Raw genomic sequence first — 230,686 nt, forward strand, 5'->3', positions numbered from 1 at the left:
ACCCAGGAAGCCCGCTTCGTCAACCGCTATTGTCGGGAGGATCAATCGTTGTTGTGTCAGGGTGTCCCCTATGGACAGGGCCGCGTCCTGACCTGTCTGGCCGGGCAACAGGCCTCGTTGACCAGCGAATGCAAAAAGGCCCTGGTTTCGCGCCGCTAACAGCGAGTTGATGTGAAGTTTCTGCCGCCGATGGATAGCGTGCCTAAAGCGTAGGACACCGGTCAGGGGGGCCCGTCATGCGGATCTTGAAATGGCTGCCGGCAACCCTTGCCGCAGCATGTCTGCTTTGGGCCGGACCGACCTTCGCGCAACAGCCTGTGAAGATTCGCGTCGCCTGGATCGCACCGGTCTCCAACTGGGCGTCGCTGCTCTTGGAGAAGAAGGACCTCGCGCGGCACCTCGGCAAATCCTACGTGCTCGAACCGACGCGCTATGTCGGCACGCCGCAAATGATCACGGCGCTCGCCAACAACGAGCTCGAGATTGCCAGCCTCGCCTATTCGACGCTGCCGATCGCCATTCAAAATGCTGGCCTCAGCGATCTGCGGGTCATTGCCGACGAATTGCAGGATGGCGTGCCCGGCTATTATTCGCAGGAATACATGGTCCTGACCGACGGCCCGATCAAAAAGATCGAAGACCTGAAGGGCAAGGTCGTCGGCACGGTGGCGGCCGGTGCGGCCGTTGACGTCGCAATGCGCACGATGCTGCGGCGGCACGGCCTTGAGGATAAGCGCGACTATGTGATGCTGGAAGCGCCGCTGCCGACCATGCGCGCCATGCTCGCGGAAAAGAAAGCCGATCTCATCCCGACCGTGCCGCCCTTCGCCTTCGATCCCGAATTGCGGCGCATCGCGCGGCCGCTCTTCGTCAATCGCGATATCGGCGGCGTGACGCAACTTCTCATCTGGTGCGCGCGGCAATCCTTCATCGACAAGAACCGCGCGGCGATGGTCGATTTCATGGAAGACACGCTGCGCATCGTGCGCTGGTTTTCCGATCCGGCCAATCACAATGAGGTTGCAGCGATTGCCGGGCGCCTGACCAAGCAGCCGCCGGAGCGGTTCGACTGGGCTTTCACCAAGCGCGACTATTACCGCGATCCCGATATGCGGCCCAATCTCGAAGCGCTGCAGAAGAACGTCGCGCTGATCAAGGAGCTCGGCTTCGTCAAGGCCGATACCGACGTGAAGACGCATTCCGATGTCAGTCTGATCGATGACGCCGTCAAACGCCTTAAATAGTTTCAAACCCCAACACATTGCGAAAGCAAGTCATTGAAGGAGAAGCAATGATAACGATGCGAATGGTTTTGGCGCGCACACTTGCCGGCGCGGCCCTGATGGCATTATCCGCGACGGCGCAGGCGCAATCGGTCACCCCCGCTCAGCAGGATGCCATTCGCTCCAATTGCCGTTCCGATTTCCTGGCCAATTGTTCGGGTGTGCCGCGCGGAGGCCGCGAGGCCTTCATGTGTCTCGAACAGAACAAGGCGAAACTGTCCGGTGGCTGCAAGAGCGCCATCGAGGCCGTGTCCGCTGCAGCTGCTCCCAAGCCAGCCACCCCCAAGCCAGCGGCGGCACCGGTTGAGGCCAAGCCGCAGCCCGCACCGACACCGGCCGCTGCACCTACCGCAGCCGCACCAGCCGAAAAGCCCGCACCGGCCGCCGCAGCACCCGTCGCGCCATCACCAGCAAAGCCCGCGGCCAAACCGGTCCCGGCGCCGAAGGCGGCCGCCGCTCCTGTCCGCCCGGCAGCCCCGCCTCCGGCGGCTCCCGCAGCACCCGCCGCCGTTTCACCACCGGCCGCTGCGCCCAAGCGCCAGCCGACCCTCGGCGAAGCCGTCATGATCCGCCGCTTCTGCGCCACCGATTATCGCGTGCTCTGCAAAGGCACCCAGATCGGCGGCGGCCGCGCCGTCAAGTGCCTCGCCGACAACGGCCCGGCGCTGTCACCGGGCTGCAAGGCGGCGATGGCGAAGGCGGGGAATTAGCTTTTGAGCCGCTCGTCCCCGCGACAGTGGGGACCAGCGGTCAATGCTCGATCGTGTCTGCCATGTAACCGGGCAGCCACGCTTCAAACCGCTGCGAGAGGTCGGCGACGGCCAGCGGCTTCTCGCCGCCGATCGCCACCGCATTGCCTCCGACGGTGCCGATTTTCGCAATCGAAATACCGGCCACGCCCGCCGCTTCGACAAGGGCCCCGACCTGATCCGGCTTCGCCGTCACCACATAGCGCGCCTGGTCCTCGCCGAACCAATAGCCATGCGCGTCCACGCCATCGGGCGCTTTGTCGAGAACAGCGCCGCGATTGCCCGCCATTGCCATTTCGGCGATCGCCACCGCAAGGCCGCCATCGGAAAGGTCATGCGATGCAGTCACTTGCCCATCGAGAATCAGTTTTCGCACGAACGCGCCATGCCGCTTCTCAAGTTCCAGATCAACGGGCGGCGGCGCGCCCTCTTCCCGGCCGCAGATATCGCGCAGATAGACCGACTGGCCGAGCCAGGACGGCTTTTCTCCAATCAGAAGAATCGCGTCGCCGTCGTTTTTGAATCCCAAGCTCATCGACTTCGTAAAATCGTTGAGCACACCGACCCCGCCGATCGTCGGCGTCGGCAGGATCGCGCGGCCGTTGGTCTCGTTGTAGAGCGAGACGTTGCCGGACACGACCGGGAAATCCAGCGCCTTGCAGGCCGCGCCGATCCCGCGCACGCAACCGACCAACTGCCCCATGATCTCGGGCCGTTCCGGATTGCCGAAATTGAGGTTGTCGGTCACCGCGAGCGGCAATGCGCCAACGGCGGAGAGATTGCGGTAGGCTTCGGCCACCGCCTGCTTGCCGCCTTCGAAAGGATCGGCCTCGCAATAGCGCGGCGTCACATCGGTGGTCATGGCGAGGCCCTTCGGCCCCTCCTCCACCCGCACCACCGCGGCATCGCCGCCCGGCCGCTGCACGGTGTTGCCGCCGATGATGTGGTCATATTGCTCCCACACCCAGCGCTTGGAGCACAGGTCCGGCGTGCCGATCAGCTTCATCAGCGCATCGGCGACTGAGAGCGGATGCTTCACATCCTTTGCGTCGATCACCGGTTGTTTCGGCGTCTCGACAAACGGACGATGATAGACCGGCGCTTCGTCGCCGAGCTCCTTGATCGGTAGATCGGCCAGCGTCTCGCCATGGTGACGAATGAGGAAGCGCTTGGTCGGGGTGGTCTCGCCGACGATGGCGAAATCCAGCCCCCATTTGCGGAAGATGTCTTCGGCTTCCTTTTCCTTCTCGGGCCTGAGCACCATGAGCATGCGCTCCTGGCTTTCCGAGAGCATCATCTCGTAGCCGCTCATGCCGGCTTCGCGCGTCGGCACTTTCTCGAGATCGAGCGTGACACCGAGATCGCCTTTGGCGCCCATCTCGACCGCCGAGCATGTCAGCCCCGCCGCGCCCATGTCCTGGATCGCGATCACGCAATCCTTTTCCATGATCTCAAGGCAGGCTTCGAGCAGCAGCTTTTCCGCGAACGGATCGCCGACCTGCACAGTCGGACGCTTCTCCTCCGAATCCTCGCCGAATTCCGCCGACGCCATCGAGGCGCCATGAATGCCGTCGCGGCCGGTCTTCGAGCCGAGATAGACAATCGGCATGCCGACGCCGGAGGCCGCCGCATAGAAAATGCCGTCGGTGCGCGCGAGGCCCACCGCCATCGCATTGACGAGGTTGTTGCCGTCATAGCGGGTGTGGAAGCGGGTCTGCCCGCCGACCGTCGGCACGCCGAAGGAATTGCCATAGCCGCCGATGCCGGCGACGACGCCGGACACCAGATGCCGGGTCTTCGGGTGCTTCGGATCACCGAAGAAAATTGCATTCAGGCAGGCGATCGGCCGCGCGCCCATGGTGAACACGTCGCGCAGGATGCCGCCGACGCCGGTGGTCGCACCCTGATACGGCTCGATATAGCTCGGGTGGTTGTGGCTCTCCATCTTGAAGACCACCGCGAGGCCATCGCCGATATCGATCACGCCGGCATTCTCGCCCGGCCCCTGGATCACCCACGGCGCCTGCGTCGGCAAGCCGCGCAGATGCACCTTCGAGGACTTGTAGGAGCAATGCTCGTTCCACATCGCCGAGAAGATGCCGAGCTCGGTCAGCGTCGGCTCGCGGCCGATCAGGTCAAGGAGACGCTGATATTCGTCGGGCTTGAGGCCGTGTTCGGCGACGAGTTCGGGGGTGATTTTGGGCTCGTTCCGCATTCGTCCAGCCAGTGCCACAACAGGGATGCCCGGGCAAATGGTCTGCCCGGGCATCCCCCGACATAGAGATAGTTGCCCCCGCGGCGCAAGCGGCGGGGCGTCCAAAGCACAGGAATCCGGCGGAACCGCCGCTACTGCGTTGGCTCTCCTTCCTCGAAGAAGGACTGGACGGCCGTGAACAGTGCCATCCGGTTCTTTTCCAGAATGACGGTGTGCGTGCCCTCGCCGATCATCACGAGGCGCTTCTGCGGCGCATTCTTGAGCAATGGGAATAATGTCTGAGCCATATATGGCGGGGTGTCCTGGTCCCATTCCGCCAGCACCACAATGGTCGGCACGGTAATGCGCGCGGGATCGTAGAATGTCTTGCCCATCAGCCAGCCGTTCTGAATATCCTCCATGACACCGTTTGGAGCGCGCAGCACCGGCGGGTTCTGCGCCGCGCCGACCGGATCGGAGGCCGCGGTCGCGGTCCACCAGGCGTCGAACCAGCCGGCGGGGATCAGGTCGGCCTTCCTGTCCTCGGGAACGCCACGCACCCAGCGGTCATAGGCCGCCGGCTTCTGCACCGTGCGGTAGGCGCCGAGCTTGGTGCGCTCGGTGCGCGCGGGCTGCCCGATCCAGACCGGCGCGTACAAGGCGAGATGCCGGACCTTTCCCGGATTGTCCGCCGTGTAGCCCGCGGTCGTCGTCGTGCCCCACGACCAGCCGATCAGGTTAAGGCGCGGAATCTTCCGCCGCTGCAAAATGAAATCGACGCCTGTCGCGATATCGCCGATCGCAACCTTCGTATCCACGATCGGACCGTTGGCGTCCGCCGGCTGATCCATTTCCTTCGGACGCGACGAGCGGCCATAGCCGCGAAGGTCGAGCAGATACACATCGAAGCCACGGCTCGCGATATAGTCCATCCATGACATGCCGCCGACTTGCAGATCGAAGGCGACTTCCGACGGATAGGTCGCGCCATGCACGAACAGCACCGTGCGCGCCGGACTGAATTGCGTCATGTCCTTCGGGCGCTTGTTGCGGATATAGAGCGAGATGCCGTCGTCCTTTGTCGGCACCATGAATTCTTCCGTGACGAGATTGGTCGGGATCTGAGCAAGAGACGCAGCCGATGCTGCGACCGAAATGAAAAAGGCGAGGAACAAAGACGCCAACACACGCATCGCATTTCCTCCGTCAGATTGTTGTTGAAGATTGTTGTTGATAGCGACGCCGAATATAGCGCACGGCAGAAACCGCAGCGAGCGTCCTGGCATCGGGGCGCAGCAAAAACTTGGTGTGGTAACCGGCGGCAGCTTGCGGGAAACAGTCATCCCGCCATTACGGCACGAACCGGATTACGCTGCCTTGCCGAACTGCTGCACCAGGCCAGCGAAAAGCCCACGCCCGTCGGTCGAGCCGATGATGCTTTCAACGTGGTTTTCCGGATGCGGCATCATGCCGGCGACATTGCCGCGCTCGTTGACGATGCCGGCGATCGCGTTGATCGCGCCGTTGACATTATACGGATCGCCCAGCGTGCCGTCGGCCGAACAGTAGCGGAAGATGACGCGGCCTTCGCTCTCGATCGCCTTGATGGTGTCTTCGTCGGCGACGTAATTGCCCTCGCCATGCGCCACCGGTACGCGGATCACCTGCCCGGCATTGTAGCCGCGCGTGAACGGCGTGTCCGAACGCTCGACCCGCAGATGCACGTCATGGCAGATGAATTTTAGTTTCGAATTGCGCATCAAGACGCCCGGCAACAGACCGGACTCGCACAAGATCTGGAAACCGTTGCAGACGCCGAGCACGAGACCGCCCTTAGCCGCATGCGCCCGCACCGCGTCCATGATCGGCGCGCGCGCCGCGATGGCGCCGCAGCGCAGATAGTCGCCGTAAGAGAACCCGCCCGGCACGACGACAAGATCGGTACCCGCCGGCAATTGCGTGTCGGCGTGCCAGACCATCGCCGGCTCGACGCCCGAGACGAGCTTGAGCGTGCGCGCCATATCGCGCTCGCGATTGATGCCGGGAAAAACGAGGACTGCGGATTTCATAGCTTCATCTCACATCACCCAGCGAAAGGCGCGCTCCAGTTCGGGGACCGCATTGCGCTCATACCAGCGCCCGTGCGCCACGATAGCCTGCTGCGGCTGCCAATCCAGCATCTGGCGGACATTGGCGCGAACGTCTGCACGGTGCCGCAGGAATGTCAGCCGCATGTCATATGGCGTTTTTCCGTCCGGATCGCAAACGCCACCGATCCGGGTCAGCCAGCGCATCGCATGGCAGCGAATGCGGCCCGGCTCGAAATTCTCGATCAGATCAGTCAACACCAATGTGCGCGATCCGCCGTGCAGGAAAACGACCTCTGAGAAAAAGTCGCCGCGCACCGACACCTGATCAATCTGTCTTGCCCATTCCGGCGGTGGCTGCTCGCCAAGATCGACCTCGAAGCCATCGAACCGGCCAGCCGCCGCTTTTCGCACACCCGGCGCCGCATAGGTGACCGCTTGCGGAAATTGATCTTTCCAGTCCTTGATCCACCAGTAATGCAGCGGGTTCGGCGCCACCAGAAAACGCACATGGCCAAGCGCCTTGATCTCGCGCGCGAGCTGTTCTGTGAGTGTGGTCGGCGAATGGATCCACAGCGCGCCATCGGCAAGCCGAAACACGGTCATGCGTGTTGGGAACGGCATGCCGAACCCGAGATAGCGCATGGTGATTTCCGGACCGTCGACGATCCAGACATTATCGGCAACGGGCTTCAGTGTATTGATCGGCTCATAGAGCTTGTAGCAATCCATCCGCCGTTTCCGAGGTCAGACTTATCCAACCACCTCGATGCGATAATTCTCGATCACCGTATTCGCCAGCAGCTTCTCGGCCGCAGCTTTCAGCGTGGCTTCGGCCTTGGCCTGGTCGCCCGCATCGAGTTCGATATCGAACACCTTGCCCTGGCGGACGCTCGCCACACCCGACACCCCCAGCGACTTCAGCGCACCCTCGATCGCCTTGCCCTGCGGGTCGAGAACGCCGGTTTTCAGAGTGACAGTGACACGGGCTTTCATTGCGAATCGCCAGAAATGAAACGGGGGCCAAGATTGGCCCCCGCGTAGCATCGAATTGAGCCAGCCTCAACTTGAGGCCTGCTCAAAAATCATCCCTTGACCAGAACCGGACCGGTGCCGCGTGGCGGCTCGCCCTCGTTCATGATGCCGAGCCGCTTGGCGACTTCGGTATAGGCCTCGAGCAGGCCGCCGAGATCACGGCGGAAGCGGTCCTTGTCGAGCTTCTCAGCCGACTTGATGTCCCACAGCCGGCACGAATCGGGGGAAATCTCGTCGGCGACGACGATCCGCATCATGTCGTTTTCCCACAACCGGCCGCATTCCATCTTGAAATCGACCAGACGGATGCCGACGCCGAGGAACAGCCCGGACAGGAAGTCGTTCACCCGGATGGCCAGCGCCATCATGTCGTCGATTTCCTGCGGATTGGCCCAGCCGAACGCGGTGATGTGCTCTTCCGAGACCATCGGATCGCCGAGCTGATCGTTTTTGTAGTAGAATTCGATGATCGAACGCGGCAGTTGCGTGCCCTCCTCGATCCCGAGACGGGTCGAGAGCGAGCCGGCGGCAACATTGCGAACCACGATCTCCAGCGGAATGATCTCGACCTCGCGAATCAGCTGTTCGCGCATGTTGAGCCGGCGGATGAAGTGCGTCGGCACGCCGATATCGTTCAGATTCTGGAAGACATATTCCGAGATCCGGTTGTTCAGCACGCCCTTGCCTTCGATCACCTCGTGCTTCTTGGCATTGAAGGCGGTGGCATCGTCCTTGAAGTGCTGGATCAGCGTGCCGGGCTCAGGGCCCTCGTAAAGAACTTTGGCTTTGCCTTCGTAAATGCGGCGGCGGCGGCTCATCGGAATGTACCGTGGGTTGTGGAAGTCCATGAATTGCCGGGGTTCCTGTTGATGTTTTTAAGACCGCGGCGGAGGCGGCAGGCGCGACTATCGAGACGCAACGCGGTCGTCTGGCCCGTCGGGGCAACCTAGCCGATCAGGGTGCGAAGCACAAATCAGATAGGGTCCTGCATCCACCGCCGCAACATGGAGATTTCGTGACCCGCACCGATGCCTTGACGGGGCGCTTTGCCTATGCCAGCGGCCGCCCCGGACGATCCGTCGCGTTCGAACCGTCATCGGGCTATGCTAGTCCCCACCGCGATGCGGGGTATCGGACCTGGGAACGCTTTTTTCGAGAGGGTCGGAATCATTATGGGCGTCCATGAGGCAGGCGGCACGGAGCTACCCCGGAATGCATGACCGACGGATGACGTGGAACAGGAGCCGCAGGTCGACGATGTCCGTTATCGTGAAGCATTGTTTCCAGCCGGCGTTGATCTTGCTCCATCGCCGCTCTATCTCCAGACAATCACCGATCAGCGAGGATTCATGACGACGTTCGACAAGCGCGAAGAAGGTTTCGAAAAGAAATTCGCGCACGATGAAGAGCTCCGCTTCAAGGCCACCGCCCGGCGCAACAAGCTGCTCGGCCTGTGGGCGGCCGATATCCTTGGCAAGACCGGTGCCGATGCCGACGCCTATGCCAAGGAAGTCGTCGTCGCCGATTTCGAGGAAGCCGGCCATGATGACGTCCTGCGCAAGGTCGCCGGCGATCTCGCCGCCAATGGCATCTCCGAACAGGAGGTGCGCGAGAAGATGGTCGAACTGCTGGCCGAAGCGGTGAAACAGGTTCAGGCCGGTTCCTGACCGCAACACCGAAAAAGGCTCGCCGGATATCACGGCGAGCCTTTTTGCTTGAGAGCCCTTTCATCTTCAGCTCAACAGAAAGTGCGGACCGTGACTGCCGTATCGAACTTCTCTCTCGCCCGGCGCCTGCGTGCCGGTGAAGTCGTCTACTCTGCCTGGTGTGGTCTGCCCTATCCGAATGTCGTCGAGACGATCGCACGCGAAGGCTTCACCGCCGTCACGCTCGATCAGCAGCATGGCTTGTGGGACACCGCTTCGACCATGCAGGCGATCGGCGCCATTCATCTGGCAGGCTCCGCACCCTTGGTTCGCGTGCCGCTCGGACAAAATGCGATTGTCAGCCGCGCGCTTGATTTCGGCGCTGAAGGACTGATTGCACCGATGATCAATTCGGCGGCGGATGCACGCGCCTTTGTGAGCGCCGCGAAATATCCGCCGATCGGCGAACGCAGCCTCGGCGCGCATCGTGCGGCGGCCTTGGCGGGCTTTCCGGATCAGCGGCCCTATCTCGTGACCGCCAATCAGGACACGCTGGCCTTCGCGATGATTGAAACGCGCGCCGCGCTCGATAATGTCGACGCTATCGTCAACACGCCCGGCATCGATGGGTTGTTCATCGGTCCGTCCGACCTATCCTACAGCCTCACCAATGGCGCGGTGCTGGATGCCCATTCCGCTGAGGTTGAGAAGGGCCTCGAGATCGTGCTCGCGGCCTGCAAGAACGCCGGAAAGATTCCAGGCCTTTACTGCATCGATGCCGCGCGCGCCGCTGCGAAAGCCAAAGCGGGTTTCAAGTTCCTCACCGTAGGCAGCGATCTCGCGTTTCTGCGTGCTGGTACGTCCGCGCAGTTGAACGGGCTGGCGTAATCATCTGTCTTCCGGGCTGGCGCTTTCAGCGCGCCCCGGAATGACGCCGAGAATGCGCTCGAGCACATCGCCGACATCCGCCGTCACATCATCCGCCTTCACATCGACGATCCGGTATTCGCGCTCGCGCATCCAATCGCGCTTCTGCCGCCGCGCTTCGGCACTGGGCGCATCCTCGCTGTCGGGCACGACATCGACCACCAGCCGCAAGGGAAACGATACGAAGTCGGCGATATGCGGACCGATCGGCGTTTGCCGCTTGAAGCCGAGCGATGAAAATCTGCGATCGCCGGTGATCGCCGTCCACAGCGCGCGCTCCGCATCGGTCGGATTGCGCCGGAGCAATCGCGCAAGGCCGCGCACCGGTGAATCCGCGCGTGCGATTTCGGCCTTGCCGTGTTGCGCGAGCAGATTGCGCAACATATCCGCTTCTGGCCCGTCGAGCAGGCCGCCGCGCGCCGGCCCTTTTCGTCCTTCCACCAGCGCCATCACCACACCATGCAGCGTGCGGATATCCTGCTGCGTCGGCTGCATGCGGGTGAAGATGTTGCGCATGTTCACAACCATCGTGCCGCGCTTCTCATGCGGACGGAAATATTCGATCCGCTCCAGTTCGCGTTCGAGGTCATTGAAGAAGGCGAGCAACTGCTCTTTCGGTGCCGGCGGCGATTTCTCCGACGCTGAAAATGGCAGCGCGCCCTCGCCTTGCTGCTTGAACCATTCGTAGCCGACGATCACCGCCGCCTGTCCGAGATTGAGCGAGGCGAAGGCCGGATTGACCGGCAAGGTGAGGATCGCATCAGCCAGTCCGACCTCATCATTCTCGAGGCCGTTGCGCTCGCGCCCGAACACCAGCGCCACAGTCTGCCCGTCGGCAATCCGCGGCGCGGCAATGCGTGCGGCCTCCTCCGCGCCGACCACCGGCTTGGCCTGATCGTGCGTGCGCGCGGTGGACGCAAATACGAAGTGACAATCGGCGATCGCCTCGGCGAGCGTTTCGAACAATTCCGCCTCGTCAAGAATGCGGTCGGCGCCCGATGCCATCACCCGCGCGCGCTCGTTCGGCCAGCCCTGTTGCGGCTTGACCAGCCGCAAGCGCGACAGCCCGAAATTGGCCATCGCCCGCGCCACCGCACCGATATTCTCGCCGAGCTGGGACTCGACCAGCACCACCACCGGCGCCGGCGTCACCACCCAGTTCTTGGTCTTGTCTGTTCCCGCTCCGGGCATGTTTTTCTCATCTCCGGAGCCTGCTATAGCCGCACCGCCACGCGCGCGAAAGCAGCCGCTGCGGTCCTGTGATTGCTCATCGCGCGCGACGCATTGTGGTGCGATCGGGTTGCGGACCTTCGCAAATTTGAACTAATCGAATGGGGCCGCAAACACCGCAAATTAACCCTGCGGGATCGCTCCCGAATCTTTTTTCAGAGAGTGTGGCCGGGCTCACAGAAGCTCCGCACCGGCGCGCCCATGGTCCCCCAACCGATGCGATCCCCCGAGCATCGGAACAGAGGAGGAAAACATGAACGCACTGAAGCTCATCCTTGCGACCGCCGTACTGGCGTTATTCGCTGTCTCCGCCCAGGCGCAGACTCAGGGTCCGGGAGTTCGCGATTACTCCTACTCCAATATTTACTACCCCGACCGCGATCCCACGACCCGCGAGGCCTTGGACACCGGCACCTGGTAACAGGCGTCGTTTTTCACGGCCGCGAATGCCGGTGTTCCCCGACACCGGCATTCGCCGCTTCTGCCCGTCCAGGTCACCGATCGCCTGCTCTGATTTCTCCGGTGTTGACTTCAGATCTGCACACGCCAACGAAGCATTCCTGACGAAGTCCAGGTGGGGGAGACTGTTCCTCACTGATCCGGCTCTGGCTTTCCCTCGAGTTCATAGTTGGCGGGGTCCATGCCCAGTTCGGTCACCCCCTTTGCGAGCTCTCGCCGTAGCCACGCTTGGACTTTCTCATCGTAGCTCATGAGACTCTTTCGGATGGCATCCTTCCAATGTTCGCCCCGATCCCATGCTTCCGTGAAGGCCGAAGCAATGTCGGCGTGTTGACGGTTCTTGACCATTGCTTCGAAGATCGAGCGAGCCTGAAGGCGGTCCTTGACGCTCTTTGAGGTTGCGTCGCGGTCTTCCCTTCGCCGGGATCCAACGATGAGCTTATGAACGGCGTATCGCTCGGGCGTAGGCACCAGAACCGGCACGCCAGCGCCATGCAGCAAGACGGCACGGGTCGGTTGATAAATCAGATAATCCAGAAACCGCAGCGGGACAGCAGCAGCGCCTCCCAGCGCCGGCATCTGAACCGGATTTCCCTCATGATCGTCGGATCCTCGGTTGGGAGTGAGAAATTCGACTTTGAAATTGTCTCGCGAGGTGAATTGAGTGGAGACCCGCCCGTCAGTTTGACTCGGGATCTCCCGAAACGTCGGATCGACCTTCCTCAACACTTCCAAAATGGGTGGCAGTGAGTCGCCAACCGCGACCGAGATTTCGTGAAATTGCGCAAAGTCGACGTCGCCGGTCTGCATGGCTACGGCATCTAAGCGCCGTCCAAGGATGGCGGAGTAGCATTGGTAGGCGACGGTACCAATGAGCACTCCTCTCAGCTGGAAGAACCCGGCCTTCGCCAGTGCCTCGACTACTTGTCCCGTCATGAGCGGCGGCCGAGGCAAGTAAGCCTCCCGCGTCAGCGTCGACACGAGGCGGCGACGGCCTTTGATATTTGCCTTCAAATCCTTGAAGGTTTCGACTCGCTTGGTGATTTCCAGATCATCCTGTGGGCCAACATAACGGCGATTCTGCCCGCCGCCGCCCGGCTTAGGCGCATCGAAATACCAGTACTTCTTCCCCTTCACTGCGACGGACACGAACCTCCCATCGGAGGAAAATTCGGACGTAAAGCTTTCGTCTAAACTGCGCTGGACGAGTTCGGAGTACAGGGTCTGGTAAGCGATATCGAGGCTGTCGTTCCGGGCCATGACATCCTCCGTTATACTATATTCGCAGGAATAATATAACTCCGAAGGCCAAAAAGTTCCAGATGGTTATACTAAATTCGCATAAATGATATAAACAACTGTTTTTTCAATTAATTACCTCATATTTCCACGCAGTTCCGGAGGTCATTTGGGCGGCTACCGCGGACTGACTGACAATCGCTCCGCCGATAAAATGTCGTCCTCACAGCCGCCCTATCCAGCGGCACGCCAACATCGATGTTCGGGCCGGCACCGGCACGACCATGACCGACTCAAGGCCAAAAACGTGGCGGACGGCACGCCGCCTCAACTGCGCGACGAGTGTCGCAAAGCTGTCGAAGCAATCATGTTATTCTGGACCGCCGCAAGCCCAAGACACGCGAAGCCAACGCTCCAGGAAATCCGTTGCCGTCTTTTGAGTCCCGCAGGATGCCTGCGCCGCTATTTCGCGAGAAACTCTTCACTCGCCGCAATCTGGTCCCGCTGGCGGTTATCCCGCACCTGCTCACAAGGCTTTTACCCGCCGGGGGCGGATGCTATAGGGCGCGCGCCGAACTCCCGTCAGTCGAATTCCCGGTTGGCGGTCTCCGCGCCGAGAACAATTCATTTGGGGATCCGAGGGAGAAGCCATTTCTCCGCGCCCATCAATGCTCAGTTTCCGGTCGGCCCAAACAAGCCCGGCGACCTAAAGGTGCAAGCATGCCAAATCTCGAAATTATGTGGACAAAGGTCGATGAAGCCCCGGCGCTGGCGACCTATTCCCTGCTGCCGATCGTCGAAGCCTTCGTGGGCGCGGCGGGCGTGTCCGTGAAGCAAAAGGACATCTCGCTGGCCGGCCGCATCATCGCCAATTTCCCCGAGAAGCTCACCCCGGCGCAACGGATCAACGACGAGCTCACCGAACTCGGCGAGCTCACGTTGAAGCCCGAAGCCAACATCATGAAGTTGCCCAACATCTCCGCCTCGATCCCGCAGCTCAAGGCCGCGATCAAGGAACTGCAGGGCAAGGGCTACGACGTTCCAGACTATCCGGACAATCCGACGACGGACGCCGAGAAGGAGATCAAAACCCGCTACGGCAAGGTGTTCGGCAGCGTCGTCAACCCGATCCTTCGCGAAGGCAATTCCGACCGCCGTGCGGCCGCCGCGGTCAAGAATTACGCCCGCAAGAACCCGCACAAAATGGGCGCCTGGAGCAAAGATTCCAAATCGCACGTGGCCCACATGTCGAGCGGCGACTATTTCGGCTCGGAAATCGCGACCACGGTCGACAAAGCGACCAACGTTCGCATCGAATTGACCGGCGCCGACGGCGTCGTCACAGTGTTGAAGGCCAAGACGGCGCTTGATGACGGCGAGATCATCGACGCCGCAGTCATGAGCGCCAAGGCGTTGCGTAAATTCTTCGCCGAGCAGATCGAAGTTGCCAAGAAGGAAGGCGTACTGTTCTCGCTGCACGTCAAGGCAACGATGATGAAGATCGCCGATCCGATCATTTTCGGCCACGCCGTTTCCGTCTTCTTCGCCGACGTGATCGAGAAGCACGCAGCCACGCTGAAGAAGCTCGGCGTCAATCTCAACAACGGCTTCGGCGATCTGTTGTCGAAGATCGAGACGCTGCCGGAGCCTGAAAAAAAGGCGATCAAGGACGATATCGCGGCCGAGTATGCCAAGCGCCCCGCCCTCGCCATGGTGAACTCCGACAAGGGGATCACCGGCCTGCATGTCCCCTCAGACTTCATCATCGACGCAACGATGCCGGCGATGATCCGCGAGTCCGGCCGCATGTGGGGACCCGACGGCAAGCTGCACGACACCATGGCCGTGATCCCGGATCGCTCTTACGCGCGGCTGTACCAGGCGGTCATCGACGACTGCAAAGCCAACGGCGCGTTCGACCCCAAGACCATGGGCTCGGTCCCGAACGTCGGCCTGATGGCGCAGAAGGCCGAGGAATACGGCTCGCACGACAAGACGTTCGAAATTCCCGTGAACGGAACGGTTCGCGTCGTCACGGACGACGGCAAGGTGCTGCTGGAGCGGCCCGTCGAGGCCGGTGACATCTTCCGCATGTGCGAGCTCAAGGACGCAGCCGTGCGGGATTGGGTGAAGCTCGGTGTGCGCCGCGCCCGCCTCACCAACACGCCCGCGGTGTTCTGGCTCGACAAGAACCGCGCGCACGACGCCCAGCTCATCGCAAAGGTCGAGACGTACTTGAAGGATCAAGACACCGCGGGGCTCGACATCCGCATTTTGGCCCCGGTCGACGCGATGAAATTTTCACTCGAGCGGATTCGCAAGGGCCAGGACACAATCTCCGTCACCGGCAACATTCTGCGCGATTATCTGACGGATCTTTTCCCGATCATGGAGCTCGGCACCTCGGCCAAGATGCTCTCGGTCGTCCCGTTGCTGGCGGGCGGCGGCATGTTCGAGACCGGCGCCGGCGGCTCGGCGCCGAAACACGTCGAGCAGTTCCAGCAGGAGGGTTATCTGCGCTGGGATTCGCTCGGTGAGTTCCTCGCGCTCGGCGCATCGCTCGAGCATCTGGGTCAGACCTACAAGAACGCCAAGGCTCTGGTTCTCGCCGAAGCGCTCGACAAGGCTATCGGCCAGTTCCTCGAGAACAACAAAAATCCGGCACGCAAGGTCGGCGAGATCGATAATCGCGGCAGCCATTTCTACCTCGCCCTCTACTGGGCCCAGGCGCTGGCCGCGCAGACCAAGGATCTCGAACTCCAAGCCCGCTTCAAGCCGCTGGCCGAGACGCTCGAGAAGAACGAAGCCAAGATCAATGCCGAACTGATCGCCGCGCAAGGCAAACCGGTCGATACGGGCGGTTACTATCTGACTGATTTTGCCAAGACATCGGCCGCGATGCGGCCGAGCGCTACGCTGAACGCGGCGATCGCCGCGCTCTGAGGTGGATAAAACCAATAGCCGCCGCCGGCCGATATCGATTTAGCCAATCTCGGCGAAACGAAAGAGCCTGGCGGCGGCCGGCGCGAGCAGCTGCGAAAACGGCGGCGTTCCTGACGCCGCCGTCGCGGCCAACGCCCCGTAATCTCGGCCGGCTTCGAATTGGGTCCACGGCCAATCGCTGCCCCAAAGAAGGCGGTTCGGGCCAAGCCGCTGCATGAGAGCATCGGCGTAGCGCTGAACGTCGGCGCCACCGCAGCGATAGGGCGCAGACAGTTTGACATAGAGACGCCCGTCGCTGCCCTCGCTCAGAATGGCCTGAAAGCCCGCGCAGGCCGTGCCTTTCTCCGGGTCCGGCCGCCCGAAATGATCCGCCACGATCGGTCCGTCATAGTCTTCCAGCGCGCGCAGGGCGCACGGCCAATCGGCACCCTCCGCCTGCACCTCCACATGCCAGCCGAGCGCCTGGACGCGGCGCAGCAATTGCCGTTGCGCGGCGTCCTTCAATAATGCCGGCCCCGTGCCGATCAAATTGAACCGCACGCCGACCACGCCGGCGCGGTCGAGCGCCTCGAGATCCTTATCCGTGGTCTCCGGCGCCAGTACGGCGACGCCGCGAAGCCGCACGGGCTCGGCGGCAAGGCATTCCAGCATGTAACTGTTGTCGGTGCCGTAAAAGGACGGCTGCACCAGAACGCCCCGTGCGATGCCGTGCCGGTCCAGCACATCGAGAAAGGCGCTGAGGGGAGCGTCGTAATCCGGCGAATATCGGCGGCCTGCGGCCATCGGCCTCCCAGCCGAAAACACGTGGGCATGGGTATCGATCGCGCAGGTGCTCATGTCGGACATTCCAGTAGACAGCCATTTAACGGTCCTGTACTTCTATACAGAAGCATATGTTAAGTAGATCATTATGGATGTTCTGACCACACCCGATGCTCGGCTGCCGATCTATCAGCAACTGAAGGACGAGTTTGCTGCCAGGATCTGTCGCGGCATCTGGAATCCGAGGGAGCCCGTCCCCTCGGAAAACAAGCTTGCCGAAGTGCATGGTGTGGCCGTGGGGACCGTGCGCAAGGCGATCGAAGGTCTTGTCGCCGAGGGACTTCTCGAACGCCGGCAGGGCAAAGGCACCTTCGTGCGCCGGCCGGATTTCGGAAATGCCCTGTTCCGCTTCTTCCGGTTGTCGGACGCAACGGGCGAAGCGCTGAGACCATCGTCCCAAATTCTCGAGCGTCGCATTGAGCCGGCCGACGCGGCGACGGCAACGGCGCTGGAGATTCCCACGGGCACCCCGCTGATCCGTCTGTTTCGGGCGCGATGCGTCGATGGTCATCCTGTGCTCGTCGAAGACGTCGCCATCGAGGCCCGGCGCTTTGCGCCGCTCGCCGAGTTGCCGACCGACCAGTTCGGCGACCTGCTCTATCCGCTCTATGACGAGGCCTGTGGCGAACTCGTCGCCCGCGCCAGCGAGACGATCCGCTTTGGCGCCGCCTCTTCGCACATCGCAACGGCGCTTGGCCTGGCCGAAGGCACGGCTCTCGCCATTATCGAGCGCATCGCATTCGGCCCCGACGGACGCCCTCTGGAATGGCGACGCTCTCACGGCGCGGCCTGCCGCTTCAGCTACAAAATCGAGTTACGATAACGGGAGGATACAATGACAAAAGTCGACGCAGCCGCGATCGCGGCTCGCCGCAGATTTGCAAATGCCTTGACGTCAGCGAAGCGTGTTACGATCGGCCTATTGGCTTGCGCGATGCCGCTCGTGTGGAGCAGCGGCGCGACCGCACAAGGCGGAAAGCCGCCGATCACATTCGTCGTGACTTACCCGGCCGGTGGCGGCGCCGATACCATGGCGCGTCTGGTCGCCGATGCGATGGCTGAAGCGCTGGGCCAGACGATCATCGTCGAGAACAAGCCAGGCGGGTCCGGGCGCATCGCCGCCGCCGCCTTTGCCAAGGCGGCCCCTGACGGCAATACCGTGCTGGTCGATGCATCCTCCTTTGCGATCATCCCGGCACAATTTCCGAAGCTGAATTACGATCCCAAATCGTTTCGCGTGGTCGGCATTCCAGCGCTGTTTCCTCACGTGCTCGTGGTGACGCCCCAATTCGAAGCGACGTCGGCGCAGGACCTTGTCGCGCGCGCGAAGGCGAGCAGGATCGACTTCGCCTCGTCGGGAACGGGCTCGGCGCAGCATCTGGCCGGCGCTTTGTTCATGATGCGAACCGGCGTGGATATGAACCACATCCCTTATCGCGGCGGCGCTCCTGCCATGAACGACGTCATGGGCGGCCACGTCAAAGTGTTCTTTGCCAATGTTGCCTCAGGCCTGCCGTTCATGCAGTCCGGCAAGCTGCGGCCGCTCGCGGTGTCCGGCGAGCGGCGGCTGCCGGGACTGCCGGACGTTGCGACGCTTGCCGAACTCGGCATCACCGGCGCAGAGCTCTACGAGTGGAATGGACTTTTCTTGCCGCCGGGAACGCCGGATGACGTGGTGAAGCGGCTTGCAGATGCGCTCGATTACGCCAAGAAGAAGCCGGCCGTCCGCGAACGAATCGCAGCGCTCGGCGGCGAGATCTTTGCCGGCGGCCCCGCGGAGGCCTCGCGCTTTATCGCAAACGAGATGGAAAGAATGATGTCTGTCGTCAAAGCCGCCAATCTGACGGCAGAGTGACGACGAGAGAGATCCACCTGTCGTCATCGCGAAGCAATCCAGCCGTGAACGCCGGATTGCTTCGTCGCTTCAGTCCTAAAGCCCCGGCTTTGATGGAATCAAAGCCGGGGCTCCAGCTTTTTGTTTTGACGCGTTTTCTTCACGCGAACCGGTACCCGCTTCGCTCAAACGATCTAGCACCTGATCCGCTCCCGCCGTCCTCCGAACGGGATGTCCACCTGTTGCTCCCAGAATGAGACTTAAGTTCACGGCCCGTTACCGCTTTCGCGTCAGGAAAGTCATGCTATAGACACGCCGCGAATGAAGCCGGGTCTCGAAAGGTGCTCCTGAAATGGCGAAGATCAAGGTGAAGAACCCGGTCGTCGAAATGGACGGCGACGAGATGACCCGCATCATCTGGCAGCTCATCAAGGACAAGCTGATCCATCCCTATCTCGATGTCGATCTGCTCTACTACGATCTGAGCGTCCAGAACCGCGACGCCACCAACGACCAGGTCACCATCGACGCGGCGAACAAGACGAAGGAAATCGGCGTTGCCGTGAAATGCGCCACCATCACGCCGGACGAAGGTCGCGTGAAGGAATTCGGCCTCAAGGAAATGTGGCGCTCGCCGAACGGCACCATCCGCAACATTCTCGGCGGCACCATCTTCCGCGAACCGATCATCTGCAAGAATGTGCCGCGCCTCGTCCCTGGCTGGACCCAGCCGATCATCATCGGCCGTCATGCCTATGGCGATCAGTATCGCGCCACCGATTTCAAGTTTCCCGGCAAGGGCAAGCTGACGATAAAATTCGAAGGTGAGGACGGCAAGGTCATCGAGAAGGAAGTCTTCAAGGCGCCCGGCTCCGGCGTCACCATGGCGATGTACAATCTCGATGATTCAATTCGTGATTTTGCCTACGCCTCGTTCAATTACGGGCTGAACCGCAATTACTCGGTCTACCTGTCGACCAAGAACACCATCCTGAAGCAGTATGACGGCCGCTTCATGGAGTTGTTTCAGGAGATCTTCGACAAGGATTTCAAAGCCGAGTTCGACAAGCGCAATCTCATCTATCAGCACCGCCTGATCGATGACATGGTCGCCTCGGCGCTGAAATGGTCCGGCGGCTATGTCTGGGCCTGCAAAAATTACGATGGCGACGTGCAGTCGGACATCGTCGCGCAGGGCTTCGGCTCGCTCGGCCTGATGACCTCGGTGCTGATGACGCCGGACGGCAAGGTGGTGGAGGCGGAAGCCGCGCACGGCACCGTGACGCGCCATTATCGCGAGCATCAGAAGGGCAACGAGACCTCGACCAACTCGATCGCCTCGATCTTCGCCTGGACCCGCGGCCTCGCCCATCGGGCCAAGCTCGACAATAACGCGGCGCTCGCGACATTCGCAGCGACCCTGGAAAAGGTGTGCGTCGATACGGTCGAAAGCGGCTTCATGACCAAGGACCTCGCCCTCCTCGTCGGCCCCGAGCAGAAGTGGCTGTCGACCACCGGCTTCCTCGACACGATCGACGAGAACCTGAAGAGGGCGATGGCGTAGGCGAATATCAATTTGCAAAATGAAAGCGTGCAGCGAAGGCTGTGCCCTTTTTTCGTCGCCTTGACTCGTTCAATGAGGCTTCCTTCAGGAATGCCTCATGCGCTTTCGCATTGCTCTCGCCATTCTTCTCGTCATCGCTGGCGCCATCTACCTCTTCAACGCGAGCTGGCTCGCACCCGTCCCCGACGGCAAGCCGGTCCTGCTCGCGCATCGCGGCGTGCATCAGACCTTCCATCGCGAAGGCTTGACGGCACAATCCTGCACGGCGTCGATGATCTATCCGGTAACGCACGACTTCATCGAAAACACTCTGCCCGCGATGAAAGCCGCCTTCGATGCCGGCGCGGATATTGTCGAGTTCGATATCCATCCGACCACCGACGGGCACTTCGCCGTCTTTCACGACTGGACATTGGATTGCCGCACCAACGGCCAGGGCGTCACGCGCGAACACACCCTCGCCGACCTGAAAAAGCTCGATGCCGGTTACGGCTACACCCCAGATGGCGGCAAGACTTATCCGCTGCGCGGCAAAGGCATCGGCCTCATTCCATCACTCGACGAGGTGCTTCAGGCCTTTCCGGACAAGCGTTTTCTCATTCACATCAAGAGCAGGGATCGCGAGGAAGGCGCGGCGCTCGCGCGGCGGCTCGGCGAGATCCCGCTCGAACGGCACAAGCATCTAATGGTATATGGCGACACCGTTCCGGTCGAATATGTGAAGAAGCATCTGCCGCATCTTTATGTCGGCTCCCGCAGGGCGCTGAAATTCTGCTTCCTTGGCTATATCGCCACGGGCTGGTTCGGCCGGGTGCCGGAATCGTGCCGGGGCCGCCTGATGCTGGTGCCTGCCAATATCGCACCGTGGCTGTGGGGCTGGCCCAACCGCTTCATGGCGCGGATGAAGAATGCAGACACACAGGTCTTCATTCTCGGCGATTACGACGGCGGCGATTTCTCCAGCGGCATCGACACCGCGGCTGATTTCGCCCGGCTGCCACCCCGCTTCAATGGCGGCGTCTGGACCAACCGGATCGAAAGCATCGCGCCGCGGTTGCGTTAGGGCCCAAGTTTTGCTCTGACAAGCCGCATGCCCCTGTCCCACCTCACCCGTTTTGCGAACGTCACCGTACTGGATGCTGCCGGATGCACGTCGTCTGCCTGATCGGCACATCGCGTTGCGGCTCGACCGTTCTGCAGGCTGCGCTCGCGCAGTTTCAGGATGTCACCGCGCTCGGCGAGGTGAAGCGGCTGAGCACCCTCGCCGCACGCGGCGCGCTGTGCGGCTGTGGCGCGAAGATCGAGGATTGCGAAATCTGGGGTCCGCAGATTGCAGGTTTCGTTGCGCCGAAAGGCGGCCGCTTGCGGATGCTGGGCAACGCTCTTGCGGTCGCGGCAGGAGCGCCGCTGTTTCCGGCCGAAGCCCGAGCCGCACAATCGCTGAGCCGGATGCTGCACGCGATCGACCGCAGCAAGCCAAGCCGTGTGTTCATCGATTCCAGCAAGGATCCCGACCAGCTTCTGCTTTACGCAAACCGGCCCGACATCACCGTGATCCCGGTGCATATCGTGCGTGACCCGCGCGGCGTCGTGCAATCCGCCGGCCGGCGCACCGGCACATCAGCCGATGTGATGGCGCGGCACTGGCACCGGTTGAACGGAGCGACACTGATGCTTCGCAAAATGATGCCGCGCCTGCCGTGGCAGAGCATTCGCTACGAAGACTTCTGCGCCGATCCGATGGCGGTTTGCCGCACCATTCTGCGTGCCGCCGGACATGATGGTCCATTGCGCGATCACCCCGCCATCGATCACACGCTCGGCGGCAGCCCCGGCTTTTCCTTTGCCGGCATCGACACGATCCGTGTCGAAAACAACTGGCGCGAAACCATGCCGGCGCAGATGCAGACCACGATCTTGCGTCAGAGCGGCTGGCCGGCGCGCCATTTCGGCTATCGCATGGAAAGCTGAAAAGCTGAGCGGCGGCCCGGTTACTCGGCCGCTTCCGCCGTCTTGCTGGCCTTTCGCACTTCAACCACTTCGATCGCCCGCACCTCGGCGATGCGCTGGATTGCAACGTCTTCCGGGAAGTCGAGATTCTCAAGCAAACGGCCGGCCAGTTGCAGGCTCGCTTCGACGGTTTCGGGGATCGCTCCGGTCGCGCCGAGGCGCGTCAGCCGCGCGGCATGCGCGCCATCCCTGGCGCGCGCCATGACGCAAGCCTTGGGCCGGATTTTCCGGATCTCGGCGACCATCCGTTCGGTGGCGGCTTCGCTGCCGAGCGTCACGACGAACGCGCGCGCCTTCCTGCCGCCGGCGCGTTCGATCAGTTCATGCCGGCTGGCGTCGCCGAAATAGACCATGCGGCCCTGCTCGCGATACCGCGTCACCGTCTCGCCATGGGTATCGAGCGCGACCCAGGGCACATTCTCGCTGTCGAGCACACGCGCGATCGTCTGCCCGACGCGGCCGAAGCCGCCGATGATGACGTGATCGCGCATATCGGCGACAGCCGCCTCCGGCGAATGGTGCTCGTGCTCCATCGGCTCAAGCCACTCGCCGACGCGCCGCGCGAGAATGGCGAGCAGCGGTGTCACCATCATGCTGAGGCCGGCAACCGCAATGGCCGAGGTCGCAATCTCGACATTCAGCAGGCCTTTGCCGCGTGCGAGTCCGATGACGATGAATGCAAATTCGCCGCCCTGCGCCAAAAGGATAGCGACTTCCGCCGCGACCGGTCGCGCCACCCGGAACAGCCGCGCCGCAAAATACAGCGCACCAGCCTTGACGGCGATCAGCCCCGCGAGGGCAAGCAGGATCCAGCCGATATGCGCCCACACCACTTTCAGGTCGATCACCATACCGACGGTGACGAAGAAAATGCCGAGCAGCAGGCCTTTGAACGGATCGAGATCGACTTCGATCTGGTGGCGATATTCGCTGTCGCTGAGAAGCAGGCCGGCGAGGAACGCGCCGAGCGCGACGGACAATCCTGACGCGCCGGTCGCCGCCGAAATGCCGACCACAATGGTGAGCGAAATCGCCATGATCAATTCGCGGCTGCCGGTGCGCGCCGCCGAACGCATCAGTGGCGTCACGATATAGCGGCCCACCATCATGATGGCCGCGACCGCCGCAAAAGCCTGCGCGAATGGCAGCAACAGATCGAACAGCGATTTGTCGCCGGCACTGCGGGCTTCGAGGATGCCGATGGTGAACAGCACCGGCACCACCATCAGATCCTGGAACAGCAGCACCGACAGCGACACCCGGCCGACCGGCGCTGCGGACCTTCGCTGATCGATCAAAAGCTGCATGACGATGGCGGTCGATGACAGCGCGAAACACATGCCGAGGATGAGGCCGGCGGGCGGCGTGATGCCGCTCCAGCGGATCGCGGTGCCGATGATGACGATCGACAATGCAACCTGCACGAGGCCGACGCCCAGCACATAGCGCCGCAACTGCCACAGGCGCTGCACCGACAATTCCATGCCGAGGAGAAACAGCAGGAACACGATGCCGAGTTCAGCCAGCGGCTCTGCCGCTTTCGGATCGTTGAGCGTGAAATAGTTCAGGACCGGAAAATAATCGTCGAGATAGCCGATGCCGTAGGGTCCAAGGGCAAGGCCGACCAGCAGGAAGCCGAGCACCGTCCCAAGCTTCACGCGATGCAGCAGCGGCACGATGATGCCTGCTGCAACAAGGAAGATCAGGATGCTCTTGAGATGTTCCGCGTGCAGCACGTCTTTCCCTCAGGTCGCGGCTATCCCTCCCCTTCAGGGGAGAGTGGCTGCGAGCGATGCGAGCAGCAGGTCGCTGTCTCGAGCTTTAATAGGCCCCCACCCGGTCGGCTTGCGCCGACCATCCTCCCCCGTAAACGGGGAAGGGAAAAATGATTACGCTGCACCCAACGCTACCTCGATCGCTTTCAGCGCTGCATCGGCCTTGGAGCCATCCGGACCGCCGGCCTGGGCCATGTCTGGCCGTCCGCCGCCGCCCTTGCCACCCAGCGCTTCAGCGCCGGCACGCACCAGTTCGACCGCGTTGAACCGCTTGGTCAGGTCGGCCGTGACCCCAACAACGATGCCGGCCTTGCCGTCGTCAGTCTTGCCGACAATGGCGACAACGCCGGAGCCGACCTGCTTCTTGCCCTCGTCGGCGAGGCTGCGCAGATCCTTCAGGTCGATGCCTTCGACGGCGCGGGCGAGCAGCTTCACGTCGCCAACGGCCCGCAGGCCGTCGGCGGCATCGGCCCTGCCGCCCGACGCGCCACCGCCCATGGCCAGCTTCTTGCGCGCATCGGCGAGATCGCGCTCCAGCTTCTTGCGTTCGTCCATCAATTGCGTCACGCGCGCCGGCATGTCGGCAACGGACACGCGCAGGATATCGCTTGCCACCGATTGCGCCGCCTGCATCGTCGCATTCGCGGCCTTGCGCGCGTTCCGGCCGGTCAAAGCTTCGAGGCGGCGCACGCCCGCGGCGACACCAGAATCCGACACAACCGAAATCAGGCCAATATCGCCGGTGCGCTTCACATGTGTGCCGCCGCACAATTCCACCGACCAGCCGAGCGCGTTGCCGCCGCTTTCGCCCATCGCAACGACACGGACTTCGTCGCCATATTTTTCGCCGAACAAGGCGCGCGCGCCGGAGGCCCGCGCATCGTCGAGGCCCATCAGGCGTGTGGTGACCTGCGAATTCTGCAGAACGAAATCGTTGGCGATATCCTCGACCTTTTCGATTTCTTCGGCCGTCATCGGCTTTGGATGCGAGAAGTCGAAACGAAGCCGCTCGGGCGCCACCAGCGATCCCTTTTGCGCGACGTGATCGCCGAGCACCTGGCGCAGCGCCTCATGCAGGAGATGGGTTGCCGAGTGGTTGGCGCGGATCGCGGTACGGCGTGTATGATCGACATCGAGCTGCAGCGCGAGGCCGGGCTTCAGCGTGCCCTGCTCGACCACGCCCTGATGCACGAACAGATCGCCACCTTTCTTCTGCGTATCGGTCACACGGAAGCGCACGCCATCGGCGGTCATGATGCCGGTGTCGCCGACCTGGCCGCCGGATTCGGCATAGAACGGGGTCTGGTTGAGCACCACAAAGCCGGTGTCGCCACTCTTGAGTTCAGCGACGTCCTTGCCGTCACGCACCAGCGCGATGATTTCTCCTTCTGCGCTTTCGGTCTCGTAGCCGAGGAACTCCGTGGCGCCGAGCTTTTCGCGCAGGGGAAACCACACGGTTTCGGCGGCCGCATCGCCCGACCCTTTCCAGGATTCGCGGGCCTTGGCCTTCTGCTGCTCCATCGCCGCATTGAAGCCGGTGAGATCGACCGAGATGCCGCGCGAGCGCAACGCATCCTGCGTCAGATCGAGCGGGAAGCCATAGGTGTCGTAGAGCGTGAAGGCGGTGTCACCTTTCAGCGCATCGCCCTGTTTCAGCAGCTTCGTTTCGTCCTCGAGGATCGCAAGGCCGCGTTCCAGCGTCTTGCGGAAGCGGGTTTCCTCGAGCCTTAATGTCTCGGTGATCAGCGCCTCGGCCCGGCGCAATTCCGGATAGGCCTGGCCCATCTCGCGCACCAAAACCGGAACGAGTTTCCACATCAGCGGCTCGCGCGCGCCGAGCAATTCGGCATGACGCATCGCCCGGCGCATGATCCGGCGCAGCACATAACCGCGGCCTTCATTCGAGGGCAGCACACCGTCGGCAATGAGGAACGATGACGCCCGCAGGTGATCGGCGATGACGCGATGCGACGCCTTTTGCGGGCCGTCCGGCGAGACATGCGTCAGATCGGCGATCACCTGGATGATCGCGCGGAACAGATCGATTCCGTAATTATCATGCGTGCCCTGCAGCACGGCGGCGATGCGCTCGAGGCCCATGCCGGTGTCGATCGAGGGCTTGGGCAATTCGAGGCGCTGGCCGTCCGCCGTCTGCTCGTATTGCATGAACACGAGATTCCAGATCTCGATGAAGCGGTCGCCATCCTGATCGGGCGACCCGGGAGGGCCGCCGGGGATCTTGTCGCCGTGATCGTAGAAGATTTCCGAGCACGGACCGCATGGGCCGGTGTCGCCCATTGCCCAGAAATTGTCCGAGCCGGCGATGCGGATGATGCGGCTTTCCGGGAGCCCTGCGATCTTCTTCCACAGATCGAAGGCGACATCGTCGTCGATATAGACGGTGGCGATCAGCTTGTCCTTGGGCAGCCCGAAGTCCCTGGTGATCAGGTTCCAGGCCAGCTCGATTGCGTGCTCCTTGAAATAATCGCCGAACGAGAAATTGCCGAGCATCTCGAAGAAGGTGTGATGGCGCGCGGTGTAGCCGACATTGTCGAGGTCGTTATGCTTGCCGCCGGCGCGCACGCATTTCTGCGCGGTCACCGCGCGGTGATAGGGGCGCTTTTCGAGGCCGGTGAAGACATTCTTGAACTGCACCATGCCGGCATTGGTGAACATCAGCGTCGGGTCGTTGCGCGGCACGAGCGGCGACGACGGCACCGGCTCATGGCCGTTCCGGGCGAAATAATCGATGAAAGTGGACCGGATCTCGTTAACGCCGCTCATGACGATCTTGCTGCCGCGCAGCCGGAACAGGCCCGGCTCCCTCTGTGCCTAAGCCTGACGCCCGGGCAGGATTGATTTTCGAGGGATATGTAGCGGCGGGGTCCGGCCAAGTCCAGAAAACGAGAGAAAATCTCAGCGAATGCGGCGGCTGGCACAGCGACGATGGGCGACCCGACCGGATGTTAAAAAATACCCCGGGGAACCGGCGGGCCGCGGCTGGCGCGCCATGGTTATCTGGCCCGGCGCGGTCATGCGTCCTTTAAGTCCCCCTTGGGAATGCGTTCCTGTAAAGCGCGCATCGGCGACGATGAAGCCGCCACGATCAGGTTGCGGAATGACTGCGGGCTGAAAAAGACTGCGGACTGAAAAAAGACGGCCGCGCCGGTCACGACGCAGCCGTTGCAATGGCCATCCCGGCCATGGACATCAAACCGGAACAGCTCTGTCAGCTCACGAATGCAGGCGGCCTGGGCTGCCGCCGCCGATCACTCCTCGCCGTCGTCGTCGCCATCATCCTCGTCCTTTTCGCCAACGAGGATCTTGTCGGCGATCAGGCCGGAATTCTGCCGCACCGCCGCTTCGATCGAGGCGGCCATATCGGGATTGTTGCGCAGGAACGTCTTGGCGTTTTCCCGGCCCTGCCCGATCCGCTGGCTGTCATAGGAGAACCAGGCGCCGGATTTCTCCACCGCGCCGGCCTTGACGCCGAGATCGATCAACTCGCCGACCTTGGACACGCCCTCGCCGTACATGATGTCGAACTCGACCTGCTTGAACGGCGGCGCCAGTTTGTTCTTCACCACCTTCACGCGGGTCTGGTTGCCGACCACCTCGTCGCGATCCTTGATCGCGCCGATCCGGCGGATGTCGAGACGCACCGAGGCGTAGAATTTCAGCGCATTGCCGCCGGTCGTCGTTTCCGGCGAGCCATACATCACCCCGATCTTCATGCGGATCTGGTTGATGAAGATCACCATGGTGTTGGACTTGTTGATCGAAGCGGTCAGCTTGCGCAGCGCCTGGCTCATCAGCCGCGCCTGCAGGCCGGGCAGCGCATCGCCCATCTCGCCTTCCAGTTCGGCGCGCGGCACGAGCGCGGCGACCGAATCCACCACCACCACATCGACAGCGCCCGAGCGCACCAGCGTATCGGTGATTTCGAGCGCCTGTTCGCCGGCATCGGGCTGCGAGATCAGAAGGTCGTCGACATTGACGCCCAGCTTGCGGGCATAGACCGGATCGAGCGCATGTTCGGCATCGACGAAGGCGCAGATGCCGCCCTTCTTCTGTGCCTCGGCCACGGTGTGCAACGCCAGCGTGGTCTTGCCGGACGATTCCGGTCCATAGATTTCGACAATCCGGCCCCGCGGCAAACCGCCGACGCCAAGCGCGATGTCCAGACCAAGCGAGCCGGTCGAGACCGTCTCCACATCCATCGACTTGTCGTTCTTGCCAAGCCGCATGATCGAGCCCTTGCCGAAGGCGCGCTCGATCTGTGAGACCGCGGCATCAAGGGCTTTCGATTTATCCATGGAGGAACCTTCAACCAAACGCAGGGCCGACTGAGCCATATCTGGCGCTCCTTATGACTGACGATTCGGGCGGCGTATATGCGCCGTTGCGGAGCTTGCTCAGCCACCCCACAGCGGTTTTTCACCCCGCCCGGTTCCAATAACTGAAGTGGGAGCAACGTACCCCATTTGTTCCATGTTCGCAATATGTTCTTTTCATAAAAGTGGATAATCCCGCCGTTTGCGCCCTTCCTGGCTCTCGTTCGAAAAACACCACCCCACCGGTTCGCGAAACGTTCAGCCGTCATGCAGATAGGTGGATATGTCGATACGGCCCGTGCGTGCGAATGCGCACCGCCGGGAACAGGCGTACGATTAAAAGCAGTCACTCGCAGCCGGCCAGAACGATCGATGCCCATTCCAGGATTCTTCGAAGGCACCGGAATGCCCGATCCCGGCTGGTGGGAGGCGTTGTGGCCCGATCCCGCCAAGGTGCTGGCCGACGTCGGCATCGAGCCGGAGATGTCGGTCGTCGACCTGTGCTGCGGCGATGGCTGGTTCACCTATCCGCTCTCGCGCATCGCGCGTGAGGTCATTGCGATCGATATCGACGGCGCCTTGCTGAACGCGGCCAAGGTCCGCATCGCCGAACGCGGCGGCGCTCAAAACATCACCTTTGTCGAAGCCGACGCCTACGAGATGGCGAAGGCAATCCGCGCGCCGGTGGATCACGTGTTTCTGGCCAATGCGTTTCATGGCGTGCCGGACAAGCCGCGCCTTGCGCGGGCCGTGCATGACGTGCTCAAGCCCGGCGGCCTGTTCGCGATCGTCAGCTGGCATGCAAGGCCGCGCGAGGAAACGACCGTTCTCGGCGCCCCGCGCGGACCGGCGACAAGCCTGCGCATGACACCGTCGCAAACCATCGCCGCAGTCGAACCCGGCGGCCTGACGTTTCAAAAGCAGGTGGAGGTCTCGCCTTATCACTATGGCGCCGTGTTTCAGCGTCCTCCTGGCTGACGAAAAGAAGAGCCCGGTTGGTTGTCCGGGCTCTCTGAAGTTGAGGCGATGCCCCCAGCCTCAGGATCTGAATCCATGGATCTGAATCAGTATTTGAACGCCTTCATGTCCCTGAGCTGATCTTTAGTGGCATTCATCACCGCGCGGTCGGGATACCATTGCTTGCTGTCGGAGCCTGCGGCACCGGTCGTGGTTTTACCGGCTTCATTGGAGAACCGCAGACGATCCATCGGCACCATGATGTCATGTTCGCCGATGCCAAGGAATCCGCCGACGCCGATGACGGCTCCGGCAACACGGCCGGACTGATCGATGATCAATTCATTGATCTCGCCGAGCTTTTCATTCTGTGGGTTGTAAACGTCAACGCCGATCACCTTCGATGCCCGCCACTGTCCCGATGCCGGCACAGGCGCGGCTTGCTGCGAGGGCGTCTGGGCTGTGGGAGCCGTGGGGGCCGGCTGCTGCGCCATGGATGGAACAGCAAGAATGGTTGGAACGGCAAACGTGCAGATGAGAGCGGCGCCAAGAAGTGCGCGCATGATAACCTCCTGGAACGATGTTTTGTTATTTAAACAGCATCGACCCATTCAACGGATCAACGGGCGTGATCGTTCCAGCATGCGTCCGTGTTGTTTCAGCCTTCGCGCTGGAAGCAGATTGCCGGATGGCGTGTCTCGTCGGCGTCGTCCGGCAACGCTGCGCCGTCCTCGGCGACACCATGAGCGACCATTCCCGCGCGCCTTTGCACGTCGGAAATCAGTTTCGCCGCTTTGCGCCGGCTGTTGACTTTAAGGAAGTTCTGCTCGCCGACGCGGATCACGTAGCTGTCGTCCATCTTCACGATTGAATATGGCAATCCGCCCTCCCCTGTCATCGTCGTGTCGCACAACCCCTCCCTATCGCCGCCGTTCCGCATTGCAAAACGTCAAAAATGGCCGGTCGCGGCAATGGTTTATGAGCGCTTTCGTCGCGGACGGAATTCCACTGCACGATGGCACCGCGTCGCCGCGCGATGCACCGAAATTCAATGCGATAGGCGGATATCGCGCGATATTTCGTAAAACGCGGCACGTCGTTGAAATGCAAATCGTTGCTGTGAAATCCTTGTCCGACGGTCGTCACATACAGGTAGCGAGCTGAAACCCTTTTTCATGGACGTTCGTGGGATGTGCCAAGAGCGATGTGGCAAACGGGAGAACGAGCTGTGCGCCGTCATAGCTGAAATTCACCGCCACCAAGCTCTCTCCACACTCACCTTAAACCGACATTGACAAATCCGGGCTAAGGGATCGCGTCCTCGAGCTGCAAGCCGCGCAGCCGCCCCGAGACCGGAGAAAGTCCGTGCTAAAGTTGCTTAGGTATCTCAAGCTCCGCGCTTATATGTTCGCCGGCAAGGCGAACAAGGCTCTGCTTGGTGTCAATGCGGTGGCGGTCATCGCGCACAACAAAGACGGGCTGTTTGCCACAGATCCGGAGGACATGGGCGTCGGTCAGGAGCTGCGCAAACTTGGAGCGTATCGCGAAAAAGAATTGCAGCGTGTCCTCAGCTATATCGACAATAACGACAATGTGCTCATCGTCGGCACCCATGTCGGCGCGATGGTTATTCCGTTCGCCAAACGCTGCAAAGCGGTCGCGGCGATCGAGGCCAATCCGGACACCTTCGCCCTGCTCGAGATGAATCTGCGGCTGAACGATGCGCACAACGTCCAAGCCTACAACATCGCCGCGAGCGACAAGGCGGAAACCATTGATTTCGTTTCGAGCCGGACCAATTCGGGCGGCGCCAAACGGATGCCAAAAGTTCGCGACTTCCGATATTTCTACGATTCACCCGAGACGATCGCTGTCCCTGCCTATCCGCTTGACGAGTATCTGAAAGACCAGACCTTCTCGCTGGTTTTCATGGATATCGAGGGATCGGAATATTTCGCGCTCAAAGGGATGCAGAACATTCTGGCAAAGGCGCAAACGCTGTCTGTCGAGTTCATCCCGCATCATCTGCGAAATGTCAGCGGCATCGGCCCACGCGACTTTCTCGATCTGATCGCGCCGCATTTCGAACACCTGCTGATTCCGACGCTGAACACCCGGGTCACGAAGGACGGCTTCCTGCCCGCGCTACAAAAGATGTTCGACCAGGACCAGGTCGATGACGGGCTGATCTTCACCAAATAGGCCGATATACGCGACGCGGACGTCACTCATTCCCGCATTGGCGCGGCGGCATCGTATCGCGGGCGGTAGACCACGATGCCGGGCACGGTTTTCACGTGTTGCGCAAACGGCGAGTCCACGACTTTATCGACGCCCTTGCGCGAGGATGCATTTCTGAGAACGGGACCATTCTTCGTCATGACATAGATGCCGGTATGCGAGACATCGAGGCCGGGGCGGTTGGTGTAGGCACCAATGTAATCGCCGGTGTGCAGACGATCGAGCAATGCCTTATCGACGTATCGGCTCGGGATGTATGTGACCGTGCGTTCGACATTGGGAAGACCGCGGACATATTGTTCGCCGTCCGATTTGGCATCCAGGTTCTTCCTTATGGATACCGCTTTCGGGCTGATGTCAGCGGTGATGTCGCGCACCAGCGTTGGCGCTTTGTACGCCCAGTCGCTGAAGAAATGCCTGCGCTTGAGAAAGCTGATATCGCCATCCACATAGCGCGTCTGAATCAAGCGTTGAACGAAATCCGCTCGGCTTTGGGCGTGGCGCAGCGCCTCGACATAGTCGAGATAGGTGAAGCAATCCAGTCCACGGAAATCGATCACCAGTTGCTCGGGCCTGGTCGCAGAACCGATCAAACGGTTCGCGACATAGGGCGTTCCGAGGAACTGACGGGAAATCAGATCGATCGTCTCTTCGGGCGTGAGACCTGGCGCAGCATTGCGAAGAGCAATGATGCGATCGATGTTCCGAGCCGTGTAGGGATCGAGCGCTATGCCCTGATTGTCAGTCTGATCCTGTCCGGCTTTGGCGGTGAGATGCGCCGATGGGGAGACGCTGGCCGCCAGCAGAAAAGCGACGCAAATGAGATGAATTTTACGCACTCTGATCTCAATTCATTTCGTGCCCGAATATCGTCGCTCCCACGCAAAAAAGTATATAGCTCGAAAAATTGCATCCGGTAGCGGAATGCGAGGCAATGAGGCGTCAACGATGCCGTGTTCGACGGTCCCTCTTCATCCGCTCATTCCCGCGAAAGCGGGAATCCAGAATGCATCCGAACGAACGATGTTCGTGGCTCTGGATCCCCGCCGGCGCGGGGATGAGTGGGTGTTGAAAGAGCCGGCAAAACAACAGCCGCCAAACTCCCACTTGACATCCTCCCCAAGTTATGATTTTTTTCCTATATCCCGTCCCGCTGAAGGGGCGTTTCATGAGCGTCGTGAGACGCGGGGCGGGGAGCGGTGGCCGAGTGGCGGGCAGACGTAACCCGCTGTGCGGTCGGTTCAAGCCGCGTCCCGCCAGGCTAGCTGCCCGGCGTTTCGGTGGAGGAACGTCCACTGGGGACGATGGAGCAGACCGTCAAACACCGCGCGCGGAACGCCGGAGTCTTTTCGGCGGTTCGTGGTGCTACCAATCTCATGCGCTTACTCACATCGCGCATGGGGCCGCGGGCAGGCTGAGAGCCCGGCGTTCCGCGCGCCCTTCGTTTTGAAGGGCATCAAGCGGCGGCTTTGGACGACGGCGTACCCCGCGCCGGTAAAAAACAGGGGCGGCGGAGCTTTGCCCAAATTGATCCGTTCAGAACGTCAACGAGAGAACGCCTCACCGATGATTGCTCGCATCGTCAAAGCGCAGCACGTTGCCGAACGGATCGGTCAGTTTCGGTGCATTGTCGGTGGGGTTCGGCCGCGCAAACCGCGCGGCTTTGGCATTCAACTCTTTCGCCAGCGCCGCAACATTCTCGCCGCGGATATAGACGACAGAGCCCGGCGTGCCGTCGCCGTAATGTTCGCTGAGATGCAGTTTCATACCCGAACGCGACACCTACATGTACAGGGGTGCGTTATCGTCGAAGCGATGCTCCCAATCGATCGCAAAGCCCAGAAAGTCGACATAGAATTCCTTGGCCTTGGCGATGTCGTAGATCCGCAAAACCGGAATCGCGGGATCAAGCTTGATGTCGGGCATAATAATCTCCGGTTCCTCGATGGGTTGCGGACTATTCGCTTCTGACAATGTCAGCAATCCCCATCAAATACCACCGCACGACGACAACGCGATCTGTCCAGTGAGCGAACGTGTGTCTTTCGCGCGCGGCGGACGTCAAATCATACTTCTTTGGTCTCATACGCCGCTTTTGTCCGGCAAACATGACTGCCTCGCTATTGCCCACCCCTTGCCAACAGCAATGGCGTTCGATAGCCATGTCACGGTTTCATCATCGAACCGTCACATGCCGTGCCGGTCCACGCGTGCAAAACGGTATTGCGGTCCCACCGCCCGCGTGTTGTTCGCGCATTCTCGCCTTGTTGCGTCATGGAGTGTCCATGAGTTTTGAGATCGAACGAAAGTTTCTCGTCCGAGGCGATGACTGGAGAAAACTGACACAGCGGCATATCAAGATCCGCCAGGCCTATCTTGCCTCCAACAGTAAGAATTCCATCCGCGTCCGGATCAAGGACGACAAGACCGCAACGCTGACGGTGAAGTCTAAGCCCTCGTCCCTGCGCCGGCTCGAGCTCGAATATCCCGTCCCTCTGCTGGAAGCCGAAGCGATGATGCAGCTCCGGCAAGGCGCGGTGATCGAGAAGATCCGCCATGTCGTTCCCTGGGACGATCTCGAATGGGAAGTCGACGTTTTCCTCGGCAGCAATGCCGGCCTGATCATCGCCGAGATTGAGTTGGACAGCGAACATCAGCAATTCCGCATGCCCGCCTGGATCGGACGCGAGATCACCGGCCAGTTGCAATACTACAACAGCGCTTTGGTCACCCAGCCCTATTGCAGCTGGGCGCGTGAGGACGCGGAGCTGCAGCAGCTTGCGTGAATGCTTGCGCTCTCACGCAAGCATTCACGCAGTTGTGGGCAATAAGATTACGCCGCTTTCGCCTTGCTCTGGGACTTCTGGATTGCGTCCCACACCCGCGATGGCGTTGCCGGCATGTCGATCTGTTCGACGCCATATGGCTTCAGCGCATCGAGGATCGCATTGATCACCGTCGGCGGCGCACCGATGGTGCCGCTTTCGCCGATGCCCTTCACACCCAGCGGGTTGGTTTTCGACGGCACTTCCTCCAGATGCGATTCGATCTCGGGGAACATGTCGGCGCGCGGCATGCCGTAATCCATAAAGGTCGCCGCCAGCATCTGCGCCGAGCCCTTATCGTAGACGGCATGCTCGACCAGCGCCTGGCCAATGCCCTGGGCGACGCCGCCATGAATCTGGCCGCGCACGATCATCGGATTGAGCACGACCCCGAGATCGTCGACGACGAAGTAGCGGTCGATCGTCACCACGCCGGTTTCCGGATCGATCTCCAGTTCGCAGACATGCGATCCGTTCGGATGGTTCGGCGGATTGGTCGAATAGGTGCCGTTGGCTTCGAGGCCGACGCCCATCTTTTCGGTCAGCGGTCCCATCGGTGCGTAGAAAGCTTTGGCGACCTCCGGCAGCGGCATCGTCTTGTCGGTCCCCACCACGCGGAACGAACCGTCCTTGAATTCGAGATCGCCTTCGGCCGCTTCCATCAAGGCGGCGGCCATCGGCTTGGCCTTCTCGATAATCATGTCGGATGCCACTTTCAGCGCATTGCCGCCGACCAGCGAGGAACGCGCGGCATAGGTGCCGCGTCCGAACGCGACCTGACCGGTGTCGCCCTGAATGTAGCGAATGGTTTCGAAGGGCACGCCAAGCCATTCATGAACGAGTTGCGCAAACACCGTGGCATGCCCCTGCCCGTGCGAATGCGTGCCGGCGATGATCGAGACCGAGCCGCTCGGATCGAAACGCAGATCCATGCGATCGTTAAAGATGCCGCCCTGCTCGATATAGAAGGTCACGGCGCGGCCGCGCAGCTTGCCTTCGCTTTCGGATTTCTTCTTTCGCGCCTCGTAGCCATTCCAGTCGCTGACCGTGAGACACTTCTCCATCACGCGATGGAATTCGCCGGAATCATAAACCCAGAAGGTCGGCGTCGTGTAAGGCAGCTTGCTCTCGGGGATCAGATTGCGACGGCGAATTTCATCGGAGGGAATGCCGATTTGCCGCGCGGCGTGTTCGATCATGCGCTCGGTGAAATAGGCTGCTTCCGGGCGTCCGGCGCCGCGGTAAGGTCCAACCGGCGAGGTGTTGGTCAAAAGGCCCTGCACCATCACATGCAGCGCCTGGATGTCATAGGCCTCCGGCATGAAGCGAAGCGCAAAGGCGGCGGGGACAAGACCAGGTCCTACGAAATAGGCTCCAACCTGATAGAGTGCTTTCGCGCGCAGGCCGAGGATTTTGCCGGATTCGTCCAGCGCCATCTCGCCATACATCACCATTTCGCGGCCATGGCGGTCCGTGAGAATGCTTTCAGTGCGGGTCGCCACCCACTTCACCGGCCGGCCGAGGCGTTTCGACGCCCACAACACGGCACAATCATCCGGGAACGGGCTGCCCTTCAGCCCGAAGCCGCCGCCGACATCGGGCGAGATGACGCGGATCTGGCTCTCGGCACAATGGAAGACATGCGAGAGCTCCATCCGCACGCCGTGCGGGTTCTGCGAGCAGGTATAGAGTGTGTATTGATCGTCCGCCTCGCTGTAATCGCCGATGGCGACGCGCGGCTCCATGGCATTAGGGGCAAGACGGTTGTGTTCCACCCGCAGCTTGACCTGATGCTTGGCCTTGGCAAAAGCCGCATCGGTCGCACCTTGATCGCCGAACATCAGCCCGAAGGCCCAATTGCCTTTCTGGTTTTCGTCCCAGACCTTGGCAGCGCCTTCCTTCGCGGCATCCTCAAGGTCGGCGACAGCCGGCAACTCGTCGTATTCGACCTCGACCAGGTCGGCCGCGTCACGCGCCTGCATCAGCGTCTCGGCGACGACGAACGCGACACGATCGCCGACGAAGCGGACACGGTCATGATTGAGCAACGGCTGGAAAGTGCGAAAACCGGCAGGAGCACCGACTTCTTCCGGCATGGGATGAGCGGTCAGCCCGCCGAGCTTGTCGGCGATGACGTCGGCGCCCGTCAGGACAGCCAGAACGCCGGGGGCAGCCGCAGCTTTCGAGGTATCGACGCTCAGAATTTTGGCATGAGCGTGGGGAGAGCCGACAGCCACCGCATAGGCCTGGTTCGGCAGGTTGATGTCTTCGACATACCGGCCCTTGCCGGTGAGAAATCGCTGATCCTCGACGCGCTTGACCGCCTGCCCGATGCCGAATTTGGCCATTTCCGTCCCCTTAAAGATTCCCGTAGTTGCGCAACGATACCGTCAAGCGAGGGTGTGGGACAATCGCGGAAATTGGTGGGACGACACCTTTGCCTGCGACCTAATTACCTAAATTCCTAAGGAAATGGAGACGCCGCATCTTTATCCATAAAGGGCGAAGAAAATGCTGAATGCCTCCGAAACCTATTGCAGCGCAAAACGTTAATGGCGGTCACGGAGGACCCAACTGCATGCGAATTGCCCAGATTGCGCCGCTTATGGAGAGTGTTCCACCGAAAACGTATGGGGGTACGGAACGGATCGCCCATTTTGTTACCGAAGAGCTGGTCAAACTCGGGCATGACGTGACGCTATTTGCGAGCGGTGATTCGTTTACCGAAGCAGAGCTTGTCCCGTGCGTTCCCCGCGCCTTGCGGCTTGAGCCCAAGATCCGCGACGTTATTCCCTATTACATGCTGATGCTCGATCGCGTTTTCCAACGCGCCGACGAATTCGACATTTTCCACTTTCACGTCGACCAGTTTCACTTTCCGCTTTTCCGGGCGTTAAGCGGGCGCACCATAACCACGCTGCATGGCCGGCAGGACCTGCCGGACCTGCTCGCTCTTTATGTCGGGTTCACAGAAATGCCGCTGGTGTCCATTTCAATGGCGCAGCGCAAGCCGATCGCGAAGGCAAATTTCGTCGCCAATATCCCGCATGGCATTCCGCTCGACATGCATCAATTGATCGCGCATCCGCGTGGCGGCTATCTCGCCTTTCTCGGCCGCATCGCGCCTGAGAAGCGACCAGATCGCGCCATTGAGATCGCGCGCACTCTGGGCATGCCGCTCAAGATCGCGGCCAAAGTGGACCGTGTGGACGAAGCCTATTTCCGCGAGCAGATTGCACCGCTGCTCGAGGATAGTCCCAACGTCGAATTCATTGGCGAGATCAACGAACGTCAGAAAAGCCAGTTTCTCGGTGAAGCGAGCGCCGTGCTGTTCCCGATCGATTGGCCCGAGCCGTTCGGCCTTGTCATGATCGAGGCAATGGCCTGTGGCACGCCCGTCGTCGCTTTCCGTTGCGGCTCGGTACCGGAAGTGATGGAAGACGGGGTGACGGGCGCCATTGTCGATACCGTGGATGAGGCGATTGCCGCCCTCCCCGGCGTGATGGCGTTGGACCGCAGAAAAATCCGCCGGCACTTCGAACAGCGTTTTTCTGCCACACGAATGGCTAAAGACTATGTCTCTGTATACCAGAGATTGTTGTCCGAATCCGGCCGCGACAGCGAACGGCTGAAAACCGTGGGGGAATCGGACTTCCGCATCGCTGCAGGATCCTGAACATTGCATCGACCAAAGGAACAGCCCTCAACTGTCAATCTGGTCGAACAGGTCGCCGAGGTTCCGTTCTATATCCCTGCGACCGGACCCTCGACCCGCCCACGACGTAATCTCAAGCACGACGATTGCTTCGCGATTTTTGACAGCCATGGCGACATCGGCGCCAGCCCCGGCGGGCCCGATGGCCTGTATTGTCGTGACACGCGATTTCTTGGACATCTCGAATTGCTGCTCAACGGCACGCAACTGCTGTTGCTGGGTTCCAACGTCCGCGATGACAATGCATTGTTGACGGTGGATCTGACCAATCCCGACATCTATTTTGAAAACAAACTTGTCCTGCCGAAAGACACTCTGCACCTCGTTCGCACGATCTTTCTCTGGAACAACACCGCCTATCAGCGCGTGCGTATTCACAATCACGGTGACCGAGCCGTCCATTGCGTCGTAGGGATGTCGTACTCGAGCGACTTTGCCGATCTGTTCGAAGTTCGCGGCATGCGCCGCGCCAAACGTGGCAGTGCAAACAGCAAAATTCTGGGAGATGGTCAGGTCCAGCTTCAATATTGGGGTCTGGACGACGAATTGAGATGCACGGACCTTAGTTTCGCTCCGCCGCCGGACCGGCTTTCGACTGCCATTGCCTCTTACACGTTGTCACTCGCGCCCGGCGAAGCCAAAGCAATCGATCTGACGGTTGAATGTCGAAACGACGACCGTCATCCTGCACATCATCCCTTCCGGCGCGGGATGCGCGCAGCGCTTCAGGAGCGTCAACTCGCCACACGCAGCACAACAACGATCACGACATCCCACGACATCTTCAACGAGATGATATGCAGGTCCATGTCGGACCTGGCGATGCTCGTCACACATACAGAACAGGGCCCCTACCCCTATGCCGGCATTCCCTGGTATTCGACGACATTCGGCCGGGACGGCATCATCACCGCGATCCAGACACTCTGGTGCTGCCCGGACATCGCGCGCGGTGTCTTGCGCCGGCTTGCGGCGTTACAGGCACAGGCATTCGATCCCTTGGCCGATGCAGAGCCCGGTAAAATCCTGCACGAGATGCGCAGCGGTGAAATGGCCAACCTCCGCGAGGTGCCATTCAAACTCTATTACGGAAGCGTCGATTCAACGCCACTATTCGTCCTGCTCGCCGGACTTTATTTCGAACGAACCGGCGATCTCGCATTATTGCGAGAGCTTTGGCCGAATATCGAACGCGCGCTGGAATGGATCGATGGCCCCGGCGATCCGGATGAGGATGGCTTTGTCGAATACCATCGCAACAACGATGATGGACTTGTAAATCAGGGATGGAAGGATTCTCACGACGCCATCTTCCATCAGGATGGCTCGATGGCCGCTGGACCGATCGCGCTTTGCGAGGTGCAAGGCTACGTCTACGCCGCGAAAAAACACGCTGCGGGGATAGCCCGACGATTTGAGAAGCATGCTTTGGCCGACGCACTCGATCAGGCTGCCGATGCGCTCAAGGAGAATTTCGAAGCCGCCTTCTGGTGCGAGGACATCGGCACCTACGCGATCGCCCTCGATGGTGAGAAAAACCCGTGCCGCGTCAGGAGTTCAAATGCGGGACAGGTCTTGTTCAGTGGCATTGCGTCACCCGATCGTGCCAGCATGGTCGCCTTGCAGATGATGCAGCCGTCATTTTTCTCGGGATGGGGCATTCGCACGATCGGACGTGAGGAGGCGCGTTACAATCCGATGTCCTATCATAATGGCTCGGTCTGGCCGCACGACAACTCAATGATCGCTGCGGGCTTTGCGCGGTATGGCCACAAGGCCGCGGTCGCGCGGGTCTTCGGCGGCCTGTTCGATGCGGCAACTTATATGGATTTGCGACGTCTGCCGGAGCTGTATTGCGGCTTTCACCGGGCACGGGCGCGCGGACCGACGCTTTATCCCGTTGCCTGTTCTCCTCAGGCGTGGGCCGCCGGCGCACCGCACCAGCTCATTCAATCGTCGCTGGGTATCGAGTTTGACCCGGAACGGCATGAGATTGTGCTGCGCAATCCCGAACTGCCGTCGTTCATCAACGAAATCACGTTGCGCGGTCTTCGTGTTGGCGCGTTGAGCGTCGATATCACCGTTGGCCGCCAGGATGACAGCGTCGCATTGAGGATCCTGCGCAACGACGGTCATGTGAAGGTCAGCATCTCCTTCAACTGATCAGTCGCAAAGGCTGCCCCTCCCGAAATACCGGAAAAAAGCGCGCCCAAACCAAAACCTCGACAGGCGGGGCTACCACCGCTAAATAGCGCCGTTCCAAAGTGGCCTTGAGGTCACGGCCACAGCGGCCTGTCGATCCAGGCCCGGGATCTTGATCAGGCTCGCCATTCTCACGATAGATTTTTATGCGCTCAAACCACCTTATGACAAGCAAACTATCCCGCCATCTGTCCAATCTCGAGACGGAAGCTATCGTCATCCTGCGGGAGGCCGCGATGGCCTTCGAGCGCCCCGTATTGATGTACTCGATCGGCAAGGATTCGAGCGTTCTGCTCCACCTGTGCCGCAAGGCTTTCCATCCGGCCAAAATCCCTTTTGCCGCCCTCCATATCGACACCACGTGGAAGTTCCGCGACATGATCACCTTCCGCGACCGCATGGCCGCGGAGCTCGATCTCAACCTGATCGTCCACACCAACAAAAAAGCAATCGAGGATGGGGTTCACCCCATCAAATCGGGGTCGGCCATCTATACCCGTGAAATGAAGACACGGGCGCTGCGTGATGCGCTCGATATGCACCGCTTCGACGCAGCCATTGGCGGCGCGCGCCGCGACGAGGAGCCGAGCCGTTCCAAGGAACGCATCTTCTCGGTGCGTGGCCCGAACCATTCCTGGGATCCGCGCCGGCAGCGTCCCGAACTCTGGCATCTTTACAATACACAGATCGCCACCGATGAGACGATGCGCGTGTTTCCGCTGTCCAATTGGACCGAACTTGATGTGTGGGAATACATCCTCGCCGAAGACATTCCGGTGGTGCCGCTTTATTTCGCCAAGGAGCGGCCGGTGGTCGAGCGCGGTGGCAGCCTGATCATGATCGACGACGACAGGCTTGAACTTGAGCCGGAAGAAAAGCAGCAAAACGTTCTTATTCGCTTCCGCTCGCTTGGTTGCTACCCGCTGTCGGCGGCAGTGCAATCGAGCGCAGCCAGCGTCGCCGACATCGTCGAGGAATTGCGTACCACGCGCATGTCCGAACGCGCTGGCCGCCTGATCGATGTCGACGAAACGTCCTCGATGGAGCGCAAGAAGCGTGAGGGGTATTTCTGATGCACGCTCCTACTCATCGCGAACGCGATCATCTCCGTTTCCTTGCCTGCGGTGCCGTCGATGACGGCAAGTCGACCTTGATCGGTCGCCTGATGGCGGAAACCGGCTCCATTCCGGACGACCAACTGGCGAACCTCGTCCATCTGTCGAAGAAGTTCGGGACCACAGGCGGCAACCTCGATTATGCGCTGCTGCTTGATGGTCTCGAAGCCGAGCGCGAGCAAGGCATCACCATCGACGTGGCCTATCGCTATTTCGGCACGCCAAAACGCGCTTTCATCGTCGCCGACACGCCGGGACATGAGCAATACACGCGCAACATGGTCACCGGCGCGTCGAACGCCGAATTCGCCATGCTGCTGGTTGACGCCAAGGCCGGTTTGACAAAGCAGACATTGCGGCACAGCCGCATCCTGTCGCTGCTTGGCATTCGCCGCATTCTTCTCGCCGTCAACAAGATGGATCTCGTCGATTGCGCGGAGGCTCCGTTCGCGGCAATCACCGAAGACTTCCGCAAGTTCGTCTCGCAGCTATCCTTCGACCAGGTCGATGCAATCCCGATTGTGGCCCGCGATGGCGACAACATCGTCCATCCTAGCAAGCGCATGCCCTGGTACAAGGGCCCGACCGTGCTTGCGCATCTGGAAACCGTCCCGGTCTCAACGCATCAGCGCGAGGAAGCGGCTCGCTTCCATGTTCAATCGGTGATGCGGACCGATACCGGCGGCCGCGGCTATGCGGGCTATGTTTCGTCCGGCGCTTTCAAAAAGGGCGACCAGATCATTGTCGCACGCTCGGGGCGTAAATCCACCATCAGCCGCATCTACGTCTATCCGTCCGAGATCGACAGCGTGGAAACCGGCCAGGCCGCGACCATTGAGCTGGCGGATCAGGTCGATATCGGCCGCGGCGATATTTTCGCGCCAGTCGATGCCGTGCCGGAAGTAGCGGACCAGTTCGCCGCGCATGTCGTGTGGTTAAATGACAATCCCATGCTGCCAGGCCGCACCTATTCGCTGCGGATCGGCACGCATACGGTCGCTGCGACCATCACCGCGTTGAAATACGGCACCGATATCGAGACCGGCGAACATGCAGCGGTGTCGACGCTTGCCATCAACGATATCGGCTTTTGCAATCTTGCAACCACCGAACCGATCGCTTTCGATCCTTACGCGAAGAACCGCGAAACCGGCGCCTTCATCCTTGTTGACCGTCAAACCGGTGCGACATCCGGCGCCGGCATGGCTGACTTCCCGCTTTATCGCGCGAGCAATCTCGTCAAACAGAATTACGAGATCGACAAGGGTTATCGCGCCAAGATGAAGGGGCAGCGGGCGGCCGTCGTCTGGTTCACCGGACTGCCAAGCGCCGGCAAATCCACCGTGCTTAATCTCGTCGAGCAGAAGCTCAGCCGGCGCGGCATTCACACTTACGCGTTGGATGGCGACAACCTGCGCCTCGGCCTCAATCGCGATCTCGGCTTCACCGAAGCCGATCGCGTGGAAAACGTGCGCCGCGCCGGCGAAGTCGCAAGGCTCATGGTCGATGCTGGCCTTGTTGTCCTCTGCGCTTTCGTGTCGCCGTTCCGCAACGAGCGCCGATCGGTGCGCGAACGTCACGACGCTGGTGAATTCATCGAGGTGTTTGTCGATACGCCGCTCGCAACCTGCGAGGCGCGAGACCCGAAGGGCCTCTATGCGAAGGCCAGAGCCGGCAAGGCTTTCCACGTGACCGGCATCGATTCACCCTACGAGCCACCGGAACATCCGGAAATCCATTTGCGGACTGAAACCGGGACACCGGACGCGATGGCCGAGCAGGTGATCGCCGATCTGGCGCGGATGGGGATTATCGCGCGATAGGCTCCCCTCGCATCGGCGATAGGTTCAAGCCGTTTCGGATACAATGCGGCGCGTGAAGGCTTCCGCTGATCATCGGTGCCGCACTGTTTTCCTAGTCGATGACTTGAATGATTCGCCGTGTCGATGGCTCGACCAGGTAAACCCGGTCATCGGTGTAGATATAACGATAGTTGTTCATACTGGGCCCCCATTGCTGCGGGACCGTCGACAACTCGACGTCTTCCGGAACGGACTGGCCGACGGTGAGGTCGCGGTCCATTTCAATAACAGGAACGCTTTCCCGCTCCACATATTCGCGAATGATTGTCCGTTGCTCCGGCTCAATCGTAATCACTTGGGCAAAGCTCTGGCCTGAAACCAGCATCGACGCGGTCACGATTGTGGCGAGATATAGCCGCTGCATGATGATCTCTCCTTTCGAGGTTACGATCATCAATCGCGCGACCACTGAAGGCGTTCCATGGTTCTTGCAGTTCGAATGGCGCTTAACTTGCCTGCACTTGATCAACAATTCTCTCGATTTTTGACAGGTGGCTGTCCCAGCTCTCCGGCTTGTAATCCCGCATCATCTTGAGTCGTTCCTGCCTGCGTACCGAACCCGGCTGCAGATAATCATCGAGTGCCTGCATAAAACCACGGCCGTCGAGCGGATTGAGATAGTCGGCAAACACTCCTCCGGCTTCGCGGTGCGCATCGGTATCCGATGCAATCACCGGTGTTCCAAGCGCCAGGGATTCGGCAATCGGCAACCCGTATCCTTCGACAAAGGAAGGCGCGAGCAAGGCTGCGGCACCCTTTAAGAGGGCCGCCATGCCGGCATCGCCGAGCGAGGCCACCTCGATCACACTTGGCGCAAGGCCTTTGCTCCGGTCGAGAAGCTCAAGAATGTTTTCGTTCTCCCATCCTCGCCGGCCGACCACGATCAGACGCGCGCGTGGATTTTTCCCTTCCTGCGTCCATCGATGCCAGACGGTGAGCAGATGGAGCAGATTCTTGCGCGGTTCGATCGTGCCGACGATAACGAAATAAGGCACGCTGTTCTGGACTGGCGCAATGGCGCGGTGATCTGTGAAGACCCGTGTCAGTCCCAAAGGCACGACGTCGCAGGGCGGAACCGTTCTGCCCGCGTTCGACAGATGGGCGTCGAGTGCGCGGCGCGTCGCATCGGAAACCGTCACAACTCGCGTCGCATGTCGCATCATCGTATCGATTCGCGCGCGATGACGTTCGGCTTCGCCCGGCCGGCAATATTCAGGATGCGTGATCGGGATCAGGTCATGCAGCATGAAGATGCTGCGCATCGACGCATCGGAGAGCCACGCGAAGCGCGCCGGCCTGTTCAGCCGGAATTGCGAGACATGGATATAACAGCCGCCTTTGTTGCGAAATTCAGTGATGGATCGTGCATCGAGGCGATGCGCAGCACAGCGCAACCAGAGCGACACGATGCGCCGCCAATCGGCCAATGTGCGCTTGTCGTCAGGTGCGCCGATACGCTGCGGCCGCTGGCGGCTACCGTCGATCGGCTCATTCAAGATCGCGCGCAATGTCTGGAAGCTCTGGTCGGACCGGATAACCTTCCCTGCAGTCCATCGCGCCGCCGTTTCGTCTATGAACGGCTTTATGTCTTTCGCCCGCAGCACGCCGGAAAAATGCGGCCACGTCACGACGAAGCGGACATCGTCTTTGTTGGCGCGCTCAAGAAAATGTTGCGCATAAGCCATCTCGACGCGATCGATACCGGTCGGTGTTGCAAGATGCAGGTTTTCAACCAGCCGAGAGATATCGACGAGCAACGCCACGGATGAATAATGCCCGATCTAGATTTGCGGCGGCGCGTCGAGGCGCAGGCGGCCAACCGGCTTCCACGGCATCGGCGCAATGCCGACACGATCCAGCATGGTCAGGAACGATCCCATCCGCTGTTTCACCACCGGCAGAGCCAGCGGATCGAACCCGGTCCATAGCAGGAAGGGGTTGCGGCGCAATGTTGAATAAAGCTCAACCCGCTGCGTTGCTTTTGGGCTCGGCGTGCGGCCATGAAAACCGAAGGTATCGGCCACAACGAGCGTATTGGCTTTGACGGCGACCGGTTGCGGTTGCGGCAGGCCAAGCGCCTTGAGATCGTCCCGCGAAATCCGGAACGATCCCTCCGCGTGATCGCGCATGTCTTGTTGGCGCATGTCATGCCGGCTGGCGGCGATGCTCTGCGCCCGCTCCCAGGCGAGGCGCTGCGGCGTCAACGTATGCGAGCCCGGCACATAGAAAAACGGGCCGTCCTCCGGACCGACATCATGCAGGAAAAACCACGCTTTGGACGTGGAATGAAATGTGTCGGAATGGATCGCACATTGCGGATCGTCGGCGCCGACGCCCTGATTGGCGAGAATGCTCTGGATCGACATCACGGGCACACCGCCGGTCCCGCCGACATAGCGAATGAGCGATGACAAATCTGGCCGCGTCATAAAGGCTGCGAGGCCGGGCTTGGTCAGCCGCAGCGACGCTTCATCGAGAAACACGCGCCGCGTGACCGTATGCCCCTGCCGCATTTCGCGGGCATCCCAATCGTGATCGAGGATTTCCGCGCGCAGGTGTTCGAAATCGGCCTCGGGGAGAAAGTCGCTCTTCACCACGAAACCGTCGCGTTCAAAAGCCAGCCGGTCTGCCTCGCTCACCCCGCTAGCCAGCCCCCGGCGCCGATGCCGCGCCAGCCGCGCGGCCGTGCGCATACGGGCTTCATGCAGGCCCAGCCGGTTCAGCCGCTCGCTGCCGATGACCGGGTTGCCGATGAACGACTTCGCGCCTGTCAGCACCGACAGACTCCAGAACGGCGCCTTCACGGCCGTCATCATTCCGGCACGAAGCGGCATGTGGATGGTCCCCCTGGATCACGATGATTTTGGATCGAATCGATCCAAAATCATAAAACGTGATCGATTCTAGTAGGTTAGAGCATGATGTTGTCCGAAAACCGCTTCGCACTTTTCGGCATCATGCTCTAGCGCAGAGGTTGCGCAAGCCGCTATCAACACTCGCTCCAGCGTGCGTTGTCAACGGCATCCCGTTCCGGCTCGCGGAAAGCCGGGCTCATCTGCCATTTTTGAATTCCGGTGTTTTCAAATCCGGTCTGCGTTCACACACCGGACGAAATGTCCGGCTCCCGTTTCCCGCAGCATCGGCACATCGGAACAGATGTTCGACGCCGATGCGCAACGCGGCAGAAAAGCGCAGCCGGGGGGCACCGTATCGAGACGAGGCGGCGACCCGGGGATCGCCTCGAGCCGACGGCCCCGCTCCGCACCGCGCATCGTCGACGATAGAAGCCCGCGCGTATAAGGATGCGACGGCGACTTCACGACTTGGCGCACCGAGCCGCTTTCGACAATGCGGCCGGCATACATCACCGATATCCGGTCGCTGATTTCCACCGCAACGCCGATATCATGTGTGACGAAAATAACGGCCATGCCGAGTTCACGCTGCAACTCGCGCAAGAGCAACAGGATCTGAATCTGCACGGTCGCGTCCAGCGCCGTGGTCGGCTCATCCGCCAGCAGCACCTTCGGCCTGCAAGACAGAGCGAGCGCGATCATCGCGCGCTGCCGCATACCGCCCGACATTTCGTGTGGATAGGCTTCGAGCCGGCGCTTGGCCGATGGAATCCGCACGCGCTCCAGCATCTCCAGCGCACGCTGGCGCCCGGCCGCGAATGATACATTCTCGTGCTTGACCACGGTCTCGGCGATCTGTTCGCCGATCGTATAGACCGGGTCAAGCGCCAGCATCGGTTCCTGAAAAATCATCGACACCACGCCGCCGCGCAAATGCTCGAGCGCCGGTGCATCAAGCGTCATGACATCCTGACCACCGACTTTGATGCTGCCACTGATGTCGGTGCGCCGCTCCGGCAGCATGCGCAACAATGTCCGCAAGGTAACACTTTTACCGGATCCCGATTCTCCGAGCAGACCCAGCACTTCGCCCTGTGCCAGAGAAATATCGACGCCATTGAGCGCATGGACCGTCCGCTCGCCGTTGAAGCGCACATGAAGATTGCCGATTTCGACGATCGGATTCATGCCGCTTGTGCCCGCGGCAGGTTAGGAATTCGCGTGTGATAATCCGTCGCCTGCTGGAACGCTCGGCCTAGCGCGACGCATGTCTCGTCACCGAATGGCCGTCCAATCAACTGCAGTCCAATTGGCAGACCGGCGGCAGACCAGCCGGCCGGGACCGTCAAGACGGGCAAACCGAGATAATTGACCGGCCGCATGAACCGCATCACGGCGACGACCAGTTCCTCGGCATTCGGACCACCGCCGACATCGGTCTCAGTGATTTTCGGTGCTGCCGAGCGGGAGGCCGGCGCCAGCACGATATCGACGTCGCCAATGGCCGAAAGATGTGCCGAAAGCGCGGGCCCACGCCATCGTAATGCTTCTAGATATTCGATTGCACTGTAGCCGAGGCCGTTCTCGAGGCGATTACGCACCTGCGGAGTATAGTCTTCTGCGCGTGTTCGCAGCCATGGCGCATGCAGCGAGGTCGCCTCGACCGCCAGAACGACCAACGCGGCCGCGGCAACGGCGGTCTGGTCCGGCAGTTCGACGGAGACGATGTTGGCACCCAGTTTCTCGAACGTCTTGATGGCGGCATCAAGGGCGGCGGCGACATCGGCATCAAGGCCATCGACATAGAATTGGGTCGGCACGCCGATGGTCAGCGTGTTGGCGGGCCGTTTTGCCAGATCATCGCTCCAGATCGGCGATTGATCGGTCACCGGATCGAGCGGATCCGGACCGGCAATCGCCGCGGCGATCAGCGCACAATCCTCCGCACTGCGTGCCAGCGGCCCGACCGTGTCCAGGGTGAAGGACAATGGCATGGCGTTGGCGCGGCTGACGCGACCTGTCGTGGTCTTCAGTCCGGTCACGCCGCAGCAATGTGCCGGCATGCGGATCGAACCGCCGGTATCGGAACCCAGCGCGGCATAGGTCAGGCGCGCCGCAACGGCTGCCCCCGATCCGGAGGAGGAACCGCCGGTGATGTGCAAAGGATCCCACGGATTGCGTGCAGGGCCGAGGTAGGCATTGTGGCCGGTCGGACCGTAGGCAAACTCGGCCATGTGCAGCGCGCCAATGCTGAATGCGCCTGCATCCTGAAGGCGTGCGATCGCCGTCGATGTCGCCGGAGCGATCCAGCCTTCGCGGACTTTGGACCCGCAGCCGGCAGGCTTTCCGGCGACATAATACATGTCCTTGTGCGCCAGCGGCACGCCGTGTAACGGACCCATGGGTCCGGATTTTGCGAGCATGGTGTCGGCCTCGCGCGCAGCTGCGAGCGCCTCCTCGGAATCCAGCCGAACGAAGGCATTGAGCAGGGGCTGCCAATCCTTGATCCGCGCCAGCAAGCCTTGCGTCGCCTCGACAGAAGAGATCTTGCGATTGCGGATGTTCGCCGCGATGTCACTCAACGAAAGAAGCGCGGGATCAATCACGTTTCGCTCCTTTGCGTGCTGCCACGATATAACTTGCCGGCTCGATCTCGAATGCAACGGATATATCGGTTTGCGCCATTCGCGCCGCGACCGGGGCCACCGCTTTGGCAATGCGTTCCGCCGCCCCCTCCGGCAGGGGCACACGCGCGGCGGCCGCGATCACCGCAATACGTTCCGGCGAAACCGTATCAGCCATGGCTCATTCTCTCCCCTCGACTGCCCGCAAGCGAATGGCCGGATTTTGCATCCACCATATGGCACGCAACAACGTGCCGGTCCGGTCCCGCGGGCGAAAGCTTCGGTACATTGTCGCTGCAGACCTGTTCCGCATAGGCGCAGCGCGTGTGAAAACGGCAACCGGACGGCGGATTGATCGGGTTGGGGGGATCGCCCGCAATCGGCGGCTTCTGCGTTCTGTTGTCGGGATCGAGCGATGGCATCGCCGCAAACAAGGCCTCGGTGTAGGGATGCCGCGGCCTGTTCCACATCGCGTCGACCGGGCCGCTTTCCACCACCTCGCCGAGATACATCACCACGATCCTGTCGCTAATGAAGCGAATGACATTGAGATCGTGCGATATGAAGATGTAAGTCAGACCAAGCTCGTCCTTCAGATCGATCAGGAGATTAAGGACCTGCGCCTCGACCGATTTGTCGAGCGCCGACACCGCTTCGTCGAGAATGAGCAGCCTTGGTGACAGCGCGAGCGCGCGCGCGATATTGACCCGCTGCTTCTGCCCGCCCGAGAGTTCATGCGGATACCGTCCGGCGAACACCGCCGGATCAAGCCCGACTTTGCGCAGCAATTCGTGCGCACGCTCGCGCGCCACGTCGGCAGAGACTCCGTGAACGCGGGGGCCGAAAGCGATCGTATCTTCGACAGTCAGACGCGGATTGAGAGAAGCGTAACTGTCCTGGAACACCATCTGCACGCGACGGCGCAACTCGCGCAGCGACATCGTCGGCCCCACGGCCTCGCCATCGAACAATATCTTGCCGTCATCCGATTTGATCAGGCCAACGATCAGGCGCGCCGTCGTCGATTTGCCGCAGCCGGACTCGCCGACCAGACCAACCACCTCGCCTTTCTCGACCGACAACGACACATTATCTACGGCACGGACAACGCTTTTAGCGGAAAACAGTCCACCGCCGACATTGAAGTGCTTGCTCAGGTTCTGGACCTGCAACAGCGGCTGCGCCGGGCCGCCAATGTCCGGAACGGGCACGAAATTCTCAGTTTCTGACATCCATCGCACTCCGTAACCCATCGCTGAGCAGATTGAAGCAGATCGAGACAATGAAGATCATCACGCCAGGCAACGCTGCCACCCAGGGATTGACGTAAATCGCGGTGCGGAGCGTGTTGAGCATCAACCCCCATTCCGGCTCTGGCGGCTTGGTGCCGAGGCCGAGGAAGGATAAGCCGGCCGCCAGAATCATGCACACACTGATGAGGCTGGTCGCATAGACAAAGATCGGCCCCAGCACGTTGCCAAGCACGTGGACGCGCATGATCGTCAGCGCATGCGCCCCGGACGCCCGCGCCGCATCGACGAAATCGAGATTGCGGACACTGGTCGTCACGCTTTCAGCAACACGGACAATCGGCGGAATGAAGACGATCGTCAGCGACAACAGACTGTTGAAAATTCCCGCTCCGAGAGCACCGGAAATCGCGATGGCCAGAAGAACAGACGGAAAGGCATAAAAGATGTCGATCGTCCGCATGATCAACTGGTTGACCACGCCGCCGGCATACCCGGCCGTGACACCAAGAACCGTCCCGATGACGAAAGCCAACGCAACCGGAACGAGGCCAATAAACAATGTGAGACGGCCGCCATAGATCAGGCGCGAGAGCATGTCGCGGCCAAGTTCGTCGGTCCCAAGCGGATAGCCGGGCGTGCCAATCGGCCGTAACCGGCGGATCATGCTGCCTTGATAGGGATCGGCAAGACCGAGCCAAGGCGCAAAAATCGCGGCAAACACGATCAGGAGAATAACAATGGCGCAGGCGACGCTGACCGGGTCGCGCGACAGCCGTCGAAACACGCCTGACCAATAACCGCGTGTCTTTGCGATGACGGCAACCGACGGCAAATTGTCCGCGATGACACTCATTCGTCAGGCCCGTTTGATGCGTGGATCGATGGCTGCCTGCAGCACATCGACGAGAAGGTTCAGCACGACGAAGAACAACGCCAGCACAAGGATCGTGCCTTGCAGCAGCGGCAGATCGCGCTGGAAGATTGCCGAATTCAATAGGAATCCGGTTCCCGGCCAGGAAAACACCGTTTCGATCAGGATCGACCCGCCAAGCAGATAGCCAAGCTGCAGCCCCATCACCGCAATCGCGGTCGGCGCTGCATTCTTCAGGACATGGCGAAACACTCGAGTTTCACTCAGCCCTTTGGACCGAAGCGCCAGCACGAATTCCTGAGAGAGCAAGTCGCCGACCAGCGCACGAACCGTACGGCTGACGATCCCCATCGGGATCACAGACATCGTCACTGCGGGAAGGATGAGATGCTGGATATGGGCCCAGTCCCAGGCCCAGCCGCCCGGCCCCGCCCCTACAGCCGGCAACCATCCAAGGATGACCGAGAACACGATCACCAGCACCATGCCGAGCCAGTAATGCGGCGTGGATACGCCGGCAATCGAGATTGTCGTCACAACCCGGTCGATCCAGCTATCACGGAAATATCCGGCGAGAATGCCGAACAGCAAACCAAACACAAAGCCGATCAAGCTCGCGAAAACCGCCAGCCGCAGCGTATTGACTACGGCGCGCGAGACCTCCTCGGTCACGGAGCGGCCGGTGGCGATCGATGTGCCGAGGTCGCCGTGCAAGGCTTTCCAGACCCAGATGCCGAACTGCACCGGCAACGGCCGGTCGAAACCATAGGTCCTGCGCATCTGCTCGGCGAGTTCCTGCGACGCATCCGGCGGCAAAACCGACACCAGAGGATCGCCGGGCGCAATATGCACCAACAGGAAGCAAACAAGAGCAACCGCCGCGACGACGGGAATGGCGAGAAGGAGTCGCTTGACGATATAGGCCAGCATGGCGTTGACCTCGACGCAAGGAATGATGCAGCGCCGCGACAAACACGGCGCTGCTGACGTCAGTTAGTCGAGCGGCATACGATCAGCATCAAAACGGATGCTCGCTTCCGCTACTCACCGCGCTAGTTCATCGTCATGGTCGAGAAATCGACGAACCAGCTCTTGGGCTGCACGAAGCCCTTGATTTTCGGCGTCATCGCGCGCGGGCCGACGTCGTGGGCCACAAACAGGAACGCCGCTTCATCGACGGACCGCTCGTGCAAAGCGGCCAGCGCCTTATCGCGCTCGGCCGGATCGAAGGCGACCCGCACAGCGGCCGCGAGCTTGTCGTATTCAGGCTCGTTGATGAACCCCCAGTTGTTCGATACCGGCGGCGCCATCTTGCTGTCGAGGAAGCGGATCATGGCGAAGAAGGGATCCATCGCCGCATAGGTCACGTTGGTGGCGTGCGAGCCGCGGGCGGATTCATCCTTTGCGCCCTTGCGCCAATTGGTGAACAGCGTGTTCCATTCGATCACGTCGAGCTCGACATCGAAGAAACACTCCGCAAGCGACTGCTGAACGAATTCGTTCATCGGCAGCGGCAGCATCTGGCCGGAGCCGGACGCCGAGGTCTGCGTCTTGACCTTCAACCGCTTGTCCTTGGAGAACCCGGCTGCGGCCATCAGCTTGCGGGCTTCATTCGGATCGTACTTGATCTCGAATTTCGGATTGCCGCGCCAAGGATGTCCGGCTTCGAAAGTTCCGGTTGCCGGCACCATCAGCCCGCTCAACAATCCATCCTTCATCGCATTGCGATCGACGCAAAGATTGGCAGCCTTGCGAACGCGGATGTCGTTCCAGGGCGAACCTTCGATGCGGCTGAACTGCCAAGGCCAGACATGCGGCTGTTCGTTCTGATAGATGACGAAACCGCGTTGTTTGATTTGCGGTAAGGCGTCGGGCGCCGGATTTTCGATCCAGTCGACCTGCCCCGACAGCAAAGCAGCTGTGCGGGCATTCGGCTCGGGCATCGGCAGCATCACAAGCCGATCGACTTTAGGACGGCGCGCCGGATTCCAATAGGCGTCATTCTTCACAACCTCGAGCCGCTCGCGCGGCACGAACTTGTCCATCTTCCAAGGGCCGGTGCCTGATGCGTTGCGCGAGAAGGCGTCCCACGCCTGCTTGGCCTTTTCCTTCGGATCTGTGGCGCTGGCCGCATCATAAAGCTTCTTCCAATGCGCCGGCGACGCCATGTACAGATTGGTCAGATTGATCGGCAGCAAGGCATCGGGCGCAGCCGTCGTCAGTTCGACCGTCAGATCATCGATCTTGCGGGCACTGCGCAGGTTCGGCATGCGCGATGCCGTAACGCCGACCTGGCTTGCGTCGAATTGCGGCGCATCCTGCTTGAGCACCTTCTCGACATTCCAGACGACCGCGTCGGCATTGAAATCCGAACCGTCATGGAATTTGACGCCGGGCCGCAGCTTGAAAATCCATTTCGTCTTGTCTTCCGGCGATACCGCCCATTCGGTGGCCAGACCGGGAATGATGACGCTGGCCTTATCGGCAGACGACAGGTCCCACAGGGTGAGACCTTCATACATCGTGTTACCGCTGAAACGGTTGCCCTCGAATCCCTGATCGGGTTGCCCAAGGGTTCTTGGAATATCGGCAGCGGTCATCCCAATCCGCACCACCGATTCCGCCAATGCTCCGCTGGGAAACGCGAGAATACCTGCGAGCGACAATACCGAACCGATTTTCACGATAGAAAAAGAACGAGTTCGCATCTGATCTCCCCTCGGAACGCGACCGACTTCGACTTAGAAAATCAAGTTATGTGCCAGTTTCAGTTGTCCTTTTCGGGCAGCAAATCCAGACATGTGGATGCAACAGAGGTTGCCTTGAGCAGGGCCTGCTTAGCAATTGAGCAATTCTAGGTTGGTTTCGCGCCAAGAGACAATGGGGTCAGCGCGTCACGGTATCGGCGAAAATGGAGCGAACGCGCCGACATAGGGTTTTGGCAGAGGTGCGGCATAACCGCCGGCTTTCGACGTTTTCATCCCAAGCCGCGCCAATGTCGTCGCAAGTCCAACCCCCGCGGCGACGCCGTCGATGACCGGCACCTGAAACCGCAGCCAAAATTTCTCCGCAAGCGCGGCCATTCCGGCGCAGCCCAGCACAATGCAGTCCGCTCCGTCCTCCTTTAAAGCCCGTTCGATTTCATGGCCGAGTTTTTCCTGCGCTCCTGCTGGATCGGACTCCAGCAAAAGCACCGGCAGTTCCGAGGCACGCACGCGAGCGCAACGGCGGTCAAGGCCGTACCGCAAAAGGTTATCCTCGATAATCGGAATGGAGCGGGCCAACGTGGTCACGACGGTAAATCTCGTGCCGAGCATGCTCGCGAGATGGAATGCCGCCTCGGCAATGCCGACAACCGGTGCATTCGATATCGCCCGCGCCGCATCCAGGCCGGTATCATCGAAGCAAGCAATGACATGGGCATCCGCACCGGCCGTCTCCGCTTCAATAATGCGAGCGAGCATGCCGGGCACCGCATAGGCTCCGTCCACAAAGCCCTCAATGGACGGTGGGCCGAAATCCGGCTGTGTCACCGTCATCACGGCATCGGGCGGTGCTACCATGCGGGCCGCGGCAGCAATGCCTTGCGTCATGCTCGCAGTCGTGTTCGGGTTGACGATATGAAGCCGTATCACTGTGCACTCCAGACCTGACTGCGGCCACACGGGCCCTCTGCAACATGAAAGATCAAAACGGCCGTTCACTCAATCGCGGCGCCAATCTCGCGATCAGCCCGGATCGTCTTTGGGACGATCTCATGGAGACGGCGGCTTTCGGCGCGACGGCAAAAGGCGGCGTCTGCCGCCTTACGCTGTCGGATGACGACCGAAAGGTTCGCGATTGGTTCACGGCGCGCGCGCAAGCCATTGGCTGCACCGTGACCGTCGACGACATGGGCAATATGTTCGCCCGGCGTGATGGTCTCAGAAACGACATCCCGCCAATCGCGATGGGCAGCCATCTCGATACGCAGCCAACCGGCGGTAAATTCGACGGCGTGCTCGGTGTACTGGCGGCCCTCGAAGCGCTGCGGACGTTGCAGGAATCCGGATATCGGACCTTCGCACCGGTTGAAGTGATCAACTTCACCAATGAAGAAGGCTCGCGGTTTGCACCGGCGATGCTGGCCTCAGGTGTCTTTGCCGGCGTCTTCGAACGGGAATGGGCCGCTTCGCAGAAAGACCGCGACGGCATTTCATTCGGCCAGGCGCTGGATGCGATCGGCTATCGCGGACCGCACCGGTGCGGTGATCACCCGCTCTCGGCCTATTTCGAGCTTCATATCGAACAAGGACCGATCCTCGAAAAGGAAAACGACGATATTGGCATCGTAACCGGTATCCAGGGCATTCGCTGGTACGAAGCGACGATGATCGGTCAGGAGGCGCATACCGGCGCTACGCCGATGACCATGCGCAAGAACGCCCTGCTCGGCGCAGCACGCATGATTGAAACCGTCAACGCGATCGCCCTGCGCCATCCGCCGCACGCTGTGGCGACTGTCGGCCTTGTCGAGGTCATGCCGAATTCGCGCAATGTGGTTCCGGCCGAAGTGTTCTTCACGATCGACGTCCGGCATCCCCAAGTTGCTGTTCTGGATGCGATTGAGAACAGCATCAATTCGGAATTTAGAACTGCGATGAGCGATTACGATCTGTCAGGCTCGCTGACGCGAATCTGGGAAAATCCACCCGTCGCCTTCGATCCCAATTGCATCGCCTCGGTCCGCAAGGCGGCGGCTGCTTGCGGCGCGTCGGCGCGAGACATGATATCAGGCGCAGGCCACGACGCGGCATTCATCATGCGCGTTGCCCCGTCCGGCATGATTTTCGTCCCGTGCAGGAATGGCATCAGCCACAATGAAACCGAATTCTCGACCAAGGAACAATGCAGCAAGGGTGCGCAGGTCCTACTGCAAAGTGTGGTTGAATTTGATCGGCGCCTGGCTGGCGAACTTTAACTGTTTCTGTTTTTGACTGCGGTGGCCAGGCGCTCGTCCGGCGGCGCTATTTCAGTCACCAGATCGCGTAAATGGGCCTTATTGGGAAGAGGCTCCAGCACCATATCACGCGGCTCCAGCCGGACCGTGCAGGCGTAATCAACCTTTCCGTCAATGACGATCATGCATTCCTTACAGCTATTGGCGTTGATGCAAGAATATCGGATGCTCAAGGTGGGATCGATGTGCGCGCGCACATAACGCAGCCCGTCGAGAACGGATTGTCCGGGACTATAGGGAATTTCATAGCGGCTGACGGACTTCTCCCTCCCAGGCTCGCCGCGATGAACAAGCAGATTGGCCGTGGCAGCCATCAAGCGACCTCCGAAACTCGGCTTCCAACGACCGGTGCGCGCCCAAACACCAATTCATTCTGATGCAACGCGACTGTCTGATGCAAAGCCCAATTATCGTCGAGGCCCGGGAAATCATTTCTTTGATGAGCACCGCGGCTCTCGGTGCGCAAGAGCGCCGCGCGCGTGATCGTTTCTGCCACGAGCAACATCGAGCGCAGGTCGAACCAATCGATACGTTCCAGGTTATAGGGACCTTTTGTTTCCGGCGCTATCGTACCGATGGCGCTCTTCATGTCAGCCAAACTCGCAAGCGCATGCTCCAGACCCTCGCGTGTACGAAAGGGACCGACAAAGTCGGCCATGACGGCCTGCAACTCTGCAATAACACCCGCCAAATTCAGATCGGGCCGTGGAGTTGATGCAGATGCTATCTCCAGTTGTTCAGTGGCCAAAGCGTTTTTCCAACTGTGATGCGCGATCGTGTTGGCCCTCATAGCGGCCGCTTCGCCGGCTATTCGCCCAAAAACCAGCGCCTCCGTGATCGCATTACCGGAGAGCCGATTTGCGCCATTGGCCCCGGCGACAAGCTCTCCAGCGGCATAGAGATTGGGCACCCGTGTTTCCATGGTCGTGTCGGTCTTCACGCCACCCATATGGTAATGCGCAATCGGCGCCACCTCGACTGGCATTTTTGACAGGTCGATGCCGTTGGCAGCGAGGCGATCGATCACGGGCCCGAATGCTTCGCGAAGCTTGTCGCCCGGAATATGCTGGAAGCTGAGAAACGCGCCACCCGCCGGCGAGCCGCGCCCAGCCTCGACTTCTTTGAGAATCGCATGCGTTGCCTTGTCGCGCGTCACGACATATCGGCCGCCCTCCTCGTTCCCATAGTCGTTCATGAACTCACGCATTTCGGAATTCAGCAGGCGTCCGCCCAACTTGTAACGGAATGGATCCCACATGATCGGATCCATGCCGACCAGACGTGGCGCGAGATGGCCGATGGGAAAAAACTGCACGAATTCCATGTCCATGAGCTCGGCACCGGCGCGTAAAGCCAAAGCATGGCCATCTCCGCCCATATTCGCGGAGGCACTGTTACGCCGATAGAGACGCGTCAATCCACCGGTCGCCAGAATCACCGTCTTGGCTGCAATGGAAACCGGTTGGCCGTCGGCGACCGAAAAGCCGATCGCACCCGCTACAGCCCCATCGACGAGCGCCAGATCCGTCAGATAAAGATCGCCAATCCGAGTCACGAGCTTCTGCCGAAGAACACGGCCGCGTAACGTCTTCGCAACCGCCGGTCCCGTTGCCAGAAAATCGACATAAACGCAGCGCGGCCGATCATGTCCCGGCGCCTGTGTCTGGCGTATGCCGCCGTCGGCCTTGCGGGCCCAGCCGACCCGCCACTCGTCAAGCTGCTGAATAGCCGCGGGCCCCTGTTCGCAAACCAGTGCGGCGAGATTCGCATCGCACAGACCGCGTCCCGCAGTCAGCGTATCCGCAAGATGGTGCTCCCAATGATCGGGCGTTTCGGAGCCCAATGCTACCGCGACCGTCATCTGCGCCATAATGGTCGCGCCACTGCGGCCGATCAGGCTGCGGTCGGCCAGAATAACCTCGGCACCCATTTCAGCAGCCGACAGAGCTGCCGCCATTCCTGCGGCGCCGGCTCCAACGATCAAAACATCGGTTTCAAGATGCAAACGTTCACGCGACAATGCCACGCGCCATCTCCTCAAATCTCCCTACCACGCTCGTGGAGCGAAGCGTTTAGGTTACAACTTGAGCCAGATATCGCGCCTACCGATAGACAACGGATGTCCTGACTCGCTAGCTCCCTGGTTCGCCGTTGATATCGACGTTATTCGTAACATTACGCAGCCTCGGAGATCGCCTCAAGCTCGCGTCCTTCCGGAATGTCGCGAATATCGGCAGCCAGTATCGCGGTGATCGTTGCGCCGATCGCGCTGACGACGGCCATCAAGGCGAGAACGCCGGCCACGCCGGCAAATTCCTTCACCTGCGGCAACATGAAAATGCCAAGTGTCGCTCCGACTTTCGCAGTGGCGGCGGCAAAGCCGCTCGCCGAAGCACGGATGCCGGTCGGAAACAATTCCGGCGCCAGCGTGAAGGTTGTCGCATTCGGCCCGGCATTCATCGCGAGATTGAACAAGATGAACCCGGCAAAGACGAGCGCTATATGCGCGCCCTCCCCGCCGCCGGCCAGCACGGCAAACAGCAGCAGCAGCATCCCCATTGCCATGCCGGAAAAACCCGCGATCTGCATATGGATGCGGCCAAAGCGAGGCACGGCCCAGAGGCCGATCAGAAATCCAATCAGCAGAAACAGATCGATCGCCGCGCTACCCTCGGCGGCGGCAAAGTTCGCCGCCAGCGGTCCGCTTGTGTTCGACGGCAGGTGGATGGCGGCGAGAATGACCGGCGTGAACAGACCGACGCCATACGTCGCGATATCCATCAGGAACCATGGCGCCGAGGCGAGCAAAGTTCTCTTGTGGTATGCGCGGGAAAACAGAACGGAATATCCGCTGGGCGACGATCGAACTGGCCCGGCATGATCAGACGGCGCGACTGGAAGAGCGCCGAGTGCCGCCTCAGGGGGTGCCGTTATGTGATCTTTTCCATGTTCCAGCAGCCAGCGCGGACTTTCCGGCAGCCACAGACGAAACAACAAAAATAGGATTGCGCCGGCACCCGTGGCGCCGACGATCCAGCGCCAGTCCGTCACGCTGACACTCAGCCGCAGCGTCGCCAGCGCCACCATGGCGCCGACCAGCATGCCGACAGATTGCAGCGCGATGGTCGCCACCATCATGCGGCTGCGCTCGCGCTTGGGCATTGTTTCGGAAACATATGAGGCGCTGACCGGGAAATCGATGCCGATGCCGATACCGACGAGAAACTGACCGGCCAAAATCAGGAATGGCTCATTCGCAAGGGCACTCAATAGCGCCCCTATCGCGAGGATCGCCATATCGACAAGGAGCGCTGGCTTTCGCCCGAACCGATCGGCGGCAGGGCCTCCAAAGGCCGCACCGAAGGCGGCACCGAGCACCAACGCAGATCCGATCAATCCCACCATCAGCGCACTGAGGCTGAAGCGCTCTGTCAACAGCGGCATCGCAACGCCGAGCGAGAAGATCGAGAATCCATCCAGCAGCGTGCCGCCGCTCGCCAGCAGCCACATGAAATATTGCCGCCACCCCATCGGGGCGGTGTCGAGCAAATCAAGATGGATCTGCGCCGGTTGGGCCTGCGTGCCGACGGGCATCGCCATCGGCTAGCCTTTCTTGGCTTTCTTCGCCTTGCCCTTACTTGCGCTATGATAAAGCCGCCTGATTTTGGCAAGATCGACCGTCGGCTTCGGCAGCTTCAACTTCATGTCCTCCATCGTGTCAGCAATGATCTGCGACACGGCGAGGTTGCGGAACCATTTGTGGTTCGCCGGGATCACATACCACGGCGCATATTTGGTCGAACAACGCGAGAGCGCATTCTCGAACGCAGCAATATAGCTGTCCCAGTAATTGCGTTCTGTATAGTCGGTATTGCTGATCTTCCATTGCCGCTGCGGATCGTCGAGGCGCTCCTTGAAGCGCGCCAGTTGCTCATTCTTGGAAATATAAAGGAAGAATTTCAGAACGGTTGTGTTATTGTCCTCATGCAGCAACTTTTCCCAATCATTGATAAAATCGTAGCGCGCCTGCCAGACGTGTTTTGGCACCTGTTTGTGCACCCGCTCGACCAGCACATCTTCGTAATGGGAACGGTTGAAGACAGCGACCTCGCCCTTGGCAGGCGCATGCGGATGCACGCGCCAGAGAAAGTCATGCGCGTGTTCTTCGGGCGTCGGCTGCTTGAAACCCTGAACCTTGACGCCTTGCGGATCCATCGCACTGATGACATGCCAGCAGGTGCCGTCCTTTCCTGCCCCATCGATTCCTTGCAACACGATCAGCAGCGCGCGGCTTCGGTCGCCGTAGAACAATCGCTGCATCGAGGTCAGCTTGTCTTTATAATGCTCCAGCCGCTCGGTTGCCTCGTCCGGTGACGAGATCGAGCCATGGAAATCAGGGTCGAAATCCGACAGCCTGATTTTCTTGCCGGGGCGAACAAGCAATTTCTTCCTGAAATCCACTGCAACCTCCACTCACACCGTCAGTTGGCAATCGGCTTTGCAAGCCCTTGAAGATGACCGCCCTGCTCCGCCTCGCGCCGGACATAGAGAAGCTTGACCAGATCGATAACGACCATCCAGACGAGACAATAGATCCACACGCCCAGCACCGCCGCCCAAGGCAGTTTCGGCATCAGAATGCCGAAACCGCAGATCAGGATCGCAACGACCTGTGTTGCGACGATCGCAAGCAAGAGCGATGAACTCGGATAGGGTGGGAAAAATACCGAATGGCGGCTGCGCACGACGAACAAGAGCAGATGCCCGCCTACGGCAAGCTGCAGGAACATCATCGTTTTCAGGCTATTGTGATCCAGCGGAATGACAGACATCAGAGATTGATTGCTCAACCATTCCAGCCCGATCAGCAGAAGACCAAGACTTTCAGCGAATGACAGAAGACCCATCAGGCAGGAAAAAACCAGCACGCTGTGCATATTCCAGCGTTGTGGCCGCGGCGCCGGCGCCACGTTGTCATAGGCGATGGTCATGATCGGGATATCGTCCAGCAACGCCAGCACGACGATCATCACCGCTGTCAGCGGCTGAAATTCGAAGAACACGATCGACGCCACCACCAGCAACATGATGTCGAGCGTCATCGCAATGCGATAATGAACATAACTCTGGATGCGCTGGAAGATCTGCCGCGCGCCAACGATTGCGTTGACGATCGTGGATAGCCCCGGCGCGGTCAGAATCAGGGCGGCGGCGCTGCGAGCGGCATCGGTTGCGCCGCTGACGGCAATGCCGCAATCGGCCTGCCGCAATGCCGGCGCATCGTTGACGCCATCGCCGGTCATCGCAACGATATGGCCGCGCTGCTGCAGGCTTTTGACGATCTCGTATTTGTGTTGCGGGAACACGCGGCCGAAACCATCGGCCCGTTCTACCGCGGCCGCGACATCCGGTGAAATCGACGTTACACCATCTTTGAACACATCGCTGGCGACCACGAGATGATCGCCCATGCCGAGTTGCTTGGCGATCTGATCGCCGATGGCGACGTCGTCGCCAGTGACCATCTTGACGTTAAGGCCAAGCTTTTCCGTCTCGGCAATGGTCGCCTTGGCATCCGCGCGCGGTGGATCCTGTAGCGAGATAAGACCGACAAGCTGCCATGTCTTGCCATCATCAGAACGTGCGACACCGAGCGCACGATAACCTTTGGAGGCGAGTTCGCTCACCGTGCCGTTGTAACGGGTCAATGTCGCCACATCGGCATTGGCGAGCGCGGCGATGACCTGCGGCGCCCCCTTGGCATATTCGTGTGTCTTGCCTTGCGCATCGATCACGGTTGCCATAGTGCGTTTATTGACCGGGTCGAACGGCACGAATTTTGTCTGCTTTGCCCCTTCGATCGCCGAACGATCCTTGAGCGCACGCAGCACCGCGAGGTCGATCGGGTCCTGACTGCTCGTCTGCGTCGCCAATGCTGCTGCCGTCAGCACATCGTCCTGCTTGAACGATCCGAAAGGAAGCGTGGCATCGAGGCTGAGCTGGTTCATCGTCAACGTGCCGGTCTTGTCGCTGCAGAGGATATCGACGCCGGCCAGTTCCTCGATGGCGGAGAGACGCGACAGGATCGCTTTCTGTTTCGACAGCGCATAGGCGCCGATCGCCATCGTCACCGACATCACCGCCGGCAATGCCACCGGGATGGAGGCGACCAGGAGGATCAACACGAACTGGGCGATCGAGCCGACGGTGCTCCAATTCCATTCATCAGCGACCACGATATATCGGTAGACTTCAATACCGACGAGGATGATCGCCAGCGCAAAGGCGACGAGGATGAGGAAATCGCCGATCTGCAGCACCGCCTTCTGCGAGTGCGACACCGAACCCGCCGAAGCCACCAGCTTCGCCGTCCGGCCGAAGAAGGTCGCATTGCCGGTCTTGGTCACCACGCCGGTCATGTCGCCCTGCTTGGCGATACCGCCGGAATAGGCCGCGTCGCCAATCTTCTTCGAGACTGGCAAGGATTCGCCGGTGAGCGCGGACTGATCAACCGTGAGATATTCGCCATCGATCAGCAGCAGGTCCGCCGGCACGATCTGACCCGCCGAGACGTTCACCACATCGCCCGGTACGAGGGTCGCCGCGTCGATGGACGTCCATGTACCGTCACGAAGGACACGGGCCTTCGGCGCCAGTCCTTTCTTCAAGGCGTCGAGCGCATTCGATGCTTTATAATCCTGCCAGAATCCCACGGCCGCGTTGTAGAGCAGCAATCCTCCAACGACGAAGAAGTCGGGCCAATCGCGACGCACCAGCGAAATCAGGGCCGCGGCCTCGATCATCCATGGCAACGGGCCCCAGAAATAAGCCGCCAGCTTGCGCCAGCGGCTTTCCGTCTTTGCCTCGATCGCGTTGCGACCGTATTTCGCGAGCCGCGCTGTTGCCTCCGTCCCTGTCAGCCCTTTCGGCGTTGTTTGAAGTGCCGCAAGCGCAGCATCGATCTGCTCCGCATTGAGCGTCGTTTGAGCCGAAGAGATTTGAGCCGAAGACGTCGCCGACCGGTCCAATACTGTCATGCTCCGGACTCCCCACGCTGCCTCGTCCCGCCGTTGCGCATCACCGGCACGAAAACCCGCAACAATCGTATCATATCTAGGGGTGCAATGTGCTCGTCAGCCGGTTCGAGAGCGAAAATGTGCGAGCATAGTTGAAGCGAAATAACCGCGATGGCGCGAAATGCTCGTAGCCAGCTGTCAATATAATCTAAATTGCATCATTACTGACTTTCCGCACGATCCTCGGCAGGCCCTGCGCGCCGCGCAAGGTTGAGCGCAGTATTGATCAGACCAACGTGGCTGAACGCCTGCGGAAAGTTTCCAAGCATCCGGCGCGCCCTCGGGTCATACTCTTCCGACAACAAGCCGACATCGTTTTGCAATTCAAGCAAACGATCGAAAAGCTGCTGGGCTTCGGCATAGCGGCCGAGCAACACATAGACATCCGCGAGCCAGAAGCTGCACGCCAGAAAAACGCCCTCGCCCGGAGGCAGCCCGTCATTAACCAGCTCAGTGCGGTACCTTAGAACAAACCCGTCATGAAGCAACCATTGCTCGATCGCTTTGATCGTGCCTATCACACGCACATCGTCGACGGGAAGAAATCCAACCAACGGGATCTGGAGCAGGCTAGCGTCCAATGCTCTTGATCCATAGGCCTGTACGAAACTGCCCAAGTCCGCATCGAACGCGTTGCGGCAAACATCCGCATGGATCTCATCGGCGACCTGTCGCCACCGGTCAGCCAACTTGCTGTCCTCCGGTGTAAGTCCGGCCCACTTTGCGGCACGATCGAAAGCGACCCACGCCATCACCTTCGAGTGGGTAAAGTGCTGGCGTTCGCCGCGCACTTCCCAAATTCCCTCATCGGGCTTGCGCCAGGCCTTTTCCAGAAAAGGCATGACAACGTCTCGTAATGCCAGAGCCCGAGGGTGGGACGGTAAACCACCTTTTCGCGCCTGAACAAGCGCATCAGCGACCTCGCCATAGACATCGAGCTGAAACTGCTCAGCCGCAGCGTTGCCGACGCGGACCGGACGGGAGCTTTCGTATCCACCGAGCCACGGCACCTCCCATTCCCAGAGATGGCGTTCGCCGGTCACCCCGTACATGATCTGCATTTGATCGGGAGCACCGGCAATGGCTCGCACCAGCCAGTCGCGCCATGTCCGAGCTTCCTCGAAATATCCCAGATTCATGAAAGCCTGGAGCGTGATCGTCGCATCACGCAACCAGCAGAAGCGATAATCCCAATTACGAATGCCACCGAGAAATTCTGGAAGCGATGTGGTTACGGAGGCGACGATACCGCCGGTCGGTAAATAGGTCATCGCCTTCAACGTGATCAGCGAACGCTTGACCGTTTCGGTCCACGGGCCAACGGAAGGACACTGCGCCGTAAACTCGCGCCAGTATGTTTCCGTGCTCGCAAGCAATTCGTCCGCATCCAGCGGCTTGTGAGACGCACCATATGTTAAAATGAACGGGACGCGATCACCTTCTCTCACAGAAAAAGAACCGCGCGTATGAAGATCCCGTCCTATGAGCCGTACTGGCGAGTTCAGCAACAATTGATGTGGACCAGCGATCGCGCGGATGGTTCCGTCATCGTCTCTTGTGACCCAAGGCACGGTCCGCCCATAATCAAACCGGACAACGAAATCGGTTTCGAAATCGACCTGCCCGCTCGTTCCGATGACGACCCGGACAATGTCGCTGGCTCCATCCCTCGGCGGCATGAAGTCAACCAACATGGCCGAACCGGAATCCGTTTCGAAAATAGTCTCCAAAATCAATGTATCGGGCCGATAGCGGCGGGAAATGCGTACGGTCTTTTCCGTCGGTCGAATGGACCAGCGACCATTCTCCGACGTCCCTAACAGGGCCGCAAAGCAGGCGGGCGAATCGAACCTCGGAAAGCAGAGCCAGTCGATGGAGCCATCGCGCGAAACGAGAGCGGCTGTTTCGCAATCTCCAATCATCGCATAATCTTCAATGAGCGCGCTCAAATGGAAGATCCTCCGCTGCCCGGCAAGTGGCCTAAACGCCCAGAATGCCTAAGAGTTCGATCCACCCGACCATTCAACGTGGATTACACACGCCTGGATACCCGGAACGAATTGACGGAAAGCAGTCGGCTCCGCAGGATATCGGGCAAACTGCCCAGCACCCGCAAGAACAGGGCAAAGAACCAGGGAAATGCGATGATCGCCTGATTGCGGGAAATTCCACGTTCGATCTTTTTCGCGGCATCCGTCGCCGAAATGAGGAAAGGCGTTGCTCCCCTGATCTGATCGGTCATCGGACCTTCGACATAGCCCGGACAAACGACACTGACCCGCACACCCTGCTGCCGCAATCCGGTGCGCAACGCCAGGCCATAGCTCAGGACCGCCGATTTGCTGGCGCTGTAACTTGGCATCGGCGGCAGCGGCAGAAAGCCGGCGACCGAACTCACAATGACAATGTGACCGGACCGTCGCTCCAGCATAGCCGGCAGGAGCGGATGAACCGTATTGAGCACGCCCAGCAGATTTGTTTCCATCAGGCGATAGCTGGTTTCCCCATCCTCCAGGCTTTGATCGGGTTCGAGGCCGGCCGACACCCCGGCGCCAGCAATCAAAATGTCGATCGGCCGATCGCGGTCGAAATCCTGCAGCCATGCCGCCATCTCCGCGCGCGCCGTGACCTCGATGGAGGCGACGCGGACGTCGGCGCCTTGCCCACGACATTGATCTGCCACCGCATTCAGCCGTTCGACATCACGCGCAAGCAGCCCAAGGCGAAAGCCCTTGGCCGCATAGCGGAGTGCCAGCGATCGTCCAATACCGCTCGAAGCACCCGTTATGACAATCGTCTGCGTCATGCTGACATTCAAATACGGAACATAACCCACGCATCAGTCGGGAATGACCAGATCGCAAATATGAACAACAACGAATTACGGCTGCTTCGGAGCAACCGAAAACCTGGCCACCGACAATGCATGCTGACGCACCCGGTCGGGCAGCAGGCCGCCCAAGCGCATCACCAGTGCGAAATACCACGGAAAGGCGATGACCGGTACGTTGCGTTCGATGCCACGATGGATTTTCTCGGCGGCATACTCCACCGAGCGCACGAACGGCTTCGCCCCCTGCACGCGTATGGCCATTGGCGTGTTGACGTAGCCCGGACAGATCACACTGACCTTCACCCCATGGGCGCGCAGACCCGCCCGCAAACTCATGCCATAACTTAAGATTGCGGCCTTGCTGGCGCTGTAGCTCGGCATCTGCGGCAGCGGCGCAAAGCCGGCCACCGAGGAGGTGATAGCGATGGTTCCGCGCCGGCGTGCAATCATCCGCGGCAATAGCGGGTGGATCGTGTTGAGAATCCCCAGCACGTTGATGTCCATGAGTTCGAAGCTCGCGTCCACGGACTCCGCCGAGTGTCCATCGGCGACGCCACTAATCACACCTGCATTGGCGAACAGGATATCGATCGGCTGCGCATCATCGAATCCAGCCAGCCATGCTCCAAGCGCAGCCCGCTCTCTCACATCGATTGTGTGTGAATAAACGTCCGCACCCAGCGCCCTGCAGCGTTCGGAAACGTTTGCAAGTCCTGCCGCATTGGCATCCAGCAAACCAAGCCGCGCCCCATCTCGCGCGTATCTGAGCGCCAACGCCTGTCCAATTCCGCTGGCGGCCCCGGTGATGACTATCGCGCGGATCATGCTACCATAAATACCATAACGAGCGGGAAAACCAGGGTACTCATCAGCTCGGCGGATGATACACGTGCGGTGATGCCTTGGTGCAACCCGAAGAAAAAATCTAAATCTGCAACTCATCGGCGGGGACGCATCCCGAACGAACCTTGTCCTATAATGGACGTGCTCCGTTTGTGTGAGTGAAACTTTGACCGACTTCATCCCGGCCTATCCTTACAGGCTCCCCAAAAAACCGTCGGCCCTGAAACGCGTCTGGCTCGCGCGGCAGAGCCTGATTGGCATGTGGGAGGAAGACGCTTACGACGACTATGAATTCGTCTCCACCCAGGTGCTGGCGCGCAAGGTCATCCTCTGCAACAGCCCGGAATCGATCCAGTTTGCCTTCAGCACCCGGAATGCCAGTTTCGAACGAAAGAGCCCGCAAGAGCGCTTCGCGCTGGCGCCGATCATTGGCGACGGCCATTTCATCACTGACGGCGAAACCTGGAAGCGGCGGCGCCGTCTGATCGCGCCGATCATCCACGTCTCGCATCTCGCCGAATTTGCCCCGACCATGGTCGAGGTTGCAGGCGAAACGCGCGATCGCTGGCTCAAACGCCCCGCCGGCCAGAGCTTTGACGTGCTGACCGAGATGGCGCAGCTCACGGCTGAGATCATCTGTCGGTCGGTGTTCGGCCGCGAACTTGGGCATGAGCATGCCCAGCAGGTTGTCGACAGCTTCAGCGAATATCAAAGGCAGATCGCGCAACTCGACATGTTCTCGTTTCTGGGCCTGCCGGACTCGTTTCCGCGACCGCGAAGCCGCGCTTTGCGCAGGGCGGTTCAGGGCATCCATGATGTGCTCGATGGCATCATTGACAGCTACCAAACGCGCAAGAAGGACAAGAACGACGCCTCGCTGGTCGGCCGGCTCATGGAAGCCCATGACGAGGAAACCGGCGAGCGCATTCAGGGCGAGGCGCTGCGCAACGAGGTCGCAGTGCTGTTCATGGCCGGACACGAGGGCAACGCCAATGCGCTGACCTGGACCTGGTACCTGCTCTCCCAAGCGCCCGATGTCGAAGCCAGGCTGCATGACGAACTCGACCGCGTGCTCGGCGACAGCATGCCGACATTCTCCGATCTGCCGCGCCTTACTTACACGCGCGCGGTGCTGGATGAATCGATGCGGCTTTATCCGCCCGTGCCATTCCTGTCGCGCGAAGCAATCGTCGATGAAAACTACAAGGGCGAGAGCATCCCGCGCGGCTCGCTGATCTTTGTCGTGCCGTGGCTGATTCATCGGCACAAGAAGTTCTGGGACAAGCCCGATCATTTCATCCCGGAGCGTTTCCTTCCCGGCAACGGGCCGACGCCCTCGAAATTCGCCTACATCCCCTTTTCGATCGGACCACGCGTCTGTTCCGGCCTGGGCTTCGGTTCGGCGGAAGGTATCCTGTGCGTCGCCACCATCGCGCAAGCGCTGCGGCTGCGGCTCAAACAGGGTTATAAGGTCGAACCGGTTTGCCGTCTCACACTTCGCCCGGCCGGTGGAATGCCAATGTCCGTCGAACCGCGACAGCACGCTGCCAAGGTCGCTCCGCCGGACGAGCCTGCAGCGATGGCTTGCCCATTCGGTCACGGTTGATGCCGCGCTATGATGAACCATGACGGCGCTGATCGAACATCCTTATCTCCTTGTGTTCCTCGCATGGATTGGGGTGGCGCTGGCGGCATGTCTTTGCGTCGCGCACTTCCAGTCGCAACTCGGGCCACCGCCGCATATCGAGCACGAGCCGAAGGCGGTCATCCTCCTGCCGATCCGCGGCCTACCGCTCAATTTTGATGCCTTGTGGCAGGGGCTCTGCGAACAAACCTATCGCAATGTCCGAATCGTCTTTGCGGTCGAGAATGCAAGCGATCCCATCTACCCGGTGCTGCGGTCTCTCACCGTTGGACCGCCAACCGAAATCGTCATTGCAGGCCCGACCGACAGATGTGCTCAGAAGGTCCGCAACCTCGTCGCCGCACTGAAGACGCTGCAACCCGACGATCAAGTCATCGTCTTTGCCGACGCCGATATCGTGCCAAGATCCGACTGGCTGGTGCGGCTCATTGCACCATTGGCCAATCCGGGGATCACGATCGCGTCGGGTTATCGCTGGATGGTGCCCGCCGATAGCCGCTGGTCCACGGCTTTCATCTGTGTTGGAAACGCCTCGGTCGCCACCCTGCCGCGCTGGCGTTACTGGAACATCGTCTGGGGCGGATCGGCGGCCATCCGGCGTGCGGATTTCGACGCGCTCGAGATCGGTGAATATTGGGACGATGCTGTGGCCGACGATGGGCCGCTGACGACAGCCATTCGCTTGTCAGGCGGCCTGATCCACTCCCCCGAAGGCGCGCTGGTGATCTCGCCGGTGTCCTATAGCTGGTCCGACGGTATCGCCTTTGCGCGCCGCCAATACACTTTCCTGCGCTGGTCAGCACCGCGCCATTGGGCGCTGTCGGCGTTCTCGCATACTGTGCCGATCGTTGGTTGGACCGTTGCGCTGCCGCTCGCATGGGCCGGCAGCTCTGCGGCCATTGCAACGATCACCCTCACCTATGGCCTTGATATGCTGCGCGGGTTTTTGCGACTGCGTGTGCCGCACAAGCTGTGGAATATGCGACCACCCGGGCACATCGTGCTGCTCGATCTGTTTGCGACGCCAGCCTGGGTCTTCCTCCATGCCGCTGTGATCTGGTCGACGCTGTTCAAGCGATCAGTCACCTGGGCGGGCCGCACTTATCGTGTCAGGTCATGGCCGCGTGTCCGGAGCATGACGATCGCAGAACAGGCGCCCACCGCCCGACGATAGCTGGCGTGAAGAACCGCTATCGAGCTCTTTCCTGTCGCGTCTCGAAGATCTCGACCGTCGCATCATATTTCGGATGCAACGTGCCCATGATCCGGTCCCAGAAGGAAAAGGTGTGGGCATAATTGAAGCGGAAATATCCATGATGCTGGTCGTGGAACACCGTGCTGGCGAGCGGCCATGGCGTGCGCCCGAGCGGAGAGGCGAAATGTTCGTAGCCCGCATGCCCCAGCATACCACTGATCTGGTCGTAGATTTTCTGGACCACCAGCACCTGCCATGGGATCGGCAGAATGAACACGATCAGGAAAAAATAGAACTGGTTGAGAAACGATTCCACGAGCGTTTCGTGGTGGTTGGTCCAGACCGTCGGCGAGACACTGGTGTGATGCAGCGCATGAAACCGGAACATGACCCGCGTATGGAGCAAACGATGCACCCAGTAGAACCAGGCGTCGTACAAAAGAACGGACACGAGGAGAGTCAGCGGGACTGACCACCAGCTCAGCGGCAATGGTGTCAGCGCCCATCCTTGCCATTGCGCGAATATTCCCCCGGCCGCACAAAGCGACAACATCGCGACCGAGCCGGGCGCATAGACCAGCTCGCGCCATTTGCGCGCATTCACCCTGTCTTTCTGCACCTTTCGCTCGGGATGCCGCCTGTTCATGATTTCGAAGAACAATCCGGTGCCCATCATTGCGACGACGATCATCGCAATGACCGCAGCATAGAGCGCCAGAAAATTGAAAATGCCCGCACCCGGCTGCATGGCCCGAAGCAGAACGGGCGGCGTCATCGACAAAGCAGCTGCAAAAACCCAATCCATATCCACTATGCGATTTGAAGTGTCTTGCTAGCTGCCGGCTCCGCCTCCAGGCGGTCACGCTCGATCTTCCGGTCCAGTTCGGCAATGACTGATTGTGCAAATGTTCCAAGGTGCAGATAGACGACCATCAGCATCACGACAAAATCGAGTGCTGCCGGATTGGCCTTCGCACAATCCAGGAACGTGCGCCAGAAATGCCGGCGCAAATCCGGCCGCCGCACCGTCATGCGCCACATCACCCGGCCCAGTGCACGATAATCCTTCAGCCGGCCGCGCAAAGCCGCCAGCTTCGACTTGCGTTGCGGCACGGCGGTTTGCGGTCCGCTGAGGGCCGGCCGCCGCATCGCCCGGCCGACCCGCCGCACGCGCTCAAAGAATGCCGCCGGCTCATAGACCGTCTCAAGCACGGCACGGTAATCGCCCCAGATTTCCCGGCGCGGCCTGAGGGTCGTGAAGTTGAGACCGCCGGTGCATTGGTCGCCCTCTCCCGACCAGTTGGCGCCGAAAAAGCGGCCTTCCTTCTCCAGTCTGCGGGTGAGCTGAGTATTTGGCAGAGCTGTCAGCAGCCCCACCATGCACCAGGGAATGCTGGTGGCCTCGATACAGGCGATCATCTGCGTAGCGACGTTATCTTTTTCAGTATCGAACCCAACAATGAATCCGGCGGTGACGAACATTCCGGCACCATAGATTCTATGAATGCTGTCGGCGATGCTGCGTCTCGTATTCTGTTTCTTTTGGGTTGAAACCAGTGTTTCAGTATCGGAGCTTTCGATGCCGACAAAGATCGCGAAGAAGTTTGCCTGACTCATCAGGTGCAGCAACTGCGTATCGTCAGCGAGATTGATCGACGCTTCCGTCGAGAAACGAAATGGATAGCCCCGCTCCTGCTGCCACTGGATCAGGGCCGGCAAAAAAATCTTCAATGCCTTCTTGTTCCCGACCAGATTGTCGTCGACGAAATCGACATGCCCGCGATAGCCACGCTGATACAGCGCCTCCAGTTCGGCAAGCATCTGCGCATTGGTCTTCGACCGCGGCACGCGCCCATAGAGTTCGATGATATCGCAGAATTCGCAATTGAAAGGACAGCCGCGCGAGAACTGGATGCCGAGGTAAAGGTAATCCTTGGGATTGAGAAGATCGAAACGCGGAATCGGTGTTCGCGTCACATCCACTTTGAACTTTTCGGCCTCGAACACGCCGCTGCGTGCGCCGCCAATCCAGGCCTCGATGAAGCGGTCGATCACCCCCTCCGCTTCGCCGAGCACAAGCATGTCGGCGCGATCATAGATCTCCGGACTGGATGTTGCGTCAGGCCCTCCGACCACCACCGTTTTGCCGCGCTCCTGGCAGCGATCGATTACTTTCAGCGCGTCGATCTGCTGCGGCAGCATGCCGCCGGTCATCACCATGTCGGCCCAATCGATGTCGTCGTCGGTCAGGTTTCTTGCGTTGCAGTCAACGAGACGCACCCTCCAGTCCGGCGGCAGGAGCGCAGCGACGGTGATCAGACCGAGTGGCGGCGCCACGCATTTGGCGCCCCAGACATCGCAGGCGTCCGGCATGCTCCAGAACGAGTTCGGATTGAACTTTGGGAAAACCATCAGGACGTTGATTGTCATTGCGACGGGTTTTCCGGGGCCTGGATCACGGATTGTGGCGAACGATCATGTCGTCACAGTCCGACAATAACGCATCGCAGTTGCAAAGGCACTTTGTTTCGCCCACGCGACCTCCACATCCAGCATCGCACGTCATTTACCGTCCGCGCAACCGACCCGGTCAAGGCTCTTGATAATGATATCGGCCAATTCATGCAGGCCGAGATCGCGACGACTACCCGATAACCAGACACCATCGCGCAGCCCCATGATGAAATAATCCGTGCGCGGATCGGCATAGGGAAAGCCGAATGACCGGATCGCCGGCACATGGTCGCCATAAAATGCGAAAACCGCCGGCCGCCCGATCTGTTCGAGGCCTTCAATCAGCCGGGCGATCATACGATCGGCGTTGCGCCGATGATAAAGGTAGCGCTCGATCGGGGTATTGATTTGAAGCAGGCGGCGCTTGTCCCAGGGATTGTGATTCTCCATGGTCGCTGCCATGCAGAAGAAAGGCCTTTTCTCCTGTTTTGCCAGGGACAGGATCTGGTCAGCCAGTGCCAAGTCGGGAACGTAATAGCCCTCGCGCACTGTCCCGGCAAAATGAGTTTCGTCCAGCAGTTTGTCGAAACCGAGCTTGGGCAGCGCCGTCTTCCGGTTGAAGAAAGCCATATCGAAGGGATGCACGAAGGCCGTCGCAAATCCGGCATCGCGCATCTGGTGAGCGATCGAGCGTGGCGGATTGTTGAGACGCAGATAGGGATGCAGCGCATCGATCCCGATCACATCGATTTCCCGGCCGGTCAGAAACACGAATTCGGACCGCAGCGTCCAGGCGCCCTGAACCGGCACCTTGAGCCGGCCATACGCCAACGCACGGGCCTGAGCGCTCTCGAATGCGGGGAGCCTTTCGTCATGCAGCCCGGCCCGATACAGATCGGAAAAAGATTCCGATTGCACCGCAATGACGATCGGCGCGTCGCCGACATGTTTCGCGATCGGAACCGGCGTCGGCCAGATGTGTGATCCCGATGGCGCGTGCCGCCACCCGACGAGACCGGCGGTCAGCGAAGCCGCCAGACCGATCTCACGCACGTAACGCACAGAATCGGCTGGAATCATGCGGCGGTAAACGCCCGCAATCAGCCACTTCGGCAACGGCCCGGCAACGAGCCAATAGACAACGAGGACAAACAATCCAACACCTGCAGCCGCCCATTCCCAGCGGCCATATTCCGGCAGCATCGTCGGCTCGAGGTAACGACACCATCCAAAGATAATCCCGCCCAAGCCTGCAAGGCCGACATAGAACAGCGGGTGATGCAGGAATTCCGCCTGATAGAGCCGTGGGTGACGCCATATCTGCGGGATCAACGCGAAATCGACGAAGCTCAACGGTTCCTGCGTGTTACGGTATTTGTGATCGGAAATGAGCGTAACGACCAGCAACGTGATCAGCGCTGAAACACTGGAAAAGATCGGGCGCCAGCTCAGGCAAAACCAGAACCCAAAAACCAGCGACAATGTCAGGATGGCTAGCGCGATGGCCCAGACCGGCCGATCAGCAAAGCGGCCACGCGGGAGCGCACGCACGTCGATCAGCAAAGCACCGCACAAATAGGCGGCGAAACTCAACACGAGAAAAATAGCCCGGCCCCCCGGCAGAATAGAACGCGCCGGCGACCGGCACTTTCGTGCTCGGCCCGGTCGTTTAAGCTAACATAACCGCTTCATCGAAGCGAAGAAAAGTGACAAGCCTTGACTAAGCCATTAGAGCGTTTTCAAGCGAAGTGGTTACCGGTTCGCGCGAAGAAAACGCGTCAAAACAATGAACTAGGCTTTTCACGCCAACCATGCCAGCCGAATATGCCACCTGTAAAACCACCGACGGTCCCCTGCATGTGCTATTCCTGCAGGGTCCGTCGTCGTTCTATATGGAGCAGGTTGGCCGGCTGCTGATCGCGCGAGGCCACCGCGTATCGCGCATCAATCTACATTTCGGTGACTGGCTGTTCTGGCGCCTGCCGGCGAAAAACTACCGTGGCGGAATCGACGGCTGGCGGACCTACATCGCGCAACAGCTCGATGCCGCTCCGATCACGCATCTCTTCCTGCTGGGCGACCAGCGGCCACACCACAGGATTGCGATCGAGGAGGCCAAAGCCCGCGGTGCCGAGATCATTTGCGCCGAACTTGGCTATCTGCGACCGGACTGGCTGGTGCTGGAACGCGACGGCATGTCCACCTTCTCCCGGATGCCGCGTGATCCTCAAACGATCCGGGCGTTGGCAGCCGGCTACGATAAGCCCGATTTCACCGTCCGGTTCCGGACGCCGTTCTGGCGTTTCACCATGCTGGACATGATCTACAATCTCGGCGCGTTATTCTTCTGGCCGCTTTATCCCGGCTATAAACGCCACGCCATCGATCATCCCCTGATCGAATATGCCTCCTGGGTCAGAAAATTGTGCCGCGCTCCGCTGGAAAAGCGTGCAACACACCGCGTGCTCGAAAAACTCAGAGGCTCCAGTGCTCCAGTCTTTGTGCTGCCCTTGCAATTGTCGACCGACTATCAGATCCGCGCGCACTCGCCCTATCCGGATATGCCGTCGGCGGCACGCGAGATCATCACGTCGTTCAGCCGTCACGCGGCCAAAGGCGCGCGGTTGATCGTGAAAGTGCACCCGCTGGATCCCGGCATCACACCGTGGCGCCGGTTGATCGGCGCATTGGCAACCGAACGCGGCGTCGGCGAACGCGTATTCTATATCGATGGCGGCGATCTCGACGCGTTGCTGGCGAAGGCGGCTGGCTGCGTGACGGTAAACAGCACGTCCGGGCTTGCCGCGTTGCAAGTTGGTTGCCCGCTCAAGGTCACCGGCAACGCGATCTTCGATGTTCCCGGCCTGACCTTTCAAGGATCGCTTGACGACTTCTGGGCGAATGCGCAGCGGCCCGACCGGGATCTGGTCGCCGACTACATCCGGTTGCTGGCGGGAGCCTTGCATATCCGCGGCGGCTATTACACGCAGGATGCGCTCGACACTGCAGTGCCCGCAACCGTGGATCGTCTGGAGAAAGGCCTGCCGTCGCTGCCGCCGCGGCTCTAGATTCCGGCGAGCCCGCTGACCACGGGCGGCTCCTTGCGTAACCGCGACAATTCCTGTGCGGTCAGATCCACCGCCTTTTTGATCTGCTCAGCCGTGTGCCGGGCGGTCATGAAAAAGCGGAGCCGCGCCTGCTTCTCACCGACCGCGGGAAAGATAATCGGTATGACATACAGGCCCTGATCCAGCAGCCGGTTGGCGAGAACCACCGTGGTCAGAGTGTCGCCGACCACAACCGGGATCACTGAAGCGCCAATACTCTGGCCGACATCCAGACCGGCCGCCCGGGCGCGTTGCAGAAACAACGAGCCATTCGCACGCAGCGCGGCGACACGCTCGGGCTCCTGTTCGATCACTTGCAAGGCCGCAAGCGCCGAGGCCGCCATGACAGGTGGCAGACCGACGCTATACACAAATCCCGGACAATGGGTCTTCAGATAGTCGATCAGTGCCTGGCTACCGGCGATGTACCCGCCTGTGGATGCAAACGCCTTGCTGAGCGTTCCCATCCAGATTTCAACCTCGCCCGGATCGATACCCTGCTCTTCCGCGATACCGCGGCCACGTTCGCCGAGCACGCCGTCCGAATGCGCTTCATCGACGAGCAGCCAAGCGTCATAGCGGCGCTTGATGGCGAGCAGACGACCCATATCGGGCACGTCGCCATCCATGCTGTACAGTCCTTCGACGACAATCATCGCACGGCGAAAGCGTGAGCGATGTTCCCGGACCAGCGCTTCCAATGCATCGCAGTCATTGTGCGGAAACACCAGACATGTCGCGCCCGAAAGCTTCGCGCCTTCGATCAGACTGTTGTGGGCCAGCGCATCGGCAAAAATGACATCCTTCGCATTGAGCAGGCAGCCGATGACCGAAACATTCGTGGCGTGACCGCTTACGAAGGAGAGCGCCGCCTCCGTACCGCAGAACTTGGCCATTGCCGCTTCGAGATCATGATAGATGGGCCGCTCACCTGCCGTCGGGCGGCTGGCGCCAACAGACGTTCCATAACGGTCTATCGCCTGTTTGGCGGCTGCCACAATGCGAGGGTCGCCATTGAGCCCTAGATAATCGTAGGTCGAGAAATTCAATGCCTTGTGGCCCTCAACCGTCGTCGTATCGGCGGCGCGCCCTTCGTGCTGACGAAAGAACGGCACATCGATCTTCAGCATGTCCGCGGTCGCGCGCTGTAACTTCAAGGCCTGGTATTCCGGCAGCGCGGAAAAATCGGCCGCACGCCGCACGACCGGCTGCGGGCGATTGCGGCGCGCCGCCTCGGATCGATCCGGCGTGCCCGAAGACCGCAGCTTCTCCAGCAGCTTGTCGGCGGCGGCGCGCTTCGATAGCGGGCTGTTGTTCATAGAATCCGATCCACCGCTTTGGCGCGACGTGCCACCGCGGCGGCCGTGACGGCCACATCAGCCTCGGAAATATCGATCGGCACTTCAATATGCTCCTGGGCCAGAACGGACATCTGCCCGGTCATCACGGCCTTATCGTGATTGCGCAACATCGTGGTCAGCCGCTTGCTGATATCGGTCACCGTCAAACTTGACGTCAACGACATGAGCGGAATTTCGATCCCCATCTTTTCTTCAACTGCCATGCGCAATTCGAGCATCATCAGCGAGTCCATGCCGAATTCAGAAAGCGCCCTGTTCCGGTCAATGTCCCCTGCCGGCAACCGCAACGTCCGCGTAATGCTCTCGGCCATGAGATCCCCGAGACGCTTTTGTACCTCCTCGTCCGGCAATTCACGCAACTGATTCAGCAGCTCCGCCGCCGCAATGGACCCGCCATCGCCCGCCGCGTCATCAAGCTGCAATTCCTTGAAGAGCGGTGTTTTGACGGTCCGAAGTTCCTTGCGCGCCATCGACCAGTCGACGCGTGCAAATTGCACGGCTGCCTGTCTCACGTCGTGCGGATCACAGCGCAGCAAGGCTTCAAGACCATGGAGCGCCTCATCGGCGGACAACGCGGAGCGTCCGAGCCGTTGCGATAACGTCTGGTTCACGGATGCATTGCGGGCGAGATACCCGACATCGCTGATGGCGCCAAAGCCGACCGCCAAAGCGGGCAGGCCTTCGACGCGCCGGCATCTCGCCAATCCTTCAAGAAAAGCGTTGGCGGCAACATAGTTAGTCTGACCGACATTGCCGATCATGGCCGAGACTGACGAAAACAGAACGAAGTGATCGAGATCAAACCGCCGCGTTAGTTCATCGAGATTGACGGCACCTGCGACCTTCGGCGCCAGCACTTGGGCGATCCGTTGGCGGCTCAGATCCTTTGCGAAGGCGTCGTCCAGCACCATCGCAACATGAAAGACGCCTTTGAGCGGCGCTTTGGCGGAATCGAAAGTCTGCAGATAGTGATCGAGCGCTGCTTTATCGGTCACGTCAACGGCGGCAACATGGACCTCAATGCCATCCGAGCGGATAGCATCAATCATAGCAGCCGCGTCTTCAGCAGGCTGACCCGACCGGCTGACCAGATGGATATGGCGCGCGCCCTTCGCTGCGAGCCACCGCGCTGTCGCCAAGCCGAATCCACCCAGTCCGCCAACGATCAGGTAGCCGCCTTCCGGATCAATCTTGAGATCGACCTGAACGCGCCTGACGGGCATTTCCCGCGGCGGGCGGATCAGGATCTTGCCCATATGGCCGGAGCGCTGCATCAAACGAAAGGCCGTTGACGTCTCGCCGGCATCGAATATGCGGTACGGCAACGGCACCAATTCGCCGGTGGCGAACATCGCCATCAGCTCGCCGAACAGCGTCCGGATCAGCGCATCGTTCTTGCTGAGCAGTTGATCGGCGTCGATGCCGAAATACGAGAGATTGTTGCGGAACGGCCGTAAGGCGATATGGGTGTTCTGATAATAGTCGCGCTTGCCAAGTTCGAGGAACCGGCCAAACGGCTTCAGGCAGTCGATCGACCGCGCCATCGCCTCGCCGGCCAGCGAATTCAGAACGACGTCGACGCCCTGCGTCGCCCGCGACACATCTTCGACAAATGACAGGCTGCGCGAGTCGAAAACATGGTCGACACCGAGGTCGCGCAACAGCGCCCGCCGGTCCGGCGAACCTGCGGTAGCAATGATCTTTGCACCGCAAATCTTAGCAATTTGTATGGCGGCAAGTCCGACGCCACCCGCGCCGCCGTGAATGAGAACCGTTTCGCCAGCCTGCAGTCGCGCAAGATGCGTCAACGCATAATGGGCGGTGAGAAACGCAACGGGAAGTGTGGCCGCCGCTTCGGTCGCAACATCATCTGGAATGGGGGCTGCGAAGCGCGCCTCGACGACCACATCGCTTGAAAAAGCATTCGCGGCAAAAGTAACGACGCGGTCCCCAACCTGGAGGTCTGTGACATTCGAGCCGACCGCCGCCACAACGCCCGCACATTCCATTCCGATCGATGGGCCAGTGAAACCATTCTCGAGCGCCTCATCCGGAAGCAGACCAAGACTCCACATGACGTCGCGGAAGTTCAGGCCCGTGGCCGCGACCTTGATCCTGATCTGGTCGGCACCAAGCGCCGGTAACACAGCGCCGCGCCAGGCGAAGCTGTCGAACAGCCCGGACTGGGCAAATTCCAGTCGTAGCGTGTCGTCGGGTTCATCGCGGTCCGGGTTAGCCAGAACGCCTCCGCGAACGACGCGCAACGCGGACATGCCGTCGGCAGCGAGCCTCAGTTCCTTGTCCTCGGAGGGATGCGCAACCGCTTCGGCAATCCTTCCGGCCGCTACGTCCAATGTCATGACCGGATCGATATCGAGACAGCGGATGTCGAGCCCCGGATATTCGTTCTGGACGACACGCGCCGCGGCCCAGAGACCTGTCTGCACCGGGTACGCCGGACGATCGTCCACGATGCCGCCCACGGCACCAGTGCACACGATCCAGAGCCGCAGACCCTCCTTGTCACCCATCGCCTTCGCGAGAGAGATCAGATCCATCGTCAGGCGGGTCAATGTACTGCTCGGGCCTTTGAGTGCCGTCTCGGTATGCGCCACGAATATAACGTCGGTGACCGCAGAATGCGGATCGCCTTTCAGGGCCTTATGGATGCCTTCAAGGTCGACGATCTGGGTCCGGCGGGACGCCCGCATCTCGCTCGCTTGCAGCGGCACAACGCGTACGTCGTCCGCAAGCCCGGTTTCCAGCAATTGGGCCAGAGGTCTGCCAGACTGATCCGAAACGACAATGACCGAGCGCAGTGCCGTGTCTTTTGCGATGACGCGCGGTCTGCTCATGCCCTTGGCATTGATCAGGAGGATTTGGCCATCCGCCTGAACCGTGGCTTCAGTCAAGCCTGCATCATCCAGCGACTGCGCCCAGTCGCGGTCGGACAACAGTGCGCTCATCGGAAAATCGGGACTGACCGAACGCGACCACCACAACGGCGACTGCCCATAAACAAGATCGGCGAACAAAGACGATGAAGGCTCTGCCGCCAGAAGGGCGCCGTCAGCGCGCAGCGCCCCCGCCAGCAGATCGAGTCTGCCCGACGCCGCGGCAACGTGATGCAGCGAACCTGCACAGAGAATGAGATCGTAGCCCGCCTGATCGATCGCCTCATCCCACGCGACCATGCGCAACATTCGGTTATCGAATGGCGACAGACGCATGTCGTCGAGACGATCTTTCCGCAGATCGGTCAGCACAAGGGTTCCGTGCCGCGCGTTGACGGATGATGCAATCTTCACGGCCAGCGGCAAGGTCGATGCGCCAACGACCAGAACGCGCAGCGGCTGCCCGAAAGGCCAATTTTCAAGAATATTCAGCGCAGCATTGCCGACAACATCGACAAGCCGCCTCGCCGCGGGCGAACCACGATCCAGATGATCGAGCAGCGCTGAGCCAAAGCCCGCGCCGGTCTCCAGTCCATCGCGAAGGAGCGGAGGCAACAAATCAGGCAAGCGGGCCAGACAGGTCGCTTCGGCGATCCATGACGGATATCGCGCCGTCAGAACATCGACCAATTCTGCAATCGGGGGCAAATTCGGATCATCTGAAAGCAGCCATCCCGCATCGGTTTCACGCGCGAGGCCGGCGTCGGACAATGTCAACAAAAGTTGGGCCGCCAATGGCCAGGCCGACGTTGCAAGCCGTCCACTTGATGCCAAAGCAGTCAACGTCACCGGACTGTCATTGCCCATCAGAGTCTTGATCGCGGCGAATGCGGCACCTCGCGCACCGGCATCGAGTACAAGCGCAACATCGCCGGCTTCGGTGGTGTCCGGAGCGGCCCGAGATGCATCGAATAATGCGCTCGCCAGACCGTTTTCACATGCCGCGGGCAACGCCGATGCACCGGAGAAATAGTGGTTCCGAACGAAGCTCGTTCCATAAACAAGATCGTCGGGCGTTTCACGCAGGTTGCGCGCGACAATGCGGCATCGTGCCTGGAGCAGTTCGGCCACGACCGTTCCGGCCTGATCCAGCAAAATGAAATCGGCAACCTGCGAACGTGCCGTCGCCGAAGTGACCTTGACCACAACCTGCGTCGCCACAGATCCAGGCCGATAGACGCGAAACGATCCCGCCCGGATCGGCAGCAACAAAGCATCAGGCGGCACCAGAGGGTCGCTCTCGGCCAGCGCAATCAGCACGTGGAAGGCGGCATCGAGCGTGGTCGGGTCCAGAACGAACCGATCCGACAACGGCTCTGCGTTTGTGAATGTGGCGCGCGCCGTCCTGTCTTGACCGATATCGATCGAAGCAATGCGCCGGAAAGCCGGGCCATAAGCGAAACCACGACGCCGCGTCACGTCATACAGGCGTTCCGCATCGAAGCTGTCGCTGACGATGCCTTGCCAGGGATCACACGCGGCATGAGTTACGGGAGACTGCGCAATCTTGGCCTTGGCATTGAACGCAGGCTCCTGCGAACCGGGGCGCAACCGCGAATACATTTCCAGCGTCTGCGTATCGGACGAGAGTTTCGCGGAGATTTCGAACGACCCGACGCCATCGAAGACAAGCGGCTGCAGGATTTCAAGATCGCGAACCTCGATCGCTCCATTACCGAACGTCTCGCGCGCCACGGCGAGCGCCATCTCGATGAAGCCAGCCGCCGGAAATACAGCGGCTTCCTCGACGCGATGATCGCCGAGCCAAGGAAACAGATCCGCATCAATCGACGACAGCCACTCGTTCGAACCATCGCGCAGCTTGTTACCGATGAGCGGATGCGATGGCGGAGAAAAAGTCCGCAGGACCTCGCCCGTATTCTCGATGGCGAACCGGCGCCGCTGCCAAGCATAATGAGGCAGAGCCACCGCCGGACGTTGCACCGGGCCGGCAAAGCGGTCGAGGTCGATGCGGCCGCCAGCGATCAGAACACGCGCCGCCGTCGCCAGGATTTCATCTGTTCCCTCGGCGACATCGCGGCCGAGTGTATTGATGACCGCGCCTTGAAGACCATGGGTTCGCAGCGCATCGTGCAGGTAGCTGCCAAGCACCTGATGCGGACCGATTTCCACCAGCACACGGACGCCGCGTCCGCAGACCGTTTTCATGCCGCCGACAAAGTTCACCGGTGCACGAACATTCCGCCACCAATATTTGGCATCCAGCGTTTCACCGGTCAGCTCCAGGCCGGTGACAGTGGACACGAACGGAATGCGTGACCGCGATGGCTTGAGATCGGCCAGATCGGCCAGCAACTGATCTTCAATGGGGTCAACCAGCGCACAGTGGAACGGATAATCGAGATCGAGGCGTTTGACGCGCCAGCGTTCCTGTTCTGCATAGCCGATGAAGGTGTCGATGACGGCCGTCGGCCCTGCCACCGTGATGCTGCGCTCGCTGTTGATGGCAGCGATTTCCAATCCTTCAAATGCGCCGCGCTCGAGCAGCGATTGCATCTCATTGGCCGAAACGAGAACCGCCGCCATGCTGCCGAGATGGCGTGTGACCTCCTGACGCCGACTGCGGGCGAGCACGACGCGGATGGCGTTGTCGAGATCGAGTGCGCCGGCGCACCAGGCCGCGCCGATCTCGCCGACGCTATGCCCAATGGCCAAACCGGGGTGAAGCCCTCGTTCGGCCAAAGCCTCGACGGTTGCCACCTGGATCGCAAAGAGCAATGGCTGCGCGTAAGACGCGCGGCGAACGTTGGTGGATAATTCTGGTGAATGCAGATCGTCGATGACCGACCATCCGGCCAGAGCTTTGAAACATTCGTCAAACCTCGCGAGCGCTGCGCGAAAGCCGGGATTGGCGGCATAAGCGGCCTTCCCCATTCCCGCCCATTGCGATCCATTGCCCGAGAAGACGAAAGCCACGTCGAGATCGCTGCCGAGCGCGGTGCCGCGCCACGACATATTGGTCGATTGTCCATCACGTTGGGCTGCGAGGCCATCGACCAGATCCGGACTGGCAACGATCATGCGCTCCGGCAACAGATCGCGCGTATGGGCAGCAGCGTTGGCAATCGAGGCTGCGGCAGACTCGTTGCTTTCGGCCATGACCTCTGCGTAACGCTCGGCCAGCGCGGTGAGAGATGCGCCGTTATGCGCCGAGAGGATCAGCGGCGCTGCCGCGTTCGCGGACTTCGGCGCGGTCTTTCCTTTCGCTTCACGCAACACGACATGCGCATTGGAGCCGCCGAATCCGAATGAATTGACACCCGCATGGCGAGGCCCCTTCCCCTTTGGAAGCGGCATGGCCTCGTCGGCGACGCGAACATTCAGCTCATCAAATTTGATATCCGGATTGGGCTCGTTGAAATGCAGCGAGGCCGGCAGCGTCTCATGTTCGAGCGCCATGATGGCTTTCACGACACCTGCAAGCCCCGATGCCGGCTCAAGATGGCCGATATTGGTTTTGACCGAACCGATCGGCAGCGGCGCTGACCGCTTTTGCCCCAGACTTGTTCCAAGCGCGTGCGCCTCGGCGGGATCGCCAACGCGCGTGCCGGTGCCATGCGCCTCGATGAAGGCCAGATCGTCCGGCGAAACGCCGCAGGCATCGTAAACCTCAGTGAGCAAAGCGGCCTGCGCTTCCGATGACGGCAGCGACAAGCCAGTCGTGCGACCGTCCTGGTTGGTGCCAGAACCAACCGCCAAAGAGTGAATGCGGTCACCGTTGCGACGCGCGACATCCTCGGCGCGAAGGACGAGCGCCACGGCGCCTTCGCCGCGGACATAGCCATCGCCCGATGCGTCGAATGCTTTGCACAATCCGGCCGGCGACAGCATCGATGCGCGGGAAAAACCCAGAAACGAAAACGGCGCCAGCAACATATTGACGCCGCCGACGATCGCCGTATCGATCTTGCCCTGGCTGATGGCCTCGAGCGCGAGATGCATGGCGACAAGCGATGACGAACAGGCCGTGTCCACGGTGAAACTCGGGCCATGCAAATCAAAGCAATAGGACAAGCGGTTGGAGATCAGGCTGAGCGTGTTGCCTGTCATCATATGCACGTCGACCGCGCTCGGGTCGAACATGTAGCGCGTGGCGTGATCGGATGACGATGCGCCGACATAAACGCCGGTTTGGGACCCAGCCAGATCCGAGGGGCGCAGCCCGGCATGTTCAAGCGCTTCGTAGGTGACCTCGAGCAGGTGTCGCTGTTGTGGATCAATCTGCGCGGCCTCGCGCGGACTAATGCCGAAAACGGCGGGATCGAAATCCCACACGTTGTCGATCAGTCCGGCAGCGAATGTATAACTGCGCCCCGGAACATCCGGGCCCGCTTTCGGATGGAAGAAGGCATCTGTCGGGAAGCGATCCGGCGTCACACGCGTGATCGCGCAGCGGCGGTCCATCAGAAGTTGCCAGAAGGCATCCCGGCTGCCTGCACCGGGAAACTTGAGCGCATAACCGATCACGGCGACCGGACGCCGGCCGTTTCGAGATTTTGATGTCCTATTCAATTCGCCCCACCCGGCTGCCCCACTAGCCGACGAATGCTCCTGGCCATATTCGCAACTTTAGGATGTATCCCGCCGCCGCTCCAGCGATCAAGATCAATTCTCCAAAATATCCTGTACCGTCCGAAGATGCTCCTCCCATGTCACGGCGCGATAACCAAGAGTCGCGTCTTGCATAGCACCCCGTCTTTCGGATGAGAGCGCAGCATAATCGTCTATCGCCTTGAGCCAGGCCCGCCCATCGAGCGGATCGAGATACTCGGCGTATTGCTTTCCAACTTCCCGGTGCGCAGGAATATCGGACGTCACGACCGGTACTCCGAGCGCCAATGATTCGGCGATGGGGAGCCCAAATCCTTCAATCAGCGATGGCGCCAGCAAAGCCCGGGCGCCCCGCAGCAAAGTCGCCAATCCCACGTCGGCCAATTCCCCCAGTTCGACGACCGTCGATGCCAGTGTAGGACTTCGATCAATCAGGTCGGTGGTATTCTCACTGTGGCGGCCGCGGCGTCCGATAATCACAAGCCGCGCGCGTGGAATAGAGGATGCTTGTATCCATGCCTTCCAGACATGCAGGAGAAATGACAAGTTCTTGCGCGACTCCAGTGTACCGACGACCACAAAATACGGAATGTCACTGTGAAATTTCGAGCCCGCTCGGAGAAATACGTCTTCCGTCCCCAGCGGCACGACGGCACTGAACGGGCGCGGCAGCTGATTGCCGGTGACAAAATCGTCCCACGCTATCTGCGTCGCGCGTGAATTGAATATGACGACATCCGCCTGCCGGGCGACCGTTTCCATGCGCATCCGGTGACGCTGATCCTCGCCCGGAAGAAAATATTCAGGATGGCTTATCGGGATCAGGTCATGGATGAGAAACATGCTGCGCAAGTTTCGGCGGGCCTTCATCCACCGCAGCCGCGCCGGATTGTGCACATTGATGTGGGAGACGTGCAGATACCAGCCGCGCTCCGCCGGATGTGGCAAGCGGCCGGAAATACCGTTAAGCGTGGCTTCGACGTAAGCCCGGCGAATCATGCCGCGTGCAACAGCAGCGTTCCCGTCATCACTAGCGCTCTCACTGATCGCCGGACGCGGCCCTTCCGCGCCGATCGGCGAGCGCAAAACCTCGCAAAGATTATGCCAGGTCGGACCGGACGGCACGGTATCGGCAGACAGCCATCTGGCCTCCGCCACTTGCATCAGCTCTTGGACAGTCCGTCGCGAGAGCAAGCCGGTATTGACCGGCGTTGTAACCAGGGCGCGGATATTCTCTCTGGAATCTCCTCCGAGATAATGCCGCGCATATGCGAATTCGACGCGATCAATACCCGTCGGCGTCCTCCGGTGAAGACGCGACAGCAGCCGCGATACATCGATCGTATGCCCCGAACTCACCGTCGCTTCATCCAGCGAAAAACGCCGTATGTTCGGAGCAGCCCGTTTTTGCTACCAGAAACCGGAACGAAATAAACGCCGCCAGACATCGATGATGACAACCAGCCCCTTTGCCGAAGAGCGCCTCGTAACAAACATCGAGGACTGTTACTTCTATCATACGATGGATATCCCTGGACATGGCATCGTTGAAGGAGAATGGGATCTCCGCGCGAACATCGGCAATTATCTTGGCGGATACGATTTTCAGGGCCGGCGCGTCCTCGACGTCGGAGCCGCGTCAGGGCTTCTGACATTTTTCGCCGAAAAAAAGGGAGCCAGCGTCGTTTCCTATGATCTGTCCGAGCATCATTCGTGGGACGTGGTTCCCTATGCGAACGCAGACCTGACCAAAATCGACACAACGCGGCGTGGCCATATGCGTCGCATCAATAATGCCTACTGGCTCTGCCATCGTCTGCTCGGCTCGCACGCAAGAGCGTCATACGGCAGTGTCTATGACATTCCAAAGACGATCGGTCCGGTCGATGTATCGATTTACGGCAGCATCCTGCTGCATTTGCGCGATCCCTTCCTGGCGCTCTCGAGCGCGGCCGGATTGACGAAATCGACCATGATCGTCGCCGACGTCTGTCCGTTCGGACGGCTCGGGCAGTTTTTGGCCAATCCCAAGTTTATCCCCAACCCCGCACGGTGTTCTCCCTGGGATACCTGGTGGAACCTGCCTCCGCGCTTGATCCAGAAGTACCTGGCAATCCTCGGCTTTCCCCATTCGGAGGTGACCTGGCATCGCCAGCTTTACCAGCACAAGCCAAAGACACTCTACACAGTCGTCGGACATCGCGATAAACCCTGATATGCCGATGTCACGAAACACAGTTTGACGCCGCGCAATGGCCGGTCTTGTCCTTGAGCCTGAACAGGGCGTTTCAATTTCGGCAGGCGAATTTTTCGCCGATTCGTTGCCTGCCTGGCTCAGCATTCCAAATTTCTTCGACGTTTGCGGGCGCAACTGGTTTTCGATTCGCTACGCCTCCAGCTTCTTCGATCGTCCCGTTCGGCCATTGCTCATGTTTCAAACTCAAGCGGGCCGTAACATCACTTACATCATGAACGGCCCCGTTCTTGGGACGGCAGAATGGATTGGCCGCGTTCCTGACAATGCGACGTCGGTTTCAATCTGCACAACGGACCGTCTCGGCCCGTTCGCCTTCCGTATTGAAAAGGCGCAGGCGGTTTCGAAATATTCGCTGGCAAGCCGCAATGTCGCAGCGGCTGTTTCGCGATCCAAACGCCTCGCGACGAGCAGGCGGTCGGACGCGTGGCAATTTGAAGTCGATCTTTACAAGATCGCCAATCGGGCAATGCCGTTGGCGAATTATGCCCAGTGGGCACGCCGGTTTCGGCGCGCGCCCGAATTGTATGGTCTTGACCGCCCGCGGAGTGACTGGACGAATGGTCCGACCTTCTCGATTGTTATGCCGATCGGCCCAACGACGCGGCCAAAGTTATTGCAGGCAACGATCGATTCGCTCCTGCAACAATTTTATCACCGCTGGTCACTGACCGCCTGCATAGAGAATGGCGCCTTAGATCAAACACTCCGCATCTATCGGGACAATGCCGCCCATGACGGAAGATTGCGTGAGATCGATCTTCCCCTTTTCTCTCACGCCGATTTTGATGGCGACTGGTTTGCCACTCTTTCTCCCGGCGACACGCTTGAGAATTTTGCGCTGGGATCGATCGCCGAAGAGATTTTCCGCCGGCCGGAGGCGCGTCTCCTCTACTCCGACGAAGATGCGATCGGTGAACGGGGCCACCTTCATTCGCCATTATTGAAGCCGGACTGGAGTCCTGTTTTTCAGGAAGCATCAAATTACATCGGCCGCCTGACATGTATCCGCAAGGATGCTTTGGTCGCGTCAGGCGTGTCGGACCCTCGCATCATAACGACGCGGGAATGCGATACATTACGCAATGTCCTGGCATGCTTGTCACCCCCTGAGATCGCCCACGTCCAACGGGTTCTGTATCGACGGCAGGACCAAGCCTTTCCACGACAGCAGCGCATGACCGCAACGTTGACACCACCTGAGACAACCGCGTTGCCCGACGCCACAATCGTCGTCGTCACGAAAGACCGCGCCGACCTTCTGCGCACATGCTTGCACGGCATTCAACACCAAACGGACTACCCGGATTTCAATGTCGTCATTGTCGACAACGGCACCACCGAAAAAGACGCCCTGGCGCTTCTTGCCTCATTGAAATCCGACAACCGCGTCCTCGTGCTACAGCGGCCCGGCCCATTTAATTTCTCCGCCTTGTGCAACGAGGGTGCGCGGCTGAGCAAATCTCAGCTTCTCGTCTTCCTGAATAACGACATCGAAATGCGTGACCGGAATTGGCTCAAGCGGCTGGCGAAGGTCGCGGTGAGGCCGGATGTCGGCGTCGCCGGCGCCACGCTTCTCTATCCAGGCGGCCGCATTCAGCATGCCGGCGTCACCTTGGGGCTTGGGACGGTGGCCGGCCATCTTTACAGCGGCGCTCCTGCCAACCACGCCGAATATCTGGGTCACTTGACTGCCGATCGCGAAGTCTCCGCCGTCACGGCCGCGTGTTGCGCCATCGAGCGCGCGAAATTTGAAAAGCTCGGCGGGTTCGATGAAATCAATCTTCCCGTTGAATTCAACGATATCGATCTGTGCCTTCGTGCCATGGAGCAAGGCTGGTCGAATATTTGCGTTTCAAACGCGATCCTTGTTCATCACGAATCCGAGACGCGGGGCGTAGCCCCCTCCACCGCCTACGAAGTGGAGCGCAGCTATTTCGTACGGCGATGGCTGCATGTCATTCGTGACGACCCGTTCTATCACCCGGCTCTTTCGATGTTCGCGCTTCAGCCGTCCCTGGCATGACATAAAGTGCACAGCGGAAGTCGACGCGTGCCCCGAACCGGGGTCCGCTTCATCCTGCGGCGCGCTCGGGAGCGGAACTTCGGATTCGAAAAGTATGCCTATGATTAGCGTCTGATTTCGTTTGGGAATCCGCTTGATCCTGCGAGAATAAGGCGGGTTTCCAAGCCAGGTTCGGTTTATAAAACCAAAATCCCCCCGCCTGCATTTCGCCATTTTTCGTATCGGAAACGTGATTTCTCTCGTCCAACCTACGCCTTATCGGAACACGATGATCCGCTGTGATGTTTGCAACAGCGGGGGCGCAGTTGGAGAGGGAAGCGATGGCCGATCTGGACCGCACCACTGCCAAGGCCCTTGTCGAGGCCGGCTATATGCCGCTTTCGGTCTATATTCAGATGTTCGGAGCCACCGCCGAACACGAGATTGACGCGCCGCTCGTCCCTGATCTGGAGAACAACCAGATAGGCCCTCTCGGCACCCCGTCTCGCGTCAATCACCATTAGGGCAAAAGCCGCCCCAAATTACAGATCGTATTTGGGAAAAACGCCAGCAAGGCCGCCGGCGAAATCTACAAACAGAATCGGTAATAAAATTCGAGCCTGAATCCTCCTGGGGAAACACAGTGGCGGCCTGTTGGGCGATGCCAGCCCAATTTTCCGCGTTGTGGTTACCCAATCGGTAATCGTCCACAAGTATTTGTTCATAATGAATTTTTTCTAGTCTCTCTGCCGTTTTGGCCAAATGCCCGGCCGGGTCTCTGTTGCTGATTGGACACGTTCGCAACAGAAAAAGAATAAGTATCTCCGCAATACTTTTTGCCGTCTGCTAGCGTCGGCTAAGGTTTTCGCCGTGGGGGCATTAAAACCGAAATGAAGACACCTTTTTGGTTTCGATACGCTGTGTTTGTCAGCGCAGCCATAGGGTTGTCTGCATGTTCAGCCGTGCCTTCGGCAGGTCCGACAGCGCAGGAAATCGTTTCCAACGATAGCCAGCCAAATGCCATCACCGGCTATGTCCTTGTCGACATCGACCACCGCATCGCCGGAATCGTTGCTCGCCGCCAGACCACGTCGCTCGCCGGGATGTTCAAAGCGGGAAAAAATCCGCCGGATGTCAAGATCGGCGTCGGCGATTCCATCACCGTTACGATTTGGGAAGCGGCATCCGGCGGTCTGTTTTCGACCGCCAGTATCGACCGGATGACTCCAGGCTCGCGAACGGCAACCCTGCCTGAGCAGGAAGTTTCGCAGAACGGAACAATTCAGGTCCCCTATGCCGGCCGCATCAAGGTGGCAAACCTGCGGCCAGCCGAGGTGGAAGCGCGCATCGTCGAAGAGCTGAAAGGCAAGGCGATCGAGCCACAGGCCGTGGTGACCATCACCCGCAACCGCAACAACACTGTCACCGTCACCGGCGAAGTCACCAACGGCGCATTGCTGCCCGTCAGCGGCAAGGGCGATCGTGTTCTCGATGTGATTGCTGCCGCCGGCGGTATCAAGGCGCCGGCGCATGAGTCCTTTGTGCGCCTGACACGCGGCGAGAAGACAGCCAACGTACCCTTCAACACCATTCTCGCCGACAACCGCGAGAATGTGTATGTCCGGCCGGGCGATGTCCTGACCGTCGTGCGAGATCCGCAGCGCTTCACCGCGTTCGGCGGCACCGGCCGCAACGAACTCGTGCCCTTCGACGCTGCTGGCATGACCTTGGAACAAGCCATTGCCCGCGTCGGCGGATTGCTGGATTTTCGCGCCGACGCGACAGGTGTGTTCCTGCTGCGCTTTGAGCCCGCGCAGCTCGTGGCCGAGATGTTGCCGGAACGACAAGGACAGATCGATACACCTATGGTACCGGTCGTTTATCGGCTGAACCTACGTGATGCGAATTCCTACTTCCTTGCTCGCGCGTTCCAGATGCGCGACAAAGACATTCTTTATGTTGCGAACGCACCGCTCACCGAGGTTCAGAAATTCTTTAACGTGATTGGAACACTTGCATCTCCCGTTGTGTCTGGCGCCGCAATCTACAATGTTGCGCGCTAGGTGGGATGATGGGACTGGAAGTTAGACCTTTAGCTATTCCAGAGGTTCTGCTGCTTCAATCGCCCCGATACAAAGACGCACGCGGCTTTTTTTCGGAAACCTATAACAAGAAAGTTTTTGCCGAAGCCGGCATCACGCTCGACTTTGTGCAGGACAATCACTCACTGTCCGTCAACACGGGCACCATCCGGGGACTGCACTTTCAGTCGCCTCCCTATGCGCAAGATAAACTCGTCCGTGTGGTAAAAGGCCGGATTTTCGACGTTGCCGTCGACATTCGCAGGGCTTCGCCGACATTCGGCCAATACGTCGCTGCTGAAATCTCAGCCGGTCAATGGAATCAGATCTTGATACCGATCGGCTTCGCCCACGGCCTTTGCACGCTTGAGCCCGACACAGAGGTTGTGTACAAGGTTACTAACTACTACTCGGCGAAACACGATCTCGGCATTCGCTGGAATGATCCGCAGATCGGCATCGATTGGCCGGTGGATGAACGGCATGCACAGCTATCGGACAAGGACAAGACATTGCCCTTTCTGACGGACGCGGAAGTTTTTTAAGACCGGAACCTGTGGGGCATGTTTTCGGGGGGCAAGTTTCTGGTAACGGGTGGCGCGGGCTTTATCGGCTCGGCCTTTGCACGCCTTCTGATTGCGGAAACGAACCATTCGGTTCTCGTTGTCGACAAGCTGACCTACGCCGCCAATCTTGAATCGCTTCAGCCGATTGCGGAGAATCCGCGATATTCGTTCGCTCGCGCCGACATTTGCGACGCGGCAAAGATGTCGAGCCTGATCGAAAATTACCGGCCTGATGTCATCATCCATTTTGCGGCGGAAAGCCACGTCGACCGCTCGATCGACGGGCCATCGGCCTTCATCGAAACCAACATCGTCGGAACCTTCGCTCTCCTGCAGGCAGCGCTCGGTTATTGGCAGACGCTTCCGTCAGCGCGCCGGGACCAGTTTCGCTTCCATCATATTTCGACCGACGAGGTGTTCGGGTCGCTCGGCGAGACCGGGCACTTCAGCGAAACTACCGCCTACGATCCGCGCTCGCCCTATTCGTCATCAAAGGCGGCATCGGATCATTTGGTCAACGCCTGGCACCATACCTACGGATTGCCGGTGGTCATCAGCAACTGCTCGAACAACTACGGCCCTTATCAGTTCCCGGAAAAACTGATCCCGTTGATGACGATCAACGCACTCGAAGGGCGCGCCCTGCCCGTCTACGGCAATGGCAAGAACGTCCGCGACTGGCTGCATGTCGACGATCACGTACGCGCTCTTCTGCTGATCGCGACCAAGGGCGCAGTCGGATCGAAATATTGCGTCGGCGGCCTGTGCGAGAAAAGCAACCTCGATGTCGTTCACACCATTTGTAACGTCATGGACGAGCTCGTCCCGCTCGATCGTCCGCGAAGCTCGTTGATTGCCTTCGTGCAGGACCGTCCAGGTCACGACCAGCGCTATGCGATTGATCCTGGCAAAATCAGCGCCGAGCTGGGCTGGTCGCCTCGCGAGACATTTGAGAGCGGCCTGCGCAAGACCGTGCAATGGTATCTCGATAACAAGCCTTGGTGGCATCGCATCCGCTCCCGAACCTATGGCGGGGAGCGCCTCGGAGTGGTCGCGTGATCCTCGTCTTTGGAGGAAATGGCCAACTCGGACAGGAGCTATCGCGAAAAGCGATCGAGCACGGCGCTGCGTTAACAGCCTTGCCACGCTCCGAAGCGGATATCACAAATGCAGATCAGGTGAAGGCGGCGATCCAGCGGCATAAGCCCGACGTTGTGGTGAACGCAGCCGCCTACACCGCCGTCGATCAGGCCGAAGACGAATATGACATCGCGCTGCGGGCCAATGCGCACGGGCCGGCGATTTTGGCCGCGGCGTGCCGATCGGCCGACATCCCGCTGATCCACATCTCGACCGACTATGTCTTCGATGGAAAAAAGGCCGGCGCCTATCGCGAAACCGACGCCATCGCGCCGATCGGCGCCTATGGCCGTTCGAAAGTCGCAGGAGAAATTGCCGTTCGTGTCGGCATGCCCAAACACCTGATCATTCGCACGTCCTGGATTTACGGCGAATTCGGAAAAAATTTCCTGAAGACGATTTTGCGCCTGGCCAGAGAACGTGACGAGTTGCGCATCGTTGCAGACCAGCACGGCAACCCAACCTCCACCGCAGCCCTGGCCTCCGCCATCCTGTCGATCGCGCCGCAATTGCAAAACGAGAACACCCGATGGGGAACCTACCACTTTTGCGGAACGGGCGTGACCTCGTGGCATGGCTTCGCGGAATGGATCGTCGCAGTCCAGGCTCGCCATACCAACCGAAAGCCAAAAGTCTTGCCGATCACGACACAGGAGTATCCAACAAGGGCTGCCCGTCCGGAAAACTCTGCGCTGGACTGCACCCTCATCAGACACGTCTTCGGAACAACAGCTGAAGCTTGGACCAAAGACAGCGAGCGCGTCACCGACGCGCTCCTGCGCGCATAGGGACCGCCATGCCGCAAAAGGGAATCGTTCTGGCCGGAGGAAGTGGAACGCGCCTGTATCCGCTCACTCTTGCCACGTCCAAGCAATTGCTGCCTATCTACGACAAGCCGATGATCTATTATTCGCTGTCGGTCCTTTTGCTGGCGGGCATTCGCGACATCCTCATCATTTCCACACCGCGCGACATGCCGGTGTTCCAGGCCCTGCTCGGCGACGGTTCGAATTGGGGAATATCGCTGTCCTACGCCATCCAGACCGAGCCGCGTGGCCTCGCCGATGCTTTCCTCGTCGGAGAAAAATTCATCGATGGGTCGCGGTGCGCACTTGTTCTGGGCGACAACATTTTTTACGGCAACACGCTTTCGGAAATGCTGAGGGATGCCGCCGAGTTTGATGACGGAGCGGTGATCTTTGCCTATCGCGTGCGCGATCCGTCACGATATGGTGTCGCCGAATTCGACGAAGACGAGAATGTCCTGTCGCTGGAAGAGAAACCGCAACACCCGAAATCCAACTGGGCCGTGACCGGGCTATATTTCTATGATGCGAGTGTCGTCGACGTCGCCAAGGCCCTGAAGCCGTCGGCACGCAACGAACTTGAGATCACCGACCTCAACCGCCACTACCTGGACAACAAGTTATTGAAAGTCCAACGCATGGGTCGGGGCTTTGCCTGGCTCGATACCGGTACGCATGATTCTCTTCTCGAAGCATCCGAATTCGTTCGCGCCATCGAACATCGGCAGGGTCTTAAGATCGCCTGCCTTGAGGAAATCGCGCTCCTGAATGGATGGATCTCCGTCGACAGGGTCGCTGCGACAGCCCATACTTTAAAATCGACCGAATACGGCCAGTATCTGCTTCAGATCTGCAATCCGCGAACCAGCACCGCTCATATCTAGTCAGCGAGTAGAGTAATGGATTTCCTCAGTCCGATCATTGCCTTCTTCACAGCGATCGAGCGCTTTTTCATCGGCCTTTGGTATTTTCTCGAACGCACCTTTGTCGTCTATCCGATCGAAACGATCACGCGGCTGGTTCAGCACCTCGACCCTCGCGTACATCTTCAGTCCATGCGCATTCTCGGCGTGACCGATGGAAGCGTGGCCAAGAAAGATAATACGTTTTTCATTCTGGTGCTTTATTCGAAAGGGCCCGCGCCGGAATTCCTGATGAACATGATCGAGGCGGTCAATCGCAGCCCGCATAATTTGATCCTTGTTTCGAACTTTCCTCTCTCCTCCCTTCAGAAGGCGCAGCTCAGCGAAAAATGTCTCGTCCTGATCGAACGAAAGAATATCGGGCGGGATTTCGGCGGCTACAAGGATGGCGTCAATTACGTTCGAACGCATTTCCCCGACGTCAACCGCATCGTTCTCGTCAATGACAGTTTGTTCTTCTTCCGCAAGTCCTTGGACAAGCTGATCTCCGACCTGAACGCGCCCCACGATTTCATCGGTGTCACCGAAACGCAGGAGTTCCACTATCACGTCCAGTCTTTTCTGCTGTCTTTTGGGCCTGCAGTTATCCAACACCCGCTGTTCGAAAAATTCTGGGACAAATATCGTCCGATCAGCACCCGCTACTGGACCATCCATCGCGGCGAAGTACGGCTGACCCGGCAGATCACAAAAGCGGGGTTCCGCCCGCACATTCTTTTTCCCGCGGCGCATCTGTTTGCACATTTGCAAAGACGCCCGGTGCGTGATGCAATCGAGAGCGTTCGCCTTCTGCCGATCCCGGCGCGCAGAAAGCTCTACAAGACCTTTCTGTCATTCGTTGGCGAAAAAACCAATGACGCAGCGGTTAGCGCCATCGAAGCTGTTGCTTATGGCGTCCGCCGCATATCACCCGGTGGCCGCGGAAACGACGGCCGGCTGTTGCAGATCAACAATCAGGCCGCCGGAATGGAGCAATGGAGCCTGGGCATTTTTCCGGATAGAATCGTATCGGCCATCGGCCGCAAGAACCAAATGCATTACGGCGCTTTTCTTTTCATGAAGCATCTCGGCCTGCCGATCCTGAAGCGTGATATTTTTTTCCGGCGGCTCTATACGCTGGAGGAGATCCATCAGATATTGACCGATCTGAATGAACCCCTGCGTGACGAAGTCCTGGCCGATTTAAGACGGACAGGCAGCGGTGAGAATTTTCGACGGCTGCGTGGCCTGATGTACCGACACGGAATGATCTAGGCCTTGGAACCGGCACTTCAGAAAGCACATCCCATGTTCGTTGAGAACAGTCACAGCTTTCCGAAAGACTACGAATTGCGCGACGGCATCTATGTGCCGCGCGGCCAGAATGATCGGCCATTTTCCTACAGCGACGGGGATGACGCCGAGACTTATCTCTTGGACGTGATCACCAAAGCCAATGACCGGTCGGTGCTGTCCCAGGAATTGACCGCGGGCATTCGCGACTGGGCGTCGCTCTATCACTTGTCGCCGAAGCGGGCGAACCTCCTGCGCCCATTCGCAGCGCTGCTTGGCGGCCGGGTTCTGGAGGTTGGCGCGGGTTGTGGCGCCCTGACTCGATTTCTGGGCGAAAACGGTGGCGACGTCGTGGCCCTCGAAGGCAGCCTACGCCGCGCTCATATCGCCCGGGAACGCACGGCAGACCAAAAAAACGTGAGAGTGGTCTGTGAACAGCTCGATGCATTCGCATATCCAACGCCTTTCGACGCCGTGCTCAGCATTGGCGTCCTTGAATATGCAGCCATCTACGGCAATGGGCATGCCCGGCCTCACACCCACTTTTTGAAGACTCTGCGCCAACATCTCTCATCCAATGGCGTCGTTATCATCGCCATCGAAAATAAACTCGGCTTGAAATACTTTGCTGGCGCGCGGGAAGATCATGTCGGTGCCGAGTTCTATGGCATCAATGATGGATATGAGCCCGGCTCTGTCGCTACATTTGGGCGGGCGGAACTGGCCGACCTGTTGACCGAAGCCGGCCTGCCCGCTCAAGCGTTTTTCTATCCGTGTCCAGACTACAAATTGCCCCTTACATTGCTTTCCGATCCGTTGCTGGAGCGGCACCCAGATCTCGCTTCGACGCTGTTCGCTCAGTCGGCATTCTTCGACCCGCAAAAGCCATCTGATCCAACATTCTCTCTGGAACAAGGTTGGGTCAATCTCGGCCGCAACCGGCTGATTGGAGAACTCGCCAATTCGTTTCTCGTCGTTGCGGGCTGCACTGAAGAGGCTGTTGCGCCCTATGTCTCAGCGAAGGATGTCGCATGGCACTATTCTGTCGATCGACATCCAGCCTTCGCAAGAGAAGTGAAGTTCCAAAATACTGGCAAGGGACTCGTCACAAAGCGCAGCGCATTGTCGGATATAGAGACGCCTGACGTTCCCGTTGAGTGCGTTCTGACGGATGAGCCTTTCATAGCTGGAGACAACTGGTGGAACGTTCTTGTCTCCATCATCAACAAGCCGGGTTGGTCAATCCAGCAGCTCGCCGAATGGGCCCGCCCTTGGCTCGATGCGGTAACGCTGAAATGCGGACTCGAAGCAATCGAAACGTCAGCATTCACCAAGCCCGTCGATGGCGCGCATTTCGACGCAATGCCGTTCAATATGATCCGAAATGCGGACGGAACAGTCCATTTCTTCGATCAGGAATGGCGGCTCAAGCCGCAGCTCGAATTCGGCTATATCATCTATCGCGGTCTACGGGACAGCCTTATCCGGGTGTCAAGCTGCGCGGCCTCCGCGGTCGGAACGACCGCCCGGATAAATGACATCGTCATCAATATCCTTGCGCAGAACGGAGCTATCCTCTCCCGGGCCGATGTCAATCGCTATGCCGCGATGGAGGGCCAGATCCAGTCCTGGATACAAGGCCGCATCACATCCAACATGAGCCTAGCTGACGCCGAGCGGGCCTGGACGACCGCGATCACAGAGCGCCTGACCATTCAGCGCGGCGTTCTGGCACAAGAGGTTCAGACACTCCGTGCCGGCCTTGAAGATGTCGGAACAAAACTCAGGGCCAGCAACGAAGAACTGGCTGGCACGCAACGCATGCTGATTGAAGGCCAGGAACGGATTCAAAGTCTGGCCGGGGAGCTTGCGGCAGCCAAGGAACAGCTCGTCCGTGTTAGCAACATGTCGGCCACCCTCCGGCAGGAGATGGCACGAAGCGAAGAGCGGCGCAATGCGCTCGCTCAGGAAGCACGGACACTCCAGGATCAACTCGCGCAGGTACATAACGCGCATTCCCGCGATATCCAGGCTGCCAGAAGTCAGGCCAGCGAGCTTTCTGCAACGCTGGCGATGCAGGCCCGTGAGATCGACAAGCTCGCGCGCAGTCAATTCCGTTGGCCGTTTTCGGGCATTGTTGAACGTATTGGTCGCGCGTTCACACCGTGGAAGCGCACGCGCTTTCGCGAGCGGTCATGGGAAGCCGGCCTCATCAAGGCTTCGCGCCTGTTCCGCCCGACCTGGTATCTCGAACAAAATCCTGATGTCGCCAAGGCCGGCATCGATCCGCTCCTGCATTATATCCTGCATGGCGGCGTCGAGGGCCGAGCGCCGCACCCGCTTTTCGATCCGCAATTCTATAAAGCCCAAATTCCCGAAGCTGAACGCGCGGCGTTAACGCCACTTGCGCATTATATCAGCGCCGGTGTGGCGCTTGGACTTGATCCGCATCCCCTATTCGATACCAAGTTCTATCTGCGGACCAATCCGGACGTCGCCGCCGCCAGCATGAATCCTCTGTTCCACTATATGGAATACGGCTGGCGTGAGCGGCGTGACCCTAACCCGCTCTTCAGCACCTCGTTCTATCTTGAGAAAAATCCCGCTATCGTGGCAGTAGGGATCAACCCGCTGGTGCATTACCTGACGGCTAGCACCTCCGCCTTAGTAGCTGCACGATAGCGAAGATCAGTTGTATGAAACCGCATCCGCTTTTCGACAGTGATTGGTATCTGCAGCAGAACCCCGATGTCGCCGCCGCAGGCATAAACCCGTTGCAGCATTACATGCAGCATGGCTGGCGGGAGGGCCGCGATCCGAATCCGTTGTTCGATACGTCATATTATCTGGAGCAGAATCCGGATGTGGCAGCGGCGGGGGTTGAACCACTGAAGCACTATTGGGAATACGGGTGGAAGGAAGGTCGCAATCCCAATGCTCTCTTCGAGACAACTTTTTATCTAAACAAAAATCCAGACGTTAGAGCAGCAGGAATTAATCCACTCTATCATTATCACCGCTACGGCCAGAAGGAAGGACGACAGCCGCGATCCGTCAAAGCAGGAAAATCGCCGCCTACTCAGCCGAAGAAAAGGCCACCAACCATCGTACTGCCAACGAGGCACAACTCACCGGATCGAGACAGAATTACAACTCGCGAGGGGCCGCACTACCGATTCGTCATTCAAAATGATTATCTCGTGGACTGGAAACGGCTTACGGACACATCGGCAGAGCGTGATCCTCGGTTGGTTTCGATCATCATTTGCGTCTACAATCAACCAGCCCTCACAAAAGAGTGCCTAGATTCGCTCCTTGGAGCTGAATACCACACACCAATTGAGATTGTAATAGTCGACAATGGCAGCGACGCCAAAACCGCTTCCGTCCTCCGACAATACGAACAAAAGTACTCCCACATACGAATTGTTTCAAACGAAGAGAATTTAAATTTCGCACTAGGCAACAATATCGGCTTTGCGCACTCACGCGGCAGCCGCGTCATATTTCTCAATAACGATACAACGGTTTCGAAAAACTGGATCGACGGCCTCCTGACATTGTTACAACGTCCGGAGATCAAGGGTGTCCAACCCAAGCTTCTCTTTCCAGATGGCCGCGTGCAGTGCGTGGGGATTACTTTTTCAAACCGCAGCCCCATTGGTTACCCCATCTATGCGGGCGAACCAAGTTCTCAGCCACACACATCGGTTTCGCGCGGATACCAGGCGATCACCGCAGCTTGCATGGCGGTTCGCGCCATCGACTTTATCGCTTTGAAAGGCTTTGATCCAAGCTATATCAACGGCCAAGAGGACGTGGATTTCTGCTTGAGGCTCGGCTCCGGGATGCCGGTTTTCTGGTGCGCTGCCAACTCCGTTGTCTTTCATCACGAAAGCAGGACAGAGGGACGAGGACGCCACATCGAGCGTAATAGAAAATTCTTTGCGGAACGATGGCGCAACACAATCTCAAGTGATGACATGCGCTATTATTCGGAAGATAAGCTGACCGCAATGGATTACGTTGCCGACAATTACAGCTTCGATCAAGCGGGAGTAGCGTGTTGGAGGCCACGAGTTCTGCTCCCACAGCTATCTACCGCCCCGATGACACCCGTTTCAGGACCCTTACGAACCCACAAAGACAGCAGCATCAGAATCGCCATTAAATGCCCAGCACCAAGTGAGGAAGTGGCGCAATATTGGGGCGACTATCATTTTGCCAATTCGCTGGCGGGCGAGTTACGCAAACACGGCTTTACCCCCCGAGTTGACATTCTACCAAACTGGTATTCGGAAACAGCATCTTCTGATGACGTTGCTCTTGTTTTGAGAGGGTTACGCCGTTACGAACCTAGGCGCCATCAAGCCAACCTTTGCTGGTTAATGAGCCATCCCGATTCCGTATCTGACGATGAACTTGAGTCGTATGATCATGTTTTCGTTGCCTCAACACCCTATACGCAAACATTAAGATTACGACTGAATGTCCCAGTGAGCGAACTGCTCCAGTTCTCTGACCCCGGCATTTTCTTCTCTCCTGCATCTCGAACTGACATCCCAATGGAAGACATTATTTTCGTTGGTAACTCGCGGCGACAGATGCGGCCAATTATAAGGGATTGCATCGACCAACGAATTCCAGTGTCGGTCTATGGTCGCGACTGGACGGAGCTGATCCCATCCTCAATGGTCAAAGGCGAATATATCAAAAATGATAAATTACATCGCTACTATGGACAGGCGAAGATTGTATTGAACGATCACTGGCCCGATATGGCAAAGCTCGGCTTTATCTCAAATCGGATTTTCGACGTGGCCCTATCCGGAGGATTCCTTATTAGCGATAAATTTGCCGGCTCCGAACTATTCCAGGGCCTAGCGATCACTTATTCAGATGCAGCCGCACTTCCACAACTTATCAAGCGATGGCTTGCCGACGAGGCAGGACGACACACCATCTCTACACAACTTCGTCAGCTTGCGCTCAATTCGCACACGGTAGCTCACAGAGCGGTAGAGATTACCACGGTGATTAACAACCTAACGAAAAGAAACCGGACGATCGCACAGACAGATCGCCTTCCATAAAATGAAGGATCGATACCAACTTCTTATTTGGAGAATACGGCGTTAGATACCCTCTCACTGAAGGATAAAGGGATTGAAACAATCTCAGACGCAACCCAAGCAGACGCCTATCCACCAATCGGGCAAAATAAGCCTATCTCATTGCATTCTGCAGCTCTTAGCGTTTTCATCCTTCTAAAACGCAACTTGCCGTCGAACCTTTGGTATGAAAAAGAGACACCTTTCTAAGATCAAACTTGTTATTTGGTCAGCATGCTCACCTGCTCTTACACCGCATAATTCCGCACCAGCACTGCAATCCCCGTCCCGGCCCCCCACAGGATCAGACTGATCGCGGCGAGTGCCGCAAGGATCCAGCCTTTTTTCGGATAGAGCGCGTCCTGTGCCAGCACCGGCTGCAGGAAGGTGGCGAGATAGACATGCTGCGTGTCGAGCTCGATGCGCGCGCGTTCGAACGCCGCCGCCGCATCCACATATTGTTTCTGCGCAAAGCCCTGCTCGAGATTGAGCCGGTCGAATCGGCCCATGCTTTCGGCCAGCGCCGGGTCGCTGGCGGCAGTCCCTGCCGCCATGCCACCAGCGCGCGACGTCTGCGTCATGCGCGATTCGATCAGCCGAAGCTGGTCGCGGGCCGAACGGATGCGCGCCTCCAGCACCCGCATCGGCGGCGAGGTCTCCGACATGCTGCGCCGGCTGCTGGCATATTCGCTTTCCATCTTGGCCAGTTCCAGCCGCAGGTCGCCGACCAGCTTCATCATCACCTCGGAGGTTTTCGAGGCATCGAGAAGGCCTTCGCGGTTGCGCAGCTCACGCATCGACTTGATCCTGTCCTGCAGCGTGTTTTCGGCGAGCGTCAGTTCCGACTGCGCCTGCTTCAGCGCATCGCGCCGCGCCCGCTCCGACAGGTCGTTGACCAGTTTCTCGCTGGCCGCGATCACCGCTTTGGAAATCGCCAGCGCATCCTCCGGCGTGAAGGCGCGCACCACCACGGTGATGATGCCGGACATGGACTCGACATTCACATCCACCTGCCAGCGCCAATAGCGCGTCAGCTTCTCGATCGGCTTTTCCGGATTGAAGCTGAACAGCCAGTCCGCCTTCGATGTGGAGAACATCTCGCGCAGGTTCAGCGTCTTTTCCAGCTCCGTCACCATCCCCTGGCCGCGGATATAATCGGCGATGATCAGCGAATCCTGCGTATGCCCGGACGAGCCGGAGATCATGGATAAAGGATCGAGCGGGCCGCGCTCGCCGCCGCGCACCGCGAAGCGCGCCTCGGAAGCATATTGGTCCGCGGCGAAAATCGCGAGATACAGGCTGGCGGCGAGAACCGGCAGCAGCACCACGGCAATGAACGCAACTGCCACCCAGGCGCCGAAGGAGGCTTTCAGCCGCTCCGCTTTCTGGCCGAGATTGCCGGCCCAGACCGGTACCGGCCGGCGCATTTCCCGCGACACGTCCTTGAGCGAGCGCGAAATCATTTCTGCGCCGGACAGCACCTGCCCGTGGCTCACCGTCCCTTCCAGAGGCGAGCGGACACGGTCCTTTGTTGCGTTCGGGGGCGCCATCACATGTTCAGTTTTCTGTAGGTCTCGATGGCGTCATCGACGTTCGGAAAATATTGCAATTCGCCGTCCGCCAGAACGAGGCCGTGCTGGCAATATTCCTTCATCGCGGGGATGTTGTGTGTCACCATGATGAGGTCGGACACTGCTTTACGTTTGTTGAATTCCGACTTGCACCGCGCCTGGAACCGGGCATCTCCCACCGCCATCGTTTCGTCGATCAGATAGCATTCGAAATTGATCGCCATCGACAGGCCGTAAGCCACCCGCGCGCCCATGCCGGACGAGTAGGTCTTTACCGGCGCGTCAATATACGGCCCGATCTCTGCAAAATCCTCAACAAAGTCGATGACCTGCCGGACATTCTCGCCATAGACCCGTGCCACGAACTTGATGTTTTCCCGTCCGGTCATACCGGGATGCAGCCCCCCGGCAAATCCGAGCGGCCACGACACCCGTACGGACTTGCGCACCCGCCCGCGATTGGGCAGTTCGGCGCCCGCCAGGATCCGCATCAGTGTCGATTTCCCGGCCCCATTGATCCCGAGGACGCCATAGCTGCGGCCTGCCTGGAAATTGAAGTTCACGTCCCGCAGCACCACCTTCTTGAGGCGGTCGATCCGGTAATATTTGTGCAGGCGCTCGAGCTGAATCATGGATCAATTCTGCAGCAAGATCCTGCGAATGACTTTTTCCGCCACAAGCCCGGCGAACAGATTGACGCTTGCGAATCCGACCAGGTAGCCACGATCAAGGATATCATTGCCATAGCCGTCATAATAGGCCGACCGCAGCCATTCTACAGAGTGGAACAGTGGATTCCAGGACATGTAGTACTGGATCCTGGGCGGCAGCGCGGCGACATAGACGAATGCGCCGGAGGTCACGTACATGAGGATCAGCATGATGAAGACCACCACGATCCAGAATTTAATGATTTTGCAGAGGACCGCGCCGAGAAAGCCGATCGAAAAGCCGAGATAGATGGTCGCAAAAATCGCCAGCAAAGCCTGCTCGGGATAGATCGGCATCACCTCGACGCCGAACACATATAAGATAAAGCAAAAGATCGCGATCACCCAGAACGAGGTGATGGTCTCAAGGAACCCGCGCGCCAGCACGACATCGACCGATTTGACGATCGGGAAATAAAGCAGCGGCTGGTTTTGCACGAGGCTCATCGAAATCATCCGCGCCGGATAGAGGCAGAGGATATACGGCAGAATGCCGGTGCCGAGAAATACCGCGGGGCTGGTTCCGAACGGCATTAGCCGCCGGATCACCAGATAGATCGACATGACGACTAGCAGATGCGTCAGCGGCCACAGTACCTGGATCACATAGCCGAAAAAGGTCCGGCCGAAGCGCGTGCGCATGTCGCGCAGCATCAGCGCGCCGATCACGCGCGCTTGCACCGCGAGCCCGCCGAGCAACAGGTCCTTTTGTCCGAGGACCCGGTCTTTCACGAGCATGACAACCGCGCTGCCATCGGCCTTAAATCCCCCTTCGCCACAGACTTACCCCCTTTTTCAACCATCACGCCGCCGAATTCCTCTCCTCCAACACTCTCCCCACCGCCCTCTCAACCATTTCGTATAATTGCATGTCGAGAGAAACGAGCGATTGCGCGCTTTTGAGCTTACCAAGCTGCTCGCTAACTCGTCGCGCCCAAGAAATTTCCGGCTGCACACTATTTGCCAGAATATCCCTGCCAATCAACTCGGCCAGCATATGCTTGAACTGATCGTAACGTGTTCGGACTCCCACGAGATCCATCGCCGCGAGCTTGGACAAAGCAACCTGGATATGCTGCTTTCGCGGAACCTCATCGGGCTTGCATGCAAGCGCCTTGATCACCGGGTTGGACAATGCAGCCCTTTGTTCCACCGAAAGTCGCTCAAGGCATTCGTCGACGCTCTCCATCCGCTCAAGCGTAATGCGCTGGGCCACTGGCCCAAGACAGCGCAATCCAGTCAAGTGCGCATCGAATGAAACTGGCGATTGCGGCGCAAGCGCATACCGTATGAACAACAAGCGTTCCGCCATTTCTTCAAGCGGGTGCCGCAAGAGTGAAATGATCTTGTAGTCCCGGTCCCGAAAATAGTGCTCATATTGCCCGTAATTCAATCGACCGGAGATCGCGATTGATTTAGTGGCAGGATTGTTCAGTACGCCGAACATTGTCTCGAATGGATATCGCTCAGCCGCGTTATAATACAGCGAGAAATGGCTATCCCAAATGGACTCGATCTGAGCATAGGGCATCGCTTGCGGCTCAAAGCGAAGGACTTTCAGCGGTACGTGTTTTTCTTCCTTGAACGGGCGATAAAGCAGGACACCGGTATCGATATCGCGAATTTCGATCTGATCGATCATGCCCGCGAGGTCGGGAAACACGGTGTCATTGATGGCAAATCCATTGTGACCGGTGGGATGAAGCCCCTGGTCTCGCACATCCGGACGGAAGACGTTCGCCTCCAGCTCAGCGACAGTTGAGTCGGGACGCAAGATGCGAATGCGCGGCACTGCACCAGGATTGTCCGGCGACAGCCAACCCTCGATCCTGTTGCCGTACTTTTCCATATGAAACAGCATGTATTCTATCCAATGTGATCGCCGATGGATGCGATGACCAACGTCACCATGCTCCAGAACATCAGACAAACCGCAAAAACGACGGCTGCGCTGACCAACGGCTTTGGATAAGAGGCCTCCTCAGGCATTGTCGGCCGCACGATCGTGACGACATAAAGCTGCTGTTTCTCCTGCTCTGCTCTTGCCTTTTCAAAACCCGCCTGCGCAATCGTAAACAGCTTCTCAGCAAACTGGCTTTGAAGCTGAAGATCTTCATACACCGCCAATTGCCCAGAGAGCGTCGTTGCCGATTCGGTCTGGCTCGTCAGTTTATCCTGCAAGTTCTTGATCTGCTGGTCTATCGATTCGATCTGAGTAGAGAGAAAACGCAGAGTCGGTGCATTCTTATCCATGACACTCTTAAGCGCCTCGCGATTGCCCTCGAGGGTTATTTTTTCGCGGCTTAGAGCCGTCAAAGTCTCACTCAACGACGTCGCACTTCCAACAGGATCGATCGTGCTTGCCCCCGTCCGGAATTCAAGAAGCGCCGCCCTTAGCTTCGCCAACCGCTGAAGTGCGAGATCAACTTCAGCGTGCGCTCGGGCCAAAGCATCGCTTCGTGCCCTCTCAGAGATCTCATTCACCAGCAATTCGCTACGCTGTACGATTTGATCCGCAAGTTTCTTCGCGTCTTCCGGTGCGAACGCTCTCACTCTCAGTGTCAGCACATTCGATTGGGTATCGATAATGGCCGTAATCTTCCGACGCCAGTAATCCCAGACGTCTTCTAGTGTCTGTTCTGATGTCAGTCGCGAGAACCAATCAACATCTTTCTTAGAGTATATATTCTCGACAACACCCTTTCCTCCGAGGTCTTCGATAATTGTTCGGCTGCGGATGTAATCCGCAACGATAAAGGAATCCTGCGCAGTCGAGCGGCCCCCGACCACGCTCGACAGCGATGCGAGCGCGTCTGTTATAGCCGAGCTGCGGGTCTCACTCGGACCACGGACGGCAAATCGGGCTTCTGATTCATATTCAGCAGAAGCAACAAAAAGCAGATAGGCAAAATAGATAACCGCCGGCAGACAAACGCAGACAATGAATGAATACCAAAGGAGCCCAAGATGGCGACGCGCAAGAGTATTCAGCCGGAGACCAGCTCCCAATGTCCCAACAACGGCGCCACCAACTCGCTTAATAGACACCGACTCTGTGCGAAGCTTCTCGCGCCGTTCCGACAATCGTTGGGACGTCATTATTCCTTAAACCCGTAGCCTCAAGGTCACGTCGGCGACTCTTGAATAATAGCACCAACACCGAGGACTAGGTTGAAAATTCAAAGCGAACTATACCATACTACCTCATTTGGGTATTTTCACAACCAAGATGCAGAAGACACTCACCTGCGTCTTGACAGTCTCAATACGAAGCATATGCCCCGGCCAGAGCATCGTCGCACTTCATCCGGGCACGGACCCAATGTGGCTGATTCACCACGATGGAAAAGCGCATGATCGTATATTGGACGCTCCTTATGAGGCCGCGCTCATGGCTGTATTTTAGGCAGCACCGCTTCAGTTCTCTTCCGTACAGTCGGCGAAGTAATCGATTGTTGGAGACCAAGTAATAGGTGGACACCTTGACCGGTTGTCGTGACGATCACGAGGGATGCTCGTCTAACGAAGCCCATTCGCTGGAGCATCAAACATTATGCTGGTCTAGCAGCTTTTGAGTAGCGCTTTGATCGTCTTGATTGCCGGATATGGTTTGGAGTTTGCAGTAATAAGCGCGGAAAGAAATGTCGTTGATGCGAGCCATGAAGCTTCGGTGATTGCCACAAATCCGGTAGCTGGGAAATTGTTGCTTTGGGTGAAAGAAGTCCACTCTCACTTTAACGAAAAGAAGATGTAAATTCGACCGAAAAGGGCGTGATCCCATCATCGGACCGACTAACGAAACGGGTTTAGCTTGTCGCTCCACGTCGCTTTACGGAGTACTGCCATGAACTCAAGCTGTCCCCAAACAGTCTCGTAGACTCGTTCTGGCTTTAGGTTCGTGAGCCCCGTTCTTCGAAGCCTCTTCAATATCTCGCGAAAGCTGCTCGGCGTGAACTGCCATGCATGAACGTCGAGATACGCGCCAGCCACATCCGCGTAGCGCTTTTCAGCACCCCGTAACCGTTCCGCTCGCTTGTCTTTATGGGGATCCTCATGGTCCCCGCACCAATGCCTTATCGAATGACTGTGTGTCGTGTACGCATAGTGCCGAACGACCGCTTCCTTCGTATGGACCGTCCTTCGCTCATTGTATGCCGCGATGATTTGATCCAAGTCACTGCAGTCCAAGGATTGGTCAAAGCAATAGCGCTTGTCAGGCACTATCAAAAAATATGCTCCGCCTGGCCGCAGCACGCGCTCAATATCGCTGAGGTGGCGAACTAGATCCGGCTGGTGTTCGATGCAATGGCTGCTAAAAACCACATCGAACGATCGATCCGGAACCACTTCAAGCCGTCCGGTCGGCGACACGAAGTCAATATCCACCGCTGTTTCCAACGGATAGCCATGTTGGGCCGCTCGCTCGAGTAGCCCTATCCGGTCCAAGACGTCGAGATACTTGACCCTCGCTCCGCGGAGGGCAGGCTTTGTAAATGGACCAATTTCGAGGCAGTCTCCGTCGGGAATCGTTGCTAGGAATCCTGCCCGGTGTGCGGCAGGGCTGCCGATGCGCCCTTCTTGAATGCCGTGGTTCCGGAAATGAGCCCGGAGCTCGTCATCCGAAAACTGAGCGAGATCGTCATGGATACCGCGATAGAAGTCGATGTCGCATTCCGGCGGTAGCTGACCTGGCGTGACCAACCTCGGAAGCAGGTTGAAAAGATAGATCCAGGGAGTATCGAGAGGAATCATAGACTGGCGCAAGTAGGATCCCACCTAGTATACGATATTGCGCCCAATTTCACAATAAACCACAAGGAGAGTATAGAGGTGGACTAGAAAACTGCAGCAATTTGGGGTGGATACACAGCGGCGCTGGCTGATTTAATGCGACTTCTTGTCAACAAACGGGTGCTGACAACTGACGAGATCAGGGAGTCAGTCACGAAACTCATTGTCCGCTCGAAAGAAGGAGGCGCGTTGCCAGGATTGATGCTGCACCACTGCACCTGCTGTCAGTTATTGAGAATTGAAGGCTATGCCATGGGGCAAATCCCAAGGCACGCGGTTTGAATTAACCACCACAACGAGCAGAACCCCACAGCAGACCTCTTGCGTGAAAGCTCGTCGGCTCGTCAGTAGCGGTATAGGCCAAAAATGATGCATCTTCCTACTATCCTCATCAATCCGACTGAAAAGCCAAAGCGAAAGCCAAAACTGTCGGCTGAGGCTGTTGCTGCCGATGAGACTGTCGAGTGCCACGTCCGCTTAGGGCTAATACAATTTGCATTGCCGGGCATCGCTTCTCCGTTACCCGTGCTCGGAATTACCGGCTTTGTTCTAGATACCGGAGATTTCGGACGATCAGTTGAGTGCTCTCTGCTGATCGATAACAAGCCTGTGCGCGACTTCATTGCTAATCGTCCCAACGCCGAAGGAGGCGTCGCACCAGACCTTGGCCTCGGTCGCCACGCGTTTTCTTTGCCCATTCCATTTGCGTTTCTCGATGGCGCTGACCACAATGCTGCTGTCGTTCTAAAAGAGACAGGGCGGTGTATCACGACAGCGCCAATTCCATTCTGTTCGCCGATGTATAAGACGTCTGGCCATATCAATGGGATAAAGCAGCTGATCCTCAGAGGCTGGGCATGTTTTAGGGCTCGCCCAGAATTTCCGGTAGAACTGACCATCACAATCAACGGCAAGTACAAGTTCAATGTGAAGGCGGATCAGTTTCGCAAAGACCTACAAAAAGCAGGGCTCGGAGGCGGGTGCTGTTCATTTTCCTTCGCGATACCTCCTTCATCGCTCAGGGCGGATACCGAGAATACTGTTACCGTAACCTATTTCCATTCTGGCAAGATCGTCCCAGATGGAAATATTGTTTTCGTTGCGACAAGGGCTGAAATCGAAAAGGCACGCGCAAGTTGGCCCAAGCCAGACCTCATCGCGACGGAACGCGCGACGCCGATCGCACGAATCTATTCATTGTTTGATGATGAGCGCGCCTTTGCATTCTTTCGAGAATTTCTTTCGCCGGGAACAAGCCCCGCCGACCAACCTAAAGTTTCCATTATTATGCCGTGCTGGAACCGCGGGATGATAGTACATTTTAGTATCGAAACTGTTTTGCAGCAGTCCTATCAAAACTGGGAATTGATTATAGTCGACGATGGCAGCACGGACGATACGGTCGATGTCGTTAAGCCTTACCTGAAAGACAAGCGGATCAGTTTGGTGCGCGTGCCTCACGGCGGCGTTTCAGCTGCAAGGAACGCCGGACTTGAGCACTCGACGGGAGAATTTGTCGCCTATCTAGACTCTGACAACTTGTGGACGGGCTATTATCTCGACCTCATGGTCCGGTTTATGCAGCAGCGCCACGCAAGCTGTGCTTATTCCGGATTGAAGGTGCGCGGCGATGACGGTGTGAATTTTCGCGGCATTGACTTTGACTGGCCCGCACTTCTGCAGGCGAACTATATTGATCTAAATGTCTTTATGCATCGCCGGTCATTGTACGAAGAACTGGGCGGTTTTGATGCCGGCCTTCGCCGCATGGTCGATTGGGATTTGATCCTCCGTTATACTAAGCATGCTGGCGCAATCTATGCCCCATTCATCGGCGCCGAGTATGACAACTACAGCCGGACTGACCGCATTACGGTTTCGCAGGCGGGAGCCTACGCTTTTCGTGTTATCCAGAAACAATTGATCGATTGGCGCGAGCAGCATGATCAGGCGCGCATCAGAGGCCGCGTATCGATAGTCGTGCCATGCTTGGAGAATCTTGCTCTTACCGAGCAATGCCTGCAATCTATATTTGCTAACACAAACGGCGACTTTGAAGTCGTTATCGTCGATAATGGAAGTGGAAACGTCGTAAAGGAACGGTTGGCAAGTATCAGTCGAGACCATCCAAATGTGCGCCTGGTTTCCCTCGCAAGCAACTTAAACTTTGCAATAGGCTGCAATGTTGGCGCGGCGATTAGTTCCGGCGAATATCTGGTATTTCTGAATAATGATACACTGGTAACCAGCCGATGGCTGGAGCAGCTCCTCCTTGCACTTAAGTCCAACGAAGTTAGGGGCGCCCAACCACTTCTACTCTATCATGACGCAACTGTTCAGTGTGCCGGACATTTTTTTAATAAATATAATTGTCTTCCTTACCACTTGTTTCAAAATTTCCCCTGGGATCACCCGGCCGTCAACAGCCCCAGGCGCGTCCATTCAGTAACAGGTGCATGCATCGCCGTCCGCGCTGCAGAATTCATTTCTCTTCAGGGCTTCGATCCACTTTTTGTAAATGGAGGCGAGGATGTTGATCTCTGCCTCCGCATGACAGAGCGTTTCGGTGGACACTTTGTCGTTGCGCCGGAAAGTAAAGTTTATCATTTGGAATCTAAGACCCACGGGCGTGGTCGCTACATAGATGACAATCGCAGGCTATTGGTTCAACGTTGGGCTAGAAAAGCCCCGGTTGATGACGAGGCTGTCCTGCGCTCAGTTGGGTTTGTGATTGGCAGCTACAGCGTTGATAGGGAACCCGCTGTTGCTGTGAGTCTCTTTAAGGCGAATCCTCTTGCGCGAGAATACTTAATTTCGAAGGCTCGTCGTATTCTCGTCGTGAAGCCCTCAGGTATCGGAAATATGCTTTTGTTCGTTCCGGCAATGAGCGCCCTCCGCAGTATCTTCCCGGACGCAAAATTTACCGTTGCATGTTATGCTGCCGAAGCCCCTGCCATCCGGCACTTAGCGGATGCGGTTATCACGCTTAAAAAAAATCCCGAAGACGGTGCTACACACTTGCCAGAATTGGAAGGCCAGATCGCAATTGGAGAATTCGATCTCGCAGTTTATCCCCCCTTTACTAACGTTTCTCGACCCACCCCATCAATGAAGCGGGCTATCCGGTGGCATGTGGTCCACCCGTTTTGGGATTTCGCAAGTCGCCATGAGCTTGAACACAATATGGATATCCCGCGTATGCTGGGATATACAGGGCCCGCGCCCACCGTAGAATTGCCGACTGCGGATGTTCCTAACCTTGATCAAGTTCCGCGCCCATACATTGCCATTCATGTAGGCGCAAGCGCAACGCCTCATATGCAGCGGAAGAAATGGCCACTCGCTCGCTGGGCCGCTGTTGTAAAGACGCTGTCGTCTTCCCATTATGCAGTTTTTGTCGGTGGATCGGGCGAAGAGAAGGACGTCGAAACGACTTTGTCATTGTTGCCAACTGAGGTCAGACGACGCTGCTTCTCATTTTGCGGAGAGCTGGATCTTACGGCAACGGCGACAGTACTGAAAGGAGCTGATGTTGTTCTGGCGAATGATTCTGGATTGATGCACTTGGCTGCGGCAATGGACCGACCTGTGATCGCTGTCTTTGGACCGACCTCTCCCGAAAAAAACGCGCCAGTGGCGCCGACCGCTCCAACACGGGTCGTTCGTGTTAATGTACCCTGCGGCCCATGCTTTACTGATCGGCAGAAGCTGTTGGCATGCCAAGAGCAAATATGCCTATCATCAGTCACGCCCGACATGGTGATTACAGAGTTTGCGCACGTAGTTGGTATGCGGGCCGCTTCTTTCGAGAACGTCTGATCATCTTTTGAGTCGAGTATTGTTATGAATCTCACCTGCAATATATGTGGCGGATCGGAGTTCACTTTCCAAGGATCTCGGCAAGGCGTTCGATGCGCATCTTGCGATTCTCTTGAGCGCACGCGCGCAATGAAGTTAGTTCTTGATGATCTCGGCTTACCGCGACCCGGGCAAAAGGTGCTGCATATCGCGCCAGAAAGGGGTCTGGGACCTTACGTGAAAAAGGTGGCTGGAGATGGCTATGAAGCGGTCGATCTTGTGCCGAAAAATTTTGGTTGGGTTACGACGCGAAAGTTCGATTTGACAACGGACGCTGCCTTATTGCCCTCAGAATCCTACGACCTCATCATCCATAGTCATGTGATGGAGCATATTCCTTGCAACATCACCGCAGTTTTGTACCATCTTCACCGAGCGCTCAAGCCTACAGGATACCATATCTGCTGTATTCCTATCGTCAGTGGATCATACGAAACCGATTTTCGCGCGATGGATAAGAATGAGGCGACAAGGCGATTCGGCCAGTTTGATCACGTTAGGCGCTTTGGTGTCGACGATTTGCATTTGACCTTAGGAATGATTTTTAAATTACCCGAAAGGTATGATTTGGAAGCGAGGTTCGGAGCATCTGTGCTTGATGCGCACAATATTCCGAAGCCGGCGCGGAAAGGATGGTCCATGCACTCGATTATGGCTCTCAAAAAGGACGATTTGCTATTGGTGGCAGCCCCGCTACCCAAACAGTATCATCGAGCGAACTGGTTCAAAAAGCTCGTCGAGAACTTTCGTCCTCGCCATCTGGGCACAGCGATTATTCAGCGCATCGGCGGGGCGGGATGATCACTCATATAAGGCTGCAATGATCGGAACCGGAGCATACTCGCCGGCAGGTCGATCGCACTTGGTCGCATAAATTTGATCTATGAGCGGTTTCACCTGCGGATCCGATCGGAATTGCCTTTTCATTGGAATGAGCCAGTTCCAGTATATGGGCTCAATTCTGGCGTTCAAATAAAACTGCTGACTCAGTGTTGTCGGCTTGACGACGTCCGGTGCTGTCAACTTGCAGTGCGATTGGGCCAAGAACTGGCCATAGTAGATAAACGCGTCCTTTAATTTCTCGCCATTCGGTCCGACGACAGAATACGGATGCCTTCCGTAGTGCGAAGATATTTCTGCCAGCAGTCCGAACATGAGAAGTTGAACAAATGAATAATGGAGCCCCTTGCCTTCACGCATCCTGTAACGGTCGTAAATCTCGCCACGCGTTGGAAGTCGTCCATTGGCATCAATGCTGATCCCGTCCACCTCACCGCCGCTATAGATTGCTTGACCAATTAGCGATACAAAATTGGCGCTGTTTTTGGGTGAATCGTACGCCCACTCCATCATGCGATCATCATCGAGTACGGCTCCCAAGGTAAAAATCGCGAGATTGTGCATGGAGAGATGGTTGTTAGCAATTTGGCCACCGAAATAGTTCGATGCAACCCATCTCTGTCTCCCCTCGAACACCGCAGACGATATTCTTCGAAGCCAACCACGAATTCTTTTGTCCTCCTCCGCCGAAAGGGTCTTGTTGCAATGCAGAATGTTGTAGCTGAAGGCCGCACCTAACCCGATCCAGCCAATATACAATCCCAAGCCCGCGTAGTTTGCCCGTTCAGCCCCGTGGGGAACGTCAACTGCGGCGAACTGGTCATTCGTAACGGTGTCCGCCCAGTTGAGCAGAATGTTGCGAGCTTTTGCGCTCGCTTCACCAGAGTTATTTGAGAGGACAGAATACACACTCAAATACATGGCGTTGATGATGTCCCCGCGCGCAGAATTGAGATACTCCGCTGAGGCGCTGCCGAAATACGGTGAAGTAATGTGGCTCTTTAAAGCCGCAGCCGCTCTGCTTTCGATTCTGGCTAAGCCGTTCGAGCGAGCTTCCGGTGTCCCACGAATGGGCAAAAATAGATCATGTTCGCATTGGCGTTCAATTGCCTTAGCCGAACCGATCAGAAGCGGGCATGCAAGTGTAACCGCAAGCATCCAAGCCAATTTATCAAGAGGCATATCGACCTCCTTATTGAATCAGTTGAATTACACCCTTGCTAAAAAGGCGGCATAATGATTTTCGCCCAATTGAGAGAGCAGTTCATCCACCGCAAGACACATAGCTAGCTCCGCAGATTCTTGCGTGCTCTCAAAGTTCCAGATGATGTCAGAGAGAGCTAAATGATAGATATATCCGCCTAGCCACCAAAGGGTTCCGCTGGGAAATTCGGTTAAAAGCGCCCCAATAATATTATCGCTGTCTGCGGATTCAGACGGATCGATTTTAGCGATCAAATCCGGATCAGGGCGCCGACAAGTGCGCAAGAGCTTTGATGGGTCATGCGCATGGCGAACGAAATCTTCAGGCAGAATGGACCGGATGTGCGTAGCCCAAGTCATCCCGCGGTCGCTCCATTGAAAGCGATTCGGTCCAACATAGTCATTGACCACCAGTACACCACCTGGATTGAGGATCTCCTTCGACCACCGGACAGCTGCACGGGTATCCATCATGTGATGGAGAGAATTGTCCCAATAAACGAGATCATAAGTGGACCTTACAATCGAGAATGCGTCTCCATTTACAAAATTGGCGTGGTCTCCCAACCCGGCCATTGCAAAAAGCTGCCGTCCGGCATTGATCCGAGCATCCGACAACTCAAAGAGATCGAAAGATTCAACAATCCCATCTCGAATCATGGCTAGCTCTTTTTTGGCGCCTCCGCATCCGACGGAAATTCCACGCTTCAATGGGCGCCCACCGAGCAACTTGGCGGTGCGACGTCGCAAGCCGGCGGCAAATCCATCGATCGGATCTCCGCATACAAGCCTATTCTGATGTCGGACAATCTGCTTGTTTGCCCACCACTTTGAAGTTCGTCCAGCGGGTTGAACCGTTACTTTATCCCAATACTTGGCTATAGTTTCGGCGTGTTCCGCAATATTTGACATGAAACTAATACCGGTGGGTTTCAATTTCCTCGACGTGCACCAAACTAGGATTTATCCTTCGAGCTCGCAAGACATTCGGCGGCGACATGGTCAATTGCGCCGGTTCGAAAAGCTCCCAGATCGGAATTTCTCGGCAGGTACTTGCCCTTGCCGTAATACTGTCGCCGTGTGAACGATCGTGAATACCGCGTAGACTTAAGAAGAGCACGTTACCGATCTGAAAAATGATAAACCTAGAATGGCTCACTATGCAGTTGTCCACGCCAGACGCAATGCAGCCGCGCATGTCGAGCGCAGAGCAGGCGCTCTATGAAGACGTCTTAAATGAGAGCCCCCCACGTTGTCGAATATGTCGCCGGGATTACCACGATTGCGCTCCAATGGGTGATAAAATGGTTGGTCGAGCGTTTGCCGTCAATCGGTTGCTGCAGCAGTTTGAAAACGCCAGTTATTTAGAAATAGGCGTTGCAAAGGGGAAGACTTTCCATGAAATCAGTGCTTACAGAAAGACTGCAGTAGATCCCAAGTTCCAGTTTGATGTAACTGAAGCTCGTCGAGCCAATCCGCACTCCTCATATCACCAAGTCGCAAGCGATGATTTTTTTGGCTCCATTGCTGATCACCGTCAACTATTCGATGTAATCAATATCGATGGGCTGCATACTGCTGAACAAACGTTGCGCGACCTGCTGAATGCGATGTCGCATTTGGCCCCAAAGGGAATTATAATTATCGACGATACGCGTCCGAGCTCACACTTGGCATCGATTGCGGACTTTTCGGTACGGCAACAAGTGGCCAGCTATTTGAAGTCCAATGACCACGCTTGGATGGGCGACGTATTTCGCGTCGTCTATTTCCTGGAATCTATGTGCCAGCAATTCTCCTTTCGAACGATTCAGGAAAATCACGGCCAAACCGTTGTATGGCGCAAACGCCGCCCAAAAGTGCGTTCAAGAACTCTCTCTTATATCGGAGGCAGAACATTTGAGGATCTAGTTACAGAACTTGACGTTTTGCGTTTAGCGCCCTTCGAAGAAATTCTTTCTGAACTAAGCGACCGCCGCTAGTCGCCCCGAGTTGTCCCAATGCCCCATCGTTCGAAAGCCATCTTTCGGCTGCAGAGGTTGATCTTGAGGCGCTCGCCGCACTCCGCGAGGTCGCTCTTTTTCAACTGCATTATTGGCGTGAGCGCGGTAGTGCGGGTCCTAATCTAGCTGTCTGGCTGGACCTCCTATAAGATTCTGCAGGATCTTAATGGGGAAGTCTGAGTATGGCTGTAAAGTTGAAGAAAATGCGGGCGTGGACGGCTGAAGAAAAGGCCGCGATATCGAAGGGAATTGAGGAATTGCGCCCGTGGGGTTATGGCGTCGATTTTGGCGAGGGAATCAGTACCCGTCAGGGTCATGAGGCCTTTGCGTCGTTTGACCGTGTATTGTCATTTGTGCCTGAGAACTTGCAGGGCGCGTCTGTTCTGGATCTTCCGTGTAACAATGCTCAGCTCTCTATGGCGCTGAAGGACCGTGGCGCCGGCCCAACCCTGGCGGTTGACTATAGCGATCTGGTCATCCGGCAGGCCAAATTCATCGCAGAGACTTGTGGCTATCAAATCGACACCCAAGTCGCTTCCATTTACGACTTCGACCCAAAGGCACCGCAATTCGAGTATGTGTTCTGCCTCGGGTTAATCTATCATCTGCCCGACCTTGTCGGCGCCTTTGAACGCCTGCAGAAGTGGACGCGTGGCGTGTGCTTTGTCGAAACTGAGGTTTTGAGGCTCGACGGCAACGATCCCAAGTCGGCGTTCTTTATTCCGGGTCTCTATAACGCGGATCCGACAAACTGGTGGATCCCTGGTATTGAGGCCGTCATCAACATCGCGAAACGGGCGCGCTTCAAGTCTGTCGAAGTCTTGTTCTACCAAGAGAAGCCAAGATCGGTAACACGAGAGGGTTACCCCCTACAAGCGAGAGCGATTTTTCGGTGTATCAATGATGTCGCGGCGCTAACGCACCCGTCACGAGTTATTCGCGCCTAGTTCTGGCAGCTGGTGGTGGTGGGTCTCACACGACAGGCAATGGTGGTGATGGCGGCACCGGTCAAATTCCTGGCGGCGGCGGTGGAGCGACACAAACCGGAACGAGAGCGGGTAATGGAGGCAACGGCGGTCACAGCGAAGTGATTGTCATCACTTATCTAAAGCAGTGCAAAGTCACCGAACGTCTTAACCGCAATACGATTGCCTAAAATCGGAATCCTCTTTGAACCGGGTTCATCAACGGTGCGCAGAATGCCACCATCCTGTTCGCCGTCAGGATGTGGCTTATGAGCATCGTCTATAAAGATTGCAGACTTCTTGTTGCCGACAAGAGGCTCAATAATCTGGTATTCGCCCATTGAGTATCGATAGCTATGGTAGCCGTCGATATAAGCTGCCTCAAGATTTGGGATATTCTGAACCAGTTCGGGCAGTGCTTCCAAGCTATCGCCCACGATGAACTTCACGTTCGTGAGCCCGAAGTCGGAAACGGTCTTCTGCGCAATCTTCATTTCTGAGGCGCTCACATTGATAGTGTAGAGCGTACCTTTAATCGATGAAGCCAAAAAGCAAGCTGACAGTCCCATGAAGGTGCCTATTTCGACCATATTTGTCACGGCATTGGATCAAGGACCATTGACAAATAAACAAGATCATCAAGCGGCGAACTGCGCCTAGTAATTTGTGCGCGAGTCTCGTCCGGCAATGAGAAATAATACGAAAGAGCGCTATTGATTGGCACTCCGCGATTGACTTGCGGAGGCCATTTCGGACGGCAAAGGCGTCTCGGCCGCGGTCGTCAGCGTGGATTTTGTTTTCCTGCACCAGTCAATGAACTCGTCAGGTTTGATAGGGATCTGAACAACCTCAACTCCAAGCTGCTGGAATAAGGGCAATCTTTTGTTGGCTTCGATCTGCCAACTATCAAAAGTTACATCGGATAGATCGAACGAATAAGCGTGCCATGCGGCCCATTCTTCGGCCGACAGCGCGGCAATCGACATCTGCGCCGTTTTGCTCATGCGGTAAATCTGCCTGAAATATCCATAGGTGATCAATGGCCCGCTTCCTCGCGGCCACGCTCTTGTGCGTGGCCTCTCCAGCCATGGCTCAAGTGACCCTGTTTCCGGGGCCCTGGTTTGCCAACAACAATAGTGCAGGAACAAGACCATAGAGTAAAATGGGGCGCTGCCGGCGCCGGCACGGCAGGCGCGCAGATGGCCGCCGTTGCGAACACTACCAACCCCTCGTTTAAGATGATGGCTGACTTGTTCAACAAGAACGCAACCAACGTTCAAGATCTCTCCACCAATCAAACGGCCGGTGGTTGGGGCCTGGGTGCCGGAGCGTTTGGCTCTGGCACGGTCGATACTACGGCGGCTTCCGAGATTGTGTTCACGGTCCAGCTTTCGGACGGCGCGGACAATGCTTCATTGAGAGCTTATCGCGTTCAGATTTTCTACGGAGACTAATTCTGGATTCCCTAAATTGATTGATGGGTCGCTGCTGAAGTCTATGGACTGTAAATATTCCAAGTTGTCGATAGCAAGATGGCCATCCAGTGGAGAGTATAAATGAAACGTTATGGTTTGACCTTTCCCGATGGGCCCAATGCTGTTGTGAAAAGCAAAGTGGTCTATTCTTCGATATGACAAGAGAAGATCATCTACATCGCGGGTCGTATTATTTGTGACATGCACGGCGCGCCAGAACTGCACATTGCGCCTGATTGGCATGCCCGCAACGGGTTTAATCATTGTCCGTGTTTTGAATACAAACAGGGAGGTGTGGCCATGATTCCATGGATTCCCCAGCATGGCCTTTTGCTGATTGTATGCTGAATCTGACTTGTATCCCCAGCGGAGGTGGTTCGCGATGTTTCTCTTTGCGGTTGCGCTCTTCTTCTTGAGAATGTTACTCGCGAACTGGTGCACCTCATTGTCGTGAAAAAGAAGCTCAGAGACTTCCCTAAACCGCAAAAACTCCACCCATTCTGGGGTCCGCATTGTTTTGTAACACCACCCAGTTTTCTGAACAAAATGGTCCAAGGCAGTTTCTGTTGGCCTTTGGTAGGTGGAAATAGTTCTCCCTTTTAATATACTCTCATCTAGGGACGAACTAACCGAAAAGATGTCTGGATGTTTTTCCAGTATGTTGATGTGCTCAGAAAGCCAGTCGCCATCTGCCCAGATGTCGCCATCGGATACGATAGTGTAGGGCAGCGACAATTCCACGAGTTTTGCATCGAAGAATGCGCCGAAAGCGGCAGTTGCAATGTTCGAAGTAAAGTGAGTAAGGCTCTCAATGTGACCGATCTTCAGCCGTTCTTCGAGCGCGGGCAGAAGCGAATCTGTCCGAGTGCTATTGTTGTGCAGAATATGGATGTTGATCCGATCTCTGTATCGCTGCAGCTGATCGATAATAGCAAGGATCTCATCCCTAAAGAACGAGAGTAAAACACAGTTCGCGATTTTCATCGTGTGTACAGTTCCTGACTTTGCACCATTTTAGTTATACGGTGAATCGGCCTGCGCAGTTAGTGCTCCCGTGGTTCAAATGGATTTTTGCGCTTCAACAAATAAATTGTGGCCACCACCTCGTGTCGAGGTCAGGGACAAGGGGTAGCTAAGGAGGGCGGTGGCCATCTCTGAGGTGTAATATCGGATGCTACGGTAGTCAGTATCTGGCGGATCTGGCTGTGTTATTTCTTTCCGTTCCTGGACCTGAAATATGAGCCGCCCATTTGGCTTTAGAACGCGAGCAGCATCGCTAATCGTGCTTCGAACTGCGCCGCGCGGCATGTGCTGGAACACAATGAAGCTGTAAATAATGTCTGCGGTGTTGGTGCCCAAACATGCGAGGTTGGTCCCATCGCTAACGCTAAAGTGCGTGTTGATCCATTCTTTGCATTCTTCTGATGCCATCTCGACCATTCGGTCAGAGACGTCGACGCCGACAACCCGAACGTCCCGTCGCTTCTGGGCAATCACACGCACAAGTCGTCCTTTACCGCAGCCAATTTCGACGACTGTCCCGCCCTTCGGAATCGACTCGCAGCCGCAAGGGAAAATCAGGGGTAGGTTATCGACGCCAGATTGAAGAAAGCCCTCTCGGGTGGGTTGGTGGGCAATCTGTTTCTCGTTGTCGTCTCTGCAGCCGATTGAGTCCCAATAAGCTCGCATATCAGTTTTACTAAACATCGTTCACCAGCCTCCATTTGCGGTGGAATGTGCCCTAAAATCCATAGGTGATTAATGCTCTGGCCGTTCCCTCGCCGTCATGGCTGGGCCTGCCCTATGGGACTTAGTCTTGTAAATGGCCAAAACAGAACTCGTACTCATCAAGAACAAAAGCGCTGTAGTCTAGAAGACGGTCTCTCGTCAAATAGGTTTCATAAAATGAAGTGCTGGCGGATGCAATTCCCTCCCATCGACCCGGATCATTGAGTTCAATCTCAATGATTGGATCTACTTCAGCGTCCCCATTTATCTCGATGTAATGTTCTCCGGCTCTCATTAACGGAAAATAGTGCATCATCCATTCTGATGAATATTTTATCAAAACGCTGTTGCTTTTGAGTGCAAGGGCGACACGCGAACATGTTGCTCCATTGCCGTCCATAGAGAGGCGAAATTTATAATTGCAATGGCCTTCCCACGATACTGGATGCCCTGCAATTCCAAGATCTATAATTGCCTGCTTGGTCTTCTCTCCATCGATTTGCGCAATCTTTGGAACAAAGAAATCGATGTTCTTGTGGCCCTTGAAATACAGAGCGGATCTGATCCTTGGAACCAATTTAACGCGTTCCTCGGATATACGGTTTCCGCCACTCGTCCCGCCCACGAATATCGCCGCGGTACGCTTGTTCAAGTATGGTATTTGATCCTGGAATTGCTCGCCCTGATAAAAGTCGTAACGAAGGAAATCGACGTCAGGCAGCAAAATGGTGCTGTGGCTCCGTCGCTTTTGGTAGCCGATTGTTGGTATAGAGTCATTGTTTGGGTACCTATCGCCAAGGGCATAAGCCAAAACAGTGCTCGTCTCCGGGCGCCGTTCAGAAACTATCGTCTTTAGGAACGATTGGTATAAATCACGTCTGACTCTGTCTAATGGTTCCAATGCCTTGGCCTTGTCCCATGCACAGACATCGCCCTTTCTGATTTCGAAGATTGAAACATTGGGAACGGCGTTCAAATGTACAAACGCTTGTCTCAAGTCGTCTCGGCTAAGTAATTTGTTTCTCCAAGCTGAAAGCTGTTCTTTAGCCAAATATCTTAGTGCACGGTGAGGTTCGTTGTTCGCTTCCATTCTTTCCCGCCCCCTGGGATAGATGCAAAATAACTTGGGCCCCATCGCTACAATAAGAGAGCTGGCTCCGTTTGTCTGAACAAATTATCCGGGTCGCTAAGTGGAGCCTCTGCCGGGGTTAGACAGCCAAGCGGGGGGCAGCGGGTTGAAGTAGGCCTGACTTGGCGTCGACGCGTCAAGGCTCGAATGCGGTCGGCGGCGATTGTAGAAGTCGGGATATCGGCCGATCGATGCGCGGGCCTCGCTCACACTGTCATAGGCTCGCAGATAGCGGTGTCTCGTTAGTGTTCTATTACAAGCCAACATGCCCCACCTGCCCCGGGCCTTACTTAGTCTTGCAGGCCTTGGGCAATAGCTGTCGCGTCGCGCTACCTACGACAGAATTCAAACATTGGTATCTTGGTTTCAGCAAGCCCCCTTCAACCGAACTTTTCACTTCCGACGAGTTCCGCCGAAATATACAATGTAATCTTGAAACGACAAGGCAAGAGGATTCTTATGACAATTGGTTTTGAAGAGGCTGCATGGCTATTCAATTCTCACATTTCCAACCGAGGGCATATACGTCAGGACTTCAATGAAGCCGCGCTGCTCTGGAAGGCGACACGTACCTCCAGAGGTCCGATTCTCGAAATCGGCCGGTATCAAGGTGGATCAACTGTATTGTTACTCATGGCAGGCGAAGGCCGGCACATCACCAGCATCGACTTAAATCCGCGCCACTTGCCCGAATGCGACGAGTATTTTCGCAAGCCTGAAATCGCACGTCGTCTTACCCTCATAACCGGAAACTCTCGGATTCCGATTCCTGGGGCTTTCGGCTTCATGTTCGTGGATGGCGACCACTCCTATGAGGGCGTGAAGACCGACATATGTGCGCAGTGGAACTCGCTCACGCAGTTTGAGGGAATTGAGCCAACCATCGTGTTTCATGACGCGGTCGAAAACACACAGGCGCACAACAGCGGCTCAACACATCATACGGGCGTCCAAGCTGTCTGCAACGAGCTAATCGCATGCGGCGCCGCGCAAAGGCTTGAAACTGCGGGTTCGAGCCTTTGGATGAAAAAGCTAGCCGATCTGCCGGCAAGGTTTCGCGGCACCGGCCGATCTTCTTGATTGCTTCAAGATCCTCATTGCCGCACTTCGCAACCGGAAAAGAAAGTGGATACGCACTGACAGGCATTTCGTGCGTTGGTTGAGACGGATCGCACCGCGGCCCTCCCATCTATTTCGTCACGGTGATTGATTTACATCTGCGACACCTACGCCGACCACGCCGCAGATGCTCAATGTTGCGATGCGCTTCTGATCTCGCTTCTGTTTATCATGATCCAGCTTTCCAGCACACTCTGTGAGTCCGAGGACCGGAATGATGATGCGCGGCTTCCACTCACCCGCAACGATGCGCTGCGCAATCGAGTCCCGCACTTGTAGATATAGTGGCATGGCGAGATGCGGCTGCTGGACCTATCGTGGACTCGGTGGACGCGCCGCAGGCAGCGCACTTTTTTACAAACATCTCAGCCCGATCTCGATTGTCGAACTGCGTCGCTTTTCCAAACGGTGAGCGCGCAGATCATAGATCTCCATCTGATATAGAACTCACAAAGCCTGCACCTTGCGCGGACAATCACGGCTATCGCCGTCAGCTTTCACGTGACATTCCGCCAATCTCGGCACACCGTAAGGATCGTTGTTGCAGGCGACGCATTGAAAGCTTGCAAGACGTTATCGCCACTTCAATTGGTCCTATGGTTGGGCCGCATTGTTCAACGTCACATTGTTCAAAGCATTTGGAGCTGAAAATGACAGTCACATTTGAAACGGTTGCAAAATTCGCGCCTGCCGGCCTCGCATTCCAAGTTTGGGTCAGTATTCCTGACTCGCAACAAACGAGCGGTATCCCGATCACCTGGAGCGACGATACCAACGGTCAAGCCACGTGGCAGGCCACAACCACAAACCTTGGCGACGACTACTCCTATCTGGCATCCGGCGTGATTACCGTGCCGCTCTCGTACATCGGAGCAACCGGAAAAGATGTCAAGATCACCGCGGATGCAGGCGCGCACGGCACGAAAGACTACACGATCGCTTTCCAGGATTGGGGCACTACTCCCAGGCTTGGCGATGTGACATCGAACAACCTCGTGGTCTTTCCCAAAGACCTTCCGTCAACCAATGGCATCATTTATCAGGCCAGCGTGGCCAAGACCGACAAAACGCTGGTCAAAAGCGGCGCTGAGGTCCAGTGGTTCGTTTCGCCGAGAAATGGGGTCGCCACGTTCTATGATGCGGCGACAAATGCCAAGCTTCCGTTGGTGAGAGGCGGTTATTGGGCCGCCGTGAACACCGACGCAAATGGATACTCCTCCGTCAACGTGACTGCGAACAAGACACTGGCGATAACGATGCAAGCGCAGAGTCCTGTTCAGTCGATGTTCTCCACCAGCGACACCGCGTATTATATCGATCCGGAGGACCCGACTGTTCCTCAAAAATTCAGATCGCCAACCGTCGATGATGTGACGGATGGCCTTTTTAATGTTACGGGACAGATAACCTTTACCGAGAACCTGCCAAGCATCTCGGCGACATACGCCAATAAAAACTATACCGCATTTTTATATTTTGACGGCAACGGACAGGATGTCCCGTGGTCCGCTGGCGATGCAAGTGTTCTGCAAAGTCCATTGACGGTGGACGTCCCGGTTGCGGATGTGAATATCGACGCAACCAATGTTGAGGGAAACCAGACATTATTCTTCGTACAAGCGACAAGCGGATCTATCTTCAAGTCAGGCGGCTATGCCTTCGGCGGCCAGGGCACTGCTAACAACCGGCCTGACCCAACAATACCGAGTTCGGCGCGGCCGTTTTATGCGCCGTCGCCAAATCCCGACGTCGGCATCGGTGGATTTATTACCGACGACACGCTGAAGAATCACATTCCCGCCGGGACCTATCCCGACGGTCTCATGCTTCAATACGGACGGTCGCTGGGAGCGGGCTATGCCGCCGGGTCCGGGAAGGTGGTGTTCAATTTCTACATGAATGGCGTGGACAAAGACCAGCAGCAAAAGCCTAGACTCTGGACAGTGGACGCGGTCGAACCGCTAGACCCAGCCACCAGGTTCTACCATGCCGTTCTGGATTACAACAAAGCCGCTGGGTATTTTGCAAACTCGCAAGGTCAATACGGTCTGTTCTGGGCTGAAATGGCCTTCGTGCCAACCAACCAGGATAGCAACCGGTCGGCTTGGACCTACAGCCAATATAACTCCTACATCCTGGCGACAGGGGTCGGTTAAAGGGCCCTCGTCAGCCTCATAGCACGAACGCGGTGCGGCCTTAGCGAAAGGCCGCACCGGATGGTCTCTCGCCGGGCTTTGCGTTGCACATGTTCGGGTCGCGCATTTCGTTTTGATCGCGTTTTGCCGCTGCACCTTTTTTGAATGATTTTTTTCGGAGAATTTCCATGACCAAACGTATAAGCACCAACCACATCGTCCGCCGCTCTTTCACAGCACCCGCTCTCACACCCGAGCAAGCTCGCGAACGCGCGCAACGCAAGCGTACACTGCCTCCGTCGTTCGATGCAGAGACGCTGGCGACCGGAGCGAACAGCCTGAAGATCGTGTATCCGGCGTCGACCGATGTGTTGCCGGTCGACACCGCCATCACGGTCTGGGTTCGCTATCTCGATGGCAGTGGCCAGCCCAAGCCGAACGAGGTGATCCATGCCGACGTGTCCGGCTATGCCTCGGTTTACCCGGCCGATCTGCCGCCGACCGACGAGAACGGCTATTCAACGACGCAAATCACGTTCAGCAAGCCTGGCACCTTGGGCACCATCGCCTCATACGATGCGAGCCTCACCGTCACGGCGAAGAACGATTCAAGCGACACCGACAACACCGGTCTGCATGCCAGCACCACCGTCGGCGGTCCACTCGTGATCACGCTCGACGACACGGTGAACAGCGCCGATCCCAACAGCGCCGTCATCACCGGCGGCGTATGGACGCTGATCAGCGGATATTGCGCTCAGGCCGACGGCACCCCGGCTGCCTATCGCGGTGTTTCGTGGGAGGTTTCCGACCCGTCAGGCGCTCTCCAGCCAATCTTGGCGAATGCGACCACGTTCACTGATGATAGAGGTTTGTTCAGCAACTTCGTTTTGACCTCGTATTTGGCTTTCGGCAATCTCACGGTTACCCTGCGGTCGACACAGAGTTCGAGCAGCAAGACTTATGCCTGCGTTGCAGGTCCGGCGCCCTTTGGCACCATCGATCTGACGAATATCAGCAGTAATTACGGTTGGCTCAACCCAATCGTTAATCAGCTCCAGGCGACCTACACGCGCGCCGATCACGCTTCGCCCGGGAACAAAGCCGTCAACTGGTTTTCAGCACCGGACGATGTGCACTACGACAATTCCTTAACGACCACGAACGGCAGTGGCATATCAACCAATATTGTCAGGCCGGGCACACAACCAAACGCCAGCACCTATACCGAGGCCATGTGGGTGGAAATCACCGACAACGGCAGGCGCACGAGAGGCGCGCTCGTTCAACCCGTTATGGATACCATGTCGTCTCCCAATTGGGGAAAATTAACTCCCAGCTCGCAGGACAATAACGAGTTCATCCCAGGGGTTTGGCATGAGATCGACGTGAATTTCGTCGACGGTAATGGCAATCCGTTTGTCGATCATCCGATCACCTGGTCGGCGACACCGGCGGACCGGTTCGTGTTTTCGCAGCCCTATCCGACTATGACCGATGTTAACGGCAACGCCAAAATTCATGTAATGGCGGTCGGTACCGAGACCGTGGGCTATCGCCAGGCCTATATCACAGCCAGCGGCTACGATCACATCAACGGGGTGACTTTCAACTCAAATTACTTCGGTTCGATCGGCAGCCAGCCCTGCCCGATCACCATCACATCGAAGGACGATGCAACACAGCTCTCACTCTATAACCCGCATCAGCTGACCGCGACGTACCACGCCGCCGACAACCAGCAGAAGCCGATCTCCTGGGTGGTGGTGCCGGATTCATCGACGGACACGCATCACTTCGTGTTCGAACCCAATCCATCCCAGACCAACAGCAGTGGACAGGCGACAACCCAGCTCACCGCCTACGGTCCCAACGTGGGGACGCAGGTCGTCGCCTATGCGCGGACCTACAACCAGACGACCGGCGAATATGATCTCTCCTGTCCGTTCCCGCTATCCTTTGTTCAGGGCGCCAACCCGCCCGCCGACGAAGGCATCATCGATGTGGAATCGATCGACGGCAGCCCGCTGTCCGAAGGCGATTGGCATCTCCTCACCGCGACCTACACCACCTTCGACGGCACGCCGCTGTCAAACCAGCCGATCACCTGGCAAGTCGATCCTGCCAATACCGGCAATGTCCAGTTGCTGAGCACCCTGCCGACCCTCACCGATGTGGAGGGCGTCGCCACCAACGCGGTGAGTGCGATCAACACCAACAATCCGTTCAACGCCACCATCACTGCCACCGCCACCAATCCGTTCAATGCGCAGGAGACCGACGAGGGCGACCTCACCCTCACCTTCCAGGCGCAGGTGCAGCAGTCCGGTTGCATGCATCTGACCTCGGACGACGAGCCGCCACTGTCGATCGGCCACCCGCACGACTTCTCGGTCCATTATTATGAAGGCGACTGCCAGACAGCGGTGCCGGATAACACCCCGGTCTACTGGACCGCCTTCCCGGCCAACCGGATCTCCTTCTACGAGCCCGTGACCTATACGACCGGCGGATTCACATCCAACACCGCGGTCGCCAGCAAGGGCGCCGATATCAACAATGCCAAGATCGAGGCATGGTCGCCCAATATCCAGACCGGCATCAACGATTACGACGAACTGACCACCCGCTTCGTCACGCCCATCACCCAGAACCTTCTCGGCGTGATGCTCGACAAAACCTATGCGAAGAACCCGGCGCGCGGCCAGGATATCAAACCGGGCGACCCCACGCAGGTCGTCAAGTGCCAGGTGCAGGTGCTGGGCCAGCAGGGCGCGCAGCAGATCACGCTGCTGACCAACCCCGCTACCGCGCCCGAGACCATGTTCAAGGCCGACGGCAGCGGCGATGAGCTCGATAACGTGAACGGCAATTATGTTCTCACCACCGATAGCAACGGGGTCGGCACCTTCCTGGTCGGCTCGGAAAACCCCACAATGTTCGATCTCAATGCACAATGGAAAACTCAGACGCTGCCGATTCCAAGCAAGCTGGTTCTGGCGACCAACAGCCCGCCGCTGTCGTGCGTACTGCCCACACCGACCGTGACAGGCGTCGCCAACAACGGCACCCTGAATATCCCGCCATCGCCGGCGCCAACCTTCAAGGTCGGTCTCCCGCCCAGCCGTTACGCCACGAACGGCAGCCAGGTTGCGCTGCTGCTCAATAATCGACTGGTCTATGACGGGCTGGCCGATCCTGCGCTCGAGGGTGGGGTCGATGTGGCCTATGCCGCATTGAATCTGACCGGCACCAATGCGCTGATGTGGGTGACGCCCGCCCTCAAATCCTGCCAGCTCACCTTCCGGACAAACGGCACGCCGCAGCTTGGGCCGGACACCGGCGGCGCCGCGCGGGTCCTGAACGCCCCCGTTGTCGACATGCCCGATGGAGCGACGATCGAAGCCAAGGACATCATCAATGGCGGGCTGCAGGTCGATCTCTATCCCTACAGCGCGATGAAGCCGAACGAAGACGTGATCACCATGTACTTCTACCTGTCCGGCCAGGACGTGCTCATGTCGCAGCTCACGCCGCCACAGCTCAAGCAGGTCTACAACATCGTTCCGGTGATCTATCCGCTCCCCTCAAACAGCCCGCTGCTGGCCGGCCAGAGTGTCACCCTCACCCTGCCGCAGCAATACGCCGCCGGATACATCCCGACCAAAGACACAAACGCCTTCAGCCAGGTCCAGGTCGATTACAAGGTGGTGAACCCGACCAACGGCACCCGTTGGTCGAAACTCTCAAAAACATACCCGCTCAATACAACATTCTGAAAAAGGCTCTATTCCTTTTTCGGCAACGCTTTTCGTGATGCTTTGAATTTCGAAACCAAACCATTTGAACTAGGAGATCATCATGGCTAACAAGATTGCTTCTCTCATGACCAATCGCCTAAATGCGCTGCAAATGACTAGCGCTGGTTTCCCGTCGTCTGACGACTATTACATTACGCTCACGGTCGGTGTGGTCGACGAGACAAGCCTTCAGGGACAACCGGACATACCGGTGTACTGGAGCTATGCAAACGTCAATTCAGGAACACTTAAATTCTTTGACACCACCGGGAATCAGTTCAACCCCAACACTCAAACGACAAAAACGGGATCCGACGGGACGGCGACCCTATATGTGGGCTCGCTTAAAGCGTGCATTCCCCAAATTAAGGCGTCCCTGTCGCAAGAAATTCTCCGGCCAATGGTTTTGGAACAAGAGCTGCCAGAGGAAAAGTCAACCTGGGTTGGTACCAACATCGTGATTTGGACCGTCGGAACGGATACAATAACGAATAACAATCTCCCTGCGCCGATGCCCTCCGATGACATAGACAACCTCGTTACGATCCAACAATGGCAGGGCGAGTCTCTACTGCCGCCATTGACGGATCCCACGTCGGCTTTCCTTGGCTCAAACTACAATTTCGGTAGCAACCCCCTGTTTGTCGCCTGGATGGGTCAGGGAGATAACCCCGCGGTCCTCGGCCATGTCATCACAATCGGCTCATACCGTGGCCAATCGGTCTCATTCGACATGCCTTATGCCAACATGCAGACAGGCCCCACTAGCTCGAACAACGTCGCCTATATGATCTATGGCGGCCAGTCGCCCAACAGCTCACAAATTACGAACTTCGCGGCTGCAGGTACGGCGTTGCAGAGGCCGGACGATGTAAACCATGTCCATGACACCAATCTGAAGCCGGTACGGTACGTGGAGCCAGACAGCAACCCGAAGATTGTCGACGCCACCCCGCCAGCCCTGCTGACGTACGAGGATTTCGACAGCAAGGACAAAATGTACTGGGCTATTCCCGACTATAACGGCGTGGGCGGTGAAACGCGCAATGCCACCGATCAGATCGTCGTTACTGCCTATCTGGACGCCTGGGAGCAAGACGACGGAACGACGCCGCACTACACCTCATACGAAGTCTCCACGTTGACAGGAGCCGATTTCACCAATGGATACGCTTATTTCTTTATGCTGAAAAGCGATATCACGGGCTATTGCGCAAACGCCGACACGGAAAATTATGGGCTCATATGGATCCAGTATGTCGTTAACAACCAGCATTATTCCGTACCAATGAAGACGAACATCAACTTCTGCAACCCTTAGCGTCGTTCAGATCAAACGTCTGCCAATCGCTAGCGTAAAGCAAATGGGCGTCGCCATCGATGGCGACGCCTGACCGCATGATAAAGAGCCAAGTTCTCTATTAGCTCTGATCCCGGTCATCCGGAGCACAGCGAATCTGCCCATCTGCATCGTTGGTTTTTTGGAGCACGAGGGCGCGCGAGCATATCGGAGTTGCCTAGACGTTAATCTGTAAGATATATATGATAACCGCGAAGTCGGAGATGAAAACACTCCGTTCGGCGGAGCTTGTTACTCTCTCCGCATGATCGGATTTTGTGTGGGCAATACCGAACAACTTCGACTGTTCAAGCCGCGTTCAATACGCGTAGACGATTAAATTGAACGGAGCTTCGTACTGCATCGAATCTATCGTACCCGGGGTTGAACTTGGGTATCCCACATATTCCACTTCGCCCCCGACGTTCCGCAGCCAGTGCTGGAGGCGCCGAAATTGGACGATCGCTATTTTATCAAGAACAGTTACACCTCAAGGACAAGCGTTCCGCATTTCGGTGACCGTCCTGTCGCAGACGGCGACGTGATCTATCAACCAGACGCCTATGCGCTAGCCGCATTTCTAGGCGCGCGATATGGCGCAAAAACAATCATCGACATTGGCTGCGGCTCCGCCCTAAATCTCATGGCGATGACCGGCTTCAAGACCATTGGCGTTGATGGTGGTGCCAACTTGGCGTTTTGCCGGCAGACCTTCCCGACCGCAACTTGGATCGAGGCTGATCTGGAAACGGCCTTGAATCTTCGACTCGAAGAGAGTGAAATCAAGCAATCGGTCGTCATTTGCGCGGACGTGATTGAGCATCTTGTCGATCCGAGAAATCTCCTGGCCGGGCTCTTGAAGATATCTCGTCTGACCAAAGCGATTATCATCACCACTCCAGAACGGGATCGCGTTCGCGGACCCAATGATATGGGGCCGCCTGCCGATCCTGCGCATGCCAGAGAATGGTCGCGACAAGAGTTTGAAGCGCTGCTGTCGGCGGCCGGGTTGGCACCGTCATTCTGCGGCCTGACGGTCAACAACAACCGAGACCTCGAGAAGAAAACAATTCTCGCGATTGCCGACCAGACAAGCAAGCGACAAAATCTGCGCGTACCAGAGCGGTTTCGTCCCCTCTCTATCATTGCAACATATAACGAGCGAGACATTGCGCCTGGCGTTGTTATCGGGTTGCTTAATGATGGATTTGACGTTCATGTCATTGATAATTGGTCCGAAGACGGAACGTTCGAAACGCTGGCAAGATTTGACCATCCTGGGCTTGTTCTGGAGCGCTTTCCGGCCGATGGGCCAGCGCTATATTTCGAATGGAAGCAAATTCTCAGGCGCAAGACTGATATCGCGCAGCAACATCCTGGCCGGTGGATCATTCACCAGGATGCGGATGAAATTCGTACGTCGCCTTGGTCTGACTGCTCATTTCGGAAAGGGTTGTATGTCGCAGAATGCATGGACTTCAATGCCGTCGATTTTACAGTCATCAATTTTCGGCCGATCGACGATCGGTTTCGCGACGGCTTCAATGTCGAAACGGTGCTTGATCACTTTCAGTTTGGTCGCCGGCCGCCACGCGGCTCGCAAATAAAGGCTTGGAGACAAGGAAAGGTGCCCGTTGAACTCGCGACCAGCGGCGGGCATGAGGCCGTGTTCCCCGAGCGGCGCATCTTTCCGTATAAATTTATTCTAAAGCACTATCCCTTAAGAAACCAGGCGCAGGCGCTACGAAAAGTCTTCAAGGAACGTCTTGCGAGGTTCTCGCCGGCCGAGCGGGCAATCGGCATGCACATTCATTACGATAAATGGCCGGCCGATCACCAATTTTTCTGGAATAAGAATGACCTGATCCAATTCGACGACATCGACACACGGCGCGAGCATGTCACCGAATTGATTGCAGGCATCGGCAGCGTTCCATCATAGCATTGGTCTTCGGCAAAACGCCCGACGCATACGTCGATCGGATTGGGCCGCTTTCTCGAGGACGCACCCATGCCGGAGCGCAAAACTCCCTTACTACGACGCGTAACTAATGATATCGTCGTGGACCTGTCGTCATACGATAATATGGCGGCTTGGTCCACCTGCAGCGTGCCCTCCTGAATGGTCCACGGCCCTGCGTCGCCGATGATTCCTCTCACCGTCCAGATGCCGCTGCCCATCTTCTCATACTAGCTGAAGCTCATAAAGAGATTCTTGCTACCGCGTACACAGATCGAAGATAAATCGAAACTACCTTCGGCAGAACCGCCAAGCGTAAGAGTATCATCGCTTCCCGAAGCGGTGATATCACCCGAAAAAGCGCGAAGACCGTCCAGAACGATGCGGATCTTCTCTTCGGCCGAATAATGCTTGCGGGTCGCCCGGCGAATATCCTTCACAATCCGCTCAGACGTTTCTGATTGCTCGGATTTATGTCTCATCTCCACTCCTCGATGGTTACGATCAGCCAGAAATCCTCCAGCCTTCAAGCCGCTAAATCTGTGTCAAAGGTGCTGATGCCGGACACCTAGGAGCCCGCTGCCGTCGCCGACCATGACCTAAGGAATCTACAGATAGAAGATCACCGCATGAGGCTTGGTAACCAAAGCGAGATTGCGGGAAACGCAATCAATATGCCGAGCCGGACGACGTCGGCGACAGCGAACGGCAGCACACCCAGAAACAAAGTATTGGTCGAAATCTGCGGCAGCAATGCACGGAGTACGAAGAGGTTCATGCCGACCGGCGGGCTGATGAGTCCGATCTCGACAACCACAACGATCAAAATGCCGAACCAGATTGGATCGAGTCCCAAATGTACGATGAGCGGGAAAAACACCGGCACTGTGAGAAGGATCATGGATAGCTCTTCCATCGCGGTGCCGAGAATGACGTAGATGGCACAGATCGCCGCAACGACCATGATCGGCGACAGGTTGAGCGTAGTGACCAGCGTTTTAAGGTCGTTTGGCATCGTCGTATAGTTGACGAACTCGGCGAACATCAAAGCGCCGGTAAGGATGGCGAACAGCATCGCCGTAGTGCGGCCCGATTCGACGAGAGCATCGAGCAGCGTGCGCCACGACAAAGCCCGGCGGGCGAGAGCAAAGCACAATGCCCCAAAAGCGCCGGCACCTGCGCCTTCCGTGGCAGTAAAGACGCCGCCATAAATGCCGCCCATGACGACGACGAAGAGGAGCGCTACAGCCCACACGCCCTCGACCGCGCGCATCCGCTGGCACCATGTGGACCGTTCGCCACGAGGGCCGGAGTTGGGGTCCCTCAAGACGGTCCATTGCACTGCAAAGCACAAGAGAGAGGTCGCAAGAATTCCGGGCAAGATGCCGGCGGCGAATAGCTTGCCAATATTGGTCTCGGTCATCACCCCGTAAATCACTAACAGGGTTGAGGGCGGAATGAGGATGCCGAGCGTTCCGCCCGCCGCAATCGACCCGGTGGATAAGCGGTCCGAATAGCCGAGCTCTTTCATGGCGGGATAAGCGACCTTGGCCATGGTCGCTGCGGTTGCAATCGACGAGCCGCAGATGGCACCAAAACCGCCGCAGGCAACCACCGTCGCCATCGCGAGCCCACCACGCAGATGGCCGACAAATGCGTAGGCGGCGCGAAACAGCTCCTGCGACATGCCGGCCCGCGTGACTAAGTTACCCATCAGAATAAAAAGCGGAATCACGGATAGCGTGTAATTGCGCCCGGTCTCGTAAACCTTGGTTTCGACCATCGCCATAGCAGGTGCGAAATTCCAGTCGCGCAGATACGCGACACCGAGAAAGCCTACGACCCCCATGGCGATGGCAATCGGAATACGCAGCAGCGCTAGCACCATCATAAGGCCCAAGCCGACCAGGGCTTCCGTCATGTCGGGCTCACTTTGTCGGGATCGAAAGCTTTCTGCTCGGCTGCAGCCGGAAGAATGGCCTTGATGAGGTGGACGACGGCCGTGACCGCAACCATCAGCGCCATGAAATAGACGAACGGCCCTACCGGTATTCGCAACACATCGGTCGTATCGGCATAGCCGGCAATCTTCCCGGCCTTGACAAAAACACGCCAAGCCAGACTCAGGATAATGAGTCCACAGATGACATCCACCAATCGGCGGAGCAGCAGGCGGCCCCGTTCCCCGAGCGCCCGATCGATGAAATCGAGCGTTACGTGCTCGTCCGCCCGCGAGACCAACGGTAGACCTGCGAACACGAGCGCCAGCAACAGGAGCTCGGTGATCTCGAAGGCACCGCGCAATGGCCAATTGAAAATGTAACGGCCGATCACGTCGACCGTCGTGACCGCCATCAGGCCAAGCAGCAACACGGCAGCAGCGGCGCCCAGCACGCGGTCGAGCCAGGCGACGCTCTCAGAACTTCTCGACGACACAGCGCGATGCCGCTAATTGCTGGCTGCAACGCGTTTCAGTTCCTCGTGGAACTCAGCGAAAACCTTGGCGCCGTCGACGCCTTTGGCGGTCGCGTCTTTTTTCCACTTCTCGATAATGTCTTTCGACCGCTCCTGCACGCCCTTGATGAGCTCAGGCGATGCCTCCTCGATCTGAATATTGGCTTTTTTCATAACCTCCAGCGCGGCGCGATCGGTGGCATCCCACGCCTTGCCAGCAAGACGAGCCAACGCTTCGCCCGAAACCGACATGATTGCATCCTGATCGGCTTTCGAGAGCTTGTTCCACTTGTCCTCGTTCATGAAGAAGCCGAATGCGGACCCATAAAAACCGCCCGGGAAAAGCGTCGCGTATTTCACCACCGAATCGAGTTTGAAGGAGATGATCGATTCCAACGGAAAAAACGTTCCGTCGGCCACGCCGGAGCTCAAAAGCTCATAGGACTCAGGTGCCGGCTTGACGAATGCCGAGGCACCGAGCGCACGGGCCATCTGTTCGGAGATGCCGCCGCCGGAGCGAATCTTCATGCCGGCCAAATCCTCGACCTTGGTGATGGGCCGCTTGGTATTGAACATCTGGCCTGGCCCATGCGTGAAGACGCCAAGCAGTTTCACACCCTTGTATTCGTTCACGGGCTGGAAATACTTCCAATGAATACGCGAGAAGGCCACGGAATTAATTTCGGCGGTCGCACCGCCTCCCGGCAGCTCGGGTAGCAATGGAAATATATGCCGAGCAGGGGTGTAGCTCGCAGTGACGTAGGAAACGTCGACGAGCCCATCCCTCACGGCATCAAAGGTCCCCGGTGCAGCCGAAGGATGCTTGGCCAGCATCTGGAATTTCACTCGGCCTTCCGTTGCCTTCTCGACGTTTTGCGCCCAGACGGACAGAACGTCCTTCGTTAGAAGATGCGAGGGCGGGACCCAACTCGACATTGTTAAGGTGGTCTGGGAATGCGCTGCGGATGACCAGCCAGCAAATGTTGCTAAAACAAGCGCGGCGCTGCCGTAAATGGCAGCAGTGGCGAAGCGAGCCATATTTAATCCTCCCCTATTTCTTTTTATGAATGGGATCGGGCCACCAAGCTTACGGCCCGTCAAGTGGTTTTTGCGCGTCAGGACGCCGCTAGGGCGCTCAGAATATCCTGTTGTGGTTGATGCAAGGCACGCTTCACGTCGGAGCTAGATACTAAATTGCGCGATTTACGCGCCATAGATCGGGCTTGGCCAAAAGATCATTGTTCAAACTGGCTTAATTGATCAGACCGATGCGCCGCGCAGCAGCACCGATCGCCGCAACCACTTCATCAATGTCGGCAACCGAGTGTGCCGCGGACGGCTGTGCCCGCAGCCTCGCTTCGCCGTGGGGAACGATCGGAAAGCAGATTGCACCAATATAGACCCCTTCCCGCAAGAGTTCGCGGCTGAATTCGCGCGCCTTTTCCTCATCTCCTACCAGAATTGGAGTGATTGGATGATCACGACCAAGAATGCGCAGGCCCAACGCCTTGAGCCCTGCGCGAAGCCGCGCGGTATTTTCCGAGAGCGTCGCGAGGCGCGTATTGTCCCCCATCACGATCTCAATCGCGGCAAGTGCTCCTGCCGCGGACGCGGGCGTGATTGCGGTTGTAAACATGTAGAAGCGCCCATCGTCATGAATTTTGCGAACGAGATCCGTTCGGCCCGCCGCGTATCCACCAGCGAAGCCGCCAAAAGCCTTGGATAGCGTTCCGGTGTAGAGATCAATCTTGCCTACACAACCTTGCGCTGCAGCGGTGCCACGGCCACCAGGACCGATAACGCCGGCCGCGTGACTTTCGTCCACCACCAGGATAGCGCCGTAGCGTTTGCAGAGAGCGATCATGTTCGGCAGATCCGCTTCATCTCCTTCCATGCTGAAAACGCCGTCGCTGATAACGAGTTTTGCGCCGCTATGCGGCTCTGAAAGGAACATTTCCAGATGATCGAGATCGCGATTGTTGTAGATGCACGTTTCAGCTGCACTCAGTCTGCAGCCGTCGATGATGCTCGCGTGGTTTAATCGGTCGCTAAAGATGCGATCGCCCTTCCCAACCAAGGTGCATGCGACAGCCACATTTGCCGACGTGCAGGAATTGAAAAGAAGCGCCGCGTCGGTGCCGTGGAAGAGTGCGAGACGGTCGCACAATTCCTCATGCAGGGGCGTCGTCGCAAGTGGCGGATTGAGAGTTGACCCATTGCCGTATTGGTGGGCAGCGGCGCATGAACGCTCAATCACCTCCGAATCGCCGGCAAGCCCAAGATAGTTGTTGGCGGTTAGCATGATGACTGAACGACCATCGAGCTCGGTGCGAGCACCCACTCGTCCACCAATGATTGGCTTCATCGCTCTCATTTGAGAGCCGTTTTGTGATTTCACGACAACTGCCTTTTCATTGCGATGCGTTAGCGACCGATAACACAACCACCATTGCCGCGATCGGCCAACGGGAACGGTCCTCTTTTTTTGTCTGCTCCTGACCTACACTACCACTGGCGAGGCAATTTCTGATACGAGCTACTCTCTATCTGATGATAGGAAACAGCATGGATAACTAGGCCGAAGCTGCGGCGCTGATAACTCCTCTTCGTGAGGCTCAAGCCATTGCATGGCGGTTGCAGGAAGGCACGCTGAGCTACCTGATCACATGCGCGATTATGGAGGCGGATCATCGCTTCCACACAAATTCAGGTGAGACGGACGGCGCATAGGATGCAGCGACGTATTGCGGCGATAACGGCAATCTGACGAAAGGCATTGAGATCGCGCTCGATGTCGACAGATCCTTTACGAGATCACGACCTTGTTGAATGCCGCAAGCCTGATCCACCGGACCAAAGGCATTGATCTCTAGATTAAGCACAAGAGCTTCCGACATCTTGGTCGTCAGACAAACACGATAGCACGATCCTGACGTCGTTATCAGGCCCGACCTGTCCCCTTCGCTTTTCGGACGCCGACGCCACCGGACTGATCGCTTCGCAGGAACGTGATGCCTGCGCCTTCGAAACATTCCATCAGCTTCATCAGGGTCGTGACATGCGCCATCAAAGGCCCATCTTCAGCCCGCTCCAGCCTTTGGATCGTGGCAAGGCCGATCTTCGCCCGCCGCGCCAGCTCCTCCTGGTGCCAGCCTAAAAGGGCCCTCGCGGCCCGAATCTGCGACGGATAGAGCATATTTCCGAGTGTTCCCGATTTGGTCGCGGTTGACAAGACATCGTAATCGAGCGGTAGTGCATCATTATTGATGTATAAGGAGTTATCTATATGAATATGCTCGCCTTTTCGAAAGCAAGCTACCTCACAATCAGGGAGCGGCTCGGAATGGAAAATCCTGACCTCGACGAAGAAACGTTAGCTGACACGGTCGAGGGCCTAACCGACCTGCACGACATTGTGGCGGCCATTGTTCGCTCGGCGATCACCGACGAAGCCTTGGCGGAAGGCCTTAAGGCGAGAATTGCAGAGATGCAGGCGAGGCTCGGGCGTTTTGAAGATCGGGCATCGAAACGACGACAAATAGCCCGGGACGTTATGGTCGAGACCGAAATCAAGAAAGTCACTGCCCCCGACCTTTCCATCTCCCTTCGGTCAAGTACGCCGACGCTGGTGGTTCATGACGAAGAATCGATCCCTGACTCTTACTGGGTGATACCGGAGCCTCGACTAAACCGGCAAAGCCTCGTTTCGGATCTGAAAAGCGGGGCGAAGATCGCCGGAGCTACTCTTAGCGATCCTCGCCTAGTCCTTACAGTGAGGGCCAAGTGATGACCTTTTCCACTGCCCAAATTCGTAAGCTGCAGCAGAATATAAAGGAAGGTGACATTCGGACCCGCGAAGTCAATGGCAAAGAATTGTCATACATCGAGGGATGGTATGCCATATCGGAGGCTAACCGCATCTTTGGCTTTGATGCTTGGAATCGAGAAACGCTGGAAAGCCGCTGCATTATTGGACGGGAGAACCGCGGTACGTTTCATGCGCTCTACGTCACCAAAGTTAGAGTAACGGTTCGAGCGGAAGAGCACACCGTCATCCGTGAAGGATACGGCACTGGTGAAGCTCACGGATCCTCGGCGGGCGAGGCCCATGAGAAGGCGATCAAGACGGCGGAAACGGATGCGACCAAGCGCGCCCTAGCAACATTCGGCAAGCCATTCGGCTTAGCGCTCTATGTCGGAACCCGTCAGCGTCAGGCCCTCTCCGATCGCCGGCCCCAGGATATCGCACGCCGACGCACGCTGCAGAAACTGGATTCAAACCGCCGTTACTACGTTCCCGCACAACCGCAGCCAAATCCATCTCACGCAACCACCCTTCTGGCGGCGTCTCTGCCACCCGACCGTAACGAGCAAAACTCAAAAAATGATCCCGCTCAGAGCGCAACTGTTCCAGCGCTTGCTGCAAAAGCACAACAGGGCCTTAGCGAGCTCCCAAAAGCAGATCCGACCGCAGCACCAAAGGACTCATTTCACGACGGAACCATGGGCCGCCTTCTCATCGATCGCCCTCGTCGCCGTCGAGATGCCGACCACTTGCGCTTCGTCGCAGCTCAGCCTTGTCTCATCTGCAGTCGAACGCCGTCAGATGCGCACCATTTAAAGTTTGCGCAGCCTTCCGCAATGTCGAAAAAAGTAAGCGACGAATACACCGTACCGTTGTGTCGAACGCATCACCGCCAACTCCACCATGGCGGAGATGAAATCGCATGGTGGATTGATCTGGATATCGATCCATTGCCTATCGCTCAGGACCTGTGGGTTCAATCGCGAGGAAGAAATGCCATACCTATCGACAGAGAGAACCGGCCCAATGGAGCGCTCCATGATGATGAAAAGCGGCCGTAGAAATAATGTGTTGGGCCAAGACCTACTCCTGATGACTGACGATCGAGAGTAATAGAACAGGGTCTCTTCATCGTCCTTGTGGATCAGAACGCCTGCTTTGATCCCTAGCCATCTTTAATACGCCCGGTCATTCACCCTCGGATTGTAGCTTCTCCTTCTTCTTGAAGTACTCTTCAATTGGACCGTTTAATTCAGGATGCCTGGGATCAACAAATGTGCGTTGGATTTGAAGCACTTGCGGAATCATTGAGGGTTTCTCCAGCAGCCCATACTTCTCCGCAATTTCAAGCATCTTACAGAACGATTTGAAGTTGCCTTTTAGCGCATTGTTCAAGCAAACCTCTGCGGCAGCAGCAATCTTAGGGAGGGTCCTTACTCTGCCGTTTTCCGTAACGCGCACTTCTTTGAACAGAATTTCCCTCAGCAAAAACTCATTATTTCTCCGTCCCTTGGGCCTGCCATTCGGGTTCCCGGACTGGCCTTTTTTGAAACGAGTATTGTAGTCCGCCCGCGCGATCTTGCTCATGCGGCCACCTCACAGTTTTGGTGTTGAGACGCCGACGCGCGACGGCACTCTTCGGCTTCTTCAAAGCTGAACCCGTCCTTTTGCAAGACCGCTCTCTTCCCGGAATAGGTCTGCCAACGGCGAACGATCACATCAACAAAGGCCGGATCGATCTCAATTGCGCGCGCCCGCCTACCCACCTTCTCGGCTGCGATGATTGTACTTCCGCTGCCGCAAAATGGATCCAGCACGATCTCAGATCGCTTCGAAGCGTCCTTCAGCGCATCTGCAATTAACGCAACCGGTTTGACCGTTGGGTGCATCGCAAGCTCGTCAAGCCTGTTCGAACCGAAACAGTTTACGCCCGCATAATCCCAAACATTGGATCGATTGCGACCATGTTTGCCAAGTTCAATCGTATTGGTATGCGCCGCCTCACCTACTTTAAAGATCAGTACCAACTCATGCTTTGATCGGTAGAACGAGCCCATCCCTGCATTGCTTTTGTTCCAAACACAAAGGTTAACGATATCGTCGTAGACTTGCCGCCCCGCGGTGAAAAGCTCATGGAGATGGCGCCAGTCCATAAACACATAATGAAGCGCGCCATCACGCGAGACACGTTTCGCTTCACCGAGTGCTGATCTTAGAAATTCGGTGAAAGCGGTTTCGCTCATTTCTCCTGAGGCCATTGTAAATTCGCGGTGCTTGATTTGCCCAAGCCCGCAAACGTTTCCATCAATTGGCACATTGTATGGGGGATCGGTGAAGACCAAATCGGCCTTTTCGTCACCAAGCAGACTTGCATATGAAGCAGGAGAACGCGCATCGCCGCAAAGCACGCTATGGCGCCCGAGGACCCAGATATCTCCAGGTCGGCTAACGGCGAAGACACCGGGCTCAACCTGCTGATCCTCCGGTTCGACAACACTCCCTGCTGCCTCGTTCTGGATGTCGAGGATGATGTCGATTTCCGCGGTCTCAAAACCGGTCAATTCGACTTCGAATCCTAAATCAATGAGCCCTTGCAATTCGAGAGCCAGGATTTCTTTGTCCCAGCCGGCTTTTGTCGCCAGCTGATTATCGGCAAGCACGTATGCGCGACGATCGGCTTCATTGAGATGGGACAAACAAACGGTCGGCACTGTCGTTAGCCCTAATAGCTTCGCGGCCTCAAATCGGCCATGCCCGGCGATTATTTCCAAGTTATCGTCCGTGAGAATCGCGTTGTTAAAGCCAAAACGCTGAATTGAAGCCGCTATCTGGCGTATTTGTTTTTTCGAATGTGTTCGTGCATTGCGCTCACGCTTTCGAAGCGCATGAAGAGGCGTCTGTACAATTTGAAGGCTGTGCATCTGAGGGCTCGTTGTGGGGAATGAGATGGATCGCGTCACAAATATCCCACGACGTTCGGCTTGGGCTCGGCGCAGGCCAAGACCAGTCCTCCTGGAGCATCACGCTCAGATGTTGTGGGATAATCTTGCCTGGATCCTGAATCCCTCAGGCACCCAGTCGTGTCAGGCGTCCCGCCCAACGGCACTTAACTTAACCAGAACAACGAACATCTCGACCGTCATTCTGCTGAGGGCGTCCCGCCCTTCATCTCTCCACTCGCTCCGCATCCCGCGTCGCCGCCTCATCCCGAGGCTGAATGGAAAAGATGTAGAACTGTACGGCGAGATTCGTTTAAAAAAAGCTAACATGTGATCGCGTTACCGCAGCGACGCATTTTGCGCGTAACACCTCACCCCAGAACTAATCCCCATGCTGCACGAAGAACGCGAACGCAATATCCCTGATGTCCATTATCTTGAGGTTCTGTTACGCATATCCCGAGCCCCTGTTTTTGGCAGCGTCAGCCCCTGTTATTTTTCTAATCTCTGTCGGCTTAAGACTCTGAATTCCCGATGATTTTCTTCCGCACGCGCAATGACAAGCGGCTTTTTTTCTGGAATACCCCTGTAAATATCCCTGATATCAAGACCATAGACAGTGGCCGGGACGGTCGGTTTCGCTATTTAGCAACAGGTGATGACAGAGCCATCTCCAACTCAAACCTGCCGTGGCTTGCCGAAATCGATGGAGAGAATGTTGCTCGCCTCTTCCGAGACGTTCGCAACTCTGCCATTGAGCCAATCCTGATTATCTGCGAGCGCCAGAAGGCCTTCTCGTATCTTCATCAGCCGCTCGCGTTCCTCATGGCTCGAGCGAGAATCGTTTGCCTGATCGACACATTGCATCGCCCACCGGCGAAGGTCGGATGCGACCATCGGTATTTGCATTGAGCGCGCCTCCACGTGAAGGACTCAAAAATCAGGTGCGCGAATTTTCAGTTGGGCGCCTGATGCTGAAGCGGCAAAATCAATAGCTGTTGTGCCTGTCCGCTCGAGCCATAAGCGCGACGCGCCTCGCTGTTGATAGCAACACGCGACCGCGCCGATTTTGCAGCGGCCCTTCCCTGAGGCTTTGGCATCGTCGTCACAGGCGGTGTCGGATCGGGTTTGACGATCATGACCTGCGCTGGTGTGTAAATGTATCTTTTCGTTGGCTCGATCCATATGGGCTGACGAAACGGGTTATCCGCGCTCCTCGAATCGTCGGCAGTTTCGGCTTGGCTGGCAACAGCCGTCGTCTGGCTTTCCGTTTCCACAGGGAGAAGAGAATGATATTCGCTCAACGCCCAATGCGCCGATGCCAGAACTCCCAGGACAAGAGACGCAGCGCCTGTCACATAAATGAGCAAGGCTTTTATTTCACGCATGACGCTATTCCGCACTCCACTCGCAGTCCGCTTAACCTGCCTCACCCCGCCTCGGTTTTGCCGACGCGTCTGTTAGAGGACTAAAAGGACTATAGGTGTGCTTGCGGCGCCTGGCTTCGGGCACTCGTGACTGCGATTAAGCGCAAGTGATGGGGGCACAGGGCATTCGCGCGGTATTTTGGCAAAATACGATTTCAAACCAGAGCTTTATTGCGCAGCAATGACCCCCTAGGATGCCGCCCAACACAGAACAATCGCAGACGATCTGATCCGAGGATGGCAGAACAAAGCCCGCAAACCGGCCCAATCGGGGTCGTCTTTCTTCATGGCGTGGGCGGTTCAGCACACGTTTGGCAGCCTCAGTTGGAGGCGTTCTCTGCAGCGGGCTATCAGCCCCTGCCCCTGAATCTGCCCGGCTATGGCGGCCGCCCCCCTATCGAACACATTGATTTTGAACAATTTTCCGATGACGTCGAGGCTGCGATTGCCAGGGCCGGGCTTGATCGGCCGGTGCTCATTGGCCACTCGCTCGGCGGTATGATTGTCCAGACCATGCTGCGGCGGCGGCCGGAAGAGTACCGGGCGGCTATTTTGGTTGGCACAAGTCCTGCCTTTGGCCGTCCCGATGGTGATTTTCAGAAAAAGTTCGTGGCCGACCGCCTGGCGCCGCTGCGTTCCGGCAAGACAATGGGTGAGCTCGCAGCCGGAATGATTAATGAAATCATAGGCCCAGCGCCCGATCCTCAAGGAAAGGCGGCGGCCATTGCCTCGATGGCGGCGGCGCCGGCCGCAACCTACAAGGCCTGCGTCGAGGCCATCGTAATGTTCGAAGAACGTGCGAACCTCGGACAAATAAGAGTGCCGACGCTCTGCCTCGTCGGCGAGTTCGACCGCAATGCTCCGCCTCAGATGATGGAGCGCATGGCCGCCAAGATCCCTGGCGCCAAATTCACCCTCCTGCCCGGTCTCGGGCATCTTCCCAACCTTGAGAACCCGGCCGCCTTCAATGCCGCGGTCCTCGATTTCCTGCGCGAGGCCCTTCCCACGCGAAGCGAGCCTCGCGACGTCACGCCACGGAGTGCTGCAGAATGAATGTGATGAACGTCGACAAGATCGACACCGATGCGCCGCTTTTCGCGCCAGACGCATTCAGGCTGACAGATGCGCAGGCCGAGTTGCTTGCGAAGGCCCGCCGCTTCGGCAAGCGGGTCCTGGCACCCCGCGCCGCCAAGCATGATCGTGAAGCGACTTTCCCGATCGAGAATTTCCGCGACATGCATCCGGAAGGTCTGCTCGGCATCTGCATTCCGAAGGAGTATGGCGGCCTCGGTGCCGACTATCAGACCTACAGCCTCGCTGCTTCCGAACTCGGCCGCTATTGCGGCGCCACCGCCCTGTCCTGGAACATGCATGTCTGCTCGACACTATGGTCGGGTCCGATTTCCGACGAGATGGACATGCCGGCCGATGAGCGCGCGACGCATCTGAAGCGCCGCGAAGTGCATTACCGGCGCATTCTCGATGATGGCGCAGTCTATGCCCAGCCCTTCTCCGAAGGCGGCGCTGCCGCCGCCGGCGCCGTTGCCTTCGGCACCGAAGCGCGGCCCGTGGACGGCGGCTATATCGTCAACGGCAAAAAGATTTTCGCCTCGCTCTCCGGCTCGGCCGATTATTACGGCGCGCTCTGCACGCGCCGGGCCGAAGGCGAAGAAGCGATGCGTCGCAACACGCTCTATCTCGCCATTCCGGCCAATGCCGAAGGCGTCAGCGTCACCGGCGAATGGGATCCGCTCGGCATGCGCGGCACCGTCTCGCGCACGCTGATCTTCAAGGACGTGTTCGTCCCGGACGATGCGGCCCTGATGCCGCCCGGCGTCTATTACCAGGCCGTGCTGCGTTGGCCGCATATGTTCCTCACGCTGACACCGACTTACATGGGCCTCGCGCAAGCAGCTTACGACTTCACCGTCTCGTATCTGCGCGGCGAATTGCCCGGCATGCCACCGGTGAAACGGCGCATGTTCCCGACCAAGCAATTGGCTGTCGCGGAAATGAAGCTGATGCTGGAGCAGACCAAGGCGATCTGGTTCCAGGTGATTAGCGAAGCGCGTCCCAATCCATCGAAGGATTCCGTCATGCGCGCCTATGCGGCGCAATACACGGTGATGGAAAACGCCAACGCCATTGCGGTGAAGGCGATCCGCACGTGCGGCGGACAGGCGATGCTGAAGAGCCTGCCGCTCGAGCGCATCTATCGCGACAGCCGCTGCGGCTCGCTGATGCTGCCATGGACCGCTGAAATCTGCATGGACCGGCTCGGCAAGGAAACGCTGTATGAGCCCGGCGAGAAGGATGAGTGATGTAGCGGACGTGTCCTTATTGGCTCCGTCACCCTGAGGTGCCGTTGTGAAGCAACGGCCTCGAAGGGCGACGGCCCGACATTGTGTCCGTGCATCCTTCGAGGCTCCCCGGCGAGAGCCGGGTCGCACCTCAGGATGACGGATCAATTGTTGTCACTGTGAAATAATCTTCATGGACCTCTCCGATCTCATCGACCGCAATGCGGCGTTCACGCCGGACAAGCCCGCGATTCACTTCGAGGGCCGCACGCTCAGTCACGCGATGTTGGCTGATCGCATCGCACAGACGGCGCGCGGACTGAAATCCGAACTCGGCGTCGGCCGCGGCGATCGCGTCGCGATCCTTGCTGCAAACCACGCCGACTATCTCGTGCTGCTGTATGCCTGTGCGCGCCTCGGCGCGATGCTGGTGACGCTGAACTGGCGGCTCGCGGTCCCCGAACAGCTTTATATTCTTTCGGATTCCGGCGCGAAGGTGCTGGTGGTCGACAGGGAATATTCCGCCGTCGTCGCGCAGCTTGCCACCGCCCTGCCCGACATCAAGGTGGTCGGCCTCGACTTCACACCCGATCGCGCGGTGTCGTTTGACGGCCTGCTTGCAGCCGGTACTGGCGACGGACGCAACCCGCACACCGACACCTCGAACCCGCTATTATTGGTGTATACGTCCGGCACAACAGGGCGGCCGAAAGGCGCCGTGCTGCGGCAGGACGCGCTGATCTGGAATGCCGCGATGAGTCATCATCTGCATGATATGCGGTCGGACGATCATATTCTAACAGTGCTGCCAATGTTTCATGTCGGCGGTCTCAACATTCAAACCACACCCGCCTTGCAACTTGGCGCGACGGTCACGGTCCATCAGCGCTTCGCGCCGGACACGATGCTGAAATCCATTGCCGAAGATCGACCAACACTCGTACTGATGGTGCCGGCGGTGATGCAAGCGGTGCTGACGCATCCGCAATGGGATAATACCGACACATCGTCGCTCCGTGCAATCTCGACCGGCTCCGCGATCGTGCCGGTGCCCTTGATCGAAGGCTTCGAGCGGCGCGGACTGCCGGTATTGCAGGTCTATGGTTCGACCGAAACCGGCCCGGTGTCGATTTACACACGGCTTGGCGGCGACCTCAGCCGCAAGACGTCCACGGGTCTGCCAGGCCTCTATTGCGAAGCCAAAATCGTCGATGATGATAGCCGCGAAGTGCCACATGGCACGGCCGGCGAAGTCGTTATCCGTGGCCCGAACGTGCTTTATGAATATTGGGGCAATGCGGAGGCCACAGCCGAAGCCTTGCGCGATGGCTGGTATCACACCGGCGACATCGGCACGCGCGATACCGACGGCTATTTCTATATTCACGACCGCAAGAAGAACATGATCATCTCGGGCGGCGAGAATATCTATCCCGCCGAGGTCGAGCGCGTTTTGCACGATCACCCTTGCGTCGCCGAAGCCGCCGTGATCGGCAAGGCAGATCCGAAATGGCAGGAAGTGCCGGTGGCTTATATCGTCTGCCACAAGGACAAAAGCATTGGCGCCGAGGAACTGCGCGTCTTTGTCGGCGAACACCTCGCCCGCTTCAAGATCCCGCGTGAATTCGTCTTTGTCGATAGCCTGCCGCGCACTGCGCTTGGCAAAGTGCAACACTTCATGTTGCGGGAGCAAAGCGGCGACTAGCAGCGAACCTTCTCGGCCTCATCCTGAGGAGCATCGCGAAGCGATGCGTCTCGAAGGATGGGCCGCCCCTCCTTCGAGACGCGCACGTTGTGCGCTCCTCAGGATGAGGCGGAATTACAAACGGAATGCGGAGTGAATTCAGAATGCGTATTGCAGTTTTAGGCGGAGGCAACGGTTCATTCGCCGCAGCAGCCGATATGGCGCTGGCGGGACATGACACGCGGCTATGGCGGCGCGACAAACAGGCCGTCGCCGAGCACAACGCCGCCGGCAAAAAGATTCTGGTGAAGGACTTTCAGGGACAGCGCGAGGCGGTGCTGTCGCTGGTCACCAACGACATCGCCGAGGCTGTGCGTGACGCCGAATTGATCCTGTGCCCCGCGCCTGCCCATGCGCAGGCCGATATCGCCAAAACGCTGGCGCCGCATATCACCGACGGACAGGTGATCTATCTGCCGCCCGGCACCTTCGGCACCATGCTGTTCGCGCAGGCGATGCAAGCGGCCGGCAACAAGGCCAAGGCGGCCTTTGCCGAGACCGGCACCCTGCCCTGGCTGACGCGCAAGCACGGGCCGTTCGAAGTCGCCGTCACCGTGCGCGCCAAGCGGCTGCCGACCGGCGTGTTTCCGCTGACCCTCAAGGACCACGCACTGGCGGTGATCGACAAGGCGTTTCCCGGCGTGATCGAGGATTGCGGCGACGCGCTGTCCGGCGCGCTGATGAATGCCGGCGGCATCATCCATCCGCCGCTAATTACGATGAATGCCGGACCGCTGGAGCATTTCGATCGCTGGGACATTCATAAAGAGGGCACGCAGCCGTCGATCCGCCGCGTGACGGACGCACTCGACAATGAACGCATCGCCGTGCGCGAGGCGCTCGGCTACGGCGCGCCGCATTTCCCGCTCGCCGACCACTACGCCAAGGAAGGCGACGAGTGGATGTATGGCCGCGGCTCGCATGACAAGCTGACCGATTCCGGCGACTGGCGTGAGCACATCGTGCTGACGCAGCATCGCTACATGCTGGAAGACCTGCGGATGGGATTGTCGTTCCTCACATCGACCGGCGAACTCACTGGCGTCCCGACGCCGCTGGCGCGTGGCTTCCTTGCCATCGGCGGCGCCATTGTCGGCGAGGACTTCATGCAGACCGGGCGCACGCTGAAGACGATGGGGCTGTCGCATCTCGATAAAGCCGGCTTGCAGCAATTGCTGCGGGATGGGTTTTGATCTCTCTCTTTCTTTACCTCCCCCTGAAAGGGGGAGGTCGACGCGTGAAACGCGTCGGGTGGGGGTCATTTGGAAACGTCGATGGACCCCCTCCCCAACCCTCCCCCTTGCCGAACTCGGGTGTTCCCGAGTTCGGTCACTTGTTTACGTAGCCAAAGTCGGAAACATCCGACTTTGGCCGGGAGGGAGCGCACCGAGTAAACCGCTCCCATGTTGAATCATCAGAGAGCATTGCCATGACCAAAGAACCAATCGCCTGCCTCGGCGCCGGACGCATGGGCCGCGGCATCGCCGTGGTGTTCGCCTATGCCGGCCACGACGTGAAAGTGGTGGACTTCAAGGCGCGCAGCGAGGACGACTTCAAGAAGCTCGAAGCTGATGCCTTGGGCGAAATCCGTAGTGTGTTGGCAAGCCTCGCAACCTTCGGCATGTTCGACGCCACGCAGATCGACACCATTCTCTCACGTGTCAGCATCGTGCGCGAACAGGATGCGAAAGACGCTTTCTCGTCGGCCGCGGTGATCTTCGAGGGCGTGCCGGAAGTGCTCGACCTCAAGCGCGAGGCGCTGGCGCGCGCCTCCGAACTCGCAGGCCCCACGCCGATCATCGCATCGACCACATCGACCATTCTGGTCGACGACATCTCCAGCGCCGTTGCGCACCCCGAGCGTTTCCTCAATGCGCACTGGCTGAACCCGGCCTATCTCGTGCCGCTGGTCGAAATGTCGCCCGGCAAGGATACTGATCCAGCCGTGACGGAGCGTCTCAAGACGCTCCTGGAAAACATCGGCAAGGTGCCGGTCGTCTGCGCCGCCAGGCCCGGCTATATCGTGCCGCGCATCCAGGCGCTCGCCATGAACGAAGCCGCGCGCATGGTGGAAGAAGGCGTCGCCTCGGCCGAAGACCTCGACAAGGCGATCAAATACGGCTTCGGCTTTCGCTTCGCCGTGCTGGGCATGCTGGAATTCATCGACTGGGGCGGCGGCGACATCCTGTTCTATGCCAGCCGCTATCTGACCAAAGCACTCGACAATCCACGCTATGCATCACCGGACATCATCGAGCGCAACATGGCTGAAGGCCATATCGGCCTGAAGACCAAGCGCGGCTTTCTCGATTACGAGGGCATGGATGTGGATGCCTATCGCACTGAGCGACTGAAAGCGTTCGTGGCGATGCTGCATCATTTCAATCTGGTGAAGCCGCCTGTCGTTTAGCAGCAAGGCATCGATTTCAAGAGACGCTCTCACGGATCTCCGAGCCGCGACGGCGGTTTCGGCAACTCAGCCTGCCGCGCGAACGGAAGCGTTTCCCATTGCCGGCGCGCAGCATCACGTGCCTTTTTCAGGGCAATCATGCTCTGTCGCAGATCATCAGCCGATGGCCAGGCCGACCAATCCCAATTGGTTCCAACGTTGTCGGGTTCGGATTGATCGGCAAGGATGAAGAAGCGCTCCGGCGCCCGCAGACCCTCGGCGACACCGCTGACGGCGCGCACATAGCGAAGCCAGGAATTGCGGAGCCGCTCATAATCGCGGCGGGCGTTCATATAGTTGAGTGCCTCGTCGTCCCCCATCCGAGAATCTCCACCATGCCCCCTTCCGGAATTGTGGCATATCCCGCTCTACGCGGGAAGCATGATGGCACCTTTTCTGAGGTTCTATTCAGGTCATCCGTTTATCATTGCCGCGCGTCATGTGCTGGTGCTCAAAACAAAAGCGGACCCCGATTAAGGAGCCCGCATTGTCTTTCCGTCACAACAACGATGTTGTTTACGACGCAGCCTGTGATGCTGGATCGAGCGCGGCTTCCACCGCCTCTTCCACCCGCTCCAGCCAGATGAACTCGAGCTGGTTGCGCGCTTCTTCGGGAATATCGTCGTAATCGCGCTTGTTGCGGGCCGGCAGCATGACCCGCTTGAGGCCCGACAACGCCGCCGCCACGACTTTCTCCTTGATGCCGCCGACCGGCAGCACCAGCCCGCGCAAACTGATTTCGCCGGTCATGGCGGTATCGCTGCGGATGGTGCGATCGGTCATCAGCGATGTCAGCGCCATGAACATGGCGACACCGGCACTCGGTCCGTCCTTCGGCGTCGCACCCGCCGGCACGTGAACGTGGATGTCGTGCTTGTCGAAGAGTGACGGATCGATGCCAAGAGACACAGCACGATTCTTGACAATGCTCAGCGCCGCCTGCGCACTCTCGCGCATCACCTCTCCGAGTTGCCCGGTCAGGATCAACTTGCCGTTGCCCGGCACGCGGGTCGCTTCGATGAACAGGATATCGCCGCCGACCGGCGTCCAGGCAAGGCCCGTCGCCACACCCGGGATGCTGGTGCGCATCGCGACTTCGTTTTCGAACCGCGGCGCCCCGAGAATATCGGCCAGATCGCTCTTGTCGATCGTGATCGGACCCTCCGCGCCTTCAGCGATGCGGACGGCGGCGTTGCGCAGCGCCTTGCCGATCTCGCGCTCGAGGTTCCGCACGCCCGCCTCGCGCGTGTAGTTCTGAATGATCTCGCGCAACGCCGCTTCAGTGATCTCGACCTGACCGTCCTTGATGCCATTGGCCTCCATCTGACGGCGAACGAGATAGCGCTCGGCAATCTGCAGCTTTTCCGAGGCGGTATAGCCGGCCAGGCTGATGATTTCCATGCGGTCGCGCAGCGGCCCGGGAATGGTGTCGAGCATATTGGCGGTGGCGATGAACACCACCCGGCTCAGATCGAACGGTACGCCGAGATAATTGTCGCGGAATGTGTTGTTCTGCTCGGGATCAAGCACTTCCAGTAATGCCGCGCCCGGGTCGCCCTGGATACCGGCGCCGAGCTTGTCGATCTCGTCGAGCATCATCACGCAATTGCGCGACCCCGCTTTGCGGATGCCCTGGATAATGTTGCCCGGCAACGCGCCGATATAAGTGCGCCGATGGCCACGGATTTCCGCTTCGTCATGCACGCCGCCCAGGCTGACGCGTGTGAATTTGCGGTTCATCGCGCGCGCGATCGACCGGCCGAGCGAGGTCTTGCCGACACCGGGCGGGCCGACGAAGCACAGAATCGGCGCCTTGCCCTGCGGCGCGAGCTTGCGCACGGCGAGATATTCGACGATCCGCCGCTTGATCTTGTCGAGACCATAATGGTCTTCATCGAGGATCTTGCGCGCTTCGGCCATGTCGATCGGTGTTTCTTCCGGCAGCGACCATGGCAATTCGATCAGCCAGTCGAGATAGGTGCGCACCATGCCGTATTCGGCGGCGCTGTCCGGCATCCGCTGCAGGCGGCGCAATTCCTTCCGCGCCTGATCCTCCACATCCTTCGGCATGCCGGCCTTGGCGATCGCCTGCTCGACCTCGGCCAGTTCGGCGGCCTTGCCTTCATCGCCTTCACCGAGTTGCTTCTGGATCGCGGCCATCTGTTCGCGCAGCAACACCTCGCGCTGACGCTCGTCGAGCGCCGCCTTGGTCTGCTTGCCGATCTCAGCCGACAGTCGCAGCACTTCGATGCGTTGCGCCAGGAGGCGCGAGACCTTGTCCGTCCGCGCGACGACGTCGACCGTCTCCAGGACCTCCTGCTTCTCCTCCGGCTTGATATCCATGTAGGAGGCGGTGAAGTCGGCAAGAGCGCCAGGCGTTTCAATGCTGCCGATCGCGGCGATCATTTCGCGCGGCGCCTGCGGCAGCAATTCCAGTGCTTCGATCGCCTGCCCGCGCAGATGCACCAGCCTCGCCTCGAGATCGGGCGATTGGCCTTCGACGTCAGGAAGGCGCAACACCCGCGCGACGAAGAACGGCCACCCGTCGAGGAATTCGAGCACCTGAAAACGCTGCTCGCCCTGGCAGACCAGATGCTGCGTGCCGTCCGGTGCCGTCAGATAGCGCACGACATTGGCGACCGTGCCCATCCGATGCATGTCGATCGGCAGCGGTTCGTTTTCGCCGGCCTCGCGCTGCATCAGGATGCCGACCTGACGCTGTTCGCGCACGGCCTGCTGGGCGGCCGCGATCGAGCGCTGGCGGCCAAGCGAGATCGGCATCACCGTGCCGGGGAAGAGTACGAAGTTGCGGACCGGAACGATAATCATCGCATCCGCCGGCAGCGGCGGCAGCGTTGCCGTGGACGACGGCGTCTTCTCCGGCTCGTTCCCGGCGGGTTGCTCCAACGAACGCATCATCTCGCCATCAGCCACGGGACACCGTCACTTTCTCGAGCGTAATCAGAATGCAGCCATGCACCTGCGATCGGTGAACGGCGCTGTAGCGGCCAGCCGGCAAAGGAATCCGCCGCTCGAAGCGGCCTTGCGGTAACTCGAGGCGATGGATCACCGCGGTCCGCAACTCTGGCGGCAGAACCCGCGCTCCCCCAACCACAAGGTCGGAACCATCGATCACCGCCTCGACGCGATCAGGTTCGACACCGGGGAGCGCCACCAGAATCAAAACGTTCCGATCGGTCTCAAGCATATCAATGGGGGGCTGCCAGGACGGCGCACGCATACCGGGGCCGGCGGGCCGAAAAAACTCGCGGTGCATCCGCTCCGCCCGGGCAAGCATGTCGCACGCCTCGGACCACATCCAATTGTTGGGAAATTCAGCCATGAAGGTTCCTCGCCCTGTCATTTGATACCAGGGCCATCAGAATTCAATGACATAGCCGATGGCGCCAAAGCAGCTACGGCAGCCGAACAAACAACCGGAAGGAAAAGAAACCGTTTATCGACCACCTCAATCGGGTGGTCCGGCGCGATGGTTTGCCCGGTATGCGCTTATGGCAGCCCCACCGGCCGGTCGCAGTGCCGACCGCTACCATCGCCGGGTGCCACAGGATGAGCGCCACAGTGCTGGCGCCCGCATCGGAATGGCCGTCAGAGGTTGGAATAGCCGCCGCGATTTTTGGCCATGGCCTGTGCGGCAATCACCGTATCGGCGCCAGCCTTGCCGGGAGCATCCCGCTGCGCCACGGCGGCTTCAAGCCTGCTCAGCATGGCGTGTTCTTCGGTGATGCGCTTGTGAATATATTGCCGCTCATGATCCGTCAGCTCGGTGGCCAGCAGGCGGCAATAACGGTCGATATTGGCTTTATGGGCACGAATGCGATCGGACAGTTGCGTCGTCATCGTATCACCTGGTCGAATCGTATCACATGGCCGAATTCGTTGAAGAACCTCATGGATTTCGCCGACGGATTATCCCGGCGTCAAAAAGTTAATCCGTCCGAATTTTTCGTCAAGAGTTCGGTCCTCCCTCTTGACGGCGTAGGGCCTTCACCTAAATCGCTCGGTCGGAGGAATACTGGTGCGGCCGGTCCGCACACTTGCGTCCATGTTTTCAATTCTGGAGATGTGGCAATGACCGACAATTTCGATCTCGATCAGTTTCTTCATCCCGCTCATGCCTTCAGCCACCCTTCCGAGGTGGTTGACGACCCCGACCTCACCCTGAACGAAAAGCGCGCGATCCTGGCCTCATGGGCGTCGGACGCCTGCGCCGTGGAGGCCGCACCGGACCTGCGGCTCGGTCCCCGCTCCCCTGTCCGTTTCGACGCCATCATGGATGCGCTGCGGCAACTGGACCACCAGGCGAGAAGGTCGCAACAAAATTACCGACGGCTTGTGCGAAAGAAACGCCTCGGCGGACTTCTCCGGTCCGGCGGCAACGATCAGGGACAGCCCTTGCAATAGGTGACTGTCATGAGCCGCACCCTGATCAGCAGACTCGTCATGGAGCGAGACCACAATGTCATTCGCGTCGATTTCCGGCGCGACTCAGACCATCCCAATCCCAGATTCCCGGGCGGAGCGGCAGCGCGCCAGCCGAAACCGCCGCGCGATGCCGCCTGTTCATCAACCCAATACGGACAATCGTGGAGCGGCACGCCGCCTTAGCCGGCGCGCAGAATAATCCTCGTCAGCCGAACACGTCCTGCAGCACGCCGTCCTTCACGACAATGGTGTTGTCGAGCGCGATCGTGGTTTTCATGACCGGCAGATCGAAATGCCCGGCGGTATAGCGGCCGGCAAATTCATTGGCCCCCGTCGAAAACAGGAAGTTGCCGGCGACCGCACGAATCTCGGTGCCGTTGGTGTCGCGCTGTCCGTACATCGACAGCGCCTCGTAGCGCGCACCCGGATTCATGCCGAAGCCGACATGCGACACCGCGTAGGCTTCGCGATCCCCCCAGGCCGCCAGATATTTGCGGAACATCTCGGCGTCAGCGCCCTCGCCGATGATGTCGGTGATGTAATCATCCTTGAAATCGAGCCGGATCGGCTCGGCCATGTAGCGCTTGAAGGTCAGGTTCACATCGCCGCGGTCGAGAACCAGCGTGCCGTTGACCGACTTGTTCTTCGGGAAGCTGACAACGATGCCGCCCGGCCAATGCGCCAGCGTGCCCGGCTTTTCGGTCCAGCCCCAGATGCCGACCGTCTGCGCGTCGGTCATGTCGACATCGAGATCCGTACCGGATGCCGATGTCACCTTCATGCGCTTCGTGCCGCGCAGCATGCGCGCCGCATTACGCACCTGGTTCTCCAGCGCAGGATCGGGCCGCATGCGCTCCAGCGCTTCCGGATGCTCGTTAGAGATCACCATGATGCGCGCGCCGGCTTTCAGAATCTCCGGTGTCTCCGGCGCATGCATCAGACCTTCGAGCGTGCAATCGACCACGAACCCGGCCTGCGCCAAAGCGGACACCACCGGCGCAAGCTTGCCGATCGCCACACTGGCCCCAGTCGAACGGATCGGCACGGGAAATTCGTTGCGCGGGGTCGGCACGACGACATGAAACGGCCGCGCACCGAGGCGCAGCAGGGCCAGTTCTGCCAGATGCACATTGAGCTGCCGTGACTGCGTCTCGGACAGAATGGCGGCGGTGTCGCCCTTCTTCACCGCGCATTTCTCGAACAATTCGCAGAAAGCGTCGATCCACTTTGCTTCGATGCGATCAGCCAGCATCAGCTTTCCTCCGGGAACCCGACCAACAGACGCGCGCGCAACGCATTGAATGCCGCGTTCAGCAGCAGTCCCAGAACGGAAATCGCGATGATGGGCACGAACATGTCCACCGTCTGGAAGTTGCGCGCGGCCCGGACAAGAAGATGCCCAAGCCCGTCGGTCGACGATATCATCTCCGACAGAAAAACCACGATGCAGGAAATGATAAGGCCGATCCTGCAGCCGGTGAGGATCGATGGCAAGGCCGCCGTCAATACCACGGTGAACAAGGCCTTGGTGCGGCTCACGCCCATGGCTCTCGCCGACCAGACCAGTTTCGTATCGACCGCGAGCGCGCCCTGATAAGTCGCCAGCAGGATCGGGAACATCGCATCGGCAAAGACGAGAGCGATCTTCGAGGCGTGATCGAAGCCGAGCGTCAGCATGAAGGCGGGATAGAGCGCGATCTTCGGCACCGGTGCGAGAACGCGGATCACCGGACGCAGCAGCGAACCGACCAGCGGGCTCCCGACGCCGGCAATGCCAAGGCCGATGCCGACGATCACCGCAAGGCCGAAGCCGCAGAACAACCGATAAAGCGTGACCGCAGCATGACCCAGGAAATTTGAATCGCCGAGCAACTGAACGAAGCGCGTGAAGACCGCGCCCGGCGACGGCAGCAGCGTCGGCGGCGCGATCTTGGTGACCGTGAGATATTCCCACAGCCCCAGCAGCATCAGGATCGGGATCGCACCGATCGCGATTTCGGCAACGCGGCGATTCATGGTCATGCCGAGCCCACCGCGATCTGATGAACAGGATCGGCCCAGCCGACGACGATGCCACGCAGCTTCTCGAAGATCAGGTCGAGAACGAAGCCCAGCACGCCGACGATGATGATGGTCGCATAGACCGCTTCATATTGCGCAAGATCGAGCGAGTTGAACAACAGATTGCCGATGCCGGCCTGCCGCACGATCATTTCGCTGGTCACCATGGTGATCAGCGCCAGTACGAGCCCGGTGCGGCAACCGACCATGATTTCGGGCATCGCCGCAGGAAGCGCGATGCGAAGCAACCGTTGCAATGGAGTCATACCCATCGCTGCGCCGGACCAGAGCAGCTTCTCGCCGACGGCTTTCGAACCCTGATAGGTGTGGTAGATCACCGGCAGTGACACGCCGAGAAAGATCACCAGCGTCTTCGACGCTTCACCGATGCCAAGCCACAGCATGATGATCGGCATCAGCGCCGCCTTCGGCACTGGATAGATGATCATGAAGAACGGGTTGAAGAAGGCGGCGACCTTGCGGCTGCGCCCCATCAACAACCCGACCGGAATGGCAAAGGCGAGCGCGAAAGCAAAGCCCATCGCCATGCGGCGCACCGACGACAGGATGTCATAGAGCGACCGCGGGTCCTTCAGGATCGCCGGCAGGCTTTTGAGCGTATCCCAGGCCGTCGGCAAGGAATCGAGACCAAGCCACCGCGCGAAGAACTCCCACGCCAGCAGCAAGCAGAAACAGGCGATCAGCGGCGGCACCCCGGGTATGGCGGTGAGGCTCTTCATCAATGCGCCGCCTCGTCGACCGGGTTTTCCATCATCTTCTCGATATCGACGACGTAATCCTGATACTTGCGGTTGACCAGAAGTTCGGCGCGGTTGCGCGGCCGCGGCAGATCGATCGAGATGATCTCCTTGATACGGCCCGGCGAGCGCGTCATCACGATCACCCGATCGGAGAGAAACACCGCTTCTTCCACGCTATGGGTGACGAACAACACCGTCTTGCGGTCTTGCTCCCAGATATCGAGCAGATCGTTCTGCAACCGCACGCGGGTATGCGCATCGAGCGCACCGAACGGCTCGTCCATCAGCAGGATTTTCGGCCGGTAGGCCAGCGTGCGGCAGATGGCAACGCGCTGCTTCATGCCGCCGGACAACTCCTTCGGATAGAAGTCGGCGTAGCGGGTCAGGTTGACCATCGCCAGCAATTCGCGCGCCCGCTTTTCGGCGGCCTTGCGGTTCTCGCCCTGCTCCAAGAGGCCGTACATCACGTTGCCCAGCACCGTTTTCCAGGGAAACAGCGCGAATTCCTGGAATACCGGTCCGCGATCCGGGCCCGGGCCCGTCACCGGCTTGTTGTCGACCAGGATCACCCCGGTCGATGGCGGCACGAAGCCACCGACGATGTACAGAAGGGTCGATTTACCGCAGCCCGAAGGACCCAGAATCGAGACGAATTCGCCGTCCCCCACCTTCAGATCGATATCGGTAATGGCAAGATACGGACGGTTTCGCTGCGTATCGAAAGTTTTGGACAGGCCTTCAATTGAAATCATAAAGCAGCCGCAAACCGGTCATCGTCGATGCCGTCCCCCTTTAAGCGCGCGCACGATAGCGGGGCATCACAGGTGCGGCAAGCGCCTGGAGTGGGCAATCCCTGCGTGGGCAATGTGCAGTTTCCTCTAGCCATCGAGCCCAGCGGAAAGCCTTGAATGCCGCAGAATGAAGACGGAAACTGCAAGAAAACATCGAGGAAACGTCGAGAAATGCATCGAGGGAGGACAATATGGAGACATTCCGGAGATCGGCCCGTTTCAGCTTTGCCCTGATTGCTACACTTGCCTTTGCGACAGGCGCCACGGCGCAAACTTACCCCGACCGCACCATCACCCTCGTCAATCCGTTCCCGGCGGGTGCTTCGACCGATCAGATCTCGCGGCTGATCCAGACCAAATTGCAGACAGCGCTCGGCCAGACGGTCGTGATCGAAAACAAGGCCGGCGCCGGCGGCAATATCGGCACGTCCTTCGTCGCGCGAGCGGCGCCGGACGGCTACACGCTGTTGACCGCGCCGAATGCCAATTTCACCATCACTCCGCATTTCCAGCCGCCGCCCTACGATCCGCTGAAGGACTTCACGCCGATCACCACCGTCGCCGGCGCACCATTGGCGCTGGTGGTGCACAAGTCGCTCGGTGTGAATACGGTTGCCGAACTGATTGAATACGCAAAGAAGCATCCGGGGCAACTGTCGTTCGGCTCGTCCGGTGTCGGCTCGCCGCATCATGTCGCCGGCGAGCTCATTAACGCCAAGGCCGGCATCGCCATGACGCATGTCCCCTACAAGGGTGGCTCGGCGGCACAGGCCGATCTCACCGGCGGGCATATCAAGGTGGCGGTGCTGACCTTCTCGACTGTTGCCGCGCTCGACGACAATGCGCCGATCAAGATCCTCGCCGTGACCGGAAAGGATCGCCTCAAGCGAAAGCCGGACATCCCGTCGATGGCCGAGACCATTCCCGGCTTCGATGTGTTCGGTTGGATCGCCATCCTTGCGCCGGCCGGGACGCCGAAGCCGATCGTCGACAGGATCAACGCCGAGGTGAAGAAGATCCTGAGCGATGCGGAAATCGCCAAGCGTCTCGACGATCTCACCTTCCAGGTGATCGCCGACAGTCCGGACGGTCTCGCTGAGCGCATCCGCTCCGAATATGCGATGTGGGGCGATGTGGTGAAGGCAAGCGGCAAGACGGATTAGCGAAGACAAACTGATGCGATACAATCCGGGCGCGCCAGGAGCGTGTCCGGATTTCGTTGGCTTTGTCGCCTGCGCTATTCGTAGATCATCTTCTTCGTCATGCCGCCGTCGATGACGAAATTCTGTCCGGTGATGAAGCTGTCCGGCCTAGACAAAAACAGACAGGCTTCGGCGATATCGCCCGGTACGCCAACACGCATGACAGGATGCTGCTTCCGGTCACGCTGCGAATGTTTCGGCGTCCTGGCGCGGCCTGAATATTGCCAATCCGATGTCTCGATCCAGCCGGGGCTAACGCAATTCACTCGGATATTCATCGGCCCAAGGCTCATCGCTGTTGCATGCGTCAGCGCAACAATGGCGCCCTTCGAGGCGCTATAGGCTTCGGTGTTAGGCTCGGACATCAGCGCGCGTGTCGACGCGATGTTGACGATGCTGCCGCCGCGCTTTGCATTGACCAGCGCTCTGGCGACCGCCTGGGTACACAGCAACGTGCCGCGCACATTGACCGCCAGCACGCGATCGAAATCCTCCGCCGACAAATCGAGAAACGGGCCGTTGGCAAGGATCGCGGCGTTGTTCACCAGCACGTCCGGAATACCGATCTCCTCGACGGTGCGACCGATCCACCGTTCGATATCCACCTTTTGTGAAATGTCGCACGCCTCAAAGATGGATGTCGGCTGACGCATCTTGAGATGCGCGAGCGCTTCCTCACCGCCATCGGCAACCGGATCGGCGATCGACACCGCATATCCGGCATCGGCAAAGGCATACGCAATCGCCCGGCCGATGCCCTGCCCGCCTCCGGTGATGGCCACAACCTTCGGCATCAGCCCCAGATTCTCCACATCGCCAGCAACACCAATGCCGACAATACGGTAATCGGTCCCATATGCGAGAATTCGCGGAAGCGGATCAGGGTGGCGTAGACACCGAGACAGACCACGACCGCCAGCGCAAAACCCAGCCAGCGGGTCTGCTCGAACACCAGCAGCAGGCCGGTGGCGATCTGAAAGGCGCCGTTAAACAGAAAGAACCAGCCCGGAAATTGCCAGCGCGCGAAGTCATCCCGAAACGGCTTCGGGTTGAACAGATTGGCGATGCCGTTCACCACAAACAGCAGCGCCAGCAGCCATGTGAGCCAAACGCCCCAGCTTGCAGCAGACATCATTTACGCCCCCAGCATTCGATGCGTCACGCCCGCGCTTGTTGCGGGCATCCACGTCTAAAGAACAAACGACGGCCAAGACGTGGAGGGCCAGGACATAGGCGAGCGAAGCGACGCCGTTCTTCGAACGGCTATGCCCGGCCATGACCATATAGAATCGCCCACAGTTATAAAATCAATACGACCGCGGCATGCCCAGCACATTCTGGCCGATATAGGCCAGAATGAGATTGGTGGAAATCGGCGCGATCAGCGAGATGCGGGCTTCGCGCCATTTGCGTTCGACATCGAACTCGCGCGCCGCGGCGAAACCGCCATGCGTCTGCACGCCGCCTCGCTGGCCAGGAGCTTGGCCATATTGGCTTCCTCACCACACGGTTTGCCGGCTTCGAACAGGGCAGCAGCCGCGCGGATCATCAGATCGGCCGCCTTCCATTCGGCGCTGGATTGCGGTCGCAGCGCCTTTAGAGCCACTCACTTGCAAGCGATCATTTTCCACGGTGTGTTGCAGTGTATCCGGCGTGGGCGAACGTCATCTTGCTCGCTCTGATTAAAGAGCCTATAGTTGCGACTTGGCCGTCCAGCAATTGTTGGCATGCGTCGTGGAATGGTCGTCAAAACCATCTCGGGCCGATCAAGGCTTTGGTACCTGGGCTGATGATCTGGCCGCCGCTTTCGTTCGGCTCGAGCCCCGCAAGATAGCCGATCAGCCCTTTCAGGGAACGATAGCCAGGGCCGATGCTGCCCCTGTAACGGTGTCCCGCGTCACCGCCAGCAAACACACCGTTCTGCGACTTCCCTCGCATATCGCGCGAAGCAGCGACGATCTGAGTTTCATAAACCTGCAATTGAGAGGAATAGGCCGGTACGAACAGCGCGGCCACGAGCAGGTCTGCGGACCTGGCGATCTCGCGGTGGTAGATACCACGGAGCCGTTCGAAATCGCCAATTGTCGAGACTTCGAACTGTTCTGCTTTGCGATTCCCCGAAAGCTTTTGCCACGTGGCTTCTGCGAGCGGCCGCGGCTCACGCTGGCCACCACGGAAGTCGGCAGGGCGCTGTCGCGAGCGCTTGCCGGCCACGCCGAACTCTGTCTCGCCTCCCACGTGCCGGATGTCTTGCTGTCGGCAAGCGGTGCGCACATCGTCGATCTGGTGTGCCATGCGCCTTGCGCGATCGAGGAAGAACCAGCCGGACGGTTGAATGCGCCCGTCTTGATGTCGATGATGCTGGACCACATCGAGCATCACAGCAACGAGTGCAATCTCTCCGCCGCCACATTGGCGCGAACGTTTCGTTGTTCGGAGCGCTACGTCCACAAGCTGTTTGCATCGACCGGCCGCTCCGTCGGCGAGCATGTCAACGACCGGCGCATCGCCGCGTGCATCCGTAATTTGCTGGTCGAGCCCAAACGGACCATTGCCGACATAGCCTTTGCCGCGGGCTTCCGGGATATCTCGCATTTCAACCGCCTGTTCAAACGTATCAACGGCACATCGCCCCGTGAATTCCGCCGTGCGAGCATGCCGGACGCCGGCCTGAAGCGCCGCCGGAGCGGAACACTTGTTTGAGCCGGCAATGCCCGGGTGCACCAGACGCCAATAGATCGGGCGCTGGCGTCCAAGACTTCCCCGCATCGATCCGATAGCCGTTTGTGCTCCGACGAAGCGCTATCAGGTGCGGAAAAGTCTTATGGCCATAGATTTCTCACTGACCCCTCAACAGCGTGAACTTCAACGCGAATCCCGCCAGTTTGCGCGCGACGTGCTTGCCGGCGCGAGAATTGCCCAATCGTTGCCTACTCCCGAGGAGCGTTTCCTCGCGACCCGGCCAGTCTATGAAGCGATGGTGGCGGCCGGCTTCCTGCGGAAATGCGTCCCGGCTCCGGCCGGTGGCGAGAACGCAGGCTTGGTCGACATGGCCATCATGGCCGAAGAATTCTATAGCGTGGATGCGAGCGTCACCTTGACGATGCTCGGAACCGTGCTCGGCTTTCTGCCGATCCTGCTCGGCGGCACACCGGAGCAATGCGGCCGGTTGCTTGGCCCATTCCTGAAAAAGAGCGGAGCGCCGTTAGCAAGTTTTTGTGCCAGTGAGCCGGGGGGCAGTGCAAACGCAGCCTCCCCTGCACCAGGCGAGGGTGTGCGCACGAAGGCCAAGGTTGAGGGCGACCACTGGATCATCAACGGTCGCAAGAAGTGGGTTTCGTCGGCGACCGGGTGGGATCGCAAAGGAGCCGATATCCTGTGCGTCGTGTGCCGGACCGATCCCGACGCGTTGCCCGGGACGGCGATTTCGGTCATCGTCGTCGAGCGCCCCGCATCCGGTATCGTTTTTGAGCGCGCAATCGACACGATTGGACATCGCGCGCATCTCGTCCCCGAGTTCCGTCTCGAAAATGTCTCCGCACCGCGGGACAATTTGCTTGGCGAAGAGGGAAGCGGTCTTGCCCTCACGGCGGCCAGTTTCACCGGGACCGCGGCCCTGGTCGGGATTTTCGGTGTCGCACTGATGCGCGCGGCGTTTGAGTTTGCGCTGCACTTCGCCAGAACCGAAAAGCGCGGCGGCATTCATCCGATCATCGAGCATCAGGCCGTAGGATACGCGTTGGCTGACGCGAAGACTTCAATCGAGGCGGCGCGATATCTCAGTTGGTGCGCGTGCCATGCGGTCGACACGCAATCACCTGCCGCCGACGAACTTGCGATACAGGCCAAGATTTACGGGTCGGAGACCGCGGTTCGCGTGATCACCGATTTGATGCGTGTCGTCGGCGTCGATAGCTACGACCATGAGGCTCCACTTGGGCGGCTTCTACAGGATGCGCTCGCGCTTCCGATCTTCGACGGGGGCAACATAGGTGTCCGCCGCCGCCAACTCCACACCATGCTGAAATCGCCGGACTACGACCCGCTCGCGGCGATCAGCACGGCCTGAAGGATTACGCTTGTATCGCGACAGACCATCATTTCCATCAGTCATCAACAGACCGGCCGAACGATGAGCACAGCACAACCAGTCGCCGTTGTAACCGGAGCGTCGCAGGGAATTGGTGCGGCAATCGTCAAGGCGCTCAGAGCGCGCAACTACCGCGTCGTCGCGACCTCACGCTCCATCCAGCAAAGCAGCGATCCGGACACCGTGACGGTGCAGGGAGATATCGCCAATCCGGACACGGCAGACCTGGTATTCAGGCAAGCACTGGATCGCTTCGGCCGGGTCGACATGCTGGTGAACAATGCCGGCATCTTCATGGCCAAGCCGTTTACCGCCTATTCCCGGGACGATTTCGCGCTCTACACCGCGACCAACATCTCGGGCTTCTTCTACATGACACAGCGCGCGATCGAGATGATGGAGCGACAAGGGAGCGGCCACGTCGTAACGATCACGACCAGCCTTGTCGACCAACCCATGACAAGTGTGCCGTCCGTGCTGGCATCGCTCACCAAAGGCGCACTGAACGCCGCGACGAGATCGCTTGCGATCGAGTTCGCACGGAAAGGCATTCGCGTGAATGCGGTTTCGCCCGGGATCATCAAGACGCCGATGCATCCAGTCGAGGCCCATCAGGCACTCGCCGCATTGCATCCGATGGGGCGGATGGGCGAGATATCGGACATTGTGGACGCGGTTCTGTATCTGGAAAATGCGGGTTTCGTGACCGGGGAGATTCTTCACGTCGATGGCGGCCAGGCAGCCGGTCATCACGCGATCTAGTCAGCCCCGCGAGTCAGGCCATTGATCGGTCAATACGACCGCGGCATCCCCAGCACGTTCTGGCCGATATAGGCCAGGATGAGGTTGGTCGAGATCGGCGCAATCGTCGAAATACGCGCCTCGCGCCATTTGCGTTCGACATCGAATTCGCGCGCCGCGGCAAAGCCGCCATGGGTCTGCATGCAGGCTTCGGCGGCGTGCCAGGCCGCCTCGCTGGCGAGGAGCTTGGCCATATTGGCTTCCTCACCACACGGTTTGCCGGCTTCGAACAGGGCAGCAGCCGCGCGGATCATCAAATCGGCCGCCTTCCATTCGGCATAGCAGCGCGCCAGTGGAAACTGGATGCCCTGGTTCTGGCCGATCGGACGGCCGAACACCTCACGCTCCTTGGAATAGGCCACCGCCTTGTTGATGAAGAAGCGGCAATCGCCTGACGATTGCGAGGCGGCGACGATGCGCTCCGAATTCATGCCGGTGAGGATATAGCGAAAGCCCTGCCCCTCCTCGCCGATCAGGTTCTCGACCGGCACTTCGAGATTGTCGAAGAACAGTTCGTTGGTCTGGTGATTGATCATGGTGTCGATGCGCTGCATCGTCAGGCCCTTGCCGACGGCATCCTTCATTTCGACCAGCAGCACCGACAACCCTTCGGTCCTCTTCTTGACCTGATCGACCGGCGTGGTGCGGACCAATAGCGTCATCAGGTCGGACTTGTGTGCGCGCGAGGTCCAGATCTTCTGGCCGTTGACGATATATTTATCGCCCCTGCGTTCGGCCCGCGTCTTCAGCCTGGTGGTGTCGGAGCCCGTCGTCGGCTCGGTGACGCCGAAGGCCTGAAAGCGGATCTTGCCTTCGGCGATGCCCGGAAGATATTTCTGCTTCTGCGCTTCGTTGCCGTGACGCAGCAGCATGCCCATCATGTACATCTGCGCATGGCAGGCGCCGCCATGGCCGCCATTGGCGTTGATCTCTTCCAGGATCGCGCAGCCCGCGCGCAGCGGCAGCCCCGAACCGCCGTATTCTTCGGGAATCTGGGCTGCGAGATAACCTGCGTCGCTCAGCTCCTTGACGAATTCCTCGGCGTAATCGTCATTGTCTTCGAGCTTGCGCCAGTATTCCGACGGAAACTTCTTGCAGATGGCGCGCACGCCCTCGCGGATCTCCGGATAATCTTCGCCTAATGGAACGGAAACGTTCATTGCACCGGCGTTGATGGCGTCCATGTTTGTTATCCTTCTTGTTGCGCCAACCCTCAGCTTGCTTGGCTCAGCTAGCAGAGCGCAGCGACGGACCTTGCGGAAACAGCAATTCGTTGTCCTCCGCCAGCGCCGGCGGATTCTTGCGGAAGTCCGGCCGCTCGCCGTCGAATTGCAGCGGAAGCCCCATCAACTGGAATTTGCCGTCGGCCGAATGTTGCAACATGCCAACCGCTTCGGTCTGCGGATGGTTCAACACTTCATCGAGCGATTGCAGCGGCGCGCATGGCACGGAGACGGCGGCCAATGTATCGATCCAGTGCTGACGCGGTTTGGTGCGGATCACCTCCGCAACCAGTGCATTGACGCGCTCGCGGTTTCGCACGCGATTGGAGTTGGTGTTCATCTCCGGATCGTCGGCCCATTCGGGATGGCCGATCGTTGCAGCGAAGCGCCGGAACAGGTTGTCATTCGCGGCCGCGATCACCACCCAGCCGTCGCTCGCTTCATAGGCCTTGTAAGGTGCCATGCCGCCATTCTCGCTGCCGCTGCGGCGCGGCACGCGGCCGGAGGCAAGATAAGCCGCCGTGTGCATGCACATCCACGACAAGGCGGTTTCGAACAGCGAGGTGTTCACTTCGCAGCCCTCGCCCGTCTGGTTGCGGCGAAGCAATGCCGTGACGATGCCGATCACCGCCCACATGCCGGAGCCCTGATCGATGATCGACGGCCCGGTGCGCACCGGCTCCGCACCCTCGTGGCCGGTGACACTCATCAGGCCGCCGAAGGCCTGCAGCAGCGGATCGTAGCCTGGCGTGCTTTTCATCGGCCCGTCGGCGCCGAAGGCTGTCAGATTGCAATAGACCAGCGCCGGTTTGTCCTTGCGCAACGATGCAGCATCGAGGCCGTAACGCTCGACCAGCCCTGGCCGCATGTTCTGCACCACCACATCAGCCTTCTCGACGATATAGCGTCGCAATGTTTCGCGCTGCGCGTCGTCCTTCAGATCCGCCGCGACCGAACATTTGTTGCGGTTGATCGCCTGGAACATTCCGGCGGCGCCGTGCAGGAACGGCGGGCCCCAGTTGCGGGCATCATCGCCGCCGTCCGGGTTCTCGACCTTCACCACCGTCGCGCCGAGTTCGGCGAGGATCAGCCCGGCAACGGGAGCGGCGACGCTATGGCCGAGTTCGACAACGACGAGATTTTCCAGCGGCAGCTTCATGCATCTTGTCCCGGTCTTGAAGCGGGACGTAGCGGCCGCGTGATTGCTATGTCAACGAAGCGTTTGATGGGCCAACAGATGCCTACTTGGTCCCGTACATCCGGTCGCCGACATCGCCGACGCCAGGAACGATGTAGCCCGACGCATCGAGTTCTTCGTCGATCGCCGCGGTCCAGATATGCACGTCGGGATGATGCCCCTGCACCTTGTCGATGCCTTGCGGCGTTGCCAGGAGACAAACGATGCGGAGCGACTTCGCGCCTGCTTCTTTCAGCCGGTCGAGCGCGGCGACGGCGGAGTTGCCGGTGGCCAGCATCGGATGCAGCACCAGCACGAGACGTTCGGCGATGTCGTCCGGCGCCTTGAAGAAATATTCGACGGCTACCAGCGTGCGCGGATCGCGATAAAGACCGATATGCGCAACGCGCGCCGACGGCAGGAGCTCGAGCATGCCTTCGAGAAATCCCATGCCTGCACGCACGATCGGCGCCAGCACCAGCTTCTTGCCGGAGAGTCTTGGCGATTGCATGGTCGCGAACGGCGTCTCGACCTCGGTCATCTCCAGCGGCAGATCGCGCGTGACCTCATAGCAAAGCAGCGTGCCGATCTCGCTGAACAATTCGCGAAAGCCCTTGGTCGAGCGGCTCTTGTCGCGCAGCAGCGTCAGCTTGTGCTGCACCAATGGATGATCGACGATGGTAACGCCGCGCATGGCAATCCTCGAAATTAGCGATGCTCAATGACTATCAAAAGACCGTGCCGTCGCTGATAACATGAATCGGCGGCGGACCGCCCGGCCGCTTCTCGTTGGCAAGGCGGCGTCCCGCCGCCCATGTGCCGCCCTCGAGCGCAGCACCAAGCGGAAAACGCGCAGCATCGAGATGAAGCTTGTCACGCACCAGCAGCGCGATCTTGTCGAGCAGCGCGACTGTCAACGCGCGCCATTCGACGACGAGCTCGGAGCCGGGCTCATGGCCACGTGTTGCGGCGGAGGGATCGCGCAGCGCGATGACGCCGGCATCAACGAACAAGCCGCCGTTGCGATATTCCGCAAGGCCGGTCAGTCCATCGAAATCGGTGACCTTCACGCCCGCGTCCTGCAAGGGCTCGACCAGCGAGTAGGTCATCCATTGCGACAGCTTGTGGAACGGGATCAGGCCGTTGGTTTCGTCGCTTCGCTTGATCGCCGGATGCCGCCAGGTATCGCCGAGCGACACGCCGTCGAGCGAAATGCGGCCCGGCCAGATCGGCCCGAGATGAAGCAGCACGCTGCGAAGGATCTGCGGCGCGGGCAGCGATGCGCCGCTGCCGGCAATGGCTGCAACATCATCGAACAAGCCGCCGGGCCGCGCGCGATCGTGCATCGCAAACACGGCGGGATTGTCGAGCGCCGCCTGCCCGAGCCGTGCAATCAGCGCTGCCCGACCCTCAAGACCGGTCAGCGGATTGCCGTCGCGTACCTGAAATCCCACGGCGAGATCGTCCGCAGTGAAGGCCGCGAGACGTTTTGCATCCGCACGCAGCGGATCTTTGGCATCATCGGAAAAAGCACCCGTTTCGAACATGCGCAGACTGGCGAGCGCCAGGCCTTCGGAGCGGCCGACCTGCAGACCGGTTGCGCCATCGCGATAACGCCAGTCCGGTCCGGCCCCCGCATCGAGCAACACCGAAACCATGGCGAGATCAAATGCAGCCCGCGCCCTCGCGGCTTTGTCCGCCCATTGAGTCTTGATGTCGATCGGCGCCCAGAGATCTTCACCGCCGAGTTTGAAATGCCGCCAGCGCGCATGCAGCGGGACTTCAAGCGATGGATAATTTTCCTGAATGACCTTGGCGACGAACGCTGCGGTGGCATCCAGGCGATCGAGGTGCAGCGTGAAATGCGAGAGCTGCCCCGCTTCCGCCGCCGCCAGCATCTCGTGCGCCCGTTCGCGCACCGCTTTCGCGGACAATAATGAATCGACGGCAGCCGAGATCTTGGTCATGCCCGTTCGTCCCCGCGAAAGCGGGGACCCAGAGCCCCAACCAATCGCCTTAAAAAAAGAACTGGATTCCCGCTTGCGCGGGAATGAACGGAGATGGATCGCATGAGGCCGCTCAGAAATCGCGAAGGTTACGGCCGACCGTCGCCTTCAGCTCTTCCGGCGTCGGCGCACCTTCCGGCGTGAAATAACCGGCGGCTTTCTTGGCTTCCATTTCGACCTTCGCATCGTCCGGGATCAGTCCATCCGGGATCGGAATGCGCTCGACGATATCGATCCCCGAGCCGACGATCGCGTCGTATTTCATGTTGGACATGGACACGAAGCGGTCGATGCGCGTGATGCCGAGCCAGTGCAGCACATCCGGCATCAATTGCTGGAAGCGCGCGTCCTGCACACCAGCGACGCATTCGGTGCGTTCGAAATAGGTCGCGGCCTGATCGCCGCCCGGCTGGCGCTTGCGCGCATTGTAGACGAGGAACTTGGTCACCTCGCCGAGCGCGCGGCCTTCCTTGCGGTTATAGACGATGAGACCTGCGCCACCATTCTGTGCCTCGCGGATACATTCGGCGATGCCGTGCACGAGATAGGGCCGGCAAGTGCAGATATCGGAGCCGAATACGTCCGAGCCGTTGCATTCGTCATGCACGCGGCAAGCCAGTGTTTTCTTCGGATTGCCGAGCGATGCCGGATCGCCGAAGATATACAGCGTCATGCCACCGATCGGCGGCAGGAAGACCGAGATGTCGGGACGCGTGACCAGCTCCGGATACATGCCGCCGGTCTGCTCGAACAATGTGCGGCGCAGCTTATCCTCGCTGACATCGAAGCGCTCGGCAATGCCGGGCAGATACCAGACCGGGTCGATCGCCGCCTTGGTGACGGCAACGTCGCCGGATTCATGGACGATGTCGCCATCGACTTTCAAAAGGCCCTTGCCGACGACGGTGTCGAATTCCGGCACCGTCAGCCGCGCCTTGGTGATGGCGATGGTCGGACGGATATCGATGCCCTCGGCGATCTCGGTCTTGAAATCCTCGGCGACGCGGTGGCCCCAGGGATCGAGCGAGACGATGCTCTTGGCTTCGCCCCATTGCGGGAACGGTCCGATATCGACCACCGGCGAAGTGTCGTGCAGATCCGGCCGCGCGATCGGGTTGAGCGCGCCAGACGATACGGCTAAAGCCCGATACAGAGCATACGAACCGCCATGCGCGCCAATGGCGTTGCGGTCCGGGCCTGCATTCACTGTGCCGATGACTGGCCCGCGTTCGCGCGCCGTTGGAGCGCCCCAGCGGATCGGGAAACGTCCCGGTGTGCGATGACCCGGGTGCGACGTCAGACGGATATGACCGTCTCTATTCGTGGACATGACCTTGCCCCACAAAAGCAAAAAGCCCTCTCCAGCGGGTGCCGGGCGAGTGGCTTCAAAGACAGATAATGACGAAAGACCGGAGTTCAAGCAAGCGGTATTTTTGGGCGGCCCGGTCATTCCGGGGCGACGGCACGCCGCAGGCGCCGCGGGAATAACAGCTACGCCTGCCCCCGGATCAAATCCGCCGCCCGCTCGGCGATCATGATTGTCGCAGCGTTAATATTGGCGCCGATGATATCCGGGAAAACCGATGCATCGACGACCCGCAAATTCTCCGCCCCCCGCACGCGCAGGTTTGAATCGACAACAGCCGTTTCGTCATCATCCGCGCCCATCTTGCAGGTGCCGCAAGGATGATGCGTTGTCACCACCGTGTTGCGGATGAAGGTTTCGAATTGCTCGTCGGTCTTGATATTCGCGCCCGGCGCAATCTGCCGCGAGATGAACGGCTTGAGCGCGGGCTGGTTGGCAACGTCACCAAAAAGCGCAACCGCCGCCTTCAGCACATTCCAGTCATTGCCGGCCGACAACAAGTTGTGCCGGATATGCGGATGCGCGAGCGGATCGGCGGACGCGAGCGAGATCGTCCCGCGGCTATCAGGTCGCAGCACCACTATACGCGTCGCAAAGGTGTCTTCGAACGCCGCCTTGAATGGCGGCAGATACGGTGCGGCGCCAAGCGGGCCAGCGATGAACAGAAGCTGCGCATCCGGCAACGCATTCGCATATTGCGTCTTGAGAAAGCCGATGATGCCGCCGGGCAGATCCGTGGTGAAGCCCGTGCCGAACAGCGCTCCCTGCGCAAGTTGCCAGGCAAGCCGGTCGAGACGCAGATTCTTCTGGACCGGACCGCCGCCGTTGCGGCCATAGATCACAAGGGCGGCGACGTGATCCTGCATATTCTTGCCGACGCCGGGCAGCGCGACGGTGACCGGGATATTGAAAGCGGCAAGCTCCTCCGGCGCGCCAATGCCGGACAGCATCAGGAGCTGCGGCGAATTGATGGTGCCGCCGCAGAGCAGAACTTCCTTCGCGGCACGCGCGATCTTGGTCTCACCGTTCTGCCGATATTCGACACCGACAGCGCGATTGTTTTCGAACACAACGCGCGTCGACTGCGCATTGACCTCAACAGTAAGATTACCGCGCGGCAACGCCGGACGGAGATAGGCGACGGACGTACTGCAGCGCCGGCCATTGCGAATGGTCGCCTGCATCCGTGCAAGGCCGTATTGTTCGGCGCCGTTATAGTCTTCGTTGAATGGGTGACCCGCCTGCCCTGCCGCCTCGAAATAAGCGTCCACCAGCGGATCGGCATAGCGGGAGCGGCGCGTGGTCAGCGGACCGCTGCCGCCGCGATACTCGGTCTCGCCACCTTCCCAGCTTTCCTGTTTCTTGAAGTAAGGCAGCACATCCTTGTAGGACCAGCCGCGCGCGCCGTTATCCGCCCAGCGATCGAAATCGCCGCGATTGCCGCGCACATAGGCCATCGCATTGGTCGATGACGAGCCACCGATCACCTTGCCGCGCGCGACTTCCATCTTGCGGTTGCCCGCATGCGTTTCCGGTTCGGTGTCGTAATGCCAGTCGTGGCGGCGCTCGCCATAGACCTTGCCCCAGCCGAGCGGAAGCTTGAGCCAGAAATCGTTGTCCCAGCCGCCGGCTTCGAGCACGAGGACGCGATTGTTCGCATCTTCGGTCAGGCGATTGGCGAGTGTGCAGCCAGCCGAACCGGCGCCAACGATGACGTAGTCGAATTCGGATGTGACCATCTTTTTCTGTCACCAAGTCCGTTCGTCCCCGCCAACGGGTCCGCGCAAAGCGCGGCCCGATGACAGGCTCCGGCGGGGACCCAGAATTGAAAACACTGGATCCCCGCTTTCGCGGGGATGAGCGGTGAGAGTGTTACTTCGGTGCCTTGGCATCGACGACTTTCTTGAGCACGTCGAATTCCTTCTTTGTCGCCGCATTGGCATCGACGATCTTGGTGCCGAGCGCGACGAAGTTCTTCATCATCGTCTCCTGCTCCTGCTCCGGAAGCTTCAGGATTTCGCCCTTGTTGGCGAGCCATGCTTCATTGGCCTTCTTGTTGTTGGCGATTACCCAGGGGAAAGCCTGCTGCTCGGCTTCGCGGCCGGCGGCGCGGATCGCGTCCTGCACGTCCTTCGGCTGCGCCTTGAACCAAGCCTCGTTCACAAGATTGACCGACAGGATCTGCGAGAAATTGAGGTCGGTGACATATTTGGCGACGTCGTAATACTTGAACGCCGTCAAAATCGGCATGCCCGCCAGCATGCCATCGAGGCCGCCGGATTGAAGCTGCGGAATCACCTCCGACAAGGCAAGCGGCGTCGGAATAACGCCGATCGACTTCATCGGCTCGACCTGCAAAGGCGATGCGAAGGTGCGAACCTTCATACCCTTCATCGCTTCGAGCGTCGTGCCCGGCTTCTTCAAAAGGATCACAGTCGGGCTGTTATAGATCGCGCCGATCACCCGCAGACCCTTGTCGAGGAACATGGTTTCGAGATGATCGCGATAGGCCGGATCCTGGATGACCGCGTATTGATGCTCCGGCGACTTGAACAGGCCCGGCACATCGAAAATCTGGAAACGCGGATCGAGATTAGTGACGAACGCGGTCGGCGTGATGAAGGCCTCGATGGTGCCGAGCGAAACACCCTCCGCCATGCGCGGGATCGCACCGAGCTGGCTGGCGGGATAGATCTCGGTCTTCACCTTGTCTCCGACGCGTTTCTTCAACGCCTCGGCGAACAGCTTCTGCCACTCGTGTTGTCCGTCATTGATGGTCGCGCTGGCGAGTTTCATCACCGTTTGCGCCGATGCTGCATAGGGTGCAGCAACAAAAGCCGCAGTCATAGCGGCGGCAATCATGGTACGTCGCGTAAAGCTCATCATAACCTCCCAGATGTCAAAGTGCCCGCGTCAGAATAAGCGATAGTTCCGGCCAGTACGTAATGATCAAAAGCGCCGTGATCTGCACGACAGCGAACGGCAGAACGCCGCGATAGATGGTCTCGAGCGGCACGCCAAGCACGGACCGTGCCACAAAGATGTTCAATCCGAATGGCGGCGTGAACATGCCGATGGCGAGATTCGCCGTCATCACGATTCCGAAATGGATCGGATCGATGCCGACCGTCTTCACCAGCGGCATCAATAATGGTGTCAGCACCAGAATGGCCGATGTCGGATCGAGGAAACAGCCGACGATCAGGAGACCGACATTGATCGCCATCAGGAACGCCCATGACTCCAGGTTGAGCGACTGAAGCCAATTGGTCAGACCCTGCGGGATGCCGCTGATGGTCAGGATCCACGAGAATAACGCGGCCGTGCAGACGATGACGAGGATCTGCGCGGTCAGCATCGCCGAGCGGGCCGCCGCCTCCAGCACATCATTCCATGACATCGTGCGATAGACGTAAAGTCCGACAATCATCGCATAGAGACAGGCGAAGCCGCCCGCCTCCGTCGGCGATGCAAAACCGAGATAGATGCTGGCCAGCACGAAGACCGGCATGAACAGGGCTGGCGCCGCACCCCAGGTGGTGGCGAGGAATTCCCGCAGATTGAAACGCCCCGAGCGCGGGATGTTCATCTGCAACGCCCGAACAACAACGAAGCCGGCCATCATCAATGCAAGGAGCATCCCCGGCAGAATACCGGCGACAAACAGCTTCGGGATCGATTGCTCCGCCGCCGCGCCGTAAAGGATCATGGCAATGCTCGGCGGGATCAGGATATCGATCGCGCCGCTGGAACTGACAAGGCCTGACGCGAACCGCGGCCCGTAACCGTCACGGATCAGGCCCGGATAAAGCGATTTGCCGACGGCGGCGACAGTCGCGACACTGGCGCCGGAAATCGCGCCGATCAAAGTCGAAGCGCCGACCGTCGCAACGCCGAGACTGCCGGGCATGCGGCCGATCAGCGCCAGCACCCAGACGATCAGCTTGTCGGCGATGCCGGCTGCCCCCATCAACTCGCCGGCGAAAATGAAGAACGGAATCGCCAGCAGCGCATAATTCTCCAGACCGCCGAACATGATCTGGTGCAGCGCGATCGACGGAACGGTGAGATAGAAGATGAAGGTGAGAACAGCGCCTGTGAGCAGCAGCGCGAAGATCGGTGTGCCGATCACCAGCAGCGAGACAGGAACAGCGCCAAGGGTCCAGATCATGGCGCTGCCTTCAATCGCGGTTGCGACATCAGCGCCTGAATATCGCTGATCACCAGCAGCGCAGCAATCAATGCCGTGCCGCCAAATCCGACGACCAACGCCGAATGCGGGATCAGCATCGGCATGCCGAGCGCCATGCTGGTCTGCCCAGCTGCATTCACCCGTTGCACGAACAGGAACGACTGATAAGCCGCATAGGCACAGGATGCCGCCATCACCGTATGCGTGACGATCGAAAACACATGCGCAGTCCGGGAGCCAACGCGCGTCGCCAGCAATTCCAGCGCGATGTGGCCACGATCGGCGGTGACCAGCAACATGCCGAGCATCACCATCCAGATCATGCCGAAGACCAGCACCTCGTCGACACCGATCACCACGATCCCGGTCGCCCGGGCCAGCGCATTGACGACATTGAGAAGCACCAGCCCGATAAGAACCAGACCGAGAAGGAGGCGCACCGCCGATACGGCGATGCGCGACACGTGTGAAGTGCCGGCGGCCGGCGGCGTCTCGAATTTGTCTTCAAAAGCCATGGCGCCGCCGGTCTTCGTGCATCATGCCGCCGTGTTGAGCGCGCTCGGTTTTGCACCGGTGGCAACGGCGAAAGCCGGCCGCGCGTCGATTGATTGCTGCCAGCGGGTCAGTTCCGGCAGATCCGGCCGTTCGATCGGGAAGCCGAGGCAGCGCTTGACGATCGGCGCCAGCGCGATGTCGGCGAGCGTCAGCTTGTCGAGCGCGAAATAGGACTTTCCGGCAATGTGGCCTTCCAGGATCTTCAGTTGCGCGACGAGATCGGCGCTTTGCGCGGCGAAATCGGCCGAGCGTTCGGCGGCCTCCTTCTTCGCGTCCTTGAACACAGCGACATACGGCGTGTTGAGCGAAGCGAGCAGCCAGTCCATCCAGCGCTCGACATGGGTCTTCTCGGCCGGCGATGCGCCGGTCAGCTCAGGTTTATGCAGGGCGGCGAGATAGCGCAGGATCGTGTTGGATTCCCAGATCACCGTTTCGCCATCGATCAGCGTCGGCACCTTGCTGTTCGGATTGAGCTTCTTGTATTCCGGCGTGGTCGTATTGTTGAACTGACGGCCATAGTCCTCGCGCGTGTATTTCACGCCGATCTCTTCCAGCATGAAGAGAACTTTCTGGACGTTGCCGGAGGTCGAACGGCCAAGCAATTTAATCACGATGTCGGTCTCCTTCAGTGTCGCGCCCGGTCGCGGCGCACTTACTTGTTCAACGGTTTATAGGCAATGCAATCGATTTCGATCTTGGTGTTGATCACCGCACGCGCCTCGACGGTCGTGCGGGCGAGGATCGCATCCTTGAACATTTCGCCGAACACCTTGTTGTAGCGCCCGAAATCGCGCGTGTCCTGCAAATAGGTCGTGGCCCGAACGACATCGGCGAGGGTCGCGCCCTCATGCGCGAGAATGCGTTCGATGGTTTCGATGGTCGCGCGGGTTTCCACCTCGATCGAACCTTCGATCATGTTGTTGTCGGCATCCTTGGCCACCTGCCCCGATACGAAGATGTAATCGCCGGCACGAACGGCGGGATGGAACGGCAAATTCGGGTTCTTCTTGCCGATCGGGTAAACGTCCGCACGCTTGGTCTTGGTTACGTCGTCCATGGTCAGGCTCTTCTAGGAAAATGCGCTGGTTTCGATGATGTCGACGCCGTTGACGCGATCGACGAGATAGATGTGGCCGCGCGCGTCGGTCGTGACGTCGTTCGACGACGGACGCGCCGCGCCCGCCGCCGGCTCCGGCAGATAATGCCCGACCTCGCGCGGATTGAACGGATCGGCGAAATCCACAAGGCGCAGGCCCTGCGCGAACCAGGCGAACGGAACGACTGTGCCGTGGAAACGCTCGGACGGCTGATGGCAGCCGGTCATCGGCTCCTGCGGCGCGCCATCGGGATCGAGACCCGGCACTTGCCATGTCGCGATCGATACCGGCATCTGCTCGTTGGTGATGTCATAGACCCAGGTGAAGGACGGCGCCGCCGGCCACAGCTTGGCCACGTCTTCATCGGCGACAATGAGAATGTCACGGCCATGCAGCTTCTGCGGCATGCGCAGGCAGGTGTGCGTCGGGTGCGGATAAACCGGGCTCGTGTTCACGCCCGAAATCGCCTTCGGCTTCGACATGTCGGAAATGTCGAGAATGAAGAAGCCGTGATGCCAGTAGCTGACATAGAGCCGATCGCCGACGCGCAGCGGGTGATGGCAGCGCGGCGGCACCCAGTTATCCCATGGATATTGCTCGCCGCCGCCGACCCATTGGCCTGGAATCCACCAGCGGCCGACTTCCTGCGGCTTCGCCGGATCGATCAGATCGAGGATCATGACGATGTTGCCGACATAACCTTCGGCGGTCGGCGAGATGTAAGCGTAGCGGCCGTCGAAATCGAAGCGGTGAACGCCACCCCCCTTGGTCAGCCATTTGGTGATCAGCTTCGGATCGCTCGGCTTCGACACATCGTAGATGGCAATGCCGCCGCCAAATTCATCCGGCCCGGCTTTGCCGAATTTCTCATGATTGACGACCATGATGCCGTTCGACACCCGCACCTTGTGCGAATGCCAGCCTTCCGGAACCTCGATGGTCGCAAGATGCCGCGGATTGGCCGGGTCCGACACATCGACAATGGTCGTGCCGCTGGTCGGGCGCTGGTGCCCGACATACATCGTCGTGCCTTCGACCCACACCTGCCCGCCGCCCGGACAATCGAAATGCGAAACCAGTGTCGTATTCGAACGCGACAGCACTACTTCACCTATTGGCAACAGGCGCGAGCGTCCTCGCGCCAAACAACGGAACAGCCCCGCCTACCAGCGGGGCTGTATGACGACAGCCATCAAGCCAGTTGAACGATTTCGTCGTTCTTGTCACGACCCCACTTCTTGAACAAGTCGAGCTTCTTCAGGGTCGGCTCGTCGCTGGCGACAAACAGGAACACCGGATCCTTGTCCGAGTCGTTGACGTGTTCGCACCAGGTGCCGCCCGGCACGGCCAGCGTGTCGAATTCCTTCCAGTCGAAGCGCTCGCCGTCGATGATCGAGTGACCGCGCCCTTCGAACGGCGCAACGAGAAGATTGCCGGTCTGCCGGATCGGCCGCGTGCGCTCGCCGGGGCGCAGCATCTGCGCGAAGAAGGTGATGGTCTTGAACACCGGCCCACCCGAGGTCGGGTCGATATATTCGACCATCAAGGCTTCGTATGGATCGCCGTCCCAGTCCTTATGACGCTCGAGCAATTCGCGCATCATGTCCCAGCGGTAGACGAACATCGGCGAGGAGAAGCCCGCGCCGCGCTTTTCCTTGCTGGCGAAACGCGGCATCAGACCGCCATAGCCGTAGATGCGCTGCGAATAATCGGAGGTGAAGCGCGGCGTCTGCTGCTTCTTTTTCACCATCACGCCATTTTCTTCTTCCATGTAGTTGTGGTCGAAGTGAACGGCATTGAGGGTCTCAACCAGCGGGAAATCGAGCACGGAGAGATTGAGCGCCTGCTCGCCGCCGACGGTGCCGTGGTTGTGCCAGGTGTCGTTCGGGGTCAGCACCATATCGCCAGGGCCGAACACCACGTCCTCGCCGTCGACGCCGGTGAAATTGCCCTTGCCCTTCAGGCCGAAGCGGATCGCGCTTGGCGAGTGCTTGTGCGGCGGCATGATCTCGTTGGCGTCGTTCAGACGATAGGCGGTGTACATCGTCGAAACCGTCGCCCGCTTGGGCGCCAGGCCGGGATTGACGAGGACCAGCGAGCGGCGCTCGGAATCGTCCATCGTGATCAATTCGACCGCCTGGTTCAGGATTGGTTCGATGTCTTCCGCGCAGCGCCACAGATACGGGATGGCCTTCTTGCCACCCATGAGCTGCTTGATCTCGTCATTGGTGACGTCGGTCGATTGTGCCCAGAAAGGGAACATGCTTTTGGCTGAAATCTGATCATACATCGACTTCAGAGCGGTCTCGCGGTTCGGCAGGCGATGGACGTTGCCAGGCGCATTCATGATCTGTGTCTCCGCCAAATGGACAGGGCTTGTTCACAAAAACGTAGCAAAGCCCCCTCGACGGTCAATCACGTTGTTCGCACCAGTTGGCAGAAATGGTACGGATTGGTATGATCCAATCCCACGACCAAGGCGGCGGCAAATTTCGCTGCGTCTTTGCGTTGACGAACGAGGAACGCATGGCCCAGGCATCGCATGACATCGCCGTTGCGCGCACGGCAACACGCAACGATGCAGGAACGCACGCTGACTCGAAGCTGCATTATCGCGATGCAGCAGAGCGCATCCGCGCGATCATCGATGGCGGCCGTCTCAGCGGGCCCGGACGGCTAGGCGCCGGCCGTCTGCCGTCGGAACGCGAATTGTCGGAAACGCTGGGCGTCAGCCGGCGCGTGCTCCGGCAAGCGCTTGGATTGCTTGAAGCGGAAGGCCGCATCAGCCGACAGCATGGCCGCGGCACATTCGCGACCGACGCACGGCACGCGCAGGAAACGCTCGTCCACGAAATGTCGCGTCTCACCAATCCGGTCGATACGCTCGAAGCGCGGCTCGCCATCGAGCCGATGCAGGCGCGGCTTGCCGCCTTGCGTGCGACCAAAGGCGATATCGATCGCCTGTTCGAAGCCGCCGACGCCAGCCGCGATGCGAAAGATCCCCTCTCCTATGAGAAAGCCGATGCTGCCTTCCACCGGCGCGTTTCAGCCGCCGCGCGCAATCCGCTCCTGATCGCGATTTTCGATGCGATGCTGGAAACGGCGCTGGAAGGCACATGGCGGCACGGACGCGAGACCGCCCATTGCATCAACAATCAGGCCGCTTATGCGGCCGACCACCGCAAGATCGTGCTCGCCATCGCCGAACGCAACGCCGCGCTGGCCGAACAGACGATGCGGCTGCACCTGAATTCGGTGCAGCAGCGGCTCATCGAACACGCTTTCCCAGGCGCTGCTGCGGAGTAGCCGCGGCAAAAGCGGTCAGCAATTCCTTGCGAAACCTGCGGTCACGCTTGAGGTGCCATTCGCGGCTCATTGCATCCTCACGCGTCTCGAAGCTTTCCGAATGCAGCAGCGCCCATGCCCTGCCTCGCGTCGTGCGCGCACCGGTGCCGGCATTATGCTGTTTCAGCCGCCGCTCGATATCGAGGGTCCAGCCGACATAGGAGATCGGACCACGCGGCGTGGAGCAGCCAAGGACATAAACAAAGGCCATGGGTGGTTCGTGCGGCAAGATGCTTTGCAAGATGCTTCGATTATCGCGGGCAAAGTTTAAGCGATTCTTGGTGGCGTGACGGAAGATCAACGCCAGCGACTTGGTATAAATTCCTATACCCTCCCGCGGTACTTCCCGGCTCAGAAATGACATAAACGCGCGGCAACGGCTTGCCGTGGAGCGACTTTGGACCCTAGATTGCCCGATGGCAGACGGGGCTGTCTTACCGATTAGATTCCATCATTCATGATCACAAATAGCGATTTTGTTCGGCGTTTACGCTTCCACGCCGTTGCGCTGCTGGTGTCGGCTGTCTGCGCCGCGCCGGCGAACGCCCAGCCAAAAACCACGCCTCCTGCGCCGCAATGCGACGCCAGCAAGTTCCACCTGATTCTCGATGTCGGTCATACCCCGGAAATCCCGGGCGCGATCAGCGCACGCGGCGACACCGAATATAATTTCAATCTGCGTCTCGCGAACGTCATCAAGCACAAGCTTGAAGAGGCAGGCTTTGTCCGCACCACGCTGCTGCTCGGCACCGGCGAGGCCATCCCAAGCCTTGTGCGCAGGGTTTCGCAAGCGAACGCGATGTCGGCGGATCTGTTGCTGTCGATCCATCACGATTCCGTCCCACAGGTCTTCAAGTCGAAATGGAATTACGAGGGTAAGGATCTCGAATACAGCGACCGCTTCAAGGGCCACTCGATCTTCGTTTCGAAGGACAATGTGAACTATCAGCGAAGCCTCGCCTTCGCACAATTGCTCGGCGGGCGGCTAAAGGCGCGCGGGATGCAATACACGCCGCACTATACGGAAAGCTTCATGGGTTCGCGGCGGCGCATGCTGCTTGATGCGGAGAACGGCGTCTATCGCTTCGACCAGCTCGTAATCCTTCGAACCCCGCAGACGCCGGCCGTGCTGCTGGAAGCCGCCTCCATCGTCAATCGCGACGAGGAATTGCTGATGGGGAAAGAAGAGCACCAGCTGCAGATTGCCGGCGCCGTGACCGAGGCGGTCGATAAATTCTGCGCACAGAACATGACACGCACTGCCAAGGCGACAACGCCGCGCTGATTGAAAGCGGGTGCGCTCAGTCGAGCCCGTGTCGGCGCATAAAATCGATCACCAGATCGCGGCAGGCCTGCGGTTCTTCCAGTTGCAGGAAGTGCGTGGTGTTCGGCACCATCGCATAATCGATGCCCATTTCCCCATGCGCCGCCCTGGCGGTGAAGGCCGCGGGGCTTGCATGCGGCGAATTCGGATCGCCGGCGATGATCATGAATGGCACCGGCACGTCCTTCAGGCGCGTGTATTGCGTCGGATCGACATTGTCGCGGAAGATCCGCGCCTCAAGCTCGGGCGGACAGCACAAGCTCCAGCGCCCATCATCCGTCGGGCGCAACGTGTGCCGCGCCAGCAGAGCCGCAGCGCCTGGCACCCAGCGGCCGAAGGACGAGCGGCGACGAAACTGGCTGGCAAGCTGCTCCGGGGAATCGAATGTGCTCTGCCGCCGCAGCGCGCGGGCGGAATGCTCTTCCATATTCGCAAGCTGCATCGCATAGAGCGGATGACCTTCGCGCGGCAGGATCGGCGGATCGAACAGACACAGGCCGTCCCAGCGCTTGCCACGCCGCAATGTGTGTTCCAGCGCCGCAATGGACGAAAGAGAATGAAACGCGCCGATTGTGCGCGCCTCGCCGAAATGCGCTTTGATGCCGTGAAAGATCTCCTCGTAATCGTCGTAGAAACTCTCCCAGCGATGCGCATCCGGATCATGGAGCATGTTCTCGCCGTGATTGCGGATGTCGAACAGCACGACATCGTAAGTATCCGTCAGCGGCAGCCAGAACGGCAGATAGGCATTGATGGCAAGACCATTGCCATGGCTGAGCACAAGACGCGTCGCGCCCGCCTGCCCGTAGCGGCGCAGTCGGATCACGGCGCCATCCCTCATGACAAGATCGACGGCTTCACGCGGCGCCGGCACCGTAAGCGACTGATGCACATTCATGCCGCAGGTGAAGACCAATCCAGCCAAAATTTCAAGACGCGCGCCGTATCTTTCGTGTGATGCTTCAGACCGTCACGTAGCGGTGCACCAGTGCGGCATCGCGGTCCATGTCCGCGCTCGTGCCGCGCCACACGGTCCGGCCCTTCTCGATGACGAAATGCTTGTCGGCGATGCGTTTCAGCACCGACAGGTTCTTGTCGACGATCAGGATCGATTGCCCGCGCGATTTCAGAAGCGAGATGCAGCTCCAGATTTCGGCGCGGATTACCGGCGCGAGACCCTCCGTCGCCTCGTCGAGGATCAACAATTGCGGATTGGTCATCAGCGCCCGGCCGACCGCCAGCATCTGCTGCTCGCCGCCGGACAGCGTCCGGGCATATTGATTGCGGCGCTCTTTCAGGCGCGGGAACAGCTTGAACACCTCCTCCAGCGTCCAGGGATTCTTGCGCTTCAGCCGGTTGGAGGCGGTGGCGACCAGATTTTCGAACACCGTCAGCAGTGGAAAAACCTGCCGCCCCTCCGGCACAAGGCCGATGCCGCCGCGTGCAATCGCTTCGGGTGTGCGGCCGGCGATCGGCTGTCCGGCAAAGGCGACGCTGCCGCCCCCCGGCGGTGTCAGGCCCATGACTGAACGGATCGTCGTGGTCTTGCCCATGCCGTTGCGGCCGAGCAGCGTAACGATCTCGCCCTCGCCCACTTCGAGGTCGATATCGAACAGCACCTGGCTGCGTCCGTAGCTGGCCTGCAGACCTTCCACCTTCAGCATCACGCGTCACCCTCGCCGAGATAGGCCACGCGCACGGCCTCGTCGTTGCGGATGTCATCGACGCTGCCGGTCGCGATCCGCTCGCCATTGACCAGCACGGAAATGCGGTCGGCCAGCGCGAACACAGCGTCCATGTCGTGCTCGACCAGAAGGATCGTCACCTCGGTCTTCAGCACTTTCAGGAGTTCGATCATGCGCGTGCATTCGGCGGTGCCGAGCCCCGCCATCGGTTCGTCGAGCAGCAGCATGCGCGGCGAAGTCGCCAGCGCGATCGCGAGTTCAAGCTGCTTCTGTTCGCCATGCGACAATTCGCTGACTGGCGTGTCGGCGCGCGCGCCAAGACCGACGCGATCGAGCTGGCGGCGCGCATCGTCGCGAATGTCAGTGACACTGTGCGCGTCCTTCCAGAAATGATAGCTGTGGCCGCGCCGCGCCTGCACGGCAATAGCGACGTTATCGAGCGCCGTGTAATCGGGCAGCAATTGCGTGATCTGGAACGACCGCGCGAGACCGTGCTGCACGCGCACTGGCGTCTTCCAGGGCGTGATCTCCTTGCCGTCGAACTGGATCGTGCCCTGGTCCTGGCGGAGCTCGCCCGCAAGCTGCGAGATGAATGTGGTCTTGCCGGCGCCGTTCGGACCGATCAGTGCGTGCAACTCGCCTTCCGCCACATCGAGCGACAGATTGTTGGTGGCCACGAGCCCGCCGAAGCGTTTTACGAGGCCGTCAACACGGAGCAACGGTTCACTCACGTTTGCGGCTCCATCCCGAGAACACCGATGTCAGCCCGCCCGACGAGAACAACACGATCAGGATCAGAATCGGACCTAAGAAAAACTTCCAGTGCTCGGTCCAGGACGTGAGATAGGTCTCAAGGCCGATCAGCGCCGCGGCGCCGAGCACCGGACCCAGCAATGTGCCGGTGCCGCCGATGATGATCATGATCATCAGGTCGCCGGACTTGGTCCAGTGCAGCATGTCGGGGCTGACGAATTTCGAGTAATTCGCCATCAGCGCACCGGCGAGGCCGGCGCCCATGCCGGCAATGACGAACGCGACCAGCTTGTATTGATAGGTCGAGATGCCGATCGCGGCCATGCGGCGTTCATTCTGGCGGATGCCGCCGAGCACGATGCCGAATTGCGAGCGCACCAGTTTGGCGAACACGATGAAGTAGAGAACGGCGATTCCGATCGTCACGTAATAGAATGTCGTGTCGTCGGCCATAGGGAGGTCGAACAACACATTGCGGCGGCGCACGATCAGCCCGTCATCGCCGCCATAGGCCTTCAGCGACACGAACAGGAAATACAGCATCTGCGCGAAGGCGAGCGTGATCATGATGAATGGCACGCCGCTGGTGCGCAGCGACAGCGCGCCCAGCACCAGCGCAAACAATCCGCTGATAATGATCGCCGCCGGAATCGTGATCAGCAGCTGGTTGGTGCCGGGGATAAAGCCCCAGAACGGATCGCCGGAGATGTAGTGATTGTAGAGAATGCCAACGACGTAACCGCCGACGCCGAAATAGGCCGCGTGACCGAAGCTGACGAGGCCGCCATAGCCGAGGATGAGATTGAGGCTCGCTGCCGCGATCGCATAGATCGCGATGCGTGTAACAAGGCCGACCAGCGAGGGATCGCCGATCGCCTTGGCCAGAAACGGAAAGGCCGCCGCGCACAGGATGAAAACGATCGTTCCTGCGACCGGCCACCATGAGCGGCGGCGCGGTTCGGCCTTGGTCTGCGCGATGTATGTCTCGTCAACCTTGAGCATGGAACAGCCCCTGCGGCCGGATCAGGAGCACAAGCGCCATCACGAGATAGATGCCCATCGACGACAATCCGGCGCCCAGCGCATCGGCTTCGGACGCATTCATGAAGGTTTTGAAAAAGCCCGGCAGGAACGCCCGCAACATCGTGTCGGTGAGACCGACGATCAGCGCACCGTAGAAGGCGCCGCGGATTGAACCTAAGCCGCCGATCACCACGACAACGAAAGTCAGAATGAGGATCTGTTCGCCCATTCCGACCTGCACAGCCAAAAGCGGCCCGGCCATCAGGCCGGCAAGACCCGCAAGCAATGCGCCGAGTGCGAACACGATTGTATAGAGTAAGCGGATATCGACGCCGAGCGCGCGCACCATCTCGCGATGCGTCGAGCCGGCGCGCACCAGCATGCCGATCCGTGTCTTGTTGACCAAAAGATAGAGGCCACCGGCCACGAGCAATCCGACCACCATGATAGCGATGCGATAAGTCGGATAGGGAATGCCGGGAATGATCTCGATTGATCCCGACAAAGCCGGTGGAATGGATACGAACAGCGGCGTGCGGCCGAACAGCATCGTCACGCCTTCGTTGATGAACAGGATCAGCCCGAACGTCGCCAGCACCTGCTGCAGGTGATCGCGGTCATACAGCTTGCGGATCACCAGAAACTCGATGATCAGCCCCGCCATGCCTGCGGCCACGAGGCCTGCCGGGATCGCCAGCAGGAACGAACCCGTTCGCGCTGCCACAAGAGCGGCCGCATAGGCGCCGATCATATAAAGGCATCCGTGCGCGAGATTGATCACGTTCATGATGCCGAAAATGAGCGTCAGTCCCGCCGCCAGCAGGAACAGCATGATGCCGAACTGAAAACCGTTCAGGAGCTGCTCAAGCGCAAGCGTCATCGCAGGCAACACATCATAATGGCAACGATCCCCTCAACTGATGGAGGCCGGAAGGCTTTAAGCCCTCCGGCCGACCACGCGACTACATCTTGCAGTCTTTAGCGTAAACGTCACCCTGCATGGAAAAGACTTTCGCACCGGTCTTGATCACCGGCTTGCCATCGGGGCCTTTTTCAACTTTCGTCGCATACCAGTCCTGAATTGGATGCTGGTTTTTGTCGAACTTGAAGGCGCCGCGCACGGCCTGGAAGTCCGCTTTCAGCATGGCCTGACGGAACTTCTCGGTATCTTTCACATCCCCGCCCGAGCCTTTCAGCGCAGCGCCGATGGCTAAAGCCGTGTCATAGCCCTGACCGGCATAATAGGTCGGCAGACGGTCGGCGCCGTATTTCTTGGTCCAAGCCTCCATGAACTTCTTGTTGGCCGGATTGTCGAAGTCGGTGTTCCAATGCGTGGTGCCGTTGATGCCGACCGCAGCGTCGCCGACAGCCTTCAGGAGAGTCGCATCGACGGACGGTGCAGCGACAACCATCGGAATGGTGCCGAGTAGACCGGCCTGCTGATACTGGCGCGTGAACGCGATACCGAGACCGCCCGGATGGAAGTGATAGACGGCATCAGGCTTTGCCGCCCGGATCTGCGCCATTTCCGGCGCATAGTCTGTCTGATCGAGACGCGTATAGATCTCGCCGGCGATCTCGCCCTTGAAAAAGCGCTTGAAGCCCGCGAGCGCATCTTTACCCGCCTGATAGTTCGGCGCGAGGATGAACACCTTCTTGAAGCCAAGGAGGTTGGCGTTCTGGCCAGCGCTTTCATGCAGCGTGTCGTTCTGCCAGGAGACGACATAATAGTTCTTGTGGCATTCCTTGCCGGCGAAATTCGAGGGGCCTGCATTCGGACTCACATAAATGCCGCCGCCATCGACGATGTCCGGAACAGTCGCGCCGGCGATGTTGGAAAAGATGATGCCGGTGAACAGCCTGATGCCGTCCGTCTTCATCATGCGATCGGCGATCTGCTTGCCCTGCCCCGGCTTGAAGCCGTCGTCTTCGACAACGAGCTGAACCGGCACGCCGCCAAGCTTGCCGCCTTCCATATCGATGGCAAGCTGGAATGCATCGCGCATGTCAGCGCCGATATAGCCGCCGGGTCCGGACAATGTAGTGATCAAACCGATTTTCACCGGCTGCTGCGCCCATGCCGTTGTCGCCAGCACGGCCGAAAGAGCCATTCCCAATCCGAATTTCGTAAGTCTCACGATAAAATCTCCTGTTGACACATTCCGAACCCTCAAGATCGCGCGTCTCGCATCAGGTTATGGGCTCGAATGAGTATCCCGATCCCGATCGCACAATATGCCCAAAGACTGGCGGCGGAAAATGATACGTCGCAACGATTGTGTTCGTCCCAGCGCACGCGTCAAGCAATCTGTGGCGCGTTGCACGCGACTGCGCCGGATCGACGCAGAAATTCGACGTGAGATCGGGCGTCGCAAGCTGCATCGGACTGTGAATGGCATCCGCCAAAAACAGGACATCACGGCTTTCGCCACGCAGCCTGACTGTTGCCATACCCAGTGTGTGCCCCGGCGCCGGTTCGAGCCACAAACCGGGCGCGATTTCACAGGGCAGATCGACCGCCCGATAACGGCCGGCGGCGATGATCGGCTGAACGCTGTCGGCGAACGCGCCATGCAGCGCGTTGCTGTCGGTTTGGTAGCGCGCCTCGCCGTTGGCGAGCTCGATCGCCGGCACGATGTAGCGCGCATTGCGGAACGTCGGCACCCATGCGCCGTCGGTCATCACGGTGTTCCAGCCGACATGATCGGCATGAAGATGCGTGTTGATGACGATGTCGAATTGCTCCGGCGCATATCCCAGCGCCTTGAGACGTTCGAGAAAATCGCCATTGCGCCGATGCCAGAGCGGCCGGTCCAGCCGCTCCTTGTTATTGCCGAGGCCCGCATCGATCAGACACAGATAATCCGGCGTCTTGATGATGTAGGAATTGAACGTCAGCTTCAGCGCATTGGCGGCGGCATCGATGGCTGTCGGGTAGGTTTCCGCCGCTCGTTGCAGGACCGATGGTGGCAGGTCGCGAAACACGGCCGCCGCCGGCCAGGTGACATCTTCCATATCGGCCAGCCGGTGAATGACCGCCGATCCGATGTCGATCCGATCGCGATTGGCATCCATCAGCTTCGTCACGACATTCGCCGCCGTTTGCATCACAGCTTGCAATCCGCAGCGTAAGGATCGCCGTACGCGGTCAGGATCTTCTCGCGCGTCTTGAGCACGATATTGCCGGATGCATCCTTCTCCACCTTCATGGCGTACCAGTCCTGCACCGGATGCTGGTTCTTGCCGAATTTGAACGCGCCGCGCGTCGTCTGGAAATCCGCTTTCAGCATCGCCTGACGGAAGCCTTCGACATTATCGACCTTGCCATTCACGGCCTTGAGCGCGGACGCAATCGCGATCGCCGTGTCGTAGCCCTGCGCCGCATACATCGTCGGCGTGCGGCCATAGGCCTTGGTGAAGGCTTCGACAAAAGCCTTGTTCACCGGATTGTCGAGATCGGTGTTCCAGGCGCCGGACACATCGGTGCCGAGCGAACCCTCGCCGATGGTCTTCAGCAGCACGTGATCCATCGACGGCTCGGCCAGCACCATCGGAATGGCGCCGACCAATCCAGCCTGCTGATACTGGCGCATGAAGGCGATGCCCAGACCACCCGGATGGAAGTGGAACACCACATCTGGCTTGGCGGCGCGAATCTGCGCCATCTCAGCGGCGTAATCGGTCTGGTCGAGGCGCGTATAGACTTCGCCGATGACCTGGCCCTTGAAGAAACGCTTGAAGCCTTCGATCGCGTCCTTGCCGGCGGTGTAATTCGGCGCCAGCACAAAGGCGCGCTTATAGCCAAGCGAAGTTGCATTCTGACCGGCGCTGCCCTGCATCGTGTCGGTCAGCCAGGACATCACGAAGTAATTCTTGTGGCATTCCTTGCCGGCGAGATTGGAGGGACCGGCATTCGGGCTGACGAACAGCGCGCCGTTATCGACAATGTCGGGCACCACAGCGCTCGCGACATTGGAGAACACCGTGCCGGTGAACAGCTTGATGCCGTCCGTCTTCATCATGCGTTCGGCGATCTGTTTCGCCTGACCGGGTTTCAAGCCGTCGTCTTCGACAACGAGTTGCACCGGAACGCCGCCGAGCTTGCCGCCTTCGGCCTTGATCGCGAGCTGGAAGGCATCGCGGATGTCCTGACCGAGATAACCGCCGGGACCGGACAACGTGGTGATGAAGCCGATCTTGACCGGCTCCTGCGCCACCGCGGGAGCCACAAAACCCAACATCGCAAGCACGCACGCAACAGATTTAAACTTCACCACTTATCTCCTGTCTCAGGCCATCGGGCTTTCCACGCATTGTGCGAAAAGCCCGTCGTCAACGAATATCATCACGCAGCCGAGGACTTCTCGGCGTTAGCAAGTTTCAAGCCAGAACCCGCGAGTGCTGCGCGGACAGTCGCTTTCTCGGCGTCAGTCAATTCGAGCAGCGGACGGCGCACCGGCCCTGCTGCCTGGCCGAGCAATGTCTGCCAATATTTTGCGTGCGCATGCGGCTTCTCGGCCGGACGCGATTTCTTGAAGGCTTCGCGCACGGGGGTGAGGCTGTCACGCACCTTGCGCGCACCGGCGGCATCGCCCTTGAAGGCGAGATCGGTGTATTCGCGCATGCGCTTGTCGACCGCGGTCTGGAACAGGAAGGGCGGATTGGAGCACAGATAAAGCTGCCAGTTCAGCTCGAGGATGTTGTCGAGCCACTCTTCTTCCGAAGCGGTCGACACGAGGATCTTGTCGCCGGCAAGTTCCGTGAGCTTCTTGTACATGTCGCGCGGCACGCTGTACTTGATCGCGACGACATTCGGCAGGTCGGCAATGCGCGCGCAGGTCTCCGGCGTCATCAGATAGCCGCTATCGGGATGGCTCCACATGGCGATGCCGATATTCACCTGCTCGCCGATATATTTGTAATACTCGTACAAGGTCTCGTCCTGCGCCTTGGAGAAATGCAGGATCGGCGCGTGCACGACGATGTAGTCAGCGCCGACCGCTTCGGCGTGTTTCGCAAGATCGATCACGGTGTCCATGTTCTGGTCGGAGCATGACATGATGGTCTGGAAGCCTGCCTTCTTCGCCGCATCGGCCGCAACCTCGAAGGTGCGCTTGCGCTCGGGCACCGACATCGAGAAGAACTCGCCCTGCTTGCCGGCAATGAACACGCCGTCGACGCCGAGATCCTTGTGCCAATGCGTCAGATTGCTGGCGAGGCCCTTCTCGTCGATCTTGTAGTCGGGCGTGAAGGGCGTCAGCGCCGCCGCCCAGACGCCCTTCATGTTGGCGCGTGAATAGGCCTTCGCGTCTTTCCTTGAATATTTCATTGCCTCATTCCTTTCCTCGTCATTCCGTATTCGATCGACTGCTCTTTTTCGATCACTCGGTCTTGTCCGCCTGCATCGCTGTCCAGATTTTTTCACTGGTCAGCGGCATATCCATGTGCGTCACGCCGAACGGCGACAACGCATCCACCACCGCATTCACAATCGCCGCCGGCACACCAACATTGCCAGCCTCGCCGACCCCCTTCGCACCGAGATCATTGAAGGGGCTCGGGGTTTCGATCTTGCCGAACTGAAGCTCCGGCATATGTACCGCGCGCGGCATGGCATAGTCCATGAAAGAGGCGGTCACCAGTTGCCCGTCCTCGTCATAGACGATCCGCTCCAGCATCGCCTCGCCGAGGCCCTGCGCGAGACCGCCCATCATCTGGCCTTCGACCAGCATCGGATTGACCACGACGCCGGCGTCATCGATCCAGACGATCTTTTCGACCGTCAGCACGCCGGTCTCGGCATCGATCGACACCGTGGCAATGCAGCAGCCACTGCTCCAGGCCTCGCCTTCGCTTTCATACACGCAATGCGTACGAAGCCCGTTGTCAAAATCGTTAACGATCTCGGCATCGGCATGAGCGATGCGGCCGAGATCGTACCAGCTCAATTTTCGGCGCACCGGAACCGGCACTTCAAATCCCTCCGGCGTCAACTCGACCTGCTCAATGTCGGCTTGCAGCAGACGCGCCGCGCAACGTCGTGCTTTTTCGCGAAACTCTTCGGTTGCCTTCAGAAGCGCGCTGCCGCCGATCGCTGTGCTGCGGCTTGCCAGTGCACCAATGCCAGTCGGCGTCGTTGCGGTGTCGCCATGCGCCACCGCAATCGCTTCCGGCCGCGTGCGCAAAGCATCGGCCACGATCTGCGCATAAGCCGTTTCGCGGCCCTGTCCCTGCGCGCTCGATCCTGTGGCTGCAACGATCTGACCGTTCGGATCGAGACGGACTTCGGCGCTTTCCCAGCCTTGCCCGCATGGTTCAGTGTAAACGCAGATACCGATGCCGCACACCTCGCTCGCCTTGCGCCGCGCAGCGCGCATCCGCACGAAATCGTCATAATGAGACTGGCTGCGCGCCAGTTGCAGGAGCCGCGGATAATCGCCGGAATCGAGCCGCTCACCCGTCGGCAGAGCATACGGGAAAGCATCGGCGGCAATCAGATTGCGTCGCCTGATTTCGGCCGGATCAATGCCAAGCTCCCGCGCGGCGGTATCGGCGAGCCGCTCCATCAGCATCGCCGCTTCCGGCCGTCCGGCACCGCGATAGATATTCATCGCCGCAGTGTTCTCGGCACGGCCTTCAAGCGCAATGTCGATGGTGTTGCAGACATACGGCCCCGGCAGGATGCGCGCGGCATTCTTGCCCGGCATCAGCGCGCTATACGGCATCCAGTGGCCGAGCGGATAATCGAGCCGCGCACGCAAAGCGAGGAACTTGCCTTGCGCATCGACCGCGAGCTCACCCTTGATCGTGCCACCGCGGCCTTGCGTCGCGGCCAGGAAATCCTCGCTGCGCGAGCCGCGCCATTTCACCGGCCGTTTCAGCTTCATCGCCGCGCAGGCGACCAGCGCGTCTTCGGGATAGATCGAAGCCTTGCCGCCGAAGGCGCCGCCGACATCGGGCGCAATCACGCGGATTTTGCTCTCATCAAGATTGAGGATAACGGCGAGATCCTGCCGCGCGCGATGCGGCGTCTGGGTCGACATCCACACCGTCAGCAACTCTTCCGCCTCGTCCCAGAACGCCATCGCCGTGCGCGGCTCAAGCGCAACGGGCGCGACGCGCTCATGCGCGATGGTGACGCGCGCCACATGCGCGGCGGACGCGAATGCCGCATCGACGTCGCCCGCCTTCCAGTGATGGCGATAGATCGGTTCTTCATCCTGCCAGAGCGGCAACGGTTCAATGTCGATTTCGACAAGAGAGGCAGCGTCCACCGCTGCGGCCTGCGTCGTCGCGACCACCGCCGCCACCGGCTGACCGACCGCATTCACCTCTTCATGCGCGAGCACAGCAAAAGGCAGCACGCGCAGATCCGGCAGCACGCGATTGACGCCCGCCTCGCAGAGCGGCCCGAGCACCTCCGCCGTCAGCACGGCGAGAACACCCGGCACCGCCTCAGCTTCGGCCGTGTTGATTCCTTTGACGCGCCCGCGCGGGTGATTGCTTCGGACGAATTCGACCCAGACGCCATCGGGCAGCCGCAAGTCATCGACGAACGAGCCCTTGCCCGTGACGAGCTTGACGTCCTCGAACCGGCGCATCCGCCGGCCGACCCACTGCGTCCGGAGAACCTGGTCCCGCGTGCGATCCATGCGTGAAAGTAGGGCTTCCATGGCGGCTCCCCCGCCTTTACAGGCCCACTGTCAACCGGACGCATTCATTGAACAAGATGACATTATGTTATCTATTGATATAATGAAGTTATGAATATCACCCTGCGCCAGCTCCAGGCGTTCAAGACCGTGGCCGAATTCGGCAGCTTCACCCGCGCCGCAGACCGATTGAAAGTGGCCCAGCCGGCGTTGTCGCTCAGCATTCGCGAACTCGAGCGCGAACTGAACCTGCGGCTGTTCGACCGCACGACCCGCCGCGTCGAACTGACCGGCGCCGGACGCGAATTCCTGCAATCGGCGGACAAGCTGCTCGCCGATCTCGATCAGGCGGTGCGGAACGCGCAGGATCTGTCGGAGCGCAAGCGCGGCCGCATCGTCATCGCCGCGCCCCCGCTCCTTGCTGCCATGATCGCGCCTGGCGCGATCGCTGAATTCAACGCGGCCTTCCCCGGTATCGATGTCGGCCTCGTCGACGCGCGCAACGACCAGATCCTGGAAAAGCTGCGCTCGGGCGAAGCCGATTGCGCCATCGGCACCTTCGACGATCGCGAAGACGGCATCCGCCGCGAAGTATTGGCACAGGACGTGCTGACGCTGTTCTGTCCGCCGTCGCATCCGCTGGCCAAGCTGAAACGCGTGCGCTGGCGCGATTTGCGCGACCATCGCCTGATCATGCTGACACGCGACAGCAACATCCGCGCGCTGGTCGATCGCGCGCTCCGCGACATCGGCGAGAATGGCGGCAAGCCGCTTTACGAAGTCTCGCAGATGACAACGGCGATCATGCTGGTCGAAGCCGGGCTCGGCGCCGCGGTGCTCCCCTCCTACATTTGGTCATTCGCCCGCGACCGGCAGATCGTATCGCGGCCGCTGATCGAGCCGCAGGTCAATCGCCCGATTGCACTGATCCATGCCGAAAGCCGGTCATTGTCACCGGCGGCCGAAGCGTTTGCAAAGGTGCTGCGCGCGCAGGCCCGCGCCGCCATCGCGCGGGTGGTGAAATAAGCAACGGCTGATCACAATCGCGCCAGCGCGGCATTTTGGGATCGAGAAAACAGCCGAAAAGCTGTCATGTTGCAACCCGCATTCACGGAGAAAGAACATGATCCGCATTCTTCTTGGCATCGCCGTCTTGTTGCCAATGTCGAACGTCGTTTTGGCGCAAAGCCACACGAACCAAGGCCATGGATCACACAGTCCCACGTCTCAAGCCCATGCGCCCTATGCCGAGATGAAGGACCGTGCGATCAAGGCGCTGTCGGAGCAGCAGATCGCAGACCTGAAGGCCGGCAAAGGCATGGGGCTCGCCCTGCCCGCAGAACTCAACGGCTATCCCGGACCAATTCATGTTCTGGAATTCGCCGACCAGATGAACCTCAGCGCAGAACAGCGAGCGCGCACGAGCGAACTTTATCGCAGCATGAAGGACGAAGCCGTGCCGCTGGGTGAACGGCTGATCGAAAGTGAAGCCAGCCTTGACCGGCTGTTCGCAAGCCGGACGATCACGCCGGCCGCGCTCGACACGGCAACCAACGATATCGCGCGCCTTCAGGGCCAGCTTCGTCAGACCCACCTGAAGTATCACCTGGCCATGGTCGATTTGCTGTCGTCCGAGCAGATACGGCGTTATCGGCAAATGAGAGGGTATGAGCAGCCGGCCGGAGCTCACAGGCATCACAAGTCGCATCACTGAACGGCATTCGGCCGCGCCAGCACTCATAATTCATGGATATCAATCGATAAGATTTTGTCGGCTTGAAGAATGAATGGCGGCGCGGTCTGATATCCTCAGCAATGGGAGACCGAAATGGCCCGTATCGAAAAGGCCGACCGCCACGCCTTGCCGGAGGAATTCAAGGAGAAGTTCGACATCATCGAGCAGTCGAACGGTTATATCCCCAACAGCTATCTGCTGCTGGCGCACCGGCCGCCGATCCTCAAGGCGCTGATGGATCTGTCGAAGGCGGTGATCCGCGACGAAGGCACGCTCGACCGCGGCTTTCGCTTTCTCATCGCCTATATGTCGAGCCGGACCGCCGGCTGCCAGTTCTGTCAGGCGCACAATATTTCCAGCGCGTCGCGCTGGGGCATCACCGACGAGAAACTGAACGCGATCTGGGAATACGAAACCAGCCCGCTCTTCACCGATGCCGAGCGCGCCGCTTTCGATTATGCGCGCGGCGCGTCGGTTGTGCCGAACGCAGTGACCGACGAGATGTTCGCGCGCGTAAAGAAACATTTCTCGACGCCGCAGATCGTCGAGATGACGGCGGTGATCGCATTATTCGGCTGGCAGAACCGGCTGAACGACACGCTGCACACCGATCTGGATCAACACACGCTGGACTGGGCCGATCAATTTGGTCTGGCCGAAAAAACCGGCTGGAACCCGAGCGACCATGTTCCAGGCTCACCTGACAAGGCGGCGTAACGCTTCGACTTTGAGGAGACGACAATGGCACAGGCACAAGCCATCCAGAAAACCGAAGACCAATACAACACCACAGCGAGCGGCCCCACCTCGTTCAACCTGATGAAGTGGATCGCCGAGAACCCCGACAAGCTGAAGCCACCGCTTGGCGCCAAGACCATCTTCCGCGAGGATGATTTCATGGTCACAGTCGTCGGCGGGCCGAATGCGCGCACCGACTATCACGTCAACCCGACGGAAGAATTCTTCTTCCAACTGAAGGGCACGGTGAACATCCGCATCCAGCATGAGGGCAAGCCGTACGACGTGGTGCTGCCGGAAGGCTGCATCTATCTGTTGCCTGCCAATGTGCCGCATGCGCCGATGCGCGGGCCCGATACCGTCGGCCTGATCATCGAGCGCATCCGCAAGAACGGCATGATGGATACGCACCGTTGGTATTGCGAGAATTGCAATAACGTCCTGTTCGAAAAGACAGTTGTGATCGAACTGCTCGAGCGCGACATGCCGCCGGTATTCGAGGCCTATTACGGCAATCCGGACAACCAGCGCTGCAAAAAATGCGGCCACATGAATCCGGGCCGCCCGAAGAAGGGGTAACTTTCTTTCTTCCCTCCCTCTCTCCGCTTGCGGGGAGAGGGAAAGCAGTCACTAATGCCTCGCCCGCCTCAGCGTCTCCGATGGCTTCTCGCCGAACCGCGCGCTGTAGCTTTGCGCAAAGCGCCCGAAGTGATTGAAACCGAATTCCAGCGCGATCTCGGTAACGCTGGCGTCACCGCGCGAAACAATCGCCTCGCGTGCAAGATCGAGCCGCAGGTCGCGTGAGAACGCGGACGGATTTTGCCCGCGATGGCGGAGAAACGATTGCTGTAAGGTCCGCTCGCTCACACCCGCGACCACGACAAGTTCGGACAGGCTGACCGGGCGGCTGCAATGCGCACGAATATGTTCTTCGGCACGGCGAAGATGAAACGGCTCACGGCAGGCCTCATCCATGCCGTCGACGCCCTGCGTCGTCAGCAATGCAGACAGCAACACGTCTTCCATCTCGCGACGCAGGACCTCCCGCCCGCAAAGCCCCTGCGCATGGCTCAGATCGCGGCAAAGATAGGCGATCAGACTGACAAGCCCTTGCGAGCTGGTCAGCGGCGATGGCTGATGCGGGAAGCGGATCGGCCGCGCACCCTGCCCGCTCCGTCCCGCATGCGCTTGCAGCCGGCGGCGCGGAATCTTGATCATCACTTGCTGCGCGTCGCGGCTCCAGCTCTTGCGATAGCGCAGACCGGGATTCATCACAAACAGGGTGCCAGGCGACAGCACCGTTTCAAAACTTTCGGTGCGGAATGCCACTTCGCCGTCGAGCGTGAGTTGCAGCACGTAGCAGTCGAGCGCCGGCGCCACGACTTCGACGTCGGTGCCATAACGCAGGATGCCGATCGAGGTGTCGCACAAGCTCGCTTGCTGGTGGCTGAAATCCACCCGGCCCGATCGCAGCTTCAGATCGTGGTCGGCGAAGATCGCCGAAAGATGCGAGCGCGCGATATCGGGGCGTGTGGTGCGGGTCGCCGGCAACAGGCGGTCAAGGTCGCCAAAATGCGGAATCTCGTAAGCCATCGTGTCTTCCTCGGCGCGATCCTTCGCAGAATAGAGCCGGTATCATGCCTGCGGAATGCGGATAAGTCATGCGGCTTTCGGATAGCGGCGCTTGCATGGTGGCGCTCTGATGGAACAAACAGCCATCAGGAGCCGATCATGCTAAAATCCGGCAAGGACTATCTCGAGGGCCTGCGCGACGGGCGTGTGGTCTATATCGGCCGCGAGCGCGTGGACGACGTCCCGAGCCATCCGGCCTTCCGCAACGCCGCACGCGCCTTCGCCGATTTCTACGACATGAAGCGCGATCCGGCCTTGCGCGATGCGCTGACTTACGAGGAAGACGGCGAGCGCCACAGCATCTATTACATGAAGGCGCGGACCAAGGACGATCTCGCAAAGCGCAGCCATGCCCATCGCATCCTTGCCGAGCCGAGCTTTGGCCTGCTCGGCCGCTCGCCGGATTATATCGCCAGCTTCGTCACCGGCATGAATCTGCGCCCCGAATTGTTCGGCCCATATGCCGGCAATGTCCGCGCCTATTACAAATTCATGCGCGACAACGACATCTTCGCCGCGCATGCGATCGTGTCGCCGCAGGCCTCGCGCGATCCGGATTTCTTCCAGCGCAAGAATTTGCCCAATCCGGCCTGCCGTGTGATCGCCGAGGACGATGATGGCGTCGTCATTTCCGGCATGAAGATGCTGGCGACGGGCTCCGCGCTCGCCGACGAGATCTGGATCGGCAACATCCTGCCGCTGTCGCCGGAAGCCAAGGCGGAATCGATCACCTTCGCCGTGCCGTGCAATGCCAAGGGCGTGTCGCTCTGGTCGCGCAAGCCGTTCGCGCCTGCCGCGCCATCCGAATTCGAAGCGCCCTTGACCTATCGCTTCGACGAGGCCGACGCGATGGTGATGTTCGACAACGTCAAGGTGCCGTGGGAACGCGTGTTCGTGCACAACGATCCGGCGCTCTCGCGCGGACTTTATATCGAGACTGCCGCGCATTCCTACGGCAATCATCATTCCAATGTGCGGCTCCTGGTGAAGATGCAGTTCCTCACCGGCCTTGCCAGCCGCATCGCGCAGGCGAATGGCGCAGCCGAAGTGCCGGCAGTGCGCGAAACGCTCGGCCGCCTCGCCGCGCTGGAAGCATTGCTCGAGGCGGTCGTCGCCGGACAGATCCAGGCGGCCGAGGAATGGCCGGTGCCGGGCTATCTCACCTTCAACCGCCGCATGATGTATGCCGGATTGAACTGGGGCGTCGAGAATTACTCACTCGTGATTGATACGCTGCGCGAACTCTGCGGCGGCGGCATGCTGCAGATGCCGGCCGACGGTTCGGTGCTGGAAGACGCGGGCATGGCTGAACAGTTCCGCACCTTCTGGCAGACGCCGCATATGGGCGCGCTCGACCGCATGAAGCTGTTCCGCCTGGCCTGGGACATCATCGGCTCGGAGCTTGGCGGCCGCCATCTGCAATACGAGAAATTCTTCCCCGGCGCGTCGTTCATCGTGCGCAATCACAATTATCGCGAAGCGCCATGGACGGCATGGCAGGGTCGCATTGACACGATCCTGCAGCGCATGACACCACCGCCTGAACTCACAGAAGCTGCAGAGTAGAGACTAAAATGAACCGCAAGCTCCGTGTCGTCTTTATCGGCTTTGGCGCGATCAACAGCCGCGTCGCCGATCTTCTGAAACAGCGCGGCGCCGCGATCGAGATCGTTGGTGTCGCGACGAAAGACGATCCGGTCGAGCGTGCGCGTATTCCCTCCGGCGTCGCGTTCCTTGCATCGCCCTCGGACCTCGCTGCGTTGAAGCCCGATCTCGTCGTCGAAGCCGCGGGCCGTGCCGCCATCGACATGTGGGCGCCGTCGGCGCTGGCCACAGCGCCCTGCATGATCACCGCATCGACCAGCGCCTTCTGCGACGACGCATTGCTGCCACGCCTCGCTGCCATCGCGGAACAAAACAACAGCCGCATTCTGATTCCGTCCGGCGCGATCGGCGGCATCGATGCGCTTGCCGGTGCGGCGACACTCGGGCTCGACAGCGTCGTGCATCAGATCGTCAAACCGCCGGTGGCCTGGAAAGGCACGCCGGCGGAAAAGCTGCTCGACCTCGCCTGCTTGTCGGAACGAAAGGTTTTCTTCTCAGGAACGGCCCGCGAAGCAGCCAGCCAGTACCCGCAGAATGCCAATGCGACGGTCGTCACGTCGCTCGCCGGCATCGGCCTCGACAAGACGAAGGTGGAGCTGGTCGCCGATCCGGCCGTCAGGCTGAACGGCCATCACATCACCGCAACCGGCGGTTTCGGCCGCATGAGCATCAGCCTGGAAAACAACCCGCTGGCCACCAATCCGAAATCGTCGGAACTGACGGCGCTGAGCCTGGTCCGCCTGATCGAGCAGCAGACGAAACCTGTCACTGTTTGATCCACATCAAAGCCTGACGCAAAAAGCGTAAAGTTTGCGCAGCCGGGCCTGCACACCGCGCATAAGGGATTTTCGCTTTTCCCCGCACGGGCTATAATGCATCCAACCGAATGCATCGACCCAAATGCGGAGAAGTCCCATGCCCCGGCTGCGCCATTTTGCAATCTGCGTCAGCGACCTCGACAAGTCGGCGAAGTTCTACGGCGACGTGTTCGGCATGAAACGGCACGGCCGCGAGGATCTGTCGATCGGCTCGGCGGTCTATATGGGCGACGGCACCATCAACCTCGCACTCCTGAACTTCGTCGGCACGGAAGGCCATGATTTTGGCGACAAAGCCGAAGGCCAGATCGGTCCGAACCATTTCGGCTTCCAGGTCGACAGCATGAAGGAGACGCAGGCGCTGATCGAACAGAACGGCGGCAGGTTCTTCTTCGATCTCGGCGACGAGCGGAAGGGCAATTTCGAACGCAAGTTCAAGGACCCCGAAGGCATCATCTTCGACATTTCGGAGAATGGCTGGGTCGGCACCGACGGCCGCAAAATCAAGTCCGATCCGGCGCATGCGTTTCTCGACGAGGTTCTGGTGACGCCGGAAGCCCTTTCAGGCCGGATCAAGCATTTCGCCCTGACGGTGAAGCAACTGGAGAAGCAGTCGGAATTCTACCAGACGGTGTTCGGCCTGAAATTCCTCGGCTACGATCATCAGCCGATGGGCTCGGCGATCTATCTCAGCGACGGCGTCACCAATCTCGCGCTGATTCATCCGAACAAGCCGGAGAACGAGATTGTGTCCGGGCCGAACCATTGCGGCTTCCAGGTCACCGACCTCAAGGCCACCGAAGGCAAGATCGACAGCGCCGGCGGCAAGTTCTTCTTCGACTTCGGCGACGCCAAGCACGGCAATTTCGAGCGCAAGTTCAAGGATCACGACGGCGTCGTGTTCGATATCTCCAAGCACGGCTGGACCGGCACCGACAGCTATATCGAGCAGAAGCACGAAGACGAGAAGACGCTCGCGCCGGCGAAGTAGGAGGAACCTTACCTCCCCCTGAAAGGGGGAGGGAGCACACCGTGCGTGTGTTTGAATCAAGCAGGGGATATGCCGCGCTCTCTTCGTTCGTCACTCGCTGCTGCGAAACGATACCTCACGGCACCAGCACGGCCGCGCCGACGAGCCGGCCTGACCGAAGATCGGCGATGGCGTCGTTCGCGGCGGTGAGCGGATAAGATGTCGTATGCACCGTCACGCCCGCCTGTTTCGCAACCGACAGAAATTCATGGCCGTCCTTGCGCGTGAGGTTGGCCACCGACACGATCTCCCGCTCCTCCCAGAGATCGCGATAGGGAAATGACGGAATATCGCTCATGTGAATGCCGCCGCAGACGACGCGGCCGCCCTTTTTCACGAGCTTCAGCGCGCGCGGCACGAGTTCGCCGGCTGGCGCGAAGATGATGGCGCAATCGAGGAGTTCCGGCGGCGTGTCCATCGACGCACCGGCCCAGACAGCGCCGAGCGAACGCGCGAGATCCTGCGCCGCGTTGTCGCCTGTGCGCGTAAACGCATAAACGCGTCGGCCTTGCCATCGGCCCACCTGCGCGATGATGTGCGCAGCAGCGCCAAAGCCAAATAATCCGACAGCCCTGCCCGGTCCTGCGGCAACAAGAGACCGCCATCCGATCAGGCCCGCGCACAGGAGCGGCGCTGTCGCGACCGGATCTGGATAATCGCTGAGATCGAGCACGAAATCCGAGTGCGCGGCAACATGCGTCGCAAATCCGCCATCGCGCGTATAGCCGGTGAATTCCGGATCGTCGCAGAGGTTTTCGCGATCGGCACGGCAATAAGCGCAATGTCCGCAGGTGTGGCCAAGCCACGGAATGCCGACGCGCTGGCCGATCTGAAAACCGTCCGTCGATGGACCGAGCGCTTCGACACGGCCAACGATTTCGTGTCCCGGAACGATCGGCCTTTTCACCGCTGGCAATTCATCGTCGATCACATGGAGATCGGTGCGGCAGACGGCGCAGGCTTCGACCCGAACAAGCAGTTCGCCAACGCCCGGATGTGGCAATGGCCGTTCGACGCGCTCCAGCGGGGCGCCGGGACGCATCGACACCATGGCTGTCATTGACGTCTCAGCCATCGTCTACCAACCGTTTGCCGCCCAAAATCCAGTTCGTCAGGCCGAAAACTGACGTCCAGCGTTCACGTTCCGGTCGGAACATGGCGCGCCGTCTTGGTGCGCTGCGCGACCATCCATTTGGATTTTCCAGCAAGCGTCAGGAACGCGCGGCGCAATGGCGATGGCCATGTCGTCGGCAATCCAAGGAACACCGAAATCCGCTGCGTGTGTTCGGTCATTGGCCGCTCATTGCGCTCCCACGCGGTGAGCGCCTTGGCCATGTCCGGCTCGCGATCGAGAAACACCGCCAGCGCCAGCGCATTCATCATCGAGCAGCCAGCCCCCTGCCCGATATTCGGCGGCAGCGCGTGCGCGGCATCGCCAAGAACGGCGACTTTGCCGGACGACCACGACTTCAAGCGGATATATTCGAAACGATCATAGCGGCCCTGATCGCCGATGCGGTCGATCAGATCGCTCCAGTGCGGGAATGCCTTTTTCCAGTAGTCCTTGTCGATCGGCGTCTGCGTCGCGCGCTTGTCGGCATCCAGCATCGTCAACGCGATATAGACTTCGGTCGGGCTGACCGGCGTGTAGAGGATGCGAAGGCTCCCCGACCAGTTTTCGATCGTGGTACCGCCATCGCCGGATGCGATCTCTTCGGGCGTCTTGTCGATCAACACGCGGATCGCACCATCGGGCAAAGCGCGCCGCTTGGCCACAAGCTCGAGGCTGTCGCGAATCTTCGAATTGACGCCATCGCCGGCAACGATCAGATCGGCCTTCAGCGTGCGTCCGTCCGCCATGACCAGCGTGCCATCCGGTGTTGCACCGATGGCTTCCGAACCCAGCGCGATCTCGACACCGAGCCGCCGTGCGGCATTCGCCAGCGCGGTGATGACCTGCTGGCGCTTGATGCTGAACACGCGCTTCGACGGGTCCCAGCGATGCACAGACAGGACGTTATTATTCTCGTCGCGCATCTCGCGCGTATGCGCGAAGGGCGCGCCCTGTACCGCCTCGTCATAGGCACCGAGCGTTTCCAGAACACGCAGCCCATTCTCGTAGATGTAGATGCCGGCACCGGAGGGCCGCAACTGATCGGCGCGCTCGTGCACGCGCACGCTCCAGCCATGCTTTGCCAGGGCACATGCGGCTGCGAGACCTGCAAACCCACCACCGACGACTTCTGCGTGACGCTTTTCGGGCATGTCGATTGTCTGAATCGTTTCTTTGTATTTCGACGCTGTCATGGCCGGGACATAAGGCGTCAACGACGCCGTCTTTGACGGCTATGCCCGGCCATGACGAAGGTCAATACCAGTTACTTGATGAACTGGTTGGTATAGAGCTCATCGACCGGCGTCTTCTTCTGGATGATGCCCTTTTCCAGATAGAAGTCCTGCAGCTTGGCCAGGCGGTCGCCGTTGATTTCGCCGAGACGCTTCTGGTCGACATAGACCAGCTTCTGGAAATAGTTCAGCGCCGCCTTCACCACCGGCTCCTTGCCCTTCCATTCCGGCACGAACTTGACGAAGTCCTCAGCCGCCTGGTTGGGATTATCCATCACGTCCTTCATGCCGCGCATCGCCGCGCGCACGAATTTCTGGATCATCTCCGGGTTGTCCTTGATCATCTTGTCCGACACCGCAATGCCCTGCGCCATATGCGGGAAGAATTCGTCGGTCGGGATGATCTTGATCTTGGTGCCGGTCGCTTCCACGAGTGCGATCCAGTCGGGCACGCCGGCCATGCCGACCGACTTGCCGGTGGCCACCGATTCCCACACGCCGGTCGGACCGGCCGCCTGGATGTTCACATCGTTCTGCGTCAGGCCGACGCTCGCGAGCAGTCCCAGCAGCGCATAGAAGGTCGTGTCCTGATACGACAGGACAGTGATGGTCTTGCCCTTGAGGTCCACCGGCTTGCTGACGCCGGAATCCTCGCGCACCACCGTCTGCATGAAGCCCTTGCCGCCGAACATGGCGACGATCTTCACCGGCACGCCATTGCCGCGCACCATGATCGGCCCGTCGCCGACGATGCCGCCGATCTGCGCGTTGCCGGCGCCGACCTGCTTGGCCACTTCAACGCCGCCGCGCGCCACCTGGAAATCGACGTCAAGGCCTTCGTCCTTGAAATAGCCCTTGCCCTTGGCGAGCTGCAGCGGCGCGAACGACGGAAGGATCGGCGGTGCCGGAAACAGATAGGTCACCTTTTCCTGCGCTACCGCGCTCGTCATCGTCAGGCCGGCCGCAAATACGGCAGCGAGCGTGACGTGCGCAACCCGCCGCGCTGTGGAAGAACGCTTCAACCCAATCATAGAAATCCCCTCTCGTGGTTCAGAAAACGTCCCGCACGTCGAAAAGCGTGACAGCTTTCAATTTGTCTTACTATACTCTCCAGTCTCGTCAGATGCTACTTGGGCGTCCGCCCAAGAATTTATCAACAACTGGTCCGGATGTTGCTCCCATCGCCGTATGAACAGGCCCATGAAACGTCTTGAATATCGCAAGGTTACGATGCGCTTCGCAGGTGCGAAAGGCGCTGTCTTCACGGCCATCGAGGACGTCGACATTGCCCTCGACGACGGCGAGGTTGTGTCCCTGATCGGGCCCAGTGGCTGCGGCAAGAGCACATTGCTCAATATCGGAGCAGGCCTCTATGCACCCAGCATCGGCGACGCTTACGTCGACGGCGAGCGGGTCGAAGGGCCGAACTCGCATGTCGCCTTCATGCTGCAAAAGGACCTGCTGCTGCCCTGGCGGACGATCGAACAAAACGTGATGCTGGGCGCCGAAATCCGCAAACTCGATAAGGCCAAGAGCCGGCAGAAGGCCCGCGATTTGCTGGACGCCTTCAAGCTCGGCGGCTTCGGCGAACGCTACCCGCATCAATTGTCCGGCGGCATGCGGCAACGCGCGGCCTTGGCGCGCACGCTGGCCGTCGATCCGTCGGTGCTGTTGCTGGACGAGCCCTTTTCCGCGGTCGATGCGCAGACCCGCATCATGCTGCAGCACGATCTCGCGCAAACATTGATGACGGCAAAGAAGACAGCTTTGCTGATCACCCATGATCTCCTTGAAGCGGTGATCCTGTCCGATCGCGTGCTGGTGATGAGCCGGCGCCCCGGCAAGATCATCGACGAGATCAAGATCGATATTCCCGATCGCGATCAGCCGCTGAAGCGGCGCAACGATCCGAAAGTCGTCGGCTATATCGAACGGCTGATGGAAAAACTCGATATCGGTCATCCGACGCTGGACGACCAGGCACTCAAGGCGACCGCATGACCGACGCTGAACGTTCTATCCTTGTCCGCCGCGGCACGGTCGCGAGCCTGATCCTGCTTGTGGTGTTTCTCGCCGCCTGGGAATGGGGCCCGGGCTTGCTGAATGTCCCGACCTTCATCGTCCCGCCGCTGTCGATGGTCTACAAGGAATTCATCCGCATGTGGGGGGTGAGCGCGCTGCCCTTCCACACCGGCATCACCGCGTTCGAAGTCCTGGTCGGGTTCGCGCTCGGCAGCCTGCTCGGCATGGTGATCGGCTATGCCCTGGGCATGTCGCCGACCGCCGAGTTTGCGCTCTCGCCCTATATCTTAGCCTTGCAGATCGCGCCGAAAGTGGCGTTCGCGCCGCTGTTCATCCTGTGGATGGGCTTCACCATCTATCCGAAGATCCTGGTGGCGATCCTGATCGTGTTCTTCCCGATCATGATCAATGTGCTGACGGCGGTGCGCAATGTCGATCCAGACCTGATCAATCTGGCGCGCTCGTTCAAGGCATCGCGCGCGCAGATTTTCTGGAAGATCGAATTCCCGGCGTCGCTGCCACCGCTGTTCGCGGGTCTTCGCATCGGCTCGACACTCGCCGTGGTCGGCGTGGTGGTCGGCGAACTGGTCGGCGGCAATTCGGGGCTGGGCTTTCTTCTCTCCTTCGGCGAAGGCCAGGGCAACACGCCGATGGTGTTCGTGACCATCATCCTGCTGACACTCGTCGGCAGCGTAGCCTATTTCCTGGTGGTGCTGCTCGAACAGCGCGTGCTGCATTACCTGCCGCGGCGCGCGATGGGCGGGGTTTAGTCTTTACCCTCCCCTGGAGGGGGAGGGTCGGCGAGCATTGAACGAAGTGAAATGCGAGACGGGGTGGGGTGAAGCTTTTGAAAATCACCCCACCCCGCTGTTCGCTTCGCTCACAGCGACCCTCCCCCTCCAGGGGAGGGTGAAAACACCCTCACCCCAAAATATGCCTTACCGCGCTTTCGATCCGCACATCGACATCTTGCTTGGTCGGCTTTTTCTCGATGCCCAGCAGCATCTTCAGATGCGAATAGCCGCGCAGCAATTCGAGAAACTCTTCCGCTGAGCGGCGTGGATCGTTGACCTTGAGACTCGGATTGCCGTTGTGGCGTATGAAATACGCCTCCAGCGCATCGATACAGGCTTGCGGGCCCGTCTGATAGAAGAGCTGGCCGAGTTTCGGGAAACGTCGGCTTTCCGCAATGACGATGCGATGCAGCTCCGCCGTATCCGGTTCAAACACGATATCGGTCATCTTGCGGGCGAAGGCACGCAACGCCTGCTGCGGCTCCTGCGCAAAGATCGCGTCGAGATCTTCCGCGACGATGAACTGGCACAAGTCGGTGATGACCCCGGCGAACAATTCTTCCTTGCTGCCGAAGTGCCGGTAGACCGTCATCTTCGACACCCCCGCCAAAGCCGCCACCTGATCCATGCTGGCGCCGCCAAAGCCCTCTTTCAGAAATGCAGCCTTGGCGCCCTGCAGGATCGCTTCACGCTTTTTGTCCGACAGGCCGGGACGGCTTGTGACAGGCCGGCTGGGGACATGAGATTTTTCCATCGCGATCGTCACGACTCCTCCTTGCCGCAAACGATACTATGCAGTATCGTTTAATTCCAAACTGGCTGCGGCGCCCCCTCGCCTAGCGGTCCTCACCGGAGATCAGGCCATGCAGGCATATTCCGTCGACGACCTTTCCAGCGCAGTTCAACCCGCGCGCGTTCACCGCCGACTATATACCGACCCGGCGATTTTCGAACTGGAGATGGAACGCATTTTTGGTGTGGCCTGGCTTTACGTTGGACATGAGAGCCAGGTACGCAATCCCGGCGATTATTTTCTGACGCAGGTCGGCCGCAAGGCGATGGTGGTCACGCGCGATGACACCGGCAAGCTGCGGGTTCTGCACAATCAATGCGCACATCGCGGTGCTATGGTGGTGGCGTCCGATTGCGGACACGCCAAGGAATTCCAGTGCGTCTATCACGGCTGGACCTATCACCTCGACGGCCGCCTGAAGGCCGTGCCGCTCAATCACGGCTATCCTTCGGATTTCGATACAAAGAATCCGCGCACATCGATGACGCAGGTGCCGCGGGTCGAGAGCTATCGCGGCTTCATCTTCATCAGCCAGGCGAAAGACGGCCAGAGCCTCACCGATTATCTCGGCCATATGGCGACATCGATCGACGACATGATCGACCGCGCGCCCGACGGCGAGATCGAAATGGCCGGCGGCGTCTTCCGTCACGCCTATAACGCCAACTGGAAACTCTATCTCGAAAACCTCTGCGACGCCGCGCATCCCTGGTTCACGCACCGATCATCGATCGACGCCGCGCAGCAGCAGAGCGACGATGTCTATTCCGACGGCACCGGCGAAATCGCCATCCGGCAGATGCGACAGAACGGAGCGCCCTACTCGTTCTGGGAAAATCAGGTCGGCATCTGGACCTATCCGAACGGCCACAGCTATCTGGGCGATTATCACGACGACAAAAAGCTTGTCGCCTCGATGGAAGACCCGCTGTTCCGCGACTATATCGGCATCCTGGAAGCGAAGAAGGGCAAGGACGAGGTCAAGCGCATTCTCGAAGTGCGCCGCTGGAATTCGAACCTCTATCCGAACCTGTCCTTCATGAGCCAGTTCCAGCAGTTGCGCGTCGTGCACCCGATCAGCGTCAACCGCACCGTCGTGAACACCTATTGCTTCAGGCTCAAGGGCGCGCCGGAGCAGATGTTCCGCAACACCATCAGCTTTGCCAACATCGTCAACGGCACCGGCTCGCTGGTGCTGACCGACGATCTCGAAATCTACAACCGCATCGGCATCGGCCTGCATAGCGACGGCGCCGAATGGATCGAGGTCGGCCGCGGCTACCACAGCGACGTGCGCGACGAGTTCGGCGGCCTGAAGGGCAAGAACTCGACCAGCGAAGTCTATATCCGCAACATGTTCGAGGCCTGGCGCGGTTATATGCTCGGCGACAAGGCCGGCGCGGCACAGGCGATGAAGGAAAGCGCATGAACACCGCGGCATTGAAGAAGGCTTCGTCGGTCAGTTTGTCGCGCGCCGATTGCGAGGACTTCCTGATCAACGAGGCGCGCCTGCTTGACGAGGCGCGGTTCGACGAATGGCTGGCACTGTTCACGCCCGAGGCGCATTACTGGGTGCCGAGCGAGCCGAACCAGAAGAGCCCGCTCGATACCGTGTCGCTGATGTATGACGACCGGCGCTTGCTCGAGACTCGCGTGCGCCGGCTGTCGAGCCCGAAAATCTATTCGCAGGAGCCGCGCTCGCGCACCAGCCGCATCGTCACCAACGTGACGATCGAAAGCGCTGTGAATGGCGTGACCAAAGTGCGTTCGAAATTCGTGATGGTGGAATATCGGCGCGAAGAACAGCGCCTGTTCGCCGGCACCTATCTGCATGACCTCGTCTTGATCGATGATGCGATCCGCATCGCGTTCAAGAAGGTCGATCTCGTCAACGCCGATGCGCCCATGGACGGGCTGGTGGTGCCGTTCTAAAGCGTTTCCGGCTTTGATGGAATCAAAGCCGGAGCCCGGTCTCAGGCCCTCGGCTTCGTCACGCCGGAACCAGCGCCAAAACGCGCAACGGGCTGCCCGAGCCCTTCTCGATCTTCAGCGGCGCCGTCACCAGCACCGCGCCGGTCGGCGGCAATTGATCGAGATTGCAGAGGCTCGCAAGACCGAACTTGTTGGCACCATGCATCAGGTGATGCGCCGGGAATGCCGGCTCGAACGCGAAGGCGAGGCCCGCATCGGTGCCGACCGCTTCCACGCCCCAGCCATTGACGTTGCGCTGCTGCACGAGGAACGTCACCGCCGCCGCCGAAGGGCCCGGCACATGCGGGCCGTCTTCTTTCATATTGAGGAAGCGCGCGGGATCCTCGCGCTTCGACCAGTCGGTGCGCATCAGCACCCAGGCGCCGTCCGGAATGCGGCCATGCTTTCCTTCCCACGCCTCGATATGCGACGGCTCCAGCAGGAATTTCTCATCCGCCGCCGCTTCCTTGCTGCAATCGATCACCACGGCAGGTGCAACGAAACGCTGTACCGACACCGTGTCTGTGTAACCGTCGGGATAATGCTGGCCGGTGACCCAATGGGCCGGCGCATCGAAATGCGTACCGGTATGTTCGCCGCAGGAAATGTTGTTCCAATACCAGGCGGGCCCGCGCTCGTCGTAGCGCGAAATCTCCGATGTGCGGAACGGATTGGATTGCGCCAGCGGCGGCGGCAGCTGGATCACCGGCGTCGACGGCTTCAGCGTCTGCGTCATGTCAACAACACGGATCTTGCCGTCGGCGATATGAGAGGCGAATTTCAGCAGCAGGTCAGACACGTCGTCATCCCCTTCATTGGATTGAGAGCCGATCTCGTTGGCGAGAGAAGCGAGTTCGTTGGATAGATATCCGGCGGAGGCCGATGCGGCGTGCGCGATGCCCGCGGGCTTCGCATCGGACACGCTGCTGAATTGTTTCATGGCTTTTGCAAAGCCGCCAGCGACAACCTCGATATCGTTGGCCGCCACCACAATCGGATAGCCGTCGTCGCGGCGCGCAATCGCCGCATCTGTATTGCCGGTGAAAATACCGCACGGGATACCGACCGTTTTGCAGGCCTGCATGATGGTGTTGCAGGCATCGCCATGCCGAGCATCCGCCCGCGGAAATCCGTTGAGCGAGACCGCAAGATCGCCGGTGCCGATCAGCACGAAATCGACGCCAGGCGTATTGGCGATCGCCGCCGCATGACGCACCCCGCGCAGGGTCTCGATCATCACACCGACGATCGTATGCTGCATCGCGTTCATGTAATAGGCGCCGAAATCGCGCCCCAAGGGACGAACGCCGCCGCCCGAGCGCACACCTTCCGGTGGAAAGCGCGCGGCAGCGACGGCCGCTGCCGCCTCTTCATCGGTTTCGATCAGGGGCACGATCACGCCTTCGGCGCCGGCATCCAGCGCCTGCCCGATCGCATTGGCGGAGTTCTCGGCAACCCGGACCAGCACCGGCGCCGTTTTTGACGCGATGCCGATGGCGTGTTCGATCGACAGACGATCCCAAAGCCCATGCTGGGCATCGATGACGATCGCGTCGGGAGCGGCTTGCGCCGCCAGTTCGATCACCGCGGGAGATCCGAGCGACATCCAGAACAAGCCGAGCGGCTCGCTCTGGCCGATCCGGTGACGCAGGGGCAAGGTCACGCCTGACATCGCGAACTCCAAAACATGCGCACAACGGCTCTTAAATCCATCATGCGGCAAACACCCTGTTGACGCCCAGCTTTTGTACTTTCCGATAGTCTAGCCAATTGCGCGGACAGGTGTTCATTTTGTCTTGCCGCCGGTGATCCCACAAAGACTTAACCTTAATCGCGCCGCTGCGGATAGCGTTCGCCCTGCACGGAGATTGTGCGGAACGGATAATGCGCAGCCGTCCCCTCGAACGCGGGAAAGTTGTGGAAGTCGCGCCGCAGGGCCGCGCGCACAGGGCTTGCCATTGCCGCGTTCATTGCCTCGGGGCTGTCGAAGACGGTCTTGTTTCGCTGCATGGTCCTGCGCACGGAGAATGGTAAAGCCGAGATCACAACCGCGGGTGTGTAGATTTCGATCTTGCGGATGCCGGGGAATTTCGCCAGCAGCGGCGGATGTCCTTCGACATAGAAGAGATGCCAGGCATTCTCGTCTTTGGCCGGGCCTTCGTACTCGACCAGATAGCTCAGAAGACCATCGGGGCGCTCACCCTTCACCGGCTCGGCCACCGGATAGCGGCGCGTCAGCATCGCGTGGTGGCTTGCCTTTGTCCCTTCGAGACTTGGCAAAAGGTCAGGATGCGCCAGCGCTTGCAGATAGCCGTGCGGACGCAAGCTGTTTTCGAGATCGGCAATCTCGGCAAATTCGAGTTGCAACACCAAAGCCGGCGATGTGTGCAACTCGGCCGCGTAATGCGGATCGTGCGCATGCACCGGCGTCATCACATGGCCTTCGATCAGTCGCGGACAGCCACGCAGGAAGGCGAGCAGCCCCTGATGATCGTGCTCATCGAGCGTTGGCGATTGGCCGTCTTTCGCGTCCCATTGGCAGAACCAGGAAATCGCCATGCGTACTTACTCCACCCAAGAACGCCAAACCGTCCCCCGTCACCCTGAGGCGCTTGATGCGAAGCATCGAGCCTCGAAGGGCGGCGGGCCAAAAACCGCTATGCCGGGCCGTTCATCCTTCGAGGCTCGCCGCTATAGCGGCTCGCACCTCAGGATGACGGATCAATGGGTGGCGATCAGTCGATGTGTTGATAGACATTACTACCGCTTCACCTTGATCCCCGCCGCCTCGCGGTCCCAAGTGTCCGCCGACCGGCCCCGCTCGCGCAACTTGAATTTCTGCACTTTGCCGCTTTCGGTGCGCGGCAGGTCGCTCGCGAATTCCACAAACCGCGGAATGGCGAAATAGGACAGCCGGCCCTCGCAGAAGCGTACAAGGTCTTCGCCATTCAGCGTCGCGCCGTCCTTGACAACCACCGTCGTCATCACCTCGTCCTCGGCCAGCTCAGAAGGCACCGGAAATACAGCAGCGATCTCCACCGCCGGATGCGACATGATCACCCGCTCCACCTCGAACGACGAAATATTCTCGCCCCGGCGGCGGATCGTATCCTTCATCCGGTCGATGAATTTGTAATAGCCCTCTTCATTACGCACCACGCGATCGCCGGTATGCAGCCAAAGATTGCGCCAGGCTTCGACAGTCTTTTCCGGCATGCCGAAATAACCGGACGCCATCGAGAATGGCTCATCGCCGCGGAGCAACAATTCGCCTGGCGTGTTGTCCGGCACATCGTTGTCTTCGTCATCGACGATGCGGGCCTGGAAACCTTCCGCCAGCTTGCCGATCCAGCCCGGGCGGCGTGTCTCCATGGTCGCCCCGATCACGGCATTGCTTTCGGTCGCACCATAACCATCCAGCAAAACGATGCCGCTGCGCTCAGTGAAGATCTCATGCAGATGCGCCGGCACGCCGGGCGCAAGCGCGCAGCGCACCTTATGACGGCGCTCATCTTCGCTCGGCGGACGCGACAGCAGCATCGGCACCATCGCGCCGAGCACATACGTCACCGTTGCCCCGGAGGCGACGAGCGCCGACCAGAAATTCGAGACTGACAAGCGCTTCTCGACGACTTGGGTTGAGCCGGTCAACAGGGCCTGGAAGAACGTGCCGAGCGCGTTGACGTGAAAGAGCGGCAAGGTGGTGTGCAGCACATCGCCTTCACGCAGGCCAAGCTGGCGCGCGCAATAATAGCCCCACCAGAAATATTGCGCATGCGGCGCGCACACGCCTTTCGACGGCCCCGTCGTGCCTGACGTGAACAGGATGGTGAGGAAATCATGCGGCTTCAAGGAAGCGGCCGGAACAGGCGCGGCAAGCTCCGGCAGCTTGCGAACGGGCACTGACTGATGCAGTGACGGCGCATCGGCCACCGGATCGATGATCCAGATCGCTTCCACCGCAAGACCGGAGAAATCGACAAACTCAAGCGCCGGCAGCCATTCGCTTTCGAGGACCAGCAGCCGTGCGCCGCTGGTCCGTAGCATATGTTCCAGTTGCGGCCCGCGCGCCGCAACATTGATCGGCACCGACACCGCTCCGATCCACGCACAGCCGAGAAACAATGCGATGAATTCAGTCCGGTTTCCGCAAACGATCGCGACGCGATCGCCCTTTTTCATTCCGGCCTGCGCAAAGCGCCCACCGCTGCGCGCCGCGATGTCGGCAACCTGCGCATAACTCCAGGTCGTGCCGTCGCACACGAATAACGGCTTGTCGCCATGGCGTGCCGCCTGCCGTTTCAGCATTTCGGGGACGACGCGTGCCGATGGCTCAAAACGTTCTTTCAGGCTTTCAACAATGCTCATGAGGTCGTCAACACCATCATGCACGCAGGCCCGCTTCCTTCAGCCGCGGGATCACGGTCTCGCAGAAATACGGCAGTTCGTTCTTGTAATTGACGAATGACAAGGCTGCGCCGTTGAAGCCCGCGCCTGCGAATTTCGCCAATTCGCTCGCCACATGGTCCGGCGTGCCGACCAGTGGATAGCTGCCGGTGCCCGCCGAGAAACGCTGCTTGTATTGCTTGAACGCTTCGTCCTCGTGGCTGTGGCTGAAATTCTTCTTCTGCTGCATGTGATAGGCGACAGCTTCTTCATCGATATTCTGCCGCGAGTAATAATCGTAATAGTCTTCTGCCTCGCTTTGCGTCGGGCGGCAGACGACATGACCAATCGTGAACACGCCGACCTCGCGACCGAACTTTTCTGCACGGCCCTTGATGTCAGCGATGTGTCCTTTGCCAACCTCAAGATCGGTGAAGCTCGTGAACAGATGATCGCAATTCTGCGCAGCGAAGTCGCGGCCGGGAGGGCCGAAAGCGGCGTTCATGGTCACCGGACGCGGACGCTGCAATGAGGCCGGACGGCTGACCGCCCCCTTCAACTGGTAATGCACGCCGCTGAAGTCGATCGGCTTGTCGCTGTTGTAGGTCTGGACGATGACGTCGATCCATTCCTTGGCCTGCACATAGGCGTCCTTCACCAGCGTGACACCGAACATGTCGAACTCGTCCGGATTCCAGCCGCAGACGATGTTGAGCCCGGCGCGGCCATGGCTGATGTGATCGACGGTCGCCAGCGCCTTTGCCGCATAGAGCGGATGCAGCAGCGGCACATGGACGGTCATGAATAGCGCGATGCGCTCGGTCATGGCCGCAAGGCCCGCCGCCCAGGTGAAGGTCTCGAAAGACCATTCGCGCACATTGGTCGAGCCGCCATAACCGCGCCAGCGCGCGATCGGCAGGAAGAAGTCCATCCCGGCACGATCGGCAATCTGCGCCGCAGCGGCAATGTCGTCCCATTCCGCCTTCCAGGCTTCCGGGACTGTCGAAAACGTCAGACCGCGATCGGCATTCGCGGAGAAGACACCGAGCTTGAAGCCCTGATTGGCAGGGTCGGACATTGGGTTGATGACCTGCGGCATTTACAAGCTCCTCATCCGCAAACAGTATACTGTATCCAGATTATGAGGTGGGTTTCCCGCTGTCAAATCAAAGTCCGCCCGCTCATGGCCTCCGATAGGTCCGATAAGCCAGCACCGCCGCATCCACATGCTGCTTGAACAGCGTACTCACGCGGTCCGCCTTGCCGGCCCGGAATGCGTCGTGGATCGCTCGCAATCGCTCCAGAACATCCTCCCGTACCTTTCGTTGCGATAGCGTGACCAGTCGGATGACCTGCACATGATCGATGTAACGCGCCAGCGCCGCGACCAGTTGTGCATTCGGCACCTGCGCCAGCCAGGCCCTGCGGAACGTCGCATTGGCGATGACGAAGGCCGCGAAGTCGTTCGCCTTGCTGGCCTTGATGCCGGCATTGATCGCGCCATCCATCGTCTCGAGCGCGGCCACGGTCATGTTCTTCGCAGCGATCGTCGCCGCGGCTGGCTCCAGCAGACGCCGGATCTCGAATATTTCCTCGATTTCCTTGTCACTGTAGCGCCGCAGCACGAAGCCGCGCGTCGTACTTTCGAGCATGCCGTCGTGCACGAGCTGCATCAGCGCTTCGCGCACCGGCATCCGTGAAACGCCGAACTTATTGGCGATATCGACATCGACCAAGCGGTCATCGAAGGTCAAGAGACCGCCGTGAATACGTTCGCGCAGATGATCATAGATCTGCTCGCGCAGGCTGGCCGGCTTCAGCACCTTCATCTGCGAAGCCTCGGACTGCGGTTCCTTGGCTCGGATTGCTTTGTTTTGTACAGCCTTGGTTTGTGTAACCTTGGCTTGCGTGAGCTTGGCTTGCGGCTTTGCGGCCGGCTTGGCTTTGGTTGAGGCGCTGGTCATCGTCTCATCCTCATTGCAACACGGGCGGCCAGGGTTGATCGGTGTTGTCGGGCGGCACCGCACCCAGCAGCGCTTTGGTATAGGGATGGCGCGGATTCGCGAATACCGCTTCGGTGTCCCCCTCCTCGACAATCTCGCCGCCATGCATCATCAGGATGCGCGAGCACAGATAGCGCACCACCGCGAGATCGTGGCTGATGAACACCATCGTCAGCCCGTGACGGCGATTGAGATCGAGCAGGCAGTTGAGAATATGCGCCTGCACCGAAACATCGAGACCGGACACGATCTCGTCGGCGACCACAAGCTTCGGCTTCGCCCCAAGCGCGCGGCCGATATTCACACGCTGCCGCTGCCCGCCAGACAATTGCGACGGAAACCGGTCGAGGCAATCCGGCGGCAGGCCGATATCCTTCAAAAGATTTTCCGCAAACGGCCGCCGCGCGCTTTCCGGCTTGTAGCTCTCGCCCGCCTCCAGCGCCTGCGTCAGCAATCGCAGTACGCTGCGGCGCGGATTGAGCGCCGATTGCGGGTCTTGGAAAATGAGCTGCGTATCGCGCCGCGTCAGATGGATGATGCGGCCGTCCTGCACGTAGTCCTCACCGTCGATGCTGATGCTGCCGGCGCTCGGCTGTTCGAGGCCGACGATCAGCCGCCCGACCGAGGTCTTGCCGCTGCCGCTCTCGCCGACGATGCCGAGGATCTCGCCCTCGCGGATCGAAAAGGTCGCCGACTTCACCGCATCGAACCGCGATCGCCGCAGCCCGAGAAAGCCGCGCGAGGCTTGATAGCTTAACCGCACCTTCTCGAAGGCCACGGCAGGCTTCGACTTCACCTCGCCCAGCGCCGGCAGTTCGAGAATCGCCCCCGCCTCCACCGACCCGCCAGCCGAGCAACGCTCCGCACAGCGCACCCAATGTCCGGCACCGATCTGACGTGGCGGCAATCGCGTGGTCGCACAGGACGGATCCTTCACCGAACAGCGCGGCGCGAATCTACAACCGGGCAGACCGGCAAAGCTGCCGATCCCCGGCATGTGATCCGACAAGGCCGGCAGCACACGGCGCGGACCGGTCAGGTCCGGGATCGCCGCCAGCAAACTCTTGGTATAGGGATGCGACGGCGCCTTCAGCACCGCCGCCGCCGGGCCATATTCGACCATATCGCCGGCATACATCACGCCGACATTGCGGCAGACATGGCCGGCGAGCCGCAGGTCATGCGTGATGAACAGCAGTGCCGTATGATGCGCCGCCTGCTGCTCGGCGATCAGCCGCACGATCTGCGCCTGCGTCATCACATCGAGCGCCGTGGTCGGCTCGTCCGCCACCACCAGCGTCGGCTCGCCGGCGAAGGCCATCGCGATCAAGACGCGCTGGCACTGGCCGCCGGACAATTCATGCGGATAGCGCTGCAGCGCCTCTTCGGCATTGCGAAGCTGCACCTGCTGCAGGCGCTCGATCATCAGCGTGCGGCGGCGCGACTTGTCGATGCGAAGATGCTGCAGATGTTCGCCGAATTGCGCGCCGATGGTCCGCACCGGATTGAGCGCACTCAGCGGCTCCTGCGGAATGAAGGCGATCTTGCGCCCCAGCAAGGCGCGGCGCGCCGCCTTCCCGAGCGAGAGCAGGCTCTTGCCGTCGAACAGCACATCGCCGGACGACACCGAGAAGTTGTCCGGCAAAAGTCCCGAAACAGTCCGGCCGATCATGCTCTTGCCGGCACCGGATTCGCCGACCAGGCCGATGATCTCGTCCTGTCCCAGATCGAATGACAGATCGCGCAGCACCTCGATGTTGCGCCCGCCGATCCGCGCCGTCACCGTCACCTTGTCGAAGGACAACACGCTCATGTCACAGGCTCCGCTTGCGCAGGCGCGGATCGAGCGACACCCGCAAGCCTTCGCCGAGCAGGTTGAAGCCAAGCACGGTGACGAAGATGGCGATGATCGGCAGGATCATGCCCCACGGCGCCTGATACATGTAGTTGCGGGCGCCGGCGATCATCATGCCCCAGGCCGGCACATCGGCCGGCACGCTCAAGCCGACGAAGCTCAAAATCGCCTCGACGATCACGCCGATCCCGACCTGCAACGTGAACAGCGTGATGATCAGCGGCGCCACGCTTGGCAGGATCTCGCGCAGGATGATCCGCAGATCGCCGAATCCCAGCAGCCGCGCGGCCGAAACGAAATCCTTGCGCCGCACGACAATCACCTCGGAGCGCACCACGCGGCAGAAACGCGTCCAGTCCACCAGCACGATCGCCAGGATCACATTGCCGATGCCGGTGCCGAAGCCGACCATCAGCGTCAGCGACAGCACCACCGGCGGCAGCGACATCCACAAGTCGACGAAATGGCTGATGATGCGGTCGATCCAGCCGCCGAAATAACCGGCGAGCAACGCCAGTGTTGTCCCGAGCAGCATCGCGCCGATGGCGGCGCCGAACCCGACCAGCAATGCGACGCGCGCGCCATAGATCATCTGCGACAGGATACAGCGGCCGAGGCTGTCGGTGCCGAACGGGTATTGCGACGTGCCGTCGGCCGCCCACATCGGCGGCAGCAGCATATTGATGAGATCCTGATTGGCCGGATCGTTCGGCGCGATCTGCGGGGCGAACAAGGCGCAGGTCACCATGATCGTGACGATGATCGCGCCGACAACCACCTTCGGCGAGCGGATGGCGCCGCGCAATGCCTCCATCACCGGTGACGATGCTTTCGTTGCCGGCTTTGGCGCAGTCACGGTGACGGGCACGGATACGGTTTCCTGCATGTCAGGCCCGTCGCAGCTTGGGATTGAGAACGACATAGAGAATGTCGACCACGGTATTGATCAGCAGCGTAATGACGCAGAACACCAGCGCGATGCCCTGGATCAACGGCAGGTCGTGATTTCGGACAGCCTGGACCATCAGATTGCCGATGCCGGGGTAGGAGAAGATCGTCTCCACCAGCAGCGTGCCGCCGAACAGAAAGCCGAATTGCGCCCCGATCAGCGTGATGGTCGGCAAAGCCGAATTGCGCAGCATGTGTTTGAGGATGATCTGCTGTTCGGTCAGGCCGCGCTGACGCGCGACCGTGACGTAATGATCGTCGGAGGCTTCCAGAAGCGATGAGCGCAGCACGCGAATGACCAGCGGACTGAAGCCGAGCGCCAAAGCCGATGCCGGCAGGATCAGATGCAGGAAGGCATTGTGCCAATGTCCGAACTGGAACGTGATGATGTAGTCGATCAGCAGAAAGCCCGTTCCACCGGCCGGCATGACGATGCCGGAATCGACGCGGCCGGAAAACGGCAGCCATCCCAGCATCACGCCGAAGCCCAACATCAGGAAAATCGCCCACAGAAAGGCCGGGATCGACAGCATGCACACCACCAGCACATCGAGAATATTCTCGATGACGGTGCCACGTGTGCCGTAGAGCAATAGCCCGCCCGGAATGCTGATGATCAGCGCCAGCGCCAGTCCGGCAAACGACAATTCCAGCGTCGCCGGCAGTGAATTAGCAAGCAGCCGCGTCACCGGCTCACGGAATGAAATCGACGTGCCGAGATTGCCATGCAAGGCGTCGCGCAGCCAGATGACATATTGAACGACGATCGAACGATCGAGCCCGAGCGCATGCCGCACCGCGTCCGCGTCGGCCTGCGTGGCATTGGGCGGCAACAGCATGGCCAAGGGATCAGCCGGCAATGCCCGCAACACGAAGAATACGACGATCGATAGCAGCAGCACCGTCGGGATGGCTCCCGCAAAGCGCCTTGCCGCGACGTTGATCAGAGCTTTGAACATATAACCGTCATTCCCGCAGAGCGGGCCTATGTCCGTTGGTCATTCCGGGGCGCGCCTGAAAGGCGCGAGCCCGGAATCCAGTCAAGTGCTCGGAAATGGTCTCTGGATTCCGGGTTCGCGGGCCTAAAAGCCCGCGCCCCGGAATGACGACATAAACCGAGACGCGGCGCTACCCCTTCCGCTTGGCTTCCGCCGGCAGGATATAGCCCTGCGAGTAGATCGGCAGATCGACCGTCTTCTTGGTCACGACATTGGCGGCGGGCTGCAACAGCGGAATGCTCCAGGAATTCTCCGATGCATCCTTGTTGAGAGCGCGATACCCTTCCAGCCGCTCCTCGCCGAGCTTCATGGCGAACAGTTTGGCGATGCGCTCGCCATTGGCCGGCTCCTTCCATGCCGAGAAACGCAGCGCCGGGTTGAGAATGCGGCCGGAATAGTTTTCCGGATCTCCCGTGGCGTTGGCCCAGCTATAGAGCATGATGCCCGGCAGCTTGGCGCCGTGGTTGAGTTCGAGATATTTGGCGACCGTGGTCTCTTCGATTTTCACGTCCACACCGATCTGACGCCACATCGCGGCAATCGCCTGTGCGATTTCATAGTCGTTCGGGAATGTGCCGTTGGTCGTGAGGAAGGTCATCTGCAGCGGCTTCGCCTTGCTGAAACCGGCCTTCTCCATGATTTCGGCCGCCCGCTTGCGATCGAAGGGGAATTTATAGCCGGGCACATCGCCGCTTGACCCTGGCGTCGCCAGCACCTGCAGCGGCTTTGCGACATTGTTGAAGAACGCCTTGGCCAAAGCCGCCTTGTCGATCGCCATGTGCAGGGCGGTGCGCACATCCTTGTTCTGATACGTCTCTACATAGCTCGGAATCTGCAGCATGTAGATTTCGGCCTGCGGGAACAGATTGACCGAAAGCTCCGGCTTGCTCTGCAGGCGCACCGCTTCGCGGAACGGCAATTGCACAGCAACATCGACCCGGCCGGATTCGATCGCGGCAACGCGCGTCGAGGCTTCCGGCAGCGCCTGGAAGGTCACATTCTTGATCGACGGCACGCCGCCCCAATACTTGTCGAAGGCTTCGAGCACGATGCGCGAACCGCGCTGATAATCGACCAGCTTGTAGGGGCCTGCTCCGATCGGCTTGGCCACGAAGCCTTCGTCGCCGACCTTCTCGTGATAGGCCTTGGGGAGAATGTAGACAGTGAGGAAGCCGAGATAGAATTCAGCGGACGGCGAGGGTTTGGAATAAACCAGCACGGCCTGCGTCGGCGAAATGATCTCGACGTCCTTCAAATCCTGAAGAAGGCCGGCAATGGCCAGCTTCTTGTCCTTGTGCGGACGCGTGACCCAGCTGTATTTCACATCTTCCGTGGTCAGCTTCGAACCATCGTGGAAGAACATATCGTCGCGCAGCGTGATCTCGAGCCGGGTAGAGTTGTCATCCACCCATTTGCGCGAGACGATCTGGCGCGGCTGCAGCTTCTGGTCGGATGAATAATGCAACGGAGAATCGAAGACGCATTTATAAATCGACTGACCGACCGGGAATGTCACCGATGTGGGGTCCCAGCTCTGGACATCGGCCATGAACGCGATGTTCAGGGCGTCCGGCGATTGTGCGTTTGCGACCTTTGAAAGAAATGCTGTCGCCGGCAAACCCATCATCAGCGACACGAATTCACGTTTGGTCAGATCATTCATTTTGCCCATAATAATATCCCTCTCCCGATTTATTGCGTGGCTGGCTGTTGGCTTGCGGTTAAGCCCACGGATCGATGCGCAGATTTACAGAAGGGTTTGCAAGTTGCATGCCCAGGTTACGCGCCTGTAAGCCCGGACGCGGCGTGCAGTTCTTGCGCACAGAGCGCAGTGTCTTGCACGTGGCTGCCGGAAAGGGCTCAGGCTTTCTACGCATCGGTACCCCGCCGTTAACCGCAAAGGTCTGGACGCCCCGGAATCCAGCCTTGCTAGAAATAGTATACTGTATTTTATTGTTCGCCCGTCAAGCCTCAGCTTTGGGCTTCAGGACATCGATTGTGAGGATAATGTCAGCATGCGCGCGGTTCAGTTCGATACCTATGGCGCCCCCGGCGTGCTGCATTTGCGAGATGCGCAGCATCCGCACCCCGGCGCTGGCGAAGTTCTGGTCGATGTTTACGCCGCCAGCCTGAACCCGGTGGACTGGAAAGTGCGGGCCGGACTGGTCGCAGCCAACTTTCCCCTCACCTTCCCTGCGACGACCGGTCGCGATGGCGCAGGCATCGTTCGCGGTGTTGGGCCAGATGTTGATCCCACGCTCATGGACAAGCGCGTTGCGTTCTTCGCGCCGCGCGGACAGGGAACGTGGACGGAGCAGATCGCACTGCCGGCCGCCGGCCTTGCGATCGTGCCAGACGATGTGACCCTCATCGATGCCGCCGCCATGCCGCTGGCCGGAACCAGCGCCTTTATTCCGCTGGTCGATATCGCCAATGTCGCGAAAGGCATGCGCGTTCTTGTGCATGCAGGCGCCGGCGGCGTTGGCACGTTTGCGATCCAGATCGCCCGCGCGCGCGGCGCTGAAGTCTTCGCCACCTGCTCGCAGCGTAATGCCGATTTTGTGGCCTCGCTTGGTGCAAACGTGATCGCTTATGATCAGGCGCCGTTCGAAACGCAGGTGAGCGATATCGACATTGTGCTGGACGTCATTGGCGGCGACGTGCATGAGCGCAGCTATAAAGTGCTCAAGCGCGGTGGCCTGATGGTATGTCTCAATGCCAAACCGTTCGTCGATCGCAGCGCCGAATATGGCGTCACGGTCAAGACCGCGCCGATCCTGCCGAAGCGGGAGATCCTGGAGTCGCTTCTGCAGATGATGGGCGCGGGCAACTTGCGCTCAGCGGTTGAGAAAACCATGCCGATCACCGATTTCCGGCAAGCCCATGAAATGTCGGAGACCGGACATGTGCGCGGCAAAATCGTCATGCTGATCCGCAACGACGACGGAACGCCTGTCGCATGAGCCGAACGCGCGCGCGATATGATGGTGTGGTCATCGCCTCGCCGGTGACGGTCCCTTACGTCCGCTACTCGGAGAAGGATGCGCACTGGTTTTTGGCGCGCGCACTGGCGGCGCTGCTGACATCGTCCGGATTGAAGAAGGATCAGATCGACGGCCTCGGCGTCTCCAGCTTCACGTTGTTTCCCGATACGGCCGTCGGACTGACGCAGCATCTCGGCTTCAGCCCGCGCTGGCTCGATCATCTGCCGTTCGGGGGCGCCAGTGGCGTGATCGCGTTGCGGCGCGCGGCCCGCGCTGTGCAAAACGGCGATGCCGATGTCGTGGCCTGCGTCGCAGGCGACACCAATCATGTCGATTCCTTCCGGCAAAATCTTGCGAACTTTTCGCGCTTCGCCCGCGATGCCGTTTATCCATTGGGATCGGGCGGGCCGAATGCGAGCTTCGCGCTTTTGACCTCGCATTACATGCAGCGCTTTGGCGCGAAGGCCGAAGACTTCGGCAAGCTCTGCGTCGCCCAGCGCGACAATGCGCTGCGCAATCCGCTGGCGCTGTTCAAGAAGCCGCTGACGCTCGAGGAGTATCTCAACGCGCGCGAGATCTCCGATCCGCTGAAGCTGTTCGACTGTGTGATGCCGTGCGCCGGCGCCGAAGGCTTCCTGGTGCTCACCGAGGATCACGCGCGGCAGCTCGGCCTGCCCTATGCCCGCATCTTGGGCACCATCGAACGGCACAATGCGTTTCCGGACGATCCGATTCAGGATCGCGGAGGATGGATGCAAGATCGCGACGATCTTTATGCTCAGGCGATGCTCGGGCCTGAGGATCTCGACTTCTTCGAGGCTTACGACGACTACCCGGTGATCAACGCCCTGCAATTCGAAGGCCTCGGATTCTGCGGCCACGGCGAAGCCCCTAACTTCATCCGCAGCAACACTTTTTCGATCGACGGCACGCTGCCTTTCAACACCTCGGGCGGGCAGTTATCGGTCGGCCAAGCGGGCGCCGCGGGCGGCTTTCTCGGCCTGGTGCAAGCATTGCGACAGGTCACAGACCAAGCCGGGAAAACGCAGATTCCCGAAGCAAAACATGGACTTGTGAGCGGTTTCGGGATGATCAATTACGACCGCGGCCTGTGCACCGGCGCCGCCATCCTGGGGCGCGCATAACTCATGACCGACGCCCTCAAACGCCCGCAAAAACGCAATCCGATCATGCCGTTACGGCTGCCGACGCTGCCGCCCGGCGCCCGCAGCAGAGCCGCTTTGCAGATGACGGCCGCGGTTGCGGAAGGCCGCTTCGAACTGCAGCATTGTCACGATTGCGGCCAGATCCAGTATCCGCCGCGCGATGCATGCACAAGATGTCTGTCGATACGGTTGGAGTGGAAGCCGATCGACGGCCGCGGCGAGCTGATTTCCGATACGCTGCTGCATCACAGCAACGAATTGTACTACCGGCAGCTTGTGCCGCTACGGCTGGGGCTCGTGCGCCTGAAAGAAGACATTACCGTACTCGCGCATCTGCACGGCGATTGCCCGAAAGCGACAGCGCCCGTGCGTGTGCGCGCGCATCTCGACAAGAGCGGACGGGCTGTTCTGATTGCTCTGCCCGCGACCGACACCCCGAACATGGCCGATGACAGGATGCTGCGTGAGATGACCTCCGATCCGAAATTCAGGAAAGTCCTCGTCACCGACGCCAAGAGCGCGACAGGTCAGGCCTTGTGCAAAGCGTTGTCGGATGCCGGCGCCGACATGATCTGGGCCGGCGTCGCCGAGCCCTGGAAACAGCCGCCGGGCTTTGACGCTCTCACGAAACTGCCCAATGTGGCCGTGGTGCCGCTCGAACTGACAGACAGCCGCTCGGTGCAAGATCTTGCGGCATCGATCGGCGCCAAGGTCGATATCCTGATCAACAATGCTGAGTTTCATCGCAGCACCGGCATTGCCGACCGGCCGGGCACCGAGACCGCGCGCGCGGAAATGGAGATCAATTATCTCGGGCTGATGCGGCTTGCCCAAAGCTTCGGCCCGGCCATGCGCGCGCGTGCGGCGGACAGCAGCGTACCCGCAACCGCGTGGGTCAATGTTCTGTCGATCTATGCGCTGTCTTCGCTACCGTCGCAGGGCACATTTTCAGCATCGAAAGCGGCCGCGCTATCGCTCTCCCAAACCTTGCGCGCAGAGATGCGGCATGCCGGTATCCGGGTTGTGAATGTGTTTCCGGGGCCTATCGATGACGAATGGACGCAGCGCGTGCCACCGCCAAAGCTTGCCCCCTCGGCGTTAGCCAAAGCTGTGGTGAAAGCCCTGCAGGATGGTGTCGAGGATATCTATCCAGGCGATGTGGCGCAGGACCTGTTCAGCAAGTGGCGGCAGAATGCCAAGGCGCTCGAGCGGGAAATGTGGGATCAATGAGCGCGACCGAGACGCCGTCCGATATTCTGCGCGAGATGACGCGGGCGCTGAAAACGCAGCACCTGCGCGTTGTCGACCTGACGCAAACGCTATCGCCACGCTTTCCGCAGATTGTGCTGCCGCCGGAATTCGACCAATGCGCACCTTTTCGAATGGAAGAGATCTCGCATTACGATGAACGCGGCCCCGGCTGGTACTGGAACAACATTTCCTTCGGTGAGCATACCGGAACGCATTTTGATGCCCCGATCCACTGGATCACCGGCCGCGATCTGCCGAACAGCACGACGGATTCGCTTCCCCCGCAAACATTCGTGGCGCCGGCCTGTGTCGTGGATTGCTCGGCTGAAGCAAAGCAGGATGCCGACTTTCTCCTGACCGTGGACCGGCTGAAGCTTTGGGAAAAAGAGCACGGCCGCATTCCTGCGGGCTCGTGGCTGCTGATGCGCACCGACTGGTCGAAGCGCACTGACCCCGTCGCCTACCAGAACTTCGACGCTGCCGGGCAGCATTCGCCGGGGCCGGATGTTTCCGCCGTTGATTTTCTCGTCCACGAACGACAGGTCATCGGCTTCGGATCGGAAACGATCGGCACTGATGCCGGACAGGCGGCCAATTTCCGCCCGCCCTATCCATGTCATTCGATCATGCATGGCAATGGCCGCCTCGGTCTTCAGTGCCTATGCAATCTCGATCTGCTGCCGCCAACCGGCGCAGTCATCATCGCCGCACCACTGAAAATCCTGAACGGCAGCGGCAGCCCCGTGCGCGCGCTGGCGCTCGTCGTGAGCTGAGTCAGCCCCAGACTATCTATATTGCCTGCCGATGACGTTGCCACGCCTCGATCAGCGGCACGAGATCAGGCGGGTGCCCCTCATGAATAATGCTGTCTTCCGGGATCGGTACCCACGGCTGCGCGCTCTTGGTCCAGATATGCCCGACCGGATTGAGCCAGCTCGTGTCGTCGAGCGTACCCGGTTTCAGGATCGACACCTTGTCGTTGGCGCGTGGATGGTGCACCGGCCGCACGCCGCAAACTTCACAGAAATCAGCGTCGATGATGCGGCCGCTGTCGGCTATCCGCTCCCATGTCCGCGGCGTTCCTTTCGTATACACGAACGCCGCGCGCGGGATCATCACCGACATGCCGAAGGCACTCGATGATTGCTTCTGACACTCTGTACAGTGACAAAGATAGACCGAAAGCGGCTCGGCCCGCACCTCGTAACGGAGCTCCCCGCATTGGCAGCCACCGGTCAGCGGCAGTTTCATCTTGCACCATGTGAAGTTGCGCGATCGCGAATGGCGTTACTATCTCACCATCCGATCCGAGCGCAATAGCCACGGTTCCACAGCGATAACGGGCGAAGCTTGATGCTTGCGCGGGCTATGAACTGACTGCCAGTTTAATCTCGACAGGCCTTCGTTTCTTTACCCAATCCCAAAGCTGCAAGGATCGATGGGTCAAAATTGCGCTTCTTCTCATCAACGAGCAGCGCAAAGGGGCCATCATAGTTGAAATAGGCCCAGGTGAATCCAAACTCCTCCGCTGTCACCCGAACGTCTTTCAGCCACCGATCCCGATCCTCGCACAGCGCGCCGGCCAGACCCGGGCGTTTTTTAAGGACGCCAAACTCTCCGATAAAAATGCGAGCCGGATCGACACCATTTTCCCTGGCCCATTCCGAGACGCGCGCGAAGCGATCACGAATGAATTCGCGATCCGCCTTGCTGGCATAGAATTTTTTGAGATTGGCCTGCGCACCGACCGATGCCTTGTCGCGGTCCAATGTATCGATCTTGGCCTCCGCCACGCGTTGCAGCGTTTTCGCGAGCGGCTGCTCCATCGGCCGCGCGCTTGCAGGCCACGGTACTTCGTCGAGATATTTATCGGGCCAGGGGATGAATTGCGCCCCTTGATGCGTGAAGCTGAAAGGATCGTAGAAGTGGAACGTATAGATGATTTTGTCGTCACCAAATTTTTTCGGGTCGAGCGCGAGCAATCCCTCGAACGACGAAACGCACGCACCCGTGAGGACGAGCGTCAGATCGGGCGAGCCTTTTCTGGCGCGATCGACAAGCGTTTTCGCCAGTGCATCCCACTTTGCCTGATCATCGCCTTTGCACTTGAGCCGCGGCTCGTTGATGAGTTCCAGTGCCACGTTTTGGTGTCGAGACGACAAACGGCGAGCCATGTCTTCGATAAGATCGGAAAATTTGTCGAATGCCGGGGTGCCGACACCTTTGATCATCGCATGCTGCCCCCAGACGGGGTGCCGGCTGTTGGGATGAAGATCGACAATGACGTTCATCCCGGCAGACTGGATTCGATCGATGGCATCGAACAGTCTTTTGTAGACGAATTGCTGTTGCTCGCCCTCGAAAACAAAAAATGGCGCCGGGTCGACCGGCAGACGAACCGTATCGAAACCCGTCTGCTTTAACCGCTTGAGTTCGCTCAAGTCCGGAGGCTTCGGTGTCTCTTTATACGGCGGCCAGGCAATGCCCGTGCTCGGTGGACGCTCATAGCGCGGCCACGTGAACCATTGCGCGACATTGATGGCTCGCCGCATTTCGAATGCCGCAGCACAATTTACCTGAATCATCAGAAAGAGAACGGCCAGAGCCAGCGGAGCCCGTACCACTTCATAAGCGAAGCGACGAACAGGTTTTGATCGCGAGATAACCTGCAATGAATACCTACTCCCTTAGCGAGGTGATCCGTACTTGGCGAGGTGATCCGTATTCTTCGAGGTTGAACGATAACTTCGACCGCTTGATGTCACGCTGCAATAAACATCGATGGTCCAAACTTACCGCCAATCTTCTCTGTCATTTTATCTGACGATCTTTGACGTACTTTCGCCACGCAAGTTCCAGATGTTCAAAAGGATTAAACTACCTTGCAGATCTCAACATTATCACTGGAGAACATTGATGCTGCGAACGTATATTCGCTCGCTGAAATTCCTATCGCGGTCGGTAAGATATGCCTTTGGAAAGTTCCCGCGAGAATGTCCACTCTGTAACTACCACGGAAAGTTCCTCGGCTACGGCTACCCCTACGTTTGCGATGTTTACTGTCCGCAATGCGGATCGCTTGAGCGTCATCGGCTATTGTACATCGCCGATCAGCAGAAGGACTTCTTCACTGGCAAAACCATTCTCCACTTCGCACCAGAGCCTGGCGTCCGGAAGATGGTGACGCAGCGCGCACCGAAATCCTATGTTACCGCCGATCTGTTTGCTGAGGGTGTCGACCGCAAGGAGAACATCGAAGCTCTCACCATCGAGGACAACTCATTCGATGTCGTGATCTGCCTGCATGTCCTGGAACATGTCGACGATCGTGCGGCGATATCGGAACTCTATCGTGTGACCAAGCCAAACGGGCTTTTGATTGCCATGTTTCCGATCATCGAGGGCTGGCAGGAAACCTATGAGAATGTCGAAAAAACCGGTCCCGAGAACCAGCTCCTGCATTTTGGCCAACATGACCATGTACGTTTCTTCGGCAATGACGCACGGCAACGCCTCGCATCACCCGGCTTCATGGTAGATGAATTTACCGCTGTTGAACCGTTCGTATCCCGGTACGGGTTGATGAGAGGCGAGAAGATTTTCTTGTGCCGAAAGCCGGCCGAGCCTGCCCAACTGCCCTGAGTGGACGTAATAGCGAAAAAGGGTGTCAATGAGTGCAACGGTGAATGAAGTGCCGATGGCCGCGCCAGACAACACGCGGCGATCACGCTTCTCCGTTACGAAAGTTGCGGCCATCGGCGATCAGATCGTTGTCTCATTGACCAACTTCGCTCTGACTCTCGCCATCGGCCGCGCTTTTTCCGCAGAGGAATTTGCGTCGTTCGGCATTGGATTGTCGATCGGCCTGATGGTGCAAGGACTGCAGCGGCATACCGTGACCATTCCGCTTGCACTGCAGCCGGACACCCGGGTCGCGCGCCGGCACCGGGCCATCCTTGCGGAACAATACATTCTTCTGTTGGCCGTGCTGGCGGTTGGCCTAGCTGTTGTCGTTGGCACGTTATTCGTACCACTGCCGCGATACGGCCATCTGATCATACTTGCCAGCGCCGTCAGCCTTGTTGTTTATCTGCAGCTTGAATTCTCCCGGGCCTTTCTGATCAAGACCGGTCGAGCGGGATTTCTGCTACTCAGCGCCGCCTGGTACGGGTTGATCTCATTAGTCTTGGCTGGAGCAGCTCTGCTGCATCTGATCGGTTACGAAACGTTGCTCGTCGTGTTGGGCAGCGCCATGCTGTTGCACGCGCTTGCTCTCATGATGACGGTAGGGATTCCTGCGTGGTCTCGCGGGAAGCAGCTCCTTCGCCACGACCTTTTGCGCTATGGCGGCTGGTCGGCGGCTGCCACACTGACTTATAGCGGATACAACCATTTGCCGCTGCTGTTGCTTGGCGCGATGGCTGCGCCGATCCACGCCGCAATATTCGTCGCCACGCGCAGCCTGATGCAGCCGCTGCAAATCATCATGCGCGGGCTGGATATCGCCGACAAATCGGTCTTCGCAAAAGTCGCTCGTCATCCCGGCACGCGCGACACTCTCATTTTTACACTGAACTGTGCCGCGTTCTACGCCGTCATCAGCCTTGTCTACTGCGTCACCGCGGGCCTGTTTGCCAATCAGCTTGTGGCGCTAGCCTATGGATCAAAATTCTCCGGCGTTGGCGGCGCGCTGATCGCCTGGTTACCGGTCTATGTCCTTATGGGCCTGGCGATGCCGCTGGAATCACTGGTCTATGCCCGACGGGATTTCCGCCATTACTTTCTGTTGCGCGGCCTCGCATCCGTGCTTGCCTTCGGCCTGAGCATTCCTCTGTCCATCTACTATTTTGAGACTGGCGCGATCGCTGCCTGCGCCGCCGGATGGCTTCTGGCCGTGGTCGGCACCACGATCCGCCTGGTGCGGACCACCAAATGACGCTGACCGGCAACCACATCCTTGTCCTTTCGGCCGTTATCGCCATGACGGTCGCGGCCGGGTTGGCGCTATTCGACCCGTCGAGCCTGATCGCAATCGCGGCCCTGCCGATTGTGGTTGGCGGCAGCGCGTTGCTTTGGGGTGTCATGAATGGCAACAGATTCGCGACGCTCCTTCATCTCTTTCTGACGGCATTCCTGATGCATGCGGTGTTTCGAATCCGCGATTATCAGGACAAGGACGTCGATTTTCAGGTGATCATCAAAATTGTGCTATGGATCACCGTTGCGACAGTTGCCTTGATCCATGCGCGCCGTTGGATCGAGATGCTGCGCAATCCGGTCAACCTCCCCTGCTTTCTGTTTTTGATCTGGCTTTTCCTCACGGCGCTGGTTTCGCCAAACCCAACTTACACGCTTGTGTGCGCCTTCACTGTCTTTGCAGGCGTCGTCTTCTCAGCTTACGTCTTTGTGGCTTTTAAGGCAGAAGAGGCCTTCGCCACCATCGTTCTTTCCATTATGCTCTTCTGTGCCGTCTCGATCGTGGTTTATTTCGCCATCCCTGAATTCGGCCATTATGTTTATTGGGTCAACGAAGAGCGGTTTGTCAGCCCCCGGCTTTCTGGCATCTCAGGCAGCGCCAACAACATGGCCCTGGTTGCAGCTTTCGGCCTGGTGGTGACCGGGCTCTATGCCCGCGAATTTCACCGCATGAACCGGCTGTTTGTGCCTGCATCGGTCCTGCTATGCGGCGCGGCGCTGCTCATGACCAACTCCCGATCACCGCTCGTGATGGTTATACTGATCCTCCTTTCGGTCTATGTTTTTACCTGGAAGCGCCTCTATGCCGGCCTGTTCGTTGTTTCGGTCGCGCTGCTCCTGTTTGCGGCCCTGATCCCGTTCGGACAGGAATTCCTGTTAAAGGCCGTTTCACGGAGCGGCGATGTCGGTGAAGTCACCTCGTTCACCGGCCGCACGGAAATCTGGTATGCGGTATTGAAGCTCGTCGAAGCCCAGCCGCTGATGGGCTACGGCTATGCCAGCTCCGTCTTTGTCTTGCCGCAACACGCCAGTGAGGTCGGATTTGCAACATCACACGCCCATAATGTGATGCTGCAACTCCTGCTGACGACGGGCTGGATCGGCGTTGCCTTATTCGTGCTGACAATGGCCGGTGTCGCACTCCGTGCCATCGTGTACCGCGACCGCATCGCCTTCGGCATGCTGGCGTTCGTCCTGCTCAACGGCATTACGGAATCCAGCGGTTTCACGACGCTCGCCAATATCTGTACTCTTGCGTTTGGCATCGCCGTCTCATTGCCGGCGACAACGAGGGCCTATGAAGACCATTATTCATATCAGCGCCGATTTTCCTGATCCGATCGTTCCGGGAAAAACCAAGGCTGTGGCCAATTTGCTCGCGGCGACGCCTGGCTTCCGCCACATCGTCTATTCCATGAACCGGACGCATAAGCCTGGCGTCATCTTCTCGCGCTTCGATGACGATCATACGGCCATCGCCTATGGTGCGCCGCCTTACGGCATCGGCCTGGAGAGATTTCTCCGCCCCGTTGCAGCATCGATCCAGCGCGATCTGGCGGAGCGCGGCATACGCCCCGATCTCATTCACGCTCACAAGTTTTCGGTCGAAGGCCTTGTGGCTGTGGAAGTCGCACGCATTCAGCAATGCCCTTTCATCTGCAGCCTGTGGGGCGATACCGACATCAGGATTTTCGAGGTCAAGCGTGGATTGCGATCGCGCTATCGGGCTGTTGCCGGCGCCGCACAGGCTCTGCTCCCGGCAGCACCCTGGACAGGCGAATATTTCCGGAAGGCTCTTCAAATCACCGATGACAAAATCAATCTTTTGCCGGTCATGACGGCCGCGGATGCCGTCCTTTCCCCCACTGTGACTGGCGCACCGAAACTCGTCAGCCTGTTTCACCTCGATTCATGGAAGCGCAAAGGCTTCGAGCAACTCGTCAAGGCGGGAGTATTGGCGAGGCGCGAAAGACCCGATCTCACGATTGATGTGTTCGGCACGGGCAAAGCAAAGTCGATACGAGCGGTTGAAGCTATCGTGAGGCGAAACAATGCGTCCTCGACCGTTCGAGTGATGGGCGCCCTGCCCCATGACAAGGTCCAACATGTGCTGAATGGCTATACCGGCTTTGTCATGGCGCCGCACCGCGAGACCTATGGGATGGTGCATGTCGAGGCATTGCTCGCAGGCCTGCCGATTGTCTGGTCGCAAAATCGCGGCGTCGACGGTCTGTTCGATGGCCTCGATGTTGGTTATCGCGCCGATCCTACCTCTGTTGAGGATGTCGCGCGCGGCATGCGTTTCTTGATCGAACGCGAACAATCTCTCAAGATCAACATTGGGCATCTGCACCGGAACCGAACATTCGATCATCTCCGGCGTCATCGCATCGCAGAAGTCTATTCGGATCTTCTCGCGCGGAACGCCGCCGCCGACCCGGCTCATCCGGCGCCCGAAGGCCGCCGGATGGCCAGTTAATGGTTCAAACTCTGTTAATGTTGTTTTAACAACATCAAAGTGATTTTCATCACAAAACGAAGTGTTCAGAATATTTCCACACACGAAAGCGATGAGCCTACCAATCCATGCGTGTGCGGTCGCACAGCAAGGCGGTTATGCTCAAACGTCCCAGGATCACCCCGAAAACGCAGGCGAAGGCGGAGTTGTCGGAGGCTCAGCGTCGCTATGTGGAGCGTGCGATTGCACAAGACCCGCAGCGTCGGCCCGCATCCAGAATTGCAACAGATGGCGGGCTCAACCACACGACGCTGACGGAGTTCCTGAAAACGCCGGGCAAGGTGCTCGATGCGCTGACCATCCGCACCATTGCCGAAGTGACCGGCATACAGCCCTCGGCAGACGTAACCGGCGGTTTTGGTACCGGATTTGGCGAAGAAGACGCTACCCCGTTTGATCACAAGCAAGACGGCGTTGATGCGCGCGTTGCCGCAACGGTCGAGCTCTTCCTGAAAGGCAAACCAAACGCCGCACCGAAGATCCTGCGCACCAAAGCGCTTGAAAAGGACGGCTTTCGTGCCGGCGATATCGTGATTTTCGAACAGGATGTGACGCCGCGCGTGGGCGATCTCGTCCAGGCACAGGTCTACGATCACGATGCCGGCGGCGCGCACACAGTGTACCGTCTGCTCGGTCGTGCTGGGACGCTGGATTTGCTGATGCCAACCCACGGCACTAGTGAAGAAACCCTGTTGGTCGACAATCGCTCGGTCAAACTCATGGCGGTCGGCACCGCCACATTGCGCACCCGCTCGTAAAGCCTTTTTACAGAAACTTATTGTGAAAATAACAACGTCTGCATCTTCCCATCTAAGCGGTGAATTTCTCGCTTTTCATTTGGATATAAAAATAACGAGAATATGTGTTTAGTTCATCAGCATTATGTGCCTACTATATCTTCGTCTCCGCAGCCATGCGGGTCGAGGAGATGCGAGCGATGGCACAGACCACGACGAGTGACGGACACCGTCACGCCTCCGTTCATGAAAATGGAGGATTAAAGACAGTCGATCGCAGTAAAATCCCCGACCTGGTTGACCAGAAAGTCGGCCTGAATGTGCGGACCCGCCGCATGCAACTTGGCATGAGCCAAGAAGCGTTGGGTGAACACCTCGGCGTTACGCTCCAGCAGGTTCAGAAATACGAGAAGGGTACCAATCGTATCGGCTCCTCGCGGATGGCGCGGATCGCTGCGGCGCTAAAAGCGCCGATCGGCTTTTTCTACGAAGGCGTACAGCAGGCTAGCGCAACTCCGATTGATCCGGTGACGGCCTTGTCGTCAGCCGGCCTTGATGAGCGCATCATCCTCGATCAATTGCTGGCGTTGCATCAGGCCGGTGACCGCGAAGCCATCCGCCATATCCGTCAGACGCTCGAGCTTCTGAGCAAGCGTACGCCGGAAAGGGCATGACATGATAGATCGTGGCAAGGCTCTCTAAAGGGCTTTGAGCGAAGTGGGTACCGGTTCGCGTGAAGAAAACACGTCAAAACAAAAAGCTAAAGATCCGGCTTTGATTCCATCAAGGCCGGAAAAGCTCTAGGCGACTTTACCTCAACCTCGCCGAGGTGCGCATCGAAGACGGTCAACTCGTTAGAAAGAGGTTGGGTTATACGGGCTGGCCTCCCTCGCCAGCCCGCATTTTGAATCAGGAATTCGCATCCAGAGAATCCCTTCCGATTCTGTCCTATCGGAAATTGATCCGGATTTTCTGTTGCCGTCATCGACGCCAGATGCCGCGCGTATCGTAAACCACCGCGCCATTGCGCTGATCCGATGCGACACGCCGGAACGCCTCGTGATCGACGAGAACGATCAGAATTCCCGCCTTTGACAAGGCGTCGTCAAGATCGATTTGCCTTACTCCATGCTGCTGCAGGGTCTTCGGCAGCGTCTCGACGAACGGGTCGACCACTGAGATCTTGTCGCCATAGGTCTGAGCCAGACTCTCGACGATTTCGAGAGCCGGACTTTCCCGCAAGTCATCGACATTGGCCTTGAACGTCAAGCCAAGACAGCTCACCTCGCGATCGGGATAATCCTCGATGATCTGCGCAACCTGTTGCGTGACGTAATGTGCCTTGCCGTCGTTGACCTCCCGCGAGGTGCGGATCAACCGGGCCTCATGCGGCGCTGCATCGACGATGAACCACGGGTCGACGGCAATACAATGCCCACCCACACCAGGCCCCGGGTTCAGAATTTTCACACGCGGATGCCGATTGGCGATCTCGATAACATCCCAGACATCGACATCGACGCGATCACAGATAAGCGAAAGCTCGTTTGCGAAGGCGATGTTGGTATCGCGATAGGCATTTTCCGTCAGCTTGACCATTTCGGCGGTGCGCGCCTGCGTCTCCACGCAGGTGCCTCGCACGAACAGCTCGTAGAATTGCCGCGCCCGGCTGGCGCAGCGCGGCGTCAGTCCGCCAACGCAACGATCATTCTGGACGAGCTCAATGAGGATACGGCCGGGCAGCACCCGCTCAGGACAATAGGCAATGCAGACATCGGCTTCTGCATCTGGTTGATCAGGATCGGGAAATGTCAGATCAGGCCGCAGCGACGCAAGGATGGCGCAGATCTGCTCTGTCGTGCCCACGGGACAGGTCGATTCCAGGATCACGAGACTGCCCGGCGTGAGATGATCGGCGATTGAGCGGACGGCCTGGTGGACGTATTCGACGACCGGCTTCTTGTTTCCCGATAGCGGCGTCGGCACAGCGATCAAAAAGACGTCGGCCCGTTCCGGTACGCTACGCGTCCGAAGCCGGCCGGACATCACGCATTTCTGCACAAGGCCGTCGAGATCGGCCTCCGCGATATGAATGTTACCGGCTCCGACAGTGGCAACAACCGTCGGGTTGATGTCCACGCCGACAACATTGATTCCTCTGCTTGCGATCAGGGCGGCAGTCGGCAGACCTATATAGCCAAGCCCGAGAACACAGACGGACGACACTTCATACCGCA

At 59.1% G+C, this 230,686-nt stretch carries 196 protein-coding genes and 4 pseudogenes (3 of these 200 only partly in view); 82 read left to right on the plus strand and 118 right to left on the minus strand.

Going from position 1 to position 230,686, the window contains the following annotated elements; genetic code table 11:
• The 3 genes from CAK95_RS26490 to CAK95_RS26500 all read left to right on the plus strand — a co-directional run.
• Positions 1 to 159, plus strand: partial view of a hypothetical protein gene (locus CAK95_RS26490; RefSeq protein WP_086090676.1) — the 3' portion only. The gene continues 567 nt to the left of window position 1, outside the view; only the last 159 of its 726 coding nucleotides appear in the window; its start codon lies off the left edge, out of view; the stop codon is at positions 157 to 159.
• A 77-nt stretch (positions 160 to 236) separates the two neighbouring features.
• Entirely contained in the window at positions 237 to 1,244 is a 1,008-nt protein-coding gene (locus tag CAK95_RS26495) for an ABC transporter substrate-binding protein (RefSeq protein ID WP_086090677.1), read from the plus strand.
• A 47-nt stretch (positions 1,245 to 1,291) separates the two neighbouring features.
• Entirely contained in the window at positions 1,292 to 1,993 is a 702-nt protein-coding gene (locus CAK95_RS26500) for a hypothetical protein (RefSeq protein ID WP_086090678.1), read from the plus strand.
• A 40-nt stretch (positions 1,994 to 2,033) separates the two neighbouring features.
• Here the strand turns inward: CAK95_RS26500 and purL are convergent, their stop codons facing one another.
• From purL to purC, 6 genes are all read right to left on the minus strand, one after another.
• The gene (gene purL, locus CAK95_RS26505) at positions 2,034 to 4,247 is read right to left on the minus strand and encodes a phosphoribosylformylglycinamidine synthase subunit PurL (protein WP_086090679.1); all 2,214 of its coding nucleotides are present in this window, start codon (positions 4,245 to 4,247) and stop codon (positions 2,034 to 2,036) included.
• 131 nt (positions 4,248 to 4,378) lie between these two features.
• Positions 4,379 to 5,419, minus strand: coding sequence for an alpha/beta hydrolase (locus tag CAK95_RS26510; protein WP_086090680.1), 1,041 nt, complete (start codon positions 5,417 to 5,419; stop codon positions 4,379 to 4,381).
• A gap of 174 nt (positions 5,420 to 5,593) precedes the next feature.
• Positions 5,594 to 6,295 carry a phosphoribosylformylglycinamidine synthase subunit PurQ gene (gene purQ / locus CAK95_RS26515; protein WP_086090681.1) on the minus strand — a complete coding sequence of 234 codons (702 nt, stop codon included), beginning with the start codon at positions 6,293 to 6,295 and terminating at the stop codon, positions 5,594 to 5,596.
• Between the two features lie 9 nt (positions 6,296 to 6,304).
• Positions 6,305 to 7,045 (minus strand): DUF4336 domain-containing protein, encoded by a 741-nt coding sequence (locus CAK95_RS26520; RefSeq protein ID WP_086090682.1) that lies wholly within the window; start codon positions 7,043 to 7,045, stop codon positions 6,305 to 6,307.
• Positions 7,046 to 7,066: 21 nt separating this feature from the next.
• Positions 7,067 to 7,309, minus strand: a complete 243-nt coding sequence (purS, locus tag CAK95_RS26525) for a phosphoribosylformylglycinamidine synthase subunit PurS (RefSeq protein WP_086090683.1) — start codon at positions 7,307 to 7,309, stop codon at positions 7,067 to 7,069.
• 89 nt (positions 7,310 to 7,398) lie between these two features.
• On the minus strand, positions 7,399 to 8,196 hold the full coding sequence (purC, locus tag CAK95_RS26530; protein ID WP_086090684.1) for a phosphoribosylaminoimidazolesuccinocarboxamide synthase: 798 nt from the start codon (positions 8,194 to 8,196) through the stop codon (positions 7,399 to 7,401).
• Between the two features lie 501 nt (positions 8,197 to 8,697).
• Between purC and CAK95_RS26535 the strand changes: the two genes are divergently transcribed.
• Positions 8,698 to 9,015: a DUF1476 domain-containing protein gene (locus CAK95_RS26535; RefSeq protein ID WP_086091681.1), complete on the plus strand. Its 318-nt coding sequence runs from the start codon at positions 8,698 to 8,700 to the stop codon at positions 9,013 to 9,015.
• A gap of 90 nt (positions 9,016 to 9,105) precedes the next feature.
• Positions 9,106 to 9,882 (plus strand): HpcH/HpaI aldolase family protein, encoded by a 777-nt coding sequence (locus CAK95_RS26540; protein WP_086091682.1) that lies wholly within the window; start codon positions 9,106 to 9,108, stop codon positions 9,880 to 9,882.
• On the opposite strand, the gene CAK95_RS26545 is transcribed toward CAK95_RS26540, so the two are convergent.
• On the minus strand, positions 9,883 to 11,112 hold the full coding sequence (locus CAK95_RS26545) for a TrmJ/YjtD family RNA methyltransferase (RefSeq protein ID WP_086090685.1): 1,230 nt from the start codon (positions 11,110 to 11,112) through the stop codon (positions 9,883 to 9,885).
• Between the two features lie 292 nt (positions 11,113 to 11,404).
• Here CAK95_RS26545 and CAK95_RS29440 point away from each other — a divergent pair, with 292 nt between their 5' ends.
• Positions 11,405 to 11,572: a hypothetical protein gene (locus tag CAK95_RS29440; RefSeq protein ID WP_157699753.1), complete on the plus strand. Its 168-nt coding sequence runs from the start codon at positions 11,405 to 11,407 to the stop codon at positions 11,570 to 11,572.
• Positions 11,573 to 11,742: 170 nt separating this feature from the next.
• Here the strand turns inward: CAK95_RS29440 and CAK95_RS26550 are convergent, their stop codons facing one another.
• Positions 11,743 to 12,870, minus strand: coding sequence for a nucleotidyltransferase family protein (locus CAK95_RS26550; RefSeq protein WP_086090686.1), 1,128 nt, complete (start codon positions 12,868 to 12,870; stop codon positions 11,743 to 11,745).
• A 699-nt stretch (positions 12,871 to 13,569) separates the two neighbouring features.
• Between CAK95_RS26550 and CAK95_RS26555 the strand changes: the two genes are divergently transcribed.
• Positions 13,570 to 15,792, plus strand: coding sequence for an NADP-dependent isocitrate dehydrogenase (locus tag CAK95_RS26555; protein WP_086090687.1), 2,223 nt, complete (start codon positions 13,570 to 13,572; stop codon positions 15,790 to 15,792).
• A gap of 39 nt (positions 15,793 to 15,831) precedes the next feature.
• Here CAK95_RS26555 and CAK95_RS26560 read toward each other — a convergent pair whose 3' ends face one another.
• Positions 15,832 to 16,629 (minus strand): amidohydrolase family protein, encoded by a 798-nt coding sequence (locus CAK95_RS26560; RefSeq protein ID WP_157699754.1) that lies wholly within the window; start codon positions 16,627 to 16,629, stop codon positions 15,832 to 15,834.
• 73 nt (positions 16,630 to 16,702) lie between these two features.
• Between CAK95_RS26560 and CAK95_RS26565 the strand changes: the two genes are divergently transcribed.
• From CAK95_RS26565 to CAK95_RS26585, 5 genes are all read left to right on the plus strand, one after another.
• Entirely contained in the window at positions 16,703 to 17,437 is a 735-nt protein-coding gene (locus CAK95_RS26565) for a GntR family transcriptional regulator (RefSeq protein ID WP_086090689.1), read from the plus strand.
• Between the two features lie 12 nt (positions 17,438 to 17,449).
• On the plus strand, positions 17,450 to 18,469 hold the full coding sequence (locus CAK95_RS26570; RefSeq protein ID WP_086090690.1) for a Bug family tripartite tricarboxylate transporter substrate binding protein: 1,020 nt from the start codon (positions 17,450 to 17,452) through the stop codon (positions 18,467 to 18,469).
• A gap of 331 nt (positions 18,470 to 18,800) precedes the next feature.
• A complete protein-coding gene (locus tag CAK95_RS26575; RefSeq protein WP_086090691.1) occupies positions 18,801 to 20,012 on the plus strand; it encodes an NADP-dependent isocitrate dehydrogenase in 1,212 nt (403 codons plus the stop codon).
• Positions 20,013 to 20,109: 97 nt separating this feature from the next.
• Positions 20,110 to 21,075, plus strand: coding sequence for a glycerophosphodiester phosphodiesterase family protein (locus CAK95_RS26580; RefSeq protein ID WP_086090692.1), 966 nt, complete (start codon positions 20,110 to 20,112; stop codon positions 21,073 to 21,075).
• A gap of 83 nt (positions 21,076 to 21,158) precedes the next feature.
• Positions 21,159 to 21,983 carry a sulfotransferase gene (locus tag CAK95_RS26585; RefSeq protein ID WP_086090693.1) on the plus strand — a complete coding sequence of 275 codons (825 nt, stop codon included), beginning with the start codon at positions 21,159 to 21,161 and terminating at the stop codon, positions 21,981 to 21,983.
• A 20-nt stretch (positions 21,984 to 22,003) separates the two neighbouring features.
• Here CAK95_RS26585 and CAK95_RS26590 read toward each other — a convergent pair whose 3' ends face one another.
• From CAK95_RS26590 to recA, 3 genes are all read right to left on the minus strand, one after another.
• On the minus strand, positions 22,004 to 23,758 hold the full coding sequence (locus tag CAK95_RS26590; protein ID WP_086090694.1) for a cation:proton antiporter domain-containing protein: 1,755 nt from the start codon (positions 23,756 to 23,758) through the stop codon (positions 22,004 to 22,006).
• A gap of 153 nt (positions 23,759 to 23,911) precedes the next feature.
• A complete protein-coding gene (alaS, locus tag CAK95_RS26595) occupies positions 23,912 to 26,581 on the minus strand; it encodes an alanine--tRNA ligase (protein WP_086090695.1) in 2,670 nt (889 codons plus the stop codon).
• A gap of 485 nt (positions 26,582 to 27,066) precedes the next feature.
• Positions 27,067 to 28,152: a recombinase RecA gene (gene recA / locus CAK95_RS26600; protein ID WP_086090696.1), complete on the minus strand. Its 1,086-nt coding sequence runs from the start codon at positions 28,150 to 28,152 to the stop codon at positions 27,067 to 27,069.
• Between the two features lie 351 nt (positions 28,153 to 28,503).
• Here recA and CAK95_RS26605 point away from each other — a divergent pair, with 351 nt between their 5' ends.
• Positions 28,504 to 29,109, plus strand: coding sequence for a class I SAM-dependent methyltransferase (locus CAK95_RS26605; protein ID WP_086090697.1), 606 nt, complete (start codon positions 28,504 to 28,506; stop codon positions 29,107 to 29,109).
• An 86-nt stretch (positions 29,110 to 29,195) separates the two neighbouring features.
• Here the strand turns inward: CAK95_RS26605 and CAK95_RS26610 are convergent, their stop codons facing one another.
• Together CAK95_RS26610 and CAK95_RS26615 are read right to left on the minus strand one after the other, a co-directional pair.
• Positions 29,196 to 29,651, minus strand: coding sequence for a PRC-barrel domain-containing protein (locus tag CAK95_RS26610; RefSeq protein WP_086090698.1), 456 nt, complete (start codon positions 29,649 to 29,651; stop codon positions 29,196 to 29,198).
• 95 nt (positions 29,652 to 29,746) lie between these two features.
• On the minus strand, positions 29,747 to 29,968 hold the full coding sequence (locus CAK95_RS26615; RefSeq protein ID WP_147413547.1) for a hypothetical protein: 222 nt from the start codon (positions 29,966 to 29,968) through the stop codon (positions 29,747 to 29,749).
• A gap of 485 nt (positions 29,969 to 30,453) precedes the next feature.
• Between CAK95_RS26615 and CAK95_RS26625 the strand changes: the two genes are divergently transcribed.
• Positions 30,454 to 31,290 (plus strand): FkbM family methyltransferase, encoded by an 837-nt coding sequence (locus CAK95_RS26625; protein ID WP_147413549.1) that lies wholly within the window; start codon positions 30,454 to 30,456, stop codon positions 31,288 to 31,290.
• 26 nt (positions 31,291 to 31,316) lie between these two features.
• Here the strand turns inward: CAK95_RS26625 and CAK95_RS26630 are convergent, their stop codons facing one another.
• Complete coding sequence (locus tag CAK95_RS26630; RefSeq protein WP_086090702.1) at positions 31,317 to 32,168, minus strand: DUF1460 domain-containing protein; 852 nt, start codon at positions 32,166 to 32,168, stop codon at positions 31,317 to 31,319.
• 721 nt (positions 32,169 to 32,889) lie between these two features.
• Positions 32,890 to 33,255: pseudogene (locus CAK95_RS26635) on the minus strand (glyoxalase superfamily protein).
• A gap of 359 nt (positions 33,256 to 33,614) precedes the next feature.
• Here CAK95_RS26635 and CAK95_RS26645 point away from each other — a divergent pair.
• Positions 33,615 to 34,115, plus strand: coding sequence for a CYTH domain-containing protein (locus CAK95_RS26645; RefSeq protein ID WP_086090704.1), 501 nt, complete (start codon positions 33,615 to 33,617; stop codon positions 34,113 to 34,115).
• Positions 34,116 to 34,162: 47 nt separating this feature from the next.
• Here CAK95_RS26645 and CAK95_RS26650 read toward each other — a convergent pair whose 3' ends face one another.
• Entirely contained in the window at positions 34,163 to 36,502 is a 2,340-nt protein-coding gene (locus CAK95_RS26650) for a xanthine dehydrogenase family protein molybdopterin-binding subunit (RefSeq protein WP_086090705.1), read from the minus strand.
• Between the two features lie 230 nt (positions 36,503 to 36,732).
• Between CAK95_RS26650 and CAK95_RS26655 the strand changes: the two genes are divergently transcribed.
• The 4 genes from CAK95_RS26655 (at position 36,733) to cysC (ending at position 43,009) form a co-directional block, all read left to right on the plus strand.
• Positions 36,733 to 37,830, plus strand: a complete 1,098-nt coding sequence (locus CAK95_RS26655) for a glycosyltransferase family 4 protein (protein ID WP_086090706.1) — start codon at positions 36,733 to 36,735, stop codon at positions 37,828 to 37,830.
• A gap of 3 nt (positions 37,831 to 37,833) precedes the next feature.
• Complete coding sequence (locus tag CAK95_RS26660; RefSeq protein ID WP_086090707.1) at positions 37,834 to 40,032, plus strand: amylo-alpha-1,6-glucosidase; 2,199 nt, start codon at positions 37,834 to 37,836, stop codon at positions 40,030 to 40,032.
• A gap of 203 nt (positions 40,033 to 40,235) precedes the next feature.
• Entirely contained in the window at positions 40,236 to 41,144 is a 909-nt protein-coding gene (gene cysD, locus CAK95_RS26665) for a sulfate adenylyltransferase subunit CysD (RefSeq protein ID WP_086090708.1), read from the plus strand.
• Positions 41,144 to 43,009 (plus strand): adenylyl-sulfate kinase, encoded by a 1,866-nt coding sequence (gene cysC / locus CAK95_RS26670; protein ID WP_086090709.1) that lies wholly within the window; start codon positions 41,144 to 41,146, stop codon positions 43,007 to 43,009. Before cysD ends, cysC begins: the two co-directional genes overlap by 1 nt.
• A 91-nt stretch (positions 43,010 to 43,100) precedes the next feature.
• Here the strand turns inward: cysC and CAK95_RS26675 are convergent, their stop codons facing one another.
• From CAK95_RS26675 to CAK95_RS26725, 11 genes are all read right to left on the minus strand, one after another.
• Positions 43,101 to 43,412: a DUF1236 domain-containing protein gene (locus CAK95_RS26675; RefSeq protein WP_157699755.1), complete on the minus strand. Its 312-nt coding sequence runs from the start codon at positions 43,410 to 43,412 to the stop codon at positions 43,101 to 43,103.
• Positions 43,413 to 43,494: 82 nt separating this feature from the next.
• Positions 43,495 to 44,811 carry a glycosyltransferase family 4 protein gene (locus CAK95_RS26680; RefSeq protein WP_086090711.1) on the minus strand — a complete coding sequence of 439 codons (1,317 nt, stop codon included), beginning with the start codon at positions 44,809 to 44,811 and terminating at the stop codon, positions 43,495 to 43,497.
• Between the two features lie 18 nt (positions 44,812 to 44,829).
• Positions 44,830 to 45,882, minus strand: coding sequence for a phytanoyl-CoA dioxygenase family protein (locus CAK95_RS26685; protein ID WP_245303533.1), 1,053 nt, complete (start codon positions 45,880 to 45,882; stop codon positions 44,830 to 44,832).
• Positions 45,883 to 46,128: 246 nt separating this feature from the next.
• A complete protein-coding gene (locus CAK95_RS26690; RefSeq protein WP_086090712.1) occupies positions 46,129 to 47,091 on the minus strand; it encodes an ABC transporter ATP-binding protein in 963 nt (320 codons plus the stop codon).
• A complete protein-coding gene (locus CAK95_RS26695) occupies positions 47,088 to 48,509 on the minus strand; it encodes an amidase (protein WP_086090713.1) in 1,422 nt (473 codons plus the stop codon). Before CAK95_RS26695 ends, CAK95_RS26690 begins: the two co-directional genes overlap by 4 nt.
• Positions 48,502 to 48,705 carry a hypothetical protein gene (locus tag CAK95_RS26700; protein ID WP_086090714.1) on the minus strand — a complete coding sequence of 68 codons (204 nt, stop codon included), beginning with the start codon at positions 48,703 to 48,705 and terminating at the stop codon, positions 48,502 to 48,504. The genes CAK95_RS26695 and CAK95_RS26700 overlap by 8 nt, the downstream gene beginning before the upstream one ends.
• Entirely contained in the window at positions 48,698 to 49,759 is a 1,062-nt protein-coding gene (locus CAK95_RS26705) for an ABC transporter ATP-binding protein (RefSeq protein WP_086090715.1), read from the minus strand. The genes CAK95_RS26700 and CAK95_RS26705 overlap by 8 nt, the downstream gene beginning before the upstream one ends.
• Positions 49,746 to 50,633 carry an ABC transporter permease gene (locus CAK95_RS26710; protein ID WP_086090716.1) on the minus strand — a complete coding sequence of 296 codons (888 nt, stop codon included), beginning with the start codon at positions 50,631 to 50,633 and terminating at the stop codon, positions 49,746 to 49,748. The genes CAK95_RS26705 and CAK95_RS26710 overlap by 14 nt, the downstream gene beginning before the upstream one ends.
• Positions 50,634 to 50,636: 3 nt before the next feature.
• Positions 50,637 to 51,581 carry an ABC transporter permease gene (locus CAK95_RS26715; RefSeq protein ID WP_086090717.1) on the minus strand — a complete coding sequence of 315 codons (945 nt, stop codon included), beginning with the start codon at positions 51,579 to 51,581 and terminating at the stop codon, positions 50,637 to 50,639.
• A gap of 122 nt (positions 51,582 to 51,703) precedes the next feature.
• Positions 51,704 to 53,359 (minus strand): ABC transporter substrate-binding protein, encoded by a 1,656-nt coding sequence (locus CAK95_RS26720; protein WP_086090718.1) that lies wholly within the window; start codon positions 53,357 to 53,359, stop codon positions 51,704 to 51,706.
• A 186-nt stretch (positions 53,360 to 53,545) separates the two neighbouring features.
• On the minus strand, positions 53,546 to 54,283 hold the full coding sequence (locus tag CAK95_RS26725) for an aspartate/glutamate racemase family protein (RefSeq protein ID WP_086091684.1): 738 nt from the start codon (positions 54,281 to 54,283) through the stop codon (positions 53,546 to 53,548).
• A 47-nt stretch (positions 54,284 to 54,330) separates the two neighbouring features.
• Between CAK95_RS26725 and CAK95_RS26730 the strand changes: the two genes are divergently transcribed.
• Positions 54,331 to 55,611 carry a M20 family metallo-hydrolase gene (locus CAK95_RS26730; protein WP_086090719.1) on the plus strand — a complete coding sequence of 427 codons (1,281 nt, stop codon included), beginning with the start codon at positions 54,331 to 54,333 and terminating at the stop codon, positions 55,609 to 55,611.
• Here the strand turns inward: CAK95_RS26730 and CAK95_RS26735 are convergent.
• The 8 genes from CAK95_RS26735 to CAK95_RS26770 form a co-directional block, all read right to left on the minus strand.
• Positions 55,608 to 55,964: a 2Fe-2S iron-sulfur cluster-binding protein gene (locus CAK95_RS26735; RefSeq protein ID WP_086090720.1), complete on the minus strand. Its 357-nt coding sequence runs from the start codon at positions 55,962 to 55,964 to the stop codon at positions 55,608 to 55,610. The two genes, CAK95_RS26730 and CAK95_RS26735, sit on opposite strands and share 4 nt — an antisense overlap.
• Entirely contained in the window at positions 55,964 to 57,676 is a 1,713-nt protein-coding gene (locus CAK95_RS26740; protein WP_245303534.1) for an FAD-binding protein, read from the minus strand. Before CAK95_RS26740 ends, CAK95_RS26735 begins: the two co-directional genes overlap by 1 nt.
• A 149-nt stretch (positions 57,677 to 57,825) precedes the next feature.
• Positions 57,826 to 59,250 (minus strand): MFS transporter, encoded by a 1,425-nt coding sequence (locus tag CAK95_RS26745; protein WP_245303535.1) that lies wholly within the window; start codon positions 59,248 to 59,250, stop codon positions 57,826 to 57,828.
• Between the two features lie 3 nt (positions 59,251 to 59,253).
• Positions 59,254 to 60,111 carry a polyphosphate kinase 2 family protein gene (locus CAK95_RS26750; RefSeq protein ID WP_086090721.1) on the minus strand — a complete coding sequence of 286 codons (858 nt, stop codon included), beginning with the start codon at positions 60,109 to 60,111 and terminating at the stop codon, positions 59,254 to 59,256.
• A gap of 20 nt (positions 60,112 to 60,131) precedes the next feature.
• Positions 60,132 to 62,687: a plasma-membrane proton-efflux P-type ATPase gene (locus CAK95_RS26755; protein ID WP_086090722.1), complete on the minus strand. Its 2,556-nt coding sequence runs from the start codon at positions 62,685 to 62,687 to the stop codon at positions 60,132 to 60,134.
• A 200-nt stretch (positions 62,688 to 62,887) separates the two neighbouring features.
• Positions 62,888 to 64,675, minus strand: a complete 1,788-nt coding sequence (locus CAK95_RS26760) for a glycoside hydrolase family 15 protein (RefSeq protein WP_086090723.1) — start codon at positions 64,673 to 64,675, stop codon at positions 62,888 to 62,890.
• Positions 64,676 to 64,758: 83 nt separating this feature from the next.
• Positions 64,759 to 65,532: an SDR family NAD(P)-dependent oxidoreductase gene (locus CAK95_RS26765; protein ID WP_147413551.1), complete on the minus strand. Its 774-nt coding sequence runs from the start codon at positions 65,530 to 65,532 to the stop codon at positions 64,759 to 64,761.
• 75 nt (positions 65,533 to 65,607) lie between these two features.
• On the minus strand, positions 65,608 to 66,582 hold the full coding sequence (locus tag CAK95_RS26770; protein ID WP_086091687.1) for an SDR family NAD(P)-dependent oxidoreductase: 975 nt from the start codon (positions 66,580 to 66,582) through the stop codon (positions 65,608 to 65,610).
• Here CAK95_RS26770 and CAK95_RS26775 point away from each other — a divergent pair.
• Entirely contained in the window at positions 66,569 to 68,008 is a 1,440-nt protein-coding gene (locus CAK95_RS26775) for a cytochrome P450 (protein WP_198343771.1), read from the plus strand. The genes CAK95_RS26770 and CAK95_RS26775 overlap by 14 nt on opposite strands.
• Before the next feature lie 19 nt (positions 68,009 to 68,027).
• Positions 68,028 to 69,221, plus strand: coding sequence for a glycosyltransferase family 2 protein (locus CAK95_RS26780; protein ID WP_086090726.1), 1,194 nt, complete (start codon positions 68,028 to 68,030; stop codon positions 69,219 to 69,221).
• A 16-nt stretch (positions 69,222 to 69,237) separates the two neighbouring features.
• On the opposite strand, the gene CAK95_RS26785 is transcribed toward CAK95_RS26780, so the two are convergent.
• From CAK95_RS26785 to CAK95_RS26795, 3 genes are all read right to left on the minus strand, one after another.
• A complete protein-coding gene (locus CAK95_RS26785; RefSeq protein ID WP_147413553.1) occupies positions 69,238 to 70,047 on the minus strand; it encodes a sterol desaturase family protein in 810 nt (269 codons plus the stop codon).
• 5 nt (positions 70,048 to 70,052) lie between these two features.
• Complete coding sequence (locus tag CAK95_RS26790) at positions 70,053 to 71,672, minus strand: B12-binding domain-containing radical SAM protein (RefSeq protein WP_086090728.1); 1,620 nt, start codon at positions 71,670 to 71,672, stop codon at positions 70,053 to 70,055.
• 132 nt (positions 71,673 to 71,804) lie between these two features.
• Positions 71,805 to 73,292, minus strand: a complete 1,488-nt coding sequence (locus tag CAK95_RS26795) for an LTA synthase family protein (RefSeq protein ID WP_086090729.1) — start codon at positions 73,290 to 73,292, stop codon at positions 71,805 to 71,807.
• Between the two features lie 215 nt (positions 73,293 to 73,507).
• Between CAK95_RS26795 and CAK95_RS26800 the strand changes: the two genes are divergently transcribed.
• Positions 73,508 to 74,764 (plus strand): capsule biosynthesis protein, encoded by a 1,257-nt coding sequence (locus CAK95_RS26800; protein ID WP_086090730.1) that lies wholly within the window; start codon positions 73,508 to 73,510, stop codon positions 74,762 to 74,764.
• Here the strand turns inward: CAK95_RS26800 and CAK95_RS26805 are convergent.
• The 3 genes from CAK95_RS26805 to CAK95_RS26815 all read right to left on the minus strand — a co-directional run bounded on the left by CAK95_RS26805 (position 74,761) and on the right by CAK95_RS26815 (position 84,854).
• Positions 74,761 to 76,122, minus strand: a complete 1,362-nt coding sequence (locus tag CAK95_RS26805; protein WP_086090731.1) for an aminotransferase class I/II-fold pyridoxal phosphate-dependent enzyme — start codon at positions 76,120 to 76,122, stop codon at positions 74,761 to 74,763. The two genes, CAK95_RS26800 and CAK95_RS26805, sit on opposite strands and share 4 nt — an antisense overlap.
• Positions 76,119 to 83,651 (minus strand): type I polyketide synthase, encoded by a 7,533-nt coding sequence (locus tag CAK95_RS26810; protein WP_086090732.1) that lies wholly within the window; start codon positions 83,649 to 83,651, stop codon positions 76,119 to 76,121. The genes CAK95_RS26805 and CAK95_RS26810 overlap by 4 nt, the downstream gene beginning before the upstream one ends.
• Before the next feature lie 93 nt (positions 83,652 to 83,744).
• Entirely contained in the window at positions 83,745 to 84,854 is a 1,110-nt protein-coding gene (locus CAK95_RS26815; RefSeq protein WP_210190727.1) for a glycosyltransferase family 4 protein, read from the minus strand.
• A 286-nt stretch (positions 84,855 to 85,140) separates the two neighbouring features.
• On the opposite strand from CAK95_RS26815, the gene CAK95_RS26820 reads away from it, so the two are divergent.
• The 11 genes from CAK95_RS26820 (at position 85,141) to CAK95_RS26870 (ending at position 99,830) form a co-directional block, all read left to right on the plus strand.
• Entirely contained in the window at positions 85,141 to 85,905 is a 765-nt protein-coding gene (locus CAK95_RS26820; RefSeq protein ID WP_157699757.1) for a class I SAM-dependent methyltransferase, read from the plus strand.
• Between the two features lie 37 nt (positions 85,906 to 85,942).
• Positions 85,943 to 87,970, plus strand: coding sequence for a glycosyltransferase family 2 protein (locus CAK95_RS26825; protein ID WP_086090735.1), 2,028 nt, complete (start codon positions 85,943 to 85,945; stop codon positions 87,968 to 87,970).
• A gap of 320 nt (positions 87,971 to 88,290) precedes the next feature.
• Positions 88,291 to 88,473, plus strand: a complete 183-nt coding sequence (locus CAK95_RS26830) for a hypothetical protein (protein ID WP_086090736.1) — start codon at positions 88,291 to 88,293, stop codon at positions 88,471 to 88,473.
• A gap of 438 nt (positions 88,474 to 88,911) precedes the next feature.
• On the plus strand, positions 88,912 to 90,012 hold the full coding sequence (locus CAK95_RS26835; protein ID WP_245303536.1) for a polysaccharide biosynthesis/export family protein: 1,101 nt from the start codon (positions 88,912 to 88,914) through the stop codon (positions 90,010 to 90,012).
• 8 nt (positions 90,013 to 90,020) lie between these two features.
• On the plus strand, positions 90,021 to 90,575 hold the full coding sequence (gene rfbC, locus CAK95_RS26840) for a dTDP-4-dehydrorhamnose 3,5-epimerase (RefSeq protein WP_086091688.1): 555 nt from the start codon (positions 90,021 to 90,023) through the stop codon (positions 90,573 to 90,575).
• Positions 90,576 to 90,593: 18 nt separating this feature from the next.
• Positions 90,594 to 91,655, plus strand: coding sequence for a dTDP-glucose 4,6-dehydratase (gene rfbB, locus CAK95_RS26845; RefSeq protein WP_086090738.1), 1,062 nt, complete (start codon positions 90,594 to 90,596; stop codon positions 91,653 to 91,655).
• Positions 91,652 to 92,524 carry a dTDP-4-dehydrorhamnose reductase gene (rfbD, locus tag CAK95_RS26850; protein ID WP_086090739.1) on the plus strand — a complete coding sequence of 291 codons (873 nt, stop codon included), beginning with the start codon at positions 91,652 to 91,654 and terminating at the stop codon, positions 92,522 to 92,524. The genes rfbB and rfbD overlap by 4 nt, the downstream gene beginning before the upstream one ends.
• Positions 92,525 to 92,532: 8 nt before the next feature.
• A complete protein-coding gene (rfbA, locus tag CAK95_RS26855) occupies positions 92,533 to 93,426 on the plus strand; it encodes a glucose-1-phosphate thymidylyltransferase RfbA (protein ID WP_086090740.1) in 894 nt (297 codons plus the stop codon).
• A gap of 276 nt (positions 93,427 to 93,702) precedes the next feature.
• Positions 93,703 to 94,719: a rhamnan synthesis F family protein gene (locus tag CAK95_RS26860; protein WP_245303914.1), complete on the plus strand. Its 1,017-nt coding sequence runs from the start codon at positions 93,703 to 93,705 to the stop codon at positions 94,717 to 94,719.
• A 165-nt stretch (positions 94,720 to 94,884) separates the two neighbouring features.
• Positions 94,885 to 97,419, plus strand: a complete 2,535-nt coding sequence (locus CAK95_RS26865) for a class I SAM-dependent methyltransferase (RefSeq protein ID WP_245303915.1) — start codon at positions 94,885 to 94,887, stop codon at positions 97,417 to 97,419.
• Positions 97,420 to 97,433: 14 nt separating this feature from the next.
• Positions 97,434 to 99,830: a glycosyltransferase gene (locus CAK95_RS26870; protein ID WP_086090743.1), complete on the plus strand. Its 2,397-nt coding sequence runs from the start codon at positions 97,434 to 97,436 to the stop codon at positions 99,828 to 99,830.
• Between the two features lie 266 nt (positions 99,831 to 100,096).
• Here the strand turns inward: CAK95_RS26870 and CAK95_RS26875 are convergent, their stop codons facing one another.
• The 5 genes from CAK95_RS26875 to CAK95_RS26895 form a co-directional block, all read right to left on the minus strand.
• Positions 100,097 to 101,344 carry a KpsE/RkpR family capsule polysaccharide export protein gene (locus CAK95_RS26875; RefSeq protein WP_147413556.1) on the minus strand — a complete coding sequence of 416 codons (1,248 nt, stop codon included), beginning with the start codon at positions 101,342 to 101,344 and terminating at the stop codon, positions 100,097 to 100,099.
• A gap of 53 nt (positions 101,345 to 101,397) precedes the next feature.
• Complete coding sequence (locus CAK95_RS26880; protein ID WP_086090745.1) at positions 101,398 to 102,051, minus strand: ABC transporter ATP-binding protein; 654 nt, start codon at positions 102,049 to 102,051, stop codon at positions 101,398 to 101,400.
• Between the two features lie 3 nt (positions 102,052 to 102,054).
• Positions 102,055 to 102,867, minus strand: coding sequence for an ABC transporter permease (locus CAK95_RS26885; RefSeq protein WP_086090746.1), 813 nt, complete (start codon positions 102,865 to 102,867; stop codon positions 102,055 to 102,057).
• Between the two features lie 64 nt (positions 102,868 to 102,931).
• Complete coding sequence (locus tag CAK95_RS26890) at positions 102,932 to 103,990, minus strand: hypothetical protein (RefSeq protein ID WP_086090747.1); 1,059 nt, start codon at positions 103,988 to 103,990, stop codon at positions 102,932 to 102,934.
• Positions 103,991 to 103,995: 5 nt separating this feature from the next.
• Positions 103,996 to 105,228: a KpsE/RkpR family capsule polysaccharide export protein gene (locus CAK95_RS26895; RefSeq protein ID WP_086090748.1), complete on the minus strand. Its 1,233-nt coding sequence runs from the start codon at positions 105,226 to 105,228 to the stop codon at positions 103,996 to 103,998.
• A 484-nt stretch (positions 105,229 to 105,712) separates the two neighbouring features.
• On the opposite strand from CAK95_RS26895, the gene CAK95_RS29445 reads away from it, so the two are divergent.
• Positions 105,713 to 105,883 (plus strand): hypothetical protein, encoded by a 171-nt coding sequence (locus CAK95_RS29445; RefSeq protein WP_157699759.1) that lies wholly within the window; start codon positions 105,713 to 105,715, stop codon positions 105,881 to 105,883.
• Between the two features lie 38 nt (positions 105,884 to 105,921).
• On the opposite strand, the gene CAK95_RS26900 is transcribed toward CAK95_RS29445, so the two are convergent.
• Positions 105,922 to 106,881, minus strand: a complete 960-nt coding sequence (locus CAK95_RS26900; RefSeq protein WP_086090749.1) for a class I SAM-dependent methyltransferase — start codon at positions 106,879 to 106,881, stop codon at positions 105,922 to 105,924.
• Positions 106,882 to 107,286: 405 nt separating this feature from the next.
• On the opposite strand from CAK95_RS26900, the gene CAK95_RS26905 reads away from it, so the two are divergent.
• Together CAK95_RS26905 and CAK95_RS26910 are read left to right on the plus strand one after the other, a co-directional pair.
• The gene (locus tag CAK95_RS26905) at positions 107,287 to 110,739 is read left to right on the plus strand and encodes a glycosyltransferase (RefSeq protein WP_086090750.1); all 3,453 of its coding nucleotides are present in this window, start codon (positions 107,287 to 107,289) and stop codon (positions 110,737 to 110,739) included.
• 129 nt (positions 110,740 to 110,868) lie between these two features.
• A complete protein-coding gene (locus CAK95_RS26910) occupies positions 110,869 to 111,579 on the plus strand; it encodes a class I SAM-dependent methyltransferase (RefSeq protein ID WP_157699760.1) in 711 nt (236 codons plus the stop codon).
• Here CAK95_RS26910 and CAK95_RS26915 read toward each other — a convergent pair whose 3' ends face one another.
• Positions 111,580 to 112,800, minus strand: a complete 1,221-nt coding sequence (locus CAK95_RS26915; protein ID WP_086090752.1) for an alginate lyase family protein — start codon at positions 112,798 to 112,800, stop codon at positions 111,580 to 111,582.
• A 27-nt stretch (positions 112,801 to 112,827) separates the two neighbouring features.
• Positions 112,828 to 113,733 carry a class I SAM-dependent methyltransferase gene (locus CAK95_RS26920; RefSeq protein ID WP_086090753.1) on the minus strand — a complete coding sequence of 302 codons (906 nt, stop codon included), beginning with the start codon at positions 113,731 to 113,733 and terminating at the stop codon, positions 112,828 to 112,830.
• A gap of 380 nt (positions 113,734 to 114,113) precedes the next feature.
• Between CAK95_RS26920 and CAK95_RS26925 the strand changes: the two genes are divergently transcribed.
• Positions 114,114 to 114,803 carry a class I SAM-dependent methyltransferase gene (locus CAK95_RS26925; protein WP_157699761.1) on the plus strand — a complete coding sequence of 230 codons (690 nt, stop codon included), beginning with the start codon at positions 114,114 to 114,116 and terminating at the stop codon, positions 114,801 to 114,803.
• A 203-nt stretch (positions 114,804 to 115,006) separates the two neighbouring features.
• Positions 115,007 to 115,771, plus strand: coding sequence for a class I SAM-dependent methyltransferase (locus CAK95_RS26930; RefSeq protein ID WP_086090755.1), 765 nt, complete (start codon positions 115,007 to 115,009; stop codon positions 115,769 to 115,771).
• Positions 115,772 to 115,929: 158 nt separating this feature from the next.
• Here CAK95_RS26930 and CAK95_RS26935 read toward each other — a convergent pair whose 3' ends face one another.
• The gene (locus CAK95_RS26935) at positions 115,930 to 116,379 is read right to left on the minus strand and encodes a class I SAM-dependent methyltransferase (RefSeq protein ID WP_086090756.1); all 450 of its coding nucleotides are present in this window, start codon (positions 116,377 to 116,379) and stop codon (positions 115,930 to 115,932) included.
• A 120-nt stretch (positions 116,380 to 116,499) separates the two neighbouring features.
• On the minus strand, positions 116,500 to 116,829 hold the full coding sequence (locus tag CAK95_RS26940) for a hypothetical protein (protein WP_086090757.1): 330 nt from the start codon (positions 116,827 to 116,829) through the stop codon (positions 116,500 to 116,502).
• A 159-nt stretch (positions 116,830 to 116,988) separates the two neighbouring features.
• Here CAK95_RS26940 and CAK95_RS29450 point away from each other — a divergent pair, with 159 nt between their 5' ends.
• Complete coding sequence (locus tag CAK95_RS29450) at positions 116,989 to 117,243, plus strand: hypothetical protein (RefSeq protein ID WP_147413560.1); 255 nt, start codon at positions 116,989 to 116,991, stop codon at positions 117,241 to 117,243.
• Here the strand turns inward: CAK95_RS29450 and CAK95_RS26945 are convergent.
• The 4 genes and pseudogenes from CAK95_RS26945 to CAK95_RS26960 all read right to left on the minus strand — a co-directional run.
• Positions 117,202 to 118,248: a hypothetical protein gene (locus CAK95_RS26945; RefSeq protein ID WP_086090758.1), complete on the minus strand. Its 1,047-nt coding sequence runs from the start codon at positions 118,246 to 118,248 to the stop codon at positions 117,202 to 117,204. The two genes, CAK95_RS29450 and CAK95_RS26945, sit on opposite strands and share 42 nt — an antisense overlap.
• A gap of 75 nt (positions 118,249 to 118,323) precedes the next feature.
• On the minus strand, positions 118,324 to 118,971 hold the full coding sequence (locus CAK95_RS26950; protein ID WP_086090759.1) for a class I SAM-dependent methyltransferase: 648 nt from the start codon (positions 118,969 to 118,971) through the stop codon (positions 118,324 to 118,326).
• 103 nt (positions 118,972 to 119,074) lie between these two features.
• On the minus strand, positions 119,075 to 120,082 hold the full coding sequence (locus CAK95_RS26955; RefSeq protein WP_086090760.1) for a glycosyl transferase family 90: 1,008 nt from the start codon (positions 120,080 to 120,082) through the stop codon (positions 119,075 to 119,077).
• Between the two features lie 96 nt (positions 120,083 to 120,178).
• Positions 120,179 to 120,352, minus strand: a pseudogene (locus CAK95_RS26960) (integrase core domain-containing protein); the annotation flags it as partial.
• A 228-nt stretch (positions 120,353 to 120,580) separates the two neighbouring features.
• On the opposite strand from CAK95_RS26960, the gene CAK95_RS26965 reads away from it, so the two are divergent.
• The 5 genes from CAK95_RS26965 (at position 120,581) to CAK95_RS26990 (ending at position 130,456) form a co-directional block, all read left to right on the plus strand.
• Positions 120,581 to 121,201, plus strand: coding sequence for a class I SAM-dependent methyltransferase (locus CAK95_RS26965; RefSeq protein ID WP_086090762.1), 621 nt, complete (start codon positions 120,581 to 120,583; stop codon positions 121,199 to 121,201).
• 689 nt (positions 121,202 to 121,890) lie between these two features.
• Positions 121,891 to 123,396, plus strand: coding sequence for a hypothetical protein (locus CAK95_RS26975; RefSeq protein WP_086090764.1), 1,506 nt, complete (start codon positions 121,891 to 121,893; stop codon positions 123,394 to 123,396).
• A gap of 350 nt (positions 123,397 to 123,746) precedes the next feature.
• Complete coding sequence (locus tag CAK95_RS26980; protein WP_157699762.1) at positions 123,747 to 127,154, plus strand: hypothetical protein; 3,408 nt, start codon at positions 123,747 to 123,749, stop codon at positions 127,152 to 127,154.
• Positions 127,155 to 127,236: 82 nt separating this feature from the next.
• Entirely contained in the window at positions 127,237 to 128,496 is a 1,260-nt protein-coding gene (locus CAK95_RS26985) for a hypothetical protein (RefSeq protein ID WP_086090766.1), read from the plus strand.
• A gap of 472 nt (positions 128,497 to 128,968) precedes the next feature.
• Positions 128,969 to 130,456 carry a methyltransferase domain-containing protein gene (locus tag CAK95_RS26990; protein WP_147413566.1) on the plus strand — a complete coding sequence of 496 codons (1,488 nt, stop codon included), beginning with the start codon at positions 128,969 to 128,971 and terminating at the stop codon, positions 130,454 to 130,456.
• A gap of 248 nt (positions 130,457 to 130,704) precedes the next feature.
• On the opposite strand, the gene CAK95_RS26995 is transcribed toward CAK95_RS26990, so the two are convergent.
• The 6 genes from CAK95_RS26995 to CAK95_RS27025 all read right to left on the minus strand — a co-directional run bounded on the left by CAK95_RS26995 (position 130,705) and on the right by CAK95_RS27025 (position 136,124).
• Positions 130,705 to 130,956 carry a hypothetical protein gene (locus CAK95_RS26995; protein WP_086090768.1) on the minus strand — a complete coding sequence of 84 codons (252 nt, stop codon included), beginning with the start codon at positions 130,954 to 130,956 and terminating at the stop codon, positions 130,705 to 130,707.
• A 140-nt stretch (positions 130,957 to 131,096) separates the two neighbouring features.
• Positions 131,097 to 132,395, minus strand: a complete 1,299-nt coding sequence (locus CAK95_RS27000; RefSeq protein WP_086090769.1) for a TRAP transporter large permease — start codon at positions 132,393 to 132,395, stop codon at positions 131,097 to 131,099.
• Positions 132,392 to 132,910 (minus strand): TRAP transporter small permease, encoded by a 519-nt coding sequence (locus CAK95_RS27005; RefSeq protein WP_147413568.1) that lies wholly within the window; start codon positions 132,908 to 132,910, stop codon positions 132,392 to 132,394. The genes CAK95_RS27000 and CAK95_RS27005 overlap by 4 nt, the downstream gene beginning before the upstream one ends.
• Before the next feature lie 12 nt (positions 132,911 to 132,922).
• On the minus strand, positions 132,923 to 134,029 hold the full coding sequence (locus tag CAK95_RS27010) for a TRAP transporter substrate-binding protein (RefSeq protein WP_147413570.1): 1,107 nt from the start codon (positions 134,027 to 134,029) through the stop codon (positions 132,923 to 132,925).
• Between the two features lie 151 nt (positions 134,030 to 134,180).
• Positions 134,181 to 135,293, minus strand: a complete 1,113-nt coding sequence (locus CAK95_RS27015; RefSeq protein ID WP_157699763.1) for an aminotransferase class I/II-fold pyridoxal phosphate-dependent enzyme — start codon at positions 135,291 to 135,293, stop codon at positions 134,181 to 134,183.
• Between the two features lie 576 nt (positions 135,294 to 135,869).
• Positions 135,870 to 136,124 (minus strand): helix-turn-helix domain-containing protein, encoded by a 255-nt coding sequence (locus tag CAK95_RS27025; RefSeq protein WP_086090774.1) that lies wholly within the window; start codon positions 136,122 to 136,124, stop codon positions 135,870 to 135,872.
• Positions 136,125 to 136,214: 90 nt separating this feature from the next.
• Between CAK95_RS27025 and CAK95_RS27030 the strand changes: the two genes are divergently transcribed.
• Positions 136,215 to 136,715 (plus strand): siphovirus Gp157 family protein, encoded by a 501-nt coding sequence (locus CAK95_RS27030; protein ID WP_086090775.1) that lies wholly within the window; start codon positions 136,215 to 136,217, stop codon positions 136,713 to 136,715.
• Positions 136,715 to 137,794 carry an RAD52 family DNA repair protein gene (locus CAK95_RS27035; RefSeq protein WP_086090776.1) on the plus strand — a complete coding sequence of 360 codons (1,080 nt, stop codon included), beginning with the start codon at positions 136,715 to 136,717 and terminating at the stop codon, positions 137,792 to 137,794. The genes CAK95_RS27030 and CAK95_RS27035 overlap by 1 nt, the downstream gene beginning before the upstream one ends.
• Before the next feature lie 127 nt (positions 137,795 to 137,921).
• On the opposite strand, the gene CAK95_RS27040 is transcribed toward CAK95_RS27035, so the two are convergent.
• Both CAK95_RS27040 and CAK95_RS27045 read right to left on the minus strand, forming a co-directional pair.
• Positions 137,922 to 138,320: a DUF5681 domain-containing protein gene (locus tag CAK95_RS27040; protein ID WP_086090777.1), complete on the minus strand. Its 399-nt coding sequence runs from the start codon at positions 138,318 to 138,320 to the stop codon at positions 137,922 to 137,924.
• Positions 138,317 to 139,654 carry a site-specific DNA-methyltransferase gene (locus CAK95_RS27045; RefSeq protein ID WP_086090778.1) on the minus strand — a complete coding sequence of 446 codons (1,338 nt, stop codon included), beginning with the start codon at positions 139,652 to 139,654 and terminating at the stop codon, positions 138,317 to 138,319. The genes CAK95_RS27040 and CAK95_RS27045 overlap by 4 nt, the downstream gene beginning before the upstream one ends.
• A 552-nt stretch (positions 139,655 to 140,206) precedes the next feature.
• On the opposite strand from CAK95_RS27045, the gene CAK95_RS29455 reads away from it, so the two are divergent.
• A complete protein-coding gene (locus CAK95_RS29455; protein WP_147413574.1) occupies positions 140,207 to 140,584 on the plus strand; it encodes a hypothetical protein in 378 nt (125 codons plus the stop codon).
• 44 nt (positions 140,585 to 140,628) lie between these two features.
• On the opposite strand, the gene CAK95_RS27055 is transcribed toward CAK95_RS29455, so the two are convergent.
• Entirely contained in the window at positions 140,629 to 141,060 is a 432-nt protein-coding gene (locus CAK95_RS27055) for an SNARE domain-containing protein (protein ID WP_086090780.1), read from the minus strand.
• Positions 141,061 to 141,336: 276 nt separating this feature from the next.
• On the opposite strand from CAK95_RS27055, the gene CAK95_RS27060 reads away from it, so the two are divergent.
• The 5 genes from CAK95_RS27060 (at position 141,337) to CAK95_RS27080 (ending at position 147,553) form a co-directional block, all read left to right on the plus strand.
• Entirely contained in the window at positions 141,337 to 142,152 is an 816-nt protein-coding gene (locus CAK95_RS27060; RefSeq protein WP_086090781.1) for an alpha/beta fold hydrolase, read from the plus strand.
• A complete protein-coding gene (locus CAK95_RS27065) occupies positions 142,149 to 143,420 on the plus strand; it encodes an acyl-CoA dehydrogenase family protein (protein WP_086090782.1) in 1,272 nt (423 codons plus the stop codon). The genes CAK95_RS27060 and CAK95_RS27065 overlap by 4 nt, the downstream gene beginning before the upstream one ends.
• Before the next feature lie 172 nt (positions 143,421 to 143,592).
• On the plus strand, positions 143,593 to 145,104 hold the full coding sequence (locus tag CAK95_RS27070) for a class I adenylate-forming enzyme family protein (RefSeq protein WP_086090783.1): 1,512 nt from the start codon (positions 143,593 to 143,595) through the stop codon (positions 145,102 to 145,104).
• Between the two features lie 143 nt (positions 145,105 to 145,247).
• The gene (locus CAK95_RS27075; protein WP_086090784.1) at positions 145,248 to 146,336 is read left to right on the plus strand and encodes an NAD/NADP-dependent octopine/nopaline dehydrogenase family protein; all 1,089 of its coding nucleotides are present in this window, start codon (positions 145,248 to 145,250) and stop codon (positions 146,334 to 146,336) included.
• 236 nt (positions 146,337 to 146,572) lie between these two features.
• Positions 146,573 to 147,553 (plus strand): 3-hydroxybutyryl-CoA dehydrogenase, encoded by a 981-nt coding sequence (locus CAK95_RS27080; protein ID WP_086090785.1) that lies wholly within the window; start codon positions 146,573 to 146,575, stop codon positions 147,551 to 147,553.
• Positions 147,554 to 147,582: 29 nt separating this feature from the next.
• On the opposite strand, the gene CAK95_RS27085 is transcribed toward CAK95_RS27080, so the two are convergent.
• The 4 genes from CAK95_RS27085 to CAK95_RS27100 all read right to left on the minus strand — a co-directional run bounded on the left by CAK95_RS27085 (position 147,583) and on the right by CAK95_RS27100 (position 151,453).
• Positions 147,583 to 147,912, minus strand: a complete 330-nt coding sequence (locus CAK95_RS27085; protein WP_086090786.1) for a hypothetical protein — start codon at positions 147,910 to 147,912, stop codon at positions 147,583 to 147,585.
• Between the two features lie 196 nt (positions 147,913 to 148,108).
• Positions 148,109 to 150,508 carry an endopeptidase La gene (lon, locus tag CAK95_RS27090; RefSeq protein ID WP_086091689.1) on the minus strand — a complete coding sequence of 800 codons (2,400 nt, stop codon included), beginning with the start codon at positions 150,506 to 150,508 and terminating at the stop codon, positions 148,109 to 148,111.
• 10 nt (positions 150,509 to 150,518) lie between these two features.
• On the minus strand, positions 150,519 to 150,935 hold the full coding sequence (locus CAK95_RS27095) for an Hsp20/alpha crystallin family protein (protein ID WP_086090787.1): 417 nt from the start codon (positions 150,933 to 150,935) through the stop codon (positions 150,519 to 150,521).
• 266 nt (positions 150,936 to 151,201) lie between these two features.
• On the minus strand, positions 151,202 to 151,453 hold the full coding sequence (locus tag CAK95_RS27100; RefSeq protein WP_086090788.1) for a hypothetical protein: 252 nt from the start codon (positions 151,451 to 151,453) through the stop codon (positions 151,202 to 151,204).
• Positions 151,454 to 151,684: 231 nt separating this feature from the next.
• Between CAK95_RS27100 and CAK95_RS27105 the strand changes: the two genes are divergently transcribed.
• Positions 151,685 to 152,017, plus strand: coding sequence for a hypothetical protein (locus CAK95_RS27105; RefSeq protein WP_086090789.1), 333 nt, complete (start codon positions 151,685 to 151,687; stop codon positions 152,015 to 152,017).
• A gap of 226 nt (positions 152,018 to 152,243) precedes the next feature.
• On the opposite strand, the gene CAK95_RS27110 is transcribed toward CAK95_RS27105, so the two are convergent.
• The 4 genes from CAK95_RS27110 to CAK95_RS27125 are packed head-to-tail and all read right to left on the minus strand — an operon-like array spanning position 152,244 to position 155,612.
• Entirely contained in the window at positions 152,244 to 153,290 is a 1,047-nt protein-coding gene (locus CAK95_RS27110; RefSeq protein ID WP_086090790.1) for a 2,5-dihydroxypyridine 5,6-dioxygenase NicX family protein, read from the minus strand.
• Positions 153,290 to 154,060, minus strand: coding sequence for an ABC transporter permease (locus CAK95_RS27115; RefSeq protein WP_425349648.1), 771 nt, complete (start codon positions 154,058 to 154,060; stop codon positions 153,290 to 153,292). Before CAK95_RS27115 ends, CAK95_RS27110 begins: the two co-directional genes overlap by 1 nt.
• Positions 154,057 to 154,839, minus strand: coding sequence for an ABC transporter permease (locus tag CAK95_RS27120; protein ID WP_086090791.1), 783 nt, complete (start codon positions 154,837 to 154,839; stop codon positions 154,057 to 154,059). The genes CAK95_RS27115 and CAK95_RS27120 overlap by 4 nt, the downstream gene beginning before the upstream one ends.
• Positions 154,839 to 155,612: an ABC transporter ATP-binding protein gene (locus tag CAK95_RS27125; RefSeq protein ID WP_086090792.1), complete on the minus strand. Its 774-nt coding sequence runs from the start codon at positions 155,610 to 155,612 to the stop codon at positions 154,839 to 154,841. Before CAK95_RS27125 ends, CAK95_RS27120 begins: the two co-directional genes overlap by 1 nt.
• 230 nt (positions 155,613 to 155,842) lie before the next feature.
• Between CAK95_RS27125 and CAK95_RS27130 the strand changes: the two genes are divergently transcribed.
• Entirely contained in the window at positions 155,843 to 156,814 is a 972-nt protein-coding gene (locus CAK95_RS27130) for a Bug family tripartite tricarboxylate transporter substrate binding protein (protein ID WP_086090793.1), read from the plus strand.
• A gap of 74 nt (positions 156,815 to 156,888) precedes the next feature.
• Here CAK95_RS27130 and CAK95_RS27135 read toward each other — a convergent pair whose 3' ends face one another.
• The 3 genes and pseudogenes from CAK95_RS27135 to CAK95_RS27145 all read right to left on the minus strand — a co-directional run.
• Positions 156,889 to 157,647, minus strand: coding sequence for a glucose 1-dehydrogenase (locus CAK95_RS27135; protein WP_086090794.1), 759 nt, complete (start codon positions 157,645 to 157,647; stop codon positions 156,889 to 156,891).
• Positions 157,647 to 157,988: a DoxX family protein gene (locus CAK95_RS27140; protein WP_086090795.1), complete on the minus strand. Its 342-nt coding sequence runs from the start codon at positions 157,986 to 157,988 to the stop codon at positions 157,647 to 157,649. The genes CAK95_RS27135 and CAK95_RS27140 overlap by 1 nt, the downstream gene beginning before the upstream one ends.
• A 172-nt stretch (positions 157,989 to 158,160) precedes the next feature.
• A pseudogene (locus tag CAK95_RS27145) lies at positions 158,161 to 158,426 on the minus strand (acyl-CoA dehydrogenase family protein); the annotation flags it as partial.
• A gap of 161 nt (positions 158,427 to 158,587) precedes the next feature.
• Here CAK95_RS27145 and CAK95_RS30525 point away from each other — a divergent pair.
• The 4 genes and pseudogenes from CAK95_RS30525 to CAK95_RS27160 all read left to right on the plus strand — a co-directional run.
• Positions 158,588 to 159,031: pseudogene (locus CAK95_RS30525) on the plus strand (cupin domain-containing protein); the annotation flags it as partial.
• 180 nt (positions 159,032 to 159,211) lie between these two features.
• The gene (locus tag CAK95_RS30080) at positions 159,212 to 159,556 is read left to right on the plus strand and encodes a helix-turn-helix transcriptional regulator (protein ID WP_245303539.1); all 345 of its coding nucleotides are present in this window, start codon (positions 159,212 to 159,214) and stop codon (positions 159,554 to 159,556) included.
• Between the two features lie 121 nt (positions 159,557 to 159,677).
• On the plus strand, positions 159,678 to 160,922 hold the full coding sequence (locus tag CAK95_RS27155) for an acyl-CoA dehydrogenase family protein (protein ID WP_086090797.1): 1,245 nt from the start codon (positions 159,678 to 159,680) through the stop codon (positions 160,920 to 160,922).
• Between the two features lie 63 nt (positions 160,923 to 160,985).
• A complete protein-coding gene (locus CAK95_RS27160; RefSeq protein WP_086090798.1) occupies positions 160,986 to 161,705 on the plus strand; it encodes an SDR family NAD(P)-dependent oxidoreductase in 720 nt (239 codons plus the stop codon).
• Positions 161,706 to 161,734: 29 nt separating this feature from the next.
• On the opposite strand, the gene CAK95_RS27165 is transcribed toward CAK95_RS27160, so the two are convergent.
• The 13 genes from CAK95_RS27165 to CAK95_RS27225 all read right to left on the minus strand — a co-directional run bounded on the left by CAK95_RS27165 (position 161,735) and on the right by CAK95_RS27225 (position 175,707).
• On the minus strand, positions 161,735 to 162,928 hold the full coding sequence (locus CAK95_RS27165) for an acyl-CoA dehydrogenase family protein (RefSeq protein WP_245303540.1): 1,194 nt from the start codon (positions 162,926 to 162,928) through the stop codon (positions 161,735 to 161,737).
• A gap of 43 nt (positions 162,929 to 162,971) precedes the next feature.
• Positions 162,972 to 164,126, minus strand: coding sequence for a CaiB/BaiF CoA transferase family protein (locus CAK95_RS27170; RefSeq protein ID WP_086090799.1), 1,155 nt, complete (start codon positions 164,124 to 164,126; stop codon positions 162,972 to 162,974).
• Between the two features lie 82 nt (positions 164,127 to 164,208).
• The gene (gene upp, locus CAK95_RS27175; protein WP_086090800.1) at positions 164,209 to 164,838 is read right to left on the minus strand and encodes a uracil phosphoribosyltransferase; all 630 of its coding nucleotides are present in this window, start codon (positions 164,836 to 164,838) and stop codon (positions 164,209 to 164,211) included.
• A gap of 34 nt (positions 164,839 to 164,872) precedes the next feature.
• Positions 164,873 to 166,111: a URC4/urg3 family protein gene (locus CAK95_RS27180; protein ID WP_086090801.1), complete on the minus strand. Its 1,239-nt coding sequence runs from the start codon at positions 166,109 to 166,111 to the stop codon at positions 164,873 to 164,875.
• Positions 166,112 to 166,223: 112 nt separating this feature from the next.
• Positions 166,224 to 167,480 carry a GTP cyclohydrolase II gene (locus CAK95_RS27185; RefSeq protein ID WP_086090802.1) on the minus strand — a complete coding sequence of 419 codons (1,257 nt, stop codon included), beginning with the start codon at positions 167,478 to 167,480 and terminating at the stop codon, positions 166,224 to 166,226.
• A 161-nt stretch (positions 167,481 to 167,641) separates the two neighbouring features.
• On the minus strand, positions 167,642 to 169,255 hold the full coding sequence (locus tag CAK95_RS27190) for a GMC family oxidoreductase (protein ID WP_086090803.1): 1,614 nt from the start codon (positions 169,253 to 169,255) through the stop codon (positions 167,642 to 167,644).
• A 133-nt stretch (positions 169,256 to 169,388) separates the two neighbouring features.
• A complete protein-coding gene (locus CAK95_RS27195) occupies positions 169,389 to 170,399 on the minus strand; it encodes a TRAP transporter substrate-binding protein (protein WP_245303541.1) in 1,011 nt (336 codons plus the stop codon).
• A 16-nt stretch (positions 170,400 to 170,415) separates the two neighbouring features.
• Positions 170,416 to 171,687 carry a TRAP transporter large permease gene (locus tag CAK95_RS27200; protein WP_086090805.1) on the minus strand — a complete coding sequence of 424 codons (1,272 nt, stop codon included), beginning with the start codon at positions 171,685 to 171,687 and terminating at the stop codon, positions 170,416 to 170,418.
• Positions 171,684 to 172,223 (minus strand): TRAP transporter small permease, encoded by a 540-nt coding sequence (locus CAK95_RS27205; RefSeq protein WP_086090806.1) that lies wholly within the window; start codon positions 172,221 to 172,223, stop codon positions 171,684 to 171,686. Before CAK95_RS27205 ends, CAK95_RS27200 begins: the two co-directional genes overlap by 4 nt.
• A 21-nt stretch (positions 172,224 to 172,244) precedes the next feature.
• Positions 172,245 to 172,874, minus strand: a complete 630-nt coding sequence (locus CAK95_RS27210; protein WP_086090807.1) for a glutathione S-transferase family protein — start codon at positions 172,872 to 172,874, stop codon at positions 172,245 to 172,247.
• A gap of 41 nt (positions 172,875 to 172,915) precedes the next feature.
• Entirely contained in the window at positions 172,916 to 173,320 is a 405-nt protein-coding gene (locus CAK95_RS27215) for a RidA family protein (RefSeq protein ID WP_086090808.1), read from the minus strand.
• Between the two features lie 12 nt (positions 173,321 to 173,332).
• Positions 173,333 to 174,463 carry an LVIVD repeat-containing protein gene (locus CAK95_RS27220; protein ID WP_086090809.1) on the minus strand — a complete coding sequence of 377 codons (1,131 nt, stop codon included), beginning with the start codon at positions 174,461 to 174,463 and terminating at the stop codon, positions 173,333 to 173,335.
• Between the two features lie 89 nt (positions 174,464 to 174,552).
• The gene (locus CAK95_RS27225; RefSeq protein WP_086090810.1) at positions 174,553 to 175,707 is read right to left on the minus strand and encodes a cupin domain-containing protein; all 1,155 of its coding nucleotides are present in this window, start codon (positions 175,705 to 175,707) and stop codon (positions 174,553 to 174,555) included.
• Positions 175,708 to 175,886: 179 nt separating this feature from the next.
• Between CAK95_RS27225 and CAK95_RS27230 the strand changes: the two genes are divergently transcribed.
• Positions 175,887 to 176,666: a FadR/GntR family transcriptional regulator gene (locus CAK95_RS27230; protein WP_183044188.1), complete on the plus strand. Its 780-nt coding sequence runs from the start codon at positions 175,887 to 175,889 to the stop codon at positions 176,664 to 176,666.
• Here CAK95_RS27230 and CAK95_RS27235 read toward each other — a convergent pair.
• A complete protein-coding gene (locus CAK95_RS27235) occupies positions 176,629 to 176,916 on the minus strand; it encodes a GIY-YIG nuclease family protein (protein ID WP_183044189.1) in 288 nt (95 codons plus the stop codon). The genes CAK95_RS27230 and CAK95_RS27235 overlap by 38 nt on opposite strands.
• A 246-nt stretch (positions 176,917 to 177,162) precedes the next feature.
• Between CAK95_RS27235 and CAK95_RS27240 the strand changes: the two genes are divergently transcribed.
• Entirely contained in the window at positions 177,163 to 177,990 is an 828-nt protein-coding gene (locus CAK95_RS27240) for an N-acetylmuramoyl-L-alanine amidase family protein (RefSeq protein ID WP_086090813.1), read from the plus strand.
• Between the two features lie 16 nt (positions 177,991 to 178,006).
• Here CAK95_RS27240 and CAK95_RS27245 read toward each other — a convergent pair whose 3' ends face one another.
• The 10 genes from CAK95_RS27245 to CAK95_RS27290 all read right to left on the minus strand — a co-directional run bounded on the left by CAK95_RS27245 (position 178,007) and on the right by CAK95_RS27290 (position 189,163).
• A complete protein-coding gene (locus CAK95_RS27245) occupies positions 178,007 to 178,954 on the minus strand; it encodes an alpha/beta fold hydrolase (protein WP_157699764.1) in 948 nt (315 codons plus the stop codon).
• Between the two features lie 37 nt (positions 178,955 to 178,991).
• Positions 178,992 to 179,693, minus strand: coding sequence for an ABC transporter ATP-binding protein (locus CAK95_RS27250; protein WP_086090815.1), 702 nt, complete (start codon positions 179,691 to 179,693; stop codon positions 178,992 to 178,994).
• Positions 179,693 to 180,445 (minus strand): ABC transporter ATP-binding protein, encoded by a 753-nt coding sequence (locus CAK95_RS27255; protein WP_086090816.1) that lies wholly within the window; start codon positions 180,443 to 180,445, stop codon positions 179,693 to 179,695. Before CAK95_RS27255 ends, CAK95_RS27250 begins: the two co-directional genes overlap by 1 nt.
• Positions 180,438 to 181,469, minus strand: coding sequence for a branched-chain amino acid ABC transporter permease (locus CAK95_RS27260; protein ID WP_086090817.1), 1,032 nt, complete (start codon positions 181,467 to 181,469; stop codon positions 180,438 to 180,440). The genes CAK95_RS27255 and CAK95_RS27260 overlap by 8 nt, the downstream gene beginning before the upstream one ends.
• Entirely contained in the window at positions 181,456 to 182,370 is a 915-nt protein-coding gene (locus CAK95_RS27265; RefSeq protein WP_086090818.1) for a branched-chain amino acid ABC transporter permease, read from the minus strand. The genes CAK95_RS27260 and CAK95_RS27265 overlap by 14 nt, the downstream gene beginning before the upstream one ends.
• An 82-nt stretch (positions 182,371 to 182,452) precedes the next feature.
• Entirely contained in the window at positions 182,453 to 183,628 is a 1,176-nt protein-coding gene (locus CAK95_RS27270; RefSeq protein WP_425349651.1) for an ABC transporter substrate-binding protein, read from the minus strand.
• A 52-nt stretch (positions 183,629 to 183,680) separates the two neighbouring features.
• A complete protein-coding gene (locus CAK95_RS27275) occupies positions 183,681 to 184,598 on the minus strand; it encodes an MBL fold metallo-hydrolase (RefSeq protein ID WP_086090820.1) in 918 nt (305 codons plus the stop codon).
• Positions 184,598 to 185,764, minus strand: a complete 1,167-nt coding sequence (locus tag CAK95_RS27280; RefSeq protein WP_245303542.1) for an ABC transporter substrate-binding protein — start codon at positions 185,762 to 185,764, stop codon at positions 184,598 to 184,600. The genes CAK95_RS27275 and CAK95_RS27280 overlap by 1 nt, the downstream gene beginning before the upstream one ends.
• A 71-nt stretch (positions 185,765 to 185,835) precedes the next feature.
• The gene (locus CAK95_RS27285) at positions 185,836 to 186,819 is read right to left on the minus strand and encodes a dihydrodipicolinate synthase family protein (protein ID WP_086090821.1); all 984 of its coding nucleotides are present in this window, start codon (positions 186,817 to 186,819) and stop codon (positions 185,836 to 185,838) included.
• A 52-nt stretch (positions 186,820 to 186,871) separates the two neighbouring features.
• Positions 186,872 to 189,163 carry a xanthine dehydrogenase family protein molybdopterin-binding subunit gene (locus tag CAK95_RS27290; RefSeq protein WP_245303543.1) on the minus strand — a complete coding sequence of 764 codons (2,292 nt, stop codon included), beginning with the start codon at positions 189,161 to 189,163 and terminating at the stop codon, positions 186,872 to 186,874.
• 90 nt (positions 189,164 to 189,253) lie between these two features.
• Here CAK95_RS27290 and CAK95_RS27295 point away from each other — a divergent pair, with 90 nt between their 5' ends.
• From CAK95_RS27295 to CAK95_RS27310, 4 genes are all read left to right on the plus strand, one after another.
• The gene (locus CAK95_RS27295; RefSeq protein ID WP_086090823.1) at positions 189,254 to 190,168 is read left to right on the plus strand and encodes a LysR family transcriptional regulator; all 915 of its coding nucleotides are present in this window, start codon (positions 189,254 to 189,256) and stop codon (positions 190,166 to 190,168) included.
• A gap of 97 nt (positions 190,169 to 190,265) precedes the next feature.
• Positions 190,266 to 190,856, plus strand: coding sequence for a Spy/CpxP family protein refolding chaperone (locus tag CAK95_RS27300; protein ID WP_086090824.1), 591 nt, complete (start codon positions 190,266 to 190,268; stop codon positions 190,854 to 190,856).
• Positions 190,857 to 190,970: 114 nt separating this feature from the next.
• Positions 190,971 to 191,594 carry a carboxymuconolactone decarboxylase family protein gene (locus CAK95_RS27305; protein WP_086090825.1) on the plus strand — a complete coding sequence of 208 codons (624 nt, stop codon included), beginning with the start codon at positions 190,971 to 190,973 and terminating at the stop codon, positions 191,592 to 191,594.
• A gap of 24 nt (positions 191,595 to 191,618) precedes the next feature.
• Complete coding sequence (locus tag CAK95_RS27310; protein WP_198343773.1) at positions 191,619 to 192,194, plus strand: 3-hydroxyanthranilate 3,4-dioxygenase; 576 nt, start codon at positions 191,619 to 191,621, stop codon at positions 192,192 to 192,194.
• Positions 192,195 to 192,245: 51 nt separating this feature from the next.
• Here CAK95_RS27310 and CAK95_RS27315 read toward each other — a convergent pair whose 3' ends face one another.
• Positions 192,246 to 193,208, minus strand: a complete 963-nt coding sequence (locus CAK95_RS27315; protein ID WP_086090826.1) for an AraC family transcriptional regulator — start codon at positions 193,206 to 193,208, stop codon at positions 192,246 to 192,248.
• 138 nt (positions 193,209 to 193,346) lie between these two features.
• On the opposite strand from CAK95_RS27315, the gene CAK95_RS27320 reads away from it, so the two are divergent.
• The 3 genes from CAK95_RS27320 (at position 193,347) to CAK95_RS27330 (ending at position 196,661) form a co-directional block, all read left to right on the plus strand.
• Complete coding sequence (locus CAK95_RS27320; protein WP_086090827.1) at positions 193,347 to 194,813, plus strand: 4-hydroxyphenylacetate 3-hydroxylase family protein; 1,467 nt, start codon at positions 193,347 to 193,349, stop codon at positions 194,811 to 194,813.
• 8 nt (positions 194,814 to 194,821) lie between these two features.
• Complete coding sequence (locus CAK95_RS27325; protein ID WP_086090828.1) at positions 194,822 to 195,628, plus strand: aspartate dehydrogenase; 807 nt, start codon at positions 194,822 to 194,824, stop codon at positions 195,626 to 195,628.
• 139 nt (positions 195,629 to 195,767) lie between these two features.
• Entirely contained in the window at positions 195,768 to 196,661 is an 894-nt protein-coding gene (locus CAK95_RS27330; RefSeq protein ID WP_183044190.1) for a VOC family protein, read from the plus strand.
• 115 nt (positions 196,662 to 196,776) lie between these two features.
• On the opposite strand, the gene CAK95_RS27335 is transcribed toward CAK95_RS27330, so the two are convergent.
• The 3 genes from CAK95_RS27335 to CAK95_RS27345 all read right to left on the minus strand — a co-directional run bounded on the left by CAK95_RS27335 (position 196,777) and on the right by CAK95_RS27345 (position 200,077).
• On the minus strand, positions 196,777 to 197,760 hold the full coding sequence (locus CAK95_RS27335) for a zinc-dependent alcohol dehydrogenase family protein (RefSeq protein WP_086090830.1): 984 nt from the start codon (positions 197,758 to 197,760) through the stop codon (positions 196,777 to 196,779).
• Between the two features lie 77 nt (positions 197,761 to 197,837).
• Positions 197,838 to 198,965 (minus strand): FAD-dependent oxidoreductase, encoded by a 1,128-nt coding sequence (locus CAK95_RS27340; protein ID WP_086091694.1) that lies wholly within the window; start codon positions 198,963 to 198,965, stop codon positions 197,838 to 197,840.
• A 113-nt stretch (positions 198,966 to 199,078) separates the two neighbouring features.
• A complete protein-coding gene (locus CAK95_RS27345; protein WP_086090831.1) occupies positions 199,079 to 200,077 on the minus strand; it encodes an ABC transporter substrate-binding protein in 999 nt (332 codons plus the stop codon).
• Between the two features lie 169 nt (positions 200,078 to 200,246).
• Between CAK95_RS27345 and CAK95_RS27350 the strand changes: the two genes are divergently transcribed.
• Together CAK95_RS27350 and CAK95_RS27355 are read left to right on the plus strand one after the other, a co-directional pair.
• Complete coding sequence (locus CAK95_RS27350; protein WP_086090832.1) at positions 200,247 to 201,047, plus strand: ABC transporter ATP-binding protein; 801 nt, start codon at positions 200,247 to 200,249, stop codon at positions 201,045 to 201,047.
• Positions 201,044 to 201,838 carry an ABC transporter permease gene (locus CAK95_RS27355; RefSeq protein ID WP_086090833.1) on the plus strand — a complete coding sequence of 265 codons (795 nt, stop codon included), beginning with the start codon at positions 201,044 to 201,046 and terminating at the stop codon, positions 201,836 to 201,838. Before CAK95_RS27350 ends, CAK95_RS27355 begins: the two co-directional genes overlap by 4 nt.
• Before the next feature lie 151 nt (positions 201,839 to 201,989).
• Here the strand turns inward: CAK95_RS27355 and CAK95_RS27360 are convergent, their stop codons facing one another.
• Positions 201,990 to 202,628 carry a TetR/AcrR family transcriptional regulator gene (locus CAK95_RS27360; RefSeq protein WP_086090834.1) on the minus strand — a complete coding sequence of 213 codons (639 nt, stop codon included), beginning with the start codon at positions 202,626 to 202,628 and terminating at the stop codon, positions 201,990 to 201,992.
• Positions 202,629 to 202,725: 97 nt separating this feature from the next.
• On the opposite strand from CAK95_RS27360, the gene CAK95_RS27365 reads away from it, so the two are divergent.
• Together CAK95_RS27365 and CAK95_RS27370 are read left to right on the plus strand one after the other, a co-directional pair.
• On the plus strand, positions 202,726 to 204,084 hold the full coding sequence (locus CAK95_RS27365) for an aromatic ring-hydroxylating oxygenase subunit alpha (RefSeq protein ID WP_086090835.1): 1,359 nt from the start codon (positions 202,726 to 202,728) through the stop codon (positions 204,082 to 204,084).
• Complete coding sequence (locus tag CAK95_RS27370; RefSeq protein ID WP_086090836.1) at positions 204,081 to 204,587, plus strand: aromatic-ring-hydroxylating dioxygenase subunit beta; 507 nt, start codon at positions 204,081 to 204,083, stop codon at positions 204,585 to 204,587. Before CAK95_RS27365 ends, CAK95_RS27370 begins: the two co-directional genes overlap by 4 nt.
• A 58-nt stretch (positions 204,588 to 204,645) precedes the next feature.
• Here the strand turns inward: CAK95_RS27370 and CAK95_RS30325 are convergent, their stop codons facing one another.
• From CAK95_RS30325 to CAK95_RS27415, 9 genes are all read right to left on the minus strand, one after another.
• Positions 204,646 to 206,298, minus strand: coding sequence for an aldolase/citrate lyase family protein (locus tag CAK95_RS30325; protein ID WP_086090837.1), 1,653 nt, complete (start codon positions 206,296 to 206,298; stop codon positions 204,646 to 204,648).
• A 155-nt stretch (positions 206,299 to 206,453) separates the two neighbouring features.
• Complete coding sequence (locus CAK95_RS27380) at positions 206,454 to 207,185, minus strand: EthD family reductase (protein ID WP_086090838.1); 732 nt, start codon at positions 207,183 to 207,185, stop codon at positions 206,454 to 206,456.
• 201 nt (positions 207,186 to 207,386) lie between these two features.
• Positions 207,387 to 208,994, minus strand: a complete 1,608-nt coding sequence (locus tag CAK95_RS27385; protein ID WP_086091695.1) for an ATP-dependent acyl-CoA ligase — start codon at positions 208,992 to 208,994, stop codon at positions 207,387 to 207,389.
• A 16-nt stretch (positions 208,995 to 209,010) separates the two neighbouring features.
• Entirely contained in the window at positions 209,011 to 210,111 is a 1,101-nt protein-coding gene (locus CAK95_RS27390) for an LLM class flavin-dependent oxidoreductase (protein WP_245303544.1), read from the minus strand.
• An 82-nt stretch (positions 210,112 to 210,193) separates the two neighbouring features.
• On the minus strand, positions 210,194 to 210,976 hold the full coding sequence (locus CAK95_RS27395; RefSeq protein ID WP_086090839.1) for a GntR family transcriptional regulator: 783 nt from the start codon (positions 210,974 to 210,976) through the stop codon (positions 210,194 to 210,196).
• A gap of 10 nt (positions 210,977 to 210,986) precedes the next feature.
• Positions 210,987 to 212,828 (minus strand): dipeptide ABC transporter ATP-binding protein, encoded by a 1,842-nt coding sequence (locus CAK95_RS27400; RefSeq protein WP_086090840.1) that lies wholly within the window; start codon positions 212,826 to 212,828, stop codon positions 210,987 to 210,989.
• A 1-nt stretch (position 212,829) separates the two neighbouring features.
• The gene (locus CAK95_RS27405) at positions 212,830 to 213,756 is read right to left on the minus strand and encodes an ABC transporter permease (protein WP_086090841.1); all 927 of its coding nucleotides are present in this window, start codon (positions 213,754 to 213,756) and stop codon (positions 212,830 to 212,832) included.
• A 1-nt stretch (position 213,757) separates the two neighbouring features.
• The gene (locus tag CAK95_RS27410; protein ID WP_086090842.1) at positions 213,758 to 214,777 is read right to left on the minus strand and encodes an ABC transporter permease; all 1,020 of its coding nucleotides are present in this window, start codon (positions 214,775 to 214,777) and stop codon (positions 213,758 to 213,760) included.
• Positions 214,778 to 214,946: 169 nt separating this feature from the next.
• A complete protein-coding gene (locus CAK95_RS27415) occupies positions 214,947 to 216,488 on the minus strand; it encodes an ABC transporter substrate-binding protein (protein ID WP_086090843.1) in 1,542 nt (513 codons plus the stop codon).
• A gap of 343 nt (positions 216,489 to 216,831) precedes the next feature.
• Here CAK95_RS27415 and CAK95_RS27420 point away from each other — a divergent pair, with 343 nt between their 5' ends.
• From CAK95_RS27420 to CAK95_RS27435, 4 genes are read left to right on the plus strand one after another with little or no spacing between them, the layout of a single operon-like run.
• Positions 216,832 to 217,779 carry an NADP-dependent oxidoreductase gene (locus CAK95_RS27420; RefSeq protein WP_086090844.1) on the plus strand — a complete coding sequence of 316 codons (948 nt, stop codon included), beginning with the start codon at positions 216,832 to 216,834 and terminating at the stop codon, positions 217,777 to 217,779.
• Positions 217,776 to 218,945: a thiolase family protein gene (locus CAK95_RS27425; protein ID WP_086090845.1), complete on the plus strand. Its 1,170-nt coding sequence runs from the start codon at positions 217,776 to 217,778 to the stop codon at positions 218,943 to 218,945. The genes CAK95_RS27420 and CAK95_RS27425 overlap by 4 nt, the downstream gene beginning before the upstream one ends.
• Before the next feature lie 3 nt (positions 218,946 to 218,948).
• Positions 218,949 to 220,196, plus strand: coding sequence for an SDR family NAD(P)-dependent oxidoreductase (locus tag CAK95_RS27430; protein WP_086090846.1), 1,248 nt, complete (start codon positions 218,949 to 218,951; stop codon positions 220,194 to 220,196).
• Positions 220,193 to 220,990, plus strand: a complete 798-nt coding sequence (locus CAK95_RS27435; RefSeq protein WP_086090847.1) for a cyclase family protein — start codon at positions 220,193 to 220,195, stop codon at positions 220,988 to 220,990. Before CAK95_RS27430 ends, CAK95_RS27435 begins: the two co-directional genes overlap by 4 nt.
• A 16-nt stretch (positions 220,991 to 221,006) precedes the next feature.
• Here the strand turns inward: CAK95_RS27435 and CAK95_RS27440 are convergent, their stop codons facing one another.
• Together CAK95_RS27440 and CAK95_RS27445 are read right to left on the minus strand one after the other, a co-directional pair.
• Positions 221,007 to 221,468 carry a GFA family protein gene (locus tag CAK95_RS27440; protein ID WP_086090848.1) on the minus strand — a complete coding sequence of 154 codons (462 nt, stop codon included), beginning with the start codon at positions 221,466 to 221,468 and terminating at the stop codon, positions 221,007 to 221,009.
• Between the two features lie 134 nt (positions 221,469 to 221,602).
• On the minus strand, positions 221,603 to 222,802 hold the full coding sequence (locus CAK95_RS27445; protein ID WP_147413578.1) for a cellulase family glycosylhydrolase: 1,200 nt from the start codon (positions 222,800 to 222,802) through the stop codon (positions 221,603 to 221,605).
• A 331-nt stretch (positions 222,803 to 223,133) separates the two neighbouring features.
• Between CAK95_RS27445 and CAK95_RS27450 the strand changes: the two genes are divergently transcribed.
• The 6 genes from CAK95_RS27450 to CAK95_RS27475 all read left to right on the plus strand — a co-directional run bounded on the left by CAK95_RS27450 (position 223,134) and on the right by CAK95_RS27475 (position 229,123).
• Positions 223,134 to 223,859 (plus strand): class I SAM-dependent methyltransferase, encoded by a 726-nt coding sequence (locus tag CAK95_RS27450; protein ID WP_157699767.1) that lies wholly within the window; start codon positions 223,134 to 223,136, stop codon positions 223,857 to 223,859.
• A gap of 28 nt (positions 223,860 to 223,887) precedes the next feature.
• Positions 223,888 to 225,153 carry an MATE family efflux transporter gene (locus CAK95_RS27455; RefSeq protein WP_086090851.1) on the plus strand — a complete coding sequence of 422 codons (1,266 nt, stop codon included), beginning with the start codon at positions 223,888 to 223,890 and terminating at the stop codon, positions 225,151 to 225,153.
• Positions 225,150 to 226,529 carry an O-antigen ligase family protein gene (locus CAK95_RS27460; RefSeq protein WP_157699768.1) on the plus strand — a complete coding sequence of 460 codons (1,380 nt, stop codon included), beginning with the start codon at positions 225,150 to 225,152 and terminating at the stop codon, positions 226,527 to 226,529. Before CAK95_RS27455 ends, CAK95_RS27460 begins: the two co-directional genes overlap by 4 nt.
• Complete coding sequence (locus CAK95_RS27465; protein ID WP_086090853.1) at positions 226,492 to 227,673, plus strand: glycosyltransferase; 1,182 nt, start codon at positions 226,492 to 226,494, stop codon at positions 227,671 to 227,673. The genes CAK95_RS27460 and CAK95_RS27465 overlap by 38 nt, the downstream gene beginning before the upstream one ends.
• Before the next feature lie 137 nt (positions 227,674 to 227,810).
• Positions 227,811 to 228,470, plus strand: coding sequence for a S24 family peptidase (locus CAK95_RS27470; RefSeq protein ID WP_147413580.1), 660 nt, complete (start codon positions 227,811 to 227,813; stop codon positions 228,468 to 228,470).
• A gap of 179 nt (positions 228,471 to 228,649) precedes the next feature.
• Entirely contained in the window at positions 228,650 to 229,123 is a 474-nt protein-coding gene (locus tag CAK95_RS27475) for a helix-turn-helix domain-containing protein (RefSeq protein WP_086090855.1), read from the plus strand.
• A 307-nt stretch (positions 229,124 to 229,430) separates the two neighbouring features.
• On the opposite strand, the gene wecC is transcribed toward CAK95_RS27475, so the two are convergent.
• Positions 229,431 to 230,686 carry the 3' portion of a UDP-N-acetyl-D-mannosamine dehydrogenase gene (gene wecC / locus CAK95_RS27480; RefSeq protein ID WP_086090856.1) on the minus strand. It continues 1 nt past the right edge of the window, so the window shows 1,256 of its 1,257 coding nt (coding positions 2-1,257); the start codon is cut by the window's right edge — 2 of its three bases fall inside, at positions 230,685 to 230,686; its stop codon occupies positions 229,431 to 229,433.
• Positions 230,677 to 230,686: the 3' portion of a non-hydrolyzing UDP-N-acetylglucosamine 2-epimerase gene (gene wecB / locus CAK95_RS27485; protein ID WP_086090857.1), read on the minus strand. 1,145 nt of this gene lie beyond the right edge of the window; only the last 10 of its 1,155 coding nucleotides appear in the window; its start codon lies beyond the right edge, outside the window — the gene reads right to left on this strand; it ends in the stop codon at positions 230,677 to 230,679. Before wecB ends, wecC begins: the two co-directional genes overlap by 11 nt.

The sequence above is a fragment of the Pseudorhodoplanes sinuspersici genome (genome assembly GCF_002119765.1).
Lineage (GTDB): Bacteria > Pseudomonadota > Alphaproteobacteria > Rhizobiales > Xanthobacteraceae > Pseudorhodoplanes > Pseudorhodoplanes sinuspersici.

Excerpts from the sequence above, each read along its gene's own strand:
- CAK95_RS27425 (WP_086090845.1), top strand. The coding sequence starts at position 217,776 with ATGAGCCGAACGCGCGCGCGATATGATGGTGTGGTCATCGCCTCGCCG.
- CAK95_RS26815 (WP_210190727.1), bottom strand. The coding sequence starts at position 84,854 with ATGCAAGTGGCGGAGGCCAGATGGCTGTCTGCCGATACCGTGCCGTCC.
- CAK95_RS27195 (WP_245303541.1), bottom strand. The coding sequence starts at position 170,399 with ATGAGCTTTACGCGACGTACCATGATTGCCGCCGCTATGACTGCGGCT.
- purC (WP_086090684.1), bottom strand. The coding sequence starts at position 8,196 with ATGGACTTCCACAACCCACGGTACATTCCGATGAGCCGCCGCCGCCGC.
- CAK95_RS26975 (WP_086090764.1), top strand. The coding sequence starts at position 121,891 with ATGACAGTCACATTTGAAACGGTTGCAAAATTCGCGCCTGCCGGCCTC.
- CAK95_RS27455 (WP_086090851.1), top strand. The coding sequence starts at position 223,888 with ATGAGTGCAACGGTGAATGAAGTGCCGATGGCCGCGCCAGACAACACG.
- CAK95_RS26710 (WP_086090716.1), bottom strand. The coding sequence starts at position 50,633 with ATGAGTGTCATCGCGGACAATTTGCCGTCGGTTGCCGTCATCGCAAAG.
- CAK95_RS26945 (WP_086090758.1), bottom strand. The coding sequence starts at position 118,248 with ATGAAAATCGCGAACTGTGTTTTACTCTCGTTCTTTAGGGATGAGATC.
- CAK95_RS27260 (WP_086090817.1), bottom strand. The coding sequence starts at position 181,469 with ATGCTCAAGGTTGACGAGACATACATCGCGCAGACCAAGGCCGAACCG.
- CAK95_RS27265 (WP_086090818.1), bottom strand. The coding sequence starts at position 182,370 with ATGACGCTTGCGCTTGAGCAGCTCCTGAACGGTTTTCAGTTCGGCATC.
- CAK95_RS27140 (WP_086090795.1), bottom strand. The coding sequence starts at position 157,988 with ATGATGTCTGCTGCAAGCTGGGGCGTTTGGCTCACATGGCTGCTGGCG.
- CAK95_RS26925 (WP_157699761.1), top strand. The coding sequence starts at position 114,114 with ATGGGTGATAAAATGGTTGGTCGAGCGTTTGCCGTCAATCGGTTGCTG.
- CAK95_RS26535 (WP_086091681.1), top strand. The coding sequence starts at position 8,698 with ATGACGACGTTCGACAAGCGCGAAGAAGGTTTCGAAAAGAAATTCGCG.
- CAK95_RS26935 (WP_086090756.1), bottom strand. The coding sequence starts at position 116,379 with ATGGTCGAAATAGGCACCTTCATGGGACTGTCAGCTTGCTTTTTGGCT.
- CAK95_RS27275 (WP_086090820.1), bottom strand. The coding sequence starts at position 184,598 with ATGCAAACGGCGGCGAATGTCGTGACGAAGCTGATGGATGCCAATCGC.
- CAK95_RS27030 (WP_086090775.1), top strand. The coding sequence starts at position 136,215 with ATGAATATGCTCGCCTTTTCGAAAGCAAGCTACCTCACAATCAGGGAG.
- CAK95_RS27015 (WP_157699763.1), bottom strand. The coding sequence starts at position 135,293 with ATGAAGCCAATCATTGGTGGACGAGTGGGTGCTCGCACCGAGCTCGAT.
- CAK95_RS26800 (WP_086090730.1), top strand. The coding sequence starts at position 73,508 with ATGCCAGCCGAATATGCCACCTGTAAAACCACCGACGGTCCCCTGCAT.
- CAK95_RS26605 (WP_086090697.1), top strand. The coding sequence starts at position 28,504 with ATGCCCATTCCAGGATTCTTCGAAGGCACCGGAATGCCCGATCCCGGC.
- CAK95_RS27095 (WP_086090787.1), bottom strand. The coding sequence starts at position 150,935 with ATGGCTGAATTTCCCAACAATTGGATGTGGTCCGAGGCGTGCGACATG.
- CAK95_RS26780 (WP_086090726.1), top strand. The coding sequence starts at position 68,028 with ATGACGGCGCTGATCGAACATCCTTATCTCCTTGTGTTCCTCGCATGG.
- CAK95_RS27165 (WP_245303540.1), bottom strand. The coding sequence starts at position 162,928 with ATGGACGCCATCAACGCCGGTGCAATGAACGTTTCCGTTCCATTAGGC.
- CAK95_RS26830 (WP_086090736.1), top strand. The coding sequence starts at position 88,291 with ATGGCCGATCTGGACCGCACCACTGCCAAGGCCCTTGTCGAGGCCGGC.
- CAK95_RS27115 (WP_425349648.1), bottom strand. The coding sequence starts at position 154,060 with ATGACCATGAATCGCCGCGTTGCCGAAATCGCGATCGGTGCGATCCCG.
- CAK95_RS27345 (WP_086090831.1), bottom strand. The coding sequence starts at position 200,077 with ATGATTGGGTTGAAGCGTTCTTCCACAGCGCGGCGGGTTGCGCACGTC.
- CAK95_RS27025 (WP_086090774.1), bottom strand. The coding sequence starts at position 136,124 with ATGCTCTATCCGTCGCAGATTCGGGCCGCGAGGGCCCTTTTAGGCTGG.
- CAK95_RS27300 (WP_086090824.1), top strand. The coding sequence starts at position 190,266 with ATGATCCGCATTCTTCTTGGCATCGCCGTCTTGTTGCCAATGTCGAAC.
- CAK95_RS26770 (WP_086091687.1), bottom strand. The coding sequence starts at position 66,582 with ATGAAGTCGGTCAAAGTTTCACTCACACAAACGGAGCACGTCCATTAT.
- CAK95_RS27435 (WP_086090847.1), top strand. The coding sequence starts at position 220,193 with ATGAGCGCGACCGAGACGCCGTCCGATATTCTGCGCGAGATGACGCGG.
- CAK95_RS26565 (WP_086090689.1), top strand. The coding sequence starts at position 16,703 with ATGGATGTTCTGACCACACCCGATGCTCGGCTGCCGATCTATCAGCAA.
- CAK95_RS27225 (WP_086090810.1), bottom strand. The coding sequence starts at position 175,707 with ATGAATGCGCCTGGCAACGTCCATCGCCTGCCGAACCGCGAGACCGCT.
- alaS (WP_086090695.1), bottom strand. The coding sequence starts at position 26,581 with ATGAGCGGCGTTAACGAGATCCGGTCCACTTTCATCGATTATTTCGCC.
- CAK95_RS27475 (WP_086090855.1), top strand. The coding sequence starts at position 228,650 with ATGGCACAGACCACGACGAGTGACGGACACCGTCACGCCTCCGTTCAT.
- CAK95_RS27125 (WP_086090792.1), bottom strand. The coding sequence starts at position 155,612 with ATGATTTCAATTGAAGGCCTGTCCAAAACTTTCGATACGCAGCGAAAC.
- CAK95_RS27305 (WP_086090825.1), top strand. The coding sequence starts at position 190,971 with ATGGCCCGTATCGAAAAGGCCGACCGCCACGCCTTGCCGGAGGAATTC.
- cysC (WP_086090709.1), top strand. The coding sequence starts at position 41,144 with ATGCACGCTCCTACTCATCGCGAACGCGATCATCTCCGTTTCCTTGCC.
- CAK95_RS27465 (WP_086090853.1), top strand. The coding sequence starts at position 226,492 with ATGAAGACCATTATTCATATCAGCGCCGATTTTCCTGATCCGATCGTT.
- CAK95_RS26920 (WP_086090753.1), bottom strand. The coding sequence starts at position 113,733 with ATGTCAAATATTGCGGAACACGCCGAAACTATAGCCAAGTATTGGGAT.
- CAK95_RS27330 (WP_183044190.1), top strand. The coding sequence starts at position 195,768 with ATGCCCCGGCTGCGCCATTTTGCAATCTGCGTCAGCGACCTCGACAAG.
- CAK95_RS27355 (WP_086090833.1), top strand. The coding sequence starts at position 201,044 with ATGACCGACGCTGAACGTTCTATCCTTGTCCGCCGCGGCACGGTCGCG.
- CAK95_RS27250 (WP_086090815.1), bottom strand. The coding sequence starts at position 179,693 with ATGCTGAAGGTGGAAGGTCTGCAGGCCAGCTACGGACGCAGCCAGGTG.
- CAK95_RS26765 (WP_147413551.1), bottom strand. The coding sequence starts at position 65,532 with ATGACGCAGACGATTGTCATAACGGGTGCTTCGAGCGGTATTGGACGA.
- CAK95_RS29450 (WP_147413560.1), top strand. The coding sequence starts at position 116,989 with ATGGCCGCCGTTGCGAACACTACCAACCCCTCGTTTAAGATGATGGCT.
- CAK95_RS26700 (WP_086090714.1), bottom strand. The coding sequence starts at position 48,705 with ATGGCTGATACGGTTTCGCCGGAACGTATTGCGGTGATCGCGGCCGCC.
- CAK95_RS26900 (WP_086090749.1), bottom strand. The coding sequence starts at position 106,881 with ATGATTCCTCTCGATACTCCCTGGATCTATCTTTTCAACCTGCTTCCG.
- CAK95_RS26915 (WP_086090752.1), bottom strand. The coding sequence starts at position 112,800 with ATGCCTCTTGATAAATTGGCTTGGATGCTTGCGGTTACACTTGCATGC.
- CAK95_RS27240 (WP_086090813.1), top strand. The coding sequence starts at position 177,163 with ATGATCACAAATAGCGATTTTGTTCGGCGTTTACGCTTCCACGCCGTT.
- CAK95_RS26575 (WP_086090691.1), top strand. The coding sequence starts at position 18,801 with ATGGCGAAGATCAAGGTGAAGAACCCGGTCGTCGAAATGGACGGCGAC.
- CAK95_RS26805 (WP_086090731.1), bottom strand. The coding sequence starts at position 76,122 with ATGAACAACAGCCCGCTATCGAAGCGCGCCGCCGCCGACAAGCTGCTG.
- CAK95_RS26685 (WP_245303533.1), bottom strand. The coding sequence starts at position 45,882 with ATGCCGCTTCGTGCCGGAATGATGACGGCCGTGAAGGCGCCGTTCTGG.
- CAK95_RS27170 (WP_086090799.1), bottom strand. The coding sequence starts at position 164,126 with ATGAAGCTGCCGCTGGAAAATCTCGTCGTTGTCGAACTCGGCCATAGC.
- cysD (WP_086090708.1), top strand. The coding sequence starts at position 40,236 with ATGACAAGCAAACTATCCCGCCATCTGTCCAATCTCGAGACGGAAGCT.
- CAK95_RS27310 (WP_198343773.1), top strand. The coding sequence starts at position 191,619 with ATGGCACAGGCACAAGCCATCCAGAAAACCGAAGACCAATACAACACC.
- CAK95_RS27160 (WP_086090798.1), top strand. The coding sequence starts at position 160,986 with ATGAGCACAGCACAACCAGTCGCCGTTGTAACCGGAGCGTCGCAGGGA.
- CAK95_RS26690 (WP_086090712.1), bottom strand. The coding sequence starts at position 47,091 with ATGAATCCGATCGTCGAAATCGGCAATCTTCATGTGCGCTTCAACGGC.
- CAK95_RS27180 (WP_086090801.1), bottom strand. The coding sequence starts at position 166,111 with ATGACCAAGATCTCGGCTGCCGTCGATTCATTATTGTCCGCGAAAGCG.
- CAK95_RS27230 (WP_183044188.1), top strand. The coding sequence starts at position 175,887 with ATGGCCCAGGCATCGCATGACATCGCCGTTGCGCGCACGGCAACACGC.
- CAK95_RS27445 (WP_147413578.1), bottom strand. The coding sequence starts at position 222,802 with ATGATTCAGGTAAATTGTGCTGCGGCATTCGAAATGCGGCGAGCCATC.
- CAK95_RS27000 (WP_086090769.1), bottom strand. The coding sequence starts at position 132,395 with ATGACGGAAGCCCTGGTCGGCTTGGGCCTTATGATGGTGCTAGCGCTG.
- CAK95_RS27185 (WP_086090802.1), bottom strand. The coding sequence starts at position 167,480 with ATGTCCACGAATAGAGACGGTCATATCCGTCTGACGTCGCACCCGGGT.
- CAK95_RS26890 (WP_086090747.1), bottom strand. The coding sequence starts at position 103,990 with ATGCTGTTTCATATGGAAAAGTACGGCAACAGGATCGAGGGTTGGCTG.
- CAK95_RS27415 (WP_086090843.1), bottom strand. The coding sequence starts at position 216,488 with ATGGGCAAAATGAATGATCTGACCAAACGTGAATTCGTGTCGCTGATG.
- purL (WP_086090679.1), bottom strand. The coding sequence starts at position 4,247 with ATGCGGAACGAGCCCAAAATCACCCCCGAACTCGTCGCCGAACACGGC.
- CAK95_RS27065 (WP_086090782.1), top strand. The coding sequence starts at position 142,149 with ATGAATGTGATGAACGTCGACAAGATCGACACCGATGCGCCGCTTTTC.
- CAK95_RS27290 (WP_245303543.1), bottom strand. The coding sequence starts at position 189,163 with ATGGAAGCCCTACTTTCACGCATGGATCGCACGCGGGACCAGGTTCTC.
- CAK95_RS27395 (WP_086090839.1), bottom strand. The coding sequence starts at position 210,976 with ATGACCAGCGCCTCAACCAAAGCCAAGCCGGCCGCAAAGCCGCAAGCC.
- CAK95_RS26720 (WP_086090718.1), bottom strand. The coding sequence starts at position 53,359 with ATGCGAACTCGTTCTTTTTCTATCGTGAAAATCGGTTCGGTATTGTCG.
- CAK95_RS29455 (WP_147413574.1), top strand. The coding sequence starts at position 140,207 with ATGATTTTCTTCCGCACGCGCAATGACAAGCGGCTTTTTTTCTGGAAT.
- CAK95_RS27045 (WP_086090778.1), bottom strand. The coding sequence starts at position 139,654 with ATGCACAGCCTTCAAATTGTACAGACGCCTCTTCATGCGCTTCGAAAG.
- CAK95_RS27135 (WP_086090794.1), bottom strand. The coding sequence starts at position 157,647 with ATGCCGAAGGTTGTGGCCATCACCGGAGGCGGGCAGGGCATCGGCCGG.
- upp (WP_086090800.1), bottom strand. The coding sequence starts at position 164,838 with ATGCGCGGCGTTACCATCGTCGATCATCCATTGGTGCAGCACAAGCTG.
- CAK95_RS27370 (WP_086090836.1), top strand. The coding sequence starts at position 204,081 with ATGAACACCGCGGCATTGAAGAAGGCTTCGTCGGTCAGTTTGTCGCGC.
- CAK95_RS26555 (WP_086090687.1), top strand. The coding sequence starts at position 13,570 with ATGCCAAATCTCGAAATTATGTGGACAAAGGTCGATGAAGCCCCGGCG.
- CAK95_RS27320 (WP_086090827.1), top strand. The coding sequence starts at position 193,347 with ATGCTAAAATCCGGCAAGGACTATCTCGAGGGCCTGCGCGACGGGCGT.
- CAK95_RS26910 (WP_157699760.1), top strand. The coding sequence starts at position 110,869 with ATGAAGTTAGTTCTTGATGATCTCGGCTTACCGCGACCCGGGCAAAAG.
- CAK95_RS27340 (WP_086091694.1), bottom strand. The coding sequence starts at position 198,965 with ATGCCCGAAAAGCGTCACGCAGAAGTCGTCGGTGGTGGGTTTGCAGGT.
- CAK95_RS26645 (WP_086090704.1), top strand. The coding sequence starts at position 33,615 with ATGAGTTTTGAGATCGAACGAAAGTTTCTCGTCCGAGGCGATGACTGG.
- CAK95_RS26570 (WP_086090690.1), top strand. The coding sequence starts at position 17,450 with ATGACAAAAGTCGACGCAGCCGCGATCGCGGCTCGCCGCAGATTTGCA.
- CAK95_RS26735 (WP_086090720.1), bottom strand. The coding sequence starts at position 55,964 with ATGGCTGCCACGGCCAATCTGCTTGTTCATCGCGGCGAGCCTGGGAGG.
- CAK95_RS27285 (WP_086090821.1), bottom strand. The coding sequence starts at position 186,819 with ATGAAATATTCAAGGAAAGACGCGAAGGCCTATTCACGCGCCAACATG.
- CAK95_RS27080 (WP_086090785.1), top strand. The coding sequence starts at position 146,573 with ATGACCAAAGAACCAATCGCCTGCCTCGGCGCCGGACGCATGGGCCGC.
- CAK95_RS27035 (WP_086090776.1), top strand. The coding sequence starts at position 136,715 with ATGACCTTTTCCACTGCCCAAATTCGTAAGCTGCAGCAGAATATAAAG.
- CAK95_RS27200 (WP_086090805.1), bottom strand. The coding sequence starts at position 171,687 with ATGATCTGGACCCTTGGCGCTGTTCCTGTCTCGCTGCTGGTGATCGGC.
- CAK95_RS26905 (WP_086090750.1), top strand. The coding sequence starts at position 107,287 with ATGATGCATCTTCCTACTATCCTCATCAATCCGACTGAAAAGCCAAAG.
- CAK95_RS27110 (WP_086090790.1), bottom strand. The coding sequence starts at position 153,290 with ATGCTGGCTGATCGCATCGAAGCAAAGTGGATCGACGCTTTCTGCGAA.
- CAK95_RS27215 (WP_086090808.1), bottom strand. The coding sequence starts at position 173,320 with ATGGACGACGTAACCAAGACCAAGCGTGCGGACGTTTACCCGATCGGC.
- purQ (WP_086090681.1), bottom strand. The coding sequence starts at position 6,295 with ATGAAATCCGCAGTCCTCGTTTTTCCCGGCATCAATCGCGAGCGCGAT.
- CAK95_RS27365 (WP_086090835.1), top strand. The coding sequence starts at position 202,726 with ATGCAGGCATATTCCGTCGACGACCTTTCCAGCGCAGTTCAACCCGCG.
- CAK95_RS26745 (WP_245303535.1), bottom strand. The coding sequence starts at position 59,250 with ATGGCGATGCCCGTCGGCACGCAGGCCCAACCGGCGCAGATCCATCTT.
- CAK95_RS27235 (WP_183044189.1), bottom strand. The coding sequence starts at position 176,916 with ATGGCCTTTGTTTATGTCCTTGGCTGCTCCACGCCGCGTGGTCCGATC.
- CAK95_RS27120 (WP_086090791.1), bottom strand. The coding sequence starts at position 154,839 with ATGAAGAGCCTCACCGCCATACCCGGGGTGCCGCCGCTGATCGCCTGT.
- CAK95_RS27205 (WP_086090806.1), bottom strand. The coding sequence starts at position 172,223 with ATGGCTTTTGAAGACAAATTCGAGACGCCGCCGGCCGCCGGCACTTCA.
- CAK95_RS27325 (WP_086090828.1), top strand. The coding sequence starts at position 194,822 with ATGAACCGCAAGCTCCGTGTCGTCTTTATCGGCTTTGGCGCGATCAAC.
- CAK95_RS26610 (WP_086090698.1), bottom strand. The coding sequence starts at position 29,651 with ATGCGCGCACTTCTTGGCGCCGCTCTCATCTGCACGTTTGCCGTTCCA.
- CAK95_RS26580 (WP_086090692.1), top strand. The coding sequence starts at position 20,110 with ATGCGCTTTCGCATTGCTCTCGCCATTCTTCTCGTCATCGCTGGCGCC.
- CAK95_RS27105 (WP_086090789.1), top strand. The coding sequence starts at position 151,685 with ATGACCGACAATTTCGATCTCGATCAGTTTCTTCATCCCGCTCATGCC.
- CAK95_RS26520 (WP_086090682.1), bottom strand. The coding sequence starts at position 7,045 with ATGGATTGCTACAAGCTCTATGAGCCGATCAATACACTGAAGCCCGTT.
- CAK95_RS26995 (WP_086090768.1), bottom strand. The coding sequence starts at position 130,956 with ATGAGACATAAATCCGAGCAATCAGAAACGTCTGAGCGGATTGTGAAG.
- CAK95_RS30325 (WP_086090837.1), bottom strand. The coding sequence starts at position 206,298 with ATGTCAGGCGTGACCTTGCCCCTGCGTCACCGGATCGGCCAGAGCGAG.
- CAK95_RS26675 (WP_157699755.1), bottom strand. The coding sequence starts at position 43,412 with ATGCAGCGGCTATATCTCGCCACAATCGTGACCGCGTCGATGCTGGTT.
- CAK95_RS27450 (WP_157699767.1), top strand. The coding sequence starts at position 223,134 with ATGCTGCGAACGTATATTCGCTCGCTGAAATTCCTATCGCGGTCGGTA.
- recA (WP_086090696.1), bottom strand. The coding sequence starts at position 28,152 with ATGGCTCAGTCGGCCCTGCGTTTGGTTGAAGGTTCCTCCATGGATAAA.
- CAK95_RS26585 (WP_086090693.1), top strand. The coding sequence starts at position 21,159 with ATGCACGTCGTCTGCCTGATCGGCACATCGCGTTGCGGCTCGACCGTT.
- CAK95_RS26965 (WP_086090762.1), top strand. The coding sequence starts at position 120,581 with ATGACAATTGGTTTTGAAGAGGCTGCATGGCTATTCAATTCTCACATT.
- CAK95_RS26755 (WP_086090722.1), bottom strand. The coding sequence starts at position 62,687 with ATGACAGTATTGGACCGGTCGGCGACGTCTTCGGCTCAAATCTCTTCG.
- CAK95_RS26930 (WP_086090755.1), top strand. The coding sequence starts at position 115,007 with ATGGCTGTAAAGTTGAAGAAAATGCGGGCGTGGACGGCTGAAGAAAAG.
- CAK95_RS27420 (WP_086090844.1), top strand. The coding sequence starts at position 216,832 with ATGCGCGCGGTTCAGTTCGATACCTATGGCGCCCCCGGCGTGCTGCAT.
- CAK95_RS26500 (WP_086090678.1), top strand. The coding sequence starts at position 1,292 with ATGATAACGATGCGAATGGTTTTGGCGCGCACACTTGCCGGCGCGGCC.
- CAK95_RS26985 (WP_086090766.1), top strand. The coding sequence starts at position 127,237 with ATGGCTAACAAGATTGCTTCTCTCATGACCAATCGCCTAAATGCGCTG.
- CAK95_RS26820 (WP_157699757.1), top strand. The coding sequence starts at position 85,141 with ATGATGACAACCAGCCCCTTTGCCGAAGAGCGCCTCGTAACAAACATC.
- CAK95_RS27405 (WP_086090841.1), bottom strand. The coding sequence starts at position 213,756 with ATGCAGGAAACCGTATCCGTGCCCGTCACCGTGACTGCGCCAAAGCCG.
- CAK95_RS27385 (WP_086091695.1), bottom strand. The coding sequence starts at position 208,994 with ATGAGCATTGTTGAAAGCCTGAAAGAACGTTTTGAGCCATCGGCACGC.
- CAK95_RS27380 (WP_086090838.1), bottom strand. The coding sequence starts at position 207,185 with ATGGCGATTTCCTGGTTCTGCCAATGGGACGCGAAAGACGGCCAATCG.
- CAK95_RS26825 (WP_086090735.1), top strand. The coding sequence starts at position 85,943 with ATGGCCGGTCTTGTCCTTGAGCCTGAACAGGGCGTTTCAATTTCGGCA.
- CAK95_RS26510 (WP_086090680.1), bottom strand. The coding sequence starts at position 5,419 with ATGCGTGTGTTGGCGTCTTTGTTCCTCGCCTTTTTCATTTCGGTCGCA.
- CAK95_RS26860 (WP_245303914.1), top strand. The coding sequence starts at position 93,703 with ATGATCGAGGCGGTCAATCGCAGCCCGCATAATTTGATCCTTGTTTCG.
- CAK95_RS26650 (WP_086090705.1), bottom strand. The coding sequence starts at position 36,502 with ATGGCCAAATTCGGCATCGGGCAGGCGGTCAAGCGCGTCGAGGATCAG.
- CAK95_RS27060 (WP_086090781.1), top strand. The coding sequence starts at position 141,337 with ATGGCAGAACAAAGCCCGCAAACCGGCCCAATCGGGGTCGTCTTTCTT.
- CAK95_RS26560 (WP_157699754.1), bottom strand. The coding sequence starts at position 16,629 with ATGAGCACCTGCGCGATCGATACCCATGCCCACGTGTTTTCGGCTGGG.
- CAK95_RS27430 (WP_086090846.1), top strand. The coding sequence starts at position 218,949 with ATGACCGACGCCCTCAAACGCCCGCAAAAACGCAATCCGATCATGCCG.
- CAK95_RS27295 (WP_086090823.1), top strand. The coding sequence starts at position 189,254 with ATGAATATCACCCTGCGCCAGCTCCAGGCGTTCAAGACCGTGGCCGAA.
- CAK95_RS27055 (WP_086090780.1), bottom strand. The coding sequence starts at position 141,060 with ATGCGTGAAATAAAAGCCTTGCTCATTTATGTGACAGGCGCTGCGTCT.
- CAK95_RS27070 (WP_086090783.1), top strand. The coding sequence starts at position 143,593 with ATGGACCTCTCCGATCTCATCGACCGCAATGCGGCGTTCACGCCGGAC.
- CAK95_RS26715 (WP_086090717.1), bottom strand. The coding sequence starts at position 51,581 with ATGCTGGCCTATATCGTCAAGCGACTCCTTCTCGCCATTCCCGTCGTC.
- CAK95_RS27075 (WP_086090784.1), top strand. The coding sequence starts at position 145,248 with ATGCGTATTGCAGTTTTAGGCGGAGGCAACGGTTCATTCGCCGCAGCA.
- CAK95_RS30080 (WP_245303539.1), top strand. The coding sequence starts at position 159,212 with ATGCTGGACCACATCGAGCATCACAGCAACGAGTGCAATCTCTCCGCC.
- CAK95_RS26730 (WP_086090719.1), top strand. The coding sequence starts at position 54,331 with ATGAAAGATCAAAACGGCCGTTCACTCAATCGCGGCGCCAATCTCGCG.
- CAK95_RS26950 (WP_086090759.1), bottom strand. The coding sequence starts at position 118,971 with ATGTTTAGTAAAACTGATATGCGAGCTTATTGGGACTCAATCGGCTGC.
- CAK95_RS27440 (WP_086090848.1), bottom strand. The coding sequence starts at position 221,468 with ATGAAACTGCCGCTGACCGGTGGCTGCCAATGCGGGGAGCTCCGTTAC.
- CAK95_RS27130 (WP_086090793.1), top strand. The coding sequence starts at position 155,843 with ATGGAGACATTCCGGAGATCGGCCCGTTTCAGCTTTGCCCTGATTGCT.
- CAK95_RS27410 (WP_086090842.1), bottom strand. The coding sequence starts at position 214,777 with ATGTTCAAAGCTCTGATCAACGTCGCGGCAAGGCGCTTTGCGGGAGCC.
- rfbC (WP_086091688.1), top strand. The coding sequence starts at position 90,021 with ATGGGACTGGAAGTTAGACCTTTAGCTATTCCAGAGGTTCTGCTGCTT.
- CAK95_RS26880 (WP_086090745.1), bottom strand. The coding sequence starts at position 102,051 with ATGATTCAGCTCGAGCGCCTGCACAAATATTACCGGATCGACCGCCTC.
- rfbB (WP_086090738.1), top strand. The coding sequence starts at position 90,594 with ATGTTTTCGGGGGGCAAGTTTCTGGTAACGGGTGGCGCGGGCTTTATC.
- CAK95_RS27350 (WP_086090832.1), top strand. The coding sequence starts at position 200,247 with ATGAAACGTCTTGAATATCGCAAGGTTACGATGCGCTTCGCAGGTGCG.
- CAK95_RS27390 (WP_245303544.1), bottom strand. The coding sequence starts at position 210,111 with ATGCCGCAGGTCATCAACCCAATGTCCGACCCTGCCAATCAGGGCTTC.
- CAK95_RS27190 (WP_086090803.1), bottom strand. The coding sequence starts at position 169,255 with ATGGTCACATCCGAATTCGACTACGTCATCGTTGGCGCCGGTTCGGCT.
- CAK95_RS27040 (WP_086090777.1), bottom strand. The coding sequence starts at position 138,320 with ATGAGCAAGATCGCGCGGGCGGACTACAATACTCGTTTCAAAAAAGGC.
- CAK95_RS27400 (WP_086090840.1), bottom strand. The coding sequence starts at position 212,828 with ATGAGCGTGTTGTCCTTCGACAAGGTGACGGTGACGGCGCGGATCGGC.
- CAK95_RS26955 (WP_086090760.1), bottom strand. The coding sequence starts at position 120,082 with ATGGAAGCGAACAACGAACCTCACCGTGCACTAAGATATTTGGCTAAA.
- rfbA (WP_086090740.1), top strand. The coding sequence starts at position 92,533 with ATGCCGCAAAAGGGAATCGTTCTGGCCGGAGGAAGTGGAACGCGCCTG.
- CAK95_RS26550 (WP_086090686.1), bottom strand. The coding sequence starts at position 12,870 with ATGGCCCGGAACGACAGCCTCGATATCGCTTACCAGACCCTGTACTCC.
- CAK95_RS27085 (WP_086090786.1), bottom strand. The coding sequence starts at position 147,912 with ATGGGGGACGACGAGGCACTCAACTATATGAACGCCCGCCGCGATTAT.
- CAK95_RS27100 (WP_086090788.1), bottom strand. The coding sequence starts at position 151,453 with ATGACGACGCAACTGTCCGATCGCATTCGTGCCCATAAAGCCAATATC.
- CAK95_RS27460 (WP_157699768.1), top strand. The coding sequence starts at position 225,150 with ATGACGCTGACCGGCAACCACATCCTTGTCCTTTCGGCCGTTATCGCC.
- CAK95_RS26705 (WP_086090715.1), bottom strand. The coding sequence starts at position 49,759 with ATGTCAGAAACTGAGAATTTCGTGCCCGTTCCGGACATTGGCGGCCCG.
- CAK95_RS26545 (WP_086090685.1), bottom strand. The coding sequence starts at position 11,112 with ATGCCCGGAGCGGGAACAGACAAGACCAAGAACTGGGTGGTGACGCCG.
- lon (WP_086091689.1), bottom strand. The coding sequence starts at position 150,508 with ATGCGTTCGTTGGAGCAACCCGCCGGGAACGAGCCGGAGAAGACGCCG.
- purS (WP_086090683.1), bottom strand. The coding sequence starts at position 7,309 with ATGAAAGCCCGTGTCACTGTCACTCTGAAAACCGGCGTTCTCGACCCG.
- CAK95_RS27155 (WP_086090797.1), top strand. The coding sequence starts at position 159,678 with ATGGCCATAGATTTCTCACTGACCCCTCAACAGCGTGAACTTCAACGC.
- CAK95_RS26870 (WP_086090743.1), top strand. The coding sequence starts at position 97,434 with ATGAAACCGCATCCGCTTTTCGACAGTGATTGGTATCTGCAGCAGAAC.
- CAK95_RS27315 (WP_086090826.1), bottom strand. The coding sequence starts at position 193,208 with ATGGCTTACGAGATTCCGCATTTTGGCGACCTTGACCGCCTGTTGCCG.
- CAK95_RS27470 (WP_147413580.1), top strand. The coding sequence starts at position 227,811 with ATGCTCAAACGTCCCAGGATCACCCCGAAAACGCAGGCGAAGGCGGAG.
- CAK95_RS27335 (WP_086090830.1), bottom strand. The coding sequence starts at position 197,760 with ATGACAGCCATGGTGTCGATGCGTCCCGGCGCCCCGCTGGAGCGCGTC.
- CAK95_RS26655 (WP_086090706.1), top strand. The coding sequence starts at position 36,733 with ATGCGAATTGCCCAGATTGCGCCGCTTATGGAGAGTGTTCCACCGAAA.
- CAK95_RS26785 (WP_147413553.1), bottom strand. The coding sequence starts at position 70,047 with ATGGATTGGGTTTTTGCAGCTGCTTTGTCGATGACGCCGCCCGTTCTG.
- CAK95_RS26895 (WP_086090748.1), bottom strand. The coding sequence starts at position 105,228 with ATGACGTCCCAACGATTGTCGGAACGGCGCGAGAAGCTTCGCACAGAG.
- CAK95_RS29440 (WP_157699753.1), top strand. The coding sequence starts at position 11,405 with ATGAACGCACTGAAGCTCATCCTTGCGACCGCCGTACTGGCGTTATTC.
- CAK95_RS26495 (WP_086090677.1), top strand. The coding sequence starts at position 237 with ATGCGGATCTTGAAATGGCTGCCGGCAACCCTTGCCGCAGCATGTCTG.
- CAK95_RS26885 (WP_086090746.1), bottom strand. The coding sequence starts at position 102,867 with ATGCTCGTGAAAGACCGGGTCCTCGGACAAAAGGACCTGTTGCTCGGC.
- CAK95_RS26790 (WP_086090728.1), bottom strand. The coding sequence starts at position 71,672 with ATGACAATCAACGTCCTGATGGTTTTCCCAAAGTTCAATCCGAACTCG.